The sequence below is a fragment of the Vibrio tasmaniensis genome, assembly GCF_024347635.1.
Lineage (GTDB): Bacteria > Pseudomonadota > Gammaproteobacteria > Enterobacterales > Vibrionaceae > Vibrio > Vibrio tasmaniensis.
The window spans coordinates 230,686-461,371 of sequence record NZ_AP025511.1 but is presented as its reverse complement, the minus strand read 5'-3'; the positions used below and the strand labels follow the sequence as shown (position 1 = coordinate 461,371).

Annotated in this window: 200 protein-coding genes and 4 pseudogenes (2 of these 204 running past the window's edge); 108 read left to right on the top strand and 96 right to left on the bottom strand. The window is 43.7% G+C overall.

The features are described from left to right. Positions 1-12, bottom strand: the 5' portion of a protein-coding gene (locus OCV44_RS16420) for a DUF3302 domain-containing protein (protein ID WP_139683767.1). 384 nt of this gene lie to the left of the window's left edge; 12 of the gene's 396 nt are visible here — the first part of the coding sequence; it begins with the start codon at positions 10-12; its stop codon lies beyond the left edge, outside the window. A 265-nt stretch (positions 13-277) separates the two neighbouring features. Here OCV44_RS16420 and OCV44_RS16415 point away from each other — a divergent pair, with 265 nt between their 5' ends. Beyond that, positions 278-1,186 (top strand): DMT family transporter, encoded by a 909-nt coding sequence (locus OCV44_RS16415; RefSeq protein ID WP_139683768.1) that lies wholly within the window; start codon positions 278-280, stop codon positions 1,184-1,186. A gap of 143 nt (positions 1,187-1,329) precedes the next feature. Here the strand turns inward: OCV44_RS16415 and OCV44_RS16410 are convergent, their stop codons facing one another. The 4 genes from OCV44_RS16410 to deoD all read right to left on the bottom strand — a co-directional run bounded on the left by OCV44_RS16410 (position 1,330) and on the right by deoD (position 6,825). Next, entirely contained in the window at positions 1,330-2,910 is a 1,581-nt protein-coding gene (locus OCV44_RS16410) for a GGDEF domain-containing protein (RefSeq protein WP_139686025.1), read from the bottom strand. Further along, positions 2,910-4,379, bottom strand: coding sequence for a hypothetical protein (locus OCV44_RS16405; RefSeq protein WP_139686012.1), 1,470 nt, complete (start codon positions 4,377-4,379; stop codon positions 2,910-2,912). Before OCV44_RS16405 ends, OCV44_RS16410 begins: the two co-directional genes overlap by 1 nt. 185 nt (positions 4,380-4,564) lie before the next feature. Further along, the gene (locus OCV44_RS16400) at positions 4,565-6,034 is read right to left on the bottom strand and encodes an IS1 family transposase (protein WP_139686013.1); all 1,470 of its coding nucleotides are present in this window, start codon (positions 6,032-6,034) and stop codon (positions 4,565-4,567) included. 80 nt (positions 6,035-6,114) lie between these two features. After that, positions 6,115-6,825, bottom strand: a complete 711-nt coding sequence (deoD, locus tag OCV44_RS16395) for a purine-nucleoside phosphorylase (protein ID WP_004732072.1) — start codon at positions 6,823-6,825, stop codon at positions 6,115-6,117. A gap of 344 nt (positions 6,826-7,169) precedes the next feature. Here deoD and OCV44_RS16390 point away from each other — a divergent pair, with 344 nt between their 5' ends. Beyond that, positions 7,170-8,165 (top strand): L,D-transpeptidase family protein, encoded by a 996-nt coding sequence (locus tag OCV44_RS16390; RefSeq protein ID WP_139686014.1) that lies wholly within the window; start codon positions 7,170-7,172, stop codon positions 8,163-8,165. 113 nt (positions 8,166-8,278) lie between these two features. Here OCV44_RS16390 and OCV44_RS16385 read toward each other — a convergent pair whose 3' ends face one another. Then, entirely contained in the window at positions 8,279-8,545 is a 267-nt protein-coding gene (locus OCV44_RS16385) for an Lpp/OprI family alanine-zipper lipoprotein (protein WP_139686015.1), read from the bottom strand. A gap of 361 nt (positions 8,546-8,906) precedes the next feature. On the opposite strand from OCV44_RS16385, the gene OCV44_RS16380 reads away from it, so the two are divergent. Then, positions 8,907-10,238 carry a DEAD/DEAH box helicase gene (locus tag OCV44_RS16380; RefSeq protein ID WP_139686016.1) on the top strand — a complete coding sequence of 444 codons (1,332 nt, stop codon included), beginning with the start codon at positions 8,907-8,909 and terminating at the stop codon, positions 10,236-10,238. Positions 10,239-10,406: 168 nt separating this feature from the next. Here OCV44_RS16380 and OCV44_RS16375 read toward each other — a convergent pair whose 3' ends face one another. Continuing rightward, positions 10,407-11,654, bottom strand: a complete 1,248-nt coding sequence (locus OCV44_RS16375; RefSeq protein ID WP_139686017.1) for an SGNH/GDSL hydrolase family protein — start codon at positions 11,652-11,654, stop codon at positions 10,407-10,409. 519 nt (positions 11,655-12,173) lie between these two features. Here OCV44_RS16375 and OCV44_RS16370 point away from each other — a divergent pair. Both OCV44_RS16370 and OCV44_RS16365 read left to right on the top strand, forming a co-directional pair. After that, complete coding sequence (locus OCV44_RS16370; protein ID WP_139686018.1) at positions 12,174-13,115, top strand: lipase family alpha/beta hydrolase; 942 nt, start codon at positions 12,174-12,176, stop codon at positions 13,113-13,115. Positions 13,116-13,154: 39 nt separating this feature from the next. Further along, positions 13,155-14,048, top strand: coding sequence for a lipase secretion chaperone (locus tag OCV44_RS16365; protein WP_139686019.1), 894 nt, complete (start codon positions 13,155-13,157; stop codon positions 14,046-14,048). Positions 14,049-14,142: 94 nt separating this feature from the next. On the opposite strand, the gene OCV44_RS16360 is transcribed toward OCV44_RS16365, so the two are convergent. Next, a complete protein-coding gene (locus tag OCV44_RS16360; RefSeq protein WP_139686020.1) occupies positions 14,143-15,786 on the bottom strand; it encodes a methyl-accepting chemotaxis protein in 1,644 nt (547 codons plus the stop codon). A gap of 464 nt (positions 15,787-16,250) precedes the next feature. Between OCV44_RS16360 and OCV44_RS16355 the strand changes: the two genes are divergently transcribed. The 5 genes from OCV44_RS16355 to OCV44_RS16335 all read left to right on the top strand — a co-directional run bounded on the left by OCV44_RS16355 (position 16,251) and on the right by OCV44_RS16335 (position 22,344). Next, positions 16,251-17,072: a phosphate ABC transporter substrate-binding protein gene (locus tag OCV44_RS16355; protein WP_139686021.1), complete on the top strand. Its 822-nt coding sequence runs from the start codon at positions 16,251-16,253 to the stop codon at positions 17,070-17,072. A gap of 125 nt (positions 17,073-17,197) precedes the next feature. After that, entirely contained in the window at positions 17,198-18,127 is a 930-nt protein-coding gene (pstC, locus tag OCV44_RS16350) for a phosphate ABC transporter permease subunit PstC (protein ID WP_009845821.1), read from the top strand. Positions 18,128-18,191: 64 nt separating this feature from the next. Then, positions 18,192-19,055: a phosphate ABC transporter permease PstA gene (pstA, locus tag OCV44_RS16345; protein ID WP_012600195.1), complete on the top strand. Its 864-nt coding sequence runs from the start codon at positions 18,192-18,194 to the stop codon at positions 19,053-19,055. A 75-nt stretch (positions 19,056-19,130) separates the two neighbouring features. Further along, entirely contained in the window at positions 19,131-19,880 is a 750-nt protein-coding gene (gene pstB / locus OCV44_RS16340; protein WP_139686022.1) for a phosphate ABC transporter ATP-binding protein PstB, read from the top strand. 319 nt (positions 19,881-20,199) lie between these two features. Then, positions 20,200-22,344, top strand: a complete 2,145-nt coding sequence (locus tag OCV44_RS16335) for a sensor domain-containing diguanylate cyclase (RefSeq protein ID WP_139686023.1) — start codon at positions 20,200-20,202, stop codon at positions 22,342-22,344. Positions 22,345-22,484: 140 nt separating this feature from the next. On the opposite strand, the gene OCV44_RS16330 is transcribed toward OCV44_RS16335, so the two are convergent. The 6 genes from OCV44_RS16330 to OCV44_RS16305 are packed head-to-tail and all read right to left on the bottom strand — an operon-like array spanning position 22,485 to position 29,473. Further along, complete coding sequence (locus OCV44_RS16330; protein ID WP_139686024.1) at positions 22,485-24,161, bottom strand: BatD family protein; 1,677 nt, start codon at positions 24,159-24,161, stop codon at positions 22,485-22,487. Positions 24,162-24,163: 2 nt separating this feature from the next. Beyond that, positions 24,164-26,077: a VWA domain-containing protein gene (locus OCV44_RS16325; protein ID WP_261900939.1), complete on the bottom strand. Its 1,914-nt coding sequence runs from the start codon at positions 26,075-26,077 to the stop codon at positions 24,164-24,166. After that, positions 26,070-27,092 (bottom strand): vWA domain-containing protein, encoded by a 1,023-nt coding sequence (locus tag OCV44_RS16320; protein ID WP_139685913.1) that lies wholly within the window; start codon positions 27,090-27,092, stop codon positions 26,070-26,072. Before OCV44_RS16320 ends, OCV44_RS16325 begins: the two co-directional genes overlap by 8 nt. After that, complete coding sequence (locus OCV44_RS16315; RefSeq protein ID WP_139685914.1) at positions 27,085-27,570, bottom strand: DUF4381 domain-containing protein; 486 nt, start codon at positions 27,568-27,570, stop codon at positions 27,085-27,087. The genes OCV44_RS16320 and OCV44_RS16315 overlap by 8 nt, the downstream gene beginning before the upstream one ends. Further along, positions 27,567-28,505, bottom strand: coding sequence for a DUF58 domain-containing protein (locus tag OCV44_RS16310; protein ID WP_139685915.1), 939 nt, complete (start codon positions 28,503-28,505; stop codon positions 27,567-27,569). The genes OCV44_RS16315 and OCV44_RS16310 overlap by 4 nt, the downstream gene beginning before the upstream one ends. 11 nt (positions 28,506-28,516) lie before the next feature. Continuing rightward, positions 28,517-29,473, bottom strand: coding sequence for an AAA family ATPase (locus tag OCV44_RS16305; protein ID WP_086050599.1), 957 nt, complete (start codon positions 29,471-29,473; stop codon positions 28,517-28,519). 461 nt (positions 29,474-29,934) lie between these two features. Between OCV44_RS16305 and OCV44_RS16300 the strand changes: the two genes are divergently transcribed. After that, entirely contained in the window at positions 29,935-31,851 is a 1,917-nt protein-coding gene (locus tag OCV44_RS16300; RefSeq protein ID WP_139685916.1) for a methyl-accepting chemotaxis protein, read from the top strand. A 334-nt stretch (positions 31,852-32,185) separates the two neighbouring features. Then, complete coding sequence (locus OCV44_RS16295) at positions 32,186-32,386, top strand: restriction endonuclease subunit S domain-containing protein (RefSeq protein WP_009845810.1); 201 nt, start codon at positions 32,186-32,188, stop codon at positions 32,384-32,386. A 250-nt stretch (positions 32,387-32,636) separates the two neighbouring features. Here OCV44_RS16295 and malK read toward each other — a convergent pair whose 3' ends face one another. Next, positions 32,637-33,749 (bottom strand): maltose/maltodextrin ABC transporter ATP-binding protein MalK, encoded by a 1,113-nt coding sequence (gene malK, locus OCV44_RS16290; protein WP_139685917.1) that lies wholly within the window; start codon positions 33,747-33,749, stop codon positions 32,637-32,639. 662 nt (positions 33,750-34,411) lie between these two features. Between malK and malE the strand changes: the two genes are divergently transcribed. From malE to malG, 3 genes are all read left to right on the top strand, one after another. Beyond that, positions 34,412-35,596: a maltose/maltodextrin ABC transporter substrate-binding protein MalE gene (gene malE / locus OCV44_RS16285; RefSeq protein ID WP_017096230.1), complete on the top strand. Its 1,185-nt coding sequence runs from the start codon at positions 34,412-34,414 to the stop codon at positions 35,594-35,596. A gap of 78 nt (positions 35,597-35,674) precedes the next feature. Continuing rightward, positions 35,675-37,246: a maltose ABC transporter permease MalF gene (gene malF / locus OCV44_RS16280; RefSeq protein ID WP_139685918.1), complete on the top strand. Its 1,572-nt coding sequence runs from the start codon at positions 35,675-35,677 to the stop codon at positions 37,244-37,246. A gap of 11 nt (positions 37,247-37,257) precedes the next feature. Continuing rightward, a complete protein-coding gene (malG, locus tag OCV44_RS16275; protein ID WP_086050605.1) occupies positions 37,258-38,148 on the top strand; it encodes a maltose ABC transporter permease MalG in 891 nt (296 codons plus the stop codon). Positions 38,149-38,698: 550 nt separating this feature from the next. On the opposite strand, the gene OCV44_RS16270 is transcribed toward malG, so the two are convergent. From OCV44_RS16270 to OCV44_RS16260, 3 genes are all read right to left on the bottom strand, one after another. Further along, positions 38,699-38,971 (bottom strand): hypothetical protein, encoded by a 273-nt coding sequence (locus OCV44_RS16270; RefSeq protein ID WP_139685919.1) that lies wholly within the window; start codon positions 38,969-38,971, stop codon positions 38,699-38,701. A 230-nt stretch (positions 38,972-39,201) separates the two neighbouring features. After that, positions 39,202-39,705 carry an acyl-CoA thioesterase gene (locus tag OCV44_RS16265; RefSeq protein ID WP_139685920.1) on the bottom strand — a complete coding sequence of 168 codons (504 nt, stop codon included), beginning with the start codon at positions 39,703-39,705 and terminating at the stop codon, positions 39,202-39,204. A gap of 790 nt (positions 39,706-40,495) precedes the next feature. Next, a complete protein-coding gene (locus OCV44_RS16260) occupies positions 40,496-41,389 on the bottom strand; it encodes a DMT family transporter (protein WP_139685921.1) in 894 nt (297 codons plus the stop codon). A gap of 98 nt (positions 41,390-41,487) precedes the next feature. On the opposite strand from OCV44_RS16260, the gene OCV44_RS16255 reads away from it, so the two are divergent. Further along, on the top strand, positions 41,488-42,276 hold the full coding sequence (locus tag OCV44_RS16255; RefSeq protein ID WP_012600208.1) for an AraC family transcriptional regulator: 789 nt from the start codon (positions 41,488-41,490) through the stop codon (positions 42,274-42,276). A 29-nt stretch (positions 42,277-42,305) separates the two neighbouring features. Here OCV44_RS16255 and OCV44_RS16250 read toward each other — a convergent pair whose 3' ends face one another. The 3 genes from OCV44_RS16250 to OCV44_RS16240 are packed head-to-tail and all read right to left on the bottom strand — an operon-like array spanning position 42,306 to position 46,706. Continuing rightward, the gene (locus OCV44_RS16250; RefSeq protein WP_139685922.1) at positions 42,306-43,439 is read right to left on the bottom strand and encodes a lipocalin-like domain-containing protein; all 1,134 of its coding nucleotides are present in this window, start codon (positions 43,437-43,439) and stop codon (positions 42,306-42,308) included. Further along, positions 43,439-45,979, bottom strand: a complete 2,541-nt coding sequence (locus OCV44_RS16245; RefSeq protein WP_139685930.1) for an ABC transporter permease — start codon at positions 45,977-45,979, stop codon at positions 43,439-43,441. The genes OCV44_RS16250 and OCV44_RS16245 overlap by 1 nt, the downstream gene beginning before the upstream one ends. A gap of 4 nt (positions 45,980-45,983) precedes the next feature. Beyond that, a complete protein-coding gene (locus OCV44_RS16240) occupies positions 45,984-46,706 on the bottom strand; it encodes an ABC transporter ATP-binding protein (RefSeq protein ID WP_139685923.1) in 723 nt (240 codons plus the stop codon). A 463-nt stretch (positions 46,707-47,169) separates the two neighbouring features. Between OCV44_RS16240 and OCV44_RS16235 the strand changes: the two genes are divergently transcribed. Next, positions 47,170-48,030 carry a phosphate/phosphite/phosphonate ABC transporter substrate-binding protein gene (locus OCV44_RS16235; RefSeq protein WP_246091824.1) on the top strand — a complete coding sequence of 287 codons (861 nt, stop codon included), beginning with the start codon at positions 47,170-47,172 and terminating at the stop codon, positions 48,028-48,030. 18 nt (positions 48,031-48,048) lie between these two features. Continuing rightward, on the top strand, positions 48,049-50,229 hold the full coding sequence (locus tag OCV44_RS16230) for a bifunctional diguanylate cyclase/phosphodiesterase (protein WP_139685925.1): 2,181 nt from the start codon (positions 48,049-48,051) through the stop codon (positions 50,227-50,229). Positions 50,230-50,313: 84 nt separating this feature from the next. Here the strand turns inward: OCV44_RS16230 and OCV44_RS16225 are convergent, their stop codons facing one another. Next, positions 50,314-51,300, bottom strand: coding sequence for a zinc-dependent alcohol dehydrogenase family protein (locus OCV44_RS16225; RefSeq protein WP_139685926.1), 987 nt, complete (start codon positions 51,298-51,300; stop codon positions 50,314-50,316). Between the two features lie 196 nt (positions 51,301-51,496). Between OCV44_RS16225 and OCV44_RS16220 the strand changes: the two genes are divergently transcribed. Then, the gene (locus OCV44_RS16220) at positions 51,497-51,772 is read left to right on the top strand and encodes a hypothetical protein (protein WP_139685927.1); all 276 of its coding nucleotides are present in this window, start codon (positions 51,497-51,499) and stop codon (positions 51,770-51,772) included. A 30-nt stretch (positions 51,773-51,802) separates the two neighbouring features. Then, a complete protein-coding gene (locus OCV44_RS16215) occupies positions 51,803-53,014 on the top strand; it encodes a B12-binding domain-containing radical SAM protein (RefSeq protein WP_139685928.1) in 1,212 nt (403 codons plus the stop codon). 94 nt (positions 53,015-53,108) lie between these two features. Here OCV44_RS16215 and OCV44_RS16210 read toward each other — a convergent pair whose 3' ends face one another. From OCV44_RS16210 to luxM, 7 genes are all read right to left on the bottom strand, one after another. After that, positions 53,109-54,485 carry an IS4 family transposase gene (locus OCV44_RS16210; protein ID WP_261900938.1) on the bottom strand — a complete coding sequence of 459 codons (1,377 nt, stop codon included), beginning with the start codon at positions 54,483-54,485 and terminating at the stop codon, positions 53,109-53,111. A 154-nt stretch (positions 54,486-54,639) separates the two neighbouring features. Next, complete coding sequence (locus OCV44_RS16205) at positions 54,640-54,981, bottom strand: hypothetical protein (protein ID WP_139684308.1); 342 nt, start codon at positions 54,979-54,981, stop codon at positions 54,640-54,642. Between the two features lie 118 nt (positions 54,982-55,099). Beyond that, on the bottom strand, positions 55,100-55,888 hold the full coding sequence (locus OCV44_RS16200) for a phytanoyl-CoA dioxygenase family protein (RefSeq protein WP_139684309.1): 789 nt from the start codon (positions 55,886-55,888) through the stop codon (positions 55,100-55,102). A 184-nt stretch (positions 55,889-56,072) separates the two neighbouring features. Then, complete coding sequence (locus OCV44_RS16195; RefSeq protein WP_139684310.1) at positions 56,073-56,954, bottom strand: DMT family transporter; 882 nt, start codon at positions 56,952-56,954, stop codon at positions 56,073-56,075. Positions 56,955-57,096: 142 nt separating this feature from the next. Continuing rightward, positions 57,097-58,428, bottom strand: coding sequence for an MFS transporter (locus OCV44_RS16190; protein WP_139684311.1), 1,332 nt, complete (start codon positions 58,426-58,428; stop codon positions 57,097-57,099). A 329-nt stretch (positions 58,429-58,757) separates the two neighbouring features. Continuing rightward, entirely contained in the window at positions 58,758-61,427 is a 2,670-nt protein-coding gene (luxN, locus tag OCV44_RS16185; RefSeq protein ID WP_139684312.1) for a quorum-sensing autoinducer 1 sensor kinase/phosphatase LuxN, read from the bottom strand. Next, positions 61,424-62,611, bottom strand: coding sequence for an acyl-homoserine-lactone synthase LuxM (gene luxM / locus OCV44_RS16180; protein WP_139684313.1), 1,188 nt, complete (start codon positions 62,609-62,611; stop codon positions 61,424-61,426). Before luxM ends, luxN begins: the two co-directional genes overlap by 4 nt. A gap of 424 nt (positions 62,612-63,035) precedes the next feature. On the opposite strand from luxM, the gene OCV44_RS16175 reads away from it, so the two are divergent. Further along, positions 63,036-63,437 carry a cystatin family protein gene (locus OCV44_RS16175; protein ID WP_139684314.1) on the top strand — a complete coding sequence of 134 codons (402 nt, stop codon included), beginning with the start codon at positions 63,036-63,038 and terminating at the stop codon, positions 63,435-63,437. 132 nt (positions 63,438-63,569) lie between these two features. On the opposite strand, the gene OCV44_RS16170 is transcribed toward OCV44_RS16175, so the two are convergent. Next, the gene (locus OCV44_RS16170; protein WP_139684315.1) at positions 63,570-64,163 is read right to left on the bottom strand and encodes a hypothetical protein; all 594 of its coding nucleotides are present in this window, start codon (positions 64,161-64,163) and stop codon (positions 63,570-63,572) included. A 253-nt stretch (positions 64,164-64,416) separates the two neighbouring features. Then, on the bottom strand, positions 64,417-66,015 hold the full coding sequence (locus tag OCV44_RS16165; protein ID WP_139684316.1) for an isocitrate lyase: 1,599 nt from the start codon (positions 66,013-66,015) through the stop codon (positions 64,417-64,419). A 130-nt stretch (positions 66,016-66,145) separates the two neighbouring features. Here OCV44_RS16165 and OCV44_RS16160 point away from each other — a divergent pair, with 130 nt between their 5' ends. Together OCV44_RS16160 and OCV44_RS16155 are read left to right on the top strand one after the other, a co-directional pair. Continuing rightward, positions 66,146-67,099, top strand: a complete 954-nt coding sequence (locus OCV44_RS16160) for a LysR family transcriptional regulator (protein ID WP_086050633.1) — start codon at positions 66,146-66,148, stop codon at positions 67,097-67,099. Between the two features lie 117 nt (positions 67,100-67,216). Then, positions 67,217-69,400 carry a malate synthase G gene (locus tag OCV44_RS16155; protein ID WP_139684317.1) on the top strand — a complete coding sequence of 728 codons (2,184 nt, stop codon included), beginning with the start codon at positions 67,217-67,219 and terminating at the stop codon, positions 69,398-69,400. 225 nt (positions 69,401-69,625) lie between these two features. On the opposite strand, the gene OCV44_RS16150 is transcribed toward OCV44_RS16155, so the two are convergent. Beyond that, positions 69,626-71,053, bottom strand: a complete 1,428-nt coding sequence (locus OCV44_RS16150; protein ID WP_139684318.1) for an NAD-dependent succinate-semialdehyde dehydrogenase — start codon at positions 71,051-71,053, stop codon at positions 69,626-69,628. A 468-nt stretch (positions 71,054-71,521) separates the two neighbouring features. On the opposite strand from OCV44_RS16150, the gene OCV44_RS16145 reads away from it, so the two are divergent. Together OCV44_RS16145 and OCV44_RS16140 are read left to right on the top strand one after the other, a co-directional pair. Then, positions 71,522-72,097, top strand: coding sequence for an aldolase/citrate lyase/malate synthase family protein (locus OCV44_RS16145; RefSeq protein ID WP_139684319.1), 576 nt, complete (start codon positions 71,522-71,524; stop codon positions 72,095-72,097). 494 nt (positions 72,098-72,591) lie between these two features. After that, on the top strand, positions 72,592-74,199 hold the full coding sequence (locus OCV44_RS16140) for a BCCT family transporter (RefSeq protein ID WP_139684320.1): 1,608 nt from the start codon (positions 72,592-72,594) through the stop codon (positions 74,197-74,199). A gap of 242 nt (positions 74,200-74,441) precedes the next feature. Here the strand turns inward: OCV44_RS16140 and OCV44_RS16135 are convergent, their stop codons facing one another. The 4 genes from OCV44_RS16135 to OCV44_RS16120 all read right to left on the bottom strand — a co-directional run bounded on the left by OCV44_RS16135 (position 74,442) and on the right by OCV44_RS16120 (position 78,361). Then, a complete protein-coding gene (locus tag OCV44_RS16135) occupies positions 74,442-75,368 on the bottom strand; it encodes a M14 family metallopeptidase (protein WP_139684321.1) in 927 nt (308 codons plus the stop codon). A gap of 224 nt (positions 75,369-75,592) precedes the next feature. Then, positions 75,593-76,432 carry a GGDEF domain-containing protein gene (locus OCV44_RS16130; RefSeq protein ID WP_246091704.1) on the bottom strand — a complete coding sequence of 280 codons (840 nt, stop codon included), beginning with the start codon at positions 76,430-76,432 and terminating at the stop codon, positions 75,593-75,595. 549 nt (positions 76,433-76,981) lie between these two features. Continuing rightward, a complete protein-coding gene (gene pyrC / locus OCV44_RS16125; RefSeq protein WP_139684322.1) occupies positions 76,982-78,010 on the bottom strand; it encodes a dihydroorotase in 1,029 nt (342 codons plus the stop codon). Between the two features lie 192 nt (positions 78,011-78,202). Then, on the bottom strand, positions 78,203-78,361 hold the full coding sequence (locus OCV44_RS16120) for a YqaE/Pmp3 family membrane protein (protein WP_004731890.1): 159 nt from the start codon (positions 78,359-78,361) through the stop codon (positions 78,203-78,205). A 217-nt stretch (positions 78,362-78,578) separates the two neighbouring features. Here OCV44_RS16120 and OCV44_RS16115 point away from each other — a divergent pair, with 217 nt between their 5' ends. After that, positions 78,579-80,435, top strand: coding sequence for a hybrid-cluster NAD(P)-dependent oxidoreductase (locus OCV44_RS16115; protein ID WP_139684323.1), 1,857 nt, complete (start codon positions 78,579-78,581; stop codon positions 80,433-80,435). A gap of 111 nt (positions 80,436-80,546) precedes the next feature. Here the strand turns inward: OCV44_RS16115 and nadE are convergent, their stop codons facing one another. Then, positions 80,547-81,377: an ammonia-dependent NAD(+) synthetase gene (gene nadE / locus OCV44_RS16110; RefSeq protein ID WP_139684324.1), complete on the bottom strand. Its 831-nt coding sequence runs from the start codon at positions 81,375-81,377 to the stop codon at positions 80,547-80,549. A 109-nt stretch (positions 81,378-81,486) separates the two neighbouring features. On the opposite strand from nadE, the gene OCV44_RS16105 reads away from it, so the two are divergent. Both OCV44_RS16105 and OCV44_RS16100 read left to right on the top strand, forming a co-directional pair. Next, positions 81,487-82,008: a nicotinate-nicotinamide nucleotide adenylyltransferase gene (locus OCV44_RS16105; RefSeq protein WP_139684325.1), complete on the top strand. Its 522-nt coding sequence runs from the start codon at positions 81,487-81,489 to the stop codon at positions 82,006-82,008. 22 nt (positions 82,009-82,030) lie between these two features. Beyond that, complete coding sequence (locus tag OCV44_RS16100; RefSeq protein WP_139684326.1) at positions 82,031-82,522, top strand: hypothetical protein; 492 nt, start codon at positions 82,031-82,033, stop codon at positions 82,520-82,522. 121 nt (positions 82,523-82,643) lie between these two features. Here OCV44_RS16100 and OCV44_RS16095 read toward each other — a convergent pair whose 3' ends face one another. Further along, the gene (locus OCV44_RS16095) at positions 82,644-83,270 is read right to left on the bottom strand and encodes an AraC family transcriptional regulator (protein WP_139684327.1); all 627 of its coding nucleotides are present in this window, start codon (positions 83,268-83,270) and stop codon (positions 82,644-82,646) included. 175 nt (positions 83,271-83,445) lie between these two features. Here OCV44_RS16095 and OCV44_RS16090 point away from each other — a divergent pair, with 175 nt between their 5' ends. Next, positions 83,446-84,552, top strand: coding sequence for a 1-acyl-sn-glycerol-3-phosphate acyltransferase (locus tag OCV44_RS16090; protein WP_086051493.1), 1,107 nt, complete (start codon positions 83,446-83,448; stop codon positions 84,550-84,552). Between the two features lie 186 nt (positions 84,553-84,738). On the opposite strand, the gene OCV44_RS16085 is transcribed toward OCV44_RS16090, so the two are convergent. Further along, on the bottom strand, positions 84,739-85,338 hold the full coding sequence (locus tag OCV44_RS16085) for a hypothetical protein (protein ID WP_139684328.1): 600 nt from the start codon (positions 85,336-85,338) through the stop codon (positions 84,739-84,741). A 101-nt stretch (positions 85,339-85,439) separates the two neighbouring features. On the opposite strand from OCV44_RS16085, the gene OCV44_RS16080 reads away from it, so the two are divergent. Further along, positions 85,440-85,739, top strand: coding sequence for a YnjH family protein (locus tag OCV44_RS16080; RefSeq protein ID WP_139684329.1), 300 nt, complete (start codon positions 85,440-85,442; stop codon positions 85,737-85,739). A gap of 39 nt (positions 85,740-85,778) precedes the next feature. Here the strand turns inward: OCV44_RS16080 and OCV44_RS16075 are convergent, their stop codons facing one another. Beyond that, complete coding sequence (locus tag OCV44_RS16075) at positions 85,779-86,078, bottom strand: YfcZ/YiiS family protein (RefSeq protein WP_009845739.1); 300 nt, start codon at positions 86,076-86,078, stop codon at positions 85,779-85,781. 529 nt (positions 86,079-86,607) lie between these two features. Between OCV44_RS16075 and OCV44_RS16070 the strand changes: the two genes are divergently transcribed. Next, positions 86,608-87,069, top strand: coding sequence for a TetR/AcrR family transcriptional regulator (locus tag OCV44_RS16070; protein WP_009845738.1), 462 nt, complete (start codon positions 86,608-86,610; stop codon positions 87,067-87,069). A 392-nt stretch (positions 87,070-87,461) separates the two neighbouring features. Here OCV44_RS16070 and OCV44_RS16065 read toward each other — a convergent pair whose 3' ends face one another. The 6 genes from OCV44_RS16065 to OCV44_RS16040 all read right to left on the bottom strand — a co-directional run bounded on the left by OCV44_RS16065 (position 87,462) and on the right by OCV44_RS16040 (position 92,346). Next, entirely contained in the window at positions 87,462-88,244 is a 783-nt protein-coding gene (locus tag OCV44_RS16065; RefSeq protein WP_139684330.1) for a heme ABC transporter ATP-binding protein, read from the bottom strand. After that, on the bottom strand, positions 88,244-89,281 hold the full coding sequence (locus OCV44_RS16060; RefSeq protein ID WP_139684331.1) for a FecCD family ABC transporter permease: 1,038 nt from the start codon (positions 89,279-89,281) through the stop codon (positions 88,244-88,246). The genes OCV44_RS16065 and OCV44_RS16060 overlap by 1 nt, the downstream gene beginning before the upstream one ends. Positions 89,282-89,404: 123 nt before the next feature. Then, entirely contained in the window at positions 89,405-90,295 is an 891-nt protein-coding gene (locus tag OCV44_RS16055; protein ID WP_139684332.1) for a heme/hemin ABC transporter substrate-binding protein, read from the bottom strand. Positions 90,296-90,470: 175 nt separating this feature from the next. Beyond that, complete coding sequence (locus tag OCV44_RS16050; RefSeq protein ID WP_139684333.1) at positions 90,471-90,884, bottom strand: ExbD/TolR family protein; 414 nt, start codon at positions 90,882-90,884, stop codon at positions 90,471-90,473. Continuing rightward, entirely contained in the window at positions 90,881-91,582 is a 702-nt protein-coding gene (locus OCV44_RS16045; RefSeq protein WP_139684334.1) for a MotA/TolQ/ExbB proton channel family protein, read from the bottom strand. Before OCV44_RS16045 ends, OCV44_RS16050 begins: the two co-directional genes overlap by 4 nt. Positions 91,583-91,584: 2 nt before the next feature. Further along, positions 91,585-92,346 carry an energy transducer TonB gene (locus OCV44_RS16040; protein WP_139684335.1) on the bottom strand — a complete coding sequence of 254 codons (762 nt, stop codon included), beginning with the start codon at positions 92,344-92,346 and terminating at the stop codon, positions 91,585-91,587. Between the two features lie 160 nt (positions 92,347-92,506). Here OCV44_RS16040 and hutW point away from each other — a divergent pair, with 160 nt between their 5' ends. The 3 genes from hutW to hutZ all read left to right on the top strand — a co-directional run bounded on the left by hutW (position 92,507) and on the right by hutZ (position 95,159). Beyond that, positions 92,507-93,916 (top strand): heme anaerobic degradation radical SAM methyltransferase ChuW/HutW, encoded by a 1,410-nt coding sequence (gene hutW, locus OCV44_RS16035; RefSeq protein ID WP_139684336.1) that lies wholly within the window; start codon positions 92,507-92,509, stop codon positions 93,914-93,916. Positions 93,917-93,965: 49 nt separating this feature from the next. Next, on the top strand, positions 93,966-94,487 hold the full coding sequence (gene hutX / locus OCV44_RS16030) for a heme utilization cystosolic carrier protein HutX (RefSeq protein ID WP_139684337.1): 522 nt from the start codon (positions 93,966-93,968) through the stop codon (positions 94,485-94,487). Between the two features lie 141 nt (positions 94,488-94,628). Next, complete coding sequence (gene hutZ / locus OCV44_RS16025; protein ID WP_012600265.1) at positions 94,629-95,159, top strand: heme utilization protein HutZ; 531 nt, start codon at positions 94,629-94,631, stop codon at positions 95,157-95,159. 53 nt (positions 95,160-95,212) lie between these two features. Here hutZ and OCV44_RS16020 read toward each other — a convergent pair whose 3' ends face one another. Next, positions 95,213-96,127: a chemotaxis protein gene (locus tag OCV44_RS16020; RefSeq protein WP_122046205.1), complete on the bottom strand. Its 915-nt coding sequence runs from the start codon at positions 96,125-96,127 to the stop codon at positions 95,213-95,215. Between the two features lie 283 nt (positions 96,128-96,410). Here OCV44_RS16020 and ppiC point away from each other — a divergent pair, with 283 nt between their 5' ends. Both ppiC and OCV44_RS16010 read left to right on the top strand, forming a co-directional pair. After that, complete coding sequence (gene ppiC, locus OCV44_RS16015; protein ID WP_009845728.1) at positions 96,411-96,689, top strand: peptidylprolyl isomerase PpiC; 279 nt, start codon at positions 96,411-96,413, stop codon at positions 96,687-96,689. Between the two features lie 283 nt (positions 96,690-96,972). Continuing rightward, entirely contained in the window at positions 96,973-98,358 is a 1,386-nt protein-coding gene (locus OCV44_RS16010) for an alpha-amylase family glycosyl hydrolase (RefSeq protein WP_139684338.1), read from the top strand. Between the two features lie 145 nt (positions 98,359-98,503). On the opposite strand, the gene OCV44_RS16005 is transcribed toward OCV44_RS16010, so the two are convergent. The 4 genes from OCV44_RS16005 to OCV44_RS15990 all read right to left on the bottom strand — a co-directional run bounded on the left by OCV44_RS16005 (position 98,504) and on the right by OCV44_RS15990 (position 103,737). Further along, positions 98,504-100,375 carry a methyl-accepting chemotaxis protein gene (locus OCV44_RS16005; RefSeq protein ID WP_012600268.1) on the bottom strand — a complete coding sequence of 624 codons (1,872 nt, stop codon included), beginning with the start codon at positions 100,373-100,375 and terminating at the stop codon, positions 98,504-98,506. A 455-nt stretch (positions 100,376-100,830) separates the two neighbouring features. Continuing rightward, positions 100,831-102,201, bottom strand: coding sequence for a YjiH family protein (locus tag OCV44_RS16000; protein WP_139684339.1), 1,371 nt, complete (start codon positions 102,199-102,201; stop codon positions 100,831-100,833). Between the two features lie 228 nt (positions 102,202-102,429). Beyond that, a complete protein-coding gene (locus tag OCV44_RS15995; protein WP_135380741.1) occupies positions 102,430-103,104 on the bottom strand; it encodes a YoaK family protein in 675 nt (224 codons plus the stop codon). A 150-nt stretch (positions 103,105-103,254) separates the two neighbouring features. Further along, entirely contained in the window at positions 103,255-103,737 is a 483-nt protein-coding gene (locus OCV44_RS15990; RefSeq protein WP_170962705.1) for a GFA family protein, read from the bottom strand. 32 nt (positions 103,738-103,769) lie between these two features. Between OCV44_RS15990 and OCV44_RS15985 the strand changes: the two genes are divergently transcribed. From OCV44_RS15985 to OCV44_RS15975, 3 genes are all read left to right on the top strand, one after another. Continuing rightward, positions 103,770-104,417 carry a hypothetical protein gene (locus tag OCV44_RS15985; RefSeq protein ID WP_139684340.1) on the top strand — a complete coding sequence of 216 codons (648 nt, stop codon included), beginning with the start codon at positions 103,770-103,772 and terminating at the stop codon, positions 104,415-104,417. Positions 104,418-104,540: 123 nt separating this feature from the next. Next, positions 104,541-104,840: an isoamylase early set domain-containing protein gene (locus tag OCV44_RS15980; protein ID WP_009845720.1), complete on the top strand. Its 300-nt coding sequence runs from the start codon at positions 104,541-104,543 to the stop codon at positions 104,838-104,840. 241 nt (positions 104,841-105,081) lie between these two features. Continuing rightward, complete coding sequence (locus OCV44_RS15975) at positions 105,082-106,374, top strand: peptidoglycan DD-metalloendopeptidase family protein (RefSeq protein ID WP_139684341.1); 1,293 nt, start codon at positions 105,082-105,084, stop codon at positions 106,372-106,374. Positions 106,375-106,512: 138 nt separating this feature from the next. On the opposite strand, the gene OCV44_RS15970 is transcribed toward OCV44_RS15975, so the two are convergent. Together OCV44_RS15970 and OCV44_RS15965 are read right to left on the bottom strand one after the other, a co-directional pair. After that, on the bottom strand, positions 106,513-108,357 hold the full coding sequence (locus OCV44_RS15970; RefSeq protein ID WP_139684342.1) for a putative bifunctional diguanylate cyclase/phosphodiesterase: 1,845 nt from the start codon (positions 108,355-108,357) through the stop codon (positions 106,513-106,515). Between the two features lie 180 nt (positions 108,358-108,537). After that, entirely contained in the window at positions 108,538-109,434 is an 897-nt protein-coding gene (locus tag OCV44_RS15965; RefSeq protein ID WP_017100810.1) for a LysR family transcriptional regulator, read from the bottom strand. A gap of 108 nt (positions 109,435-109,542) precedes the next feature. On the opposite strand from OCV44_RS15965, the gene OCV44_RS15960 reads away from it, so the two are divergent. The 3 genes from OCV44_RS15960 (at position 109,543) to OCV44_RS15950 (ending at position 111,597) form a co-directional block, all read left to right on the top strand. Further along, a complete protein-coding gene (locus tag OCV44_RS15960; protein ID WP_012600277.1) occupies positions 109,543-110,748 on the top strand; it encodes a multidrug effflux MFS transporter in 1,206 nt (401 codons plus the stop codon). 122 nt (positions 110,749-110,870) lie between these two features. After that, entirely contained in the window at positions 110,871-111,221 is a 351-nt protein-coding gene (locus OCV44_RS15955; RefSeq protein ID WP_004731829.1) for a hypothetical protein, read from the top strand. Between the two features lie 241 nt (positions 111,222-111,462). Then, positions 111,463-111,597, top strand: a complete 135-nt coding sequence (locus tag OCV44_RS15950; protein WP_012600279.1) for a hypothetical protein — start codon at positions 111,463-111,465, stop codon at positions 111,595-111,597. Positions 111,598-112,037: 440 nt separating this feature from the next. Here OCV44_RS15950 and OCV44_RS15945 read toward each other — a convergent pair whose 3' ends face one another. From OCV44_RS15945 to OCV44_RS15935, 3 genes are all read right to left on the bottom strand, one after another. Then, positions 112,038-112,655 carry a glutaredoxin domain-containing protein gene (locus tag OCV44_RS15945; protein ID WP_139684343.1) on the bottom strand — a complete coding sequence of 206 codons (618 nt, stop codon included), beginning with the start codon at positions 112,653-112,655 and terminating at the stop codon, positions 112,038-112,040. 68 nt (positions 112,656-112,723) lie between these two features. Further along, on the bottom strand, positions 112,724-113,614 hold the full coding sequence (locus tag OCV44_RS15940; RefSeq protein ID WP_139684344.1) for a DMT family transporter: 891 nt from the start codon (positions 113,612-113,614) through the stop codon (positions 112,724-112,726). Between the two features lie 155 nt (positions 113,615-113,769). Beyond that, positions 113,770-114,759, bottom strand: a complete 990-nt coding sequence (locus tag OCV44_RS15935) for a porin (RefSeq protein WP_029223821.1) — start codon at positions 114,757-114,759, stop codon at positions 113,770-113,772. A 376-nt stretch (positions 114,760-115,135) separates the two neighbouring features. On the opposite strand from OCV44_RS15935, the gene OCV44_RS15930 reads away from it, so the two are divergent. Continuing rightward, the gene (locus OCV44_RS15930; protein WP_139684345.1) at positions 115,136-116,149 is read left to right on the top strand and encodes a succinylglutamate desuccinylase/aspartoacylase family protein; all 1,014 of its coding nucleotides are present in this window, start codon (positions 115,136-115,138) and stop codon (positions 116,147-116,149) included. A gap of 165 nt (positions 116,150-116,314) precedes the next feature. Here OCV44_RS15930 and OCV44_RS15925 read toward each other — a convergent pair whose 3' ends face one another. From OCV44_RS15925 to OCV44_RS15910, 4 genes are all read right to left on the bottom strand, one after another. After that, entirely contained in the window at positions 116,315-116,764 is a 450-nt protein-coding gene (locus tag OCV44_RS15925) for a PTS sugar transporter subunit IIA (RefSeq protein ID WP_009845709.1), read from the bottom strand. Further along, positions 116,761-118,017, bottom strand: coding sequence for a PTS ascorbate transporter subunit IIC (locus OCV44_RS15920; protein WP_009845708.1), 1,257 nt, complete (start codon positions 118,015-118,017; stop codon positions 116,761-116,763). The genes OCV44_RS15925 and OCV44_RS15920 overlap by 4 nt, the downstream gene beginning before the upstream one ends. Positions 118,018-118,027: 10 nt before the next feature. Next, positions 118,028-118,297, bottom strand: coding sequence for a PTS sugar transporter subunit IIB (locus tag OCV44_RS15915; RefSeq protein WP_009845707.1), 270 nt, complete (start codon positions 118,295-118,297; stop codon positions 118,028-118,030). Positions 118,298-118,581: 284 nt separating this feature from the next. Continuing rightward, on the bottom strand, positions 118,582-119,058 hold the full coding sequence (locus OCV44_RS15910; protein ID WP_009845706.1) for a hypothetical protein: 477 nt from the start codon (positions 119,056-119,058) through the stop codon (positions 118,582-118,584). A gap of 420 nt (positions 119,059-119,478) precedes the next feature. Here OCV44_RS15910 and OCV44_RS15905 point away from each other — a divergent pair, with 420 nt between their 5' ends. The 4 genes from OCV44_RS15905 (at position 119,479) to OCV44_RS15890 (ending at position 123,000) form a co-directional block, all read left to right on the top strand. Beyond that, entirely contained in the window at positions 119,479-120,099 is a 621-nt protein-coding gene (locus tag OCV44_RS15905) for a YajG family lipoprotein (protein WP_139684346.1), read from the top strand. Positions 120,100-120,540: 441 nt separating this feature from the next. After that, positions 120,541-121,749, top strand: coding sequence for a NupC/NupG family nucleoside CNT transporter (locus OCV44_RS15900; protein WP_009845705.1), 1,209 nt, complete (start codon positions 120,541-120,543; stop codon positions 121,747-121,749). 324 nt (positions 121,750-122,073) lie between these two features. After that, positions 122,074-122,343 (top strand): hypothetical protein, encoded by a 270-nt coding sequence (locus tag OCV44_RS15895; protein WP_139684347.1) that lies wholly within the window; start codon positions 122,074-122,076, stop codon positions 122,341-122,343. Positions 122,344-122,388: 45 nt separating this feature from the next. Next, positions 122,389-123,000, top strand: coding sequence for a class I SAM-dependent methyltransferase (locus OCV44_RS15890; protein WP_139684348.1), 612 nt, complete (start codon positions 122,389-122,391; stop codon positions 122,998-123,000). Between the two features lie 97 nt (positions 123,001-123,097). Here OCV44_RS15890 and OCV44_RS15885 read toward each other — a convergent pair whose 3' ends face one another. Continuing rightward, the gene (locus OCV44_RS15885) at positions 123,098-124,306 is read right to left on the bottom strand and encodes a DUF3541 domain-containing protein (RefSeq protein WP_139684349.1); all 1,209 of its coding nucleotides are present in this window, start codon (positions 124,304-124,306) and stop codon (positions 123,098-123,100) included. A 273-nt stretch (positions 124,307-124,579) separates the two neighbouring features. On the opposite strand from OCV44_RS15885, the gene OCV44_RS15880 reads away from it, so the two are divergent. Further along, positions 124,580-125,935 (top strand): diguanylate cyclase, encoded by a 1,356-nt coding sequence (locus tag OCV44_RS15880; protein WP_012600289.1) that lies wholly within the window; start codon positions 124,580-124,582, stop codon positions 125,933-125,935. 164 nt (positions 125,936-126,099) lie between these two features. Then, a complete protein-coding gene (locus tag OCV44_RS15875) occupies positions 126,100-127,686 on the top strand; it encodes a DEAD/DEAH box helicase (RefSeq protein WP_139684350.1) in 1,587 nt (528 codons plus the stop codon). Positions 127,687-128,218: 532 nt separating this feature from the next. On the opposite strand, the gene OCV44_RS15870 is transcribed toward OCV44_RS15875, so the two are convergent. Next, positions 128,219-129,649, bottom strand: a complete 1,431-nt coding sequence (locus tag OCV44_RS15870; RefSeq protein WP_246091707.1) for a DUF3612 domain-containing protein — start codon at positions 129,647-129,649, stop codon at positions 128,219-128,221. 268 nt (positions 129,650-129,917) lie between these two features. Here OCV44_RS15870 and OCV44_RS15865 point away from each other — a divergent pair, with 268 nt between their 5' ends. Beyond that, on the top strand, positions 129,918-130,514 hold the full coding sequence (locus tag OCV44_RS15865; protein ID WP_139684352.1) for an aldolase/citrate lyase/malate synthase family protein: 597 nt from the start codon (positions 129,918-129,920) through the stop codon (positions 130,512-130,514). A 196-nt stretch (positions 130,515-130,710) separates the two neighbouring features. Here OCV44_RS15865 and OCV44_RS15860 read toward each other — a convergent pair whose 3' ends face one another. The 6 genes from OCV44_RS15860 to OCV44_RS15835 all read right to left on the bottom strand — a co-directional run bounded on the left by OCV44_RS15860 (position 130,711) and on the right by OCV44_RS15835 (position 137,655). After that, a complete protein-coding gene (locus OCV44_RS15860) occupies positions 130,711-131,727 on the bottom strand; it encodes a GGDEF domain-containing protein (RefSeq protein WP_086050684.1) in 1,017 nt (338 codons plus the stop codon). Positions 131,728-132,235: 508 nt separating this feature from the next. Then, positions 132,236-132,448, bottom strand: coding sequence for a transcription antiterminator/RNA stability regulator CspE (gene cspE / locus OCV44_RS15855; protein ID WP_004730009.1), 213 nt, complete (start codon positions 132,446-132,448; stop codon positions 132,236-132,238). A gap of 360 nt (positions 132,449-132,808) precedes the next feature. Beyond that, positions 132,809-134,086: a cytosine deaminase gene (locus tag OCV44_RS15850; protein WP_139684353.1), complete on the bottom strand. Its 1,278-nt coding sequence runs from the start codon at positions 134,084-134,086 to the stop codon at positions 132,809-132,811. Between the two features lie 9 nt (positions 134,087-134,095). Continuing rightward, positions 134,096-135,334 (bottom strand): cytosine permease, encoded by a 1,239-nt coding sequence (gene codB, locus OCV44_RS15845; RefSeq protein WP_139684354.1) that lies wholly within the window; start codon positions 135,332-135,334, stop codon positions 134,096-134,098. A gap of 753 nt (positions 135,335-136,087) precedes the next feature. After that, the gene (locus tag OCV44_RS15840) at positions 136,088-137,311 is read right to left on the bottom strand and encodes an HlyD family secretion protein (RefSeq protein WP_139684355.1); all 1,224 of its coding nucleotides are present in this window, start codon (positions 137,309-137,311) and stop codon (positions 136,088-136,090) included. After that, the gene (locus OCV44_RS15835; RefSeq protein WP_139684356.1) at positions 137,305-137,655 is read right to left on the bottom strand and encodes an MFS transporter; all 351 of its coding nucleotides are present in this window, start codon (positions 137,653-137,655) and stop codon (positions 137,305-137,307) included. The genes OCV44_RS15840 and OCV44_RS15835 overlap by 7 nt, the downstream gene beginning before the upstream one ends. Positions 137,656-137,789: 134 nt before the next feature. Between OCV44_RS15835 and OCV44_RS15830 the strand changes: the two genes are divergently transcribed. Then, positions 137,790-138,797: an AraC family transcriptional regulator gene (locus tag OCV44_RS15830; RefSeq protein WP_139684357.1), complete on the top strand. Its 1,008-nt coding sequence runs from the start codon at positions 137,790-137,792 to the stop codon at positions 138,795-138,797. 6 nt (positions 138,798-138,803) lie between these two features. Here OCV44_RS15830 and OCV44_RS15825 read toward each other — a convergent pair whose 3' ends face one another. Both OCV44_RS15825 and OCV44_RS15820 read right to left on the bottom strand, forming a co-directional pair. Continuing rightward, positions 138,804-139,706, bottom strand: a complete 903-nt coding sequence (locus tag OCV44_RS15825; RefSeq protein WP_139684358.1) for an urea transporter — start codon at positions 139,704-139,706, stop codon at positions 138,804-138,806. An 81-nt stretch (positions 139,707-139,787) separates the two neighbouring features. Continuing rightward, positions 139,788-140,447, bottom strand: coding sequence for a pyridoxamine 5'-phosphate oxidase family protein (locus OCV44_RS15820; protein WP_139684359.1), 660 nt, complete (start codon positions 140,445-140,447; stop codon positions 139,788-139,790). 90 nt (positions 140,448-140,537) lie between these two features. On the opposite strand from OCV44_RS15820, the gene pdxR reads away from it, so the two are divergent. Continuing rightward, positions 140,538-141,995, top strand: coding sequence for a MocR-like pyridoxine biosynthesis transcription factor PdxR (pdxR, locus tag OCV44_RS15815; protein ID WP_139684360.1), 1,458 nt, complete (start codon positions 140,538-140,540; stop codon positions 141,993-141,995). A gap of 46 nt (positions 141,996-142,041) precedes the next feature. Here pdxR and yjeH read toward each other — a convergent pair whose 3' ends face one another. Then, a complete protein-coding gene (yjeH, locus tag OCV44_RS15810) occupies positions 142,042-143,313 on the bottom strand; it encodes an L-methionine/branched-chain amino acid transporter (RefSeq protein WP_139684361.1) in 1,272 nt (423 codons plus the stop codon). Between the two features lie 255 nt (positions 143,314-143,568). On the opposite strand from yjeH, the gene OCV44_RS15805 reads away from it, so the two are divergent. The 3 genes from OCV44_RS15805 to OCV44_RS15795 all read left to right on the top strand — a co-directional run bounded on the left by OCV44_RS15805 (position 143,569) and on the right by OCV44_RS15795 (position 145,686). Next, on the top strand, positions 143,569-144,030 hold the full coding sequence (locus OCV44_RS15805) for an Lrp/AsnC family transcriptional regulator (RefSeq protein WP_139684362.1): 462 nt from the start codon (positions 143,569-143,571) through the stop codon (positions 144,028-144,030). Then, on the top strand, positions 144,024-144,944 hold the full coding sequence (locus OCV44_RS15800; RefSeq protein ID WP_139684363.1) for a LysR family transcriptional regulator: 921 nt from the start codon (positions 144,024-144,026) through the stop codon (positions 144,942-144,944). Before OCV44_RS15805 ends, OCV44_RS15800 begins: the two co-directional genes overlap by 7 nt. Positions 144,945-145,071: 127 nt before the next feature. Continuing rightward, on the top strand, positions 145,072-145,686 hold the full coding sequence (locus OCV44_RS15795; protein WP_139684432.1) for a LysE family translocator: 615 nt from the start codon (positions 145,072-145,074) through the stop codon (positions 145,684-145,686). A 109-nt stretch (positions 145,687-145,795) separates the two neighbouring features. On the opposite strand, the gene OCV44_RS15790 is transcribed toward OCV44_RS15795, so the two are convergent. Together OCV44_RS15790 and OCV44_RS15785 are read right to left on the bottom strand one after the other, a co-directional pair. Beyond that, entirely contained in the window at positions 145,796-146,959 is a 1,164-nt protein-coding gene (locus OCV44_RS15790; protein ID WP_139684364.1) for an alpha/beta hydrolase, read from the bottom strand. Positions 146,960-147,012: 53 nt separating this feature from the next. Beyond that, positions 147,013-147,243: a hypothetical protein gene (locus OCV44_RS15785; protein ID WP_009845683.1), complete on the bottom strand. Its 231-nt coding sequence runs from the start codon at positions 147,241-147,243 to the stop codon at positions 147,013-147,015. 275 nt (positions 147,244-147,518) lie between these two features. Between OCV44_RS15785 and hcp the strand changes: the two genes are divergently transcribed. Both hcp and OCV44_RS15775 read left to right on the top strand, forming a co-directional pair. After that, a complete protein-coding gene (gene hcp / locus OCV44_RS15780) occupies positions 147,519-149,180 on the top strand; it encodes a hydroxylamine reductase (RefSeq protein ID WP_139684365.1) in 1,662 nt (553 codons plus the stop codon). A 112-nt stretch (positions 149,181-149,292) separates the two neighbouring features. Next, entirely contained in the window at positions 149,293-150,372 is a 1,080-nt protein-coding gene (locus OCV44_RS15775) for a hybrid-cluster NAD(P)-dependent oxidoreductase (protein ID WP_017100951.1), read from the top strand. A gap of 245 nt (positions 150,373-150,617) precedes the next feature. Here OCV44_RS15775 and OCV44_RS15770 read toward each other — a convergent pair whose 3' ends face one another. Then, entirely contained in the window at positions 150,618-152,054 is a 1,437-nt protein-coding gene (locus OCV44_RS15770; RefSeq protein ID WP_017105329.1) for a glyceraldehyde-3-phosphate dehydrogenase, read from the bottom strand. A gap of 814 nt (positions 152,055-152,868) precedes the next feature. Between OCV44_RS15770 and OCV44_RS15765 the strand changes: the two genes are divergently transcribed. Next, entirely contained in the window at positions 152,869-155,454 is a 2,586-nt protein-coding gene (locus tag OCV44_RS15765; protein WP_139684433.1) for an ATP-binding protein, read from the top strand. A gap of 56 nt (positions 155,455-155,510) precedes the next feature. Here the strand turns inward: OCV44_RS15765 and OCV44_RS15760 are convergent, their stop codons facing one another. The 3 genes from OCV44_RS15760 to OCV44_RS15750 all read right to left on the bottom strand — a co-directional run bounded on the left by OCV44_RS15760 (position 155,511) and on the right by OCV44_RS15750 (position 157,041). After that, positions 155,511-155,747: a hypothetical protein gene (locus OCV44_RS15760; protein WP_139684366.1), complete on the bottom strand. Its 237-nt coding sequence runs from the start codon at positions 155,745-155,747 to the stop codon at positions 155,511-155,513. A gap of 164 nt (positions 155,748-155,911) precedes the next feature. Beyond that, complete coding sequence (locus OCV44_RS15755; protein ID WP_139684367.1) at positions 155,912-156,538, bottom strand: D-Ala-D-Ala carboxypeptidase family metallohydrolase; 627 nt, start codon at positions 156,536-156,538, stop codon at positions 155,912-155,914. A 188-nt stretch (positions 156,539-156,726) separates the two neighbouring features. Then, complete coding sequence (locus OCV44_RS15750) at positions 156,727-157,041, bottom strand: DUF496 family protein (RefSeq protein ID WP_004730049.1); 315 nt, start codon at positions 157,039-157,041, stop codon at positions 156,727-156,729. A gap of 195 nt (positions 157,042-157,236) precedes the next feature. Between OCV44_RS15750 and OCV44_RS15745 the strand changes: the two genes are divergently transcribed. The 5 genes from OCV44_RS15745 to luxQ all read left to right on the top strand — a co-directional run bounded on the left by OCV44_RS15745 (position 157,237) and on the right by luxQ (position 162,476). Beyond that, positions 157,237-157,437 carry a hypothetical protein gene (locus OCV44_RS15745; protein WP_086050698.1) on the top strand — a complete coding sequence of 67 codons (201 nt, stop codon included), beginning with the start codon at positions 157,237-157,239 and terminating at the stop codon, positions 157,435-157,437. A 63-nt stretch (positions 157,438-157,500) separates the two neighbouring features. Further along, positions 157,501-158,157, top strand: coding sequence for a YceH family protein (locus OCV44_RS15740; RefSeq protein ID WP_139684368.1), 657 nt, complete (start codon positions 157,501-157,503; stop codon positions 158,155-158,157). Further along, positions 158,158-158,472 carry a GIY-YIG nuclease family protein gene (locus OCV44_RS15735; RefSeq protein ID WP_139684369.1) on the top strand — a complete coding sequence of 105 codons (315 nt, stop codon included), beginning with the start codon at positions 158,158-158,160 and terminating at the stop codon, positions 158,470-158,472. A gap of 309 nt (positions 158,473-158,781) precedes the next feature. Then, complete coding sequence (locus OCV44_RS15730; RefSeq protein ID WP_139684370.1) at positions 158,782-159,876, top strand: substrate-binding domain-containing protein; 1,095 nt, start codon at positions 158,782-158,784, stop codon at positions 159,874-159,876. Beyond that, on the top strand, positions 159,876-162,476 hold the full coding sequence (luxQ, locus tag OCV44_RS15725) for a quorum-sensing autoinducer 2 sensor kinase/phosphatase LuxQ (protein WP_139684371.1): 2,601 nt from the start codon (positions 159,876-159,878) through the stop codon (positions 162,474-162,476). The genes OCV44_RS15730 and luxQ overlap by 1 nt, the downstream gene beginning before the upstream one ends. Before the next feature lie 127 nt (positions 162,477-162,603). Here the strand turns inward: luxQ and OCV44_RS15720 are convergent, their stop codons facing one another. Then, positions 162,604-163,263, bottom strand: a complete 660-nt coding sequence (locus OCV44_RS15720) for a PilZ domain-containing protein (protein ID WP_139684372.1) — start codon at positions 163,261-163,263, stop codon at positions 162,604-162,606. A gap of 193 nt (positions 163,264-163,456) precedes the next feature. Here OCV44_RS15720 and OCV44_RS15715 point away from each other — a divergent pair, with 193 nt between their 5' ends. Continuing rightward, positions 163,457-163,807, top strand: a complete 351-nt coding sequence (locus OCV44_RS15715) for a HopJ type III effector protein (protein WP_139684373.1) — start codon at positions 163,457-163,459, stop codon at positions 163,805-163,807. Between the two features lie 106 nt (positions 163,808-163,913). Here the strand turns inward: OCV44_RS15715 and OCV44_RS15710 are convergent, their stop codons facing one another. Then, positions 163,914-164,222, bottom strand: a complete 309-nt coding sequence (locus OCV44_RS15710) for a DUF1289 domain-containing protein (RefSeq protein ID WP_139684374.1) — start codon at positions 164,220-164,222, stop codon at positions 163,914-163,916. 160 nt (positions 164,223-164,382) lie between these two features. Here OCV44_RS15710 and yegD point away from each other — a divergent pair, with 160 nt between their 5' ends. From yegD to OCV44_RS15690, 4 genes are all read left to right on the top strand, one after another. Next, positions 164,383-165,735 carry a molecular chaperone gene (yegD, locus tag OCV44_RS15705; protein ID WP_139684375.1) on the top strand — a complete coding sequence of 451 codons (1,353 nt, stop codon included), beginning with the start codon at positions 164,383-164,385 and terminating at the stop codon, positions 165,733-165,735. Between the two features lie 520 nt (positions 165,736-166,255). Beyond that, positions 166,256-167,314, top strand: coding sequence for a porin (locus OCV44_RS15700; protein ID WP_139684376.1), 1,059 nt, complete (start codon positions 166,256-166,258; stop codon positions 167,312-167,314). A gap of 391 nt (positions 167,315-167,705) precedes the next feature. Then, positions 167,706-168,338, top strand: a complete 633-nt coding sequence (locus OCV44_RS15695) for a fumarylacetoacetate hydrolase family protein (protein ID WP_139684377.1) — start codon at positions 167,706-167,708, stop codon at positions 168,336-168,338. A 150-nt stretch (positions 168,339-168,488) separates the two neighbouring features. After that, positions 168,489-169,121 (top strand): LysE family translocator, encoded by a 633-nt coding sequence (locus tag OCV44_RS15690; protein ID WP_009845666.1) that lies wholly within the window; start codon positions 168,489-168,491, stop codon positions 169,119-169,121. A 129-nt stretch (positions 169,122-169,250) separates the two neighbouring features. Here OCV44_RS15690 and OCV44_RS15685 read toward each other — a convergent pair whose 3' ends face one another. Beyond that, positions 169,251-170,975, bottom strand: coding sequence for a phospho-sugar mutase (locus OCV44_RS15685; protein ID WP_139684378.1), 1,725 nt, complete (start codon positions 170,973-170,975; stop codon positions 169,251-169,253). Positions 170,976-171,499: 524 nt separating this feature from the next. Here OCV44_RS15685 and coxB point away from each other — a divergent pair. The 4 genes from coxB to OCV44_RS15665 are packed head-to-tail and all read left to right on the top strand — an operon-like array spanning position 171,500 to position 175,960. Further along, positions 171,500-172,738, top strand: a complete 1,239-nt coding sequence (coxB, locus tag OCV44_RS15680; protein WP_139684379.1) for a cytochrome c oxidase subunit II — start codon at positions 171,500-171,502, stop codon at positions 172,736-172,738. Continuing rightward, positions 172,735-174,396, top strand: a complete 1,662-nt coding sequence (ctaD, locus tag OCV44_RS15675; RefSeq protein WP_054542972.1) for a cytochrome c oxidase subunit I — start codon at positions 172,735-172,737, stop codon at positions 174,394-174,396. The genes coxB and ctaD overlap by 4 nt, the downstream gene beginning before the upstream one ends. Positions 174,397-174,407: 11 nt before the next feature. Continuing rightward, positions 174,408-175,037 (top strand): cytochrome c oxidase assembly protein, encoded by a 630-nt coding sequence (locus tag OCV44_RS15670; protein WP_139684380.1) that lies wholly within the window; start codon positions 174,408-174,410, stop codon positions 175,035-175,037. Between the two features lie 38 nt (positions 175,038-175,075). Next, the gene (locus tag OCV44_RS15665; protein ID WP_139684381.1) at positions 175,076-175,960 is read left to right on the top strand and encodes a cytochrome c oxidase subunit 3; all 885 of its coding nucleotides are present in this window, start codon (positions 175,076-175,078) and stop codon (positions 175,958-175,960) included. Between the two features lie 19 nt (positions 175,961-175,979). Here OCV44_RS15665 and OCV44_RS15660 read toward each other — a convergent pair whose 3' ends face one another. Continuing rightward, the gene (locus tag OCV44_RS15660; RefSeq protein ID WP_139684382.1) at positions 175,980-176,210 is read right to left on the bottom strand and encodes a DUF2909 family protein; all 231 of its coding nucleotides are present in this window, start codon (positions 176,208-176,210) and stop codon (positions 175,980-175,982) included. Between OCV44_RS15660 and OCV44_RS15655 the strand changes: the two genes are divergently transcribed. From OCV44_RS15655 to OCV44_RS15610, 10 genes are all read left to right on the top strand, one after another. After that, on the top strand, positions 176,149-177,024 hold the full coding sequence (locus OCV44_RS15655; protein WP_139684383.1) for an SURF1 family protein: 876 nt from the start codon (positions 176,149-176,151) through the stop codon (positions 177,022-177,024). The genes OCV44_RS15660 and OCV44_RS15655 overlap by 62 nt on opposite strands. Before the next feature lie 54 nt (positions 177,025-177,078). Beyond that, the gene (locus OCV44_RS15650; RefSeq protein ID WP_139684384.1) at positions 177,079-177,687 is read left to right on the top strand and encodes a hypothetical protein; all 609 of its coding nucleotides are present in this window, start codon (positions 177,079-177,081) and stop codon (positions 177,685-177,687) included. A 144-nt stretch (positions 177,688-177,831) separates the two neighbouring features. Further along, the gene (locus OCV44_RS15645) at positions 177,832-178,887 is read left to right on the top strand and encodes a COX15/CtaA family protein (RefSeq protein ID WP_139684385.1); all 1,056 of its coding nucleotides are present in this window, start codon (positions 177,832-177,834) and stop codon (positions 178,885-178,887) included. Further along, positions 178,877-179,851: a heme o synthase gene (gene cyoE, locus OCV44_RS15640; protein WP_139684386.1), complete on the top strand. Its 975-nt coding sequence runs from the start codon at positions 178,877-178,879 to the stop codon at positions 179,849-179,851. The genes OCV44_RS15645 and cyoE overlap by 11 nt, the downstream gene beginning before the upstream one ends. A gap of 164 nt (positions 179,852-180,015) precedes the next feature. After that, the gene (locus OCV44_RS15635) at positions 180,016-180,369 is read left to right on the top strand and encodes an L-threonine 3-dehydrogenase (RefSeq protein WP_065099595.1); all 354 of its coding nucleotides are present in this window, start codon (positions 180,016-180,018) and stop codon (positions 180,367-180,369) included. Between the two features lie 96 nt (positions 180,370-180,465). Next, entirely contained in the window at positions 180,466-181,137 is a 672-nt protein-coding gene (locus OCV44_RS15630; RefSeq protein WP_139684387.1) for a DUF3313 domain-containing protein, read from the top strand. Between the two features lie 12 nt (positions 181,138-181,149). After that, positions 181,150-181,368: a DUF3820 family protein gene (locus tag OCV44_RS15625; protein ID WP_009845653.1), complete on the top strand. Its 219-nt coding sequence runs from the start codon at positions 181,150-181,152 to the stop codon at positions 181,366-181,368. Positions 181,369-181,891: 523 nt separating this feature from the next. Continuing rightward, positions 181,892-182,698: a hypothetical protein gene (locus tag OCV44_RS15620; protein WP_139684388.1), complete on the top strand. Its 807-nt coding sequence runs from the start codon at positions 181,892-181,894 to the stop codon at positions 182,696-182,698. A 460-nt stretch (positions 182,699-183,158) separates the two neighbouring features. Next, entirely contained in the window at positions 183,159-183,491 is a 333-nt protein-coding gene (locus OCV44_RS15615; RefSeq protein WP_139684434.1) for a type II toxin-antitoxin system RelE/ParE family toxin, read from the top strand. Continuing rightward, a complete protein-coding gene (locus OCV44_RS15610; RefSeq protein ID WP_139684389.1) occupies positions 183,478-183,792 on the top strand; it encodes a helix-turn-helix domain-containing protein in 315 nt (104 codons plus the stop codon). Before OCV44_RS15615 ends, OCV44_RS15610 begins: the two co-directional genes overlap by 14 nt. A gap of 159 nt (positions 183,793-183,951) precedes the next feature. Here OCV44_RS15610 and OCV44_RS15605 read toward each other — a convergent pair. Beyond that, positions 183,952-184,254 (bottom strand): annotated as a pseudogene (locus OCV44_RS15605) (transposase); the annotation flags it as partial. 148 nt (positions 184,255-184,402) lie between these two features. On the opposite strand from OCV44_RS15605, the gene OCV44_RS15600 reads away from it, so the two are divergent. The 3 genes from OCV44_RS15600 (at position 184,403) to aroG (ending at position 186,773) form a co-directional block, all read left to right on the top strand. Continuing rightward, positions 184,403-184,672 carry a type II toxin-antitoxin system TacA family antitoxin gene (locus OCV44_RS15600; protein ID WP_139684390.1) on the top strand — a complete coding sequence of 90 codons (270 nt, stop codon included), beginning with the start codon at positions 184,403-184,405 and terminating at the stop codon, positions 184,670-184,672. Then, positions 184,669-185,199: a GNAT family N-acetyltransferase gene (locus tag OCV44_RS15595; RefSeq protein WP_139684391.1), complete on the top strand. Its 531-nt coding sequence runs from the start codon at positions 184,669-184,671 to the stop codon at positions 185,197-185,199. The genes OCV44_RS15600 and OCV44_RS15595 overlap by 4 nt, the downstream gene beginning before the upstream one ends. Before the next feature lie 521 nt (positions 185,200-185,720). Further along, positions 185,721-186,773, top strand: coding sequence for a 3-deoxy-7-phosphoheptulonate synthase AroG (gene aroG, locus OCV44_RS15590; RefSeq protein ID WP_139684392.1), 1,053 nt, complete (start codon positions 185,721-185,723; stop codon positions 186,771-186,773). Between the two features lie 114 nt (positions 186,774-186,887). Here the strand turns inward: aroG and OCV44_RS22300 are convergent. From OCV44_RS22300 to OCV44_RS15575, 4 genes and pseudogenes are all read right to left on the bottom strand, one after another. Next, positions 186,888-187,802: pseudogene (locus OCV44_RS22300) on the bottom strand (phosphomannomutase CpsG); the annotation flags it as partial. Between the two features lie 138 nt (positions 187,803-187,940). Further along, positions 187,941-188,363 (bottom strand): annotated as a pseudogene (locus tag OCV44_RS22295) (phosphomannomutase CpsG); the annotation flags it as partial. Positions 188,364-188,379: 16 nt separating this feature from the next. After that, positions 188,380-189,915, bottom strand: coding sequence for a mannose-1-phosphate guanylyltransferase/mannose-6-phosphate isomerase (locus tag OCV44_RS15580; protein ID WP_139684435.1), 1,536 nt, complete (start codon positions 189,913-189,915; stop codon positions 188,380-188,382). A 176-nt stretch (positions 189,916-190,091) separates the two neighbouring features. Continuing rightward, positions 190,092-191,207 carry a mechanosensitive ion channel family protein gene (locus OCV44_RS15575; RefSeq protein ID WP_139684394.1) on the bottom strand — a complete coding sequence of 372 codons (1,116 nt, stop codon included), beginning with the start codon at positions 191,205-191,207 and terminating at the stop codon, positions 190,092-190,094. Positions 191,208-191,391: 184 nt separating this feature from the next. Between OCV44_RS15575 and OCV44_RS15570 the strand changes: the two genes are divergently transcribed. Beyond that, complete coding sequence (locus OCV44_RS15570; protein ID WP_139684395.1) at positions 191,392-192,048, top strand: potassium channel family protein; 657 nt, start codon at positions 191,392-191,394, stop codon at positions 192,046-192,048. 26 nt (positions 192,049-192,074) lie between these two features. After that, entirely contained in the window at positions 192,075-193,442 is a 1,368-nt protein-coding gene (locus tag OCV44_RS15565) for a TrkH family potassium uptake protein (RefSeq protein ID WP_139684396.1), read from the top strand. 123 nt (positions 193,443-193,565) lie between these two features. Here OCV44_RS15565 and msrB read toward each other — a convergent pair whose 3' ends face one another. Next, positions 193,566-194,708 (bottom strand): peptide-methionine (R)-S-oxide reductase MsrB, encoded by a 1,143-nt coding sequence (gene msrB, locus OCV44_RS15560; RefSeq protein ID WP_139684397.1) that lies wholly within the window; start codon positions 194,706-194,708, stop codon positions 193,566-193,568. A gap of 196 nt (positions 194,709-194,904) precedes the next feature. Between msrB and OCV44_RS15555 the strand changes: the two genes are divergently transcribed. Beyond that, on the top strand, positions 194,905-195,303 hold the full coding sequence (locus OCV44_RS15555) for an OsmC family protein (RefSeq protein ID WP_017068628.1): 399 nt from the start codon (positions 194,905-194,907) through the stop codon (positions 195,301-195,303). Positions 195,304-195,454: 151 nt separating this feature from the next. Here OCV44_RS15555 and OCV44_RS15550 read toward each other — a convergent pair whose 3' ends face one another. The 4 genes from OCV44_RS15550 to phnW all read right to left on the bottom strand — a co-directional run bounded on the left by OCV44_RS15550 (position 195,455) and on the right by phnW (position 200,342). Beyond that, the gene (locus OCV44_RS15550; protein WP_139684398.1) at positions 195,455-196,516 is read right to left on the bottom strand and encodes an OmpA family protein; all 1,062 of its coding nucleotides are present in this window, start codon (positions 196,514-196,516) and stop codon (positions 195,455-195,457) included. A gap of 349 nt (positions 196,517-196,865) precedes the next feature. Beyond that, positions 196,866-197,684, bottom strand: a complete 819-nt coding sequence (gene phnX / locus OCV44_RS15545; protein WP_139684399.1) for a phosphonoacetaldehyde hydrolase — start codon at positions 197,682-197,684, stop codon at positions 196,866-196,868. Positions 197,685-197,781: 97 nt separating this feature from the next. Next, a complete protein-coding gene (locus OCV44_RS15540; RefSeq protein ID WP_139684400.1) occupies positions 197,782-199,239 on the bottom strand; it encodes an aspartate aminotransferase family protein in 1,458 nt (485 codons plus the stop codon). Next, positions 199,239-200,342, bottom strand: a complete 1,104-nt coding sequence (phnW, locus tag OCV44_RS15535) for a 2-aminoethylphosphonate--pyruvate transaminase (RefSeq protein WP_139684401.1) — start codon at positions 200,340-200,342, stop codon at positions 199,239-199,241. Before phnW ends, OCV44_RS15540 begins: the two co-directional genes overlap by 1 nt. 350 nt (positions 200,343-200,692) lie before the next feature. Between phnW and OCV44_RS15530 the strand changes: the two genes are divergently transcribed. The 14 genes and pseudogenes from OCV44_RS15530 to gntR all read left to right on the top strand — a co-directional run bounded on the left by OCV44_RS15530 (position 200,693) and on the right by gntR (position 216,002). Next, positions 200,693-201,703 (top strand): putative 2-aminoethylphosphonate ABC transporter substrate-binding protein, encoded by a 1,011-nt coding sequence (locus OCV44_RS15530; protein ID WP_139684402.1) that lies wholly within the window; start codon positions 200,693-200,695, stop codon positions 201,701-201,703. A gap of 200 nt (positions 201,704-201,903) precedes the next feature. After that, on the top strand, positions 201,904-203,325 hold the full coding sequence (locus OCV44_RS15525; protein ID WP_139684403.1) for an FAD-dependent oxidoreductase: 1,422 nt from the start codon (positions 201,904-201,906) through the stop codon (positions 203,323-203,325). 222 nt (positions 203,326-203,547) lie between these two features. Next, a complete protein-coding gene (locus tag OCV44_RS15520) occupies positions 203,548-204,657 on the top strand; it encodes a putative 2-aminoethylphosphonate ABC transporter ATP-binding protein (protein ID WP_139684404.1) in 1,110 nt (369 codons plus the stop codon). A gap of 21 nt (positions 204,658-204,678) precedes the next feature. After that, entirely contained in the window at positions 204,679-206,388 is a 1,710-nt protein-coding gene (locus OCV44_RS15515) for a putative 2-aminoethylphosphonate ABC transporter permease subunit (RefSeq protein WP_211349757.1), read from the top strand. A 67-nt stretch (positions 206,389-206,455) separates the two neighbouring features. Beyond that, on the top strand, positions 206,456-207,160 hold the full coding sequence (gene phnR / locus OCV44_RS15510) for a phosphonate utilization transcriptional regulator PhnR (protein WP_139684406.1): 705 nt from the start codon (positions 206,456-206,458) through the stop codon (positions 207,158-207,160). A 136-nt stretch (positions 207,161-207,296) separates the two neighbouring features. Further along, on the top strand, positions 207,297-208,199 hold the full coding sequence (locus OCV44_RS15505) for an EamA family transporter (RefSeq protein ID WP_139684407.1): 903 nt from the start codon (positions 207,297-207,299) through the stop codon (positions 208,197-208,199). Between the two features lie 200 nt (positions 208,200-208,399). Next, positions 208,400-209,416, top strand: coding sequence for a TRAP transporter substrate-binding protein (locus tag OCV44_RS15500; protein ID WP_009845626.1), 1,017 nt, complete (start codon positions 208,400-208,402; stop codon positions 209,414-209,416). 65 nt (positions 209,417-209,481) lie between these two features. After that, positions 209,482-210,039: a TRAP transporter small permease subunit gene (locus OCV44_RS15495; protein ID WP_139684408.1), complete on the top strand. Its 558-nt coding sequence runs from the start codon at positions 209,482-209,484 to the stop codon at positions 210,037-210,039. Next, the gene (locus tag OCV44_RS15490) at positions 210,032-211,354 is read left to right on the top strand and encodes a TRAP transporter large permease (protein WP_010428786.1); all 1,323 of its coding nucleotides are present in this window, start codon (positions 210,032-210,034) and stop codon (positions 211,352-211,354) included. Before OCV44_RS15495 ends, OCV44_RS15490 begins: the two co-directional genes overlap by 8 nt. Before the next feature lie 119 nt (positions 211,355-211,473). Beyond that, positions 211,474-211,971, top strand: a complete 498-nt coding sequence (locus OCV44_RS15485) for a gluconokinase (RefSeq protein WP_139684409.1) — start codon at positions 211,474-211,476, stop codon at positions 211,969-211,971. A 3-nt stretch (positions 211,972-211,974) separates the two neighbouring features. Then, positions 211,975-213,483 carry an NADP-dependent phosphogluconate dehydrogenase gene (gene gndA, locus OCV44_RS15480; RefSeq protein WP_139684410.1) on the top strand — a complete coding sequence of 503 codons (1,509 nt, stop codon included), beginning with the start codon at positions 211,975-211,977 and terminating at the stop codon, positions 213,481-213,483. A 247-nt stretch (positions 213,484-213,730) separates the two neighbouring features. Next, a pseudogene (locus OCV44_RS15475) lies at positions 213,731-213,934 on the top strand (peptidase T); the annotation flags it as partial. A 24-nt stretch (positions 213,935-213,958) separates the two neighbouring features. Beyond that, positions 213,959-214,690, top strand: coding sequence for a dipeptidase PepE (gene pepE / locus OCV44_RS15470; protein ID WP_170213706.1), 732 nt, complete (start codon positions 213,959-213,961; stop codon positions 214,688-214,690). Between the two features lie 310 nt (positions 214,691-215,000). After that, positions 215,001-216,002 (top strand): gluconate operon transcriptional repressor GntR, encoded by a 1,002-nt coding sequence (gene gntR, locus OCV44_RS15465; protein ID WP_029222988.1) that lies wholly within the window; start codon positions 215,001-215,003, stop codon positions 216,000-216,002. A 115-nt stretch (positions 216,003-216,117) separates the two neighbouring features. Here gntR and OCV44_RS15460 read toward each other — a convergent pair whose 3' ends face one another. The 4 genes from OCV44_RS15460 to OCV44_RS15445 form a co-directional block, all read right to left on the bottom strand. After that, positions 216,118-216,900 carry a siderophore-interacting protein gene (locus tag OCV44_RS15460; RefSeq protein WP_139684412.1) on the bottom strand — a complete coding sequence of 261 codons (783 nt, stop codon included), beginning with the start codon at positions 216,898-216,900 and terminating at the stop codon, positions 216,118-216,120. 182 nt (positions 216,901-217,082) lie between these two features. After that, positions 217,083-219,245: a collagenase gene (locus OCV44_RS15455; protein ID WP_139684413.1), complete on the bottom strand. Its 2,163-nt coding sequence runs from the start codon at positions 219,243-219,245 to the stop codon at positions 217,083-217,085. A 250-nt stretch (positions 219,246-219,495) separates the two neighbouring features. Next, the gene (locus OCV44_RS15450) at positions 219,496-220,974 is read right to left on the bottom strand and encodes a peptide MFS transporter (protein ID WP_139684414.1); all 1,479 of its coding nucleotides are present in this window, start codon (positions 220,972-220,974) and stop codon (positions 219,496-219,498) included. Between the two features lie 408 nt (positions 220,975-221,382). Next, on the bottom strand, positions 221,383-222,753 hold the full coding sequence (locus tag OCV44_RS15445) for an L-serine ammonia-lyase (RefSeq protein ID WP_139684415.1): 1,371 nt from the start codon (positions 222,751-222,753) through the stop codon (positions 221,383-221,385). 375 nt (positions 222,754-223,128) lie between these two features. Between OCV44_RS15445 and OCV44_RS15440 the strand changes: the two genes are divergently transcribed. After that, on the top strand, positions 223,129-224,007 hold the full coding sequence (locus OCV44_RS15440; protein WP_139684416.1) for a YdcF family protein: 879 nt from the start codon (positions 223,129-223,131) through the stop codon (positions 224,005-224,007). A gap of 211 nt (positions 224,008-224,218) precedes the next feature. On the opposite strand, the gene OCV44_RS15435 is transcribed toward OCV44_RS15440, so the two are convergent. Then, positions 224,219-224,473, bottom strand: coding sequence for a putative hemolysin (locus OCV44_RS15435; protein ID WP_086050745.1), 255 nt, complete (start codon positions 224,471-224,473; stop codon positions 224,219-224,221). A 369-nt stretch (positions 224,474-224,842) separates the two neighbouring features. On the opposite strand from OCV44_RS15435, the gene OCV44_RS15430 reads away from it, so the two are divergent. The 5 genes from OCV44_RS15430 to OCV44_RS15410 all read left to right on the top strand — a co-directional run. Next, complete coding sequence (locus tag OCV44_RS15430) at positions 224,843-225,361, top strand: NUDIX hydrolase (RefSeq protein WP_139684417.1); 519 nt, start codon at positions 224,843-224,845, stop codon at positions 225,359-225,361. A gap of 506 nt (positions 225,362-225,867) precedes the next feature. Further along, positions 225,868-227,979 carry an LruC domain-containing protein gene (locus tag OCV44_RS15425; RefSeq protein ID WP_139684419.1) on the top strand — a complete coding sequence of 704 codons (2,112 nt, stop codon included), beginning with the start codon at positions 225,868-225,870 and terminating at the stop codon, positions 227,977-227,979. A gap of 12 nt (positions 227,980-227,991) precedes the next feature. Next, the gene (locus tag OCV44_RS15420; RefSeq protein ID WP_139684420.1) at positions 227,992-228,525 is read left to right on the top strand and encodes a hypothetical protein; all 534 of its coding nucleotides are present in this window, start codon (positions 227,992-227,994) and stop codon (positions 228,523-228,525) included. A gap of 226 nt (positions 228,526-228,751) precedes the next feature. Continuing rightward, positions 228,752-230,515, top strand: a complete 1,764-nt coding sequence (locus tag OCV44_RS15415) for an ABC transporter ATP-binding protein (protein WP_139684421.1) — start codon at positions 228,752-228,754, stop codon at positions 230,513-230,515. Further along, on the top strand, positions 230,509-230,686 hold the 5' portion of the coding sequence (locus OCV44_RS15410) for an ABC transporter ATP-binding protein (protein ID WP_139684422.1). It continues 1,592 nt past the right edge of the window; 178 of the gene's 1,770 nt are visible here — the first part of the coding sequence; the start codon lies at positions 230,509-230,511; its stop codon lies beyond the right edge, outside the window. Before OCV44_RS15415 ends, OCV44_RS15410 begins: the two co-directional genes overlap by 7 nt.

Here is a 230,686-nt window from a genome sequence, read left to right as displayed (position 1 = left end):
GTCTAAAAACATAACAGATCCTTGTAATGTTAGATGTTAGTTATAAATATACTACGCTATCATCCAAGTAATTGTTATCAAAATGGTTTACCAATCTGCAAATAATAGGTTGCCGCTGATAATGAGAACGAAATCATTGATGGGTCTTATAAAATTCAATTGAACTTGAATAGCTTATTTCGGATTTCTTGTTGGTATTCTTGCTGACAATATGACAGTTCTGATGTAAACGGCGCGCATTGCCACAATAACCACATACAACAAAGGATAAATGCGGATGTATATCGGTGAATTAGCGGCTATTGGCGCTGCGATGGTGTGGGCGTGTGCAACATGGATTTACGGGCAGTTTGGGCATCGCTTCTCTGCGATGCAGTTGAATATTGTTAAGGGCGTTGTTGCCTCTGGCATGATGCTATTAGTCATGCCCTTAATACCGATGCCTGAGTTTGAACTGAATGCTAAACATTTTTGGATCTTAGCCATCTCAGGCGTTATTGGAATTGCGATTGGTGATAGTGCCTATTTTGCGGCATTAAAAAGAATTGGTGCCAATAAGACCTTGTTGCTGGAATCTCTGGCTCCCCCTCTTTCTGGTGTTTTGGCATTAATGTTTCTTGGCGCGGCACTCACTTTGCAAAGTTGGCTCGGTGTTGTGATAACAACCTTAGCGGTGACCTTTGTGGTCTTTCAGCCGTCGAAATCAGCGAACGGTAATGATATTTCTAATGAAAAAGCACAGTGGGGTGGCATTGGATATGGGCTTATGGCAAGTGTTTGTCAGGCGTCGGGTGTGGTGATTTCCCACTACGCATTGGTGGCGGGTGACGTTCCACCATTGTTAGGTGCTTTGATTCGCCTGACGATTGGCGTGTTTGCCGTAATGCTGATTATCCCTTTCGTTGAAAAGAAGCCGTACTCGTCGATAAAAAGAGATTTATGGGCAATGACCAAGCTCGATAAACTTTGGTTATTAGGGGCAATCTTTGTCGGGACGTTTCTCGCTCTATGGCTTCAGCAAGTGGCGTTGAAAAATGCCAACCCTGCGATTGCTCAAACATTAATAGCGACCAGCCCGGTCTTTATTTTGGTGATTTATGCGATTAGAGGAGAGAAGGTGTCAAAGCAAAGTATCATCGGGACACTGCTCGCATTAGGTGGAATCTCTTTGTTCTTTTATCAATAAGAGGCTAGCTTAGCTACAGACCTACAGACCTACAGACCTACAGACCTACAGACCTACAGACCTACAGACCTACAGACCTACAGAGTTATAGAGCTAAAGAGTTGCAAAGCTATAAAGCTATAAAGTTAGAGACCTAGGTGTCACTACTCTGTACACACTTGATTACGTCCGTTGGCTTTAGCTCGGTATAGGGCTTTATCTGCACGATAGAAGGTACGCTGAGTATTTTCTCCCTCGCGATGCAAAGTGATACCGATACTCACGGTTAAACCGCGCTCGCCGAGTATTTCATGCCACCCAAATTGGAAGATACGCTCTCGATAATTTTCAGAGTGCATTTCAGCTTTCGCAAGGTCAGTATTCTCAAGGATGACGAGAAACTCTTCTCCACCAAACCTGACACATGACGCGCCTCTAAACTTGAAGTATGAACGCAGTTCTTGAGAAACGTTGACGATCGCTTTATCACCCACTAAGTGGCTCAGTTCATCATTGATTGACTTAAAGTGGTCGATATCGATAACCATTAATGCAAAAGGCGTTTCGTGTAGCAGTAGATCTTTCAGTTTTACATCTAACCAGCGACGGTTGTGTAACCCCGTCAGTGGATCGGTGAAAACATCTTGTTGTAGCTGAGCAACTGTATTTTTATGTTGCTCTGTTGTCTCTTTAAGCTCTTTGTTCTCTTGTTCGGAGAGAATGAGTTTAAGTTGTAATTCAAATCGAGATAGACGGCGCAGTTGGCTTGCACCAAGTTCGCTGATCGGGATCTGCTTCATCAGATCCGTTTCAATTCGGTAGCCTTTCTTCTCGTAGCTCAGCGCTTCTTGAAAACGTCCTTGATTCATACACACATCACTTAGAGAATCATAGAAGCGCTTCGCAAGCACTGGTGACGAGCCGGGCTTCACACGTTTGTGGGTGCTCGACAAGATCATACTTGCATAGTCTTGCTTTCCGGTCGCACTCAGGCAATGTGCCAACTCTAGACGTGTCATGGTCGCGAGCCAACTTGCTTGAGTACTGTTGGCTGGATATTGAATTTTTGACAGACAACGTAGCGCTTCATGGTACTTTTTCTTAGCACGGAGCACTTTTGCTTGATACAACAATATCTGAGCTGTGAGTAGCTTATCACTCACTAAAATGCTCAGTTCTTCGCATTCGTTCAGTAAATCGCTGGCCGCCGTTATTCGGTTAAGCAGTAGTAGACTTGCTACCATATAAAGCTTGAATTTAAGACGAAGTGATCGACTGCTTATCGCGTGATCTATGCTATTGATTTTTTGGTAGTAGCGAAGAGCTCTGCTGTGATCTCCGTAAGCGTCACACAGGTTCCCCATACCTAAGATAGCCATGACATATTCATCGATATGCCCGTGCTCAACGGCGATTGTTGATGAACTGACGAATTCATTCAGTGCCGACGTGTAATCACCAATTTCAACTAAGCGATCACTTAAGCTGGTCTTTACAGTAAGAATATCTTCTATATCGGTAGGGAGGTGGAGTAGGTCGAGTGCCAGTTTTAACTCTTCAATACTGGTTTGATTTTGTTGCAACTCGGCGCGGTACTCAGAGCTGATGATGTAACAGTGTGCTTGTTCTGTTTGTGTAGTCGAAACGTGTTGGCGAATATGATTCCAGAATATGATCGCCTCTTCACCCGATACCGATGAAGGATCTAGACCTGCATCTGTAATCTTGCTTAATAGGGTTTCCATCATTCTGTTACCTCAGCATCGTCTTCTTCTAGTTGTTCAAGAGTGAACGGGAACGTCAAAATATCGTTGAGGCTGACGGTCGGTCTCGACCCTTTTAATCCTTTTCTGTGCCATGGATAGATATCTAGCATGGTGGTCAGAGTTTTAAAGATCTGGTCTGCAGCTTCGTCTTTTTCGGAAAGCATCAGAGCAACGCGTTCTGAACTTAGCCTTGCAATGAAGTCGTTCTGATTACACAAGGTATGCGCTATCTCGGTACAGACATCTAAGTAATCGGTATCGATGTGATGGAACATGATGATGCAGTGATTAGAGCGTTTAAGCTCCGTCTTAAATAGTACCAGTTTTTCCCACCAGAAGGTTTCGGAAACGACATAAGAGAGGTGCTTTTCCGGGTCGTGTTCGTGCTGACCTCGAATGCGGTTAATTAGCTTACGAGCTCTCTGTTCAAGCTGGCGTTTTGAACTGCGCGCTTTGTCTAAACCGACACGATTTGTTTGTTCTTTAAGCATGCCGGTAGAATATTGACGGTACTTCTTAAAAGCGATCAATGCGGCTTCAAAATCTTGATTTTCTTCTGCGACTAAAGACTGTTGATAGCAAATTTGACTAAGCAGTTCGCCATTATCGAATTCGTTTGCTGACTCTTCTGCCAGCCTGAGCAACTCGGCTGCTTGTTCTGGTCTCTTTCTTAAGAGCTCCAGTCTAGCTCGGCTGATGTAGGAGTGCGCTTTCATCCATACCAGGTTGTGTTCTACTGCTAGCTTGTGCGCTTTGGCTGTGGCTCGCTCTGCATCATCTAAACGTTCAAGGCCAAGTAGGGCAAGGCCTCTAAAATCCCAGACTTCAGCGTGCCAAGTATTATCTTTATATTCTTTTAAGGCTTCTTCTGCACCGTCGAGCACCGATAGCATTTCAACATAGTTGTTGAGCAGGTAGTAATCCCATGCGAGAAGTATTCTTGCTTTGCCTTCTAACCAACCAATGCGGCTGTTATTCGCCACTTTTACAGCGAGCTGGTGGGTGGAGCGTGCAAGTTTATATTCGTGAGTCATTCGCCAAATGTTGCCAAGGCCAATGAGACATTCAATTTGAATATCCACTTCATCAACCAATGCAGACTGTTCTAATGCATTGATCCAGAACTGTTGGGCGGAGTAATACTTGGCTTGTCCCCAGAATTGGAGTGCGTGTAAGTGGAGAATTTCAGGGAGAAAATGATCGGTATCTAATCGGCTTTGGCGCTTGTAGGCTTCCTTGATGTATTTTAAACCTTTCTGGTAATCCATAAGGTTCCAACAGCATCTCGCCATTAACATTAATGACTGGATAGCGCCCTCTTCAAACAGAACTTGCTCTGATCTGACTAGGCATTGTTGTGCAATCTCTAGGATCACCAATGGCTCAGAATCAACGCGAGTTTTGAGTTGTTCTAGTTCGGTTTCAAGAAGGTACTGATTTTTGTCCAAGGCTTAGATCCATAATTATCGAACATATTGATAACACAATCATTATAGGAGTGTGATTGAGGATAAGCATCAATTATCTCTCGCTGAGCATAAAGGGGACACGTATCTTTTCCAATTTTGGGTGTTATCTCATGCTTTTGCTTTTAAATCAACGAGTTCTAGAGTGCGCCTCTAGATGTATAATCCTATGAAAGCAATTGCTTAAGGGTTAATGGCTGCTCTGTCACCCCTAAGCGTTGTGCTGCCGTAAGCCCTTCCTTATCTTGGTAGCACAGATTGTGCCAAGATCTAAATATGTCGAGTAATGGAAGAATGCCCCCAGGGCGAAGTTTACGTCTTGGCTCATTGATGAAGCTGTCGAATAACAACTGAAAACGTTGTTGATAGAACTTTGTTTGCTGAATTGAGGCTGTATTAAACCACTGTTTTGGTTCTGGATTATTACCCGTTAGGTAGCAGATACCTTTTTGGTTGTCACCTTGACTCGCGATAGCCCAACGATCGCGCCACCAACTCATATGAACGATGTCGATCTTTTCAAAATTTTGGTCATCTTGCCAACCTGAGTCTTCCTCTACATACATAAGGTCAACATTTTGACTCTGAATGCGTGGCAAGCAAACGCTTAGAGCGGCAGATCTTAGTAATGGATCTTGTGGCATATAGATGGTGACATGCTTTTTCTCATCACACATATCAAGCACGTGTAGGAAGTGAGCATAGGAAGTATAAGGCGGTCGAATCAGAGCGCCCTTCGAAGGGTAACTGAATGTCGTAAGGTTCCCCATCGGGTCCTCTACATTACCTCTCGCAAGAATCACTTGATACTGCTGTTCAATGCGCTCTTTTAGCTTGTCAGACGGCTGAGGTAGTTCTAGATTCGCTTCTGAAGAGTGCTCTTTGGACACAAAGCGTGCAACGTCATCGTAAGGATTGTGATCAGCACTTCCAGATGGTTCTTCATTTTGAGAATAATTGACGTGTTGGCAAAGGATATAGCCAGAGTGTGCCTCGCCGGTCGCTATCCAAACTACACCATTATTGCTTTTCGGTTGTAAGCGCTGGTAGTGAGAAGCGAATTGGTAATCTTTAGCATGGTTGACCCAGCGAGCATCGATCATCGCTAACTTGCGACGACAGCGACTGGCGATATGGTCAACATGATCATAGAAAGTCTTTGGATTGATCTCTAATTTTCTACAAATTTCACGTACGGAATAACCCATGAACAATAAGCCCATGAGGTTCTCTTGAAACTGAAGTTTTTTATTGGATCCCGACCACTTATCAACGAAGGTTGATTGGCAGTCTTTGCATCTGTAACGCTGCCTATCGCCACTGTAGCCGAAGGCATGATAAAGATGTTTGTGGGTATGAACCGATAAGCCAAAGTTATCGCAATCATCATTACGACAAGCAGGGAGCCCGTCGCTGTGAAGTTGTCTTAGGCGATGAAGTTCGCTTAACACTTCACGATTGTTAAGTAAGGGGGGGAAAGCTCCACATTCACGACAAACCATCGCTGGACGCTTAGGGTTTGCGTGTTGCAAAACATACCGTTTTGCATCGCTCAAGCCAAAGTTGTCACACGCCAATGTTTTACAAAAGTTGAGTTGCAAACCATCCGCATCTTTTGGCAGCTTGTCGTTAGACACGATCTCCCCCTCGGGATTATTTGAGCAGCCAAGTGAGCTTGGCTGCGGGGTAACGCTTTTCAATGTATCTGATCAAATCGTTAGATGTTGATTGCAGTCTCTAGAGCAACTTTCATCATGTCGTTGAACGATTTTTGACGGTCTTCAGAGCTTAGTTTCTCACCACGGATGATGTGGTCAGATACTGTTAGGATAGTTAGAGCTTTAGCACCAAGATCCGCAGCAACACCGTAGATACCAGCTGCTTCCATATCAACACCAAGGATGCCTAGCTTTTCCATTTTTTCGAAAAGGTCAGCTTCTGGAGTGTAGAAAAGGTCAGCAGAGAATACGTTACCAACTTTAACTGGAACTTCTTGTGCACGAGCTTGGTTTACAGCTTCTTCTAGAAGACCGAAATCAGCGATAGCAGCGAAGTCATGGTTGTTGAAACGAATGCGGTTTACTTTTGAGTCAGTCGATGCGCCCATACCGATAACAACGTCCATTAGTTTAACGTCGTCACGTACCGCACCACAGCTACCTACGCGAATAACGTTTTTCACGCCGTATTCAGCGATAAGCTCGTGTACGTAGATGCAGCATGATGGAATACCCATACCGTGACCCATTACAGAAACTTTCTTACCTTTGTAAGTGCCTGTGTAACCAAACATGTTGCGAACGTCACAAACTTGCTTCACGTCATCAAGGAAGGTTTCTGCAATGTATTTTGCGCGAAGCGGGTCGCCCGGCATAAGTACAGTTTCTGCGAAATCACCAGCTTGAGCATTAATATGAGGTGTAGCCATGGTCGTTCTCCAAAGTTTTAACGGTAATTATAGGAACAGGATTTATTAATTACCGTTTCTGTTGAATTGAATTCGTTTTGTTGAGGCAATATTAGCGAGTTAAAACGAGGCTCCGTGAGATGTTTGTCACAAATTTGCTCTGCCTTTAAAGTAATATTCATATAGATAACTAAATATGTTGAAAGTTTAGAGGCAATCGATTTTGTATGGTTAAATTTCGCTATGTCTGGAGGGAAAATGATGAATAAAGGCCTGTTGCATATCAGTTTGGAGCAACAATACGTTGTCGCGACGTTTGATCAGCGATAATCTAAACTTTGATAAAAGACAAACCAAGGAATTGTATGTCGTATTGCGCTAACTTGACGCCTTTGCTCGCTATGAAAACACAACTGCGCAAGATCGCTTTGCTTACTGTGAGAAAGACTTTGTTCCCTCTGGTTACAACTCTACTCGTAGGCGCGATGATTCCGTCGTGGGTGTCTGCTGCAACTTTTGAGTTGCCACCAAAAGAAAGTCGCATTGTCGGAAGAATACAACAACATGAAGTGGCTGCGGGCGAAACGTTGGCCATCATTGCTAAGCAATACGATATTGGTTTTCTCTCTTTAATGGCGGCAAACAAAGGCGTCGATCCTTTTCTTCCTGCTGAAGGTTACGTATTAAGTATTCCTAGCCGCTTGATTCTGCCGGATACACCGAGAAAAGGCATTGTGATTAACCTTGCCGAGTTGAGGCTGTACTACTTTGAACCTGAGAAAAATCAGGTGCATGTATTTCCTGTTGGTATTGGTCGAGTGGGGCGAGATACGCCTGAGATGATCACTAAGATAAGCCAAAAAAGACCCAACCCGACCTGGACGCCTCCAAACTCAATTCGTAAAGAGTACTTAGAGAAAGGGATCGAGTTACCAAGAGTCGTTCCTGCTGGGCCGGAAAACCCTCTGGGCGAGTATGCGTTGCGGCTTGCTTATGGCGCTGGTGATTATCTGATACACGGCACCAATAAAGATTTTGGGATTGGCTTGCGAGTCAGCTCCGGCTGTATCCGCATGGAACCTAAAGATATTGAGTGGCTTTTTGCACAGGTTAGTCGTGGTGAGCAAGTCACAATAATCGATGAGCCTATTAAAGTGTCTTTAGAGCCAGATAGAAGTGTGTTTGTTGAAGCTCACGAACCATTGACGCGAAGCGACGGCTCTAAGAAGTTATTGCAAATCCCCGTTGAATTAAAATGGTGGCTTGAAGATGCAGACCTACCAAATTCAAAAGCGAAAGCGGTGATATTTGCTCAAAATGGCGTACCTGTTGAAATTGCACCGCCTGTGATTGAGTTTTAAAAACGAACCATCCCTCAATAAAAAACGCCACCTCTAAAAGAGGTGGCGTTGTCAATTTACTGCATGTATATACGTCTTTTGAAATCTACAGCCTAATTGAGCTTCTATCTCAATTACTTAGTGTAAGACTCAGCAATGTTATCGATACGGTCGTTAGCACGATCCGCTTCTTCTTTTGCTGCCATAGCGGCTGCAGATGCTTCTTGAGCCTTCATTTCAGCGGCAGCTTTGTCACTCTTAAGCGCTTCAACTTCGCTGCTTAGTTCAGCAACTTGGTTAGTCAATTGATCCATTTCTGACATTGCAGCTTTTTCTGGCTCAGAAGAACAACCTGCTAAAATGAAAACTGAGGCTGCAGCTGCGATTAACGTCTTATTCATAAGAACTCCTTGCTTATTTATCATCAAAAGATGCGCTATACATTCTTTATCATATAGTCGCTTCATTAATGATTGTAGCGACTAATTTTTTAACTGCAAAAACAATAACTAAAGAAATTGCTAAATTTTTGAGGTAATTAGCTAAGCATCACGTTCTGTCTCATTTATGAGATGGTGAAGTTAGAATCGATTTTTATCTTATTTGTAAGGCCTATCCCTTTAGTGTCAATGCATACAATATACTAGGCAACTTGAGATATAAGGATAAATTTACTGTGATCTCTATCCTTATAAAGTACTTTCGCGGTATCATGTCACGTTAAATTAATTTTATTCAATACCATCAAGACTGGAGAGTCCTTTGCACTTTAAAGATTTAGGCTTAGACAACCGCTTACTGAAGAACTTAAAACATTACGACTTCAAGAAAGCGACAGAGATCCAATCAAAAGCGATCCCTGTTGCTATTGCCGGTAAGGATCTATTGGCTTCATCAAAAACGGGATCAGGAAAAACGTTGGCGTTTGTGTTGCCGATGATACATAAAGCATTAAAAACAAAAGCGTTTTCTGCTAAAGATCCTCGTGGTGTAATTTTGGCTCCTACTCGTGAGCTAGCGAAGCAAGTTTACGGCGAGCTGCGTAGCATGCTTGGTGGTCTGTCTTACGAAGCGACACTTATTTTGGGTGGTGAAAACTTTAACGACCAAGTTAAAGCTCTGCGTAAGTACCCTCGTTTTATTGTTGCAACTCCAGGTCGTCTTGCGGATCACCTTGAGCACCGTTCACTGTTTTTAGATGGTGTTGAAACGCTAATCCTTGATGAAGCTGACCGTATGCTGGATTTAGGCTTTGCTCCTGAATTACGTCGTATTGCGAATGCAGCTAAACACCGTCGTCGTCAAACGTTGATGTTCTCTGCGACACTTGATCACGCGGAAGTGAACGACATTGCAAATGAAATGCTAGATTCGCCTAAACGCATCTCAGTGGGTGTTTCTAACGAACAGCACCTTGATATCACTCAGAAATTCTACCTTTGTGACCATCTCGATCATAAAGAAGAAATTTTGGATCGTGTTATTGAAGAAGCTGAATACCGTCAGGTGATGATCTTCACAGCAACTCGCGCTGATACCGACCGTCTGACGGAAAAGCTGAACGAGAAGAAGCTTAAAGCGGTTGCTCTAAGTGGTAACCTAAACCAAACGCAACGTAACGCGATCATGAGCCAATTTGAGCGCGCGGTTTACAAGATTTTGGTAACTACTGATGTTGCTTCACGTGGTATTGATATTCCAAACGTAAGCCACGTTATTAACTTTGATATGCCTAAACATACGGAAGAGTACGTGCACCGTGTTGGCCGTACTGGTCGTGCGGGTAACAAAGGTGATGCAATCTCTTTGGTTGGTCCAAAAGACTGGGACAGCTTCAAGCGTGTTGAGCTTTACCTTCAACAAGATCTTACTTTCTCTGTGCTTGAAGGCTTGAAAGGTAAATTCAAAGGCATTAAGCCACGCAAACCTGCTGTTGCTAAAGGCGGTCCTGCGAAGAAGAAAACAAACACTCAAGCTAAGAAAACGCCTAAGAAACCGGTTAAGCGCGATAAGAGCTTCCACAAGAATGTGGCAGTGGGTGATAGCGTGTTTATCCCTAAGAAGAAAGTTGCGCCAAAAACTGACGACGAGTAATCAACTCGCGTGCGTTAGAAGCTAAGGTTTGCTAAAACCGAACTGTATAAAAGCTAACGTAAATAAAAACCGCCGGTGATGGCGGTTTTTTTGTATCTGTACTTTGCTTAAGCTTTAACTTCCGGTATTTACCGGCGGTAATTTATGATACTGAAGAGAGCTTCCTAGCTAGAAATCAAACGTTGAGAACGAGTACGTTAAGATATGGTCTGCGATGTATTTGTGAGTGGCAGTCGTTGGGTGTGTCACTCCCCAGAAGACATAGCTGTCTGATCCGTACTCTGCGCAATCATTAGTTAAGCTGTGACTTTTTAGGTAGTCGGCTGCTGAGCTTCTATTGATATTAAGGCAGGCATCACTCGCGTTTCGAAAGCCATGTTGCTCTGGATTATCGGTAATGCTGGCGAACAACGCACTCGCATCGAACAACACCACGTTTTTACCCATGCTTTGGTAATACTCGGCCTGCGTCTTGATGAATTGATTGAACTCTAGAATCTTGCCACGAACCTTAATTATCTCTTGTTCAGTTGAGTATTTGAATTGAGGGGCTTTGGTTGCATCGGGCAAGGTGAACAGCAGGATATTGTTTGCACCAGATTCCGTTAAGCGGATCAAAGCGCTGCTGAAATCAGCCTTTACATCAGCCACTTCTCGGTTGTAGTTCATAAAATCATTGAGGCCAAACTCTAAAGTAAACAACGAGTTTTCTGGACGGTAGTTTTTGGCGACTTTCATATAGGTTAAGTAAGAGGTGACTTGGTCATATACTCCGGTTAATGCGACGTATTGATTGGTGCCAGCAGCCCCACCTACTGCCCAATTATAAAGAGGGAGGTCTTTTGCTTTTGCTAAATACTCTGTCCAGACTAAACCGTTAGAGAAGTGCCCTAAAAACCATGAGTTAGCGTTCGGGAAAACCCATTGAGAACCGTTAAATAGGTTACCGGTGTCTGAAAGACTATCTCCGAAGGTGACGATACGGTTGATGGTATTCGCTTGGACAACGTTGTCATTTGTCCAAATCGAGTGGTTATAAGAGAAGCGATTGTCTGCGGCAAAGTAAGTGATGTCTGCGACGTCATTTTGGATGTCGAGCGTTTCTTCACAACGCTGCTTGATTTCAGATTGGGGAGCGTCACTGTAGAACATATTTTTGAAGGAAATAGAAGACCACCAATATCCATTGATCGTGTAGTAATCACCATTTTCATTTTTTGCCCATTTCCAGTCGGTGGCTGGAGAGTCATGTGAGGCATCGGTTCGATACCAGCATCGAACATAAGAATAGGTCTCTGAATCTTGTGTACTCAGTACTTGTGCGGATGTAATTGATTCAGGTGTCGGTATTGCATCTTCAGCAGCATAAGCGCCAAAAGGCAGGGTTAACGCGAGTATAAAAGCTGTATTTCTCATCACTGCATTCTCTTGTTGTATTTAGATAAGCCAAACAAACCGTTTTTGCTTGTGACGGTTTTAATAACTGAATTGCTAATAACTGGTATGACCTATATCTAAAACCAATAACTTTCGTCAATACATTCAGCTTGTTAGCGGCTCATAACTGGCATCAGTGTCAAAGTTTCAACCGCTTTTTGAGTGAAAAATAGTGGCATCGAAGTGAGCTAGCCAATATCTAACATTTGATTTTAACGAGCTATCGCAGGCAAACACGTCGTCATTGATCGGTACGGGACGATTTGTCTATTGAATGCTTAATTGAAAACGTTATCAGCAGGGTGATAAATAAATTTCAATTTAATCAATGATTTAATTGTTCTTTATTTAAAGCTATGTTGCATTTCTAATGTTCATCACAATTGTTTAATTAAAGCTCTATATCACAAAGATCAAGTTGCCACTTTTTATTTTATAAAATAAGCATCTATGTTTTTCCTTACTCATCAGAGGTCTAATCTGTTTAAGGAAAGAGCATTGAAAAAGATATTAATTTGGACGATAGCCTGTCTATCCAGTTTTGGCGCTTATGCCGGAACAAGCGCATCGGCATTAGAGGTCAGTGGATACACACAAACGAAATACCCCATTATGTTGGTACATGGTCTGTTTGGTTTCGATACATTAGCGGGTGTCGATTACTTCTATGGCGTACCTGAATCCCTAACCAAAGATGGTGCGAGCGTCTATGTAGCGCAAGTATCAGCGACCAATAGCTCTGAAGTACGTGGCGAGCAATTGTTGGCTCAAGTTGAAACACTGTTAGCCGCGACAGGGGCAAGTAAGGTGAACCTAGTTGGTCACAGCCACGGCGGACCAACAGCGCGCTATGTAGCATCAGTACGTCCTGATTTGGTTGCTTCGGTGACGAGCATTGGTGGTGTTCATAAAGGATCTAAAGTGGCAGACCTTGTTCGCGGGACGGTATCTGAAGGGTCAGTTTCAGAAGGTATCGCGGTTAAATTGGCTGGTGGATTGACGGCGCTGATCAACCTGTTATCTGGTGGAACGGATCTTGACCAAGATGGCCTTGCGTCTCTTGAAGCGTTGACCACTGAAGGTTCGCTTGCATTCAATCAGTTTTACCCTGAAGGCGTACCAACGTCTGAATGTGGTGATGGTGAATGGCAAGCAAACAACGGTGTCTATTACTATTCATGGACAGGATCTTCCACTTTTACTAACCTTCTTGATCCTACCGACGGAGCGATGACAATCCTTGGCTTAGCATTCAATGAACCTAATGATGGTTTAGTGGGAGCATGCAGCGCGCATTTGGGCAAAGTGATTGGTGATGATTACAAGATGAACCACCTAGACGAGATTAATGGGTTGTTGGGCATCCATCATCTCTTTGAGACCGATCCCGTGACGCTATATCGCCAACACGCGAATCGATTGAAGTTGGCTGGCCTGTAGGTCGCACTGCCCAAAAGTTAAGATCATAAGGAAAATATAATGAAAAAGATCGCCATTTTGTCGATAACTACGATAGCCCTGATGAGCACAGCGGCGGTCTTTTTATATCTAAAGAACGAGGATACCAGTCCATATAATAACAACGAACACAGCGCTTCTTCATTGAAGGTTAGCTCTCAACAAGACACCGAAATCGACAATGCATCAGCCAAAGACATGATGGAATATTTCGTGTCAGGCAATACCGAATTAACCCTTGAAGATATCCGTGACAATATGGCAAAACACCACGAGCAATCACAGGTCGCGATCGTTGATGAGGCACTGTTTGCCAAATATCTTGAGTACAAGTCGGCACTGACATCATTAGATGTCCAATTTGATACCACCTCAATCTCCGCAGAGGACCTACGCGCACTGAATCAAGCTCTCCTCGATCTTCAAGCGCAGTTTTTCAGTGAGAGCGAGATAAGTATTTTGTTTACCCATGACAACAGAATGAGGGAAATCGCTTTAGAAAAGTTACTTCTGAAACAAGAAGGGCTAGACGAGCCGGAATATCAGCAAAGGCTTGAGTCTTATCTATCAGAACAGCCAGATTACGTTCAAACGAGCCATCAGAATCAGGTATTACTCCCACAGCTATCCAGTTCAGAAGGTCTAGACGAACAAGGTAAATACTTGAAGAGAAACGAACTGGTCGGCGAAGAAGCGACACAGAGGCTCGAAGCGCTTGATCAACAAAGGGCGGACTTTGATGGAGCTTTAGAAATTTACTTTGTTGAACGAAATGATATTTTGAATGATTCCGAACTCTCTGAAATTGAGCAACAAGAGACTATCGCACAGCTTCGGACTACGCATTTTCAGCCAGAACAACTTCGAAGAGTCGAAGCGATTGAAAGAATCAGAGCTGCTGAGAGCGATCACTAATCTCCAGCAATTAAAAAAGCCAACTACTGATGACTCAATAGTTGGCTTAATAATTAAGGTCTGTTACTGCACTCTAGATGTATTAAGTCAGTGCTTAAACCTTAAAGAAGCCTAACTGCTGCTTTTGTTGCTCTGCGAGGTTTGATAACTCTTGGCTTGCAGCAGCAGCTTGGGTAATGCCTGTTACGTTTTGGCTTACTAAGCTGTAGATGTTTGAGATATTGCGGTTAATGTCTGAAGTTACTTGGCTTTGCTCTTCTGCAGCAGAGGCGACCTGGGTATTAATTTCAGTGATATCCGTTACTGAGTTAGCAATGCCTGAAAGTGCAGAGCTTACCTCACCCGCAAGTGTCTGGTTATGTTCCAGCATAGACAGCGAACTGCTCATACTCTCATTTGCGTTACCAGATTGAACCTGCAAGCCTTCAATGATGGTTTGGATTTCTTTGGTCGAATCTTGTGTACGTGCTGCTAGCATTCTCACTTCATCAGCTACAACCGCAAAACCACGCCCGCTTTCGCCTGCACGAGCGGCTTCAATGGCTGCGTTAAGCGCAAGAAGGTTCGTTTGCTCTGAGATGCTTTGAATTACCTCAATGACGTTACCAATCTTCTCTGAGTGTTCTTTTAGCGTGCCGACAACGTTCGCTGCTTCACCAAGCTGAACTGCCATTTGCTCGTTTGCTTTGTTGCTCTCATTAAACAAGCTCATGCTGTGCGTTGCCATTTCGTCAGCTTGCTTAGACGCTGAGTCGGCTTGTACTGCATTTTGGTTGACGTGTGCTGCTGTGCTCTCAAGCTGGTTTACCGCAGAGGCAACTTGTTCTACTTCTTGTTTCTCTTGGTCTGAGTTAGCTGTTGATTGCGTCATTACAGCAGCCAATTCTGTTGATGCTGATGCAACTTCGATGCTGATTCGAGACAATGAGCTTACCGTCTCGCGCAATTGTTCAACAGACAGATTTACGTCTTGGGCAAGGCGTGATATTTCGTTGTCACCATGCTCTTCCGCTTTTACTAGCAGGTTACCTTTTGCCACTTCTCGCATGGTTTCCTGAATATTATTGATTGGTTTAACAATGATGCCAGCTAACGTCCAGCTAATAATAAGCGCAACAGATAGAATCACTAAAAGCCCAATGGTCGCAGTGTTAAGGGTGCTCGTGTGTTGCTGGCCATTAGTATTGACTTGTTGAGTCGCAAGCAAGTTTAACCTTTTAGATAGACTGTCGATTGCTTTTACCATGTCATTGCCGGCATGTCGGTATTGCTCAATCGCGGCTTGGTAGCGAGTATCAAAGTCAGAAGGTAGCACTGAATTGCCGTGCTTTGCCTTTAACAGGGGAAGCATGGTATTGCGTGAAAAGTTAACGTAGTGGTCCATCGCCTTGCTCATTGCTGCGACTTCATCTTGCATACCTGGCACTGTGTCTAATGAGCTCAGTAGGCGTGAGTTTTGATCGCGTTTTTGATTAAGCGTTTCAACGAGTGTGTTTACATCATCAGGGTTGAACAAGCTATAGATTGCTTTGATGCGCATGCCGTAACTATTGTCGACGATTTCGCTGAGTTCTTCTTTATGTAGAATGAGTTGATCTGTTGCTGTTGATACATCTTTAAATGCGTTTTCCAGCTTGTCACCACCGATGATGACACCCGTCAAAAGTAATACGACGGAAAAGAGTACTGGAATAAGAATTTGTATTTTAATTGATAAGCCACTGAGAAGTTGGCGCATGAATTGTCCCTCTATAAATAAGTAAATGAGCCGATGCAATTGCTTTTATTATAATTATCCCGTGATTCTAACTACTGAGAATGACAATTCAATCAGTAATACATTCGATTTAGATATATGCGATAGGTAATTGATAAATTACGGTTATTTATTGTGCAAAATGAGCGTTTTTCTTTATTTCTCTATGGTTTATCCGTTCTGGGTGGCTGTGCGGTAATTGGTAATATTCGGTGTTGGTGGAATGTTGAACGATTTGGGTTAAATAGATTGAAATAAATGTTTAACGTTTATGAGTTATTTAAATTTATTGCTTCAAGGTTATTTGACACGAAAAAAGACGAAAATAAATGTCAGCTGTCATATAGGCTTCAATTTAATGAAACACAACTGTCACATTTAGATTCTAAAGTGGGCACCGTTCAAGTTAAACACAACGGCAATAACGCCACTTAAGGAAATTTGTGATGAAAAAGACAGTTATCGGTGCAATCGCTCTTTTAGGTGCACTAACAGTGACTCCAGCTTCAGCTAAAGAAACTATTTCAGCAGTTGGTTCAAGCAGCGTGACGCCACTGATGGAAGTTTTCTCTGAAACATACATGAAAACGAATTCAAACGTATTTATCGAAGTACAAGGTCCTGGTTCGTCTGCTGGTGTTAAAGCGGCGAAGAACGGCAGTGCAGATTTAGGTATGTCTTCTCGTAACCTTAAAGATAGCGAGAAAGAAACAACTCTAGTAGAAGAAGTCGTTGCTCGTGACGGTATTGCCGTCGTGGTTAACCCTAAAAACGGCCTTGAAGGTCTAACGGCTGAGCAAGTAACGGCTATCTACAAAGGTGAAGTAACAAACTGGAAAGACGTTGGTGGTGCAGACAAGCCAATCGTAGCTATCACTCGTGATACAGCATCTGGTACTCGCGGTGCATTCGAAGACATCATGTCTCTTAAAATGAAGATTTCTGGCACGAAAGTATCAGCAATCTCTCAACGTGCTCAAGTTGCTAACGGTAACGGCGCACTAAAAACAATGGTTGCATCTAACCCTTACGCAATCGGCTACATCTCTTTAGGTACAGTAGATAACTCAGTAAACGCGCTTGCAATTGACGGTACTGAAGCATCTGTCGACAACGTTAAGAACGGTTCTTACAAAGTAGCTCGTCCTTTCCTAGTACTTTACAAAGAAGGTAAGCCTTCTTCTGAAACTCAAAAGTTCCTAGATTGGATGCTAACTGATGAAGCTCAGTCTCTTGTTGAAAACAAAGGCTACATCTCAGTTAACTAATCTGTATCTCAATTAATTAAATATTGCTCAGCCTACCTTTTCAGGCTGAGCCTTTTCTATCCCACTTCGAGTTAATTCGTGCGCTTAAACAGCGTGTTAAGGATTATCGATATGTGAGACTTGTTATGACCATCGCAACGAATAGTGAACAGCTTATGAATAGCGAAGCGACTCAACTGAAACGCGGCTTACGTAAAAAGAAGCGCGTAGATTGGAAAGAGCGTATTTTTCACGGCTTATTTCTTACAAGCGCAATCATCGGCATCGTATCCCTTGCTGTTATTGCTTTTTTCATCGTTAGAGAAAGTATCCCTGCGTTCCAGGAAGCGGGCCTATCGGGCATCGTTCTAGGGCAGAACTGGCTACCACCAGCACTTTACGGTGTCGCTACCATGATTGTGGCATCTGTCGTATCGACATTAGGTGCGGTAGTGGTCGGTGTGCCGATTGGTGTGTTAACGGCAATCTTTATTGCTGAAATCGCGCCAAAGCGTCTGGCGGACATCATTCGTCCTGCTGTCGAATTGCTAGCGGGTATTCCTTCGGTAGTTTACGGCTTCTTCGGCCTCGTTATTATCGTTCCCCTGATTCAAAACGTATTTCAAGTGCCTGCGGGTAACACGATTTTGGCGGGTATTATTGTTCTGGGTGTGATGATCCTTCCGACGGTAATTACGGTTTCTGAAACCTCAATCCGTGCTGTACCAAGAACGTACAAAGAAGGTTCTTTAGCGTTAGGTGCTTCAAAGATCTTTACCATCTTTAAGTTGCTCGTTCCGGCTGCTCGCTCAGGCATTATGACGGGCGTAATTTTGGGTATTGGCCGTGCTCTTGGTGAAACGATGGCAATCATTATGGTGATGGGTAATGCGCCGGCAATGCCTGAAGGTATCTTAGATTCAGCTCGTACACTAACCGCGAATATTGCGATTGAAATGTCTTACGCGAGTGGTATTCACGCAAGTGCGCTCTATGCGACGGGTGTTGTTCTCCTTGTTTTCATCATGTCTCTGAATGCAATTCTCCTTTACTTGAACCGTGAGAAGGCGAGGTAACATTATGTCTTTAGAAAATAACGTAGCACCTCAAGCTAATCCTACGAACTCGCAAGGTAAGACGATGAATAAAATCGCGTTGAAGAAAGCCCGCGCACGTAAAGACGCCGTTCTGAGTGGCTTTATATGGGCTGCTGCCGCGTTAACGGTGGGCTTCTTGTTCTGGATTATGTGGTACATCCTCTCAAACGGCTTACAGCATGTTGATTGGAATTTCATCACAGATGACTACACGCGAACGGGCGATGAGCACGGTATTTTCCCGATGATCATTTCGACAATCTACATGGTTATTGCTTCGATAGCTGTTGCGGCGCCTCTTGGTATCATGACGGCAATCTACCTGACTGAATACGCCAAAGTAGGCAGTCGCTTAGTTAAGATCATTCGATTTTGTACCGAGTCATTAGCAGGTATTCCGTCAATCATCTTCGGTTTGTTTGGTATGACATTCTTCGTGGCCATTTTAGGTTTAGGTTTCTCTATCCTATCGGGTGCGTTGACACTGAGTATCTTGATTCTTCCTGTGATTATTCGTACTACTGAAGAAGCGTTGATGGCCGTTTCTCAAACGTATCGCGAAGGCTCATATGGCTTGGGTGCTTCTAAAATCTACACAATCTGGCGTTTGATTCTACCAAGTGCAATGCCGGGTATTATCACTTCAGTTATTCTGAGTATTGGTCGTGTTATTGGTGAATCAGCGCCAGTATTCTTGACCGCAGGTATGGTTGCTCGTATTCCAGATTCATTATTGGATTCTGGCCGTACATTAACCGTTCACTTATATAAGTTAACGACGGAGCTGTTTACCATTGAAGAATGGAATCAAGCATACGGCACAGCAACAGTACTGATTGTTCTTGTACTGCTGATCAACACTCTCACTAAGTTGATCGCAAGACGTTTTAATACTGCAACTTACTAAGCAGGGTTTTCTAGAGCCAAATGAGCACCTAAAACAAACACAGTACAGACTTTGACGAATTACGAGATTACCAATATGAACAAATTTAATATTAAAGACCTAGACCTTTTTTACGGCGACAACCAAGCGCTTAAATCAATTAACCTACCCGTGCCAGAGCGCCAAGTGACCGCTTTGATTGGCCCGTCTGGTTGTGGTAAATCAACGCTATTACGTTGCTTGAACCGAATGAACGATCTTATTGAAGGTGTAAAAATCACCGGCCTTCTTGAGATGGATGGCGACAACATCTACGGCAATATCGATGTGGCTGATCTACGTATTAAAGTCGGTATGGTTTTTCAAAAGCCAAACCCATTCCCAATGAGCATCTATGAAAACGTGGCATACGGACTACGTGCTCAAGGTATCAAAGACAAAAAGCACATTGATGAAGTGGTTGAAAGTTCACTTCGCGGTGCGGCGCTTTGGGACGAAGTGAAAGACCGTCTGAAAGCACACGCATTCGGTTTGTCTGGTGGTCAGCAGCAACGCCTGTGTATTGCTCGCACTATCGCAATGCAACCAGACGTGATTTTGATGGATGAACCTACTTCAGCACTTGATCCCATTGCGACTCATAAAATTGAAGAGTTGATGGAAGATCTGAAGAAGAACTTCACTATCGTTATCGTAACGCACTCTATGCAGCAAGCCCGCCGTATTTCAGATCGCACGGCTTTCTTCCTAATGGGAGAGCTTGTAGAGCACAATGAAACCAGCGTTATCTTCAGCGAACCCAAAGATGATCGTACTAAAGGTTATGTCAACGGTGACTTTGGCTAATTGTTTAATTGATAACGTGGTCAACACCACTAACTGAAACGCAGGTTAGATAATCGATTCGATTTACAGAATTATCACTATAACTATAAGCGATGGAAGTTTTGCCCCACTTTAGGTGGGGCTTTTTTATGCGGTTAAAAAGCATCACATGTCGACGAAATTTTGGGCAGGAAATCCCATTTTTGTAGTCCTTCTCATGCTTGTGATAATGCAAAAGGTCAAATTGCGATCCACTTAACATCTCATTTTTAGTTATATTGATTGCATATCTAGGCTTCTGTATTTTTGCGTTATTCTTATTAGCCAATGGACCAACGCCGTGCATGTTAAAGCCTTTGCAAAACAGATATCTGCTACGCGTGATCACCGTTTATTGGCTGAGTCTCTGTTTGACTATCTGATTAAAATGCTTAGTCCCCAAGGGATCGGAATATTTGCAGAACCAATACCAGAAAGCGACTCGTTACCGTTGTTTTCCTACGGTGAATTAACCTCTCTTGATCATTACCCTTCTACATTTTGGCCATGGGTTTCACAGTTCGACACTGCTGACGGTGTGTTACCGATGTCGCTCAATACCTGTAAGTGGGAGCACAGTAAAGCGCTTGGTGGAGAGTCGTTCATCATGATGCTCGACAACGCACCTGCCTGTAGAACTTATTTAATTCTTCAAAATTGCATCGCAGAAAAAGTTAATCAAACCTTTGACCAAGGGCTGGATGGCCTTCAACTGGCGGCAGCTCGCTGGCAGTGTATTCGCGCAGAAAAAAATGCAGCTATCGAGATTAAGCATAGGGATACACGCGAAGCGCAATATCTTGATGAAATTAAGCTTCGAGAGTTGTTTGTCGAGAATATGAAATTGGTTCATCAGGTGGCGTTAGAGCTCTCGAACCCCGAATCATTGGATGCACTCTACAAAGCATCGGTAGAGGCAGTGCGCGATAGACTGGGTTTTGATCGCGCCATATTTATGTTGCTTGATATGAAAAAGCGTTGCTTTAGTGGCACCTACGGCACCGATGAGCAGGGAAAAACCAACAGTGAACATCACACCCAATATGACCTACATCAGCTTGAATCGGAATATATTGAGGCACTGTCTGACAACCACACTAACTTGGTCGTTATTGAACATGCTCCACTCTACACTGAAGGCAAGGTCGTAGGGCAAGGGTGGAATGGCATGCTTATCTTGCGTGAAGGGGATAAACCCGTTGGTTGGATTGCCATGGACAACTACATTCACCGCTCGCCAATTACCAGTTATCAAAAGCAGATGCTTGAATCGTTCGGCTCTCTGCTGTCTCAGATATACATTCGTAAACGCCAAGAATTGAACATTCGAATGCTGCATTCGAGTATGGTTGAGTTGTCTCGCTGCGATAGCGTCAGTGCTGTGTGTAAGTCCGCCGTCAGTTTTGCTATTCAGCATTTAGGCATTGATCGGTTAGCCGTTTTCCTAACCGATAAAAATTGCAGTTACATGCAAGGTACTTGGGGTACCAATATAAAAGGCGATATTGTCGATGAGTCTTATTATCGCTCCGAACTGGTAGAACGCGACATTGTGTCTTCAGCTCGCACTTACCCTAACCAAGTCGCTTTTGAAGAATCAGTCCCTATTTATCATGATTACAATATTGTCGGGGTTGGTTGGACGGCAATGACGATGATCACCACCAATACGGGTGAGCCGATTGCGTTTATCGCTGCGGACAATTTGCTAACACGAAGCCCTTTAACTTCACAACTGCGTGAAGTGATACGTATCTTCGCCTCTAGCCTTGCTGAAGTCTTGCAAAGAACCATGGCGCAAGAGGAGATCAAAAAGCTCAATGAAACCCTAGAGCAAGAGGTAAGCAAGCGAACTCAAGAGCTGGAAAGTGCGAATGAACAGCTAGATGTGATCTCTAAACTTGATCCGCTGACTCGTCTTGGTAATCGCCGTATGCTGTCACAAGTTTTAGATGATTTGAATTGTGAGGAGCAAGGTGTATTTGCTACGCAGAATGAGGTCACCTTTGGGTTAATTCTTGTCGACCTTGACCATTTTGGTTTGTACAACAGTGTCTATGGCCATACTGAGGGGGATGTCGCTTTACGTGCCATTGGCAAGATACTGAGCACTCATGTTTACGGTGATCAAGAAACCTTCTGCCGTATCGGCGGTGAGGAGTTTATGTTGTTGATGATCGACACCAATCACACTGATACAAAGCAGCGTGCAGAATCGATTCGACAAAGTATTGAAGATGCAAAAATTCAACATTGTGAAAGCAGTACTAGCCCATATTTAACCGCGTCTGTAGGTTATGCATCGATAACTGCGGATCAGCGTCAGTTCGATTTTGATTTGTTGTATAGCAAGGCTGATAAGGCTTTGTATAAGGCGAAAGATTCGGGACGAAATACGATTGTCTCTGCTTTGAAGCGGAGAAAGATTGCGACTACGCTTTCTTAGTTCTTAGATTTTTACTTAAACTTCTTATTAAATCGCTCCGATTTGGCTTTCTCGCTACTCTTACCTTCTCAAAAACGAAGCCGTGGTAATCAAAGATGATTGCCACGGCTTCGGTCTGTTATTTACTACGATTGATGTAATTAGAGTTTCTCTAGTGTGCTTTTATTCGTTTTACTAGAGATACGCTTTGGTTTCTTAATCGTATTGATTGCCACTTTAGGATCCCATACTTGGCTTGCTGAATTGGTTTCACCATAGAGACTCTGATTGAGCTTCGTTAGCTCGACTTCAATTGCCTCTAATGTTTCATCACTTAAGTCTGGATTTTCTGTTTTCCATTGCTCAAGCAGGGTTCTGGTTATTACACCATCTTTCGCTTTCAGCGCCTCAATAAGAGCGTCTGCCGTATCTGATTGATGTGGAACTGGGCGTTTTGGTTTTACTGCTGCACCGCGGCGTGACCAGAAGTAGAAAGCCATCACTGAGCTAATCACCCACAAGGCTGCGAACAGAGCAGTGAGATAAGGCCAGAACCCCGGGCTATCAACAGTCACAACTGTCGGGCTGACTTGCGGGGCTGGTGCTGTAGTTGGGGTGGGGCTAGAAGTCGCGCGGTCGCTAGCTTGTACCGACAATTCTAAGCCAAGTGCTTTAGTGGTTTTTTCCGATTGAGTATCGGTGCTGAACCAAGTCTGAGACACATCAGGAAGCGAGATATTTCCAGCCTCTTTCGGAATCAAGACTTGCTTATAAACCACCACAGAATCACCAGACTGGGTTGTGCCAAATTGCGGTTTCTCTTCATAAACACGTATCGATTTAGGGTAGGTGATGTTCAGTTTCGGCAGTTGGTGTTGTGTTAAATTACTCGCCGTCATTGTGATGGTGCGAGTTAGAGAATCGCCCGCTTCCAATTCAAAGCTCTGCTTATTGTTATCGAGACCATTGCTGTCAGTTAGCTCATTGCCTTGGCTGTCTGACCATTTCTGTAGCAGCTTGAAGTCAGAGGTTGGTAACCACTCACCTTGATAGCCTTTTGGTACAGGATTGACGGTGACATTCAAGCTTTCAACAGGCGTATCGAGCTGGAAAAGGCGAGTTTTGCTTGAGTTGTTGGTTGAGTAAACAACAGCCCCTGTTAACTTAGGGCCAAGCAGTTCAAATTGCCCTGCTTTTTGCGATGAGATGCGAAAGGACTGCTGAACAACCGTCACTTCTTTTCCGTTGATAACGTCTTGAAACTGTTTCGACTCACCGATGGGTTCCACGTCCAAATTTGATGAGTTTGGTAGAGAAATTTGGGGATCTTGTAATCTTCTTGGATCTGCTTTGATGATGAGCTTTACATCAAGCTCGGCGACTTCTTGTGGATATAAGATGTTTTTGCTGAGATTTAATTGGAACTCCGCCATATCACTCTGCTTTGGAGCGGCTTTATTAATCGAAACGTTGATGGTGATAGGTTGGGTTTTGGCACCTTCAATATCAAAGCTAGGTATTTCTAATCGGCCTAATCGAAGTGGGGCAAGGGTGATATTCCATTCGCTAGATACGGTGCGACTGCCATTGACGATTCGCATCGATGAGCCAAAGTTTGGTCTACCAACATAGAAATCCTGCTGGAGAGCCGTTAGATCTAGAGCATCCGAAGAGACCTTTTCATCGGTTGCGACTCTAAGTAGGAACACTTCATCTTTAGTGACACTGTTTTGTGAAACGCTCGCAACGGCAGTTGCTGCCAATGCAGAGAAGGACGAGAAGGCGCCCAACAACAAAGTCAGGAGTATTGAGAAAAATGGCTTGTTTAAAGATCGCATGGTTACCACTTTTTGTTTTGGTTGTTAGGAGCACTTTTTTGGCGTGCTTGTAGAATCATTTGTGCTTTAAGCAGTTGGCTCGGATCACGGGCGCTTTCTACTTGCTCAAGCTTTCGCATATCCGGATCACTCGATAGCGGCTTATCTGAGGTTTGTGTTACAGCTTGTTGAGCATCGTCTTCACCTTTTTCACTTGAAGCTTGTTGTGCGCTCGCACTTTGAGGTGTCGACTCATCTTGCTTCTGTTCTTGTGACTGCTCGGCTTTACTTGGTTGCTTAGACTGTGCTGCTTGCTCTTTTTCTTCCTCACTGGCGTTTACATCCGGTTGCTCTTTAGCTTGCCCTTGGTCTGTGCTTTGAGATTGGCTGTCAGCTTGGTTCTGCGAGTTTTCATTGTCTGCCGAACTTTGCTGTTGATCCGACGACTCTTGCGAAGAATCATTTTGCTGACCTTGCTGACCTTGCTGACCTTGCTGACCTTGCTGACCTTGCTGACCTTGCTGACCTTGCTGACCTTGCTGACCTTGCTGGTCTTTGGATTCAGAATCGCTTTGCTGTTGCTGTTGCTGTTGCTGTTGCTGTTGCTTCTGAGCTTGTTCGACAATCTCTAAGTTCTTCTTCGCATAAGCATGTTCAGGGTTGCTTTCGAGAATACGTTGATACTCTTCAATCGCTTGGTCGTACTTGCCTTGCTTTGCTTGGGCGTTAGCAAGGTTGTAGCGAGCGTCTTCCCCAGAAAGGCGTTTCAGCGTCTGTTCGGCCGCTTCGAAATCACCGGCTTTGTATTGCGCAATGCCTTTCCATTCTTGCTGTTTGAACTGTTCTGCGGCTTGTTGAAAGTCCTCATCTTGATAAAACTGATAACCGACTTGATCATCGGTTTTCCAAGGATTCGCAAACGCAGTATTCGGCTGGCTGAACGATACAAGCACAGCTAAGCCACACCAAATGACCCCTTTTCGAAACAGGCCAAGTGCAGGAAGTAGCAGAAACGGCAATAACCAGAAACCGTTGTTGACTCTGGCGTTGAGTGAGTTATGGGTTTTAGTCACTTCTGATGTTGTCGCAACTCGGTCGAGATAACTCGCGATGTGCTCAACGTCTGAGTTATTAAATTGCACCTCGGTGAATGTGCCACCAGAGCGACGAGTCAGGTCGCGCATATTGCTTATGTTGGTTTTCGCAACCACGGTTTGCCCTGAGTCAGTTTGAAGCATTGAGCCTGTTGGCAAAGAGATTGGTGCGCCACTTTCTGTGCCTACAGCCAAGACTGATAACGTCCAATTGCTGCCAGAGAGTAGCGAATCGATATCTTTTTTCTCTTGAGCATCAATATCATCAGCAATGAGCACTAGGTCGCCTTGGTAGATATGAGCGCGAGTCATCATCTCAATCGCAAGCTTAACTGCCGATGCTGCATTGCCGCCTTGGAAGGGCATGATATCCGGAGAGAGATTAGGGACGAGGTTCCTGATGGTGTTGATGTCAGACGTTAACGGACTGATGGTGTAAGCATCACCTGCGTAGGCCACCATACCAGTCAACCCTTCTTGCCATAATGAGAGCAGATCCAGAGCCTTGTATCGCGCCTGTGTTAAACGGTTTGGTTTAATGTCAGTGGCATACATAGACATCGACATATCCATGACCACAACTCGCGCCTGCGTTTTTTCAAAGCTCGGCTGTTCATTGTTTTGAAAGCTTGGTCCGGCTAACGCAATAACACCGGCCAACCACCAAACACCGAAATAAGTGCTGCGGTTTTTCGTTGGCTTGCTCGATTCAGGTGCCAAATAACGGGCGATGTGTGACGCCAATAACCCTTGCTTCGATTGTCTTTTGCTAAGCCACCAAATAGCGGGCAGCACGGCAAGCGCCAAGAACCAATATGGGTAGATAAAAGTAAAGTTAGACATTGTTTCTCCTAATGGCTAACAGCATAAATGCGAAGAACATTGCCGCAGACAGTGGCCAGACAAACCATTCTTGTTGTGGTCGCCAGATCTTAGTGGCGTTCGTCACAGGCTCTAACTGATTGATGGTGTCGTAAATCATTGCCAACTCTTTGCTGTCACGCGCACGGAAGTATTGACCGCCAGTGCGTTTAGCGATTTCCATTAGCGTACGTTCATCCAAGTCTTGAGCGGTATTGACCTTACGAGTCATGAATAACTCTTTGACCATCATCTCGCCGGCACCGACACCGATGGTGTAAATCGTCGCGTCGTATTTCTTGGCAATATCTGCGGCTTCTAATGGATCTAATACCCCTGCGGTATTACTGCCATCACTAAGCAGGATCATCACTCGTTGAGGAGCGTTGCTGTCGACAAAGGTTTTGGTAGCGAGGCCAATACCATCACCAATCGCAGTTTGAGTACCAATCAGCTTTAACACCGCTTGATTGAGCTGTTGTGAAAGCGTACTTCTGTCTAGCGTAAGCGGCGTCTGCAAGTAGGCGTGATCGGCAAATAGCACAAGCCCAACTCGGTCGCCTTTACGGCGCTCAATAAAGTCACTCAATACTCGTTTCACAGCCGACAAGCGGTCGATATATTCGCCATTGAACTGCATGTCTTCTTGGCTCATAGAGTAGGATAGGTCGACAACCAGCATCAAATCACGATGCTTCGGCTGAAACTCAACAGGTTCGCCATACCAAACTGGACGCGCGCTTGCCGTTACTAGCAGAAGCCAAATAATCACTGACAACGTCTTTGGTAAGCGACTGCTCGGTGTTTTGGTATGGCTGTCTTTGGGCAAAAATGGAAGCCTTAGAGCACTGCTTGATTCTGACTTTGGTGAGAACAAGTAAACAAGGAGTGGTAATGGCGCTAGGAAAAACATCCACCACCAAACAAACTCGATGTTTAGTAAGCTCTTGCTTAGAAACATAGTGCTTAGAAAACCAAAGCTTAAAAGATCACTCATAACGACCTCGCTTTGGAGGAAGGGCTTTACGAAGCCAAGTTTCGCAGTCATTAACCAATTGCTGTTGTGCCTTTTTCTGTTCGTTGCCCATTAAGGCTGTATCTTGATAAAGCGACTGTTGCCATTGGGCTTGTTTTTCTACAAACAATGGATTTTTTAATTGCGCATCTAAGAACTTCAACCAATCATCACCCGCTAAGCCTGCGACCTTTTCGCGTGGGAAATAACTCAGCGCTGCTTGACGAACGATGTCTTGAGCAGTGCTCGGAGACAAGGCATTTGAAGACTGGCTGTTATGCAAGCGAGCAAGGGCTTCTTGCTTCGCCTGTTGATTGATTTGTCTGCGTTTTACCATGAAAAACACCAAGGCGATCAGAGCGGTGGCCGTGATAATCAATGCCCACCAACCCCACGCTAAAGGCCACCAAGTCGGTGCGTCTGGTGCAATGACAGGGCTTAAATCTAAGGGCTGATTCATGACTGAGCTCCTGATATCTGGCTCATCAATGGCTGCGCACTCGACAGAGAGCTATAAGGTATCGCGAGAGATAAACCAAGTTTCTGCAACTGCTTCTTCTTTAATGAAAACGCATGGTTAAGTTTTTCCTTTTCTTTATTCGAGGAGAAGTTAAACCATTGAGTTTTACTGCCATCCGTCACTTGTTTAGATCCCTTGTAGGCGGTTTCACCTTGCTCTAGCGGATCGTAGAAATGCACCAAGCGTACTCGGTTGTGCCTGCGAAGTTGGCTGACAAGTGAGTAGTCACTTTCTTGGTAACGCACAAAGTCACTGAGGATAATAATATCGCTGCCTTTTGGGCAAAGGTGCTGAAGAGATTTGAGCCCTTTGTCGAAGGTGGTGCTATTGAAAGCTTTGCTATTATTGTCTTGGCGAGTGAGCGCTGCATTATTGATTTCTATGACTTTCTGAAGAATGCGTAATGGCACGTGAATACTCGCACTGGGCTTAATTTCAACGATCTCTTGGCCAGTATCAATCACAGCACCAATCCGGTCTTTTTGAGCGACGGTTAGCCAGCACAGTTGGCTGGCAAAGTGCGCGAGTTGAACCGATTTAAGTAACAAGGTTGAGCCGAAAATCATACTGCTCGACAGATCTAAGAACAAAATCACAGGCTGTTCTCTTTCTTCAGAAAACAGCTTGGTATGTGCCTTGCCTGTTCTCGCGGTTACGCGCCAATCAATGCTGCGGATATCGTCGCCCGCCTGATATTGACGAACCTCAGAGAAATTCATACCGCGACCTTTACGATTGCTCTCATGTTGACCGTTAAGTTGCGACCACAGGCTCTTGGCTGGAGGCAACCAGCGAACAGACTGCGCTTTGTATTGCAGCAGTTCGTCCAGGTTTAACGTGACGCCGTCACTATGGTTGGGTAATTGATTATTCATGCGCGAGTCACCTAGGCGCTACCAACCAACGAGATAAGGTGTGCGATCACTTGGTTTGCAGTGACCCCTTCAGCTTGTGCGTGGTAGCTGCGCAGTAGACGGTGGCGTAACACAGGGAATGCCATCGCTTGAACATCTTGTGGAGTAACATAGTCTCGACCAGCTAACCAAGCATGTGCGCGGGCGCAGCGGTCTAAAGCAATAGTCGCTCGTGGGCTGACCCCCATATCTAACCATTGATCAAGTTGGTCGCTGTATTGCTTAGGTTGGCGAGTCGCCATAACCAGTCGAATAATGTACTGCTCGATGGTGTCTGCCATGTGAATGTTGAGCACTTCTTGGCGCGCTTCAAAGATCGTTTGCTGAGATAGCTCTTGTGGCTGAGTTGATTCGTTGCCTTGAGCTTCACCGCGGTTGAGTCGCAGAATCTCGAGCTCACTTTCCATGTCTGGATAAGCCACTTCTAAATGCAGCAAGAAACGGTCTAATTGAGCTTCTGGTAGCGGGTAAGTACCTTCCTGTTCAATCGGGTTTTGCGTTGCCATTACCAAAAACAAATCGGGCAGAGCATAGGTCTTACGACCAGCGGTCACTTGCTTCTCAGCCATCGCTTCTAACATAGCGGCTTGCACTTTCGCAGGAGCACGGTTGATCTCATCCGCGAGAATTAACGAGTTAAAAATCGGGCCAGACTGGAAGGTGAACTCTCCCGTTTCTGGGCGAAATATATCGGTACCCGTTAAATCAGCGGGTAACAAATCTGGCGTGAATTGAATACGGTGGAAGTCTCCCTCGACACAGTCAGCCAATGATTTTACTGCGCGAGTTTTTGCTAGCCCGGGAGGCCCTTCAACGAGGATGTGACCATCGGCCAAAAGGGCGATCATCAGCTGCTTAACGAGCTCTTTTTGACCAATGATTTGAGACTCTAGATAGTTTTGAAGGACTTCGAAATTTGTTTTGTGCATTTTGGACTCTCTGGGTATCCATTTGATTTTTATTTTGAGTATTGGTCACTGATTACTAGGAAAAAGTTCCAGTACGTTTGCGGAATTTATTTTTTCAAAATTGGAATTATTTACAAGAGGTTAACGAGAAAAAACATCAAGCAGTAGTTTGTACCATACCAATCGCTTTTTATATATCAAAGCTTCAAGGCTCTGCCGTTATGCGTTGTTAGTGAAACTTAATTACTCAGATAACTAAAACGAATAGTTAACTCTCGGTGCATTAACCTTGCTAATTGTTTCCGCTTAAGAATAAAGGGTTTCGTCGTTTCACCATGTTGCAAATTTTTGCGAGATTCCACTCTAGTTTGACGAGGCTTGGCCGATACATAGCTGAGAGAGTGCATTACTGGTTGAAGTGCACCCAAAAAATCCTGTTCAGGATAAATAAATAACGAGCGATTCTTTTTAAAGGTCCAAATATGTTGAAAACTAACTCTCTGAGTATTAAGCAAAAAGTGGTACTCGGAATTACCTTCGCGGTTCTTGCATCAACGATGATTGTTGGTGCGATGGCACAAAAGCAAGCAAGAGATGTTTTGAGTCATCGATTAATCGATATTGAGCTTCCTGGAATGTTAGAGCGAATCAATGGTGAGATTGACCGTGAAGTCTCTCAGCTATTGTTAGCTGCAGAACAAATTGCTTCGAATGAATTCATTTCAGACGCTATCGAATCGACTGATCGCGATGCTGTGTTAGAGGACAAGTTGGTAAAACAGCTGAACAATGTTCGTAACCAATACCAGCTAAATGATGCTTCAGTCGCGAACCGTCAAACGGCTTACTACTGGAACCAAAATGGCTTCTTACGTCAACTCAATCAACAGCAAGATGGTTGGTTCTTTGGCTTTACGCAATCTGGCCAGAAGACAATGGTCAGTATGTTCCAAGAAGCGACTGGCGAAGTGAAAATGTTCGCTAACTACCAACAGCCTTCTGGTTTGGCGATGTCTGGCTTATCGAAATCGATGGGTGACATGGTAAGCCTACTAAATAGTTTTAAGATTGAAGATACCGGTTTTGTCTTCTTGACGAATAGCCAAGGTGATGTCCAAATTCATCGCGAGCGTTCGCTCGGTGATTCATCACTTCAACAACTTTACGGTCCTCAATCTAGCCAGTTGTTAAACAAGTCAGGATTTAACCTGATTACAACGGAGCATAAGGGACAAGAGCTGTTTGTCGCGAGTTTGTATGTGCCGTCAATGGATTGGTTCGTTGTTGGTGAAGTTCCGACGAGCGAAGTTTTTGCTGAGCTTGACGCAACGGCTAAACAGATGCTGTTCATGACCGCTGTTGTGGCGCTAATCTTTATTCTGATGGGCGTAGTGCTAGCAAACAGTATTACTCAGCCGATTAAACTTTTGGCTAAGCGATTCGGTGACCTTGGCGAAGGTGACGGCGATCTCGCTCAGCGTATCGAAGTGAAAGGCAACGATGAAATTGCACAGCTTTCAAAGGGCTTTAATGGATTCATCGAAAAGATTCACGAGTCGATGAAAGAGGTGTTCTCTACAAGCCAAGCGCTTCAAGTCGCTGCTGAGAGTGTTTCTAATAAGGCACACATCACCCACGACAATAGCCAAGAGCAACGAGATCAAACTCTTCAAGTAGTCGCTGCTATTAACGAAATGGGTATGACAATCAGTGAGATTGCATCGAATGCGGCAACCGCAGCGGAAACGGCAACGCAGGCTTCAGGTAATACTGAAGTCGGCCGCACTGTGGTTAATAAAGCAAAAGACGCGATCAGCCGCTTAGCACAAGACATCGAAAGTACAGGTCAAGTGGTAGAGCAGTTAGCTTCAACGACTCAAGACATTGGTTCTATTTTGGGTGTAATTCGTGACATCTCTGAACAAACCAACCTCCTAGCTCTGAACGCGGCTATTGAAGCTGCACGTGCGGGTGAACAAGGTCGTGGTTTTGCCGTTGTAGCCGATGAGGTTCGTAACCTAGCAAGCCGTACCGCAGATTCTACGGAAGAGATTCAGAAGATGATCAACCAACTGCAAAGTGATGCTAAAGATGCCGTAACGGCTATGAGTGCGGGTAAAGTGATTACACTTGAAGGCGTATCGGCGTCGGATGAAGCGGTGGATGTACTGGGTGGTATTTCAGACCGTATCGTTGATATCACTGACCGTAACACTCAAGTGGCAACGGCAACGGAAGAGCAATCAACCGTAGTTCACACCATCAACCAGAATATTGAAGAAATCAACGCGATTAACGAAGTGACGACTGGAACCGCTGAGCAGCTAGCTGAAGCGAGCCAAGAACTTCAACAGCTTTCTTCTCGCCTAGATAAGATGGTTGGTTCGTTTAAGCTTTAATAGCCAATAAACTTACAGAACTATAATTGGAGCCGGATTCATTTCACGTGAATCCGGTTTTTTTACGTCTGATATGTTTGTTCGTTTGATACGGCTTTTACGATTGATGTAGATTTACGGTCGATCTGGCATTTACGTTTGGTATGGCTTTACGTCTGATGCTGCCTGTTACGTTTGGTATCGCTTTTTACGTTGAACGTCTTCATTGAGACCGCAGCTTTGCATTTAAGCTGACGTTCACTTGATCTGGTTTCGGGCTTTGCACCTAATCGCCCTAGCATCATAGAGCGTAAATGAGTAAAATCTCGTTAGGTTTAATATTTAGGTAAGTATCATGAGCGATTTTGAAAAAGAACTAGAGCAGATGACTCAAGAGATGGGCGATGAGCCTGAAGTGAAACTTCCATCACTTGAAGAGCAAAAAGCGATCGTTGCTGAATTTAAGCGACTAGAAGCGGAAGGCAAACTGACACCTGAAGTGTTAGAACAGCATTTTGGCCAGTTCAATAAAACAAGTGATACGCCAATTCACTAAGTTCCAAGCTTAAGGCAATTTCATTTTGTCTAAGATAGAGTGGAATGAACAGTTGGGCTTAGCCTGACTACACAAATCAAGGTCTAGCCGTTGCTAGGCCTTTTTTATTGCCGCTCGAAAAAGCTAACTGAGCGGTGCGCAAAATTAAACAATCAAAGCGAAAGTAGTTGGCGCCTTTAAACAAAAAATCCCCCTTACTTGGTAAGAGGGATTCGATATGGGCAAGTTATATCCTAAAAAGACGAACCGATTAGTCGGTGCCGTACTCTTTGTACAAACGACGACATGCTCTACCATCGCTATGGAACAAGTGACAACGGTGTGCAGGAATACCAATTGCTAGCTTGTCACCAGACTCAATTGTCAACGTGTCTGGCTGGCGATAGATAACGTCAGCATCAGCACTGTCGAGGTTGAGGTAAACTTGTGTTTCGTTACCGAGCTTCTCGACCATCAACACATCAGCTTCAATCGTCGCATCACCTGTTTCAGCAGACAACAAGTGCTCAGGACGAACACCTAGAGACATACGGTCACCAGCGTTGACAGTCGTGCCGTCAACAGGGATCCAGAAAGTCATGCCGTTTGAAAGTTGTACCAATACGCGTTCAGCTTCAGCTTGTTCGATGTGAACCGACATAAAGTTCATTTTTGGTGAGCCAATAAAGCCAGCAACGAAACGGTTTTTAGGGTAGTGATAAAGATCAAGAGGTTTACCCACTTGAGAAACAAAACCACCATCAAGCACAACGATTTTATCCGCCATTGTCATCGCTTCAACTTGGTCGTGTGTTACATAAATCATGGTACAGCCCAGTTGACGCTGTAGCTTCGTGATTTGTGAACGCATTTGAACACGCAGTGCTGCATCCAGGTTAGATAGAGGCTCATCAAGTAGGAATACGTTTGGTTGAGAAACCAAAGTACGACCAATCGCAACACGTTGACGTTGACCACCAGACAAAGCTTTAGGTTGACGCTCAAGAAGGTGACCAAGTTGAAGGATTTCTGCAGCATGTTCAACACGCTTGTCAATTTCAGCTTTATCGGCGTTTGCCAGCTTAAGACCAAAAGACATGTTGTCGTAGAGATTTAGGTGAGGGTAGAGCGCGTAAGATTGGAATACCATACCCACACCACGTTTTGATGGCTCAACATCGTTCATGCGTTGATCACCAATGTACAAATCACCAGACGTAATATCTTCTAGACCTGCGATACAGCGTAATAGCGTCGATTTACCACAACCTGATGGTCCAACGAATACTACGAATTCACCTTCGTTGATGTCTAAGGTTACGTCCTTAGAAATCTGTACATCACCATATGATTTATAAACGTTTTTTAACGTGACACTCGCCATCTAGCTTGTCCTCGATCGATCAAATTTTAAGTTTTACTGCTTATCATTATAAGGAATTTTTGGGTCAGCAGTAACTGTAGGAATTGGTAAGTATTGAGTGAGTAAGAAAAAAGTGGGTGGGACTTGGCTTTTCAATCAAGCCCACCCGTCATAGCCAAACTCGTGCCTAATTCCCCCACGCCGAGCTAAATCTCCCCCGTGATTCAATCACAGATTTAGCTCGATGCTCATTAAGACACCAGCGGGCAGTGAAGCCAGATAAATGAAGAATGCGTCAACGCATACATCCACTGGTAAAGGGTTCTTACTATCCACTCTTGGATGAATGCAGTTTCGGTGAATTTGCGTAATGGTACATCCTCCTAATAGAAATTTAACTAGGGGGAGTAGGAGGGGAGGAGTAGATAAAGGGGGTTATCTATAATTGGCGATCCAGTTCAAATAAATCCATCGCATTACGGTGATGTGGATCACGATGAGTATCTACTTTGTGACTTCGCTCGCCAATCTTACCGGATGACGATCACGAAATTAGGCCATAATAGCGAGGGCGTAGTGGCTAGGATGATGAGCTGTCATTGATTTTCTCAGATCATAGCCTCCGAAAACTGGCTCGTCTTAATTGAATGCGCCCTACGTATAAATATAAAAAGGATATTGACATGAAAAACGCTCTAAGCGCTGTAGCTCTAGGCACAATCGTTGCTCTGGGTTCTTTTGGTGCAAACGCTGCTATCGAAGAAGGTCAACTAACTATTTGGGTTGGTGGCGACAAAGCTTATGAAGGAATGGCTGAAGTAGGTAAACGCTTTGAAGAAGATACTGGTGTTAAAGTAACCGTCGCTTTCCCAGACAAACTAGAAGAGAAATTCTCTCAGGTTGCAGCAGCTGGCGATGGCCCAGACATGATTTTCTACGCACACGACCGTTTTGGTGGTTTTGCAGAAGCGGGTCTTCTTGTTGATATCAAACCTTCTAAGGAAACTAAAGAAGGTATCGTAGACTTCGCATGGGATGCTGTTTCTTACGAAGGTAAAACAATCGCTTACCCAGTCGCAGTTGAGTCAGTTTCTCTTATCTACAACAAAGCACTTGTTCCTAACCCACCTAAGTCTTGGGAAGAGATCCCAGCACTTAACGCTAAGCTTCAAAAAGATGGCAAGAAAGCAATCATGTGGCCTCTACGTGGTGGCGCTTACTTCACATGGCCTTTACTTGCAGCTGACGGCGGTTACGCGTTCAAGCAAACAGCGGAAGGTTACGACATTAAAGATGCAGGCGTAGCGACTGACGGTGTTCAGAAGTCTCTAGGTTTCATTGAGAAGATGGTAAAAGACAAAGTTATTTCTGCGGATATGGATTACTCAGTTGCTGAGTCTGAATTCGTAGCGGGTAACGTTGCAATGACAATTAACGGTCCTTGGGGCTGGGCAAATATCGAGAAAGCTGGCGTAGATTACGGCGTAGCAACATTGCCTAAGTTCAACGGTAAAGCGTCTAAGCCATTCGTTGGTGTATGGGCTGGTGGTATCAGCACCGCTTCTCCAAACCGTGATCTAGCCGTTGAGTTTATGGAAAACTACCTACTAACTGATGAAGGTATGAAGAGCTTGAACGACGACAAGCCACTAGGCGCTGTTGCTCTTAACTCTTTCCAACGTCAACTAGACAGCGACACTCGTATTGCAGCAACAATGGATAACGCGATGAACGGCGAAATCATGCCTAACATCCCCCAGTTCACAACATTCTGGTACAGCATGGAAGAAGCTATTGGCAACGTAGTTGATAGCCGTCAATCAGTAGAGCAAGCACTAAAAGGTGCTGAAGCTCGAATGACTAAGTAACAACCAAGCACTACCTTTTAAGGAGGGGGCAACCTCTCCTTACTTTTCTATTTTTATATCTCGTTAGCAGGTTCCTCTATGCAGTCAGTTCAAGGTTCAGATGCGATCCCGGCACCATCAAGCCTTCCAGGCAGTAAAAGCGTCTTCATCAAATGGGGGTTGCTTGGTAGCGTTGGCTTAATAAACGGCTACGCTACAATTTTAATGTATTCTCGCGGTGAGCTCGCATTTGCGCTGCTTACTGTGATCTTAACGGCTTTGGCACTTTACATTTTTGGTAGTAAGAAAACTTACGCCCACCGTTATATTTACCCAGGTATTGCCGGAATGATTTTATTCATTCTTTTCCCATTGGCATACACCGTAGGGCTTGCGTTTACTAACTACAGCGCAAAAAACCAGCTCTCTCTAGAGCGTACTCAAACCGTTCTTTTAGACCGTTCATTCCAAAGCGGTGAAAGCTACCCATTTACTTTGTACAAAACAGATAACGGTCACCAGATCGTTGTGAAAGATGGCGATCAGCTGTTAGCTACGGATGTGTTTTCTCTGGAAGGCATGACATCAGCAGAGATGGACCTATCTGCAATTGACTCTGTGCAAGGTGAAAAAGAGAAGATCAAAGCGATCATCCAAAATCGTTCTGCGATCAGTGGTGTTGATTTCCATCTGCCAAATGGTGATGGCATCCGTATGAGTGGCTTGCGTAAATTTGCTGCTGTTGCGCCGCTTTACACCCTTCAAGATGACGGGGAAACGCTATACAACAATGAATCTGGCGAAACCTTGAAACCAAATATGGAAGTGGGTTTCTACCAACCGGTCGACGAGAAAGGCGAATTTATCGGTAACACTATTTCTCCAGGGTTTGTTGTAGACATTGGTACCGCTAACTTTGAACGTGTGTGGAAAGATGACGGCATTAAAGAACCGTTTATCAGCATCTTTATTTGGACGGTTGTATTCTCCATTTGTACGGTTGCCTTCACACTTGCAATTGGTTTGGTTCTGGCAAACGTTGTGCAGTGGGAAGAGCTGAAAGGCCGTGCTGTGTATCGTGTTCTACTGATTTTGCCTTATGCCGTACCAGCGTTTATCTCGATTCTTATCTTTAAGGGCCTATTCAACCAGAGCTTTGGTGAGATCAACATGGTACTTGAGAGTATCTTTGGTTTAAGCCCAAACTGGTTCTCCGACCCGATCTTAGCGAAAACCATGGTGTTGATTGTTAACACTTGGCTAGGGTTCCCTTACATGATGATTCTATGTATGGGTCTACTAAAAGCGATTCCTGAAGATCTGTACGAAGCGTCAGCAATCGATGGTGCTAACTTCCTTGATAACTTTAAGCGAATCACTTTCCCATTAATGATTAAACCGCTAACACCGTTATTGATTGCAGCGTTTGCCTTTAACTTCAATAACTTTGTAATGATTCAACTATTGACGAACGGTGGCCCGAACATGATTGGTACTTCTGAGCCAGCGGGTTACACAGACTTGCTTGTAAGCTACACGTACCGAATTGCATTCGAAGGCGGCGGCGGTCAAGACTTTGGTCTAGCAAGTGCAATCGCAACGCTTATTTTCCTATTGGTTGGTGCACTAGCGTTACTAAACCTTCGTTTCACTAAATTGACTCAAGATTAAGGAGCACGACAATGGCTATGGTACAAGGTAAAAGCCTTAAATACCGAGTATGGGCAACGCATATTGCGCTGTGGTGCTTCTTAGCGCTAATTATTTTCCCACTACTGATGATTATTGCTATCTCGTTCCGTGAAGGTAACTTCGCAACCGGTAGCCTGATTCCAGACAACCCATCTTTGGAACACTGGAAATTAGCTTTGGGCATGACAGTAACGAATGCTGATGGCTCGGTAACGCCACCTCCATTCCCAGTTCTTACTTGGTTGTGGAACTCGATAAAAGTAGCGGGTATTACCTCAATTCTGATTGTGACACTGTCGACAACATCGGCTTATGCATTTGCTCGTATGCGCTTTAAAGGTAAAGAAACTATCCTGAAAGCGATGATGATTTTTCAAATGTTCCCTGCGGTATTGGCTCTAGTGGCTATCTACGCGCTGTTCGACAAGTTAGGGCAATACATCCCATTCTTAGGCTTGAACACGCATGGCGGTCTGATCTTCTCGTACTTGGGCGGTATTGCATTGCACGTTTGGACGATTAAGGGCTACTTTGAGACGATTGATAACTCTTTGGAAGAAGCTGCAGCATTAGATGGCGCAACACCTTGGCAAGCGTTCAGATTGGTTCTATTACCACTTTCAGTACCCATCCTAGCAGTTGTATTCATTTTATCTTTCATTGGTGTGGTTGGTGAGGTACCAGTTGCTTCAATCCTATTATCGGACGTGAACTCTTACACGCTAGCGGTAGGTATGCAGCAGTACCTATATCCTCAGAACTACTTATGGGGTGACTTTGCGGCAGCGGCGGTACTTTCTGCACTTCCGATTACTATCGTGTTCTTACTGGCTCAGCGTTGGTTAGTTGGCGGTTTGACGTCGGGTGGTGTAAAAGGATAAGCTGTCCTTATAAGAAAGACAAAAGAGCGACCGTTAGGTCGCTCTATATTGGCATTTTTATTACATCATTTGGTTTGGCCGCCGATCAGTAATAAAAATAACCCTCAGGTTACGCATAGCTGGCTACTAATCAGGTTCCTTACGCTATTAATGATTAGTGGTTTTTGTAACTCTAACCCAGGTACTTACTTGGGTTTTTTTATGCCCGCTACTTTTATCTCTATCTCTATCTCAGTCTTTTTGGTTTCTTTCAGTCATTAAATACTGAAGCACCTCTTTCCTGGATTTTTCCGGTTTCATCTCTCTAATTGAAGACATCAACGAGTCTCACAAATCAGGCACTCAGTATAGGGGGCCGCAGCTCTATTGATATATGAGTAATATTTCCATGCGTGATACTTCAATAATTTGCATGCAACGGATCGGTCGATTACACAGAAAGTGCTTACAAAGGGAGGCTCGTGTTAATGTTTTGTGGTGGCTATTCGTGGTAGTTATTGATTTGGTGGTAAATATTCCCAAAAGGGAAGAAGAAAAGGAAGAGGTGAGACTAGAACTCTTTGCTAGAAGGTGCGCAACCTAAATGCTGAAGTAAAACATAGATGCTGTCTTGATAAAGAGCGACGCGGCGAAATAGATCTGCAAATGTCTGATCACCGCCGAAGCAAGCTTGGATATAGTGGTTAATTTCATTGTTGTCGTAACCTTCGACGTACAAGCTTCTAACCCATTGATACTCAACTGCCTTCAAATTCGTCAGTGTAGATTCGCAAAGGGTGGGAAATGTCGTGCTCAAAAGTGGCTCCAAGAAATTTAAATACATCCATTATGATTGGCGGTATTTAAACAGAGCAAAATGACGACTTTATTACAGTCAAAATAAATCACTGAACAAGTATCGGATCATTTTAACTTTTGACTGGGTATCACGCTTTATAGTCAGCATTAGGTGTGTAACGGATTTACTTGGGTATAGAGAAGGAATTGAAAATGCCAAGCAAGTACTGCCTGGCATCGTAATAAGGTTTTGTAGGGTAGAGCTGCTAGTGGCGCCTATTTAAGATACTTTACGTGTGCTTCCATCTCTTCACCGATCTGTTTTCGCATGTTCATAAGACGAATAGCCGAATCTCTTAATTCAATGTCTTCTGATGTTTCTGGTACCCATTCTGGCACTTTAGTCGGGTTACCATTTTCATCAACAGCGACCATAATCACGATACAGTGAGTCGTTAGGCGGTTGTTGAGTTCTTTTGGGTCGCTGGCTTGAACATCGATAGCGATGTGCATAGAAGATGAACCCGTATAGATGACCTTCGCACTGACTTCAACAAGGTTACCAACATGGATTGGAGCAACGAATCTGATCCCCCCAGCATAAGCAGTAATACAGTACTTACCACTCCACCCAGCAGAACAAGCATAAGCCGCTAAATCGACCCACTTCATTACTGCACCACCATGGACTTTACCACCAAAGTTGACATCCCCGGGTTCAGCTAAAAAACGCAGAGTAACGTCTCGTTTACCATCTGGTCGGTTATTGTTACTGCTCATCAATCTTCCTTCATTATTATTGTACTGCATAACATGCTAGTTACTTACCAGTAACAATATACTTAAGGTGACACAAATTAAAGTGGATAATCTCACGGTTAAGAATATTTTCTCAAACAGATGGTAGGTTGGTGAATATTGATGTTTAAAGGGGGTGGACGTGACGCTCTAGCAGAGGAGTGCTTTATCGAGCAAGTTGGCCAAAGGGTCGATTGCAAAAAAAACACCTAGCGTAATGCTAGGTGCTTCTAAGCCGAGTGGTACTCATATCGGTACCTTTTTGTATTAGCCAACTAACCGTTGCTTATCTGGTTTAGTTCAAGTGATGTATCTTAATTAATCCTTAAACGGTAGCTTTGATTTTTCTTATAAGCTCAATTCTGTGTTTTTCAAAGTATAGATCCTTCTTTAAGATAATTCCTTGCGGATCATTGTTAGCAAACCGTTTTATTATATGTTGATTTAATTTCCTGTTATTTATCTCTTGATTAGGTGTATATGCTGATTTGTTGTTTTTTTGCGGGTTTTTGATTCGCCATAAACTAAGCTGATTAGGCGGATTTCTCAAGTTTCAAACATTTCTTAATGGCTCAATTTGGTCTGAGTTGCATTGGCCGTGTGACCGGAAATGAGTGATTATCGCAGTCGTTACCTGTTTCAGGGAGAGCTACTCTAACTTTTTTAATACTTAACCGTATTGAGTTCATCAACGAGAATCGTTGAGATATCGCAAAGTACACTCCGTTATGAAAGGTACTTAAAAGCTTCGTGAACGAAAAATAGAATCAGATTAGCTTTGCTGAGGTAAGGGAGCCTCAAGCCTTGGTTTTCTTTTAACTTGTGCAAGGATGACACCGGAAATCACCATCACACCACCAATGATGTGGAACTGGTTAATCTTTTCGCCCAGCCAGGTGGAAGCTAATACAATCGCGATAACTGGCATCAAATTCATGAACATCGCACTTGAGTCCGCACCAATGGTATCAATCGCTTTCACCCACATCCAAGGCGCTAAAATTGAAGCGGCCACCGCGGCGTAAGCTATCAATGGTATCGCTTGTTGCGGTGGTAAAAGCTGTTCGCTGGTAAGCCAAAGTGGCGTAAGCATCGCGACAGCAAACAGACCCTGAATGTAAATCACCACCCAGCTACTGATTGGCATTTTCCAGCGTTTCAATAGCACACAGTAAGAAGCATAAACAAAGGCCGCAATTAACATATAGCCATCGCCTTGAGTCAATTCTTGATGCATGAAGAATAACGGGTCGCCTTTACCTAACATCAGAGCTAAGCCTGACAGTGACAACACACCGCCAACAATACTCAAACTAGAAATCGACTTGTGCAACAGAGGGACGCTTAAAAACACACTGATCAATGGAACCAAAGAAGTGATCAGTGCCATGTTAGAAGCGGTTGTGGTTAAGCCCGCGTAATAACCTAGAGATTGGTTTAACACCATGCCCAAAAAGCCGAGGAACGCTAATTTTGATAGGTTTGGTTTAATGACAGCCCACTGTTTCATTACTGGGCGAATACAGAAAGGCGTGAGAATTAACATCGCAAAAAACCAGCGGTAAAAACTCATTGCACTAGGTTCTATAGTGCTTGCAGCAAGCTTGTTGACGATTGCATTGGCGCCCCAGATACAGACTGTAAAAAATGGTAAGAGGTAATGCATGTGAATTCCGTCGCAAATGAGTTGATGTGGCTAGTTTGACAGGTCGTTATACTTACAAGTATCTTTAGAAAGACATCAGGCGCGATAGGAAGACAAGTTTGAAAAAACACTCCAGAAACCTTCACCCATCCTTATCAATTGATAAGGCACCATCCAACGTATTTATGAATTTTGAAGCGTTTCTTTCGAACACTGAAACCCGAGTTCATAGCCACTCATGGGGACAGGTTCAATTGATCAGTGGCGGTATATTAGAGATGGAAGCGGAAAGCACTCGATTTCTAGCGCCACCACATTTGGCGATTTGGGTACCGGCTGGGGTGATGCATTGCAGTTATAACCGTAAGCCTTTGGACTACTGCTCGCTAAATATCGCCCCAGAGCTAACGCAACATCTTCCAGATAAAACTAGCCTTATAAAGATCACGCCGATTGTGTCTTCGATTATTGATGACTTTCGCGATCGTGGAATCAATGTTGCGGAAACAGAACAAGATCAAAGACTCGTTCAGGTACTGCTTGACCAACTTGCGCAGCGTGAGGTTGAACACCACTTCTTGCCTTCAACCGACAATAAGTACCTCGCGCCTATATTGGCTTCTGTGGAAGAAAACCCAACCGACGAAGTGACGCTGAAAGATTGGGCTGAGCGTGTTCACACCACGGAAAGAACCCTTTCTCGCCACTGCCAGACCGAGCTCGGAATGAGCTTTACAGAGTGGCGGCTACGAGTGCGCTACCTTTACTCAATGGACTTGTTGAGAAACGGCCAATCGGTTAAAGAGGTCGCTCTTACATTGGGTTATAACCAAGCAAGTCCATTTATCACTATGTTCAAACGTTACGCGAACCAAACGCCAGAACAGTATAAGAACCGTTTATTGTGATTTTTTTCTTGCTCCGTTTCTTGTTTGCCTTAATACCCCGTCAACTCCATATAGCCAGCTCCGGAATGAGAACCTTTAATTATGATTGGCCCTTCCCAATAGGGAACAGACAGCGGCATTTTGGCATTTGGATTGAGTGCTGAGACGGTCAGTTCTATTTGCTGGCTTGGAATCGAAATTTGCCACTCTGTTGGGTAGTCACGCCCTTCAATTTCAGTTTGCCTGATGGCTGTTAAGCTGATGTCTTGTTGCTTAATCGCGATGCCGGATCCATCTTGCTTCATCAACCTTGCGTGAGCATAACTGGCTTTGCCTGATGTTGAGTTTCGAAGCTGAAATACCACCAAACTGGTTTCATCACTCAGCCTTAGCGCAAACCAATCCCAGCCTTGTTGCGAGTCGAGTAAAAACTGTGAGCTCCATTCTCTGTCTATCCAACCTTTGCCAGAAACCTGATGCGAGATGCCATCAATGGTTACTTCGCCTGATACATCGATGAATGGTTGGCTGTAGTAATAGGAAGCCACTTTGCCATCGCCACTTTTGGTGCTGTAGCCTTGTTCGCCTTGCTTTTGATAAGGCGCGTTGTTGGTTAACTTAAGCGAGTAGCCAAACTGACCGGAATTAGCGTTCAAGGTTGCGGGGAACAGATCATCACTTGACGATGTCCATTGCCAGTCATCGAGATAGACACGAAATAGTGAAGCGCTTACTCCTGCCAGTTCAGCTTGGCCGCGTGACCACTTCTCATCGGCATAGTGTTTGTCTTTGGTGGTGACGGCGCTGTGTGCCATGTAGATTTGCTGACTTTGCCACGTAGTTTCCTTAGTGCTATTCGAACTGTCCTTTGGGGCAGCCGCGAAGCGGAATTGTGTCCATTGTACGCCGAGAGCATTGCCATTCTCATCGATAAGGTTAGCGGTTAAATACCACCATTCATGACGAAAACTTGGGTGTGCTTGGTGGTCGGCAGGGAAGGTGATGTCGATACCTTTTACTACCGGAGAAAATTGCGCTTGATCGATTGCCGTTTCATTCTCTGTTTGTGTTTCAGTACCGAGTATCGAACCCATATTTTGAGCTGATGGTTGAGTAGACTCGTCGCACCCTAAAAGGAGCAAGATGCCAATTGTGAGAACGAAAACTTTTATTGGTCGATTCATCACAACACCTCGCTCTGTAAACTGTATACCACGGGTTTGCTGACCAAACGCCACAGTGGAATCAAGGTCGCAAACACAGCCACTAAAATGGTGATGGCTGCGATGCTGAGTGCGTCACTCCAATTCCATACGTAATTTAAGCTCCAACCAAAGGCGCGCAGGGTAACGATGTCCGTCAACACATAACCGACCATAGCGCCGAGTGGTAAGGCGATAACCAGAGTGAAGGTGACCAGAACAACGATTTGCGCGACTACCATCACCATCAATTTTCTCTGACTAACACCGAGCGCATACAACCTTGCAATAGCGGCTTTACGTGCATCGAGCAACATGAAACAGGCGCAGAACAACCCTATCACCGCCACCATTAAAGTGACGCCATTAAGCGCCCGAGTGATGGCAAAGGTTTGTGAGAAGATATCTAAAGCGATCGATTTGATCTGTGCTTGATCGTAAAGCTGACTTGGGTGCAGATTGAGTTGTTGGCGTAGCTGTTCATATACCACTTGTGGGTCACCAGATACTTTGATTCCCAAGCTGGTGGGCAAGTCAGTAAATCCGCTTTCGAGCCATAAATTAGGTGCAAGTAACACTTCGCCATTCGGTGAACCGTAATCATGAAAAATCGCCCCGACGATGAGTGTTTTGTCTTGGATCGCGTCGAGCTTGAGTTGGCTGCCAAGGGACAAGCCGATCTTCACCGCCGTAGGTTCACTGATCGCCACGAATTCACCTTGGTAAAAGCGCGTCCAGAAGTCATCAACGTGAGATTGGAACACCATGGTTTGCTCAAGTGTGTCTTTGTCTTTGGTGCCGAGCAAAGTCGGCAAGCCCTGCAAGTTATCATCGACGTAGTATTGCTTATAGACGGTTTCAACGTTCTCAAACTGTTCTAACGCACGTTCCACATTCGCGATTTCACCTTGGGCAGGGCTAACATAAATATCGGCATGTAAGCGTTGTTCAAGCCATTGCTTTAACGTGGATTCAAAGCTGCCGACTAAGGTATTCATTCCCACATTGGCGGTGACGGCGAGAAGCAACGCCATCATGGCAAGGGAGAGAGGGGAGATAAGTTCACGCAGTTCAGCAAAAAGATATTGTATTAACCCCGATTGGGTGCGTTTTTCGCTCCAGTTCGCTAGTACGCTAAGTGTTTTGGGTAGATACAAGGGAATCGACACCACTAACATTCCAAGCCAAGCCATGGTGAAGCGATGATGTTCGCTCAGCCATAACCCTGCTAACGCGACAATGGTTAATACTGACCCGATAACAAACAGCTGATTTTCGTTAGATGCTTCCGGCGCTTGATAGAAACCGCCATGGGAAGAGAGTGGTTGTCGAATACGCTGCTTAAAGTGTTGCCGACATGCAACTAAAGTAGCTGCTAACGTAAGTAATAAAGCTTGTACCAACCATTGCCACTGCCATGTGCCGGGAAGCAGTGTTGCACCATAAAGTTGCTCAAGCGTTATCGCGACGGTTGGATGCAGCCAATGGCTGAGTTGAATGCCGAGAATGAAACCAAGCGATGCGCCCAGTGTGACTAAAAGAGTCAGCTCGACTAACAGAGCCGAAAACACGATGCTTGGCGCAACCCCAGCTTGTTGAATTTGTACCAACAGCCGATTACGCTTGAGCAAACTGTACTTCACACCGTTGTAAGCGATGAACAGGCCAACCAAAAAAGCCAGTAAGCTCATAGCGGTAAGATTGAGGTGAAAGCTATCGGTAATTGAACCGAGATCCGTGCTTTGGTTGTTGGAAATCCATTGCCCCTGTTTGCCGATAAGGCTTCGCCACTTATCCTGAGTATTGCTCTTAGTGTCACTCTTAGTGTCAAAAATAGCGATATAGCTCAGTTGTCCTTGCTTGTTAAGCAGTTGCTGAGCGAATCCAATATCCATCAACATTCTGCTGCCCAGTTGCCATTCATCGGGCAACACTACCACTTGGGTGAGTACTTCATCCAAAGTGAGTGTGTCTACTTCGCCCAAGTTCTGGTGTTGCGATTGGCTCATCATCACTATGGGCTCACCCGCCAAGAGTTGCGGCAAAGGTAAGGCATTGTCGAACAGGGATATGTTTTGACTGTCTTCTGACGGTCTATCGTTTTCGGCTGGCTTGTCGCTAGAATAGCGAGATCTTGAGGTGAGAGCAGCGATCAACTCACTACCTTGTACCGACCAACGACGACCTTGTTCGTCCCTCACTCGCCCTTCAATTACAGGCAGTGTTGCACTTAATCCATTCTGTCTTAGCTTGAAATAGAGCGCTTCCGGTAAATAGTTTTGCCCTGCTGGTGGAATGATAAGGTTCTGCGCTTGGGCGCTAAGTTGTTCGGTAGATTCTGCATAACTGCGCTTGGCATTGAGGTTGATCGCTTGCACTGCGACAAATAAGGTTACCGCTAGCACAATGCCGATCAGAATCGCTGCGGCTTGCAAGGGTGATTGACGATAATGCGCCGCGAATAGATTCAGAGTCAGTTTGATATGGGTGAGTTGGCTTTGCGCGAAGCCAGTTTGCTTCATTGAATTACTCACAGTGCTGCTGCTCTTGGGCTTGGATTCGATCTACGCTCTTTAAACAACCATCATCTAAAACCAATTGTGTTTGCATAAAACCGGCACATTCCGGGCTGTGCGTCACCAAAAGCACGGCAGTGTTACCTTGCGTGGTGATTTCACTCAGCAGCTTCATTACCTCAATACCTGCTTTGTGGTCGAGGTTGCCTGTGGGTTCGTCGGCAAGCAGTAGCTTAGGTTTGTGGGCTAACGCACGTGCGATCGCCACTCGTTGTTGCTGACCGCCAGAGAGTGCTGATACATGCCTATCGAGCAGTTCACTGATGCCTAACGCTTTCACTAAATAATCACACCAGTCGCCCCATTTTTGTTGATTCAAATGCAATGGGAACGCGATGTTTTGTTTTACGTTGAGTGGGGTTAACAAGTTGAACTGTTGAAAGATAACGCCCAATTTTTGATGGCGGAATCGACTCCATTGTGGATCTTTCCAATCTAATGTGTTCTCGCCATCGAGCCACAATTCTCCACCAGATAGTTCGCCACCGGATAGAGGTTCAAACCCCGCAATGATGTTCAGCAGAGTACTTTTTCCGCTGCCACTTGCCCCTGTCAAAGCCACGCTTGCCCCTGTCGCCAAAGCGAAGTCGACACCTTCCAATACGTGATGGGTATCTTTGCCATCAACAAAGCTTTTGCTGGCATGGGTGAGTGTGACAATTGGGCTTTCCATTTCCTCTCCTTTTCTTTCCTTATAACCAAAACTAATCATCAAAATGTGTCGTTACTTGTGGCTATTACCGAAGCGACAAGCTCTATAAAACTGTAGACAAAAATTTGAAAAAGAAAGCGATTTACATAGAATTATTAATAACTTGTACTTTGAAAAGAGAGAAACAGATCAGTACGAGGGAAAATACAGATGTGAGTGGGAGGTTTGAGTCCCCATTAGTAATTGGTTGTTAACACAATGATGCTAATTTATTCGCGATTGTGTGCTTACACCATTAATCGCTAATACAAGATGGCAGATTCTATGATTTTCGAATATTATAGTTCTAATATTGGGATAAATATCACATTTTGGTGCGTGCATGTTTAGTTGTCAGTCCATTTGTAAACAGTTCGTTTTACTGCTAGCAGTAATTGTTTGTTCGCTTTTCACGGTATCCGCTAGTGCAGACACGAAAAGCAACTTGCGTGAAGAAACAATAATCATAGGGGTTATTAGCTCTAACCCAAAAAAAGCATTCAAACGTGCACAGCCTTTTGCTGATTACTTAGCTGAAAATCTATCTAACGATGGTATCAAAACAGGCCAAGTTGTTGTCGCCCGCGACTCTCGTCAAATGGCTCGTTGGATAAAAAGCGGTCAGGTAGATCTGGTTTCTGAAACGGTGTTTGCAGCACAGGAATTAATGCAATATTCGGGTGCTGAACTTTTAGCAAGACGATGGAAAAGCGGTGTGGCGGAATATCATTCAATCTTCTTTTCCAAACGCAATAACGGGGTCGACTCCCTAGGTGACCTGCGTGGCAAAACGGTTGTCTTTGAGGATGTCGGTTCTACAAGTGCGTTTCTTGTCCCTGCGGCGATACTGCTTGGGCAAGGATATAAGCTCTATGAGTTAAGCTCCCCTAGAGAGTATCCACCGAAAGACAAGGTTGGTTATTTTTTCTCCGATGAATATTCAAAGTCTGGAGGAGAATCCAACATGATGAGCTGGGTTCATCGTAATATTGTTGCGTCAGCTGCATTTAGTAATCTCGATTGGGAGAAAGAAATTCCCGATCAGGTAAAACAACAGTTACAGGTAATCCATACTTCTCAAGCCATTCCACGCTCACTAGTACTAATACGCCCAGATCTCTCCTCCGAACTTAAGCAAAACATGCTCTTAGTATTGCTTGCGGCTCATGAAAGTGAGAAAGGTAAACAGGCTTTGAAAGCCTATAAGAAGACGAAAAAGTTTGATGCTATCACACCAGAGATTGTAGAAAGCATTTCTTGGGCGGAAGCGCAAAAACGACTGGTTGATGAATACATCTCCCGTTAACTAGAGAAGCTATTGCTTATGAAGTTAAAAGGTAAATTGGTTCTCGGAAACATGCTTATGGTCGTTTTGACTATGGGCTGCCTTTCCTTGTCTCAGTGGCTGATATCTTCATACTATAGTGATGAAATTCTGGAAGAAACGGCAACGAATATTGCAGAGAACTTTACTTCCCAAGCACAGAGTCAAGCAGAACAAACGGTTGAGTACCTGTCAGATGCACTTTTTGATCCGATGTATTTTCATGATATCGATAATATTAACTCTATTTTAGAGCCTGCCTTTGAAAATAAAGATGTCATATTCATAAAGGTCTTTGATGCTAATGGTTTGATAGTTCATACCGGAGAGGATGTAGTACTCGGTTATGGCTCCAACTTGGATATGCCAAGGGTGCAAGAAAATGTACTGAGTAAGCAAGAAAACTATACTGAAATCAATTCATCAGCACTGATTGTTGCGCGTCCAATCACGATGAATAAAACTCGGCTAGGAGGCATAGTGATGAGCTATTCCTTAGAGGCCGTGAAAGACGACATCGAGAAAAACAATACTATTATCAAGGATATAACTGACTCGAGTAGAAGTTATAGCACGGTATTGAGCATAATATTGACAATGTTCATGTGTCTGGTCAGCCTACTCTTTTCCATGTTATTAGCTAAGACGATGATTCGTCCGATTAATCAACTCCTACAACATTCGAAACGCATCAGTAAAGGGGTTTTCCTAGTATCAAACAACATCCAGCGCAGTGATGAACTCGGAGAGCTTGCTCAGGCGTTTGACAGGATGGATTCAAGCCTCAAGCAGCGGAATGAGGAAGTTGAGTTTTTAGCTTACAACGACCCTCTGACTAAGTTACCGAATCGCTCTCAGTTTATTCAATGTCTTGAACGATGTATTCATCGATGCAAACAGTCAAAAGAGGTCTTTGCGGTTTTCTTTATCGACTTGGACGAGTTTAAACGTGTCAATGATAACCTTGGGCATCAAGCTGGAGATGAGCTGTTAAGTGAAGTGGCTCAGACACTAACAAACTCGCTTAAAAAAATGGGGCAAATGACTGCAAAGGAAGAGCCTCAATGCATGATTGCAAGAGTTGGAGGGGATGAGTTTTTACTTCGCTTATCAGGAATTCAGACACAGGAGACAGTATCTAAGTTTGCCTCTGATATTGTGAACTCACTAAAACAGCCGATTTACCTCAGTTCCGTAGGTGAATCGGTAGTCGTGGGAGCGAGTGTTGGTGTTGCATTATTTCCTGAGTCGGGAAGCGCCTCTGAAGACTTGGTTAAAAGTGCAGACATGGCAATGTACAGCGCCAAACAAAAGGGTAAAGGTAGGTACTGTTTCTTCAACCAGGAAATCGAACAGAAGATACTAGCAAGGGGAGTCATCGAAAAGGAGCTTAGAGCCGCTATCGATGATTTTTCTCAGTTTAGTCTCTTATATCAACCAAAGTTTGACCTAAAAACAGGGCATGTCGTTGGAGTTGAAGCCCTTATACGTTGGCGTCATCCTACGAAAGGCAATATTTCGCCTATTGAGTTCATTCCTATCGCTGAAGCCACGGATATTATTCATACACTTGGTGAGTGGATAGTCATGCAGGCCTGCAAAGATATTCAGGAGTGGGGTTTTAGGCATCATCTTCCCCCCGAGTTTCACGTTGCGATAAACCTGTCTCCAAAGCAGCTCTATGGAGATAAGGCACTTCGATCATTCCAATATCAAACACAAAAACATCAAGTTGAAGCGACCAGGTTACATATAGAAGTAACCGAAACAGCCCTAATGTTTGACAGGGTAAGCGCAAAGAAAACGTTGGATGACCTTAGGAGTATGGGGATCAAAGTCTGGTTAGATGATTTTGGCACCGGATACTCTTCACTAGGGTTCTTACGAGAGTTCAACATTGATGGTTTGAAAATTGATCGAAGCTTTGTCAGTGATCTTGAGTGCGATATGAATGACCGTGCTCTATGTGCGGCAGTTGTTTCAATGGCTCACCAGCTAGGTATTAAGGTCGTTGCTGAAGGAATTGAAACAACTGTCCAGTCAAGCTTCTTAGCGCAATCGCACTGTGATTACGGACAAGGTTATCTCTTAGCCAAACCTATGTGTGCGGAAACGTTGTCGAAAAAACTTGAAACAGGGTTGAGCAAACCTAAACATACAAACGTTATTTATCTGAAGTAATTACGTCTTTTTAAACTCCCCCGTTTAACGCAGTGTTAGGAGGGTTACCTAACACGATCGCAAGTTATCGCGATCAACGATGTACTAAGGAAGCAAGATGATCTTGCCATTTAAGCGTGTGGTTTTCGATTCAATGAGATCAATTGCGGTTTGAACTTCATCTAATGGGAGATAACGGTCGACGTCGAGCTGAATGTCGTTGGTGATGAAGTGATCTAGCATGGTTGTGAACTTTTCACGGCGAACATCTTTCCCCTCAGCCTCTTCCCAATAACGTAAGAAGAAAGTACTGAAATCGATAGCTTGGTTTTTTGCGTGCTCGAAGAATCGCGGTTCATAAAAATCGAGCGAAAGCGTGCCATAGTTGATAAAACGCCCTTGGCTGCTAAGGGTATGAATAAGTTCGGTTCCGGGCGTTCCACCAATCGCATCAAAGGCAACCGTCGGTCGAGGTAAACCCAGCTGTTGAATTTGTGCAACCAAATCACTATTGGTATCTAACACATAGTTTGAATTGGTTCGAGAGCGCTCAGGTTGTGACGTCACAACAATGATTTGAAACCCAAGTGAGCTAGATAACTGGGAGAAAACCTTACCAATGGCTGAGCTACCTGCATTGATGATCAACAAATCTTCTTTGGTCAACTTCGCGACTTCTGTCGTTAGTACCCACGCGGTGAGCGCATTTATGTACAACTGACAGGCATAGCCATTGTCTAGGTGCTGAGGAATGTGGAAGAGGTTGTCTGGTGATACATCGACATAGTTCTGCCATGTTCCACTGGTTGCCACGAGCACTCGCTGATTCACTGAAAATTCAGCATGGCTGGACTCTACAACCCTTCCTACTGCTTCAAACCCAGGCACTCTCGGCGGCTGGTGGCTGTGTTTGTACTGCCCAACACCATAAATCGACAACAGATCACTAGGATTGATGTTGGTCGCTTCAACTCGTACTCGAACCTTATCCTTATCTAGCATTCCTAAAGTGACATGTTCCATCTTGAGAGACTCTTTCGGCTGACCGAAACGGAACTGGCTAATTCGGGTATTTTTCTTCGTGTCAGTCATGGTACGGGTACCTTTATGGATTATGAGTACTGCATTTATTTTAAGTGTAGCGTGTTCATAAATAGTCTTGGATCAGTAATATTGCTCAACATTGATGATGTTGGCAATCGATTGTTCAAATTGAAATTAGTTAACCAAAAGTTGACCAACACCTATCTACAATGACTCCTAGTTAGATAACTAGGAGTTAAGAAAGATGAACATGCCAAAAGTCATGTCTAAGTGGAAAACATTATTGGCTCTGACTATGGCCTTGTTTGCTCTTAAGTTTCATCTACTTCTGATTTGGGGGCTATTTTGCTGGTTTTGGGGATGGGAAAATCTTCGTGCTAAAGAAGCCTTTTTTGTTGAACGTATTGAGCTAAAAAATCATCCAGTTTTGTTTACCTTGATCATCATCAGTTGGTTTGTGATGGGAGGGATATATTTCTATATGGACAACAGGGTCTTTGAGTTTTTTAGTTCTTTGTAGCTAAGCATAAGTGAATAATTAGGACACGTTATGAAAATCTATTTAGTTAAAGCATCTGCTGGCAGCGATTACTCAAAATACAAAGCTTCGACTGGTGGTCCTCCACAAAACATATTTGCAGCCGCTGCTGCGACACCAAAATGGTACAAGTTAGATATGGTTGATGAAACCATAGGTGCAAAAGCTGATCTTTATACTGATGCCGATTTGGTGGTGATATTTATGTCGACTCCGGATGCTTATCGGGCTTACGACCTAGCTTCCAAATATAAGCAAAAAGGCAAAACAGTCATACTGGGTGGGTTACATACTCAGTTTAACCCTAAAGAAGCGGCAGTATATGCGGATTGTTTGGTGATGGGAGAAGTTGAGAACTACTGGGTTCAGCTATTACGTGATGCTGAGTTTGGTTCGTTACAGCCTATTTATGAAAGTTCCGAACCTGTCGACCTCAGTATGCTCAATCCATACCCAACAGATATCATCAATCCAGAAGCGTACAATTATACATGGTCAGTGGTCGTGACAAGAGGTTGTCCATTCAAATGTAACTTCTGTTTGGTGCCAAGGTTCTTTGATAAGTTCCAGAAAAGGCCAATCGAAAATATCGTTAGCGAATTAGAGTATCTCAAGACATTAGGTATTGAATGGGTTGAGCTGCACTCTGACAATCTCACTCATGACCGTGAATATGCTCTGGCTCTATTTAAAGCCATTAAGCCGCTTAATATGAGCTTCTATGGGGAAACGACAGTATTGATTGCTCGTGATAAAGAGTTGTTGAGTGCAGCGGTGAAAGCAGGCTTTAAAGCGGTATTGTTAGGGATAGAAACGCCATCTGAAGAGGCTTTAAAAGCACAGAAAAAAGGTTTTGTGAAACCATCCAAAATGAAAGAGTACATCGCTGAGATTAGATCGCATGGTATCGAAGTATGGGGCGATTTCTTGTTCGGTTTTGATGAACATGACACTGCTATCTTCAAGCAAACGCAGAAGTTCGTCGAAGATATCAAGGTTGATAAGGTGATCCCGCACTACATGATTCCGTTTCCCGGTTCTGAGTCTTTTAATAAGTTAGAGCGAGAGGGGCGACTCCTTACTAAAGATTGGTCTAAGTACGATGGTAGCCACCCGGTGTATCAACCAAGTCGTATGAGCGTTGAAGAGTTAGAGGAAGGCTTGTATTGGATTTGGCGGAAGAATACGAGTTTGAAAGAAAGAGTTGTTGCTTGGTTCAGTTAAAATTTGTTCTTTATTGAGCTGGATACATGGAATGACTGACTCAGCCAGTACACTTTAAAGGCTCCATGTGGCTGTCTCTTGATCACAAGTCTGGTTAATCAAGAGACTTAGCGAGTTCATACCCTTCAAGGATGGTTTGTAACCTAAACCATCCTTGCCATAACGTCTTTATAGAAGTGCGACCTGTTCGCTTGGTATTCTTCCAACCACCTAACCGAGCAATACCGTTGTAAGCCCATGATATATTAGGCGCTTCTTTCGGTAGTTTTTTACTCTCCAACTTGAGCCACATTAACTTCCACGCTTTGCCTTTTAATACCTGCTCACAACTGGCCTTAGATAACTCGTCTGATTCATTCATAAACCTCAACTGGAGTAACCGAGTCGCGATAAAAGCCAAAACGACGCTGAGCCTTTCTAAGTTACCCTTACTTTGCATTCTCAGTTGCTCAACTTCAGTCCCTTCACTTTTCCAGACTTTATGAAAATCTTCTATTAGCCAGCGCCGCTCATAATAACTGACGATTTTGAGTGCCTCTTCCTTGCTCGTTATCGGCTCTGAAGTCAGTAAGTGCCACGCGAGCTTATTATCACTCTCTCCTTGTTCTATACATCCCACGTAGTAAAGCGGAATGTTATCGAACTCTTTCTTGTTAGCAGGAGACTTGAGTGTCACGGGGGCATATTTGATATCTAAATAAGCCTTGCGAGCTTTACGACCGCCTTTTTGCGGTATTTCGAGCACTTTCTCTCCGGCTGATAACAGGGTAGAGGCATAGCTATAAAGACGATTATCATGCTCTTCAATACAGCGGCTTTGCATTGAGCGAACGAGGAATCTCTGTTGTTGCTCTCGCTTGTAAGTGAGGTATTCAAATAGGTCGGCTTCTCTATCGCACACAGAAATGACATCCGAAATTTTATCGCCAAGTCGCTCAGCGACATGGCGAGAGGCTTGTTCCCATTTATAACTTTCTTTCTCTTTGTATGGTCGAGTCGCATGCTGGTGCCTTTGACCTCGCTTTTCTATATCACGAGTCCAGCGCTGTTGTTCAATTAAACCAATAACAGATTGAGTATCGGGAGCAAAAAGTAAGGTTGAGTGTACGAACATGGCGCGATGTCGATTGCCTTGATTGGAATGCCCGAGTTCATCTCGAATGCTACGATGGGAGTAACTGAGAGAAGTGGTGTCTTCTAAGGCAAGAAGTGTTTGTTGCTCTAATGCTTCTTGTGCGGTGACATAAAAACCCGCTTCTGCGATATCTTCTGCTTTGATTTGCTCATTACGGATGAAGCGATAAGCCCCTTCCATTTCAGCAGGGGAGATAATGAGTTTCGAGACGGGTACACCAGGTTGCTCGGCCAGTGAGGCTGCGAGAGCAACGAGTCTTTGAGTGCGTCTAGGGTCATTAATGTGGGCTTGACCGAACTGTTTTTGTGCCCAAAGGGTAGGCTCTATATAGGTCATGATAATCATCCTTGTCATTGCTTAGATGATCAGATCATGAAACCTAAAAATAGTTCAAAAAAAATCCCTAAGCGTGGCTTAGGGATTTGTGTATAAGAGACAGCCATGTGGAGCCTTTGTATCAAGTCTTTGACGTAGCAGTGAAACTCCGCGATCAAAAGCCATAGCTTTGTTTTATTGGGTCGCAGATTAGTTTATATTTTTCGTCCGCTGCTTCTTTGCCTGCAAATTCTAACATTGCTTCTGAATACCCCATTGCAGTACCGAATTCTTCCATTATATAAGGGTCTTCTTTGACACTCACAGTGCGGTCTTTCGATAGTTCGACAATAAACTTGGCGTAGTCTTGATCTTTATCTAGGCCTGCCGCCCAACCAAAGCAGTGCGCAGCATCTTGTTTAGGGAATTCATTAAAATCTTCACCATTGACTTCTGCGAAAGCGGTACCTGCAAAAAGTGCTGTAAGTAGCGAAATGCTAGTAATTAATTTTTTCATATTGCTTATCTCGAATATTGAATATGAAGCTATCTTATTGCGACCGCCATGAACAAAGTGTGAACATATTCGTTATTATTTTCAAGACACGTGACTTTTATACAACTGTTTTAACCGCTTACGAGCACTGCATCGATTTTAAGTGTAGCGTGTTCATAAACAGCCTTGGATCAGCAATATTGCTCAACATGGCTGGTGTTGGTAAACAATCGTCATCAACGTAGTCGACATAGTCTGCCGCCGAATCGAAGATCAAAATATCCAAAGCCAAACGATCCAAGCCATATCGGCCTCGGTGGATCATATCCGCTGAAAACACCAATAAGTCACCGGCAGCTAATGGTATCTGCTTACCGCCAGAGATGTCATCACTGCTCACTTTGCCATTTTCTTCTTGGCGAACATTGTACTCTTCTTCGTTGTCCCAGCGCTTGTGTGTGCCAGGGATAAGCTCCATACCGGGTTCATCAAATAGAGGGACACGCAGGTGCAGAACCTGAGTTTCCATGATGACTTTCATCTGGTCATCAATGTCATAGTCATATTGACAGTCACGATGCCAGAAGTCTTTTTGTTGCGGGTTTACCGGGTTGAAGAACAGCTGCGTATTCATGAATGCCGGTTTGTTCGGAATCACCGCATCAACCACATCCATCACTTGTTTTGAGCTGATGAAGTCGAATAGCACGCTTCTATCGTCGGTAGGCAAATACTCGCTTCCCGTAATTAGAGACGAGTTAAAAGCTTCTTCTTGATAGAACTCTTCGTTGTCTGCTTTCCATGACTCATGGAATTTCAGTACGACTTTCCTAAGCGATGCTACCTGAGCTTCATCGAAATAATTTCTGATAACAAAGTAACCATGTTCATCGTAACGGTCACTTAATTGTTGGCTGCTTTCTACCACTGATTACCTTCTTAATTCTTTACCGTGCAATAACCACAGATTTCTTGGGCGCATAATGCCAGACACTCGTGATTCAACCAAGTAACTAGTGATCTATAAAAAGGCGCGTTACAGCTAAAAAGGTACGGATTTACTAGATCTATAGGCAATGTCTAGCGATTCAGTTTGTAGTTACATTACTCGCTTATTGCCACATCACTAGTACAGCGGCGATAGAAAGTAAGATGAGCGCAAGAATGTCTTTGCGCGCGATGCTTTGCCCTAACCAGAAATAGGATATCAACACCATGAAGATCACTTCGACTTGCCCGAGTGTCTTTACGTACGGTACGGCTTGAAGTGACATTGCGCTAAACCAACCAAGAGAACCAATCACACTCGCTAGGCTTGTCATGATCACCAGTTTCGACTTCGTGAATATCTGGCGCAACGTGTCGCGTTCTCTGAAAAAGAGATACGTACAGATGATCACGGTCTGAAGGGAAATAACTAGGAACAGCACCCATGCAGCACTATGAGGAAAGGGCAGTCCGATGCTCAAGCTTGCTTCACGTACCCAAAGAGACGTTAAAGCAAAAGCAGTGCTACACGCCATACCTAACAAAAACACTTTTGGAGACAAGCTTCGCCAGCCTGAAGAGCTACTCATGATTAGCACGCCAAATGTGCCAATAAGCACTCCGATCCAACCTGTTAGTGTCAAAGCAGTACCAAAAAACAATACGGATAGTACAGCCGATACGGGAGCTTCACATTTGGCCAGTCCGGCTCCTATCGCATAGTTTTCGAGCTTAAATAGCATCACCATCAAGCCTGTTGCGAGGATCTGCATAATCGCTGCGGCAACGATGTAAAAACCAAACTCACCGGAAAAATCAGGCGTGGTTACTGGCTGCCATTGGTATAGTGCGCAGAGATAAATAAGTGCGATTGGGCCAGCCCAAATAAAGCGAGCTAACGTCACGCCAGCCACACTCATTGTGCCCGCTAGTTTACTTTGAAATGCATTGCGCCAAGATTGGCTGAAGGCTGCGAGAAGAGTAAAGGCTATCCAACTAAAAGACATGACGCTTCCATGTGTTATGTAATTTTATGATTATACTAACAAAAAACAACATGATAAGAAGCGACATGGTCTATTTATAACCAGAGGCTCATCTTTACTCCTGATTCGTCATCACTATGCTCTTCAAAGATCGACGCTTTCTTCAAAAGATAGGATCCTTCTTGTTTTTGAAATAGAACAGCGCGCTGATCGAAACGAACAATAAGGCGAAGTAATAACAGAAAGAAGATAGCGATGCTAAGAAGGCGAGGTTTTGCTCTATTTCTTGCGAGGTGTAATTATTGGATACCAACTTGTAGTAGTAAGCATACAAAATACCGATCAGCCCGTATCCGAGGTTGAACATCAAACCTTTGAAGCTAAGAACCGTGGCGCGGTTATGTGACTCGGTCTTTTTGTTTAAGTGGTAACTGATGAAAATGTTCATCGTCATGATGATAAAGATCAGCACCAACGCAGGAAGTACGCCATAAATCGACCAACCTAAACTGATCCAATAGTAGGTCGCGATACTTGCTAACCCCATGACCAAAACAAAGGTTTTAGGCTCGATGCTTTCTGCCAATCTACGGCTTTGCCCTGCAAGGATGATTTTAAGTAAACTGATTCCCGCACCGATAAAACCGAAATAGATAATTGGAATATCGATGGCCAGATAGTATTGGCTGTTCATGGTTAAGAACATTCGTGAGGTGTGTTCGAAAAGGCTGTAGTAGAGCAAAATGAATAACACGTAAGGCGTAGCAAGTACCCACTTACCTGTGTCAGCCGTTAATTTAAGGCTGGCGATGGTGGTTGCCAATTTGGTTTGGTCACTTGGCATCACCTTTTTCTCTTCGCGCATGTTAACTGCAGCATAAATGGCGATCATCGCAACAAACAGGGTAGCGAAAACAGGGATGCGCATCAGGTCTTTGGTGCTTTCTGGTTCGCCTAATCCGAGGAAATGAAAGATGTTTGCCATAAAGCTTACATCGTACATCGCCGCACCAATCAAGGTAACAAATATACCGACGGTTGAGGCGACACGAAGTTGGATTTGCAGGACTCGCGGCCACAGCTCTTCATTGCCTTGTTCTTTTAAGGTGTCGTAAGCCAATGCCTCGTCGGCGCCGCTGGCCAGTGCCATCGCTAAGCCACTGAGAATTCGGTTAACCAGAAACACAATGAAGACTAGATTGGCATCTCCGGTCGGCACAAGAGCGATCATGGCGATCTCAATGAACATCACAATCGAAGACAGCACCACCAGTTTCTTGCGGCCTAAGGTATCGGCGAATGCGCCAGACGGTACTTCAGCAAGCACAATGGTGGCAGCCCACACTACATTGAGCATCGCGAATTGAGATAGGGTTAGCCCGTAATCTAAATAAAGTAGGGTAAAAATAGGGTAATAAAAACGCGCAAAGTAGCTGCTTCTGAACATTAAGAAGTAGCGGACATTGGGAATTTTCAGGATTTCTTTGAGCGTCATGATAATTTCAGTACTTTAAATAACACATTATTATGTATAAACCGTTTTACCTTATAAATCATGGAATTGTTTCACGAGTTAAACAAGGTATAACTCATCTACTTATCTGAACGTTCAAGGTTATTGTTCTAAAAATTAATCAATTAGAGTCAATGCCGGTCAAGTGAATACTTAGATACTGTAGAGTTATAGAGCCAATGACTCCAATGCAAAACTCCCTATCAAGAAGTACTCTTGACAGGAGTTTTGATTAACTACTGTATTGCTCTGCTGATATCACTGGTTTAATCGTGAAGATCGGATGATGAGTGATATTACGGTGTTTAATACTAATTCTCTGTTTCCTTAGAAGCGTTAGACGTTGCGTCTTTTCTCAACCAACTATCAAGCACGTCTTGCAGCGCATCCAATGAGGTTGGCTTCTCTAAGCGGCCGTCCATCAACTTACTGATCATGTCGAGTTCACGTTGTCCTGATTCACCAGACAAAGCAATAATTGGTGTTTGAGGTGAGCGTGCCTTAATGATCAAGCTTGCGTCAAAACCATTCATTATCGGCATTTGTACGTCCATTAAGACCAAATCAACTTTGTGTGTTCTGAACAACTCGACGGCATTTTCCCCGTTTTTGGCTTGCAAACTGTTAACGCCCAATCGGTTCAAATACATCTGAACAAGTGTGCGCTGTACTTCTTTGTCATCAACAATAAGTACCGTTGGTGCAAGATGGCTTGATGCTGGTTGATTTTCGGCTTGCGAGCGTTCTGTTTGTTTACTTTCTGTTAGCGTACTTTCTGTTAGGGTACTTGCCGGTTCAGGTTCTATATCACCGCTTGGAGTTTGGTTCTCTGGTTTTACATCAGCTTCGGCTTTATCTTCCCTCGATTGGTTGTGTTTCCAACCGTTGAAATAAGGCGTACGCAGCGTCTCCGCTTTTGGAGCATTAGGTACAATAGGGAAGTACAGGTGAAACTCAGTAAATTCACCAAGTTTGGAATGGCATTCTACTCTGCCACCAAATGAACGCATCACTCGTTGACAATAACCCAGTCCTAAGCCGCTACCACCGCTTTTTTGGAAAGAGAAAAAGTCATCAAAGACCTTATGAACAATGGTTTCGTCAATGCCGGGGCCAGTATCACGGAATGTGAGGATGTTCTCGTAAGGCCCAGTTTTGGTGCTGATCTCAATTTGGCTGTCTGGGTAAGAATCAAAGTAATAGATTGCATTTCGTATCAGGTTGAAAATGACGAAGTTGAATAGGGTTTCATTCAGCTTTGCCACAAAATCAGCGTGTTGCGGTAAACGAATGCGTTCAATGATCTTTTCATTTTCAAAGCCATAATGACTTACGGCTTGATCCACGGCTTTATGAATAGAGGTCATCGTTACAGGGCCGTGTTCTGGGGTGTTGTCACTGACTTCTCGCAAGATGATGTCAATCAGTTGTCGTCCGCGTTGAATTGCTGCTTGGCCATTCTCAATGTCAGTCAAGATTTGTTGAGTTGGTACTTGATTATCAATGTGCTGCTTTAACACCTCAAAATACAGCTGTACTTGAGCGAGTGGGTTACGCATCTCATGAGCGATTGAGTTAGCCAGAGCACGACTTTGGCGAATACGCCTGTCGGCTTCGATTGTGCTTTGTACTCTAGTTAACAAGGTTTGCAGTGCCGAAATCTCTTCATTAGAGAACATACGATTGTTGCTTTTGTGCGATGATACTAGCAAGTGTGTGACTGATTTTTTGTGTCCAAATAGTGGCATTACCAACGCGGTGTTGTTCGAACTCATCTTGTCATAAAGTGCTTTTAGTGACCGCTTAGCTGGCTGAGTATAATCGAGTTTTTCAGAAAGCTCATCGAACACTAGAACGGAGTCTTTGCTAGATAGGTAATCTTCGTAGAAGGTTTCGTTATAATTGCTGTTAACTAGTCGAAGCTTGTCTTCTGGGATTTGCAGTTGGCTACCTAAACGGCGCATGGCATCGTCAATCGACAACTTGAAGTCTTCTTCTAATGCGAGGATTTGTTGTACTGGTGTCTTTTTGTTTCTGAATACAAGTAATGAGGAGTAAGGACTTACACGTTTGTAGATTTGACTCCATGCGACACCGATAATCGCGCAGATAGGTATCGCTAATAACCATTGGTTGCTGTTAGTTATTGGAATAAATACAGTACCAAGAGGTATCACCAATATTGTACATACCAGAAGCACATTAAGGCTTATGTATGTAAGGTATTTAAAACTGTAGAAGCGAGAGGTCAGTAGAGCATAACCTACAAATAACATCTCACTGAGCGATAAGGCAGGGGGAAGCCAAGTGAGCGAGAAATCACGTAGGAAATAGGCAACGCCAATGTGAATCGTTGCGGTGGATAGCATGAACACCAAGATGCCCGTAATCATGTAGTTCGTTTTGGCTAATGTTAGCTTGCTGCCATTGGTACGCATGGTCACTAGATTAACCAGTGTCAGGGCAATCAAGCTGATTACCCCCATAAAAAAGTATGGTGTGTGTGGACCGAACTCGATCATGAATTGGCTTGGTGCCGTGATGGTGACATCTTCTACCGTTAACCCTGGGGTCAAATTGATATAGAAGGAGTAGATCGCCAGACTAGCGAGAATGGCTTGTTGCCACCTATAGACTTTACCATTGCGATTTTCGGCCGCGAGCTGACATGAAAAGTAATACGCAAAGGCAAAAGCAAGGAAAGAGCTGAGGTTGGCCAACTTTGCTGCGAATATGGCTGTTGTGGAGCCAAGTTCCGGCAAAAAGTCGGTATGGAAGTAGGCATTGCTACTGATCCACGTAATAATACAGACGGAATATGCGATGTAAGGTACATGGTGTGTCCCCACTATCGCTTCGTTCTTTTGTTTAAGGCGATAACAATAGTAGAACAGCCACATTACAACAACAGCGACCGTTGCAAGCAGAGTGATGGCTTTAGCATAGAATATCGCCTCTAGCCCAAGATCAAACGTCTTCATATTATTTGCCACGCTGTATTTTTATTTTCACGGAGGCACCGTCTATAGTCTCGAAAGTTGACATGATTGAATGCCTTCAACATCAGTTCAATATTCCATAACCCGCGGTAAGTCAGTAAGTTCGTTTCGTTCAAGTCACAAGACCCTAGCGGCAAGTATGCTTGTGGTTCGATAGCCTTGTAAAAATCGAGTATCAAAGGTTGATCTATAATGGTGAAACCAATTTTATAGCCCGCTTGATGTAACAAGTTGAGCATCTCTTTTTGAGCAAGATAAAGAAAGTAGATTTTTTGTTGAATATTTCCACTCACGGTTAGGCGTAGTATTTCACATACAGCTTGCATTTCGGCTAATTGTAATTGGAACTTATTATCGAACTCTGGAATAGAGTCACACTTTGATAGGGCCGGCGGAGTAAAAATATGTAGCTCTGCCAGTCCCTCATAGCCACGTCTGGATAAACTGTACTTCCATTTGTCGTTACAGAAAGGGGGGGCGTAGCTTAGCCAAGTTTCATTTTTTGACCAATCTTGAATTAGGGCTGAAGAGACTAGGGTTGGAAAGGCTTCATCTGTTGGGTGTTTGAGTAGAATAAAGTGCTTACCTGTTTGTGATAAGTGGAGTAAAGGTAGCATCTCATACCACTTCTCACCTTTAATAAAAACCTCAAGGTTGCTTAAAGCAATAGCATCGCTGATTGGTACTCCTTGAGGGCAAGTTGGCGTTTGTACTATGAGTTGACTATTTTCTATTTGGTCAATGATCACACCATAGTAAGCACTATCTTTAATGGGCAGATCCATAGGATAAGGGGCATGGGTGCTTAATGGTAATTTTGCTTTGATTGCGGAAATTTCACATTCACACCAAAAGTCCAACCAATGTATATAGCATTGTCCTACCGCTTCCTCTAAGAGAGTAACCTTTGCGGATAAGGTATTTGGATAGCGCTGAATCAGATCGCGGTAGTCCATCGCTTCAAACATTACTGAGTCGCTTTTTGTTTGATGTTCAGGGAAAAGCAATTCTATTTGGCTTCGACGGTGTTCTGCCACTGTTTTGAAAAGAGCCGTACGCTGTTGCGGTTGATAAGTGTGGAGTACGAGTTCAACCAGAGCTTGTTGTTTTTTTTCGATAGGCAGGCTGCTAGCCAACAGTGAACCTAAAGACGACATTAATTCCATGTAGTGAACCGCCTAAGTTTAACCAATTATTTTTATGTGACTTGTACCCGTTTATGAGAGGTGTATCTATGGCTGATGTTTGAGAGTCGTTACTTTATAAAGTTACTCTAACTTTTTGTGCATTTAGTTTCTCAAAAACAAGCTGCATTTCAGAGTGAAATCTTACTACTTGTACTTATCCTAAACAACATGGTTTCGCCATTTTTTAATCAATTCATGAACCCCTAAATTAGTTTATTCTCAAATACTTACTTGGCTGCTTATTGTCCGGCTTTGTTTTTCTGACAGTGCTCTGTATTTATAGAGTAGTTACACCAGAATCTCTGATGAAGTAATGACATTTTAGGTTTAAGCTTGCCTACATATGAAACATCATTACGAGTGATCTCTCGTAAATGACTGAATCAACAATGTAGGAGGATTCATGAAAAAAGTACGATTAACATCATTACTTGGATTAGCAACCGTGTTTAGTGTTGCTGTGTTAGCAGGATGCAGTCAGGAGTCTGATGTTCCTGCTAAACCACAAGAGAAAGCGAATCCGATCTGTAGCACTAAAAACCTGACGGGTGGTTGGTCGCAAAGCGCTATCACACCAGAAGCTAAGCAAGCTTTAGATGTGGTTCTTGGACAAATGAATACTTCAGCTGAGCTAAAGCAGATTCTGAGTGTGCGAACTCAGGTTGTCGCGGGTTTGAATTACGCTATTGAGTTTGAAATGGATAATGGTGAAGTGTGGAATACCATCGTTTACCGTTCTCTACAAGGTGACATCGAAATGACGCAACCTGCACAAAAAGGTCGCTTGTGTCCGTTGATTAACTAGTCCATTGATTTACATGTCTATTGATCAACTAACCCATTGATTAACGAGCATGTAAATAACGTCACACTTAAAAATGGCTCCTAGATTAGGAGCCATTTTTCATTCTGAATATTGCTTACGTAATGAACTTTATTAACTGGTTAGTTCCGGCTCTGACAGCTCTGGTTCATAAAGCTCTTGCACACAAGCACGGCTGATGTCTTCATCAATGTAGGCCATTCCAAGTTTATTGAGATAGTCCATACGATCCGCAGTGCGCAGTTCGATATCGGGGCCTGCAATGTTGTGGGCTTGATAAATTTCAGTGAGATGAGCCATGAATTGCTCACCAACACTCATCATTAACAGGCTCATTGCGCCAACGTCAGGCCTTACTTTGGCTTGTTGTTTTTCAGATAGATTGACTGCTAATACGATAGGGCGCTCTTCACCCTCAAAACGAGTGCTGCGCTCGCGAATGGTTTGCTGAGCCCAGTAATAGGCCAGTTCTTTACTTTGAGTTAAGAAGACGGGTTCAACGGATTCTGTGTAGTTATTGCCAATCGTTGCCATGGTTTTTGAAGCTGCTTCATTGAGTGCTTTGTCTCCTGAACGTTTCAGCCCTTGGCCTTGGATTGAAGCAAGCAGGGCTGAGGATGTGCCGTGATACCAAGTATTACCCGTCGCGAAACCATTTTCTGACAGCAGTGTTTTTGCATCTTGTAGGTGTGTCGGTATTGAAGTCATAGGCACTCTCAAAAAAATAAGAATCTCAACAAATAGGAATATGAACAAATATGTATACAGTTAGCTTAAACAGAAGTTGTTCGGTTAACCGTGGTGTGGAACACAAATCTGAGGCTTTGAGATAAAGCCGGCAGTACAAGCTTTATCTCAAAGCCTTCCCCCGGATCTTACCTAAGTAAGAGAGAAGGGCGGGGGAGGCTTTAGTTCTAGCGATTAATCAAAAGTTCTAGCGACTAATCAAGAGTGTTAGCGATTAATCAAATTGGTTAGACGTATTCGCTTCACCTGCTGCTTTTAGTGCGTTCTCACCAGCAAAGTACTCTTTGTGGTCATCACCCATGTCTGAACCAGACATGTTTTGGTGTTTAACACATGCGATACCTTGGCGAATCTCTTTACGTTGAACATTCGCAACGTAACCCAACATGCCTTGGTCACCGAAGTACTCTTTCGCAAGGTTGTCAGTAGACAGCGCCGCAGTGTGGTAAGTCGGCAGAGTAATTAAGTGGTGGAAAATACCCGCTTCACGTGATGCATCTGCTTGGAATGTACGGATCTTCTCGTCAGCGCTTGCAGATAGTTCAGTTTCATCGTATTCCGCGCTCATTAGGCTTGCACGGTCGTAAGCGGAAACATCTTTACCTTCTGCTGCCATCGCATCGTATGCTTGTTGACGGAAGTTTAGCGTCCAGTTGAATGATGGAGAGTTGTTGTAAACCAGTTTCGCGTTAGGGTGTACTTCACGTACGCCGTCCATCATCTCTTTGATTTGACCAATGTGTGGTTTCTCAGTCTCAATCCAAAGTAGGTCAGCACCCGCGTTGATTGCTTCAATACAGTCGAACACACAGCGATCTTCACCAGTACCTTCGCGGAATTGGTATAAGCCTGAAGGTAGACGCTTAGGTCGAACTAGCTTGCCATCACGGTTGAAGCAAACATCGCCTTCAGCCATATCAGCAACATCAATCTCTTCAACATCTAGGTATGAGTTGTAGATGTCACCTTGATCGCCCGGCTCTTTCACTACCGCGATTTCTTTTGTTAGGCCAGCACCTTGTGAATCGGTACGAGCAACGATGATGCCGTTGTCGATGCCTAGTTCAAGGAAAGCGTAACGAAGTGCGCGAAGTTTTGCGTGGAAATCAGCATGAGGAACCGTTACTTTGCCGTCTTGGTGACCACATTGCTTCTCATCGGCTACTTGGTTTTCAATCTGTAGACAACACGCGCCCGCTTCAATCATCTGCTTAGCCATTAGGTAGGTCGCTTCTGCGTTACCGAAACCCGCATCGATATCGGCAATGATTGGCACCACGTGTGTAACGTGATTGTCGATTTTGTCTTGGATACGGTCTTGTAGGTTTACATCGCCCGCTTCACGAGCTGCATCTAGTTCACGGAATAAACCACCTAGTTCACGAGCATCTGCTTGGCGTAGGAAGGTGTATAGCTCTTCTACTAGGCCAGCAACCGAGGTTTTCTCATGCATAGATTGGTCTGGAAGTGGACCAAAATCAGAGCGAAGTGCTGCCACCATCCAACCAGAAAGGTATAGGTAACGACGGTCTGTTTTGCCATCAAAGTGCTTCTTAATCGAAATCAGCTTTTGTTGGCCGATGAAACCATGCCAGCAGCCCAGAGACTGAGTGTATTGAGAGCTGTCTTCATCGTAAGCCGCCATATCCGCACGCATGATATCTGCAGTGTATTGCGCGATATCCAGACCTGTTTTGAATTTGTTTTGAGCTCGCATACGAGCAGCAGATTCAGGGTTAATTGTATCCCATGGTGCACCTGCAGCGCTTTTTGCAACTTCAATCTTTTCGATATCTTGTGTAATTTGCGACATAACTATTCCTTAGTTTCACGTGGGGTATGGTTGCCAAATTGGCTTGGATTAAAACTTTGCTATGGACAAATAATAACCATGCATGTGATAATTTTGTTAATTTATAGTTATTATATTCGGTATTTTTCTTATGAATATTGCTCGTATAGACCTTAATTTACTTGTGTATTTAGACATGTTGCTACGTGAAAGAAACGTTACAAGAGCAGCACATCAATTAGGCATTACTCAGCCAGCCATGAGTAATGGCCTTCGCCGATTACGAGATCTGTTTGAAGACCCACTACTGGTGAGAACAAGCGAAGGGATGATACCGACCGAACGCGCACATAAGTTGCAGCCACTGATTAGAAACATCTTGGCGAATGTAGAAAAGACACTGCAGCCGACCACGGAATTTAATGCCGAAGACAGTGAACGCGTGTTTCGTATCATGGCGAGTGACTATGCAGAGTCGACCATTATTCAGCCTTTATTGAAAAAACTGAGCGAGATAGCACCGAAGATACGACTGGATATCATGACGCCAAGTGACGTGAGTTATCAGGATGTAGAGCAAGGTACTGTTGATATAATTATCAACCGATTTGACGATATTCCTCAGTCGTTTCATCAGATGAGCCTTTGGCACGACGGGTTTTCTTGTCTATTTAGTTGTGACAACCCAATCGCCGACAATTTCGAACTTTTGTCTTATCTAAAGGCGCAACATATCTGGGTAAGTAAGACAGGAATGGGGACTGGAGTTGGGATCAACCCAAGTGAAGCACAAAAGCTCGGTTGGATAGATGAAGCATTAATGCGCATTGGTAAAACGCGCAATATCACGGTGTTTACTCGACACTACTTGTCGGCGATTCTTTTCGCACAACAAAAGAATCTGATCCTTACTATTCCTACCAAAGCGGCTCAACTGCAGCGCAATAACCCTAGATTGTTGATCAAGCCTGCGCCATTTGCGATTGAACCCTTTGAGGTGAAGATGGCATGGAGTCCATTGCTACAAACCAATCCAGACCATCAGTGGATGCGTCGTTTGATTAAAAGTGTCGCTAATGAAATCGAGAGTGGAGTGACGGAATAACACAATTTGTAGGGTATTTTTTGTGTGAATATCCAATATAACTGGCATAAATTAGCTAAATTTATGTCGGTTGCGTAGATTTATTGAGTAGTCATCAGTTAGCTTGAGAGAGATTTTATGAGCAGTCGTATTCAACAGGGAAGCTTGAACATTGATAGCACCCTCTACCAATTAATTAATGAGCAGGTAATTCCTGGAACGGGCATTATCGCCGAGGACTTTTGGCAATCTTTTGCAGCCATCCTTGTTGACTTGGCTCCCAAGAACCGCGCATTGCTTATTAAGCGTGAAGACCTTCAACATCAAATTGATGTTTGGCACCAAGAGCGTGCAGGCCAGACTCTGGATGCGGCTGAGTACAAGCAGTTCTTACAACAGATTGGCTACCTAGTTCCTGAGGGCGATGACTTTCAAGTAACGACCGCCAGCGTTGAGCCTGAAATTGCAACACAAGCGGGGCCACAGCTTGTAGTACCAATTATGAATGCACGTTTTGCACTTAACGCAGCCAACGCGCGTTGGGGTAGTTTATACGATGCGCTCTACGGCACCGATGTCATCAGTGAAAGTGACGGCGCGGAAAAGGGTGGAAGTTTTAACCCAGTACGTGGCGCAAAAGTAGTGACTTATGCGCGTGAGTTCCTTGATGATGCAGCACCATTAAATGGCGTTTCTCATAAAGACGTGACCAAATACAGCATCAGCAATGTCAGCATTGGCAATACATTGACAGCGACCTTAGATAACGGCGAAGAAGTCACCCTGATTGATCGTAACCAGTTCATTGGTTATCAAGGTGATGCGAGTGCACCTTCAAGCATTCTGCTGAAACATAATAATTTGCATATCGAAATTCAAATTGATCCGAGCGCACCAATTGGCAGCGTTGATGTGGCTGGTATTAAAGACGTGCTGGTGGAATCGGCTCTCACCACCATTATGGATTGCGAAGATTCGGTAGCTGCGGTTGATGGTGAAGATAAAGCACTGGCTTATCGTAACTGGTTAGGTTTGATGAAAGGTGATCTACAAGAATCACTAGAGAAAAACGGCAAAACCATTGTTCGTAGCTTGAATCCAGATCGCCAATACACCAGTGTGACGGGTGGTGAGATTTCACTTAAAGGTCGTAGCATGTTGTTCATCCGCAATGTGGGCCACCTAATGACTAACCCTGCCATTATTGATGCTGACGGTAACGAAGTTCCTGAAGGCATTATGGATGGCATGATCACCTCGCTCATCGCAATGCACGATTTGAAAGGCAATAGCGCTTACCAAAACTCGACTGCGAACAGCATCAATATTGTAAAACCTAAGATGCATGGTCCTGAAGAAGTCGCGTTCACCAATGAATTGTTTGGCCGCATTGAAGATGCATTAGGGTTAGATCGATTCACGATCAAAGTTGGCATCATGGACGAAGAGCGTCGTACTTCAGTTAACCTTAAAGAATGTATTCGAGCGGCTAAAGATCGTGTTGTGTTCATCAACACAGGTTTCTTAGATCGAACGGGTGATGAAATTCACACCAGCATGGAAGCGGGACCATTTGCTCCTAAAACACAACTGAAAACCATGACTTGGATTGGCGCATACGAAGATCAGAACGTTGATCTTGGCTTAGCTTGTGGCCTGCAAGGTAAAGCCCAGATTGGTAAAGGTATGTGGCCAGAGCCAGACAATATGGCGAAGATGATGGACGCGAAAATCGGACATCCTCAAGCGGGTGCTAATACCGCTTGGGTTCCTTCTCCAACTGCCGCGACGTTGCATGCGCTGCATTATCACAAGGTGAGTGTACCAAGCCGTCAGAAAGAGCTTCGTGAGCGAGTGAGAGCGAATGTCGACGATATCCTGACTATTCCGCTATTAGGTAATCAAAAGCTGACCGCTCAAGATATCCAAAACGAATTGGATAACAACACGCAAGGTATTCTTGGTTACGTGGTTCGTTGGATTGACCAAGGCGTTGGCTGCTCGAAGGTGCCAGATATTAACGATGTAGGTTTGATGGAAGATCGTGCGACATTGCGTATTTCGAGTCAACACATTGCTAACTGGTTACGCCACGGCATTTGCGATGAAGCCCAAGTAATGAAAACCATGAAGCGCATGGCCGCAGTGGTTGATGAGCAAAACGCAGGTGATTCTAGCTACCGCAATATGGCGCCAGATTTTGAAAACAGCATTGCTTTCTCAGCGGCTTGCCAGCTGGTATTCGAAGGCTGCGCTCAACCGAGTGGTTACACTGAGCCAGTGCTGCACGCGATGCGTCTAAAACTGAAAGCACAGGAATAGCGAAGCAACCCAATAACAAAAACAGAGAATGTAAAATACTAAAAAAAAGAAACCCCTTTTAACCGAGCCCAAGGTGCCGCGCTTTTATAGCGCGGCTTTTTTTTGAATTTTTTTAGTGTGCGGGGAAACGGAGTAGATAGGTGTTAGTAGGGCTATTCGATGTTTAAGCTTGCTGATGTCTAAGAGTCAGGCTTAGTTACGCCAAAGCCTAGTTACTACTAAAACCTAATCACTACCAAAACATAAGTACTTAATATCCATGTACTCATCGATGCCTTCTTTAGCGCCTTCACGGCCAATACCTGATTGTTTAACCCCGCCGAAAGGCGCGACTTCGGTTGAGATTAGGCCATCATTTATGCCGACCATACCGTACTCAAGTGCTTCCGCGATGTTCCATACTCGATGAATGTTCTGACTGTAGAAGTACGACGCCAAACCGTAAATAGTGTCGTTTGCCATTTCAATAAGCTCTTCGTCAGTTTCGAATTTCATGACAGGAGCGACAGGACCAAAGATCTCTTGCTGAACAATGTCCATGCTGTGTTTCACATTTTTAAGAATGACAGGCTGAAGGAAAAGCCCATCAAGATCTTTCATTGGAGTGACAGGTGTAGCACCTTGCTCAATCGCTCGGTCTATTAATGCTCTGATGTTGTTCTTAGCATTCTGACTGATAACAGGACCAACGGTGACATCTTCATCTAAACCGTTGCCAACCTTAAGCTGTTGAACTGCTTGATCGAATTTAGCGACAAACTCATCGTGTACCTTGCTATGAACGTAGAATCGGTTTGCACAGACACAAGTTTGACCAGCATTACGGAATTTAGAAGCCATTGCACCTTGAACGGCTGCATCGATGTCGGCATCGTCAAAAACAATAAATGGTGCGTTGCCGCCAAGTTCCATTGAGGTGCGTTTGATACCTTTTGCAGCCTGAGCCATCAAGATACTTCCAACGCGGGTAGATCCTGTAAAAGAGATCTTTTTGATCAGTGGATGTGATGTGAAAAGTTCACCAATCTGTTCAGGGCTATCACCGAGTACGACTTTAAGTAGATCTTTTGGAATACCTGCTTGATAAGCCAGTTCAACTACAGCAAATGCAGAAAGCGGTGTCTCATCTGAAGGTTTTACTACAAAGCTACAACCAGCAGCTAGGGCAGGTGCTGCTTTACGAGTGATCATTGCAATAGGGAAGTTCCATGGCGTAATCGCACACGTAACTCCAATAGGCTGCTTGATGGTCACCAAGCGTTTTCCTGCAACCGTGCTAGGGATGGAATCACCGTAAGTACGCTTCGCTTCTTCTGCAAACCACTCAATAAAGCTAGCCCCATACACGACTTCGCCTGTCGCTTCCGCTAACGGCTTGCCCTGTTCAATCGTCATGATTCGAGCAAGATCATCCTTGTTTTCAAGGATCAGTTGGTGCCAACGGTGTAGTGATGCAGCACGAGATTTAGCAGGAGTTTTTGCCCACTCTTTCTGCGCAACATGCGCACGTTCGATAGCGCTGTCTAATTCTACCTTAGATGAAATAGGCGCATATCCAATAAGCTCACCCGTTGCTGGATTGGTGACTGCAACTGCATTATTCGCTTCTGTCACCATAAAAGAGAGTAACTGCTGATTCTTAATGTTTAGCATCGTGATTCCTTATTGATGATAGCTATTGCGTGTTGCTTATGTGTGGGTCGGTGAGAGCTAGAGTGACTTCGACCAGATGTTCATTGGTCGAAGCTTATGGTTACTATTCAATAATACAGTGTTTTTTTTGTTTTCAATACGAAAACACCTCCCCTTTTTCCTGAAATGATTACCATAGCGTGCGTTTTGACTGTGATTGAGTCGGTTATTACACAAATTCAAACAACACATAAAAGTACTCCTACTGAGCCCTCAACCCAGTTAGATAAAGGGCTTGGCCACGAAATTCCGGTTTGTGTAAAAAAGCAATTTAGTAAAATTAACACTGTGAAATTTTTGTTGTGAAATTGTTTGTGAAATACAAGTAGTATGAAATACATGGAAGCAACACAGTAAAGAACAATTTTGAAAAGGGTCAATCAGGATTTTTGACCTACATGAAATTCAAAGCCGTAAGAGGGAAAGATTATGAATATGCTGACACTAGACAAAACAGAACTTCACAGAAACCATTCAACATTTATTGCTGAAGCTGTCTTTGCCGTAGAAATGGTGAAAGCAGACAAGCAGCTCGAAAAACAGAAAATGGCGAAACAGTTGCTTGATACTCTATTTCCTCTTGAAGCTGGTTCACACGAAGACGCAGTGAGCTATGAGATCGACTACCGACATGTTCAGGTTTACTTCAAAAATGGCGAACATACTGGCCTAAAAAGAGCGAAGCACTTTGTTGCTTTCACGGGCGATAAGTCTAAGCCTTCTTCAATCCTATTTCGTGATGAAAGTGGTACACACGTTGAAGTGACAATCGGTGCTCGTAGAGGCACTGGTCACTTGGAGTTAGTTGATATTCAAGATATCCAGCTAGAGACATGCACCATGTTTAGCCAAACTGAAGCTAGCCGTTCTTCTTCTGGTATCCGTCATTGGGTGAGCCTAGTGAAAGGTGATGAAAGCGGCCGACCGAACGCATCAAGTGAAGATAAAGAGTTCACGGCAAAGAATGGCGAAGACTATAACCTAGGTTTTTGCTTCGCGATTTAATGTTCAGTCTTTGAAATATGCAGTCTCTGTGGCGAGAAGCGTTGCAAGATGTAGCACCAACATTTGAACACTGATTTCTCTTTTACCTTTGGTAATTTCCCCGTCCTATAGCGGGGCTTTTTTATTAGAGCTATAAACAAACTAGGTTGTTGTTAATATTATCTGTAGAAAGTTTGCATGAGATTTTATAGTGCATTGTTTTGGTTTAAGTGATTGTATTTAAGGTTGTTTATTTATTCGTGCTGTTCTTTTTTTATCGAGTTAACTATCGCGATTAACACTGGTTTGGATGACTATTGAGCTTAAACTCAGTCAAAATACTTTGAGCTGTGCTATAATACGCGCCTTGGGATTGAGCCAGTAAGTCCATTTATCACCAATCATTGTGATTTTTATCGCCTCTATTTAGGTGGTGCGGCGAGCCAATCAAGTAGTAATTGGATATGGAGAGCGTCCTTATATTCGTTGATTCGGATATGCGAACATCATAATTTATGAGTTTTAAATCAAAAAAATACAGTATTGATTCTACTGACTATCAAGTTGGTCAAGATAACGTCAGTAAATGGGGCATGGACGTCCATAACACAGTTTTCGTAGCCTCAGTCGGCTTATCTCTTCTCTTCATCATCACTCTTCTTGCTCTTCCTCCTGCAGACGCTAAAGCTGCTATTGATTCTATTAAGGGTGCTGTTTTATCAAAGTTTGACTTCCTATTTATGTGGGGAGCTAACATCATGCTAGCGTTTGCCGTTGTTCTTGCGTTTTCACCGTTGGGCAAGATTCGCCTAGGTGGTGAAGATGCGACGGCGGACTATTCCATGTCATCTTGGATTGCGATGTTATTCGCAGCAGGTATGGGTATTGGACTTATTTTTTGGGGTGTTGCAGAGCCAACCGCGTTCTTCACGAACTGGTTCGGAACGCCACTCGGTGCAGAACCTTTTACAGAAGCCGGCCGTGAACTGGCTCTCGGTGCGACACTGTTTCACTGGGGTTTTCATGCATGGGCTATCTATGGCATGACGGCACTTTGCCTCGCGTATTTTGTTTATAATAAAGGTTTACCGCTATCCATGCGTTCTGTGTTCTACCCAATTCTGGGTGAGCGAGTGTGGGGCAAAACCGGTGATGTGATCGATGTACTAACTGTACTGGTTACGCTGTTTGGTCTAGCGACTTCACTGGGTTTAGGTGGCACACAAGCAGCAAGTGGTATCAGCCACGTGTTTGGCTTGGAAAATAATATCTTCCTTCAGCAATCTATTATCGTTCTGATCATGGGCTTGGCGATCATCTCTGTTCTACGTGGTATGGACGGTGGCGTTAAGTTCCTAAGTAACTTGAACATGGTTATTGCGTTCGTATTCCTTGGTCTTATCGCTGTTCTGAACTTCACCACCGTGCTTGATTCTGTAGCGACGGCGGTGACGGGTTATGTGAATAACATCGTAGCGTTGAGCCAAAGTTCTGGCCGTGAAGACACAACATGGCTGCATGGCTGGACTGTGTTCTACTGGGCATGGTGGGTTGCGTATGCACCTTTCTTCGGTATGTTTGTAGCGCGTATTTCTAAAGGTCGTACGGTTCGTGAGTTTTTACTTTGCGTACTGATTATCCCAACATTGGTCACGTCGGCTTGGATGGCTATCTTCGGTGGCGTGGCTATCGAGCAAGTGATTAATCATGTAGGGCAACTTGGCCTTGACCAAGGTATTACAGATGTATCTCTAAGCTTGTTCTACATGCTAGATGCATACTCGTTCGGTAGCATTCTATCTGTTCTCGCAGTTGCGCTGATCATCGTGTTCTTCGTTACAACGCTAGACTCAGGCTCTATCGTTATCGATGGCATGACTGCGGGTGGTAAGCTTGAAGTTCCAGTGAAGCAGAAAGTGGTTTGGGCGGTTATCTCAGGTGCTATTGCAATGGTGATGCTGTGGATTGGCGGTACTCAATCTATCCAAGCTCTGCAATCGATCACGATTATTGCAGCACTACCGTTTACGATCATTCTTCTGATTGGTTGTTTCAGCTTGTTGAAAGGTCTACTGACTGAAGTAGATAAAGGACAAGAAAACGTTAGCGAAACCGCTAACTAAAGAACTCAAGCAGGGAGTTCGTGAATGACTCCTGACTAAGCGTGACTTCAAAGCTCTCTTGTACATTGTGCAAGGGAGCTTTTTTTATGCCTGAGAAGAAATCACAGGCAAGAAAAGAGATAAAAAAGAGCCAAAAGTGAATCGTCACTTATGGCTCTTTTTAGCTTTAGGGATTAGCTTTAGGAGACTAGTTATTAGGGGACTCGCTATTAAGTGCTTGGTGCGAGGTCTTAAGTAGTCGCTTAAGCGTTTAGTTCGTGCTGAATGACGTAATCCAAAGCACCGGCAACAGCAGCAACTTGAGCATCGTTACACTCTTCGTCTGTTACTTTGTCACTGTCTGGGTAAACTTCAGTGGTTGTGCCGTATTTACAGTCAGTCACGCCGCCACATAAACCAAGTTTCTTCATTGGGTAGTTGATCACACCGTGTTGCGTAACGTTTGATCCAATGATCTTGCCATCTTCATCCGCAGGCGCAATGTGTGTGACTTTTTCGACCGAAGCAATAACCGCTGCTTGGAATTCTGGTTGTGGATTTTCAGTATCACCAACCGTGTAGAAACCGTCTGGGATCATACCTTCGATGTACTCAATACCATCACGCGCCGCGAGTGCTGGTCGGAATTCTGTTTCGTCAGAATCCGTCGTTTCGTGTAGATCAACGTGAACTAAGATTTCTGGTAAAGAAGCGACTAATGCACGTAGGTTTGCTGATTCTTCTGCTGGCGTACCGTCGTAGAAAGAGCGGTTTGGGTCGACAGCATTTGGGTTCCAGCGGTTGATCACTTCGTAGCCCCAAGGGCTTACACACGGTGCAACAACAATGTTGAAGTACGTTGAGTACTTTTCTGCTTGAGTCGCTGCGAATTTGATAGCGCCATGCACACCACTGGTTTCGTAACCGTGAACACCACCAGTAACCAGAATCGTTGGCTTTGATTCATCCCAGTTTTTGCTCTTGATTGCGAAGAGCGGGAAGCGAGCTTCGTCGTAGCTCAGGGCACCGTATTGTTCGATGTCAAAGCGATCTGCCAATGCTTTAATCTTTGGCACGACTTCTTGTTGGTATTCGCGTTTAACCGTTCTTTGAGCCAACCATGCTTCACGTTCTGTTTGTTGCCACTTTTGTCCCGGTTTACCGATAGGGTAGGTGTAAGTACTTTCCATTGTTTTTTCTCTGTGGGGTAGTTGCGATTGATTGAGAATAATCAGCAGAAGAGTATCGTGCAACTCTTATTGAGTGGGCTTATGTTATAAGTGATTGGTATTTTGAATGTTGTTTATGGAGAGTCTCGTTTGCTGAGCGGCTTTTGCTTGTGATGAGGTTTTTACTTTTTCTAGGTTGTATCAAATACTAACGTCCGATATCGAAACTGTCGCCTTTTATAGAACTAGTGTTGTACTGGTGAAGCAAAGGAAGGTAAGTTCTGTTTTGTCAATTTTCCTTGCCTGTCAGTTAAAGCGCAGACCGTATTTCGACCATTTTCTTTTGCGTAATATAAGGCTTCATCCGCGTGTTTTATCATACTGGTAACCTTGTCTTCAGACCAAAGTTCAGACAGTCCAAAGCTTGCTGTCAGGTTGGCGCTTTGTTGTTGCCAAAACTTAGTATCTTCGATAATTACTCGTAACTTCTCAGCGACCTTACATGCTTCATCGATGCGAGTATCAGGTAATACAATCAAGAACTCTTCGCCACCATAGCGGAACGGGATATCTGCGGCTCTAAGGTTGTGTTGGAGAATTATGCCCATTTTTTTCAATACTTGATCGCCAGTCTGGTGACCGTGTTGATCGTTGACTTGTTTAAAGTGGTCGATGTCGAGAATGATCACCGATAATGGGTGGTGATGCCTTACGCTACGCATCCATTCTCGTCTCAACATTTCATTCATAGCGCGGCGATTATACAACTGGGTTAAGCTGTCTTTCATTGATGAACTATAAAGTGATTGCATCAATCTGGCGTTTAGAATCCAGTTGTAAGTGAAGCCGATCGAGCTAAGTAAAATAGCCGTCATGATGAACGCAAGCTGATGGATGCTACCTGCTTGTAAAAAGTCGTCAATATTAGGTTCCTTGAGGGTAACCCAGATCCTAACTAGCATGAAAACAGAGTGAGCACTGAATGCACTCATCAATAGTACAAGCGCTGCTTTGACATCAGCGACGGTACCTGTTTTTATGACCAATACACTGGCCACAGTACATAGTGTGATATAAAAACTCATCGTTATCACTCTCGCATTGGTTGATGCATCGTAGAGGGTGAAGTAAATCAAGGTAACGATGACGACAGGTAATCCCAAGAAAACGCAAACGCTATAGAGCGAGGGCGATCGTCTTAATTGAGTTAGGCTAAACACCATTGAAGCGAATCCGCCGGCTATGGCCATATTTGATGTTATTTTTGAGAGCCAAGGTGAAATGTGGGAGCCAAAACTCAGTAATGAAAACCCTACCATTAACAAAAAAATGGCACAGAAAAAACTGCGCATTCCAAGAATACGAGCTTGGCTTTGTTGTTTGATTATTAGACCGATACAGTACGTACCAGACAGAAACACCATAATTAAACACAGAGTTCGAATATCTAAGTCTAGAGTCATATTTTACCGTTAATTTTTAACCTTATTTTTAAGGTGGTTATAAAGTAAGGTTAGGCGCTAATTGCCTAGAATCAAGGGTATTAATACATAATAAAAAAGCCCTTCACTTATGTGAAGGGCTTAGTGTTTTATAAGTTGTAATGAGCGCTTAAGCTTTACAACATCGGACTACTATTTAACTGTCCATGCAATCGTCTCGCCGCCACGGATTGGCACTACGATGTCTGAACCGAAAGGCATGGTTTCAGCAACGTTCCACTCTTCTTTAACAAGAGTGATGGTGTCCGTGTTACGTGGAATACCGTAGAAGTCAGGGCCGTTATGGCTTGCAAACGCTTCTAGGTTCTCAATCTTACCTTCTAAGTCGAATACTTCAGCGTACAGTTCTACCGCTGCGTGTGCAGTGTAAGAACCGGCACAACCACATGCTGACTCTTTTGCGCCTTTTGCGTGTGGTGCAGAGTCTGTACCCAAGAAGAACTTCTTGCTGCCGCTTGTTGCAGCTTCGATAAGCGCTAATTGGTGCGTATTACGCTTCAGAATAGGAAGACAGTAGAAATGAGGCTTAATGCCGCCAACCAACATGTGGTTGCGGTTGTAAAGCAGGTGGTGAGCTGTGATGGTTGCCGCTACGTTGTCGTTAGCATTCTTAACGAAAGTCGCTGCGTCTGCAGTAGTGATGTGCTCTAGAACGATTTTCAGGTTAGGGAAGTCGTTCACAATCGGAGCTAGCACTGTGTCTAGGAACTGCTTCTCGCGGTCAAAGATATCAACATCGTGAGTCGTTACTTCGCCGTGAACCAGAAGCAACATATCCACTTCTTGCATTGCTTCTAACACGTGGTAGATTTTTTGTGCAGACGTTACGCCTGAATCAGAGTTAGTTGTCGCGCCCGCTGGGTAAAGCTTTGCTGCCACTACTGCACCAGACTCTTTCGCTTTACGAATTTCATCAGGTGTTGTGTTGTCTGTCAGGTAAAGTGCCATTAGAGGCTGGAATTGCTCGCTTGGCTGCTCTGCCATGATGCGTTCACGGTAAGCTAAAGCCATTTCGGTATCGGTTACCGGTGGGATGGTGTTTGGCATGATTAACGCTCGACCATTGTAGCGGCTGATATCGCGCACTGTATCTTTTAATACTTCGCCATCGCGTAGATGAACGTGCCAGTCGTCAGGACGAGTAATCGTAAGTTGTGTCATTGAAGGCTCCCACCATTTGAAGTGTTATGTAGTTGGAGCCTAAACTTAGCGAAATCTGTGAAAGCAATCGCTTACGTTTAGGCGACAGGATGATAGTGGAAAAGCACTTTCATTTCATCCTATTTTTAACCCTTCGTGGTTAGGAGCTTGTTTTGATGGGTGTTTTATTCAGTATTTATTTTCAGTGGAGGGTTAGCGAGTGGCTACCCATAGTCCGTGAATCATTCCTGGCACCCAGAAGAAGAAAGTCAGGATGATGTTAATCAATAGGTCTTTACCTGCGCCACGTGCGAAGAACACGCCAACAGGAGGAAGTAGTACACATAAGATAATAATGACGAGTTTGTTCATGATAAATCCTTTTTATTCAATGAAAGTTCAATGCAGTAATGGTGTTAAAAGTATAGAACGTCTGGAGAGTGTTACTGTATTGCGGCCTTACTGTATCAAAATAGAAAGCTAAACATCTCAAGTTAATAGCTTAGTATCAAGTGTTTAATGCCTGCCAGTTTATCTATTTATAACCATTTGTTAGCATTGAGACAAATAACAAAACATTGGAATCGTTATGTCGCAGCTACCGTCAGATCAACAGTCTTCAGAGCAAGTGCCTTCTCTATCTCAAATCAATGTATTTCCGGTTAAGTCAGTGGGTGGGATCGTGCTCTCTTCTGCTTGGGTCGAAAAACAGGGTCTTACTTTCGACAGACGCTTCATGCTGGCGTTGGCAGACGGTTCAATGGTGACGGCGCGCAAGTACCCGAAGATGGTCAAGGTATCTTCAAGTTTGCAGCCGGACGGTTTGATTTTTACTTATGAAGGTAAAGAGCCGCTGCGTCTGAAATATGCAAACTTCAAGATGCAAGAAGCGCCAGCAACGGTGTGGAAAGACAGCTTCACGGCATACACGACATGTGATGAAGCCGACGATTGGTTCAGTGACGTGTTGGGTGTGCGTGTTGAGTTACTGTTCTCTGGTGAGCAATCGAATCGTGTGCGTGAAAAGCTTGGTCATAATGTGAGCTTTGCTGACGGCTACCCAATGTTGATCATCAGCCAAGCCTCTCTAGATGAGCTGAATCGTCGCAGCCCTGAAACACACTCGATGGATCAGTTCCGTACTAATTTTGTGGTGTCCAATACCGACCCCTTTGCTGAAGATAGCTGGAAACGTATCCGAATTGGTGAGGTTGAGTTCGAAGCGGTGAAGCCTTGTGAGCGATGTATCCTAACCACGGTTGATGTTGAGCGTGGTGAATTTAGATCAACAAAAGAGCCGCTTAACACCTTTTCATCATTCAGAGCCAATGAACGCGGTGGCGTTTTCTTTGGTCAAAACCTTGTGGCGAAAAATGAAGGTTTAATCAAAGCGGGTGATGTGGTTGAAGTGCTCGAAACCAAAGAGAAAGAGCACTATGAAGACACTTGGGTAGAGTCGTTGCACTTAACTTGTGTTGAACGCGAAGAGATCGCTCGTGATTTTACGACGTTCTGGTTAGAGCCTGCGAAAGAGAACCACTCACTACCAAGTTATCAGCCAGGGCAACATCTACCGATCGAGATGGTGATTAATGGCGAGAAGGTTTCTCGTCGTTACACCTTATCGTCTAGTCCATCACGCGCAGGTCGCTTAGCGATTTCAGTGAAGCGAGTGGACGATGGCCAAATCTCTAACTGGTTGAATGATCATTTCCAAGTGGGCGACACGCTAGTTGCTCAAAATCCAGATGGTGCTTTCTATCTAGAAGAAAACCCTAAGCATCCACTATTGCTTTTGTCTGCAGGCAGCGGCATTACTCCAATGCTGTCGATGCTTCGTTATTTAGCTGATCATGATCAGATCGATGATGTGGTTTTCTATCATCAATGCAGCAGCGAAGAAGACATCCCTTATCAAGCTGAGATTGATAAGATCGCCTGTGAACATGCGGGTCTTCGTGTGATTTATTCATTAAGCCAACCAACCAAAGAGTGGGATGGTTTATCTGGGCGCTTGAGTGTGTCGCATGTCGCTAAAATTGAAGAGTTACACAAGCGCCAAGCATTCGTGTGTGGCCCTGATGGCTTTATGGATAATGCAAAGAAACTACTGATTCAAATGGGGCTCAATCCTCAACATTACCACCAAGAAGCGTTTGGTGTGGCTCAATCAACCGAAGAGGCAGTGAAACAGCTGCAATTGAGTGTCAACGGCTACCTGTTCGAAGGTAATAATCAATCAACCTTGCTAGAGCAAGCTGAATCGGCGGGTGTGTCTATTGCTTCAAGTTGTCGCGCAGGTTTCTGTGGTGCTTGTAAAGTGACCCTTGAATCTGGTCAAGTTCATCAACCGGATGTACCAGCGCTGCAAGAACATGAACGCAATATGGGTCAGATACTGGCGTGTTGCAGTGTGCCTCAAACTGATATCGAAGTTGTTGATTAACGACTCGTTAGATCATTAAGAAAAACGCATTAAAAAACACTAAATAGAAAAGGCCGGAAGTTCACTCGCATGAACTTCCGGCCTTTTTGATTCTGAGACTAATTCTGAAAATTAATCGTAGATCGTTGGGATAGGTTGACGCTTGTGTTGTGTTGCTTTGTAGATGCTCACTAAGCGATCTGATACGTCTTGAGGGACTTCTTTACCTTCAAGGAAATCATCAATTTGATCGTAAGAAAGGTTCAAGGCTGCTTCATCGGCTTTCTGTGGATCAAGCTCTTCTAGATCAGCGGTTGGCACTTTCTTAACAAGTTGCTCTGGAGCCCCTAGCATTGCTGCAAGTTCACGAACTTGGCGTTTGTTCAAACCAAACAGAGGAGCTAAATCACAGGCGCCGTCACCGTGCTTAGTGTAGAAGCCTGTGATGTTCTCAGCCGAGTGGTCAGTACCAATTACAAGCCCACCAACGTAACCTGCGATTTCGTATTGTGCGATCATACGAGCACGAGCTTTCACATTACCTTTCACAAAGTCGATTTTTGCTGAATCTGTTGGCAGCAAGCCTGTCCCTTCTAAAGCAACGTGAGATGCTGCGTGAAGCCCATCAACACCCGCTTTAATGTTTACAGAAACTGATTGAGAAGGCTGGATGAAAGAGAGTGCAAGTTGTGCTTCGTCTTCATCTTTTTGCTCACCATAAGGCAGGCGAACCGCGATGAATTGGTACTCATTGCTGCCAGCGTTTTTATTCAAGCTGTCGATTGCCATTTGTGCTAAGCGGCCACAGGTTGTTGAGTCTACACCGCCACTGATACCAAGGATCAGTGATTTGCATCCTGACTGTTGAAGTTTCGTTTTGATAAACTCCACACGACGAGTCACTTCGAAGTGAGGGTCAATTGAAGGTAGTACGCGCATTTCGTCACGAATTAACTGTTCCATTCGTATTCCTTTCCTGCAAGCAAATTAAAAATCTAGTGTTATCATACCTAAATCATCCGATTTAAAAACCTCTTTGCACAAGCTTAGAAAGAGAAGGCAGCAATAAATAATGGAAAAAATAGCCATTTTCGGTAGTGCGTTTAATCCACCGAGCTTAGGGCACAAAAGTGTCATTGACTCGTTGGCTCACTTTGACAAAATTCTACTCGTTCCAAGTATTGCCCATGCTTGGGGAAAAGAGATGCTAGACTTTGATACGAGATGTCAGTTAGTTAACGTATTTATTAGCGATCTTTCACTGGACCAAGTGGAGCTTTCTTTGATCGAAAAGAGCTTATTTACTCCAGGTGAAAGTGTGACCACTTATGCGGTGCTTAGTGAACTTCAGAAGTTACATCGTGATGCGCAACTCACGTTCGTTATTGGCCCTGACAACTTCTTTAAGTTCTCATCTTTCCATAAAGCAGATGAGATAACGGAACGTTGGTCTGTGATGGCTTGCCCCGAAAAAGTGAAAATTCGTAGTACTGATATCCGCAATGCGTTAATAAGTGGAAGCGATATTGCAAAACTGAGTACAAAGTCAGTTACAAAGATATTGCAAGATAGTGGGCTGTATACAATAATGTAGATTCACTAACTCAAGAGGTCTGATGACTATGCTAAAGCGCGCGATATCAGCGGCGATGATCATTGCAGCATGCAGTTTACCTGCACATGCTGATTGTGATCTTTTTAGCCTAGATTCGGTCATGCTGACTTCTGATGATGAAAACAGCTGTTTGGATTTTTCTACGAGGCTTGAATCTTTCGGCCAAAGTATGATGGAGCTTAGTGGGTTAAGTGACGGTGAACCTGAATCAAAGCCAGACTATTGGTCTGATTGGGTTATTCAAAGCAAAGATGCACCTCTATTAACTCAGAGCCTTGAGTCTAACTATGTTGGTCTCGGTATGTGGTTTCCAGAAGAGCTGGAAGATGAACAGTATGATATGTCGACAGAAGAGTGGTTGATGAACCATGGCCTTCAGCTGAGCATAGGTTTTGGTGATAAAGTTGAAGGGCAGCCGCGTATGCGCTTTGATTACCGTTGGCATGACTCTAGTGATGCAGACTTAATGATGCAGGTTGAACTGCCATTCTAGACAGGTGGTTATTAAGCTTCCTCTAGGTGCTAAGAATTAAAAAAGCCGCAAAAACTCAGTTTTTGCGGCTTTTTAGTATCTGGCTTGCTAGTTTAAATATCAGCCCTGACTTACCGCCAAGCTATAAATCTTCACCAAAAACGAGCATACACAATTGTTCGAACTCTTCCTCTTTGCCGGAGAATAAGTCATCAATCACAAGCGTACGTTTCTGACCTGATTGCATGCGCTTCTTCGCTTCGCGCATTACCATCACCAAGGTGTGCTCTTGCGGTAAGTTAGAGTCATCAACATTCCATTGATTGAAGCGCTGAGACAGAGCACTTTCACAAAGCAGTGGTTTAAACGCCAACACTTCTTGCTTGAGCACAGAAAGCATATCTTTAAACGCTTGCTCGGTATTATTCGCTTTCAGAGTACGAGATTTAGTAAGCTCTAGCTTTTCTAGTAACGCAGAAGATAGGTTCGTTTGGGTGACGTATCCCGCTTGTCTTGGGAATGAATCCGTCAAGCGCACTGAAAAGTCGACACGATTAACCTGTGTATTTGGAAAGTAGGTCAATGATGTTAGACAGTCATAGGGAACCCAGACGCTCTGACTTGGCTCAACGGCATACTCTTGTTTGCCCAGCTTAATCAAAACCAAACCACTTTGAACCGATACAAGGCTATGTTTGAGTACTTTTTTGCGTGGTGTAATCACCAGATGTGAAAAGTAAGCCGATGTATATTCAATAGCGAAGTTCATAGATAGTACCTTAGTCTTGGGGCGTCAAGATTACCGTTAATCTTAAAGAATGCCAATAATAACAGGGCATTTTCGATGTTTCTGGTCTGACCTTGTCAAAAGTATGGGCTCTGTAGCTGCGATAAGTCAAAACAACGCGTAGAATGAGCCAGCTTTTTATTATATGAATGAAAAAATGACCTCTCCAACCGATCCATATGTTGATATTCGTCCTTACGGCGATGATGAAATTCCTGCGGCACTAAACCGTCTTATTAATGATGAAGAATTTATCAGTGCGATCTTGCACTACCGCTTTTCAAACCATGCGTCTTGGTTCAAAACATTAATGAGCCCGATCTTGCGAGTGTACTTGAAAATGAAATGGAGCAAGCTGACTAGCGTTGAATCCATTCAAATTGAAGTGAAAAAGTATTTACGCGATACGCTCGCTAAAACCACCAAAGGGGTGACATACACAGGTTTAGAGTCACTGGATGCGAACCAAGCGTACCTGTTTGTATCAAACCATCGTGACATTGCTATGGATCCAGCGTTAGTTAATTACGCTTTGCATCTGAAAAATCATCAAACTTGCCGTATTGCCATTGGTGATAACTTACTAAAGAAGCCATGTGCAACTGAATTGATGCGTCTGAACAAAAGCTTCATCGTAAAGCGTTCTCTAAAAGGGCCACGTGAAATGATGAAAGCGCTAGGGCAGTTGTCTTCGTACATTAAGCACTCTCTAGAAACAGGTAACTCTATTTGGATCGCTCAGAAAGAAGGTCGTGCAAAAGACGGCAATGATTTTACTGAGCCTGCAATCTTGAAGATGTTCCACGTGGAAGGCCGTAAGCAGAAAATAGCCTTCCCTGAATACGTGAAATCATTGAAGATCGTTCCTGTGGCTATTTCATACGAAAACGATCCATGTGACACAGCGAAAGCAATAGAGCTTTTTGAAAAAGACGTTAACGGTAGTTACGAAAAAGGTGAATTTGAAGATATCGAAAGTATCATTCAAGGCATCATCGGCAATAAAGGGCACGTTCATGTTGGTTTTGGTCAGGTTATCGACCAAGATTTCGATACGCCTGAAGCACTTGCTCAAGAGATTGACCGCCAGATCCACGATAACTACAAATTATTTCCTGTGAACTTATTAGCTGCAGAAAAAGAAGACGAGTCGATTACAGCGGCGGTTAAGCAGGAGTTTGAAGAAAAGCTATCGAGTTTGCCACAAGGTGCTCGTCAGTACTTGATAGATAGCTATGCGAACCCAGTGAAGAATATTGGTTAACGAGTGTTAGTTAGCTAGCTAGCTTGTAAGTTGATTCGTAACTTGATTGAATTAAAAAAGGAGCCTTGGGCTCCTTTTTTGTATTTATGGCTTACCAAAAACGTAAGTCACATAATCTATTTATCGCCCAATACCATTGATCTTCCAATGTTTATGATCTCCCAATACTAATGATATCCGAATGGACTAGCGAGCAACGGCGCCCCCAAGCTCTAGATTGGTTGGCCAAGTCGTTACAGTGTTGCCACCGAGGTAGATATTGCCTCTAACTGTCATGGTATCGGGAAACGTTGTAATTGCAGAGCCGCCAATATATAGGTCGCCATCAATCACTATCCCGTTGGGTAGCTCTGTCAAAGGCGTACGAATGACACTCAAGTCACCTTTGACTCTAAAGCCATTGGGTAGCCTCTGGAGTGGGGTGTCCGTGAGGTTAATAAATCCACCTACTTTGACGCCTCTTGGCCATTTGGTGATTTGGCTTCCCATCAAATCGGCATACCCACGAATCTTAATTCCTGCTGCAACGCGAGCTAATTGGCTGTTTCCTGCTTTCAGGCTTCCTTCTACTTCCAAACCTTTGGGTAGACGTGTGATCGCAGTATTTTCTATATTTAGGTTGCCATCGACGATCAATCCTGTTGGAAGTGATGTGTAGGGCTTATTTCGTAAATATAAGTTTCCGTAATTATCCAAATGATTCAACATTTGATACTGATCGAGGGGTTCTGCGGTCACATTTGTTATGGTTAAAGAACCAATAATAAGTGCAATTATTCGGAGCATAACAAGTTTCTTATTACGATAGACGTTAACACTATAATGAAAAATTTATTCTCGCATAGTGTTTTACTCATTTGTTGGTTGGCAAAAAGGAACAGAGCACAATGAAAGGTGAATATGTGATTGAAATAAAGCGTCAAATTCTAAAAGGCTTTGTGATTGTAATATCTATTTTTTGTTCAGTATCAGCGAATGCTAATAAAATAATATCAACGCCAGTTAAGGGTGCCGTCGTTGTCACTCAAAATGGTTCACAGCAACGAGTTTGTTATTATGATGATAAGGCTTATAGCCTAGGTGCGGTCGTTGAAGTTTCAGGAGTTTTGATTCGATGTTCTGCAGAAAATGATTTTGAGACCAATGGTGCTCTTGGCTGGATTGAAATTATAAAAAAAGACGAGTAATAAACTCGTCTTTTAGTGTTATGTGTTCTGATGCTTATATTAACGTGCTAGAGAGCGAGTCTTAAGTTCGAAAATAATCTTCTCAGCACTGACTTCAAACTTAAAGCGAGCATTTAATTCTGTGCTTTCTTCTGTCAGTTCTGATGCTTCAAACTCAACGTTGCTAGACACTTGTTTAGCAAGCTCAACGTACTTAGCAAACTCAGTTTCAATGAGCGCTTTAGAGTTACCGTAAACTGTTACTTCAGCGACATCGTCGCCTTCTTTAATGATAAACCCGATTTCACCTGCGCAGCCGCAAGCCTCACATACATCATTGTTACCAATATCTTGGCTCATAAATAATCCTCTTACAAAGTCTGCGGTTATTCTAGCGAGCAATTTGAACTGTATCTACAAAAATCAAAATCTTTGAACTAATTTTTACTAGTATGCTATGCTGTTTGATAGGATATTTAGTGAATATGTATATTCGCGACGATAAATATGTATGTGATTAATATCACGTTTTCCTGAAGAGGTACGTTATTTATTTGTCAGAATATCATTCACTTAGTTGCGCCAGGATTGATTTTATAAGAGTATCTATCGCTTGACAGTTATTTATACAATGAATTTTTCGTTGGGTATTTCATATTCTAAGTAGTTATTTAAACTTATCGACTTAGGATTGTAAGGTGATTTTCGAAGAATAATTAAACAAAGTGCCCAAAGAGGCAACACTGTAAAATTGTTCGTACAAAGTATTTGTGGGTATTTAATGGAAATACTTGCGAAAAAATACCTTGCTCACATAATGCTGATAACGATTTTCATTCTGACTTCATTCGGTTGAGTTAGATGGATTTACAAAGAGAAGAACCTGAATATGCCAAAGCGTAGTAAAGAAGATACAGAAATCACGATCCAGAAGATCATGGATGCCGTTGTAGACCAACTATTGAGATTGGGTTACGACAAAATGTCATACACGACGTTGAGTCAACAAACAGGCGTTTCTCGTACAGGTATAAGTCATCACTTTCCAAAGAAAACGGATTTTACTGCTGCTCTAGACGGTCGTATTTTCAAGATGTTTATGGAACACATTGACTTTGAAAATGGCCTTGATGCATTTTCGGCTAGCTGGGTTGCAGCACTTGAAGATGCTGAGTTCCTAGCGATCTTACGTTTACTTTTCCATCATATCGTTACTGCTGAGAATGCACATGAGTTCGCGGCAAACGGTATCGACCGCTTGTACAAGCTAACTGAAACTCAGTTTGGTGATGCTAGTGGTAAAGAATTAGAGTGGTTGATTGGTAAATCATTGATTCATATGAGCCAATAATCAACACGCAATAAAAGAAGCTCCTGAGGGAGCTTTTTTTGTACCTGTAGTTTCACTTTTCTTCCTTTTTTCTCTAGCTTTCACATCGTTGTCGTTATCTTGTCTTTGTGCTAAGTAAGGTTATTTCTTTTCTTTTTAGATGATTAGGGTTTCGCCTGCATTTTACTGAGTAACTAAAAGCTTACTAACATTAACTTATGGTGTTTATTTCCAGAGCCTCAAACGCTCAAGGTGAGCCGTTTTAAGGGGTATTGCCATGGTAACTAACAAAATTGATTTTAAGGCGAGAGAGGGACTGTGAGACAATAAAAAGCCTCGAAGAAATCGAGGCGTTGAATGGTGTGGTTGTTAGAGAAAGCGAATACTCAAAACGAACCTGTTCTTAATCGAACTTATTGTGCGGGATGAACCTGGGGGAAGTTCATGGTTGGGTGCTTTTCGACAATACTTGTGTAGCCGTACACATCTTCAATCATCGAAGGCTTAAGTGCTTCCCAAGGGCTGCCATCGCAAACTAAGTTTCCCTCTTTCAAAACTATCAATCGATCTGAGTATTGAGCGGCTAGGTTTAAGTCATGTAAAACTACGATAACCGCTGCGTTGTGGTTGTCGGCTAACTCTCTCGCGATCTTTAACGTGTTGTGCTGATGGGCAAGATCCAGTGCTGATGTGGGTTCATCAAGCATCAAGATACATTGGTCACCAGAATAGTGAAGTTGGGTTAGCACTCGAGCCAAGTGAACACGCTGTTTTTCACCGCCAGATAGAGAAGGGTAGAGCCTTTTGCTTAGGTGAGACACATCGGCAACATCCATTTTCTGGCTAGCTATGCTAGTGAGCTTCTTGTTGGACTCTTGCAACGGGATACCACCAAGCTCGACAACTTCGTGTGCCAGAAAAGGGAAGGTCAACGTACTATGTTGAGGAAGCATCGCCAAGTGCTTAGCCAACTTTTGAGAAGACCACTTGTCTTTGGTGTGTCCAAAATACTGAATATCACCAGTGCTCGATATCTCCTGACATAAAGCTTTGAGCAGCGTGCTTTTTCCTGCGCCGTTTGGTCCAAGTAGTGTTGTTACCTTTCCTGCTTCAATCTCAATAGAAACGCGGTCTAAAATCACTTTGCTGCCAAACTTCACTTCGATGTCGGTTGCTTTTAACGCTGCAGGAAACATTAAAGGATTCTCCCTTTCTGTTGAAATAGTAGATACAAGAAAAATGGAGCACCGATAATTGCAGTTACAATACCAACTGGCAACTCAGCTGGTGCCAGTGCCACGCGAGAGAACATGTCTGCAGCTGTTAATAGTAACGCGCCTAATACCGCAGACAATGGGAGTAGGACTCGATGATCTGGGCCCGCTAACATGCGGCCTAAATGAGGAATAACCAGTCCGATGAAGCCAATCATGCCAGACAAGCTAACCGTGATACCAACGCCTGCGGCAGTCAGTAGAATGAGCTTTCGCTTGAGTTTCTGTACTGGGATGCCAAGGTGTTGTGCTTCTGATTCGCCCAGTAATAGAGCATTCAGTGACATTGCTTGGCGGTAGAAAACAACAAACAACCCAACGAGTGTGACAGCAGCAAGTAAAATGCCGGACCACTTAGCGCCCGCCAAAGACCCCATCGACCACAACGAAAGATCACGCAGCATTTGATCATCAGCAATGAAGTTTAAGAAGCCAATACCTGCGCCTGATAGTGCGCTAATTGCCACCCCCGCTAATAACATGATGGTCACCGAGGTACCGAATTTTCCCGTACCTAACTTATAAACTAACAGGGTAGTTAAAGCGCCACCTAAAAAGGCAAATACTGGAACGGCTGCAAAGTTCATGAAAGCAGGGTATTGCAGTGAAAGCTCAGAGAAAAGAACAATAGCCAACGCCGCGCCTAATGCAGCTCCGGCAGAGACGCCTATGATCCCAGGTTCTGCAAGCGGGTTTCTAAATAGCCCCTGCATGACGGCACCACATAATGCGAGAATCGCGCCTATTAGCATACATAAGATGGTTCTCGGTAAGCGGATCTCTTGAATCACCAAATTGATGTGGGGAGCTAAGTCATTGCTGGGTTGGAATAGGCTAGCTGCGCTGTCAGCTAAGCTTATGTCCATAGGCCCAACGGTGACCGAGTACAGCGCGGTTAAGACTAGGATGGCGCCAAAGCCTAACATCGATGTTTTTAGTGGGACGGATCGTAACAACATAAAGAGCCTCAATGTCTATCACTAGCTTCAATCCTCGTAACCGACTTTGCGAAAGCGACGCAGTAATGAGGATTGAGCAAGTAACAGTAAAAACAGGGTAGTGAGTTATAGCGGGTAGATAAGTTATAGCGGATAGATAAGTGCGTTTATTCGCTTCGCTTCAGAAAGGCTTTCAAGACCAAGCCCTCCAACTAGAGCGCTGCCCTTTACGGTAATGATTTGCTTGTTCATGCCTGCTGGCGTTGCCGCTAGCATAGGTAACGATTTAAGAATGGCATCAGCGCCGCCCATTTTCTGGTAACTACGGCCGCTCACTAAGATGACATCAGGCTGCATTTCAACGAGTGATTCCATCGACAGTGGTTTGTAAGAGGTCAGGCTTTGAGCCGCAGGGTTAACACCCCCAGCCAGTTCAATGATCGCGTTGGGTGATGTTTCACCGCCAGCAACATTTGCAGGGCGGCCTTCATGCAGTAATAGGAACAGAACTTTCTTCGCTTCGTTGTTGGGTACTTGGTTAGCTTTCAGTGCCGCAATCTTCTGATTTACTTCGGCTTTAACTTGTTCTGAGTGATCTTCGGTATGGGTAATCTTTGCAATTTGATCGATACGCTTCAATAGCCCTTCAACGTTTGCTTTGGTGTTAACGATCTCGACATCGATACCCACAGATTTTAATTGAGAAATGGCGTTGTCTGGCCCCATCTCATCTGAGCCAATCAGTGTGGTTGGCGATAAGGCAATCAATCCTTCTGCAGAAAGGTTTCTGTGATAACCAATCTTTGGCAGTTTTTTTGATTGAGGTAAGTGACTGGTCACATCAATTGCAATCAACTGCTCTTCAGCACCCAGAGCAAGAACTAATTCGGTAACTGCGCTGCCAGCACTGATGATTCTAAGTTGTTTTGCGTCGTCAGCATTGGCGATAGGCGCAGCAAGTACCAACCCCATCGCGGCGATTGCGAGTAAATGTTTGTTGTTCTTTAATTTATTGAGCACTTTTAAGTCTTTCATAATAATGTATTTGTACTTTCTTTTGATGGAGAGTAATCGCGAAGATGCTTTGTGATCAGCCTGTCCGCATGTTGAGTTTGAATCGATAGAGAGCTGGCTTTGGTTATTTGGTCTTATCAATAAAGAGTCCAATCTCATAAAAGGTGCTAGGTCTCATGAAAATTTAAGAGTCGTTCTAGCCTTCCTCCGTGAGTAATTGGGTTGCTGGAATACCGTTTTCTTGTAAGAACGATAACAACTTCACTAAGTTCTCAACGTTAGCTGCTTTATCGGCGGCAATGATGATCGGTTTCTTATCCGATGTGCCTGTTTCTTCTAACAGTGCGATCTTGAAGTTTTCCCAGTCGATGTACTCTTGGCCGTTGATCGCCCAGTAAGGTTCGTGATCTAAGATATTGACGCTAATCGAATCTTTATGAACTTCAGAAACGTTTTTAATATCAGAACTCGGAAGCTCCACTTCTAATGACTCCAACTTCACTGATGCTGTCAGTAGAAGGAAAACCATCACGATAAATATAATGTCCAGTAAGGGTGTTAAATCCGGAACTAAGCTCTGTGTTTGAGATGAGTGGGGCGTTTTAATCATGCTCGGCTCACATCACCGATAGAGGCTTTGCTGACGGGAGTACCTTGAGTGTCGCCAGACTGACTGGTTTGAATTGACATGCCTTCTAGCCAAACATTCACATAATTCAGAGTGTGTTCTAACTGAGCTAGCACTCGATCGGCCCATAACCCGAGTAGTTGAGCTCCTGAAATAGCAGGAAGCGCAATCATCAAACCCGCAGCAGTGGTTCTCATTGCTAATCCAAGACCGTCTGCCAAATCATTCGGCGTGATGCTGCCTGTTGTAGCGGCAACGCCTTTAAACATTTCAATAAGCCCAAGTACTGTGCCAAGCAGACCAATTAGCGGGCTGATGACGCCGATCAAGCCAAGCAGTCTTAAACCTGCGTGAAGCTGGTGGCGTTTCTCTTGTAGCCAAATCCCTGCTGCATCTTCACGTAAACCTTTTGAGAAAGAGTGGTGAGCAAGCAGCATCGACACGCCCTTGTACAGCAGAGGTCGTTTACCAGAAATAGATTGTGCTAATGCTTCGATTTCTTTGCTATTGGTTGGTGAAATCTGATTGAGCTCATGACGAATAGCGCGTTTGCCAACCTCAATGCTTAGCATGACTTGGAAGATACGCTCTGCGATGATCATTGCTGTTAATGCTGAACAGATAAGAAGAGGCCATGTCATTAGGCCAAGTTGATCTTGTAAGTAACTGATTTGTTGCATGGTTAATCCAACTTAAAACGAACAGGTATTTGCACACGGTGAGCAATTGCTCGACCATTTACAGTATGAGGTGAGAACTTCCATTTTTTAATGGCTTTCAAGGCTGCGTTGTCGAGCATTAGTGCGCCTGATGAGTTGACTAATGCCTGTTTAATTTGTTTTCCTTCAGCGTCTAACCAGACCTCATAAGTTGCGACACCTTCAACGCCTCGGCGCCTTGCTTGGCGTGGGTAGCTTGGTGGTGTTGGACGAGCTGAAAAAGAGGGCCTAGTGATTAACACTGGCTCTTGGTTAGATACGCCTTGGTTAACTTGTCGAGGTTGGTTGGCGGACTCGTCCATATTTTTATCGACTTTTTTGTCGGCCAGCTTTTCTGGTTGAGTCACCGGTTTTTTTTGAATCGGCTTTTTCTCGACTGTCTTCTCCACAACCTTTTTCTCTACTTTCTTGGGCTGAGGCTTATTGGTGATCGCTTTTTTCTTTGGTGCAGGTTTGGCTTGCTTTGGCTTCACTGCTTTCGGTTCGACAGGTTTAGGTTCTGGGTGTGAGACAGTTTCCTTGATTGGCTCAGGCTCAACTGGCTCTGTAACGGTTTTTTGCTGAGCGTGCGAGGGAACGCTCTTTGGAGTGAAGTTGATCGATACCGTGTTCGATTGGCTACCTGCAGGCATTGCAAAGACTTTGGATTCTTGAGCGACAAATAACATCGCCGCATGAATCACTAACGATGCACCGCCTGCAATAACATATCTAGGAACGTTCACATTCAATCCTTCACCAAATCTAAAATATGTATCGGATTATTGCTTAGAATCTAAATAAGATCAATTATCAATTGCATTATCATTTGCGTATATTTATGATTCTCTCAGTTTTAGCAAACAGTCTTCCAGGCTTTGCTATATAAGTGTTTAGAGAGATTATATGAGCGTTGATATATATAAGTTTGACGAATCAATTCTGGGTGTTTCTAGCCCAGACCCACTTCGTTTTGCATTTGCCAAAAAGCAATCTGCACATGCTGGGGGAAGCTCAATCCCGGTCGACCCGAGCAAGAAATTGGAAATCTTTGATGAATTGATGCTGAGTGAAGGAAAGAAACAGGATAAACGTTGTTTGTATATCCATATTCCTTTTTGTCGCGTGCGTTGTACGTTCTGCAATTTCTTCCAAAATGCCGCAAGCCGTAAATTAGTGGATGAGTATTTTGATGCACTGATGGTTGAACTAAAGCAAAAAGCTAAAACCTCTTGGGCTCAGTCTGGACTATTTCACGCCGTCTATATTGGTGGTGGAACACCCACCGATTTATCTCCTCTACAAGTTGAATTGTTAGGTAAGGCTATTCGTCAACACTTCCCATTAGCGAACGATGTGGAAATGACCTTAGAAGGGCGTATTAATCGATTTGGCGACGAGATGTTTGATCGTTCGCTGGAAGGTGGCTTCAATCGTTTCTCATTTGGTATTCAAAGTTTCAATACTCAAGTTCGACGCAGTGCTAAGCGCTTGGATGACCGAGAAGTTGTGTTGGAACGTATCAGTTCACTGAGTCGCACTGAACAAGCGCCTATCGTTCTTGATTTGCTATACGGGTTGCCACACCAGTCTATGGAAGTATTTCAACAAGATTTAGAAGACTACATGTCGACTGGCGCACACGGTATTGACCTCTACCAACTGATTGTTTCGGGCAACGCGCCTATGCTTAATCTTGTTGAGAAAGGAAAAATCCCACCACCGGCTAATACGCCAGATAAGGCGAGTATGTACTTGGCGGGCGTTGAGTTCATGGCAAAGCACAAGGTTAAGCAACTGAGCGTGAATCACTGGACTCGTGATAACCGCGAACGCAGCATTTACAACAGCTTAGCGAAAACTTATGCCGAAGTTCTACCCATTGGTTGTGGCGCTGGTGGCAACATCGGTGGTCATGGTGTGATGCAACATCGAACTTTAGACAGCTACATGGAGTCTATAAAGCAAGGTCAATTGCCAATAGCCATGATGACCAAGCAGAGCTCACTAGAGCCAACCTTCTCTTCATTGAAAGCCGGTTTTGATTCTGGTGTTGTAAGAAGAAGTACGTTGCCGAGTTTTATGGGGCAAGACACTTTTGACTACCTGAAGCCTCTGTTTTCACATTGGGAAAAGAATGGCCTAGTTGATCTTTCGGAAGATTACCTGAGCCTGACTATAGCTGGCAGTTTCTGGGCGGTAAGCCTTGCACAGAGTGTGATTCAAGTGCTTAACACTGAATATCAGACCTTGCACCCAGCACCAACTGCCTCTGGCTTGGGTGCTCACCCGCATGCAAGTTTGAAGCACGCTTAGTCTCGAACTTTTAATTCATAACTTACTTGTTTATACGGAAATCTATTCAATGACAGATATAACATTAGCAATGACAGAAACTTTAGAACAACGTGTCGCACGCATTCTAGAAGAAGAACCAAAACTGCTTCCTACAGCGATTGCTGAGAAGTTAGGTGTTTCAGAGGTTGAAGTTGTCGCTGCTTTTCCTGGAGACATGGCGGTGATGTTAGATGGCAGCCGTGCTCAAGATATTCTAGAAGGTTTGGTTGGTTGGGGCCCAGTGACCACAATTATGCATTCATTTGGCTCAATCTTCGAAGTAAAGGCGCCGTTCCCTAAAGGCAAAGTAGCGCGTGGTTACTACAATCTGATGGGTAAAGAAGGCGAGCTGCATGGCCACTTAAAACTGGATAACATCAAACATATTGGTTTGGTGAGTAAGGCGTTCATGGGGCGTGAAAGTCATTACTTCGGTTTCTTCAGTGAAACAGGCGAGAACATTTTTAAGATTTACCTAGGTCGCAATGAAAAGCGAGAGCTGATTGTCGACCAAGTTGAACGTTTCAAAGCACTAAAAGAACGAGCTTAAGTACAGTCAACATCAAGCTTTAATAAGATTGCCAGCTAGCTTAAAGAAAATATGAATGCTCGAGGTCCACTTAGTTTACTAATGAACGCTCAACCTCGGGCAAAAATAATAAATAAGAGAAAGTGAAGAAAGGAATTATCGATGGAACAACAAGTAAAACAAGAACGCCTACAAGGTCGCCTAGGTCCAGAAATCAAAGAGTTTCGCCAAGAGCGCCGTACTCTTCAACTTGCAACAGTTGATCAAGACGGTCGCCCAAACGTCAGTTACGCTCCTTTTGTTCAGAACCAAGAAGGCTACTTTGTTCTAATTTCTGACGTTGCTCGTCATGCACGTAACTTAAAAGCGAATCCACAAGTCTCTTTGATGATGATCGAAGATGAAGAGAGCTCTAAGCAGCTTTACGCACGTAAGCGTCTAACCTTTGATGCACAAGCAAGTGTTGTAGAGCGTGAAACGGAGCTTTGGACTCAAGTGATCGGCCAGATGCAAGAGCGTTTCGGCGAGATCATTGATGGTTTGAGCCAGCTTCAAGATTTCTCTCTGTTCAACCTTAAAGCTGAGAATGGCCTGTTCGTAAAAGGTTTCGGTCAGGCATACCAAGTATCTGGCGACGACTTAGTGGATTTCGTTCACCTGCAAGAAGGCCACAAAAAAGTGTCTAACGAGTAAGCTCGTTTAACTGATTACTTTAGGAGCCCTCTAATGTGAGGGCTCTTTAATGTCTAAGCCGTCATAGCCGCGTCGTTTAAGACTTTCGCTCCGCGCAGCATGGCTTCGATCAACTCACCCGCATTGAATTTCTCTAGCGCTTCATGTGCTCCCACCTGATTGGCTCGGTCAACACAGATCTCACTGGATAATGAAGTATGTAAAATACAATAGGCATGGCTGAGTGCGCTGTCGTTTTGTACTTCAAATGCAAGTTCATAACCATCTAACCCGGGCATCTCGATATCACTCACGAGAAGATCAATTGCAGTGCCTTTGCTTGCTTCACGGCGCATCAGGTCAATAGCATCTAAACCGTTGTTACAAATGCTATAAGGGATGTTGATGCTGTCTAAGGCATCAGACAGCTGCTTTCGTGCAATCAAAGAGTCATCAACCAATAGAATGTTCAGCGCTTTTAGGCGTTCTCTCTCTACATCAGTCAGCATCGGAATATGTGCGTTTTCATAAGCAGGGTAAATCTTAGAAAGTAATAACTCTACGTCTAGCATCTGCACGATACGATCTTCAAAACGTGTAATGCCGGTAACAAACACATTGGTTCCTACACTCGCGGGTGGCGACTCAATACTCTTCCAGTCACATTCAATGATTTTATCAATCGAACGAACCAAGAATGCGACAACGGTTCTTAAGCAATCTGTCACGATGAGCACGCAGTCTTGGTATTCAGTCGGTGTGATCGGTCGAAACCCAATAGCTGCAGACATATCAATAACTGGAACCGTAAGATCGCGAATTGTGACGGTACCAATCACGTGGTGATGAGAGTAAGGGATTTGGGTCATTGGCTGGAAAGGAACGATTTCTCTGACCTTAAGCGTGCCTATCGCAAAACTTTGAGTGAGGGATAACTTGAACATCAGCATTCCCTGTGACTGACTCGCTTTACTTATCGGTTTGGCCATAAGTGGCTCCTACTTAATACGCGCTTAATCTATAAGGATTAATTTAAAGGGAAATGGCATTCGCAGCAAGTCACTATGAGGTTTTTAAAGATCTTTAAGGGGGTTGTTTTCGGTTATAGAGTGAAGAATGACGATTCTTGGGTTAAAATCACGCTAAACGCAGGCGTTTGATGGACTTTTGTCGACAAGTCGTTAGCCGTAAGCAGAATTACAACAGTCAGTACGTTGATGAATTCTACGTAATCATCGCAAATCAACTGACAGCAACAAACTGAGAATTATCATGGCAAGAACAGCAGCAGCGCTTCATATTTTGGTGAAGCATAAAGAATTAGCAGAAGACATCATGACGCAGCTTAAAAAGGGCGCTAAATTTCAAACGCTAGCGAAGAAGCATTCAACCTGTCCATCAGGTAAAAAGGGCGGCGACCTAGGTGAGTTCAAAAAAGGTCAAATGGTGCCTCAGTTTGATAAGATTTGTTTCTCTGGCGAGACGCTTGTACCACACCTGGTAAAAACAAAATTTGGCTGGCACGTAGTGAAGGTTCTTTACCGAACTTAGTTATTAATATGTGTTAGATTGAATAAAAGGAGCGTAGATACGCTCCTTTTTTGTCATTTTTGGGCGCATTTAAAAACATTGTGGCTGAGTGTTCATCCAGGACGTTATGCGATAATTGGCGCTACGCCCTCAACTATCCACCTTGACTAATCGGTGGGAGGAGGAGGGGTTTTAATGAGTAACTCATATAATAAACACCATTCTTAAGGAAATTTATGCAGCTTTGCCTTTAAGCCTTTGTATTTATCTAGAAAGCTGTAAACGAGTTTGGTAGGAGAACAACATGGAGAGTTCAGCTATGTTAAGCACCCCAGCGACAGATGTTATATTGCATGCTTTTGACTGGTGCTACGCTGACGTAATGAAGAACGCCCCTCTGATTCAAGAGTTGGGTTATAAATCTGTTTTAGTATCACCGGCGATGAAGTCGTTACGCGGCCCTAAAGGTTGCGACCGTGATTCTGGCACCCAATGGTGGCAGCGCTATCAACCCCAAGATTATCGTGTGATTGATAATCAGCTAGGTGATACGCAAGACTTCACTGCAATGGTGAACACGTTAAAGCAACATGGGCTTCGTACCTATGTGGACGTTGTGTTTAACCACATGGCCAACGAATCGAGTATCCGCGGCGATTTGACGTATCCAAATCAACAAGACATGGCGTCTTACCAACAAGATTCTGAGTATTACGAATCCGTTCGTTTGTTTGGTGATCTTTCTAAACCTTTGTTTGATGAGAACGACTTTGTCGAAGCGTTTGGTATCAAGAACTGGAAAGACACTTGGGAAGTGCAAAACGGGCGTATTACTGGTGGAGCAAGCGACCCAGGCCTGCCAACGCTTTTAGACAACGACAATGTGGTTGCGCAGCAGCGAGCTTACCTAAAAGCCTTGAAAGTGATTGGTGTGAAAGGGTTTCGCATCGATGCAGCGAAACACATGACACTGTCACATCTACGTAAGGTTTGGACCGATGATATCTGTGAAGAGATGCATATATTTGGCGAGATCATTACTGACGGTGGTGCAACCAAAGAAGAGTACGAACTGTTCCTTGAGCCTTACCTTAAACACACTCGTTTAGGGGCGTATGATTTTCCGCTGTTCAATACCATTTTCAAAGCTTTTGAAGAGCAGGGCAGCTTTAAATCTCTGATCAACCCATATTGTTTTGGTCAAGCTCTGTCGAATATGCGAGCGATCACTTTTGCTGTCACTCATGACATTCCAAATAACGAGGTGTTTTTGGAACATGTGATGGATGAAGTCGACGAGCAATTAGCTCACGCCTTTATTCTTGGACGAGATGGCGGTGTGCCACTTGTTTACAGTGAACTCAGCACCAGCGGTATTCTGGACAAGAGCGGCCAACCTCGTTGGCTGAACGACTGGCAAGCGCCTTACATGAAAAACATGATTCAATTCCATAACCATGTTCATGGTGAAGCGATGCGGGTGGTTGAAGCCAATGATGACTTGTTGGTGTTTGTTCGTGGCGACAAAGGCATTGTGGTAATCAACAAGTCTAAACGAAGCAAAACAGCCTCATTAAATTGGACAGGCGCTGTGACGGATCTGTTGTCTGGCGAAGTGTTCGAATGTGTTGGTAAGGACTTAACTATTAAGGTTGAATCCAACCAGTGCATGATGCTGACGACCAATTAGCTCGAGCCTGTTACGAGTTAGAAAGTAAATTTTGCAAAGAAAGCCTTGAAAAGAAAACCCCGCTTACTGATTACCAGTAAGCGGGGTTTTTATTTAAAGCTGTTTATTGCTTACTAAACAAGGTGTTAGTAAAACGGCAAGGCGGTTAAACCGTAAACTTGTTTAATAGTTCGTCTTGTTGGCGAACATTGTCAGTTTGAACTTGCATTGCTGTGTTTGCGTCTTGAGCTGCGTTCGATACCTGTGTTGAAAGGTCTTTGATCTTAACTGTGTTGTTGTTGATCTCTTCCGCTACTAAACTCTGCTCTTCAGCTGCTGAAGCAATTTGAATATTCATATCAGAGATGCGCTGAATCGCGTCGCGGATGCGGTCAAGTGAAGAGTTTGCTTGCTGAGCGCGTTCAACGGCGTCAGTGGCTGTGTCTTTACTTTGATTCATCGCGTTAGATACCGAACTTGCGCCAGCTTGGAGTTGCTCGATCATGTTGCGGATTTCAGTGGTCGACTCTTGAGTACGTTGCGCTAGTGTGCGAACTTCATCGGCAACGACAGCGAAACCACGGCCCGATTCACCAGCACGCGCCGCTTCAATAGCAGCATTCAACGCAAGTAGGTTGGTTTGGTCTGCGATATCGTTGATTACTTTAAGAATTGTCTCGATATTTGCTGTTGCTGATTCCAGTACTTGTACTTCTGCAACCGCCTGGTCGATACGCGCTGAAAGGTTATCAATCGCTTGAGTCGTGTCACTTACTACAGATGTACCGTCTAGTGTCGCATCGTCAGCTTCACGAGCTGCAGCGGCTGCGCCTTGAGCGTTGTTTGCTACTTCCGTTGCGGTAACGGCCATCTCGTTCATTGCGGTGGCTAGCTGTTCAAGCTCTTGCAGCTGAGTATTCATCGCATTCGCTGACTCACCCGCGCCTTTCACTGTGATTTCAGTACCACGTTTAATCTCAACACCAATCGCTTTGGATTGAATGATTTGATTTTGCAGGTTTTCAGTAAAGGTGTTGAAGCCTTTCGCAAGGTCAGAGAACTCTTTATCTGTATTGGTATCTAGACGTTTAGTTAAGTCACCTTGTCCGCTCGCAACATCTTGAATGGCTTGGTTAAGCGTCTCAAGTGGGCGCATTAACACACGAATAAGGACGGTTAATGCAATGATGCTGAGAATAACCGCGATTAAAGAGTAGATTATCGAGCTGTTTTTCAGATCTTCAACCGTTTGGAATGCGATCTCTTCATCAAGTATTGCGCCGATGTACCAATCTTCACTTGGGATGTGAGTGAAGTTCACTAGGAACTTTTTACCGTCGACTTCAATTTGTTGAGATCCCTCGCGAATAGTCGCTTGTGGCAGGTAGCTTGATAGCGTTTCGCCATTGTTCTTAGCATTAGGGTGAGCAATCGTGGTGCCGTCGGCAGTGACTAGGAATAAGTAACCCGCGTCAAACAAGTTCACTTGGTTTACCAAGGTCGCAAGATTCGTCAACTCTAGGTCGTAGAACATACCGGCAGTGAAACGGCCGTTTTCTTGCACTGGCGTACCAATTGAAATGATGACTTTCTTGCTTGAAACGTCCACATAAGGGTCGGTAACAACTAAACTGTTTTTGGACTTCGCATCAATGAACCAAGGGCGGATTCGTGGGTCATAATCCGGCCCAGCTTCCCAGCCATCATCATTTTCAATAACGAAACCGTTTGCGTCATAACCAAAACCAACCGCGAGAAAGCTGCCTTTAAGTTTTGGTTTTTCTAGGATGTTTTGAACGTAGGTACGATCTTGAGGATTGATTTCGATGACTTCAGTCGTCGACTGAGCCAGTGCTTTCTTAGCATTCATCTCTGATGCTACGGTGTTCTTAATACCAGAGACCATCTCTTTCAGGCTTGCATTGACGTGGTTCTCTACAGCACTTTTTACGGTGTAAAGTTGCTGTATTGAAAGCAATGATACTGTCACTAATAGCAAGGCTGATGATGCTGCAACCACCTTATGGCTAAATTTCATTGTGTTTTCCTCTTCTCACAAGCTTTGCGAAAACTAAAGTTAATCGTGTTTTTGTAATTATATATATCGACATTGTTGGGATTTACTTGAATGTAATTTCACAAAATAGACTACAAAAATACAACAACCCGCACAACGTAAAACTCAGTTAATTACATACTTGCTACTTTTGTTTTTTGGTTCAATGAGTTAAAGAGTTGGCTTAATCAAAGGCAAACAAAGTGAGGAGGGTATTAATTAGGCGAATATGCGTATGGTTTATTATATAAGGGAGAGGTGTAAGGGAGTTAATATAAAATCAAATGATATTCTCAACTCGTATATTGGGGATATTTTAAACAGGAGAGTGTATGTATCTTAAACCGGAGAGTGAATATATTAGGCGAAAAAAAGCCCCACAAAAGTGAGGCTATTACAAATCAGGTTATTTATTACACTGTATCAGTACGTCTAATTTAAAATATTAGATGCGCTACACCTGCGATAACTGGAAGCGTAATTAACGTACGTAGAATAAAGATAATAAACAGTTCTAAGATGTTCACTGGAATCTTACTGCCTAGAAGTAGAGCGCCTACTTCAGACATGTAGATCAGCTGAGTTACCGACATTGCTGCAATAACAAAGCGAGTCATCTCGTTGTCGATAGAAGCGGCAAGGATCGCTGGGATGAACATATCCGCAAAACCAACAACAATGGTTTCAGATGCTGCAACCGCTTCAGGTACTCCAAGTAGCTCAAGGAATGGAATGAAAGGCTGGCCTAGGAATGAGAACACAGAGGTGTATTCTGCAATAACCAATGCCATTGTACCTAGCCCCATTACAACAGGAAGAACGCCGAATACCATGTCGACTGCGTTACGAATGCCTTCACCAAATACAGACTTAGCAGACTTAACTTGTGATGCCTTATTTACCGCGAGTTCAAGACCCCAAGAGAAAGTCGAGTGACCCGCTGGGATTGCATCAGCATCTTTGTGAGGCTTTGTACCATCAATGAAGGTGTCTTTCTTCATGCTCAGTGGAGGAAGGCGAGGGATGATTACCGCGGCCACAATACCTGCTAAGCAGATTGCAGCGTAGAAAGGTAGGAATAGGTGCTCTAGCTCTACTTGAGCAATAACCACAAGGCTGAACGTGATAGAGACTGCAGAGAACGTCGTACCAACTACCGCTGCTTCACGTTGAGTGTAGAATTTCTTCTCGTACTGTTTGCTTGTAAGCAGGATACCGACACTGCCGTCACCTAACCAAGAAGCCATACAATCGATAGCACTACGACCCGGTAGGTTGAAGATTGGGCGCATCACTTTACTTAGTAAGGTTCCAAACAGTTCTAGCAAACCGAAGTTAAGTAGAAGTGGTAATAGTAAACCAGCAAAGATGAATACTGAAAATAGAGTCGGCAATAGGCCCTCTAACACGAGACCACCGGTGTTTTCTTCCCAGATAAACTCAGGGCCGACTTGGAAGAAAACCATGAATGCTGCAGCACCACCAATAATACGAACCAACAACCACAGTGGAGATGGGTTGAAAAGACCGTTTAGAAATGAATTCGATGTAATGAATGTAGGTTTGAAAATGGTGCTTAACACGGAAGCTACAGACATGAAGGCAACGATTGCAGTGATAATAGCAACTAGAGACTCACCGAAAACCGCTTGAATTGATTTGGCTAGAATAGCGACAGGGATCGTGAGATCACCTTGGTAGCTAATTGGCGCCATGAAAAGGAATAAACCAATCAGAGATGGGATTAAGAAAACCCAGAAACTGCCTTTAGATTTCTCTGGTTGAGCAGTATTCGTGTTGTTAGACATGTTAATTATTCTCGTATTTCTACATGTAAAAAAGCCACATCCTTGGCATTTTTATTCTCTAAACATCCGTATTTTCTCATTGGGTGCAAGATTACCGAGTATTAATATCACTTGCAATACTATTCATCAAATATCGCTAAATATTCACACGGGTTATTCTGCAACACATTATGAGTTTAGAATAAAGTGTTGCAGATGTTACATATTCTCATGGTTATTACTAGGCGTTTATAAATTTACTGAGGCTTCAGTTCGATAAGTTAGGTAAAGCCAGTAGCTAAACGCGATAATGAACGCGAAAGAGGCAGGGAAAGCCAGTGCCAAAATTTCAAAGCGCTGGAACAGGCAAGCACCACTTAAACCACCAAACAGAAAGCCAACAACGATGAACATAAGAAGTTTGGCTTTACGGCGGTCAAAAGGCATCCCCTTTAAGCGTGCGCCAATCATGATCCCAAGGTCTGTGATGATCCCGCTCATGTGTGTGGTACGAATGATCGCCCCGCTATAGGTGGTGATCATTGCGTTCTGCAAACCACACGCGGCTGAAGCGAAATACTGGCCTGAAGTGTAGCCTTGTAACAGTGCCCAAAGTGCTAAGAACAGCAATCCACCCTCAATACATAGCGCAACACCGTAACGGCGTCCTAACTTCAATGCTTGATTTTCGATAAAGAATCCACTGAACGCGGCACCTAGCATAAAGCTCATAATGATTAGCAGGAGGTGCATAGAAGTTGAAGTCGGCGTGAGTAGGCTGCTGCCAAGTAAAGACATGGTGCCTGAAATATGGGAGATAGCTTGATGTTGGAAGCCGAGTAAACCAATAGCATTAACGCTGCCAGCAAGGCCCGCTAACAGTAAGGCGCCGTATTCAACCCAGCGAGGTAGTTTAGAAATCATGTGGTTCACCCTGGGTTAAAAAGAGGAGCAGATTATAACGCTAGCGAAAAGATACGCTAGCGCTGTAGAACGTTGATATTTGATCTTAGGCAACAGTCTTGCAGTTTGTTCCAATACTGTTGCTTTATAGAGATAATGGTCAGTAACAAGCTAGTTGTAATGACTCATCTGGTGGTCAAATTTGACCCATCCGTGTTTGCGTTCTTCGTAGACCGAAAAGCTTGGTAGCGGAAAGTCTTGCTCTTTAAATAGTCCGAGCGGGACGACATAAAAATCGGCGGCGGCAACCGACTGCAATAGCATGGTAGTGCCACATTTAGGGCAAAACTGGTAGGTGACTTCATTGCCCGTGTCACTGATACGTGAAAAGGAGGTGACCTCTCCGTTGAGTGTCACTTGTTCTATGGGAAATCGAGCCTGAACCCCGAACACACTTCCGGTGCGCTTCTGACATTCATAACAATGGCATACGGAGGTGCGTTGAGGCTCGCCTCTGCAGACTAAATTGACGGCTCCACAGCGGCATTCGCAACTTCTGATATTCTTCTCTTTAATATGATTGATATCCATCCATGCTCCACTTCTGGTTAACCCTGTATTGATAATTATACTAAAGCCCTTTATGGTCTGCACAACTGGATGAAAACAAAAGAATATAATTGCTCATGAAAAAGAAAATCTTACCTATACCTCTGATTTTACTGATTCCTATTGTCATGTTGGTTGTGGTGATACTAGCGGGTATTTATCGCTTTAGCTTAAGTGACGAAGAGATTTTGGCGAAGTTTCCTTCTTCTCAAGTCAGTTATGACCCTGTTGTTGAAACCGTTTTTGATTTGAAGACGACTAACCCATGGACAATCAAAGTTCCTGAAACCAACGCGTACGCCTTTATTAATGAAGTCGATGAACCAAGATCAATCGCGTTTGGGCGGTATGACTCCGGTGTTGAGCGTGGTGTGGTCACCGTAGACACCAACAACCTTTCAAGTGTCACGTTAGGCAAGGCGAGTTTCTTTGTTGCACCTATGTGGGTATCTAACCAAGGCAGTGGCGTTTTCTATTATCTTGGCCTGTTTAAACATGACCAGCATCGAAGCCGCGTCGTGTTAGTTGATCAATTCTTTCTTGGTGACCGGGTGAGAATCCAAACTTTAGAGATTGCTCAGCTGCTCGATTCACAAAGCAAACTCTCAGGGGAAGGTTTTATCGGCTTTACTCGACATTCTGCGGAACAATCTTTTCCAGAATTGCAATCTGAAAAGGTGTTAATGAGTTTTTCTTTCAATACGCAATCAATTGATGAGCAATGACATTTTTGTTAGGACAAGGAACTGTTGTTTATGTGAGCTAAATTACATATTATCTTAAGTAGATGAATGAAATTTAGACACACTTGGCTTTGTGTCTGCTTACTTTACAAATGGAGCTTGCGAATGATTAATAAACGTTTTTTTAAGACGAAAGATGAAGTTGAAGTGACTTTCGAGCTAGAAGCTCAAGAAGCGAATTCCGTATCTATCGTTGCCGACTTTCTGGATTGGAAAGCGACCCCAATGAAAAAACTGGCGAAAGGGAAGGTTTACAAGTTTAAAACTCGTCTTCCGAAAGATGGTGAGTTTCAATTTCGCTACCTAGTTGATGATCAACAATGGGTGAACGATGCGAATGCTGATCGTTATATCCCGAATGAATTTGGTGAAGATAATTGCTTGGTATCGACAGTTAACGCTTAGTTGAAATAGCATGACTTAATTGAAATAGTATGAATTAAAAAGCAGGAACTAGCCGTTTCTGCTTTTTAATGTCTAAATCGTTGGTTCATTAATTTTTTGAGGTGGGCCTATTTCATTAACGGTAACTCAATGACTTAGCCGAGATTGCGCAGATTCACATCATATTATGACAATGCAATGATGATTTATACGCCTGAAAAGCATATCCTGTGCTTTTATATCGTAGAAAGACCTGTTTACCGTGTATTCAAAAATATTTTCCTCTCCGTTTGCTGAGCTTTCACCTGTAAAAAAAGCAGCAATTTTAGGACTGCCACTTATTGCAGCGATTAGTGTTGCTTTGCAATATTCACAATCAAATCTGACGAAAACGATCGATCTTGATTTGCCAGACTCAACCGTTATTGAGTCAATTCTGTCATCTCCCTCTGCTACCGTTATTGAGCCACCGACGTTTGAATATCAAATTCAATCAGGCGATAACTTAAGTAGCATCTTCACTCAGCTTGGGTTTTCTTATAACTCGATGATGAGCGTGATGGAAACCGATTTGAACTTCCTTGCGTTAGACACGCTTCGTCCGGGTAATACATTACGCTTTTGGCGTGACGAAGCGACGGGCAACCTTTCAAAAATGGAACTTCAATTTAGTGTCGCGGACAAAGTGGTTTATCGACTGCTTGATGACGGCAGCTACGAATTCGAAGACATTTCTATTCCGGGTGAATGGAAGCAGAAACCTCTAGTGGGTGATATTCAAGGCAGTTTCTCTATGTCAGCGAACAAAGTTGGCCTGAATAGTATTGAGATTGACCATATTGTGACTCTTCTTAAAGATAAGCTGAATTTCAGCCGAGACTTACGTGCTGGCGATCAGTTTGAAGTACTTCAGAAAGCGCAATTCGTTGATGGTGTTGCAACTGGGAAACGTGAAATCGAAGCGATCAAGATCATGAACCGTAACCGTGTTGTGTCAGCGTACTTGCATACTGACGGACAATATTACGATGCCAATGGCGATAGCTTACAACGCGCTTTCCAACGTTACCCTGTGAGCCGTGGTTGGCGTCAAAGTTCTCAGTTTAATCCTAAGCGCTTACACCCTGTGACTGGGCGAGTCTCTCCGCATAACGGCACAGATTTCGCGACGCCAATTGGCACACCCGTTCAAGCAACAGGTGATGGTAAAGTGATCATGACTCGTAAGCACCCATATGCGGGTAACTATGTGGTGATTCAGCATGGCAGCACATACAAAACACGCTACCTACACTTGAGTAAGATCCTCGTTCGTAAAGGACAAACGGTATCTCGCGGTCAGCGTATTGGCTTATCAGGTAAAACGGGCCGAGTGACGGGGGCGCACTTACATTACGAATTGATTGAACGTGGTCGTCCTGTCAATGCAATGAAAGCGAATATTCCGATGGCCGATTCCGTACCTAAAAAGGAAAAAGCGACATTCGTAGCCGCTAGAGATGAAGCCGACAAGCTATTAAAGAAAGCTTTAGAAAAACAATCGAGTAATAGCTAGCAGCTTCAAGGTAACCGTTAGCTAGATGGTTGCGAGTAATGATGTAGCCTTTAAAGCCGTGAGTGCAGAACTAAATACTTAAATGTTTAGTGATACGCTCGCGGCTTTTTGATTTTAGGTTGAGGTAGTAAACGGCGTTTAGGCTAGAGGTTCTAAGTGAGTGACGTAGCTAACGATAGCTTCTGGTCGCATAGGTGGAGAGTAGAGGTATCCTTGGATTTTGTCACACCCCATTGCGTGTAGCTTTTCTAATTGCTCACGCTTCTCTACGCCTTCCGCAACCAATGACACATTGAGTCTGTGTGCCAGTTGAACAATCAACCACACAACACTTTCGGATGTTGAGTTTGTCAGCAAGTTTCGAATAAAGGTGGCATCAATTTTAATACAATCGATAGGGTAGCTATGAATGTAATTTAAGCTTGAGTAACCAGTACCGAAATCATCTAGAGCGATCGTGAACCCTTGTCCCCTTAGAAAGTCGAGTGCTGACTTTGTTTCTTGAGTTGGAGATAACAGCACGGTTTCGGTTAGCTCAATGACAAACTCGTTTGCTTTAAAGTGATGCTGTTCAATCGTTCGAGTGAGATAGGAAATATAACGCTTAGAATCGGTAAGCTCGTGAGCGGAGCAGTTTATTCCAAGTTTAACTTTGTAGCCTAAGCCTCGCTCCAATATTGTTTTAGCGCGGCATACCAATTCGATGATCCGTTCACCCAGTTCCACAATCAACCCCGATTCTTCCGCTACCTGAATGAACTCCACTGGCGAGATGTCGCCATGTCTTGTGGTTTTCCAACGCGTTAACACCTCAAAGTAACCCCATCGTGTGTCACCTTGATCAACTATTGGTTGTACAACCACGTACATTCCATTGTCATTAGGTGCCTGACTGTCTGATATGGGGCAATCAAGCTCGCTTCGTAAGGCGGCGATTAACTCGGTTTTCCTTTGGTAACGAACCCTTAGGTGAGTGTCGTAACATTGAATGTATGTATCTTGACTATGCTGGCACTCTTTTAGTGCCAAACTGGTGTTGAAGATGATTTGTTCTACGTCTTTATTATCTCCATCTGACCGGGCAATGCCGATGCTGACGTCGAAATCGATTTTGATATCAATACTAGTGTAACCTTGCTTTATCTTATCCAGTATTTGTTCGCAAACAGCTATTGGGTCTGAATGATAGGTAATGAATGCGAACTCATTGCCAGCCGTCCGGAACGTCAGGTTGTTGTCGGGCAAGGTTCGGCGCAAGGTCTCTGCAACGAACTGAAGCACCTTATCGCCAATATAATTACCGTGCATATCATTGATGGCTTTGAAGCTATTGATGTCGAGCAGAGCGAGCGTGAAGGGAGTGACACTCTGCTGAGTGATCGATTCCAAGGTGTCTGATAAGCAGCTACGGTTTAATAGCCCAGTTAGACTATCGTGTGATACTTCGTAGCTGAGTTGATTAACCAGTTGCTCAGAACGGTCGTTGAACCACATTTCACGCAAGGTGTGAATGACGATATCTGCGAACAACTGGTGGTGTTTTATCACGTCTTGTTGTTGATCTGTACTCATAGGCGAACTAAAGGTTGAGAAAAGCACACCCATGACTTCGCCACTTTGACTGCGTGCTGGGATCGCGATTGAGTTCTGTGAGGTGATTTCCTGTCTAAATGCTGATGTTGGGAGTGACTGAACGATATACTGAGCAAATGAGCAATCTGGGTGTTTTTGATTAACGGCTTGTTGGTATATGTGACCATGGCGTGCGTTTATTTTGTCATGCAGTACATGGTCAGAATGGGCAATGACCAAAGGAACCATTTGATCGGGAAAGTGCTTTTTCTCAATGATACTGGTGTATTGAGTACCGAATGTTTGATGCAAAGTAAGCACGGCAGACTCTAAAAGGTCGATACCTTCCAATTTGAGTAAGCGCCCAATGCGCTCTGTGTCTATCATGCTATTGCGTGTATGTTGAGTCATAGTCACCATCCGTAGCCAACCAGAATCGTGTGTAAGCTGTATGTGTATGATCTTGTGTATACGATCTTGTAGCTGCACTGTCTTAAATATTAACAATGCAACTTGCATTAATAATCTTGATATGCGTCTAGTTTATTATTGGTCGTGTTGTGTGATTTTTCAAATTTAGTGCGATATATTTCACAAAACTTGACTATTTCTTTCTTTGTCTAGCCTATCTTTTAGGTGGTCTAAAAATAGCTTGGTTCGTGTATGTGAGTAGTCAAGCTTAGGGTAGTACGCGTAAACCATCACTTCGTCAGCTGTTATATTTGGTAATACTGGAACCAGTGTCCCTTGTTTAAGATCCTCTTTGATCATTGCTTTGATGGTTAACAGTACGCCCATTCCTCGCTTCGCGGCATGAAACAAAGCCTCAGGGTTGGTGGTCGCAAAGTTACCGTTCAAAGTGATGCGCTGTCCTTTAGTTAGCGTGACTTCACGAATAGGACGCTCTCCCCATATTAAGGAGTTGTGTTGTTCTAAGTCTTGCTCGTTGATGGGATAACCATGTTTAGCCAAGTAACTGGGGGCGGCATAAAAGCTGGCTTTATGTTCAAACAGCGGTGTTTTCTTGAAGCTTAACGAGTTGAGTTGTTCTAGTTCACGACTGATCACCAGGTCCAAGCCAAGCTCAGGTAATTGACCTGGCGTGGTGGTGATAAGCTGTACTTTAATGTCTGGATACTTTTCTAAGAAGTCGTCCATGTATTGCACGAGAAACTTAGAACCAACAGCAATGGTTGCGCCTATCTTTAGTAGACCCGCAGGCGTTTGGTTAACCGATCGGGTTTCATCAATAATCGATTGCCAATTATCGAGCTGATCCTTGGCTCGCAGATAAAAGAGAGCCCCCGCTTCGGTTTGGCTGATTGAGCGCGTGGTGCGCTTTAATAGTTGAGTGCCGATACGTTCTTCTAACCAGTTCACTCTTTTGCTGATCGCTGAGCTGGTGGTATTGAGTTTACGTGCTGCGCCATTGAAGCTGCCTTCTTCCACCACTTTTACATAACTTTTTACGTTAAGAATCCAATCCATATTATTTCCTGTTGGGACTTAATTAAATTCCAATTTAGCTAATTATCAATTATTGGTTTTGAATGTAAACTCATCTGATGAACAAATAACAAACGAATAGGGAATTTTTTGAGCCAATCGACCTTTAAAAAAACACCGCTACTCTTAGCCATGATGATCATAGCTACAGGACAGGTAGGGGTGAGTATCTATTTACCATCATTGCCGCTAATTGCTTCAGACTTAAGTGTGACTCAGGTAGATGTACAGCTGCTCGTTACGCTGTTTCTTGTGGGTTTTGGCTTGTCTCAGCTATTTTACGGGCCGATGTCCGATGCCGTGGGGAGAAGACCTATCTTCTTGTTAGGTCAGGGTGTTTATTTGATTGGTACTGTTGTTTGTGTTGTTTTTTCCGACAACATGACGGCGTTAGAGGTTGGTCGCTTGTTGCAAGGTTTAGGGGCGGGTAGTGCCTCGGTTCTTGGGCGAAGTGTGCTGCGCGACAGTTATGATGGCCTTCAACTGACCAAAGCGTTGTCTTATATTTCGGTCACCGCTTCGATCATGCCGATTATTGCGCCCGTGTTTGGTGGTTGGATCTCGTTCCACCTCGGTTGGCAGGCGGTGTTCCTGTTTGTTCTTGTGTATTTACTGGCGATATTCACTCTCGGCTACTTTGTTCTTCATGAAACTTTACCATACGGAAAGAGCCGCTTTGAAGTCAGTCAAGTGGTCAAGAACTACGGCCGTTTGTTGACGAATCGCCAAGTGTTGACCAGTGCCAGTTATAATTGGATGAGTTACATGGCGAGTTTGGTGTCGCTATCACTGTTTCCATTCTTAATGCAAGAGCAATTGGGGCTGACAGCCGCTGAATACGGATCGTTGATGATAGTCCCTTCGGCTGGCTTACTGATTGGTAGCGTGGCTTTGAACTTGCTCAATCGTAGGTTTAGTACACCACAATTGATGAGTCTTGCGATTTTGATCATTTTAGCTTCAGGGACTTGGTTACTTACTCATGAGTTATCCATCTTTAACTTAGTGTGGGCATTTACGTGGCTAGCTATCGCTCAAGGTATCTCCTTCCCTCTATCGATCAGTATGCTATTAGAACCTCATAAGAAGAAAGCGGGCGCAGTGTCGGCACTGTCAGGTTCAATTCAGATGTGTTTGGCGGGTTTACTTGGTGGATATCTAGTCGAGAGTTGGGTGACGACTCACCTACAGCTCGGCGTGTTTTATCTGATTATTGGTGCTTGCATGGCTACAGTACTTTGGTCTTCAACGAGAATGAACAAGAAAGCCACGGCTACCGAAGTTGAGTACAGTTAAGCAGCTGAAGTACAGACCAGTTAAACAGCTAGCTCGCTATAGTTCAGCATACAGTCGTTAATACGTTGTATTTGTATGGATGGTTTTCTACAATACCTGCGTCCATTTAATAGGTAATAAACATGCAGCAAAATGAATTTGAAGTACTGGTAAAAGCTATCTGCGCACTAGATGGCCTGCCTCAAGCACTTGAGTTATTGAAATCCAATGAGGATACAGAAGTCGCTGAGGCTGCTGGATCACTAACAGGTCAATTTGCGCTAGCTGAAGTTGAAGGCGAAAAGCGTATTTACCACGTGACGCTTCAAGAAAATGAACAAGGCGAAGAGCAAGAGTACATCGAACATGTGATGAATGAAGGCGATGACTTAATCAAATTTGCAGCTTGGTTCTTTGAAACTATGTTCGAATTAAAGCAAAAAGACACATACCAAATTGCAGGTAAAACTTACAGACAGCCAAAGCGTAGCTAGTTTATTAACTGTTTGTTTTATAAGATATTTTTTGTGTGAGTTGGTTTCTAAGCAATTAGGTTTCTAAAAAACTATTTTTAAAGCAGCTCTCTTGAGCTGCTTTTTTTATGGATGTTTAAATGAAAATTTTAATTGTAACTTAATGGTAGTATTACATTGAAAATGTGATTTAGATCTTGTTTTTGAGCGCTTTAGGTGTAGAATCCGCGCATAAGAAAATCGATTATGTGCGGAGATAAGCATGAATTACGAACTAGGCCACGCATACCTTGGTCAAATGGTAGCAAAAAACATGATGCACGAAGCATTGTATGGCAAGCCAAAGCCAAAAAAAGCATCATTCATTAAGCGAATGATGAAGAAAATGGCGAAATAAGCATTTTCAAAAACGGATTTTAAAAAGGCCTTAAACTTACTGGTGTCCAACTATTGGGATTAGTTCAGTTTAAGGCCTTTTGCGTTTTAGCGATTAATGAAGGTCATCGCTGGTTTTGTTGTGGATGGACACAAAAAACACTGATAAAGCTTCTGATTAGGGCGTGTTGACCTTTCGTGGTTGAATTTTGTTCGAGATAAAAGCGTTTTAATCGCGGCGAGGGAGAAGTAGCCTAGCATTCTAAGCAAATCTCCCTCAACAAAGAGTAAAACGCTTTTAGCCGAACCCTTCGGGCAGCGTTTGCTGGTCATTTCTACTACGTTATCGGCTTCTCATGTAGGCTAGCTACACATCAAAGCCTCTGCCTTGTATAAATACCCAGCAACTCGCTGCAAAAACCAGCTCGAAAGATCAACGCGCCCTAATGACTGTTACTGAATTCAGCCTGTCGATTGGTTGGATAGGTCGACAACATTATTCGGGATGGTATCTAAACCGTTCTCTTTCATCCACGCTTCTAAGTTGTCAGCTCCACCAATGTATTTACCATCAAGCCAAATCTGAGGAACTGTTACTGGTGTTTTCTCACCAATGTGCGCTTTTACCTCTGGAATCATACGATACAAAGCTGCGCTGTCTTTTACGACATCGTGGTATTGATATTCAACACCCGCTTCATCAAGCATTTTCTTGGCCTTAACGCAGAATGGGCAGGTCGCTTTTCCGTAAACAATGTTGCCTTTTAGGTTGTCTCGTTTGGTCCATTCTTTAATTACAGATTGAACCAAAACACCGCGATTAAGCGCTTCACCTTGGCTGACTACCTTGCCTTCAACAACAAGGATAGGAGCATGCCAAGAACCCAGTTTTAGCGGCTCCCACCAGTGAGATAACCAATCTTTCACTTCCAGTTCAACATCGACATCTGATAACTCATTCTCAAAAGTATCCTTAAGAATGTCTTTGGTAAGGGTGCATTCTCCACATGGAATGTTAACTTTAAATGGACCCCAGCTGCCTGCCCAACGGTATAGTGTAATCTTGACTGCTTTCTTCATGCTTACGGCCTCGTTTGAATTCTCTTATCCATATAGAACGGACAGTCGAACTATTTATTTCATCGATCCTAAACTTTCTTTATTTTCGCCGGTTTTTTCGTTTCCCAATGGGTAATAAATGCAACTGACGCAATAATAATAGCAGCCCCTAGCCATAAACGACCCGGTGGAACCCAACTAAATACAACCCAACCAGCTAGAACATTTAACGGTAATTTCGCGTGGTCAAAAGGTTGCACAAACGAAGCATCAGCAACTGAGTAGGCTTTTACAATTGCCCATTGAGCGAGTGCCGTCATAACACCGATAACAATCAAGATAGCCCAAATTGTACCGCCGCTTGGAGTCTGCCAATCTGGGGCGGCAAGCAGGATGTTAAATGGTGTGATCAATAGCAGCAAGTACACCACCATGGTTGAAGGGCTGTCTTGCGAAGAGAGTTTTTTCACCATGAGTGAGTAGCATGCCCAGAAGAAAGCCGCGCCAACCGGTAGCAGTGTTGCCCAGTTAAAGTCTTCTGCCCACGGCTCTAGAATCACCATAGCACCAGCGAAGCCGGCTAAGGTCGCGCCCCAGCGAGCTGCCCCAACTTTCTCTTTGAGGAAAAGTCCTGAGCCTATGGTTGCAAACAATGGCGACGTCATGAGAAGGGCAATGCCTTGCCAAATAGGTACTGGGTAAGCCAATGCCCATATCCAAAGTTGAATACCAATAACAGATAAGAAGACACGGAATACGTGTAACTTTAGGTTGTCGGTTTTTAGCGCGCGGCGAATGCCCAGCGTTTTCAGGTAAGGAAGAATAGCGAACAACGCGATGGCGTATTGAATGACGGCAACGGTGGTAGAAGTAAGTCCGAAATGAATGCTAGCGACTTGAGTCAGGCTATTAATAACGGCAAAGGCTAAGCCTGCGGTTAGCATCCAGCTAGCGCCTTGGATCGGATGGTGTTGTGACATGATGCTTCTAATTATTTGATGTGGTTCACCTATGATACGGATTTAGCACCACTTAACCAGAAAAAGCATTGATGAAGTTGGTCAGAATATTTGAATATGAAAAAAGGTTGAGCAACCGCCCAACCTTTCTAGTCTCTATCTAAAGTCGATTTAGATTAGAAATCGTAGCGTACACCTAGGCGAAGTGTGTCTTCACCAGCTGTCACGATACCTTTTGCATTTTTAACTTCGTCTAAACCATTAACGTAGTAAGAAAGGTATGTGCGGAAATTGCTGTTTAGTTTGTAGTAACCGGCTAATTCAATACCGTCGACAGCGTCTACTTTTGCTCCGCTGTTGATTTCATCTTCCTGGTAAGTATATACGACTGCAGCAGATACTTGCTTGGTGAATTTGTATTGCGCTGCAAACTCCATAGCAGTGAATGACTTAGCATCGGTACCTGTCGCTTTATCATCTAGGTCGCCTGTTGAATAAGTCGCAGCTAAGTACAGGTTGTCTAGAGAATACGCTAGGCCGGCAAGGATTTGGTCTGCGCTACCTTTATTTTCCCCTAGGTCTTCACCTGAGTAGGCTAGGCCAAGATCTAAGCCCATTGGCAGTGAGTAAACACCTGAAATGCCGTAGCCGTCAGAGTCTTTTTTGCTGTTGGTTTGGTAAGTGGCTTCTAGTTGCAGAGCATCAAAACCGCCACGGTATGCAAATACGCCATCTTCTTTATCAGAAGCTGCACCGAATGCTTGCTGCACACCAGAAAACTCAGTGATATCCGTAAAGTCAGATACGATAACTGAAGCCATATCTTGGCGACCGACAGAAATGGCTTGACCGTCAAAATCAACACCTGCGTACATGTAACGGTTTTCAAACTTATCAGAACCTGTGTCTTGCTCAGCTTCGTAGAAACCGAATGCCGTTGCAGTATCTGTAAGTTCTGTTTTACCACCAAGGTTTAAACGGAAACGAGTTTTATCTTTCATTGAACCTTCAACTTCAGCACCACCGGAACCAATGAAATCACCACGGAATTCTGCGCGACCGCCAATTTTAAGTTCTGTACCATCAGAGCTGTAAACCGTTGCTGCTAACGATGAACCTGAAACTAGTGCCGCTACCACTGCAGAAGCTAGAACTGCCTTTTTCATAATCACTTACCTTGTATTTTAAAATCCGTGAGCAATGCGCTCTCCGTTTCGATATGAAACTAATCTAGAGCAGCTAAATTAAGCTTTCATTTCTGTAAAATTACATTTTCGTGAATAGGGAACTTTTTAAATGTTGATTTTATTGCACTTTTATTTCAGGAAACTGAGTGGTTTGTGAATGGATATACAACTCATATTTCCTTATTCGGTTACTTTTTCAAGTTTCTATTTGGGCGAGGTGATAATGATATGGGTGAACCTTATGGTGAGGTTAGAGCTTCTTCATCTTATTAACTGTTTGTACTGATTAAGATATCCTCTATGATGCCAAAACTTAGAAAAGAATAAATTTTGCTCAACAAGATGGAGACGTTGGATGAAAACAGAGTACTTAGGCGATGTTTTACAAGGTAGGCAGGTTATTGGCGCCTTAAATGTTGAAGACTTACCGATTGGAGAGCATCAGTTTTGGTTTCAAGTAACCAGTGATGGGTTAGGGCAACCTAAAAACATGCCGGTTTCTGTTTTCAAAGGCAGTCAAGACGGCCCGAAGTTGATGATCACTGCCGGGATTCACGGTGATGAGCTCAACGGTGTGCTGGCTGCTCAGCAAATTATCCGAGATTTAGTAGGCAAAACATTAAAAGGCACGGTAACAGTTGTACCAACTGTGAATTTGTCTGGCTTGCTTAACCACAGCCGCGATTTTATCTCTTCGGATCCGGGCTCTTGCCCTGCCAACCTTAATCGACTCTTTCCGGGGGATGCACACGGCTTAGCCGCGGAGCGATTCGTCGCATCTTTGTGGGATCGCTTACTCAAACACAACGCGACATTTGCTGTTGATCTGCATACCCAAACTCGTGGTGCGGTGTATCCACTTTATGTGTTTGCTGATTACCGAGTAGAACAATGTTTGGAGATGGCGAGGTTAATGCAGCCCGATTGTGTTCTTAATGATCCCGGCGATCCGGGTATTCTTGAAACTGTCTGGAATCGAAGTGGAATTCCGAGCATTACAGTGGAAGTCGGGATGGGGAAATTTACTCAACCTGACATGATTCAACGAGCCGTAGATGGTGTTTTTAATATTCTTTCTTACTACGAGATGCTTGATGCTGAAGGTTTACGAGACAAAAAGCCACTGCCGAGTATAGATTGGATAGAGGGTAATAATGTGGTGTCTATCCGCGCTGATATTGGTGGCTTTGTGCTGCCTCAGGTCGAACTTTTACAACACGTAGAGCAAGATGATCTTTTGGCGATTCAATACGACGCTTTTGGTAACGAATGTCGTCGTTATCATGCGCCGTCTGCCGGGCGTGTACTTAGCTATAACGTGGATGCATTAAGGGAGCCAGGGGCTCTTGTCTGTCGATTATTGAGTTGAGATGCTTTTAGGTGAGAAGCTCTTAGTTGGTAAGTTCTGAGTTGAAAAGCTTTTCGGCGAGCGTCTCTTTGTTCATCTGGTGCATCGTCATTTGAAACGTGTAAAAAAAGACCGAGCAGGGCTCGGTCTGATAGCTTTTCTCTGGAGTAATAGCTTTTAGCGTAACTAGTATCGCTTTAAGATCTCGATGATCTCTTGCTCTGTTTCCGCTGCGATAATGGCATCAATGTCATCATCATTTTGGAACAACTCTGATAGCGCCATAATAGTATGGATATGGCTATCTGAGTCCATCGCTGCCAGAGTGATTGAAAGGTAAACGTCACCGTTGTCTTCCGACTCTAAATCAACACCCTTTTTGAATACTGTTACCTGCAGTGATGCTTCGTTCACACCATCTTCAGGACGAGCATGAGGCATCGCAATCTTTGGTGCTAGGACATAGTACGCGCCGATGTCTTTGTGCTTTTGCTTGATAGCTTCAACATAGCTTGCTTCAATTTTCTTGCTTGCTAACAGTGTTGAACAGGTTAAATCAATCGCAGCATCAACCGTTAGGTTCTCTTCAGAGTTGATGATAACGCCTTGGTTACCGATTAAATCGAATAGGCTCATGAAACAATCCATCCTAGAATCAGACCAACAACACCGAAGTCGAAGTCAGCAAATGTTGTCGCTTCAAGCCCAAGACCACCTAGTACTGGAAGTAGTAGCATTGGTAGGAAAGAGATGCACAGACCTTGCGTGAATGAACCTAGAATTGCACCACGTAGACCGCCAGTCGCGTTACCGTAAACACCTGCCGCACCACCTACGAAGAAGTGTGGAACCACACCCGCTACAATGATTGTCCAGCCAAGCGCGCCTTGAACTGCCATTGCTAGTAGGCCAGCCGCGAAAGAACAAAGGAAACCGATTAGTACCGCGTTTGGTGCTACTGGGAATACCATAGGGCAGTCTAGAGCAGGTTTTGCTCCTGGTACTAGTTTGTCAGAGATACCTTTAAATGCAGGAACGATTTCAGCAATTAGCATCTTCACACCTTGCAATACGATGTAAACACCACCAGCAAAGATTAGAGATTGCATGAAGGTAAATACAACCCAGTTTTGACCGCTTGATACTGTTTCTACAAACTCGCCGCCCGCAATAATAGACGCAAGCATGAAGAAAATAGCCATTGTTGTTGCTACGGCTACTGGCGTATCACGCAGGAACATTAAGCTTTTAGGAACTTGGATGTCTTCTGTTGATTTTGATGTGTCACCGAATTTGCTACCAATGAAGCCAGACACGATGTAAGACAGTGTCGAGAAGTGACCAATAGCCAGTTGATCAGTACCCATTACTTTTTCAGTGTACTTTTGGCCTAACGCTGGCATCACAACCATTAATGTACCCACAATGATAGAGCCGATTGCGACTAGAACTGTGCCTTCAATGTTTGCTGTAGACAGAATTACCGCTACTAGCATAGACATGAACATTGTGTGGTGACCCGTTAAGAAAATATATTTTAAAGGAGTAATACGAGCCAATAAAATATTCACAACGAATGCGAAGAACATAATTAGAGCCATTTCATAACCGAATGCTTCTTGTGCTAATGCAACAATTGCTTCGTTATTTGGAATAACACCACTTACGCCGAATGCTTCAGTAAATACAACTGAGAAGTTATTTAGTGCGCCAACAAGAGCGCCAGCACCAAAACCTAAAATTAGGAAACCCATTACGGTTTTAATTGTGCCTTTTAGAATGGTGGAAATATCAGCTTTCTGTGCAACAAGGCCAATGAAAGCAATTAAGCCTACCATGATTGCTGGCTCTTTTAATAAGCCGAGCATGAATTCGAAAAAGTTCTGCATAATTTGGACCTTACATGAAAGTTTTTAGTTGTTCTTCGATTGATGCTTTGTCAAAAATATTCTTAAGGCTGATTATGTTCTCTTTTCCGCCTTCTTTCAGTTGGTTTGCAACGTCTGTTGCTGCTACCCAAATATCCGCATTACTTGATGCAGCAGATGATAGATCTTCGTGATCAACTTCCGCTTCGAAACCGATTTTTTTAGCCACTTCTTTCACTGCCATTTCCATCATTAGTGAAGTACCAAGGCCGTTACCGCAAACTACAAGAATCTTTTTCATAATATTTGTCTCAATTGGATTTTAGGGGTTGAGAAACTGCGTTCTCTTATTGTGTGGGAGCATAGTAATGGAAATATTGAGATTTCAATAAGATCTCCATCACAAAGCTAAAATGAGATTGTGATGGAGATCTCGCTTGCGTGTGGTAAAGATCCAGAGTGAGACTTTGATCAAATTTAACTTTTCACACGAATATGCAACGTATCTATTGAGAAAGGTTGGGGGGAATGTATTTGTCTATTGGAATGTAAATATATAGAGGGTCTGTTGAAGAAAATAGAGAATTAATCGTATCGACCGTAGTCGGTAAGCATTTTCTTAAGCATGCTATTAACGTCTTTGGTCTTTTTATTTCTTTTAGTTAGTTGGCTAAGAGAAGTTGGTTTTGGCGAGGTAACATTTTCACCATCTATTTCTTCGGTTTTATCTTTCATTTTCTGTACGGCAGGCAATAACATTCTAATTTCTTCATTATTGATATTGGTCAGAACCACAATATTTTCAGATTCAACTTGGGTAATAGTTAATATGCCATGCTTAACGGATTCAACCTTTTCACCAATCATAATTGATTCAGGTGCGACAGAGCGATCGGTTAACTGACCTGTACGTAATTTCGCCGCACTGATAGCGCGGATATTTCCGGTGTTTTCAAACGCAACAATAACAGTATAGGTATTATAATACTCAACTACTGTCACATAGCCGTGTCTATTTGTTTTGAATCTAGCTCCATTGTTCATGTCGTGCGGAGCTTCCATTTTCTTCACGTGTTTCCTCTCTTAGTCTCAATGGCTGTTATATCTAATCAGCTCTTCTCGTTTTATAGATAATGAATGGGTGAGATAATACAAAGTATATACGCATCTAAACTTAAGATGAATCTTGAAGTCATAGTAAATGAGGGAGAACACAGAAAAGTGGTAATAATCACACAGAATTAACCGAGAGGCTACGCAGCTCTCTACATAGGTTGAACATATCACATTCATTTCATGATCTTCATTTACAACGCCTGCTGCTTAAAGTTTTATTGGGTAATTACTCAATAAAACCAACCTGATATGTGAGCCAATTTATATAAATAAGAATTGTATAAATTATTGATTTAATGAATGTTTACTGAGTAAGACAATTTTTGTTAGAACACCATCTTCAAAACAATAAGATAGGTAAATCTAATGACAAAACTCGTCAGTTTGCTCCTTGCCACAATCACGCTAGGGCTTTCAGGTTGTGCAACAGTATTAACTCCAGAACAGAGTGCGCCACAATTGAGTGTCGTACCTCAAGAAAAAGCACTGACTATTGCAGTGATTGATAAACGCCCATACGTTTTAGACCAAGATAAAGAGCCAAAGTTTGAGGGCATTATCCGTAGTTCTCTCGGTATTCCTTATTCACACAACACGGCGACACAACAGCCGATGTCTCAGTTTTTGACGGATAGACTTGTTGCGGGCTTAAAGAAGCAGCAAGTGATGGTGGACTCAGTCGAGACGACACCAAACGAAGACATCACTAAAGTCGCAGAGCAGATGAAAGCGTTCGACAATAAATCGATGATGTTCGTCTTGAATGAATGGAAATATGATTTCCATGCGTTTACGGATAACTCTTGGTACAACGTAAATGTGATTATTTACGACGAAGTAGGTAAGAAACTACTGAGCAAAAACTTCCAAGGCGAGAACGACGTGCCAGATGGTGGTGTGATCATTAATGAAATGCAGCTTATCTATAAACAACGTTTCGAAGAGATCTTCCAAGACGTTGAAGTGAAAAGTGCGTTGCTTAATTAATTTTGCCCATTTCGATAATATCCTTTAGAAAGCCACACTTTGTGGCTTTTTATCTTAAACTTCCTGCCTCGACGTTCTTTATAACTGATAAGTTAAAAATGACGATAAACACTGCGTTTTGTTTAATCCTTGACCGCGCGATCGTTTGCGTTGAAAAATGTGATGAAAGTCTCACTTAACTGTTTATACTTCTTTTCCGGTTTTAAGCCGGTGCTTAGCCAATACAAGCCGTCACATGGATATGTGAATGACCCCACGGACCGGACCAGCTACGTTCCACTGCTTGTATAAGGTGATTTTTACATGAACAACTCGTTGTTACATTCGCTAACCCTGTTAGCTCCTTCATCGCGTAGCGTTTTGCTTGCGGTTCTTTGTCCTATTCCTTTGATGTCATTCGTTTGGCTCATGTTCACTCTTTAAGGATTACTAGGACACATTATGAATATTCTATTTGGTTTTGTCGGTGTTCTTGCACTGATTGCTTGTGCGTACCTGCTATCTGAAAGTCGTTCTTCGATTAACTGGAAAACAGTCTCTCGTGCACTATTACTTCAAATCGGCTTCGCTGCTTTGGTGTTGTATTTCCCTTGGGGACAATTGGCGCTAACGAGCCTAAGTAATGGCGTTTCTAGCCTGCTTGGTTTTGCAGACGCTGGTATCGCATTCCTTTTCGGCGACCTTGCAACTGAAGGTTTCATTTTCGCGATACGCGTACTTCCAATCATTATCTTCTTCAGTGCTCTGATTTCTGCACTTTACTACCTCGGTATCATGCAAAAAGTGATTCAAATCTTGGGCGGAGCGGTGCAAAAACTGCTGGGCACCAGTAAAGCTGAATCCTTGGTAGCGACAGGTAATATCTTTCTTTCTCAGGGTGAGTCTCCTCTTCTTATTCGTCCGTTTTTAAAGTCTATGACTCGTTCGGAACTGTTTGCTGTAATGGCAGGTGGTATGGCGTCGGTAGCGGGTAGTGTGCTTGGTGGTTATGCTGGTTTAGGTGTTGAACTTAAATACCTTATCGCAGCAAGTTTCATGGCAGCTCCGGGTAGTCTGTTAATGGCGAAGATCATCGTTCCTGAGCGCAGCACACCAAGTGACTACGACCATATCGAACTCGATAAAGCTGACCAAAGCAACGTGATCGATGCACTGGCAAGCGGCGCGATGAACGGTATGAAAGTCGCGGTGGCTGTCGGTACTATGTTGATTGCATTCGTGAGTGTAATTGCGATGGTGAACACTGGCCTAGAAAGCTTAGGTGAGACGTTCGGTTTTGCCGGTATTACGCTGCAAGCTATCTTCGGTTACTTGTTCTCGCCTTTAGCATGGCTGATTGGTATCCCGAGTGATGAAGTCTTAATGGCGGGTTCTTACATTGGTCAGAAGATCGTAATGAACGAGTTTGTTGCTTTCATCGATTTCGTTGAGAACAAAGCGCTGTTATCTGAACATAGCCAAGTCATCGTGACGTTTGCTCTATGTGGCTTTGCTAACATTGGCTCTATCGCTATTCAGCTAGGTTCGATCGGTGTTATGGCACCAGAGCGTCGTGCTGAAGTGGCAAACTTAGGCTTGAAAGCAGTCGCTGCTGGTACGCTTGCAAACCTAATGAGTGCGTGTTTAGCGGGTATCTTCATCCTGCTTTAAGCGAGATTCAGTTAAAGCGCCTAAATTCAGTTGAAGCGGGCACCTTTCTTGCGGATTTAACGTGAGAAGGGTGTCCGCTTTTTTGTACCTGCTCGTTAAGTTGATTCAGATTTTGAACCACCACTTTTATTGCTATGCGGTGTATAAGGCTCACTCGGAAGAGTAATAGAGCAAGCCTGTTTTATCCGATATACTTGAATATCATTAGGTTGCGATTAATAGCATTCGGCTTCAATTAAGAAAATCCAGTTTCTATTAAGAACACTCGGTTCCGAATAAGAATATTCCGTTCCGACTAAGCTCCAATTTATCAAGGGTCTCTCTATGAACATGCGCGTTCTCATCGGTCTTATTGCTACCTTCATTGGCTTGTTTGCGATGGTTTATCTTATTGCTGGTGGTACTCAGTTTCCTATCTATCAGTGGCCGCAAGAAGCGTATCTCGGTTTAGTGTTTAGCGTAGTATGGGGCACTGGCGTTGCTGCACCGGTGGCTTATGTCTTCTCAGCTTTGGTGTTTGTGACTGTCGCCGTGGTTTGTTATGCGGTCGGTTATAAAATCGGTGGGCTCTTTTCTTCAAATTCTGACGTCTAAGTTTATTGAGGCGTACTTATGTTCATTGAAATGAGATTTGTTTGAATGCACTGGCTCGATCGTTGGAAAGTGTATCGCTATCATCGAAAACAGGCTAACCGCTCGAATGGCGACAAGGCTAAAGCTTTAGGGTGGACCAGCGAAGAGAGCCAATTGTGTCGCTTTGAAGTGATTGCTCGTTCGGCTGACTTTGAAAATAAGAGTATTTTAGATTTGGGTTGTGGCTATGGCGAGCTGTTTGAGTTGCTCGACAGCATCTATCGCATTCAATCTTACACTGGCGTTGACCAACACGCAGGCTTTTTAAAGAAGGCGAAGCAGAGCTATACAGAAGATCGTTGTCGGTTTTTGTCGGGTGATATGAGCCAAATGAGCCTTGAGGTACACGATATAGTTATCGCCAGTGGCTCATTGAATTACATCTCTCGCGACTCGGATTATCTGACTAACATGATTACTCGTATGTTTGGACTAGCGAATCAGACGGTGATTTTTAATCTGCTCAATTCAAGCCAATATCCTTCACGCAATACCTTGATGAGTTATCACCCTCAAGGCGTATATCGATTCTGTAAAACACTCTGTGACGATGTTTCCTTGATAGAAGGATACGCAGAAGGGGATTTCACGATAGTGATGAACAAAGTCGCATCCTGAGCCTGAATGAAGTGTTGGTGTGGTAAGAGTTAAAAAAGCCGCAGACCTTGAGAGGTTTGCGGCTTTTTGGGTTCTAAAATCAACTTAAGTATTACTGCTAGTGCTTCAGCGGTTGATTTTCAACTAGTCCGTAAGGGATGTTAGTAAACACTTTAGGGTTACCTTCATAAGTCGGTGCTTCGTTCACTTGCTGCCAATCGAGTAGCATGATAGCGAGTACGTTGCGGTGCTCTCCATATTTGGGATCAAAATCACCGGTGACCGAAGGGATCATGCCTTTTGTCTTATCGATAGATGCCTGGATTGCGAGCCTAGTTTTCTCTACAACCGGGTCATTCTCTAGACCGGCTAGTAAGAAAGTCAACCCAACCTCAGCAATCACATCCTCTTTAGCTCGTAACAGGATCGTATCGATGTTTTCTCTGAAGTAATCGTAGATCCATTGGTGTTCTTGCTCGCTTACTTGGTGCTGGTAATACTCAGAATCTCCAAAGATCACATGTGTCATACCATAGATCTTATTGCCGTATTGCTGGCTTGAAAGCTTCTTGTCTTTATCGTCTGGGTAGGCTTTTTTGAAGGTATCGACAAATTCATCAACGACATCTTGTTCACCCAATTGGCGCAGCCAATAGACTTGATTAGCCAATTGAGCGGCCCATGCTTTCACCATGTCTTCGTTAGTAACATATCGAGAAAAGTCATAACGGCGAATGATTTCACGTAGTTTGGCATCGTTCTTGTGTTCTAAACCGTACTCATTGGCACGCGCCATAGAGCCGAGAAGGTCAACACCAAGATATAGATATTCTGGCATGTGCTTGGTGATGTTGTAGCGTCGAACACTACGTTCATCGCTGTCGCCAACATAGGAAGCAACACGCTTTTCTGAGTACAGTACGATTTGTTCCATGGTGTGAACATCATTCGACAGGCGGCTGAGCTTACTTGCTACACGTGCCATGTCACTCCATACCGCGGCAGAATATTTGTCGTCTAATGTTTGTCGATACATACGCAAACCATAGTGACCCTCTTTGAATGCAGGCAGAGTGTAAAGTTGGCTTTCGTAGGTTGTGCGAATCAGATCGGCGGATTGTTTAAAAGATAGCTCTTGAGAGTCGAGAACACCAGCTTGTAATTGAATACTTGGTACGCTTGTTGCTTGTATGTTAACAGGCTCTTGTATATTAACCGTCTGTTGTGTGTCAAAAGCCGTTAGAGTATCTGAAGTAGCTTGTGCGTGAACCGCAACCGCAACTGAGATTGATAACAATGTGCACAGAGTTAGCGTTTTTAGCTTCATGTTCGTAAGGTACCAAGCTGATTAATTGTGAATATAAAATAACACTCATGAATCTTTCAATGTAAGGTTTTGGTCAATACATTGTAATCTTTAATAAGATTGATTCGATATTTGGTTCAGTAATCAATGTGTCTAATGGACTTTAAGTGATGAATGACTCAGTAATGAAATGAGCACTAGGCTAAGTGTATGTATTTAAATAGCTTAACGGCATACTTAAAGAGTTAGTCTGATATGAGCAAATTTAAGAACAAAAAGGTTTAGGGGGTCTGAATGCCAAGTGGTTCTAGCAAGCAATGGCCTGCCAAATTATTATCTTTACTGTTTTTTTTAGTGGTAATGAGTGCTATCGAATTTTTTCACTCTAAAGAGTTATCCTACCTGAAAGATGAATCCTACTCTGAGGCAAAAAAGCAGTTATCGATCATTCGTTCTCGAATAGAAGCCGCGATCGTGTCAGATATGTATATCCTCAATAATTTGTCTACTCTTGTGACGATAAATCCTGACGGCGATATGAAGAGTTGGAACAAGATCGCTGAGAATATCATTCGAGATGGATTCCACATTCGTCTGATTGGTCTGGCTGAAGATGACATCCTAAATTTCGTATACCCAATGGAAGGCAATGAGCAGATTCTTGGTATAGATTATCGAGATCATCCAACCCAATGGGAGTCGGTTGAAATTGCCAGAAATATTGGCAACACCGTTATTGCTGGTCCTTTTGAGCTGTTTCAAGGTGGTCAAGCTATCATTACGCGAACTCCGATCTTTCGAGACCCGCCTTTTAACCAAGACTATTGGGGTGTATCCAGTGCCGTTATTAGTTTAGATGAGCTGTTTGAAGATGTCGGAATTGGGATACTCGAAAACAAGTATAAACTCGCGATTCGTGGTGCAAACAGTTCGGGTAAAGATGGCGCGGTCTTTTATGGCTCTCAGGACGTATTTGATAATGCTTTTGTGACTGAACAGGTGAGCTTTCCATACGGTGGTTGGTACCTTGCTCTCTCTGGTAATGAGCATGTGTTGATGGATGTGCAGTGGTATCGAATTCAAGCAGTAAGGTTGGTGGGTTACACCATAATGTTAATGCTGGCGTTTGCCTTCTTTACTATTTATCGCCTGTACCGAATTGCAGATAGTCGCTCTATGCATGATGAACTCACCATGTTACCTAATCGTCGATACTTTATGTACAGCCTAAAGCAGGCGTTCAAAGTCACCCAAAAGCAGAGAGCAAGAACCTTTGCTGTGGTAAATATCGATCTTGATGGCTTTAAAGCGATCAATGATACTTTTGGGCATGCGGCTGGCGATCAGGTACTTATTGAGTGTGCTAATCGCATTAAGAGCGAGTTACGTGGTTCAGATATCGTTGCGAGAATCGGTGGTGATGAGTTCTTAGTTTTGTTACCACGTATTATTGATGATCAACATGTATCGTCGATTGTAGCTAAACTTCGAAGAGCGATATGTAGCACACCTGTTGTTTATGATACGCACTCGATTTATCTTCGAATTAGCGTTGGTTGGGTAATTCATAACAATAACTACAGTGATGTCGATGCACTACTCAAAGCAGCTGATGAAAAAATGTACGAACAGAAACGACAAATTTTATAGGTTGGATTGGATCTGTTATTAGAATTTAGTTGCTGAATGTGGGGAAAAGCCTCAGAATACCGCGCTTTGCTCCTTATCAATTCTATTGATGAGCGAAAGCTGTAGCAACGACTTCTTTCTGCGCGTTGCTCATACTAAATGTTATTCAACTGAGAAAATAATCTATGAGTTTTACCTCCCTTGGCCTTTCTGAACCGATCCTTAAAGCTATTGAAGCACAAGGTTACGATAAGCCATCACCAATCCAAGAGAAAGCCGTACCAGCTGTCCTAACGGGCAAAGATGTAATGGCCGCTGCTCAAACAGGTACAGGTAAAACTGCAGGCTTCACGCTACCTATTCTGGAAATGTTATCTAAAGGCCCTCGCGTACGTCAGAACCAAGTACGTGCGCTAGTGCTAACACCAACCCGTGAGCTTGCTGCGCAAGTGAATGGCAGCGTAGTGAAGTACGGTATTAACTTACCTCTTACTTCTACGGTGGTGTTTGGTGGTGTGAAAATTAATCCTCAGATGCAAAAACTGCGTAAAGGCAGTGATGTGCTGGTGGCAACGCCGGGTCGCCTACTTGACCTATACAATCAAAATGCGGTGCGTTTTGATCAGCTAGAGATCCTTGTGTTAGATGAAGCTGACCGCATGCTAGACATGGGTTTCATTCGCGACATCCGTAAGATCTTGGCTTTCTTGCCTAAGAAGCGTCAGAACCTACTGTTCTCAGCAACGTTCTCTGATGATATTCGTGGCTTGGCTAAAGGCTTAGTCAACAATCCTGTTGAAATCTCAGTAAGCCCTGCAAACTCAACGGCACCAACTGTTGAACAAAGCATTTATCCAGTAGATAAAAAGAAAAAAAGCGCAATGCTAGCGAAGCTGATCAAAGATAATGATTGGCGACAAGTGCTCGTGTTCAGCAAAACGAAACACGGTGCGAACAAGCTTTCTCATTTCCTTGACGAGCAAGGCATCTCTGCGGCACCTATTCATGGCAACAAGAGCCAAGGCGCACGTACTAAAGCATTAGAGAACTTTAAAACAGGTAAGGTACGAGTACTTGTAGCGACCGATATCGCTGCTCGTGGTATCGACATCCCACAATTGCCTCAAGTGGTTAACTTCGACCTTCCAAACGTATCAGAAGATTACGTTCACCGTATTGGTCGTACTGGCCGTGCTGGTGAAGTTGGTAAAGCAATTTCACTGGTTTGTGCTGATGAAGTGGGTGAACTGTTTGGTATTGAGCGCCTTATTCAGCAAGTGCTTGAACGTCGTGAACTTGAAGGTTTTGCACCCGTAAACAAGCTGCCAGAATCTCGTTTGGATTCGCGTCCGATTAAGCCTAAGAAGCCGAAAAAGACACGCGAACACTCGGATGGTCAACGTTCTGGTGACAACGCTCGTGGACACAAACCAGCAGGTAAGAACAAACGTCATGTATCTGGTTCAGGTTCTGCTCCTAAGCGTAAGCCTAATGCGAACAAGCCTAACTCAGGCAACAAAGCTTCTGACAGCAACTCTGCTGGTGATGATAAATCTTTAAGAAATAATGGCAGCAACTATAAGCGCGGTAATGCGGCTAACAAGCCTTCTACCAATAGCTCTGGCAAGCCAGCTGGTGCAGGTAAACCTAAGAAGTCTGGTTTCGGTGGCGGTAATGGTTCGAACAAACCAGCAGGTAACAAGCCAACAGGAAATAAACCTTCGACTAACCGACCATCTAGAAGTCGTTCTAAGCCTGCACCTCAGAAATAGTAGACAGAACGTTGATCAGGTAGCTTTACAAAGATTATGTAACGAGATCGCTTCGTAGGAGGGTTTTCGTTCATTGACGACTTCCTGCTATCGAACTCGAACAAGCGCGAATATTGAATTTCAATGTTCGCGTTTTTTTATGGGTGTCATTAAGTAAACAAGAAGAGGTTTTTTCGGAGTTGAAGCTATCGAATTTATTGAAAAGTAGGTATTTATAGGAAGAGAAATTAATCTTTAATGATCTATTAATAACAACATAATCACTAGCGATTTGTTGGATTTTGCAATTTGCAATTTCAGTTTGCAAAACAAACAAGCATTTATGGTGAATACGTGTTCAGATGCGTAGTAAATACGTATGTTTAAAGTTGGCACGCATAGTGCATTAGTAATAGTGACCCTTCTTAAGCCGAGGGTCACCTAGCCAACTGACGTTGTTAGTGAACCCATATTGTTCACACAAAATATATGACCAATCACCCTTTTGTGATTGGTTTTTTTTTGCCTGAATTTTAGGTTCGACTTGTTGGTTTTACTCACAACACTTCGAGTAACAGCTTGGCTGGCGAGGGCATTCTCCACCTCTAGAGCAGATAAGCCTAGCCTCTGTCTCAATCCCACGTTCAATCCAATTTATATTTAGAATTTTGGCTATTGTCGTGAGATCTTTCTTGATGTTACGCGGTATTACCACAGAACCACCATTGTTAACGCATGACGCTTTAAGTTGCTCTGCAATGTCTCTTGAATTACCGCCTTGAGCATCAATCGCTGGGTTAAGGTCTATGCCAGCACACAATACGCGATTGTTACCCGCAGGATCCGTCATATTGATGGATTCACAGCAGTAGATTCTTGGCTCATCACCCACATTTAAAATAGATATTTGAGCCGAACTCCCTGCGCGAGGTTCTGACAATCGGCGGAATACAGCCCAATGTTGACATGGGTCGGCGACCGTTCTCATATTTCCCCAAGGCAGTGGAATCCCGTTCCCGCGGTACACCGCCTTGAGTTTCCCTGGCCCATAAGCATCAAAGTAGTGCCAGTGAGGGTAGGGCGATACTACCGTCATTCGACGCATAGCAACAGAGGGGGAAACCCCCGCTCTTTTGTGAACGTCGATTTCGTAACCAGTGCGGTCAAGCAACTGTCTAAATGGAACTTTCGGGCAAAGAAGTGCGCCAGCAAAGAAGCTGGATTCAAAGTCTCGCCATGCTTGAAGGATGTCTTGGGAGTTGAGCTGTGAAGATCCTGAAACCTGATTGTCGTCCCATGTATTGTTGTTGCCGACCGACAACACACTCTTCAGGCCTTCTTTGCTATGAAGAATGCAATGGCCGATATAGACAGACAAATCGTATTTCAGTCGAGTCGGGTACTCTTTCAGAATTTCGTTTAAGAAGATGGTACTGGGAGGTTCAAAGAACGAAGTGACGAGCTGTTTGGCATTAATTCCGAGCTCATCAACAACGTCTTTCGGTGTACGTGTTACCCAACGGATGTTGATTCCTAGGCTTCTAGCTATGTCTATAAGGTCTTCTACGCTGAGGTTAAGGCGTTTTAAGCCAACTTCTTCCGCTGCACGCTCAAGGTCAGGGAAGTGGTTCTGATTGCTCTCTTGGTGTGCTCGAATCAAGAGGTGCGCAAACTGACGGCCTGAGATTCCTGTTTGCGATAGCATCTCTGGAATCGCAATTTGCAGGATGTCGTTGGAGAATAGAAAGCTCGGCTCGAGTGCCATACCACTTATCCCCCCACGATTCCCTTTATCAGGAGCAATGGCTTGTTGTTCGGATTCGTCGTCGAGGAACCAGGTTGGTGTCTTCTGAAAGACCTGCGCAATCACTTCCAGCATATCGATGCTTGGCACCCGCTTTCCGCGTTCAATCATTGATAGGTAAGAAACGGAAGGTGCGTATTCTGGGTTGATTCTAATACAACGCGCAGACAGGTCTTCCATCGTTAAATGGTTACGTTTTCTTAGGTTACGTATTTTAGTACCTAGGAAATGTGACTGACGAACTAAACTTTTTGACAAGGCCATATTTGTAAAATTCACATTGTAAAATTTTTGTTGTGAAATTGTATGCAAAAAAGCGTTAGTCTACAAACTGAGCAATTCACAAAATGACAAATAAATTAAACGTTAGTTTGGAATAATTGCTCCAGGACACATTATTGTTGTAAAACTCGGTGAGTTTTCACCGGATGGCTCAAAGGGAAAGACTATGAATATGCTGACATTCGATAAAACAGAAATCCAAAAACAATCAAAGCCATTTATCGCTGAAGCTGTCTTTGCCGTGGAGGCAATCAGTGCGAATAAGCAAACTCAGAAGCAAGTGAAAGCAAAGCAGCTACTTGATCGCCTGTTTCCACTAGAGAACGGCTCGCACCAAGATGTAACAAGCTACGTAGTCGACTACCGTCATATTATGGCTTACTTCAAAGATGGACAACATAGTGGCTTAAAGCATCCCAAGCGATTTGTAGCGTACATGGGAGAGAAGAATGACCCAGACTCTATACTGTTCCGAGATGGTAGCGGGAGCCACCTAGAAGTGATGTTTGGCTGCCATAAAGGAACGGGTTGTATTGAGTTGGTAGAGATTGATGATATTCAGTTAGAGTCATGCACCACGTTTAGCCAATTGCCAATGGAAGCAACGACCACAATCCGCGACGAGACCATAGCAGCAATGCGTCACTGGATCAGTTTGATTCAAGGCGATGCAAAGGGTAAACCAAAGGCATGCAGTGAAGACAAAGAGTTTCGAGCTAAGAGTGGTGAAGATTACTGCCTGAATTATTGCTACCAACTTTAGTGGTATGAAATAAGATTTAGAATGCTGAAGGTTTTGAACCCAGCTAGTAAGTACTAAATCGATACATTACCCATTACCAACAAAAAAGCCCCAAAGATTAACTCGTGAGTGAATCTTTGGGGCTTTTTGATGTTCTTTCCAACGAATATTGATTAGTGCTTCGCTGGCGCTAGTTAAGTCACATCAGAGATTAAACTTAAAGGGGCATGACCCGGTTACGACCCAGGGATTTCGCTTCGTAAAGTAACTTATCAGCGCGTTCGATCAGTGATTGTGCCGATTCACCGGGTTCAAGTTCAGCTACCCCAAACGATGCTGTGATATTGCCAACCTGTTGCCCGCTACGACGATCTTTAATCGATAGCTTTTCTAGAGAGCGGCGGTTGGTGTCAGCAAGCTGGCGTGCAATGCGTAATGATTTGTTTGGCACGATTATCGCGAACTCTTCACCACCAAATCGGTAAGCAGAAATACCTTCACGGCACATTTGTTTTAACTTGCGCGCAATACCTTTAAGAACCATGTCACCAAACAAGTGGCCATAGGTGTCGTTGAAGTTTTTAAAATGATCAATGTCGAGAAGAATCAAACACAGAGGTTGTTTCGCTTCACATAAGGTCTCTATATCAAGGTCAAAAGAGCGGCGGTTATAGAGTGTCGTTGTACTGTCAAAGAGCGCGTCTTTCTGCACTTCTATCAGCTGAGATTTTAGCTTGGTGATTTCTGATGTTGCAGAGTTCAACTGAGAGTTCAAAAATTGAGTAGAGTGACGAATATGACGAGATTCAGAAACCAGCTGACGAACTAAAGACATGACTTCGTCGATCGATAGACTTTCATTATCAACGCGAGCCAAGTCCTCGAAGTTTTTATCGATCATGTCGGAAAAGGCGGAGGTATCGGTCAATGTATCATTCATCGAATTTGAAACTTCCGAGACTAACAGTTCTAAATTAGCGCGGAGGTCATTGATATTCGTTTCAGATTTGCTCGCAACATAATTATTGTAAAGTTGCTCACCAACGGCTGGGGGACAAATGCCATAGTGTTCCAAAATACCATCCATGTCTTTAGTCAGCTGTGGAATAGCATTATCAACATAGGTGTACCAAAGTGCGTAATTCGCAGGTGTGGTAGACACTCTGTTCTTCATCATAAGAGGCACCGCTTTTTTTAGATTTGCGGTGGATTTTTGAAATTCGTCTTTGTTCATTATTTTTACTACAGATACCAAACTAACTTAAGCCACTGTGACCAAGATTAGCGGATTTTACCGATCTTTGCTTTAAAAATTATATAATTAATGGATGAGGATTGGGTAAACAACTCATTTTTATTATGGAAATCGATTGCATATCTATATCGAATGATAAATAGAGTGTTCTTTGACCAAAAAGGAGAGGTCCGGTTTAGAGGGGATACGACTGTTGGCAAGGGTTGGCTGTGATACTAATCGTGTTCAATAATGGGTCATTTTAGATTGTTCAAACCCTGAACTTGCTAAAGTATTTAGTCTTTTAAAGTGCTTAGTCTATTCAACCCCTTAGTCTTTTAAAAACCTTAGTCTGTTAAAACACTCGGCTTGCTAAAAATGCTCTGCCGAAAAATGGGTAATAGGAGTGTGTGTGGAAGAGACAGTAACTTAGTGGAAGTTTTCTTTCAGGCATAAAAAAGCGCCGATAAAAATCAGCGCTTTAGAATTCTTTTTAGCTAAAAGCTAATTATTGAGCAACAACGTTTGCTGCTTGTAGGCCTTTTTGACCGTTTTCAACTTCGAAAGAAACCTTTTGGCCTTCTTTCAGAGTTTTGAAACCTTCAGAAGCGATAGCACGGAAGTGTACGAATACGTCAGCGCCGCCGTTGTCTTGAGAAATGAAACCGAAACCTTTCTCTTCGTTAAACCATTTTACAGTGCCAGTATTTGTGTTAGACATAATTTGTCCCTTATTCATAAATTTTCTAAATTGTTGATTGCATTACTGCAATGCGCTGATAATTGAATTATTTAATATTGCTAAGAAATAAGGAAAAACTACTTACAAAAACGGGTAACGATTTTACATGTCATTTTTTACTATTCATCTAACTTAAATAACTCCGGCTAACAGAGCGAGTGCATGTTAACACAGTCTTTCGGGTTGTACACTCATTGATTGATAAATCAGCGAGTTTTTTGTCATGTTGCGCTCGTTAACAAAAACTACCTACAACAGCTGATAGGTTTATAAAGTTACACGCCATGACAAAGTAAAAAGGAAGCCTAAGCCTCCTTTTCTTCGTTAGTATAGACGATATTATCGTTTGAAGTTGATATCTTCAGTCTTATCTAAATTAATTTTAGTCTTAGCTGGTTGAGTCTCTGCGATTATTTTTCCGTGGCGAATAGAGTACTGCACTGGAACTTGGCGACGTACTGCATCAAAACCGTTATCTGCAGGAAGAATTAGTAAGCTTCCTGGCTTACCTTCTTCAATACCGTAGTTGTCTTGGATATGCAGTGTGCGTGCTGAATTTTTGCTGATCAAATCAAGCGAAGTGTTGATTTGGTCGTAGCCCATCACTTGCGTTACGTGCAGTCCCATGTGCAGAACTTGAAGCATGTTTGCTGTGCCCAGTGGGTACCAAGGGTCAAACACATCATCGTGGCCGAAACACACATTGATATTTGCGGCGAGCATCTCTTTAACTCGCGTTACGCCACGGCGTTTCGGGTAGTCGTCGAAGCGACCCTGTAAGTGAATATTCACTAATGGGTTTGCCACGAAGTTAATACCAGACATCTTCAGTAGACGGAATAGGCGAGATGCGTAAGCACCATTGTATGAACCCATCGCTGTGGTATGGCTTGCCGTTACCTTCTCACCCATTTCGAATTTGTGCGCAAGGGCTGCCAGCGTTTCAACAAAGCGAGATTGCTCGTCATCAATCTCATCACAGTGAACGTCGATCAGGCAGTCGTACTTGCGTGCAAGCTCGAACACATAATGCAGAGATTCAATACCGTATTCACGAGTGAATTCGAAATGGGGGATAGCACCGATAACGTCAGCGCCGATCTTGACTGCTTCTTCAAGCAACTCTTTGCCGTTAGGGTATGAAAGAATGCCTTCTTGAGGGAATGCAACGATCTGGATGTCGACCCACTCTTTCATCTCTTCACGAACTTCAACCATCGCTTTTAACGCAACTAACGTTGGGTCAGAGACATCAACGTGTGTACGCACGTGTTGAACACCATTAGCTATCTGCCATTTCAGTGTTTGCTTGGCACGAGACTTTACGTCTTCGATTGATAACAATTCTTTACGCTCAGCCCAACGCTCAATACCTTCAAACAAAGTACCAGAGATGTTCCAGTTAGGCTCACCAGCAGTTTGAGTGGTATCTAGGTGGATGTGCGGTTCACAGAATGGAGAAACCGCAATACCACCTTCAGCATCAAGGATGTCACCTTGATGATCGATTTGAGCGTCATTATCGAGAATGCGAGAAAATTGACCATTTTCAATCAGAATCTGTTTCAAGCCTTCTTGGTCCTGAAGTTTCGCGTTCTTGATTAATAAGGTTGTCATAGTGTGTCCTTAAGCGGCCTGAGATTTCAGAGCTTTTTTGTTCAATAGAGGATTTAGCACGAGGTAACTGATTGCACCACCAAACACGGCATTCAAAGGAACGATGCCAGGTAAGAAGTGACCAGCGGCTACGCCTGTTGCTACCGCGATAATGCCAGCCCAGTTAACGGTTTGGAACTCTGCATTTGCAAAATCTTTGTAACGTTTACGGTTCGCGAAGAAGTCGGCGATGATTACGCCACCAATCGGCGGAATCGCCAGCGAAAGGAAGGTTAGCCAGCCAACGAAGTTGTTGTATAACCAAAGTGCGAAAATCGTTCCGATAATGCCGTTAATGATAGACATTGTAGTACTTGAGCGACCTGTGATGTTAGATAAACCAAGACCTGACGCATAAAGTGCGTTTTCATTGGTTGTCCAGATATTCAAGCCAAGCACGATGATGGCGGGAAGCAGTAGACCTTGCGCGATCATCACATCTGAAATATCAGCCTGACCGGTTGCTGCTGCGCCTGCTGCGCCGAAGATAAACATCAGCGAGTTACCGATGAAGAATGCGACCATGGTAATTAACACGGCGCTTGCTGGCTTTTTACCGAAGCGAACGAAATCGGCAGTCAACGTACCTGCACTTACAAACGAACCTACAACCATTGCTAGTGCCATTGAGAAGTCCATTGGCGTCTCTGGCTTAATCAGCTGCAGTTGCTCTAGTCCACCAACACTGTCTACGGCTGTTAGTACTGAGTAACCACCTAGAATCGCAATTGCGGGCACCGCAATCGCTGAAAGCACCATGAGTGCTTTAATACCGAAGTACACCGTACCTGTCATCAACAAGCCAGATACAACAATCAAGGTGTTGGTATCTATGCCTGTGGCTTTTTGAACTGGGATGGCAAACATCGCAACGCCCACACCAAACCAACCGACTTGTGTACCACCAAGTAGAGCAGAAGGAAGCCATGAGCCTTTAGTACCAAAAGAGAAACGAGCAAGAAGGTGAGTCGAGAGGCCAGTAGATGAGCCGATGTAGCCAAGAAAAGAAGTGTAAATACCAAGAATTAGGTTACCGATGAGAACAGCAAGGAAGAAATCGTTGAAAGAAAGACCTGTCCCGAGTGAACCACCAGTCCACATACTTGCAGAGAAGAAAGTGAGTCCAAGCATTACCATGGTGAGTGAAGCGACTCCTTTCCTAGCCGATGTAGGAACCGGCCCTAGACTGTAGTTATTATCAGCAGCCATTTTTTACCTCCGCAATTGATCAAAATTAAAAATAACGGTTGCCGTATTGCAGGCAAACGTGCGCATTATGGTGATCTAAAACATGTAGTCAATGTTAATTTTGTCAATAAAAGTATTTTTAAGTCGGTTGGGGTGCTAATTACCATGTATAACAATAGTTTATTTTTTGTATTTGTTTAAAAAAAATATATAGAAAACGTTTGCTGTAACGCGTGAAGTGTCTGATGTTTATGGTTGGCTATGAATGTTGATTATTATGCGATTGAATGGGTGTCTGTATCGAAAGGAAAGCGTTTAGCCAAACTTCAGACAAAAAAATAGCCAATCGCAATAATCGCAATTGGCCTATATATATCGTGAACAAGAAAGGTTCACTAACAACGTCAGTTGGCTAGGTGACCCTCGGCTTAAGAAGGGTCAATATATACATTGCAGTTAGTGTGCCAACTTTTAAAACAACGTAAAATGGTGGTTTTATAGCAATTTGGTGCGTATTTAAATGTTTAATTCGCATTTTGGATTCGTCTTGTTGCGTTTTGCAATTGCGTTTTGCGATTTGTGGCGGTTGTCATTAAGGGATAACCGTTAAAAATGCATACCGAATGTTGCTTAGTTGCTTAGTTGCTTGGTTTTTGCTGCTCTTTCTACTTCTACTTCTACTTCTACTTCTTCTGCAACTAGCGGTAAAATAGACAAAAAGCCCGTGCGATCTCAGATCTCATGGGCTTTGTATCGTTTTATCTAAGACAAGTATTAGATCGAGTAGAAGAAGTATAACTGGGACTTCATTCTAATGATGATCCCGCGTATTACGTCTAGGAACGCCATAAAGCTGATCGGCTTCTCACCGCTTACCCAAGCTAACCCTACAGAGCCGACAGGAATATCGTAACCTTCCGCCTCGTCAATTTTTAAGCGGACAAAGTGGTGCTTGTTCTGAAGGTTCCTACCTGTGGTGACACGAACTTGTTCATCAATACCTAACAGGCTAGCTTGTGCTTCACCCGTCGCTTCAACAATGCCTTCTACGGTTGCGGAGAATATCTTTCCTGGGTATACCGCCGTTGCAAACTCAGCAGGCTGGCCCACTTTTACGTTACGAATAGCTTGGTGATTCACTCGCATTAACACGTATTTTTCTTCAGTGTACATTTGGATACGAGGCATCATTGATACTCGCTGTCCTTCACGAAGAATGAAGTTAGTTACAAAGCCGTCAGTCGGTGCAGTGACTTTGGTGCTGTTTAGATCCCATTGTGCTTGCGCCAGTGTTGCCTTAGAAGAATCAACCTCAGTTTGCTTCTTACTGACGTTGGTTTCTGCTTTGTGGATGTTTAACTTCGCGTTCTCAGCATCAACTTCTTTCTTACTCAGTTGAGATTCCAATGTGGTGACGTTATACGTTGCCAAGTCTACCTTTGCCGTTTGCTGGTCGATGTCAGTCTCAGTAATCGTATGTTCTACAACTTTGTTTTGCTTTTGGTAACGATCAAGTGTCTTTGACTGAAGTACTAAGTCTGTTTTAGCTGAATCTATTTGTGCGACTGAAGCTTTGATGTCTTCAAGCGCCGATTGGTAGCTGACTTTTGCGATACTCACTTCTTGGCGAGCGGTATCTAAAGCAACGTTCGCCGATTCAAGTTGCACGTTAGCCTTATCTCTTGCAATAACATATTTGGTGTCATCAATTTCGTAAATGAGCTGACCTTCAATCACGTCTTGGTTCGGTCTAATGTGAACCTTGGTTGTTTTGCCTGACACATTGGTTGAATCTGGACGTAGCTGAATGTGTGGTGATTGAACGACTGAACCTCCAGAGAGATCCATCGGCGTGTAGTTAATGAGTCCAACCCAAACAAACAATAACCATGACGTACCACCTAGATAAGAAAATGCTTTGGTGCCCTTATTCCATGGCATACCAATAAGCCTAAGTAGATAGATGAACAGTGCCCACAGAGCTAAGCCTTCTAACATGTTTGGCTCTCCCCATCTTGATCATTCTTAACTTGTTGTTCTGTTGGTTCCGCAGGTGCTTTCCATGTGTCTCTTAGGTTTATGATGGCTTTTTCCATATCAACAAACGCTAAAATGACGGCAAGTACCCATACCCAGTGCCATATGAAGCCAATCCAAGTTAAAGCGGTGATTAAACCGAGCTGGTGATGCTCTTTACTGTGGGCTTTATTGATTGGTAATTCATGAACGCGCCAAAAGCCGTAACATGCAGCTGCGATTGTTGCGACTAACACAACGCCAGCTACGATGTGTAATGCGGTGTCTGCGCCTGTTCCAACAAATGGGACACTTAGTAAACTCATTGATCAACCCTAAGTAAAATTTGAACGCTGAGTGTGATGGAAGTTGGATTTACAGGTTGTAAATTTACTAATTACTTCGATAATGGCAACTATATGATTTGATCTATGATTTACTTTCTAAGGGTTAGCGACTAATGAACAATTGTAACTTCTTAAGAGCGTTGGGGATTTTGGGTATTTATCAACACGCTGTCACAAACCCTGTGGTTAATACGGAGCGTTTAGGTATTCCGAAGTCTGTGTTTACTAACTCAATGAATCTTATTCCGGTCAATGAAGTCGATAAATGGTATGGGTTTCTTGAACAGCAAACTAATGATCCAGATATTATTCTGAAACTGTCTGACCGAGTGGATATTGAAAAATTAGGCCCGTTAACCAACTGGTTTTTTTCTGGACATGATCTTGCTTCTACGATCCGCCGAGTGAACATCGGCCTGCACTATTTACAGTCTGGTGCGTTCTTATACGGTGCACAGGTAGGGACAATGATTAAATGGTGCTACGACAATCCTGCTTACTCAGAAACGGGTAAAGTGCATGACTCAATAAGAGTCGCGGTTTTCATTATGAAGATTTTACGTCGATATTTGGGTGATGACTTTAAACCCGTTGCGGTTTCAATAGCAGGTCGTCGAGAGAATGTTGACCTCTACCATGAATATTTCGGCTGTACGATTCAATGGGGACAGCCTCGCACAGAAGTTTGGATCCCGAGTGAATCGAGGTTATCAATCAATCAATCACCATCGAATAGTAAAACAAATCTGGCGATGAACTTTCATGACTTGGATAACTATCTAAACATGCCAGATGCTGGTGATGAACATAAGGTCACCTATGAGATGATCAACTACAGTCGCCACTTTGGTTTACCAACCCTTCACAAGGTTTCCAGTTTATTAGGGCTCTCTGAGCAGCAGTTTCAACGCCGTTTGCATAAATCGGGCATCAATTTTTCTACCATTATGGGGTATGCGTTAAGCAACGTAGCGGTAGATCTACTGATGTATTCAGTGCCAGTGGAAGAAGTCTCAAAGAGGTTAGGTTATACCAACGTCGCGAGCTTTAATCGGATGTTTAAGAAACATCGAGGCTTGACGCCTAAGCAATATATTGAGCGTTTTGATGGTCAATACTGATCGTCATTAGTCTTCATCTAGCTTTTTATAATGAGTGGATAGGTAAACGATTATCCAAGTACTTAAAATAAAAGGGGCGGTGAGTGGCAGTAGTGACAGCTCGTGAAAACCAAGTGTGATTAGACAGCTCAACAGCATGCCTAATAGGATCAACGGCCAAGGAACTCGCGGATAGAGCACAAGCGCTAGAGTGGCAAGAATGGCGTTGTACCCATAAAGACCTTGAGCTACCAGTTCATCAGGAGCACCAATCAAATCGCTAAATGCTGTGCTCATTATTACTGCTAGCACAACCCAAGCGGCATGCTTTAGGTTGTTAAGCGCGATGGCGATTAAGATAACGAGCCCCGACAACGCATTTTCGATAAAGCTGACTTGGCTGATCCCTTTTAACAACGGGATCACCACTGTCGGTAGGTTGAACCACGAGTCTACCTCAAGACTGATTAGTGGCCTCAGTGCGGAGTCTGGTGCCGAAAACGTCGATAGCCCCAAGGTTGATTGGATAGTATAAATCAGCCAAGAGGTGAGGATAAAGGCACTTGTGTAACCGCGATACTTCTTAAAGTTAAACACGATCTTGGCGATGGGTACGGTAATGAGCGAGCCGATGGCTACTACTAAAATCAGCCACCCATTTACTTCAAAAAAATTCCCGATGAACAAAGCAATCAGTGCGCCATTTAGTGCATACATGCCATTCTCAATATCATGAGACGGTTTATTGGTCAGTAAGGCAAATCCGTAGCTGCAACTTGCGCCAAGTAGGGTAAGGAAAGCAAGTGAAAGTGATTCAATCGAAATGGCAAGCAACAGCAAAAGCGACGTCATGGCAGACGGTGTGAAATAGACTTGCCCAATGCCATTGAGCAAGCCTTGAAATGGTAGGATATCCTTATTCGTTTTCATCGTCTGATTACATCATGAGTTATGTTAATTTTTTGTAATTCAGATTGTATATAACTCCATCCTTTTGACTACCTAAGTGTGTTAATTTTGATACCAACGTTCACCATAAGCTTGTTGGTAATCTGGCGTTTCAATGATGCCTTCTTGCTCTGGAACTGTTTCTAATGGCCCTACAACGGTGCGATAAGGTAATACACCCGCCCAGACGGGAATATCCATGTCAGCCTTATCATCATTCACACCATGCTTTCCAATTTTGACGGATGCTTCCGTTAACGGTATTGCTAATAGCTCGGTTGCGGTGAGCTCTTTCTCATTACTGAGCCTGACGTCGTCGGTTCTTCCCGGCGCGATTTGCTCAATGAAGATGTTCAATAAGCGATCCTTTTCTTGGTTGTCATCGATGACTGAGAATGACCCCAACACCACAGCAGAACGATAATGCGCACTGTGATGAAATGCAGAGCGAGCTAACACCCAACCATCGAACAAAGTGAACGTTAAACAGGTTGGATCTCCCTTTTTCAGACCTTTCAATAAGCGACTGTTTTTAGCCCCATGAATGTAGACCATCTCATCCACTCGCCACGCGAGCATCGGGATAACCATTGGCCCTTGTTCGCCCTGCAATGCAATGTGTGCGATTAAGCTCTCATCAATAATTTGGTGCAGCTTCTCTTGTTCAAATACGGCTTTGTGAGCCCCTTTTTTAATCGTGGTTCTTTTCGTGTTAGATAACATAATCGCTCCTTAATCATTGCCTTTTGATTAATGTAGCGATTAACTGGTCTATTAAATAGAGCCACTTTTAAACACTATTTGGATCCAGTTATGCAGCCTATTGATGTCGGTGACCTACAGTTAGACGAGCAACATGACACGCGTCAAACCGCCTTGTTCCACGCGATCAGAGAAAAGATTGTTCAAGATTTATGGAGCAAGGGCAGTAAGTTACCTTCAACACGTAAGCTAGCCGTCGAGTTATCGGTGAGTCGAAATACGGTGATTTATGCGTACGAACAACTGGTTACTGAAGGCTATATTGAGAGTAAGCAAGGTTCAGGGTTTTATGTCTCGGTTGAACAACCAGAGCACTTTCTAAGTTTGTCTAAGCCAAACAGTGTTCAGGATCCGAAGGTTAAACAAACAGTCAGTAGACCGGCTGTAAACATAGCGACACCTAACGATATTAACCGCAGCTTTGCCCCCGGAGTCCCTGACTTAGATGCGTTCCCTTTCTCTAAATGGCAGAGGTTGCTGCAACGCCACTCTACACGTCAGAACATTGCGGGCAATCAAGAGGTTCAAGGAAGCTTGGCCTTGAGGGAAGCGCTGAGTGGGTATCTGGCAAGCAGTCGTTCAGTTCACTGCAGTGCCGACAGAATCATCATCACCGCAGGTGCGCAGCAAGCTATCTCAATCGGATTAATGGCGACGTTAGCGATGGGTGACAAAATCCTTGTGGAAGAGCCCGGCTACCGACAAGTGCATAAAATCATCGATCTGTTGAGGCTAGACCTAGATGGTGTGACTGTGCATGAAAAGGTTGGATTAGGTATTGAAAAAGTGTTGTCCAGTAACGCCAAGGCATTGTACGTCACTCCAAGCAATCAATACCCAATGGGCACAACACTCAATACCGAACAACGACTTAAACTGATCGATTGGGCCAATCAACATCAGTCATGGATTATTGAAGATGACTACGACAGTGAGTTTCAGTTTGCTCATCGCCCTTATACCAGCATGCAAGGTTTGGCGGGTAAGTTGGGGTTCGATGATCGCATCATCTATGTCGGCTCTCTGAGTAAGGTGATGTTCAATGGCCTTCGATTAGGGTACTTAGTGGTGCCTGAAAGTCTGGTGGCGAAGTGTCTTGAGATTAAAGATGCGCTCACTGGAGACACGGCGTCCCATACACAGGAAGCTTTGGCGGATTTTGTTCGAGAAGGCGACTTGCTGCGTCATATTAGAAAGATGCGCCGGTCATACAAACTCAAGTATGAAGCCATGATAGAAGCGATTGAAAGCGAGTTTAACGGTGATCTTGAAGTGATCAGTCAGGCTGCAGGGCTACATGTGACAGTGAAGTGGTATCAAGGGATATCTGAGCATGAGTGGAGCCGTAGGGCAGAGCTTGAAAATATCATAATTCGTCCTTTTGACTTTTATGAATATGGATCAAGTGATGCTCGTGATTGGAGTGGTGCAGTTCTGGGGTTTGGTAATATCCGACTCGCTGACATAAAGCCGAAGATCAAACAGATCGCTCGGCTTTTTTATCAGTAATATTGGTAGGGCTTGTTTACAATTTTCTGATTCATCACTAATCGAGTTACAACTTGTCGATAGAGACGGTGGGTTTACCTTTACCTAGCCACTTGCGCCAAGGTAGTGACAATGTCACAAAAACAGTCACAGCATAGAGCATCGACCAACTTAGGCAGATAAACACCAAGGTACAGATCACCAGTGAGAGCATGGCAGTGTATCTAGATGCGCCAGTCAGCAATCGGCAAGCCGCTAACATTGCAAGCAGATAAACCAGTACAAAAATACCGTTGGCGAGTTTAAGGAAGAATTCAAGGTCCAAATTAGACAACTCACCAATCACACATGAGATCAGTGCGATAAATCCAATGGCTAACGTTGGATAAAGTGGTACGCCACGGCTGTTAAGTAACGCCATTTTACTGGTAGGTGTGTGTTGGCGAGCTTGGGCCCAGATCATGCGAGACAAGCTTTGGGTGTAAAGGTTTAGGCTCGCAAAACAAGCAAAGAAGCCAAGCACACTGATGACGGTTTTAAAGCCATTGCCAAACAGTTGCTCTGTCACCCACGGGATGGATGCAGCATCAAATTCTGGTGAACCATAAGCGCCTAGCTTGATAATAACCACTGAACAAGCCCAGTACACTACGCCCGCGACGAAACACCCTGCAATGATCGCGATGGGGAAATCACGCTGTGGATTCTTAAATTCTTCTCCCATGTGAGCAAAGGCTTCTATCCCGACAAAGCACCAAAACATGACTGCCAAAGCGGCGCCAATCGACCACATCGAATCGGACGTCATGGTCGGAACGGCGATGTCAGCTGCAGTGATGTCGGCTTTCCAAACAAAGGCGCTAACCAAGGCAAAAATCGACAAGGCAATCACCGTTTGTAAGCGGCCAGAAGACTTACTGCCCATCAAGTTGACAGCAATAAGCAGAGCGACGGTAAAGGACTGAGCACCCAGAGGTGTGTCGAGTGGTGTGGGTAATAGTTGTTGTGCAAAACCGCCTGCCAATGCAATGGCAGCCGGAATACCGACAGGAATAACACTCACAAACAACCAAGCTACGCTGGTTTCTAATCGCTCACTGAAGGCTTGGCGAACAAAATAGGCCGTGCCACCTGCATTGGGGTATCGTTTTCCTAATGCGGCGAAGGTTAGTGCAATCGGGCAAATAGCGATAAACAAGATCAACCATGCGACTAAAGACAATTGTCCGGCGATGCCTGCGGCAATTGCGGGAATCATAAAGAGTCCAGTGCCAAGCAAAGTTGTTGAGAGTTGTCCTATTCCTGAGATCAACGTGATTTCTTGTTTGAGTTGTGTCATTCGCTCTCCTAGCTATTGGCTTATCATATCGGCCTTCTTGTGCCTGTCTTCGATGTTTGGGTGATGCTATGAATGAGAGCATACATTGTCGATATTAATAATGCAGCTAGCGAAACGTCTTAAGACACCGTCAATTTAACAGTATTAACTTGATTAAGCGTGAAAGTGTCGGCTGTCATAATGGCTGTTATAAGCAGGAAAGTTGTGTCAAATTAGACGTTATAAATAGAACAATAAATGGAAAGAATCAGAAGCATGGATAAATTTGATCGTCAGATTTTGGATATTCTCAAAACCAATGCACGATGCTCAGTGAGCGATATCGCCCGAGATGTCAGCCTCTCGCGCTCGGCGGTGAATGCCAGAATCAAGAAACTGGAAAGCGACAAAGTGATTACGGGTTATTGTGCTCAAGTGGCAGAGCCCAACCAAACGAAAAATGTGTGCGCTTACATCTTGTTGAAGTTCGACATGTCGAGCAGCGACCATAGTTGTGAGTCCTACGCGACACGAATCCAGAGTATTGATGAGGTGCAATGGTGCCACTCTATTAGCGGTGAGACAGACATGATGCTTTATGTTGAAGTTGAAAGCATGGAACGTTTGAATCAAATCCGCGACCACCTGCAAAGCTACCCAGAACTTCGACACCTCATGACTCATACGGTTTTGACGGAGTTTTTTAACAAACAGAATGCGAAGGTGCATTCATGCTAGGCAATATCAACTTAAACCTACTGCGCTCTCTGCATGTGCTTCTTGAAGAGTGTCATGTCAGTCGAACAGCTCAGCGTTTGCACATCACGCAGTCGGCGGTGAGCCGTCAACTGGCTCAGCTTAGAGATCTATGTGGCGATCCTTTGCTGGTTCGTGATGGCAACAAACTGGTGCCGACTAACCGTGCTTTGTTACTCAAAGGCAAACTCGATGACTTGCTTGGAGAGTTCGACCACCTTTTAGACGATAAACCCTTTGAACCGCAAGACTGGCAGGGTGAACTGGTATTGTCTTCGAGTGACTATGTGGCTCAGTATATTCTGCCTGTGATTGTTGCTGAGGTGTCTGCCGAAGCGCCGAATATTAATTTGGCGTATCGCTTGTGGCAACCAAACTACCTTGAAGCACTGAATGAGTCAGGTATTCACTTGGCTTCGAGTATTTTCCCTAAGAAACCAGAACATGTTTCTAGCATCAAACTTGGCGAAGATAAGTCGGTGTGTTTGATGCGCAAGTCCCATCCACTAGCTAATCAATCGACTTTGAGCACAGAAGATATCGTCAGCTACTCACACATCAAAGTGACTGGTGGGGGAGACAAGGACAGTTATTCAGATATTGCGTTAAAGAAATTGGGGCATAAGCGCAGAGTCGCTTTGCAGGTTCCGTTCTTCTCATCGGCTGGTACTGTGTTAATGCAAGACGATTATCTGATGATCGTTCCGGAACATATCGCCTATAACTTAGGTCGACACCTTGAAACGACTTACTTTTCGCTGCCATTTGAAACGGAGATGCACACCTATTGGTTAATGTGGCACCCGAAGTATGACAACGACTCTGCTCATAAATGGGCGCGAGAAAAGGCATTCCAAGCGATGCAGAAGTCGAGTTACAACATCAGCATGATTTAAAATCATAAGTATGATGATAATCTTTGATTTCAAATAATACCTTCTGCGAATTATGGTAAATGCTAAGTATTGAATATTAAGCAAAGAGGGTTCAGCTAGGACGCTTTGTTTTACTAGGAATGGAATGATGACAGTAACAATTTGGTTTTCTTTATTAGCGATTTGCTTGTTGGGTGCAATGTCTCCGGGCCCAAGCTTGGCTATGATTGCAAAGCACAGTTTGGCTGGTGGCCGTATCAATGGTCTTGTCGCGGCTTGGTCTCACGCCGCAGGCATCGGTATTTATGCGTTCGCAACTATTGTTGGTTTAGCCGTTGTGCTTGAGCAATCACCTATGTTGTTCAAAGGCATCAGTTTGGCGGGTGCAGCGTATCTACTTTATCTTGGTGTGAATGCGTTACGCTCAAAAGGTGGTGTTGCTGCGAAATTGGAAGCGGGTGAACAGATGAGCTACATGCAGTCTGCTCGTGAGGCTTTCTTGATCTCAATCTTGAGCCCTAAGATCGCGTTGTTCTTTATCGCTCTGTTTAGCCAATTTGTGGCGTTGGGTAACGAACTTAGCAATCAAGTGATTATTGTCTCAACGCCTCTGATTGTTGATGGCCTTTGGTATACTTTTATTACTTTGGTGCTCTCTAGCCCGTTGATTGTTGAGCGTATTCGCTCGAAAGCCCAGTTGATTGACCGACTATCTGGTGTGGTGTTGATTCTACTTGCTGTGCGTGTGGTGTGGACGATATAGCGGTAGTCCATATACTGGCAAGAAACGATATCCATTAAAAAGGCTCACTAGACGTTATCTAGTGAGCCTTTTTGATTTCTATGGATTCGTTTCGACAGTCTTGTGCTTGTTAGCCTTCTGAATTCAGAACCGCATCAAGCTTTTGCATCGAGTCTGAAAAGTACGGGTTGTAGGTCAGACGCGCATGGTTTTTTCCATCTTCACGATATCCCCACGCTGAGTACCACACTTCACTTGTCGCGTTGCACTGTTCTTCAAAACCTTCCTCTTGACCATTGGAGCAGATCTTCTCGCTACCATTGATTCCGTAATACGGATTGCTTGGTGAGAACAGCAAACCCATATGAGAACCGTTCGAAATACGTTGTTCTGGGATCTTCATGCTGTATTGAACAGTGCGAGGATCGTCGAGTGTGGTTTCTCCTTGCCAAACCAAAACATTGTTTGGATTGGGCATGGATTCAGTAAACGCTTGTTGAACGAAGCTAGTGTCAATCACACTGTCGCCTTCACTCATCATAATAAACACCGGTTTATCGAAGTGTTTATCTTGCAGGTCTTCACGAACCACTTCTGATGTCTCGTAGTAAACCGAGGCACCATTCATTGGCAGTGAGTTGTAACGCAACATATTGTCTTCAGGATCTTGGTCAGCCCAAGTGACAAAGTAGCTTGCTATCCCAGCATACTGAACCGCAGATGAGCTCGGTTGAAACGCAGGAGAGAACAGCAGTAGCCCTGAGATCTTAGGATCGTTCATCGCCTGTGAAGTCACGAGGTTTGCGCCTGTTGAATAGCCGCCAAGCCACACAGAATCATACTCTTGCTCTAGTAACTTCGTATGATGATCTACAACACCTTGCCAATCTTCTAAGCTTGGCTGCATTAAGTCACCGACACGGCTGCCATGGCCCGGTAGCAATACCGTTCTCACTAAGTAACCTTGTTCTGCTAGGTGCGTTGCGATGTCTTTAAATGAGTACGGAGAATCACCTAACCCATGAACCAATAAAACTGCCTTACCGTTAGGTGTCGCAGGTTCGTATTCGGTGGGTGAATTGAGTTGAATCTCAAGCTGCTTGTCTTCTGCCATGAACACGCGGTTTTTCAATAACCAATCTTGGGTGTCATTGACGTAGTCATCAAAGCTGTCTTGCTGATAGCTAGGCAAGTCAGGAGATGTTTGGTAAGCGGGTATCGGTGTCTCGTTGGAACAACCAACGAGACTTAAAGTCGTTAAGGCGAGCAGTGCTAGGAGGGGTTTTCTTTGCATTATGTAATCTTGTCTCTGTTGTGCTTTCACTATGTCTGAAACTAAAGTTTAGGTTACTTTCTGCTTGAAAGGTCTTCGTATTCACCTTCAATAACACCGGCGTCACTGGTTGATGATTGACGAGTGTTCATATGAGCTGCGAAACCCTGTTTCTTCATTTGATTCTGAATGCGCTTGCCAGTGATTAAAGCTGCAATAGCTAAAGGAATAGCAAGAATCAAGCTCGTGAATAACGCCAAAAGGCCAGTAAACAGCGCAACAATCGTAACTAATATATTTTTCATATTCTTTCCTCTTTTTCTATGTTGTCACTATATCGCTTCTATTCTGAACGAAACATGAACACCGTTAATAAATATCAGAGAGTCACTATGACACAGGTGTGTGTGGATTGAGAGTTTATATGTAGTCATAATCACGCACTAAAATTATGGAATAACAGTAAGTTCCATAAAATCAATAACTTAAAAGTTGGCACACTTGATGCTCTATAGGGGTTGGAATAAGTCACTGTAAGCAAAGTACTTACAGCTAATAAAAAATTACTGGAGCCCCTTATATGTTCTGTATTCAATGTGAACAAACAATTCAAACCCCAACCGTAAAAGGCTGTTCTTTCGCACAAGGCATGTGTGGAAAAACCTCGGAAGTATCCGACCTTCAAGACGTGTTGGTGCATTCTCTTCAAGGCGTTTCTTTTTGGGCAAGCTTAGGTCGCGCTTGCGATGTTATTGATACAGAAGTTGATGAGTGGGCGCCAAAAGCGTTCTTCGCAACACTGACTAACGTTAACTTCGACCCTGCTCGTATTATCGAATTCGCACAACAGTCTCATGAATTCAAGCAGCGTTTAGAGCAAAAAGTTCGTGCAGCAGCAACATTGATTGGTTTTGAAATTCCAGAGCTTTCTGCAGCAGCACAGTTCGATCTTCCAACAGATTCTTCAGAGCTATTGGCACTTGCGCCTCAAGCTGCTGTAAACCGTGGTCACGATTCTCAACACGAAGATGTGATTGGTCTTCGTCTTCTTTGCCTATACGGCTTAAAAGGTGTGGCAGCCTACATGGAGCACGCTCGTGTTCTTGGTCAAACTGATGACGCTATTTTTGCTGAATACCATGAAATCATGGCGTTCCTAGGTACAGATCCATCCGATCTAAAACAGTTACTTGATACATCAATGCAGATTGGCTTGATGAACTACAAAGTAATGGAAATGCTAGACAAAGGCGAGACAGATACCTTTGGTCACCCTCAACCAACAACCGTGAATGTGAAGACTAAAAAAGGTCACTGTATTCTTGTTTCTGGTCACGACTTACATGATCTAGAAAAGATTCTTCAACAAACTGAAGGCAAGGGCATCAACGTTTACACTAACGGTGAGATGCTACCAGCACACGGTTACCCAGAGCTAAACAAGTACCCACACCTTGCGGGTAACTACGGCAGCGCTTGGCAGAATCAGCAAAAAGAATTCGCTAACTTCCCTGGCGCAATTGTAATGACGTCTAACTGCCTGCTTAACCCTGATGTAGGTTCTTACGCAGACCGTCTATTTACACGCAGCATCGTGGGCTGGCCGGGTGTTGATCACCTTGAAGGCGACGATTTCAGCGCAGTAATTGATTGTGCACTAGCGCAAGAAGGTTTCAAACACGACGAGATCGAGCAAATGATCACTGTCGGTTTTGGTCGTAACGCACTGATGGAAGCGGCACCTGCGGTTGTTGAGCAAGTAAAAGAAGGCAACATTAAACACTTCTTCCTAGTCGGTGGTTGTGACGGTGACAAATCTGAACGTAGCTACTACACAGACTTCACAGCTCAAGCGCCAGAAGATTCAGTAATCCTGACATTGGCATGTGGTAAATTCCGTTTCAACAAAAACCAATTCGGCGACATTAACGGTATCCCACGTCTGTTAGATGTTGGCCAATGTAACGATGCTTACTCTGCGATTCAGCTTGCTATCGCACTGTCTCAAGAGTTTGATTGTGGTATCAACGAACTTCCGTTAACGCTGGTTCTATCTTGGTTCGAGCAAAAAGCGATCGTTATCTTGCTTACTCTGTTCGCTCTAGGTGTGAAAGGTATCTACACAGGCCCTACAGCACCTGCGTTCCTAACTGAAAACCTACTTAAGATTATGCAAGACGAGTTCGATATGCGTTCTATTTCAACGCCAGAACAAGATCTTAAAACAATCTTAGCGGCTTAATTTAAGCCAACCTGAAGCCTCGTTGTTGTGACGTTTTTAATAAAACAAACAGCTGCGGGGCTTTTTAGATTTAAATCTTTAGTCATTTAATCATCAGTAAGGTGCGTGAACTATGTATGCATGGTCGGATAGCGATTCAATCAATTTAGTGTGTTTAAAGAAATGGCACGAGACGCCAGATACGGTCAGCTTTGAGCTTGGTAGTATTCCACAAGACTTACATTTCAATTTTAAGCCAGGGCAATTCATTACTCTGGGTTTAGATATGCCGACGAAAACCGATTATCGTGCCTATTCTGTGGCTTCTTGTCCTGAAGATAATCGCCTGAAGCTCACGGTGAAACGTGTGGAAGGTGGCTTGGTTTCGAACTTTATTGTTGATGAGCTTGATGAAGGTGATGAGGTTTCAGTATTGAAGCCTGCTGGCGCGTTTAACTGTATTGATTGCATGCCAACAGCAACGAAAAAAGTGACGCTAGTGAGTGCAGGTTGCGGTATTACACCTGTGATGGCGATGGCAAAATATTGGCTGGCTCAAGGCAGTGATATTGAGATCGACTTCGTCCACATGGCACGCAATAAGCGTGAGACCATTTACTTTCAAGAACTGCATCAATTAGATGAGGCGCACAACAACTTCAATCTTAAATTGCTGCTAAAAGACAGTGAAGGAACAGTAGCTCCTCAAGGTCGATTAGATAAGAATTGGTTAGTAAAACTAAGCCCAGATATTTTAGACCGAACTGTTTATCTGTGCGGCCCAGTTGGCTTTATGCAAAACATAGAAAGCTACCTGAAAGAACTAGAATTCAACATGGAAAATTTCTATCAAGAAAGTTTCACGCCAGCGAACCCAAACACGGATTCATTGGTCAATAGCAACACAGCTTCAGAAGAGTCACAAGCGGAAGCGTCTGCAGATTCAAATGGTGCCGTTAAGGTGTTTGTTCCTGCATTTGGCGCAGAAGTAGAAGCGGAAGCGGGTACACCATTGGCTGATTCATTAGAGAAAGCTGGTGTTCCGATTATTATTGCCTGTCGCAGTGGGATTTGTGGTTCTTGCAAGTGCAAAGTAACCAAAGGTTCAGTGGAATCAAGCAGCCAAGAGACTTTGACGCCAGAACAGATTGAGCAAGGTTATGTCCTTGCGTGTTCGAGTACGATTCAGTCAGACGTTGAGGTTGAGCTGTAACAGATGTGAAGTCGAGCTTTGTTAGAGCGAAGAAGACAAAGTTGGCGTAATAGAGACCAAAATTAAAGTAACAGATGTAAAAAGGCCACTTAGATCAGATAGAGAGAGCAGATCTAAGTGGCAACCTTCCTGTTTATACGGGGGAGTAAAAAAAGAAGGGTTGCAAAGCCCATTACAGACTTCGCAGATATAATTATTATGTTGTGGAGCCGTTTGCGCTGAGTTAGTTACAAGATTGAAATCGTTTAAACTTCAGGGTAAGTCTTGTAGCGTACACCCATCATCTGTTCCATACAGTGAACAACCTGACAGCTGTAGCCAAACTCGTTGTCGTACCAAATGTACAGAACAGCACGGTTGTCTTGTGCGATAGTTGCAACACCGTCAACCACACCTGGGTGGCGAGAACCAACCAAATCGGTAGATACAATCTCGGTTGAGTCGGTGTAATCAATCTGTGCAGATAAAGTTGAAGATAGCGCCATTTCACGCAGGTATTCGTTCAACTCTTCTTTGTTTGTGCCTTTCTCAAGGTTTAGGTTTGCTACTGCCATTGAAACGTTTGGCGTAGGTACGCGAATCGCATTACCTGTTAGCTTACCTTCCATTTCTGGCATCGCTTTTGATACCGCTTTAGCAGCGCCAGTCGATGTCAGTACCATGTTCAATGATGCAGCTCGACCACGACGATCACCTGAGTGGAAGTTGTCGATAAGGTTTTGGTCATTGGTAAATGAGTGAACCGTTTCGATGTGACCTGATAGGACACCAAACTTGTCGTGAACCGCTTTTAATACCGGCGTAATCGCGTTTGTTGTGCAGCTTGCAGCAGAGATGATCGTATCTTCTGGTTGAATGTCATTTTGGTTTACACCAAATACAACGTTCTTGATTTCACCTTTGCCTGGCGCAGTCAGTAGAACCTTCTTCGCACCATTACACGCAACGTGTTGGCTTAGGCCTTCAGCGTCACGCCACACACCTGTGTTATCAACCACAAGTGCATTCTCGATACCGTAAGAGGTGTAATCCACTTCTGCTGGCTTGTTTGCGTAGATAACTTGGATGAAGTTACCGTTAACGATGATCGCTTTACGTTCTTGGTCTACAACGATGCTGCCGTTGAATTGACCATGAACAGAGTCACGACGTAGCAAGCTTGCACGTTTTTCTAAGTCACCGTCTTTGCCGCCACGAACAACAATTGCACGTAAACGTAGTGGGTAACCTGGGCCACTTTTCTCGATCAATAGACGAGTGAGCAAGCGGCCAATACGACCAAAACCGTACAAGACAACATCGCGAGGTTCTGTCATCGCATCGCCTTCAAGCGATTCTAAAAGTGCAGTTTGTAGGAAATCATCCAACCCGTGTGTGTCTTCGCGATCTTGCCAGAATGTATGAGCAAGGCGGCCAACATCGATACGACATGGAGATAAGTCCATAGAGAGAAGGTGTTGAATGATGGGTTGAGTCTGTTCTGCGGTAAGCGGAGAACCTGTGTAACGTTTTGCGATGCGGTGAGCTTTGATGATGTCGATAGTTGTTGCGTTAACCAGTGTTTTACCGAAGAGGATAACTTCAACGCCTTTTTGGCGGTACAACTGACCTAAAGTAGGAGCGATTGATTCAGCAATAGTTTGACTAGTTTGCCAGTCTAGGAGGTGCTTTTCGGGACTCATCTTTACTCGGGACCTTTCACGTTAATTTCTGCAATCATAGCGAATGTAGGGTAGCCATGAGAGCATGGGGGAGTTGAGCTATCTAAGCTTTGGTGGTCTTTAACGCCACTTAAATGCGCTTGATATGCCTTGTGTGTAACTTGTGATTTTTATGTGGCAGGATTGTAAGGTACGACGGGTTATTCTGCTAGGAAAAATAAATGCAGATAAATTGTCTGCAAATCGGCATTACCTTAGTCATAAATTAAGGTTTTAGCACTCATAAAGGCTATTGACTTTAACAATCTGTAGCACTTAATTTTCGCAAAAAAATACTCAAATCAAAATATGATATGTAATAAAGGGAATTGCGATCATTGAAGATGTGATCATTAGCACTAGTTACACTTAAAAAGTAAACGACAGATAAGGTATTCAGCGAGTTTTCTTGTTCGACCTTTGAATAAGCTGAGTTTGAGTACAGAAAGTTCGTGACGCAAACGATTAGATCTCACAAATTTGACTTAACTTTGGTGTTTATTGGTTTCTAGAGCAGTGACTTGCAGTCATCTAGAGGCATAACCTTATCCTTTCACTTGTTTAAAACAGACCTTCCTCTTTAAATCCTGTGTGTGGATAACGACTGACGCGAATTCCCTATGATTAGCTCATAATGTCATTTGTTCATATTCAATTTGATCAATAACTCCTGTTAATGTCCTATTCTTATATTGGGCTAGGTAAAAATACTATCGGGAAAGGAGTCGTTATAAAAATGATAAATATGTCAATTAGATGGCGTCTTATTTTTCTTTCAACAGTTTCTGTATTCATCATGTTTGGGTTTACAGTCAATGAAGTGCTCAAGAACGATAAGAAGATGAATCACCTTGAAGCAACGCGAATTAAGGTGGAAGCACTTCAATCTTTTAATGCTGTTTCAAGTGGTGCTTATCAATGGTTAGTGCTGTCTAAAGACTCCCCAGAGAAAGGTCCGTTATTTTTAGAGCTGCAAGCGGAAGTGGATAGGCTTGCTCATTACGAAATACAACTTCAACAGTTCGACAACAGTTGGACTGTCGAGCCGCAGTTGATTGAGTTAAAGAGTGTGTTAGAGAAGATCGCGCGGGTAAACACTAGTATTGACAGCGACGCATCACAGATTACTGTCAGCAACGCACAGCAAACGGAACGTGCTTTTGACCTGTTAAAAGGCGTGTTAATGGAGCTGTCTGAATATCGTGCCAATATAGTGGACGAAAAGATCAGCCAAACAGATGCGATGTTTATCAATCTTAGTCACTACGTGTTCTGGACTCAGCGAGAAGCGTGGCTGAGTTACCGCTTGTATCGTTCTCCAGAGCTGATCGATCAATATTTATTGAGCTATGTTGGTGCTTTAGACAGGCAACAACAGCTGTTAGGTACGTTTTTACGATCAGACAGCCACTCGCTGGAAATTAGCAAACTGTTAAACATGTTCTCCCAAGATGAATTTCAAGACCGTTTTACTGCTCGGCTTCTCAAAGGTGACTTCTCGGCACCTGAAATATATGAACATGTGGAAAGTTTAGAGCGAAAGAAACTGGCGATCTCAAAGGCGGTTGGTGCTTATACCAAGCAACTTCAATTGGATTTAACAAAGAGTATTGACCGACAAAAAAAGCAAACCTTGGTAATGACGTTGTTGATACTTGCTGTCGCAGGTGTCTTATTATGGTTAAGCTCAACCACTTCTCTGCGTTTAAATAGAAATCTATCACTTATCTTAAAAGGGGTTTCGGAATGCGCTGATGGTAAGCATAAAGCCATACAAACCAACGGTAATGATGAGCTCGCTGAATTTGTCGATACACTAAATAGAGTCATGGAGCGCAATCAACAACACAACCAAGAGTTGATAGAAGCAAAAGAAGATGCGATTTCTGCGAATAAAGCCAAGAGTGCATTTTTAGCGAACATGTCCCATGAAATACGTACGCCGCTTAACGGAATTATCGGTATGGCGGAAATTTTATCTCAGAACCAACTGAGCGCTAATCAACAAGAGGTACTTGAAGATATCGAGTCGTCTTCACATTCGTTGTTGGTGTTACTCAATGACATTCTCGATCTTTCTAAGATAGAGTCGGGTAACTTAATGTTGTCGCCGCATAATGCCGATTTGCGGGAAGCGGTTTACGACTCTGTGAGCGTAATTTTGTCGAAAGCGATCAGTAAAGACATTGAACTCGATATCAACATTGATGCTCAAACCCCAACACAGCTGTTTTTCGATGAGTATCGTGTTCGACAAGTGCTAACCAATTTGCTGTCTAATGCTATTAAATTTACCTCAAAAGGCACGATTACAACGGATATTGCTTATACAGCTATGTCGTTAGGTCGAGGCAAGCTTGAATGCAGTGTGTCTGATACAGGGATAGGAATTGAGCCAGAGAAGCTAGAATCTATTTTTGAACCTTTCACCCAAGAAGATGGCAGTATTACTCGCCAATTTGGTGGTACAGGGTTGGGGCTTGCGATTTGTCGGCAACTTGTGGATTTGATGGGCGGTTATATTACCGCGCGTTCGGTGAAAGGGGAGGGGGCGACGTTCTCTTTTTGTTTGTATGTCGACACGGTTGAGGCTCAGGTTCAAACGTTCGATAACCTAAGTCGTGCCACTATTATTTCCAACTCTTTCAATTACCTTGATCAGCTGGTGAAAGAGTGTGAGCGCTTGAATATTCGACCCAACGTTGCTTCATCCATGTCAGCTCTTGATGAAAGCTTGAGAGAAAGTGACTTGGTTTTTTATTGTCATACGCTACATCACTCTATGAGGAAAGACCTTGCAGCGTTAAAGGCGTTATATCCACTGACACGCGTCATTGTGTGTCAGCATCACCTATTTAAAACCAACTTAATCACAGAAACGGTTCATTCAACTCATACATTGCCATTCTTGGGTCGACGTTTCTTAACCAGTTTACAATCGCTTGATGTGGGTGAAGAGCAAGCACCGACAGTGGAAGTCAAAGAGAAAGAGGTTCGTTCTCTGAATCGACGTATTCTGATTGTTGAAGACAACCTGATGAATCAGAAGATTGCGAGTTTCTTCCTTGAGCAAGCGGGTTATGAGTATTTGATTGCCAGCAATGGCCAAGAAGCGGTAGATGTCATCACTCAAGGCGCTCAGTTTGATGCCATTTTAATGGACTGCATGATGCCTGTTATGGATGGAATAACGGCGACTCGTGCGATTCGACAGTGGGAGGCTGATCAACAAGCCGTGCCATTACCCATTATTGCTTTGACTGCCAGTGTATTGGAAGAGGACATCAAAAATTGCTTTGAAGCCGGCATGAACGCCTACTTGCCGAAACCTTATAAATCCCACCAACTGTATGATCTTTTCAGTAGCCTTGATATTGTCTAATGGTTGCAGTATCAAGGTATCAAGGTATCAAGGTATCAAGGCTAGCGCAGTGCGATTTAGCGAACTTCTAACCCAAGGTTGTATTGTGCAAGGCAGCGACCGACATAACTAATCTTGAGCAATGCCGCCACTAATATTGTGCTGATGTGTGCGAAAATTTGAATGGGTAGTGAGAAGTGATCGGCCATCGGATAAGCAACAATAATACTGAGTAGCATAAGCAAGGTGGTGGTCGCTAGACTGAAGTTTGAAACAGAAAGTAGAGTTTGAAAGCGTTGAGTCATCGTCTTCATATTGAATTCCTAATTGCCATTAATAATTATGATACTCGTTATCAATAGCAATTAGCGTTCCAGTTTTATTTTAATCGTTAAATCAATTGGTTAAAGTGTTACGCTAATTATATGAGTCATAATGACTTCTGTGATAATTAAGTCTTTATGACTCTGGTGAGTTATTACCACTGTCTAAATCCACAAGTATCGATATGGAATCGAACTCCAGCATATAGCCCCAATCCAACGTTGTTTTTTTGCCCGAATTCAGCATGAATCTTTTTAAGTTTAATGTGCAGATCGCTTCGAGAAATACCGTTGGCAGGGACGAGGTCTAAGGCACAGAATTCCAAATGTTTGCTTTGCAGAGCCCCTCCAGCCTGCTGGTTGTAAATCTTAGAACGTTCGCCTGAAACAGGGATAACAACACCAATTTCAGGCTCGATGTATTGTTGTATGTATTTCAAGGTATTGATCATGTTGGGTACGTGCTTCTTATTGGGAAGAGTAAACAAAGTTGTGTTACTCATTGCCCAATCTGTCCCTTGTAGCAACACTAAGTGCAAAGGCATGCTTTGTGTAACACCAGCATCTTTGAGTCGTTGGCCAATCTCTGTCACTTTGTCTTCTGCGTGATTAAGAAGCATCCAACCTCTAAACGCGGAACGAGTCGGGACTTTGTACCCATGAACATCGACCACTAGGTCTTCATAAGTGATTTCGGTTTCTTCGGTATACAGTCGTTCAAATTTTTCAGGGTAAGCTTGCGTTGTTGATAGCGCCAAGGTAATCAGAATACTTCCGTACATAAAGTCTCTCCATCGTTTAGATTCACCTAGTTATTAACATTTACTCAGTTATTAACGTTTACTCAGTTACTTATGTTTACTTAGGATATTACGTTCGATTAAGTATAGACGCTGGAATTTAGGTACAAAAAAACCCACTACAAAGAGTGGGTTGCTAACATTGTTTCAAGTAAACTCGCTAGGTTAGATTACTTCTTACCTTGAGTTTGCTTATCTTCTTCTGTTAGTTCACGAATGCGGCGGCTGATGTCGCGACGAGCTTTAGAGATCTCTGCGCTCTTGATGATGTGATCATCAACGCGGTCTTCGTAGTCAGCTTTCATGTTTTTGATAATGCCTAGGATCTCATCGTGAGTCATCTCTGGCTTGATGTAATCAAGTAGGTTATCAAGAAGGTCGACACGCTTGCGGTTGTCACGAACTTTCTTTTCGTTGTCTAAAAGTTCACGCTTAAGTTTGTTCTTACGTCGTGCTTGGTTAACAATTTCAAATACGCTGCTCATAGATTCCTTTTCCTAATCGTCAAATACGTTGTCTGGTTCTGATTAAAGCACATCAATTGATGATGTAACAGTATTTAGATCAAAGCAAAAGTAAGGTTGTTTAATTATTCGTCACTCTCTCTAATGTGTGATTGTTTTTATCTTACCGTTCAAGTTAGTATCCCATCTAGATACTGCATTGATACGACATGTGAAATGAATCAACAACAATTGGAAACAGAAGATTTGGGTGACGATGTCGTTGAATCTTCGGCAGAACAAAACAAGCTTCGTGACGCGTATGTACAAGAGCGCACTAATTTGGAAGTCGTGGAAATAGAGCTAAATCGTTCTAAGATTATGATGATTGACGAACAAGGCAGAAAGAAACGAGTACCGATTTTGTCTGAGCATTAGTCATTCCTGGCTGCATTGTTAAATGTTGAGATGGAATTATCAAAATAATAAAAAGGAAAAACGATGAACACAGTACTTTCCCCAATTGAAGCGAGAATTATCGGTTGTTTGATCGAGAAAGAAGTGACTACTCCAGATCATTACCCACTGACACTAAATAGCTTAACAACGGCTTGTAATCAAAAGAGTAACCGTGAACCTGTGCTCTCTCTGTCTGAGTCAGACGTTTTAGATGCGGTTGATGGTTTGATCGGACGTCGTATGGTGAGCGATGAAAGCAGCTTCAACAGCCGAGTTAATAAGTATCAGCACCGTTTCTGCAACACTGAATTTGGTGATCTGCAATTTACAGAGCAAGAGCGTGCAATCATCTGCTGCATGCTGCTTCGTGGGGCCCAAACCCCAGGTGAACTTCGCACTCGAACTGGTCGCCTAGCGAATTTCAGCGATGTAAAAGAGGTGGAAGCGACACTTGATAAGCTAGCTGCAAGAGAAGCGGGCGCATTAGTGGTGAAGCTACCTCGTGAAGCGGGTAAGCGTGAGTCACGTTATCAACATCTGTTGAGCGGTGAAGTGGATGTTGAAGCGTTTGCGACGGCATCGATAAGTGCGGCAGCACCTTCTGCATCGAATGAAAAGTTTGAAGAGCTTGAGTCAGAAGTCGCGAGCCTACGTGAAGAAGTGGCAGAGCTTAAGGCTCTGGTTGAATCACTGCTTTAAATGTCTAAACCTGATAAAAGTGCGGATTGGGTCGTGTATTTGATCCGCAATCGACATAACGCCCTTTATTGTGGAGTGACGAATAACTTAGAACGTCGATTCGAACAACATCAAACGGGCAAAGGTGCAAAAGCCTTAAAAGGTAAAGGCCCACTTAAGTTGGTTTGGAGTATTGGTGTTGGGTCAAAAAGTGAGGCGTTAAAAACCGAATACGCGATCAAACAATTACCCAAATCTCGTAAGGAAAAATTAGTATCACTCAAACTAATCATTGAGTGGCAACAGGACAAAATTCAATATATTCCAGTCCCGTAATTCATCGTTAGAATTCTTGTTATCGACTTAATGTCAGTCATGTTGATTGCTGCGTAATTTCCCATTAAGTTGTTGATTTTATTTGTTCATTGTTTTAATTGTGATTGGGTCGGTTTTGTCTTGAAACTCATTAATCTTAATCTCTATTCCAAATTAACACACTGCTTATTTAGAATGCCATTCCAATTGATATTAGACGCTATCATTTATCCTCGTTGTCCTACATAATATCTTTCAGCCATACAAAGATATGGTGTCATGCTAGGTTGAAAAAATGAGCCAAAGTAGCTCATATAAAACGAGAAAAATATGAAACGTTTACTTATATTATTGGGAGTTGCCGTGTTTTCTGCGTCTGCTCTCTCCCACGGTACTCACGTCCTGAATGGCTATTGGGAATATCAGGATTACCTCACTAAATTTCCAGAGCAAAAAGCATTGACCGATAAAATGGTTGAAGCTGTGCAAAATCCCCCTATGCCGTTGAGGCAAGTTCAGGATGAACCTATCACGATTTCAGTTGTGTACCCGGGGCAACAGATCTCCGACTATTGGGTTCGTAATATTCAAGCCTTTGAGAAACGCCTAGATAAATTGAGAATTAATTATCAAATAAATCAGGTTTTTACTCGTGACAATGCTAACCCCACTCAGCAGAGTATCTCTTTGCAAGAAGCGATTGAAAATAAAACGGATTATTTGATTTTTACGTTAGAGACGACGCGACACCGTAAGTTTATTGAACACGTGTTGAGCTCAACGGACACCAAATTGATTTTGCAAAATATTACCACGCCAGTACGTGCGTGGGCAGATAGGCAGCCGTTCATGTACGTGGGTTTCGACCATATGACGGGCAGTTTAAAGCTAGCGAATTACTTCAAAAAAGTGAGTGAACCGGGCAGCAAATATTCTGTGTTATATCGCTCTGAAGGTTATATTAGTGATGCTCGTGGAGATACGTTTATCCATGATGTGAATTCTGATACTAACTTTGCTCTTAAGTCGTCGTTTTACACTAAATCAAGTAAAGAGAGCGGTTACCAAGCAGCTAAAATCAGCCTAGCGAACGATAAGGATCTAAACTTCATTTATGCATGTGCAACTGATGTCGCTCTGGGCGCAGCAGAAGCGATTCGAGAATCTGGCCGAGATGTCTTAGTGAATGGTTGGGGAGGCGGCTCCGCAGAATTGGACGCTCTAGCAAGGGGCGACTTAGATGTTACGGTCATGCGGATGAATGATGATACGGGTATTGCGATGGCAGAGGCGATTAAATGGGATCTTACCGGATTGGAAGTGCCTACTGTCTATTCAGGAGAGTTTGAAGTTGTGACTAAAGAGGATTCTCCAGAACGTATTTCAGAACTTAAGCAGCGAGCATTTAGGTACTCAGGCCAATAATGAAAAAAAGCTACGCCATTAAACCAAGGAATACCTTAAAGCCAAGGAATACCTTAGCCAAATTAATTACGCGTATCATTATTTTAGTGATAGGCGTGATGGCACTTGGCGTGCTTATTCATAACTATGAAACAAGCAGTAGTATTGTAAAGCAAGAGACGAATCGAACGGTTAAGCAAACCTCTAGCTTGATCCAAAATATGTTCGATTATCGCTTATCCGTTCTGCAGATTCATCAAGACAGCAGTTCACACAGTGAAACTTTAAGGGAGTATTTCGATACCAATAACGAAGAGGCTCTGAGCTACTTTTTTTATGGTGTTGACCAACGTGAGCCGGAGCATGCTCCTGACTTGCGTTTTGTTTCTACCTATAACGGTTTAGCTTGGGAGGATGGCAACGGTCAGTTTTATGGTTTAGATGCGTCCAGCTTAAAACATATTTCTGATGAGGTTGCGTTCAGTAGTAACTGGCACTTCATTCAGCTGAATACTGATATCGGTAAGCGTCATTTGTTGGCGCGACGAACCCCTATTGTTGATAACAAGACCGGTGAAGTTCTAGGGCAGCTTTATGTCGCTATTGTACTCGACAACAATTTTCCATTGGCTGAATCTATCCAGCGAGGCAGTAATTGCGAAAATATCGTCATTGAAGCGCATGGTACACCTGTGACATCGACATTCAGTGGTGATGAAAGCTATACGATAAAAGACGTCCTCAGTTATGAAATGTATGAGCAACTACCTCGTCACTTCGTCACCATTGCAACCATTAAGATTAATGCTGTTGAAACGCCTCTTACCATTCGCGCGGTCCAGAAGAACACGAACCTTATTGCACTCGAAGAGAACTATGAACGTGCCATCATCGTTATGATTGTTATGATTGTTATGATCATCATCATGTCTTTTCTTGCACGATCTTGGATTCAAAGAAGAGTGGCGGCAGAACTTGATAAGTTAATGGAATTCACTCGCTCTGCAAGTGGCAATGAAGAGTTTAGTAAGTTTGATGGTTCAAATATTTTCGAATTTCACCATATTGGCTGCACGTTGGAAGACACGTTTGAGCGCTTATCTGAGCAACACCAAAAATTTCAAGACCTGTTTAATTTTGCGCATTCTCCAATTTTGGTTTGGTCCGAAAAAGGTGACTTAATTCAGATGAACCCCGCGGCTCGTATGGCGCTATTTGATGAAGATGATAACTATGGTGCAATGGCTCGAGAGTTTGAACTCCGTATGTTGCCGAACATCCAAATGGTGGTTCAAGGCTCAAAACTAACGGGTATTAACGTGCCAATCGGAGAGAAGGTTTTTCGTTGGAATATGTCTGCAATCCTGGTTGAACACGGCATATCTGGTGTGGTGGTGCAAGGTCAAGATATCACTAAACTTATAGAGGCCGAAAGGCAGGCTGATCGAGCGCGTGAAGAGGCAGAGCATCTTGCCAGTGTGCGTGCAGACTTCCTCGCTAAAATGAGTCACGAAATTCGTACGCCACTGAATGGTATTCTCGGTGTCTCTCAGTTGCTTAAACGTTCAATACACAGTGAAGATAACCGTGATCAGGTTGATGTACTTTGTCATAGTGCAGAACATCTACTGGCGGTACTAAACGATATTTTGGACTTCTCTAAGATAGAGCAGGGACAATTCAATATTCAGAAGAAAGATTTTCTTCTAGGAGAGTTGGTTAATACCTTAGATAGCATCTATCGCCCACTTTGCGAGGATAAATCTGTCGAGTTTGCCATTGTGAATCACTTGGTTGATGACATCGAAATAAACACCGACCAAGTTCGCTTGAACCAGATCATGTTTAATTTACTGAGCAACGCCCTTAAGTTCACTCATCAAGGCAGTATTTCCGTCAGTTTTGAAATCGAAAGTATCTTGAATACTGATTACGCTAGCTTGATTGTTCGAGTAAAAGACAGTAGCATAGGTATTGATGAGCGTAAGATCGATGCTATTTTTGAACCTTTTGTTCAAGCAGAAGAAACGACGACTCGGGAGTATGGCGGTTCAGGACTTGGACTTACGATTGTAAAGAACCTTGTCGATATGCTAGAGGGAGATATTCAAGTCCGAAGCGTTAAAGATCAGGGGTCTGAGTTCATTGTAGAAATCCCAGTGCAATTACACTCCAAGCCTCTACTATTAGACGTTAAGCAAAAAGCCGATATCAAGCCCGAGGCGTTGTTTAGCCGGCCGCTGAAAGTGCTGCTCGTGGAAGATAATCACACCAACGCCTTCATCGCACAGGCATTTTGCAGAAAGTATGGGATGGTGGTTACTTGGGCAAAAGGTGGCTTGGAAGCGATAGAGCTAGCAAAAAGCACGGTTTACGATCTTGTCTTAATGGATAATCAACTCCCTAATCTTGGTGGGATTGAAACCACTCAGCAACTAAGAGAGAAAGTTGGCGTAACAGCTCCGATTTACGCATGTACTGCCGATGCTCAAGAATCAACAAGAGACAGGTTCATGGCTGCTGGGGCGAATTACGTGATCGTAAAACCGATTAAAGAAGCATCGTTACACAAAGCTTTTGTTCATTTCAAACAATTGTATTGGAATGATATTGAGCATTAATTTGAAGATTAAATGGTGCTCTTTAACTGGTTATAAATGGCGCTATCTAACTGATAATATTGACTCACGCTACAGGTTTAGAGCCGCTTAAGAGACTATTTTGAGCTGTATTCCTTTTTTCTTATATTTATATAGAGCCAGTGACAAAAGCTTGTTCCAACAGAAGCGTTTTCAATTCATCACTCATATCTAGGTGTTGAGGGAACTGGATGCCTAATAGCCAGCCTTGTCTTTGCCTTTTCTTACTCACCACTTTGTAAACCAGATCGTCATCCAAATATTCATTTAAATCAGAATTTACTTTTATATTCCAATCCACATCGATGTCTGATTGCTGTGTGAGATAGATGCCGCAGCCTGAAGCTGAAAAATCAACTAGAGTGGCATCTAGCGATAAAGTATCGACGGTAACTTCACAGCTGAGGCGTATCTTATACCTTTCATGTTCACGGATAGGTTTGTTCGCAAAGCTTGAGGGTGGGCGAAGAAAGATAAGGTGCGCTGGCGAGGTGATGTGAGCCAGTACAGTCGTCTTAAACGCGATAATGTGTCCAAGTTCAGTATCGGTAATAGCACGAACAATAATATCAACGTTGATGAGCTTTCTTAGCGTCAGTGCTTCGGTCGCTTTTTTTGAAAGTTCAAGTACAAGGTACTGATCTTCTTTGTGTCCGATATAAAGTGTGTTTATCTGGATTGAGTCGTCTAGGCCAAACTCCAATACACCGGCTGTTTTTGTACCTGGTTTAAGGTATCTGAACAGTTCTAACTTTCTGTCTTTATGCATATTCGTTACTAAACAATATTGACCGTTTGATAAAATAATATAACGCTCTGATAAAACTATGTCATTAGTTTCATTGAAGTAAGTGGAGTTGAAGCTCAAAAAAAGGAATAGCGGATTCAAGTAAACAACGGCTTACTCTTGCTGAAAAACAAGATACACTGCTTCAGTTATGTACTTGATGGAGAAATAGTAAATGGAACTGCAAACCTTATTGAATACTCTGACTGATACCCCAGAAAGCGTGCAATTTGAAGACACAATACAAGTGATAGAAGCTCATTATGATTTTACTGAGAGTGAATTTCGTAATGGCGATGTAGTGAATGCGGCAGGACAGAATAATGGTTCGTGTAAGATTTTTGCTTTTGGTTTAGATCAAGGTCTATCGGCAGAGCAAACACTTGCTTGTTTTGGCCAATTTTATCGTAATGACGTATTAGGCTTTCCAGAGAACACTGACCATCAAAATATCCGTAACTTCATGACTCATGGTTGGAGCGGTATACAGTTCTCTCAGCCTGCACTGATTGTAAAATCGAAGTAAACACTAACTAGATAATTATCAGTAGGTAGTAGTTAGTAGGTCGAACGTATCTTGAAGCGAGAAAATAACCTCTCGCTTTTTTGTATATGATGAACAGGCTCGTAAGCTACTGAATAGGCAAGGCAGACAGGCATTTACGGCACATGCAAGCTCCAGCCTTTGGAATATTGCTAGTATCACGCTTTTCTAACTCAAAACACCAACACGTCTCTTTACCCGCACTAATATCGCATTGAGCTGGCTCATGACACTGTGGACATTGGTGAGTTGAACTGACTCCACTAAGGTTATCCATTACCGACGTTCGTTCGTCTTCAGATAAGCTTTTCCAACCTATAATTTCATCTATAGTTCGAAAGCAGCCACTGCACATTCCGCCATTATTTTTACAAGCCGCTCGGCAAGGTGTTTTCATCTATCTAACCCGTGATTCATTTGGGCTGAAATGTAGCATATTTGTTTCCCTTTGCAGAGCCCTGTTAACCAAGAATTGACTCAGTAAAATTAACAAAGCAACTCGTAATTTTGAGACTTTTCATGTAGCATCTCGCCCCTTTTGTTGAGTGGGGGATATTATGTTTATTGGATTTGATTATGGAACAGCGAACTGTTCTGTCGCGGCAATGGTTGATGGAAAACCAAGCCTGTTACCGCTAGAAGGTGACAACCACTATATTCCCTCAACCGTGTTTGCTCCAACTCGAGAAAGCGTCTCTGAGCATCTATTTCGCCATTTGAATATCAAACCGAGTGATGCAATCGGTGAGCAAGTGTTACGACGTGCGATCGCTATGAATCGAGAAGAGAGTATCGACCTAGTGCCAGAAGATATGGCGTTTGGTCAGGCGGCGTTGGACCTTTACTTAGAAGATCCTCGCGATGTTTATTACGTAAAATCCCCTAAGTCTTTTCTTGGCGCAAGCGGGTTGCATGATGTTCAGGTGAGTTTCTTCGAAGATTTAGTGTGCGCCATGATGGCGAATATTAAACACCAAGCCGAACTCACGACTCAAGAGCAGATCAAACAAGCTGTTATCGGTCGACCAATTAACTTCCACGGTCGAGGTGGTGAAGAAGCAAACCGACAAGCTGAAGATATACTCTCGCGCGCAGCTAAGCGTGCAGGCTTCCTTGATATCGCTTTTCAATTTGAACCGGTCGCTGCAGGCCTTGATTACGAAAGTACTTTGACTGAAAACCAAACGGTATTGGTTGTCGATATTGGTGGTGGTACCACCGATTGCTCATTGTTGGAAATGGGGCCAACCTGGTCTGGTAAAGCGGATCGCACTCAAAGTTTACTTGCTCACAGCGGGCAAAGGGTAGGGGGTAATGACCTTGATATCTACCTTGCCTTCAAACAACTGATGTCACCTTTCGGTATGGGTAATAAAGGTATTTCGGGTATCGATATGCCGTTGACTCAATTCTGGAATCCAATTGCGATAAACAACGTAGAAGCTCAGAAAAACTTTTATTCAAGAGAAAACCTAGCGGCATTAAAGTTACTTCGTAAAGAAGCATCAGAGCCTCAAAAGTTAGACCGTTTAATGAAGGTTTATCACGATACTTTAGGTTACAGCATTGTACGTCGGGCGGAAGAAACCAAGATTGCATTAGCAGAATGCTCCCAATATCGAACTGCGATTAATGTTGCATCAGAGTTGATCGAAGTCGATATCTCCGTTGAACAGATGATCGAAGCGATTGAAACGCCAAAATCTAAGATGATTGAATTGGTCAAAGAAGCGATTCAACAAGGTCAAAAAAAGCCAGATGTCATCTACATGACGGGTGGTTCTGCTCGTTCGCCTATACTTCGTGAAGCAGTGCAGCAAGCCGTACCGAATGTGCCTATCGTGAGTGGTAACTACTTCGGTTCCGTAACCGCCGGCTTAGCCCGCTGGGCTGAAGTTTGTTTCAAATAAGAGCGTACTAACTTGTTATTAGGGTAACCAGTCACGGATTGGTTACCCTTTTTTGTATTTGCTCTAGTGGACTCTTAATAAACCAATAAACCAATAAACCAATAAACCAATAAACCAACTTTCCTAGTTCAAATTGAAAATTTTTTCACAAAGCTAAATATTTCAACCTGCCTCGCAATGTTACAAGATGTTTCTAGGTTAATGGTATGTCACTTAATGGTCTGATGAGTGGCGACTAACTTAGGTTTGCAATGTTGTTTTTTGCTTGAAAAAATCAAAAAATGTAAGGGTCTTTATCTCAAAAGATAACAATATTTAGTTAATGATCGCATTTTAATTGTTTGTTTTTAATCTATTTTTTATTTTTTACAATGCAATTGTTTTTATTTTATATATTTTAATGCAACTTTTTTGTCATTCGTATATTAGTGTTTTTCCACTTGTTAAATGCAGGTAACAACCTCTCCGTAAGCACGAGGTTGTTATGGAATCACTCTCCCAGTTACAAATGGATATGACAATGAATAAGAAACTTTTAGCGCTAGCAATTTCTGGTGCAGTATTTGGTACACAGGCAGTTGCGGTAGAGCTTTACAACGAAGACGGTACAGCCTTCTCTGTTGGTGGTCACGTTTCTGTAAACCTGAATGGTTCAGAGCAAGGCGATACGGATGTTGGTACAAACTCACCACGTATCAACTTTAATGCTACGCAAGAATTAGGCAATGGCTTCACAGTTGACGCTAAAGGCGAATGGGCTCTTAATTACCTAAACGGTGGTGATGAGTCATTTACTACTCGTCTTGGCTATGTTGGCTTATCTCATGATGAACTAGGTCGTGCTGTTGCAGGTACGCAGTGGGCACCATACTACGATGTAGCTTCAGCTACTGATATGCCGATCGCTTTCGCGAATGATTTCTTATACGACAACCACGGTGCACTAGGTACTGGTCGTGCAGATAAAATGGCAAGTTACCGCAACGGATTCGATTTTGGTGAAGCGGGTGAGCTTAGCTTTGGCTTAGGTTGGCAGGGTAGTAACACAGTAACGACAGACGTTTACGATGATACAGATATCAACGATATCATTCACTCTCGTACAACAGTTGCGTACGACGATCGTATTCAAGCGACTCTTGGTTACTCAATCGCTGGTGTTAAATTGGGCTATGCCTTCAACACTGGTGACTTCAAAGAAGGTGGTGTTTCTAAGACTGCTGAATCTCACCTAGTTTCTGCTGCATACGGTTCTTACGGCTCAGGTTTATACCTAGCAGGTATCTACGCTTCAAACGAAAACATGAATGTAGGCCTTGAAGAAAGTGATGCATATGAATTGCTAGCGGCTTACGCTTTAGCGAACAGCTTAAACTTAAGCGTTAACTACGAAGTTGTTGAAGGCGAAGCGACGAAAGGCGCGGCAACACAAACTGACCGTGAAGAGCTAGCTCTACAAGCTGAATACAACTTTACTAGCAATGTTGTTGGCTACACTGGCTATCAGTTTGATCTAAACGATGCAGACAACAGAAAAACTGACGACAAGTGGACTATTGGTGCTCGTTTCTACCTATAAGTCGCGACTCATTTAGTTTGACCACGATTATGCATAGTGTTTACTCCTTAAATTTACCTTTTCGGATACTGTCCTAGACACTATGCTAAGCCCTCTCAAGCCTTTTGGTTTGAGAGGGCTGCTTTCGTTCTATACGCATCTGTTTTAGCTTTTCCTTCATGTTACCCAGCCATTCATTTCATCTACGTAGCTATGGTCTACGCAGCGATGATCTACATCGCTATGGCTCTTGTCATCAGTTCTTATACGTCGCGATCTTCGAATAAAAGTATTTAAATCATTTAATTGAGCTAAAGATCAGAATTTAGATATTGGTAACCATCTTGTCGAAGATTCTCTTTTAATGATGCGGTAAACTCTGCGCTCCAAAAAAACAGTTTAGGGACAAACTATGAGCAGCGTTGTAGATCAGGAGCAATTGATGAATTCGAAACGAACAGCAACACCCAGCAAAGTACTGTGTATTGGGCGCAATTATGTTGATCACATCGAAGAGCTTAATAATGTTATCCCTGACTCTATGGTGGTGTTTAATAAGCCGAGCACTAGCGTTACGTCTTCTCTGTCATCTTTCCATCAAGAAACGTTACATTATGAAGCTGAAATCTGCTGCATTGTTGAAAACGGTGAATACTCTGCTGTGGGGCTAGGTTTAGACCTTACTAAACGCGAGCTACAAAGTAGTTTGAAAGCGAAAGGCCTGCCTTGGGAGCGAGCTAAAGCTTTTGATGGTTCTGCTGTTTTTAGCCGCTTTGTTCCCATCGGTAATTTGAACCTCTCTGACTTAAACTTAGAGTTATTTATTAACTGTGTCCGCGTTCAAAAAGGGCATGTTGAACAGATGCTTTATTCTCCAGAGACCATCCTCGAAGAGTTATCTTCTTATACGACTTTGCTAGACGGTGATGTTGTGATGACGGGCACTCCTAAAGGTGTCGGAGAGGTACATCAAGGTGATATTTTCCTTGGTCGTCTAAAGTGTGGCGAAACCACTGTGATTGAGATCGAGTGGGTAGCACGTTAATTAGTCTTTTTTATTTAGTTAATAAATTGGTTTTACTGTTCATTGATGGTGTTTAATTCGATTAATTTAACACCTAGCAACTGATTGCATCTGGAAGGGTGTTAGTAATTGATATAAAATTCGCCTCCGTTTTTATCAATACTGAAACCCATGATCGATTTAACCATCCTACCTGTTTACCTGACGGCCGTTGTAGCTCTTCTCCTTTTACCAGGCCCTGATATGTTACTCATCGCAAGCTCAAGCATGAGCTATGGCCGTAAAGTCGGTGTGTTTGCGAGCTTAGGTAATGCGACTTCTGGAATTATCCTGACAGTATTAGCAGCAATGGGCGTTTCAGCATTGATTGCGATGAGTCCAGTGGCTTTAAAAGCCCTTCATCTATTAGGTGGTGCATACTTATTAAAGATGGGGTGGGATTGTCTTCGAACAGAACAGGGCAATGCGCCTGAGTTAAGCGATAACCGTGCTGCAAAAGCCTACTACCAACGAGCACTTATTAGTAACCTACTTAATCCTAAAGCGTTGGTTTTCTTCGTGATGTTCTTACCGCAGTTTGTATCGACGAGTATTGAAGCGACTTCGGGCGAGCAGATGCTCGTTCTAGGTTTATTGCTGAATGTGCTAGGTTTGACGTTCAACTTTTTACTTGTGGCGTTAGTGGGTACTATTGGTAAATCTTTGGTAGAAAATGCTAAGTTTCGCACCTATCAGCAAAAAGTGATGGGCGGAGTTTTCATCGTGTTGGCGGTTTGGATGTTGTCTTCTTTCTTTACTTCGTAAACTTTCCCAATAAAACATATTGTTGCGGCTAGCTGCCGATACAAAAATGGACGCTTCGAGCGTCCATTTTTTATGTCTATCAGTTACATATTGCACTTCATGGAACTTATGTTGTGAAAGAATTATGATCTAAGAGTTCAACTCTTTCTGGTGTTGTTCGATGAGCTTATCCATGTACTCTTCACCGCGCTTGCGAGTATCGTCATAGGTTTCTGTCCCTTCGAACTTTGTTACCGTCTCATAATAAACCTTAACTTTTGGTTCTGTTCCTGAAGGGCGGACGATAATGCGTGAACCATCCTCTAGGTGATAGATGAGTACGTCACTTGCAGGCAGGTTAATGGCTTCAGTATTGCCTCCAATGACGAAGCGTAAAGAAGACTGCAGATCTTCAATCACAGAGATAGCGACACCGTTAATCGCTTTAGGCTGTGCTGAGCGGAGCTTAGAACCAATCGATGGTGAATCTGGGTCTAGGGCAATACTTCGCTGCGCGTTGGTATGAACCCCATGTTCAAATGAAATTTGAGCGAGAAGATCCCAAACGGTTCGCCCTTGAGATTTTAACTCCTCAACCAGTTGAGCAAACACGACGATAGCAGACAGCCCATCTTTGTCTCGTACCTGAGTACCAATTGTGTAGCCTAACGCTTCTTCATAGGCGAACAAGAACTCGTTTTTCTCATCTTCTAATTGCATGCCAATATTCGCTAACCATTTAAAGCCAGTCAGCGTTTGGAAGTAAGTCGCACCGCGAGAATTAGCCACTTTTTCAAGCAGAGTTGAAGATACGATACTGTTACCAACTAACTGGTTTTTAGTGTGTGGCTTTGATAGCAAGTAGTGCGCGAATAACACACCCACTTGGTCACCCGTGAGCATTTTGTAGGAAGCATCTTCAGTTCTGACTTTATCATCGGTTCGAACGGCAACCGCAAATCGGTCTGCATCTGGGTCATTAGCGCAAGCGATGTCGGCATCGACACTTTTTGCTAAGTTAACCACAAGATCCATCGCGCCTTTTTCTTCCGGGTTGGGGAAGTTTACGGTTGGGAAGTGACCATCTGGTTCTCTCTGTTCGGCAACACTGAACACCTTATGGAAACCAGAATCATGAAGTAGATCTTCCGCCATTTGTGCACCGACACCATGCATAGCTGTATAGGTGATGGTGGTGTTCGCCGATTCGATCTCTTTACTCACGTGTGGGCTCTGGTTGATCGCAGCGCGGTACGTTTGATAATAGCCTTCAGTTAACCATACCAACTTACCTTGTGTTTCAGCGTCACTAAGGCTCATCAATGGGATGGGCTTGGTCGATGCGATGTCTATTTCAGCAGCAATGCCTGCATCATGAGGGGGAATGATTTGAGCGCCATTCTCCCAGTACACTTTGAAGCCATTGTACTCCGGCGGGTTGTGGCTCGCCGTCACGACAACAGCCGCCGCCGCGTTGAAGTGCTCGATACCAAAGGCAACGATAGGTGTCGCGGCAACATTCGAAGTTAGGTAAACCTTAATACCTAAAGCAGTGAGTACAGAAGCTGTATCAATCGCGAATTGCTTTGAATCTAAACGGCCGTCGTAGCCAACCACTACACCACGCATAGAGGCATTTTCGACATGTTCAATTAAATAGTGGCCAAGGCCTGTGGCCGTTTCTTGTATGACCAGGCGGTTCATTCTATTTGGGCCGCATCCGACTTTGCCGCGCAGTCCCGCCGTTCCGAATTCTAATCGTTGAATAAAGCAGTCTTCAAGTTCGTCGTGCATTCCCTCATCGATAAGGTATTGAAGCTCTTCACGAGTTCTTGGGTCTGGGTCTCTCGCTAACCAGTTCATTGCATCTTGCATAATTACTAAACCTTTTAATATCGGGATGTCTTTCTGTTGATTTAATTTAAATGATACTGATTATCATTTCTATGAAAGCAATCGTAAAACTCGATTTAAAATAAATTCCAACAGTAAGGGAAAGGCATATGGGTAAAGCTACTTCAAATAATTGACTGTTTAATAAGTAAACTTACCTTGAACAATTGGATACCACTAACTAGCCTTTTACATAAATATAACAAAACTTAACAAGTTCGTCGTTTTTGAATCTTTAGTGGAAACTTCCAACGCTTATGATCAGCATTGGTTCTTAGGTTGAGGTGAGGTCAGCAGTCCGTTTACAGGCTGGTTCCATGTGAGTTGTAGATTGAGATTCAGCTTTTCATGTTCAGCTGGAATAACAATGAATGTTGTCTGGCTCGGAATGACACATAGCTCGTAATGACATGTAGTTCGTAATGAAACTTAGCTCGCAACGAAATAGAGCTCGCAACGACATTTAGGTCGCAAGTATCCAATTAGGAAGGATAAGGAGAGATCTTTTGAAAAGATTACTGGTTAGGCTAGCGTGGCTTTTGAAAAGTTTTGTTGTGATTTTAGTGTCGCCTTTGGTGCATGCAAGCAGTGAATACAACATGACTCAAGGTGTCACTGAGATCAGCGGTAAGGTATACGAACTTCATATGCTGATCTTCTACATCTGCTGTGCGATTGCTTTTGTTGTTTTTGGTGTGATGTTTTATTCAATTCTGAGACACCGAAAGTCGAAGGGGGCGGTTGCAGCCCATTTTCACGAAAGCACGAAAGTCGAAATTCTTTGGACCATCATCCCTATTATCATCCTCATCGCTATGGCTATCCCGGCCACCAAGACCTTGATAGCGATGGAAGATACCTCCCAATCAGAGCTGACAGTCAAAGTTACAGGGTCGCAATGGAAGTGGCACTACAGCTACTTTGGTGAAGACGTTGAGTTTTTCAGCCTTTTAGCGACCAGTGATAAAGAGATTGAAGGCATCGAAGTGAAAGGCGCGCATTACTTGTTAGAAGTTGATAAGCCGCTTGTACTGCCTATCAATCGCAAAGTCCGTTTCTTGATGACTTCCGATGATGTTATTCACTCATGGTGGGTACCAGCTTTTGCCGTTAAGAAAGATACCATTCCGGGTTTCATAAATGAGGCTTGGACAAAGATAGATGAGCCCGGTGTTTATCGAGGCCAGTGTGCTGAGTTATGTGGCCGTGCTCATGGCTTTATGCCGATAGTGGTGCATGCGATGGAAGAAGCTGAGTATGACGCATGGTTAGCCGAGCAAAAAGAATTGGCGGTAGCCGCACAGCAAGCCGCGCAAGATGCATTAGATGCGTCACTTTCCTTGGAAGAGCTCAATACCATTGGCGAAGAGGTGTATAAAACTCGTTGTGCGGTGTGTCACCAAGTTAACGGCGAAGGTATTCCCGGAGCATTTCCTGCCATAAAAGGAAGCCCTATTGCGCTTGGTGATGTAGATGTGCATATCGATACCATTGTTTATGGTCGTGGTGGTACGGCGATGCAAGCATTCGATAACCAGTTAACTGAGAAAGAGATCGCAGCGGTAGTGACTTATCAACGAAACGCTTGGGGTAATGACACTGGGGATATTGTTCAGGCTTCAGATGTGAACGCTTATAAAGCCAAGCAAGAAGGCGGGGAACAAGCTTCTGACGAACAAGGTTCAACGGATGAAACGGAAGGCTCAACGGACAAAGCACAAAACGATGCTAAGGAGCAGTTATGAGTTCACCAATCAATAAGCCGGTGAAATCGGCTCCAGCAGAAGACCAAGCACTGAGCCATTCTACGGAAGGTACACTAGGCAATAATGATTTGCCTGTTGATGATCACGACTCACATGCGGCACCTAAAGGTTGGGCGCGTTGGCTGTACTCAACCAATCATAAAGACATCGGTACACTTTATCTGTGGTTCAGTTTTGCGATGTTCTTAACGGGGGGGGCCATGGCAATGGTGATCCGTGCGGAGCTGTTCCAACCGGGTTTACAACTTGTTGAGCCAGATTTCTTCAATCAGATGACTACAGTCCATGGTTTAATCATGGTGTTTGGTGCGGTAATGCCTGCATTCACGGGGCTCGCTAACTGGATGATCCCGATGATGATCGGTGCTCCAGATATGGCGTTGCCGAGAATGAACAACCTCAGTTTCTGGATCTTGCCTTTTGCGTTTCTAATCTTGATCGGATCTTTGTTTACAGAAGGAGGCGGGCCGAGTTTTGGTTGGACATTTTATGCTCCGCTCTCAACAACTTATGGCCCAGACAGCACCGCGTTATTCGTATTCTCAGTTCATATTATGGGGATCAGTTCTATCATGGGGGCGATTAATGTGATCGTAACCATAGTGAATATGCGCGCACCGGGTATGACTTGGTTCAAGTTACCGATGTTTGTATGGACTTGGCTAATTACCGCTTTCTTGCTGATAGCCGTGATGCCCGTGCTCGCGGGGGCTGTGACCATGGTGCTGACCGACAAATACTTTGGAACAAGCTTCTTTGATGCCGCTGGTGGTGGTGATCCCGTCATGTTCCAGCACATATTCTGGTTCTTTGGGCATCCCGAAGTATACATCATGATCTTGCCATCTTTTGGTATTGTCTCAGCCATCATTCCAGCATTCAGTGGCAAGCGTCTGTTTGGCTACCACTCTATGGTGTACGCGACTTGTAGTATCGCATTGTTGTCATTCTTGGTTTGGGCGCACCACATGTTCACCACAGGTATGCCAGTATTTGCCGAACTATTCTTCATGTATTGCACCATGTTGATTGCGGTGCCGACCGGTGTGAAAGTGTTCAACTGGGTGGCGACCATGTGGCGGGGGGCTTTGACCTTTGAAACCCCAATGCTGTTTGCGATTGCCTTTATTGTTTTGTTTACGATTGGTGGGTTATCCGGATTGATGCTCGCTATCGTGCCTGCTGATTTCCAATATCACGATACTTATTTTGTTGTGGCTCACTTCCATTATGTTCTGGTAACAGGTGCCGTGTTCTCGATTATGGCTGCTGCCTATTATTGGCTACCTAAGTGGACAGGTCATATGTACGACCACAAACTCAGCTTGTGGCATTTCTGGACGTCGGTGATTTCAGTCAATGTACTGTTCTTCCCGATGCACTTTTTAGGGTTAGCGGGTATGCCGCGTCGTATTCCAGATTACGCCATTCAGTTCGCTGACGTTAACCAAGTCGTGTCGATTGGTGGCTTTGCCTTTGGGTTGTCTCAGTTGATTTTCTTATGGCTGGCTATCAAGTGCGTAAGAGGCGGAGAGCCTGCACCAAGCAAGCCTTGGGACAGAGCTGAAGGCCTAGAATGGACGGTACCAAGCCCTGCGCCTCACCATACCTTTACTCATCCGCCTAAAGTTGATTAGAGGAATGAGCTATGAGTGATAAGCAAAGCGATCCCAATCAAGATAAAAAACAACCAAAGCGCCTGTCTAATAAGCGATCGACTAAAAAGCTGACGGGCTACTTGGTGTTGAGCGTGGTTGCGATGTTTGGTTTTGGTTTCGCTTTAGTGCCGCTCTACGATGTGATGTGTGACGCGCTAGGGATCAACGGCAAAACCAATACGGTTTCTGCCGTTCAACCTCAGGGAATGCAGCCTGACTATTCTCGAACTGTTCGAGTGGAATTCATGTCGCATATTAAGCCTGATATGCCATGGCAGTTCTCGCCTGAAGTTCGAGTGTTAGAGGTTCATCCTGGAGAAGTGGTTCAAACTAACTACATTGCCAAAAACCTTTCTGGAGCCTCATTGGTTGGCCAAGCCGTACCATCGGTTTCTCCAGGTATGGGGGCAACTTACTTTAATAAGATGGAATGCTTTTGCTTTAATCAGCAGCCACTTGACGGGCACAAGAGCGCCGAAATGGGTTTGATATTTTACATTGAGCCCGATATTCCAGAATCGATACATACGCTTACGCTCTCTTATACGCTATTTAATATCACGAGTCAGGTGAGAGGAGAGGCAAGTAAGCCTGAAGCGAGCACACTCGCAAGTAACTAGGGATTTAAAGAACCAGTATCAACATAAGGAGTTGGGCGATGAGTTCTAAAAAGGAAGTCTATTTCGTTCCACATCAAAGCCATTGGCCATTAGTGGGTGCCGTCGCACTGTTTTTGGTCGCGGTTGGCGCTGGCTTGACGGTGCAAAATATGGGCACTGATGCGGCTGGTGGCGTGTTTGGTAAAGCAGTGCTGTTAGTCGGATGTTGTGTGTTGCTTTACATGCTTGCAGGTTGGTTTAGCAATGTAATCACGGAATCATTAAGTGGTGTTTATTCTGAGCAAATATCTCGTTCTTTTCGACAGGGAATGAGTTGGTTCATCTTCTCTGAAATCATGTTCTTCGGTGCCTTCTTTGGTGCGCTTTTTTACGCTCGAATGATTTCTGTGCCTTGGATTGGTGGCGCAGGCAACAATGTGATGACCCATGAAGTGTTGTGGCCGATGTTTCAATCAATGTGGCCGCTAACGACGACACCTGATGGCGTGACGACACAAGCCATGCCTTGGCAAGGTATCCCGCTTAAGAACACCATTATCCTGCTACTTTCTTCTGTGACGCTGCACATGGCACATATTAGTCTTGAACAAAATAAGCGTATGGCTTTGATCGTGTGGCTAGAGATAACCATTGTTCTGGCTGGCTTCTTCCTGTTCTTCCAAGTTGAAGAGTACCTTCACGCTTATCAAGAGATGGGATTGACACTTCAATCTGGCATCTATGGCAATACATTCTTCTTATTGACAGGGTTTCATGGTTTGCATGTCTGTTTGGGAACGATCTTTTTGATTGTGTTACTAGCAAGGGTTGCGAAAGACCACTTCACTCCGAAAGACCATTTTGCATTTCAGGCGGGCAGTTGGTATTGGCACTTTGTTGATGTGGTTTGGTTAGGTCTGTTTGTGTTTGTGTATGTGCTCTAACTGCTGAGCCTATTGGGAATTAATAGGGGCGAGGGTTGGGCGCTATCACTCCTGAACCTAAAGCCAGTAATAACAGTAACACGACAACAGCTGACCACATCACACGACGCCCCAAGAAGTGGCTCAGCCTTTTGCCATTGTGTTTACCTGAGGCGATTTGGATTAGGCCTTTCATCAAATTGAAAGCGATGAAGAACAGCAAAGCGACTAACACAATTTTAAACAACAACACAAAGGTAGATGACGCCATAGTGATAACTCCAAACCGATTGATTGATGATGAACACAAGTTCCGCTGTAAAGGTTTTTGGATAACGGTCGTTTTAACTGTGGTTTCAGTCGGCATTTTAATCAAGTTAGGTTTGTGGCAGTTAGAGCGAGGTAACGAGAAATTACGCTATGAACAACAGTTATCAGAAAGAGCGCAGCAATCGTCACAATCTCTAGGTGTCATTATTTCTGAGTTGCGAGAGCTGGGTTCATCTGGTCAAGAGTCATTAAACCCTCAAACCTTAAATGGGTTAAAGGCTGATGTCGAATTAGTCAATACGAGTGGCTTGATACTCTTGTTAGACAACCAGATTAACCAAGGAACGGTGGGGTATGTGATTTACATGTTGGGTGCAGTTCCAACACAAGATGGAAGAAAACAACTGTTGATTGATCTTGGGTTCGTTGCGGCAAGCAGTGACAGAAGAGAGCTACCGCAATTAGGAAGCATCACACTACCAACCAAACTGTCAGGGCGTTTGTACACACGTTCGGTGAATCCTTTAAGTCATGAGTTGGGATTAGAAAATACGACACCGAATAGAATCCAAAACTTAAACATAACAGCGTTATCAGAGTACACAGGGCAAGAAGTGCTGCCCTTTATTTTCCAACCGCAAAGCTTAGAATCGTGGCCTTATGAGTTGTTGTGGCGACCAACTGCGATGAAATCTGAGAAGCACTTCGGTTACTCATTTCAATGGTTTGTAATGGCAGCGGCACTTTCGTTTTTGATGTTGTTGATTGGGTTCCGATATTTTAAGAAAAATGGCCACATGAATAAGAAAAAGTAGGAACTTGAAATTGAAATAGCGACTTAAAGGCAGCGCCTACAACAAGGAAGAAAGATGGATAAATCTCAAGCACAAGTGAACAGGGAAATTACTGAGGCAAACATGGCAGAGCTCAGAAGCCGTCGTACTAAAGGGCGCTTGGTATTAATCGGACTCGTTTTAATTTTCGCTTTGCCAGCCATTGTCGCCAAAACGGTGTTGGACCAGAATTGGTATACCTCAGGTGTCACTAACTCAGGCGAATTGGTCGAACCAAGAACCACGCTTGCGGATTTTGGCGTAACGATACCCATGGCTGGAGAAGGGTGGTTAGTGGGTTATATCGCTCCTACAGAGTGTGAAAGCTTATGCGAACAGCAACTCCATTATTTGAATCAAAGTTACTTGGCGCTAGGTAAAAACAAAGAGCGAGTGACCGCCGTTGTTTTTGTCTCAGAAGGTAATTCGTTATCGGGTTCGCTTGATAAGCCTGATTTGTCTTTGTTAGCGGGTGGTGATCAATTGAGTACCGAATTTTCGCCTGCTTCTATTGTTATTATTGACCCACTAGGACAGTTGGTCATGGAGTACAAAAGCGTTTCAGAACCTTCGCAGTTAGTTGGTCAATCTAAAGGCATGATTCATGATCTAAGAAAGCTACTCAAGCTGTCACGAGTTGGGTAGTTAATCAGCTTAAGTTTATAAGCTGGAGTTGATGAGCTTGAGTTGGTGAGCTTGAGTTGGTGAGCTTGAGTTGATGAGCTGTAGCAGATTGCGTTAATGCTGAGTGTTGTTAGCGAAAAGGGAATAAGCATAGGGAGATAAGTGATGCAGAATAAAGCCCCTGATTTACTGATGCTCGTGATGAGATTAACTATCTTGTTAACCCTTACCGTGATTGTTCTCGGCGCTTATACACGTCTGTCTGATGCTGGCCTTGGTTGCCCTGACTGGCCTGGGTGCTATGGAAAGATCACCGTTCCCTCGAATATCCAAGCCGTTAATCAAGCCAATCTACAATTTCCAGAACGTGCTCTCGAAGCAGACAAAGCTTGGATAGAGATGATCCATCGCTACTTTGCAGGAACATTAGGGCTGCTTATCTTTGTCGTTGTTGCTTGGTGTATTAAAAAGAATATAACAGCGGCTGGTCTACCATTACTTATCTCGGCAACCGTGATATTTCAGGCTTTGCTTGGAATGTGGACGGTGACTCTCAAGTTGATGCCCGTTGTGGTTATGGCGCATTTGATGGGGGGATTCACGTTGCTGTCACTGTTGTGTCTGCTCTACTGTCGTTTGTCTCAATTTCAAAGCCGTTTTGGTGAGGCTACGTATACTTCGTCACTTAAAGCTTGGGCGCTGTTCGGGCTATTCATTGTGGTCGGGCAGATACTGCTTGGTGGTTGGACATCGTCAAACTATGCCGCGTTGGTGTGTACACAATTACCCATCTGTGAAGGTAATTGGATGAGCTATCTCGACTTCAAAAATGCGTTCGATTTTGCTCAACACGGCCATGATAACTATGAGTTTGGTGTGTTGGAATATCCCGCAAGGCTTACCATCCATGTCATGCATAGGTTCGGGGCTATTGTGGCGACGTTAACGGTGTTGATGATCGTGTACCAGCTATGGAAATTTGGCCAAGCGCCTCACCAAAAGCTGAGCGTGATTGTCGCAATAGTCTTGTTTACCCAAATCAGCCTTGGGATCAGTAATGTATGGTTTCATCTGCCAATCTCAGTCGCGGTTTTGCATAACCTAGTTGCAGCGATGTTGCTCATCAGCATGGTTGTCACCAATTTTGTCGTGTGGCAACGCAAACCGAGTGAGAGCTTGGTGAAAAACAGTGTATTACAAGGAGGTAATCATGGTCAGTAGAACGTCAACACAGTATGAAGTGGTGGCTCAAGACGCAGCCTTAACTCATAAGATAACAGCCAACAATGATATTGCTATAAGCAATGAAATAGCTGGAAAAAACAAAGCCGTTTGGAAGGTCTATTTAACACTGACCAAGCCGAAAGTGGTGGCTTTGATGCTGCTGACGGCATTGGTTGGAATGTGTTTGGCTGTACCGAATGGATTGCCGTTGCAACAAACTTTGTTCGGGATGATTGGGGTAGGGTTGATGGCAGGTTCAGCAGCTGCGTTTAACCATTTGATCGATAAAAAGATCGACGGCCAGATGACTCGAACCAATCGACGCCCTTTACCATCCGGTGAACTGAGTAGTGTACGCGTGTTCAGCTTTGCCGCGGGTATCGGCTTACTTGGATTCGTCACGCTTGTGGTGTGGGTCAATCAACTCACCGCTTGGTTAACCTTTGCAAGCTTGTTGGGTTACGCAGTGATTTATACCATGTATCTGAAGCGAGCGACGCCGCAGAACATCGTAATTGCAGGAATCGCTGGCGCAATGCCACCGTTATTGGGTTGGACGGCAGTCACCAACGAACTGCATTCAAACGCTTGGTTGTTGGTGATGATCATCTTTATTTGGACCCCTCCACACTTCTGGGCGTTGGCGATTCATCGTCGTGACGAGTATGCCAAAGTGAACATCCCTATGTTGCCTGTAACCCACGGAATCGAATACACCAAGACTTCGATTTTGCTCTATACCTTGTTGCTTAGCATCGTGTGTATATTGCCTGTATTGGTCGGTATGAGTAGCTGGATATATCTAAGCGCTTCATTGGTGCTCAACGGTGGGTTTGTTTACCACGCTTGGGTACTTAAGTATCGTGATGAGCCTAATATGGCGATGAAGACCTTTAAGTTCTCCATCTATCATCTCATGATCTTGTTTGTTGCTCTGTTGGCGGATCATTATTTGCTCTGATAGCTCTGATAGCTCTGATAGCTCTGATAGCTCTGATAGCGGTGAGTAGCTCAATACAAGGTCATATCAAAACCAAACCTTTGGTTTTCACTAACCAAACCCTGACATGCCATCTATGAAAAGCCGGACAATTGATTGGCATGAATTATATAAAGGAACCGGTAATGGAATTCACTGAGCAAGATAGAGACGCTTTGTACCAAACGTGGATGTCACAAAAATCTCGAATGCGAATTACGCAGATGGAGTTTTCAAAAAAGCTAGGCATGAACCAGTTGGATTTTTCGCGATTGCTAAGAGGGGAGAAAGCATTAACCATGTCTTTCGTTAGTCACTTCTGTCGTCTACTTCATTTAGAGCCAAGGAATGTGCTCCCTTCACTTAAAGAGGACAATGAATCCGGGCCTAAAGTGGTTTATCTGAAAAGTAGAATGAGTGTTGATGGTGAGATCCAAAATGCTTATATCGAAGGCAATCAGGTGATCGTAGAGTATGCACATACCGTTCAGAACCATTGATTTTAGATCAAGCTCTGAGTTTTACCTCTTTTTCTACAACTTTTTCACTTAGGGTATGGCATACTTAGTTAATTCCTTGATTTACTTAAGTGCGTTATGAAACCTTTAAAAGTCCTTTTGCTTGTTGCAACCAGCATGTTTTTGTTTGGTTGTGCAGGCGGCCCAATTAAAACCGCTACTAAATTCACCAGTTATGAAGATTTTCGGCCTGGCCCTGATGGAGGCGTTGATTTAGTTTGGGCAAGGATAGGGCTGCGTGACGAACAACGTTTGAAATCCAAGTTAGACGCTTATGACTCTGTGGTGATCGACCAAATCTTTGTGTTGGCAGAAGAAGGCACATTAGATCAGGAAGACATTCAAGAGCTCACAGATCATATGGTGAGTCGTTTGGAAGCGAAGATATCGCCTCACAAAACGATTGTCGATGAACCAACAGGGAACACACTGCGCTTGAGTATTGCCTTAAGTAACGTAGAAACGCCCAACCCGATCTTAGCCGTGACAAGCAGTGTTCTTCCGTTTGGTCTTGCGATGTCGACTATATCTAAGGTGACGACAGGCGAGCACACCAACGTTGGGAGCGCTAGTGTTGAGCTATTGGTCAGTGATGCGCAAGACGGCACTCCGTTGTTTGCGGCCATCGACCGCGAAGCGGGTAATAAAGACTTTTCTACAATGATTGATTCGTTAGATGATGCCAAAGATGCGATCAACTATTGGGTTGAACGTTTAGGTGATACTCTACAGAACATCGACGACGTCTAGAAAGAGCTTGTAATGCTAGAGAAAGAGAACCTGATTAAGCTAGCCAGAATGCAAATGCCTTTTGGCAAATACGCTGGCCGCACCTTGATTGACCTGCCTGAAGAATACTTGCTGTGGTTTGATAAAAAGGGCTTCCCGCAAGGTGAGTTGGGCGACTTAATGCAGTTATGTTTAGCTCTCAAGATTGAGGGCTTAGATTCTGTGGTGCAACCGCTTAAATATGACTATTAGCCTTAAGTAGCCCCAGTCCGTCCCCCCCCCACAGTTCTAAACTAAAACCCATACACATAAATGACGAGTAGTGGTGATTTTCTGAGGAACATTCAAAGGCAAAAACTGAATCTTGCCTTTTGAATGTTTATGAACCAGAGTCACCGTAACTTTAATATTCCCCCCAACACCTCCCTCAAAGCTCCCGAATCTATTATTACTTTTAGACTCCACATGTTCATTAATGACGAGTCAGAATCGACTAGCTTTACCTTCCCCTAAGCGACCACTACACAGACAGTTTATTGCTTATTGAATTAATCATGGCCTAAAGAAGAGTGGCTTTTAACTCTGAGTGAGCACGGATTTAACGAGCGTTACATCGGAGGCAATGTGTGCTTGCACGTTTTGACACTGAGTGTTTAGACTCACTCTTATATAAATGCATAGCATTCAGTTGGTTATGAGCAATCTTTGGGATATATTGGCTGGGTGAATTCGTGCTTGCACGATATTAAAATCGTTAGAATTGTCAGAGGTATAAATGCAACATATTGTTTTTTTATTTATTTTATATGTAGTTTTGCTTGGATATCATGCAAACCAAACTAAAGATGGAAACCGATTGAGTCGAGAGGTATATGAATCCCTCTACTTGCTTCATACTCTAGCCTATTATTGCTATGCCAGCTTAAACGCGTGGTTGGGTGATGCATATCCAATGGTTATAAGCTTAGGTGTTGCAGGTTTTTTAAATTTGATGTTAGTTGAATACTATTGGAATAAGTATGATGATTTAATCTCGGTAGTTAAAAAATCGTTAACTTTAAAGGTAATATATTTAGTAGTTACATCTGTGGCAGTTTCAGGAACAATTCTATATGCTGGGCTAATGTTGGAGGAAATTACATTAGCCCCAGCTTCTGCATTGAATAACTATGTCATTGCAATATCTTTTATTCTTATGGCAATATTTGGTCCAATTCTGTTGGCACTTGTAATAGAAGTTGTATTTCCACTTGTTTTCTTTATAGGTAATAAATTAAGTGGCAATAAGATTAAGAATAAACCAGTTGTTTTTATTTCTGTGATTATGCTAGTTGCCCCATTACTTATTATCGCTTCAATATTAGAGTCATCTATGCTTAATGATAAGTTTTTTAAAGCGATATTACATGATAATTATCATGAGAATGACAAGGGTATCTGCTCTAACATTCCAGATGATGTTAAGTATGTCCCAATATCTGCTTCAGAAGTGTCAGTTGTAAAATATGACTCTGAAATTGATGACTATCATTTTTATTTAGACTACTGTGCAGAACAGGAAGATGAGACAGGTGGTCAATAATTCTAACAAATAAGGATTAAGGTGTTGCGCAGCCAACACTAAATCCCGAGTGTTGAACAAGCCCGAAGCCACTTTATTAAGTAAATTGTACGATTGAACTTGAAGGGCACATCGCTTTGAGGCTTTTCTCAAGGCGAGCGAGGTCAAGATAAGGTTGCGATAGCAATTTTATCAACCAGTTAGCCATTTTTCGTTTCTTTCGTCGTCACATCTCCTTTGATTTCATCAATGCCATTATCCTTATTATTGATGCCTTTCGGCTACATGGGCCGGCTCACTCCAACGCACCGCGATAGAGGTATCGCGCAAATAGCTCAGTGCAGAAGTGAGTGCAAGTTTCGTTGTCGACTGTGAGTATGCAGGCATTATAGCTCAGGTCAGATTCACCTTTCGAAAAGTCATAACTACGTTAATCACGTATAGTTTTGCTATGTGTACGTTACTTGCGTATACTCTGCATATGAAAAGTGTATTTGTTGAATCGACCATATTTGAAAAGTACCGTAATGAATATCTCAGCGATGATGAGTTTAGGCTTTTTCAAGCTGAGTTAATGTCTAACCCGAAACAGGGGGACGTGATTCAAGGTACAGGTGGTTTGCGAAAGATTCGAGTTGCAAGTAAAGGTAAGGGCAAGCGAGGCGGCTCTCGTGTTCTCTATTACTTCCTCGATGAAAAGCGTCGCTTCTACTTGCTGACAATTTATGGCAAGAATGAAATGTCTGATTTAACTGCAGATCAAAAGAAACAATTAAAGGTTTTTATGGAGGCGTGGCGTAATGAGCAATCGTGATCTATTTGCAGAGTTAAGTTCTGCTCTTGTTGAGGCTAAAGAGCATTCAGAGGGTAAATTCACTCTTAAAACTCATCAAGTTAACGATATCAGTGAGTTAGATATTTCACCTAATGAGATCGTGAGTATCCGTGAACAGTTTAATATGTCGCGTGGTGTGTTTGCGCGTTTACTGCATACATCATCCCGAACATTAGAAAACTGGGAACAAGGGCGTAGCGCACCAAATGGACAAGCTGTGACCCTTCTAAAATTGGTTCAGCGTCATCCGGAAACTCTTTCGCACATCGCTGAGCTATAACAAACAAGGGCTAAGATGTTGCGCAGCCAGCACTAAATCCCGAGTGTTGAACAAGCCCTAAGCCATTTTCCGCTTCTCTCGTCGTCACATCTCCTCTGATTTCGTTAATGCCATTCACATTATTTTCGATACCTTTCAGCTAGGTGGGGCGGCTTACTCCAACACACCACGATAGAGGTCGCGAGATAAATAGCTGAGTGCAGCCTGACCGTAACCAACCTGCCTGCAATCGACCACCTATTGTTTGGGTATGCCACTCGGCAGCCACAAGGTTGGTTGTTGATTGATGGCCTCTAGCATTCTTGCCCGCCAGACTTTGGCCAAAGCAAACGCGTTAAAAAGGTAATGCTTGTTGCCTTTGTGCCACGCTTGCCTTGATGCATCGTATTGGCCTGCTGCCACAACAATGTGCAGGTGTGGGTTCAAGTTTCGTTGTCGGCTGTGAGTATGAAGTGCGCTGGTAAGCTTGTCGTGGTGCACCTTATGTTAGGCGTTGTATTTACAAAACTTAAAAATTAAATCCGTATTAGATCTGTACAAGTTGTACTTTGGTTGTCTAAATCTTATACTCAATTTAGTTACGGAATTACTCCGTACGATTGGAGGTTTTATGGCTACTGCAAGACTTGATATTCGCTTGGATGAAGAAATCAAAGCTAAGGCTGAGAAAGCTTCAGCTTTACTTGGTTTAAAAAGCTTAACTGAATACGTTGTTCGTCTAATGGACGAAGATTCAACTCAGGTAATTTCTGAGCATGAAGGTATCACTGTTGAAGCAAATGTATTTGATCAATTCATGATTGCTTGTGACGAGGCTAAGGCTCCGAATAAAGCATTACTTGAAGCTGCTGCATTTACTAAAAGTGGTGAGTTTAAGTGAGTTATTCTAAAACTTTCAAAGAATTGGATAAATCACAACACGATAGAGAATCATTTGACTGCGGTGAAAAAGAGTTAAATGACTTTATCCAAACTCAAGCCGCTAAACATATGCAAGCAGGTATCAGCCGCACTATGGTTTTGCCTGCTTCTGTGCCACTGCCAAATCAAAAATATCCAATTTGTTCATTTTATAGTATTGCGCCAAGTTCAATTAGCCGTGATACGTTGCCACAAGCGATGGCTAAAAAATTACCACGCTATCCAATTCCTGTTTTCCTTTTAGCTCAACTAGCAGTTCATAAAGAATTTCATGGAAGTGGGTTAGGTAAAGTTAGCTTAATCAAAGCTCTCGAATATCTTTGGGAAATTAACTCTCACATGAGAGCTTATGCCATTGTTGTCGATTGTTTAACTGAACAAGCTGAGTCATTCTACGCAAAATATGGTTTCGAGGTTCTTTGTGAAATCAATGGTCGTGTAAGAATGTTCATTCCGATGAAAACAGTCGGTAAATTATTCACTTAGACGTAAGAGTGAATATAACGAATAAAGATTAAGATGTTGCACAGCCAACACTAAATCCCGAGTGTTGAACAAGCCCGAAGCCACTTTATTTAGTAAATTGTACGATTGCATTTGAAGGGCACATCGCTTTGAGGTTCTTCTCAAGACGAGCGAGGCCAAGATAAGATTTCGATAGTAATCTTATCAACCAGTTAGCCATTTTCTGCTTCTTTCGTCGTCATATCCCCTCCTGTTTCGCCTGTGTAATTCTCCACATACCACCCCTAACTAGAAGTCACCGAGTTTGAAGCTAGGTGTTCTTACCTTACCTGATAACTGCGCAATCGATGGCGTGTAAACAATGTTATACGGGGTGTTTTAAATATAAAACATAAAATAAATTGCCTTTTTTTTTAATTAGTGATTGAAACTGTGGTTTTTACTCGTTAAGTTACAGGGAACAAGAAGATAAATGCTGATGTAAAGTGACGTGAGATAACGTGCATTCAGCCTCAAGGATAGAAAATAGGAAGAAGTAAGCAATGTTCCAGACTGATGATGTAAGAATTACCAAAGTAAAAGAGTTATTACCCCCTGTTGCTGTTTTAGAAAAGTTTCCAGCGACAGAAATTGCTTCTTCTACAACCTTTGAAAGCCGCAAAGCGATCCACAATATTTTAGAAGATAGCGATGATCGCTTACTTGTTATTGTTGGCCCATGTTCTATTCATGATACAGAAGCTGCTCTTGAGTACGGTAAACGTTTGAAAGTGCTACGTGACGAACTAGGCGATAACCTTGAAATCGTAATGCGTGTTTACTTTGAAAAACCACGTACCACTGTTGGCTGGAAAGGCCTAATCAATGACCCGTACATGAACGACACGTTCAAACTAAATGACGGTCTTCGTTTAGGACGTAAGCTACTGCTTGACCTAACTGATATGGGAATGCCTACGGCGAGTGAATTCCTAGATATGATCTCGCCGCAATACGTTGCAGATCTAATCAGCTGGGGCGCAATTGGCGCACGTACGACAGAATCTCAAGTTCACCGTGAACTGGCTTCAGGCCTATCTTGCCCAGTTGGCTTCAAGAATGGTACGGATGGCAATATCAAGATCGCAACAGATGCAATTCGCTCTGCAAGTGCTTCGCACCACTTCTTGTCGGTAACTAAATACGGTCACTCAGCGATCGTTGAAACCGCAGGTAACCCTGATTGTCATATCATCTTACGCGGTGGTAAAGAGCCAAACTATAGCGCAGAGCACGTTGGCAAGATTAAAGAAGAGCTAGAAGCTTCAGGTCTTCCACAGAAGGTGATGATTGATTTCAGCCACGCGAACAGCTCAAAGCAGTTCAAACGCCAAATGAACGTTTCTGATGACGTAAGTGCACAGATCTCTGGTGGTGATAAAGCAATCTTTGGTGTGATGATTGAATCTCACCTAGTTGAAGGTCGCCAAGACTTAGTTGACGGTAAAGCGGCGACATACGGTCAATCTGTTACTGACGCATGTATTGGTTGGGAAGATACTGAAACAGTACTTCGTCAACTTGCAGGTGCTGTTGAAGCGCGTCGTAACAAGTAATTTAATTATTACAGCCAGTCACTAAGCGGCTGAAAATTCAAAGCCCTTATTAGCAAATCGCTAGTAAGGGCTTTTTTGTGGATCTTAGTTGGAAGCGGAAAGTGCCTTGTACTTTTAAATGAGAAAAGACAGTAACTCGTCGATTTTAAGCGAAAGCAAAGCTCTGTCTTGCTTGGTTTCTACATTAAGGCGTATCAATGGCTCTGTATTGGATGGTCTGAGATTGAAGCGCCATGTTCCCATATCCACACTGATACCATCCATATAATCGATGTCTACGGCATTATCGCGATAGTGTGCTAGCACAGAAGCGATGACTTGCTCTGGGTTGGATACTTTGCGATTAAGCTCTCCGGACGAGGGGAATCTATTCATACTTGCGCTGGTCAGTTGGTTAAGAGACTGTTGGGTTTTCGACATCAGTTCAATAACCAGTAGCCAAGGAATCATTCCTGAATCGCAATATCCAAAATCACGAAAATAATGATGTGCGCTCATTTCCCCCCCGTAGACAGCATTCGTTTCACGCATCTTCTCTTTGATCAGTGCGTGTCCCGCTTTAATCCCAATGGCTTTTCCACCATGTGTGTTGGCGACTTCAATCGTATTCCATGTCATGCGCATATCGTGCAATACAGTGGCGTTGGGCTCTTTTAACAAGAATGCTTCAGCAAGCAACCCGACAATGTAATAACCTTCAATGTAATTGCCTGTCTCGTCAAAGAAAAAGCAGCGATCGAAGTCTCCATCCCAAGCAATACCAAGATCGGCCGAGCTTTGTAAAACGGCGTCTCTGGTGGCGGTTTGGTTTTCTTTAATTAATGGGTTCGGAATGCCGTTAGGGAATGTTCCGTCAGGAGTATGGTGAACCTTGATGAAGGTGATCGGAATATCGAGCGTGGCAAAGCGAGCTTCTAAAGCATCAATGACACGCCCTGCGACACCGTTCCCTGCGTTCACCACAATCTTCATAGGTGAAAGATTAGACGGTGTTATATAGGAGAGTAGGTGGTCTACATAGGGAGCTAGAATATTCGCCGATGTCGAATACTTGTTTTTCTGTGAGTTATAGAGAGTCACATTGTCATAACACTTTGGAGCTAACGTTTCCATGTGAGCTAGTGCTTCAATGTTAGCTAGTGTTTCAATGTGAGCTAATGCCTCAAGGCGATGTTTAATCTCAGTCAGCCCACTCTGCTTGCTGATTGGGCTAGCGTTAGCACCGACTAATTTCATTCCGTTGTAATGGATTGGGTTATGGCTAGCTGTGATTTGGATTCCGCCAATCGCTTTTAGGTAACGAGTTGCAAAGTAGACTTCTTCAGTGCCAGTCATTCCAAGGTCAACGACGGTTATTCCAGACTCGATTAAGCCTTTGGTCATGGCTTCTTGTAATGAAAGGGACGTTTCACGGTTGTCTCGACCAATAACGACTTGAGCCGATGCATCTGAACCTTTGGCATTTCGTGATAGGAGATATTCACCAAACACCTTTCCAAGCAGATAGGCAAACGGTTCATTGATTTGGCGACCAATGATGCCGCGAATGTCGTTGTTCTTAAAGCAGCTAAGATCTAATGTTGGTTTCATTTGATTGTCGCCGCTTCTATTCCGATTTTTTGTTCTGAGGCGGAGAAGCTTGTTCGCTTCGAATATCCCGCCCATAGCTGTCTTGATATCGAATGATATCGTCTTCACTTAAGTGACTGCCAGTTTGAACTTCAATCATTTCAAGAGGTGTCTCGCCAGGGTTCTCTAAGCTGTGTATGTGACCTAAAGGGATGTAAGTGGATTGATCTTCTTCGACGAGGTAGGTTTTCTCATCGTTGGTCACTTTCGCGGTGCCAGCCACTACTACCCAATGTTCTGCTCTATGGTGATGCATTTGCAGTGAAAGCTTATGTCCTGCTTTTACGGTGATACGCTTTACCTTGTCGCGCTTGCCTAGATCGACCACATCGTATTTACCCCAAGGCCTAAAGATTTCTCGGTGGTGAATGTGTTCTGTGCGACCGGCTTGATTCAGTTGGCTGACAATCGATTTCACGCCCTGAACCTTGTCTTTATTCGCAACTAATATCGCGTCTTTGGTTTCGACAATGATCAGATTGTCGACACCTACAATTGCAACCAGCTTATTTTCCGCATGAATATAGTTGTGTTGAGAATCAACGGTTAATACATCACCTTCAATGACGTTATTGTGCTCATCTTTGGCGCTTACATCCCAGATAGCAGACCATGAACCGATGTCATTCCAACCGACATCCATTGGGAGCACTGCGGCGTGCGAGGTCTTTTCCATCACAGCGTAATCGATGGAATCGCTCGGGCTGCTTTTGAATGCTTCGGCGTCAATACGAATAAAGTCGAGGTCGATATTTTGCTTTGAAAGAGCTAACTGACAAGCCGCTAATATTTCTGGGTGGTGTTGAGAGAGTTCTTCAAGGTAGCGGGATGCCTTAAACATGAACATGCCACTGTTCCATAAGTACTGTTCTGAGCGGATGTACGCTTCTGCAGTTTCTCTATCGGGCTTTTCTACGAAGCATTCAATGGTGTAGGCGCGATGGATTGGTTGCTCTGTAGCGTTGGTTTCTATTTGCAGGCTAGAGGGAAGTGGCTGGCCTTGTTTGATATAGCCATAGCCAGTCTCTGGAGCATTCGGGGTTATACCGAATGTCACCAATTTCCCTTGTTTTGCGTAATCAACACCACGGCTAATTGTTTGTTGAAATTCAGAGGTTTTAGCGATGTGATGATCGGCCGCCAACACTAATAAGATAGGGTCAGATTCGTTCGATTTCTTATCCACTGATTTGCTTAGAGCCTGTAGGGCAGCAAGCGCAATAGCTGGGGCTGTATTTCTACCGATAGGTTCTAATAGGATTCCACTGTGTTGGACTTTAGCGGCGCGAACTTGCTCTGCAGCAATAAAGCGGTGTTCTTCATTACAGATGATGAGAGGGGCATCGCAGGTACTATCTGTTAAGTGCTTCTCAAGACCTTGCAGGCGTTGAAGTGTTTGCTGAAGCATCGATTGTTCGCCAGCAATATTGAGAAATTGCTTAGGGTAAAGCTCGCGAGACAAAGGCCAGAGGCGGCTTCCGGAGCCGCCAGCTAGGATCACAGGTAAAATCATAGAGTGGTAATTAGGTGTATTTGAATACTGGCGCCATGTTACCACGCTTCACTCTGTTTATTTATCGATAACCAGTTTACTTATCAATAACGAACTTACATATCAATAACCGACTTACTTATCGATAACTCATCGACTTAACGAGAAGCTATAAACGGTCATCAATATAGCCGTGCTTATTGATGACCTTCTGGGTTGGAAATGACCATACCTTGCGCTTCGCCAAAATCTTGAGGATCGATCTTGAGTGTTTGTGTTGGGAAGGCGATATCAGCATTGTGCTTATGAATAATCGCCAACACTTGCAGCAGGACATTTTGCTTAACTTCATGGTATCTCACCCAGTTAACCGTTTTGGTGAAGGTGTAGATAAAGAAATTAAGGGTTGATGGGCCAAACTTATCAAAGTTAACGATCAGCGTCTGCTTGGCATCAATATCTGGGTGCGTCTCGAGCATGGCTTTTACGTCATCCACAATTAGAGCCAGTTTGTTCGCATCTTGGTAACGCAGCCCAAAAGTCTCATTGATTCTGCGGTTCAACATTCTTGATGGGTTCTCCACCACAATGTTACTGAATACCGAATTTGGCACGTATAAAGGTCGCTTATCAAAAGTGCGAATGATGGTCATACGCCAACCAATACGCTCGACGGTACCTTCGATCTGGCGGTCTGGTGAACGTATCCAATCTCCGACTTTAAAAGGACGGTCGAAGTAAATCATCATGCCACCAAAGAAATTCGACAGTAGATCTTTGGCTGCCAAACCGACGATCAAGCCACCGACACCACCGAAGGTGAGTAAGCCGGAAAGACTAAGCCCAAACGCCTGCATGATGGTCAGGCCGCCCATCACCATAAAGAACAAGCGAGCGACTTTCGCGATAGCTTGCACTGTGGTTTCGTCTCTGGTTTTCTGTTCTAAGACGTACGCTTCAGTGTTGGTGATCATTCGCAAGGTAAACCAAACGAAGGTACAGATAATTAATATGTGCTTAAGTGTTTTTAACCAATTAATTTCATTACCAAACTGGTCTTGAAGGATTAACCCCACAGAGACAGTTGCAGGCCAACACCAGAGTAATGTACTGACAGGTGTTTTTAGTGCCTCTAGCAGTAGGTCATCCCAGTGGAATGGGGTTTTCTGAACCAGAATTTCTAAGCGATTATGGATAATTCGCCAAGCGACCCAAGCGAGAAAGCTCGCAATAGTGATGAATAGGACGCTGTTTGCCCAATCACTATGGCTCTGGTTAATGTAGGTTTGTACTTGGGTTATGAATTCATTCATTGTGTGTACTGCCGCAGAAATAGTGGGTTAGAAATTAGCAGAAATCACTTTTGTTCTCTACCTTTATAAATCAAGCGATTAGCTGACAATTGTATCTCTATATGGATATATAGTCGTTTTTTTGTATGAAGACAATTTCGTTGTTTGTTTTCGATGCTACGTAGCTTTGTAAGTGGAGTAATAAATGAGTGACAAACAATATGCAGTTATTGGCTTGGGACGTTTTGGTCTCTCTGTCTGTAAAGAGCTACAAAGTTCAGGCTCACAGGTACTCGCTGTCGATATTGATGAAGAGCGAGTGAAAGATGCGGCGGCTTTTGTTTCTCAAGCGATTGTTGCGAACTGTACAAGCGAAGAGACAGTTAAAGAGTTAAGGCTCGACGAGTACGACATGGTGATGGTGTCGATAGGCTCTGACGTTAACTCAAGCATTCTAACGACCTTGGTCGTTAAAGAGTCAGGCGCAAAAGCAGTCTGGGTTAAGGCGAATGATAAGTTCCACGGCAAGATCCTCTCTAAGATTGGTGCTGACCACATTATTATGCCCGAGCGAGACATGGGAATTCGTGTCGCGCGTAAAATGTTGGATAGGCGCGTTCTTGAATTTATTGACCTAGGCAGCGGCTTAGCGATGACAGAAATCGTTATTGGATCCAAGTTTTTGGGTAAGCAACTTCGTGATCTTAAGTTGTGCAAAGAGGTTGGTGTGGAGGTACTTGGCTTCAAGCGAGGCCCGAACTTAACGAAAGCACCAGAACTGGATGTGAGTTTAGAAATCGGGGATGTAGTGATCATTGCTGGACCGAAAGATACCTTAGCTAAAAAGCTGCGTAATTGGTAACTGGCAATCGGTAATAAGGTAACAGTATGAATTCGTTAAAGCGAAAAGGTACTTTCTACACCCTTAAGAGTGATAACAAGCCACGCAAAGGCTCTGAACCTAAGATTATTCTGACCAGTTTCTTAGGTGTTCTTATCCCTTCAGCAATCTTGCTGACGATGCCGGTGTTCTCTGTGACAGGTTTAAGCTTTACGGATGCACTGTTTACTGCCACGTCGGCGATCAGTGTGACAGGTTTAGGTGTTGTCGATACTGGCCAGCACTTCACCTTGGCAGGCAAAATCTTATTGATGTTCTTGATGCAAGTGGGTGGGTTAGGGCAGATGACTTTATCTGCGGTACTGCTCTACATGTTTGGTGTTCGGCTAAGTCTAAAACAGCAAGCACTGGCGAAGGAGGCTCTCGGGCAAGATCGTAAGATCAACCTCAGGAAGTTGGTTAAGAAAATCATCATTTTTGCATTGGTGGCGGAATTTATCGGTTTCTTATTGCTCTGCTTCCGCTGGGTGCCTGAAATGGGATGGTCGACTGGTAGTTTTTACGCACTTTTCCATGCGATATCCGCCTTTAATAACGCAGGCTTTGCGCTATTTTCAGACAGTATGATGAGCTTTGTTGATGATCCATTAGTGATCTTTACCTTAGCGGGTTTGTTCATTTTCGGCGGACTCGGTTTTACAGTCGTCGGCGATCTATCGAGTAACTGGCGTAAAGGATTTCGACATCTACATTTACATACCAAGATTATGTTAACAGCGACACCAGCGCTATTGTTGGTTGGTACGTTATTGTTTTGGTTGTTGGAGAAGAATAACTCAGCGACGATGGAGGGTTTGTCGACACAGGGGCAATGGTTGGCGGCCTTTTTCCAATCTGCGAGTGCTCGTACTGCTGGTTTTAACAGTGTGGATTTGTCTCAATATACGCAACCTGCATTGTTAGTGATGATAGTACTGATGTTGATTGGTGCTGGTTCCACTTCCACTGGTGGTGGTATTAAGGTCTCGACTTTCGCGGTTGCGTTTGTTGCAACTTGGACATTCTTGCGTCAGAAAAAGCATGTCGTGATGTTTAAGCGCACCGTGACTTGGCAAGCGGTAACAAAGTCATTGGCCATTATTGTGGTCAGTGGCGCGCTATTAACCACCGCAATGTTTTTGTTAATGCTTACTGAAAAGGCGGCGTTTGATCGAGTCATGTTTGAGGTGATCTCAGCCTTTGCAACGGTTGGCTTAACAGCTGGTTTAACTGCAAACCTGACTGAGCCCGGTAAATACATCATGATTGTGGTGATGGTAATCGGACGTATTGGTCCTCTCACTTTGGCGTACATGTTAGCTCGTCCGGAACCTTCTTTGTTGAAGTACCCAGAAGATACGGTGTTGACGGGCTAATAATGTTAACGGATTAAAAATGCTAACAGGCTAGGATTTATAGTTCTTGTTAGTGTGTTAGAAAAACAAAGCCAGCGATATGCTGGCTTTGTTGGCATAGGTGTAGCACTAGTTTCTTAGCACTTAGCCTTCGAACATTTCCATATATTCTTCGTAGCCTTCCTCAGCCAATTTATCTGCTGGGATAAAGCGCATAGCGGCTGAATTCATGCAGTAGCGTAAACCTGTTGGCTTTGGACCATCTTTAAATACATGCCCTAGGTGAGAGTCACCAAATTTACTGCGAACCTCTGTTCTTGGGTAAAGTAGCTTGTAGTCAGTAGTTGTTACCACATAAGCTTCGCTGATTGGTTGTGTAAAGCTCGGCCAACCTGTACCTGACTTGTATTTGTCTTTTGAAGAGAACAAAGGTTCACCCGTTACGATATCAACGTAAATACCTTCTTGCTTGTTATCCCAGTATTTGTTGTCAAATGGGCGCTCTGTTGCGTCGTCTTGTGTGACATCGTATTGCAGTGAAGTTAGAGATGCTTTGATCTCTGCATCAGACGGTTTGGTGTATGTTTTAGCATTAGCTGTCGTATTTTTGCCATCGATGATTTGGCGGAGTGTTTGTGGGTTTTCTTTTCTATCATCACCGAAAATTTTATCTAGGTACTGATCACGACCAGAAGCGTAGCGGTAGTAGTTATAACGAACTTTGCTCTTTTTGTAATAATCTTGGTGATAGTCTTCCGCTGGCCAAAATTTTTCAAATTCAATCAGTTCTGTTTTTAGTGGCTCCCCAAAGATCTGAGCTTTGTCGATTTCCATCATGAAGCTCTGAGCGACGTCTTTTTGCTCTTGGTTATGATAGAAAATAGCAGGTCGATATTGAGGGCCTCTATCTACGAATGAGCCTTTGTCATCGGTTGGATCGATGTGTCTGAAGAATTGATCAAGCACTTGCTCGTAGCTAACCACTTCAGGGTTATAAGTCACATTGATCACTTCGATGTGTCCAGACTTGCCTGATGAGACTTGTTTGTAGGTTGGGTTTTCTAATTCACCACCGGAATAACCAGAGATAACGTCGGTGACACCGGTCAGTTTTTCTAGGTCGGATTCTGTACACCAAAAACAACCACCAGCCAGTGTCGCGATTTCACTTTTACCTGAATCCATCGCTTTATCCATTGTATTGGCAGTGCCAGTTTGGCTTACAAATAGCGAAGTCAGTGGTAGTGCAACCACGAGTGATACCAATATTTTAGATAATTTATTCATAGATACCTCATCTTGACGTTTTCTCATTCGATTTTGAATGTACGAATAGAGACAGGGTTTAGATGGAAAAAATTACACTATTCATGAAAAAAATATCTCAAACAGAAAATCTTGCTCATAAATGCTGCCAGTAGTAGGGTGTCCATTATTGATATAATAGATAATGATGGCGGTTTCCGTACATCTAAGGAACAACATGCAAGCAGAAGTTAAATGGGTCGAAGGCTTTAAATTCCTAGGTCAATCTCAATCAGGTCACTCTGTCGTTATGGATGGCAGTGGCGGTGCTACCGCACCAAGCCCTATGGAAATGGTGTTAATGGCTGCTGGCGGTTGTAGCTCTGTTGATGTGGTTGATGGCTTGAAATCTGCAGGCCAGAACATCACGGGTTGCAATGCAAAGCTTGAAACGACACGTCGTGAAACGGCACCAAAGATCTTTACTGTGATTAATATTCACTTTGAAGTGTCTGGTGATAATCTTGACCCTGAGCTTGTCGCTAAGGTATGCGCAGATTCATTAGAAAAGTACTGTTCAGTATGTCTAATGCTAGGTGCTGGAGTAGAGATGACCCACAGCTGGGAAATAGTCTAGTCTCTGATTGTACAGCTTGGCGGTAGACTGATTTTTACGGCTTACGGCTTACGGCTTACGGCTTACAGCGTATGGGTAGAGCCAGATTAAGAAAAGGGCGGAGCACTTGAAAGTGCTCCGCCCTTATTATTTTAATTAAGGTAGAGTGCTATTATTGAGCAGTTTCTACGATAACTTCTTCCATTTGCGCTTTTTCTTGGTATTCGAAGCTTGGGATCGTTGCTTCAACGCGGCGGTTTTGAGCACGACCTTCAGCTGTAGCGTTTGATGCTACTGGGTTCTCTTCACCTTCACCAGATGCTGAAATACGGTCTGCAGAGATACCTTGCTCTTCGATGTATGCGGCTACAGCAGCTGCACGCTTCTTAGAGATCATCATGTTGTACTCTGCCGCACCTGTTGAGTCAGTGTGACCAACAACGTTAACTGATGATTGAGGGTGAGCTTGCAGCACTTCAACTAATGGCATTAATGCAGTTTTGCCGTCTGAAGATAATTCAGTGCTATTTGTCTCAAACATACCTTGAGAGAAGCTTTCAGTTTTCGCTTTAGTAACTACAACTTCTTCTTCAACAACAACGACTTCTGGTTCGGCGATTGGCTCAGCAGGAGCTTGTGTTACAACGGCTGCTGAAGCGGCAGCTGCTGAAGCCGTTGTGTTACCTGTACCGAAATTGTAGCTAAGGCCAACGGTAACAAAGTTAGAGTTTAAGTCTTGAACATAGTTGTCATCGAAATCATCGAAGTATTGGTACTCAACACGAACAGCCCAATCTGAAGAAAACTGCTTCTCTAAACCGATACCTGCTGAAAGAACAACGTCTGTTTCACCGCCATGTGAAATGTAAGCAGGACCTGCTTTGAAGAATACGTCGAACTCTTGTTGTACTGGTAGACGGTACATTGGTGTTAGTGATATAGCGATGATAGGGTCGCTAAAGTCACTTGTAACGCCATTTTTGGTAAAGCTTGTATTGTAGTCACCTAAGAAGTCAGAACTTAACTCAATACCTAGTCTGTCAGTAAAGTTGTAACCCGAGTATATCCCAGCGCCAATCGCATCATCATCACATTTAACCCCATCGACACAGGCGCTATCTAGCCAGCCCATGCCAACTTTTGCGCCAACATAAGTGGTGGCAGCAATAGAAGGAGCTGCCGCTAAGCCCGAAGCAGCGACAACAGCACACATGATTTTAGAAAGTTTTTTCATAATCTTATCCTTGGATTAATTTTATTGTTATCTGAAGTTGGCCTATAAAGCGATAACTTACTGGCTAAGACACTGCGACCGTAAGCAAATCAAGGCGTTGATTCAGGTAGAGCTTTTAAGACACTACTAATATATTGTTAGTCTGATTGCGTATGAGAGTCAATCGGATTGTTAGGGTTTATAGTTGTTAAGGCGCTATTTATAACTTTTTTGTTGAAAAATTGTTGTCTCAAATCTTGGAAACGAAGAAACCTCGTATCATTTTTAGGTGATATGAGGTTTCATTTTCATGTGTACTGAATGTTTGGCTACATAGCCTGAGTTGTAGGGGGGAGCGGAGGTTAAGCTGTTAAGGGCGCTCACCTGCTAACAAACGTTTTTCAATGTTCGCAATAACACCTGGTAGATCTGCAATGGTATCGATTAGGTAGTGTGGGTTTGATTTGTTTAGTTTCACGCTCGCTTTTTCACGTGCAGCTGCAAGTGTTGTCTCGTCTGCATCTAAATATTCTTGATACGTTAAGCCTGCTTCGTTCCCCGATAATACAAGTCCAACTGTCCACATGCCTGCGTTGTGGCCTTCATCGATCCCTGGTGCTGCGTCATCCACTTTTACACAAGCAGCAACGCTGGTTACGCCAAGGTCGATTACGTTTTTAAGCGCCATGAATGGAGCGGGGCGACCGCCTTGAGGTAAGTCATCAGTCGCTACTATGTTGTCAGGAAGGTAACCGTAATCTGCTGCGGCTGGAATTAGCACATCCATCACCTCTCGTGGGTAACCTGAACAAGAGCCTATCTTCACGTTCTTCTCTTTTAAGTTATTCACCACTTCAATCGCGTTTAAAATTGGCGCTGCGTGGTCGGTTACTTTCGCTTTTTGAAGAGGCATGAATGCCGCGTAGATCGCATCAACGTCTTCACTTGTCATTGAGCGTCCGAACTGAGCATTCCAACGAGCGTCAACAGCTGGAATTCGACCAACCGCTTGGATGTGCTCCCATTTGCCGATACCCATAGGTTCACGCGCTTCTGCTAGGTCGATATCAAAGTCGAAACCTTGCTTGAACGCTTCTACAAAAATACTGGTTGGAGCAAACGAGCCGAAATCAACGATAGTGCCAGCCCAGTCGAAGATAACCGCTTGGATAGGTGATGTCGTGTTCATAATAGTGTCCTATTTCTGTGTCACTCCCAGTTCAAGTTATTGGAAGGACGAATGATTGTTTTAGGTTATTGGTTTAAATGTTGATTTAGAGAATGAACTAAAGGTATTCAAAATCTTTGCAGACTTTGGCTATCGCTTTTTCGAAGACAGACAGAGCGACTTCTAGTTCGCTGCGGCTGATGATCAATGGTGGGCTTAATTGAATCACGTTACCTTGTGACACCTTAAAGCTCAGGCCATCGTTCAGGCATTGATAAAGCACCGCTTCCGCTTCATCGAAAGCTCGGGTTTTGGTTATATGATCGGTGACCAACTCAACGCCCCAAAGCAGCCCGATGCCGCGAACGTCGCCAATGACTGGGTATTTCTCTTTCATTTTAAGCAGTTGTTCACGAACGAATACGCTGTCTGCTTGCACTTTTTCAAGTAGGTTTTCTTGCTCAATCACTTCCATGGTTGCGAGTGCTGCCGCACAGCCAATAGGGCTTTTCTCATGGGTATAGTGTCCAAGTGATACTTGCGCTGCCGTGTTGTATTCGTCTTTGGTAACCATGGCCGCAATTGGAACTAAGCCGCCGCCAAAACCTTTACCGATACAAAGGATGTCAGGCTCGATATCAAACGCTTGGTGTGTGAACCATTCACCGCTACGACCCATGCCATTTGGGATGTCGTCGATGATCAACATGACGTTGTGCTTATCGCAGATCTCACGGATGCGCTTCCAATAAGCTTTGCTTGGTACTTGAACGTCTGTGTTACGCACTGCTTCCGCAATGAAGGCACCAATGCCACCTTCTTTTTCAATCACGTACTCAAGGTAATCAGCGTAGTGCACATCACATGCGGTCTCGTTCGCATCGCCTGAGCTACACTCACTTAACGGAAAACTATCGCGAAGCGAAAAAGAGTCATTAAACGGAAAAGCACCACGATAGGAAACCGCTGGTGGAATACGTTCTACGCCAGCCATTAATGGCCCCATGCCTTCGCGGAAACAAGCTTCGCCACCCACTGAAATTGCATCGAGTGACGCACCATGGAAGGAATCCCATAATGACACTACTTTGAAATTGTTGGTGACATGTCGAGCAAGTTTGAGTGCCATGCCGATCACCGATGTACCACCCGGAGCAAACAACACGCGATTCAAATCACCACCGCAGATCTGGGTGAGTTTTTCCGCGCACTGAACGGCAGTTTCATTGGTGAAGCGACGCGGTGAAAACGGCAATGACTTCATTTGCTGAGTCACTTTATTGATGATGTGTGGGTGGCCATAACCTAGTTGATGAACGTTGTTGCCGTGAAAGTCCATGTACTTCTTGCCCGTCGCATCTTGAATGTAGATGCCTTCAGCAGCTTCAAGTGTGTCTAGGCAAGGCGTTGACATGGCTTGATGAAGAAACACGTCAGAATCACGTTTTAACATCGCTTGAGTCGCATCATCGTTTAGCGATTCGTTCCATTTTTCGCGTGCTGGCGTGGTGTTCACATCGCCTTCGCTTCGAAAGTGTGTGGCCTTTAGAATCGGCTCTTGATTGGTCGTCGTCATTATTTGATGTCCCAGTACATAGCGTTTTTTACTGAGCTAATGAGAGCTTCAATGTCTGACGGGTAAACTTCACCGATGTTACCGATTCGAAAGCAGTCTGCGTTTGAAACCTTACCTGGGTAAATCACAAACCCTTGTTCTTTCAAACGGTCATAGAATTCCTTGAATTGGTAATCACTATGAGTTGGAGAATAGAAAGAGGTGATGATAGGTGAGTGAAGATCATCATTGAGTAACGGTTCAAAACCGAGAGAGCGCATGCCGGCAACCAGTGTGGTTTGGTTGGTTTGGTAGCGATTATGACGAGCTTCGATACCGCCTTCTTGCTCCAATTCAAGTAGAGCTTGGTAGAAAGCGCGCACTGTATGAGTCGGAGAGGTGAAGCGCCATTTACCTTGGTTGCTTTCCATGCAGTGCCATTGGTCAAACAGGTCAAGGCTTAATGAGCGAGCTTGGCCTTTGCACTTTTCCAGTTCTGATTGCTTAGCAATAACAAAGCCGAACCCGGGTACGCCTTGAATGCATTTGTTTGCCGAGCTGATCATGTAGTCGATGCCTAAGTCAGCAATATCCATAGGAATGCCACCAAAACTCGACATAGCATCAAGAATGACGGTTTTGTTGTGCTGCTTTGCCAATTTGGCAATGTCTTCAATTGGATTCAGCATGCCAGTGGTGGTTTCACAGTGGACAATCGCCACGTGAGTAATGTCTGAATCCATGGCCAATGCCGTTTCCATTTCGTTCAAGTCAGGCTGTGATGTTTCACCTGGGGAAACGACATGGCATGGAATGTTTAAATATTCTGCGATTTGAGCAATACGAGCACCATACGCACCGTTATCAACCACAAGAAGCTTACCGCTGTTAGAGATAACACTACCAATTGTTGCTTCAACTGAAGCGGTGCCGCTGCCTTGCATTAGTACGCTTGTATATCCCGCCTGTTTAGTTGCCAAAGACACTAGCTTGCTGCGGATCACTTCAACAACGTCTTTGTTGTATTCATCATCCCAAGTACACCAGTCTTTTAGCATCGCTTGGCGAACGGTTTCAGAAGTAGATAGAGGACCCGGCGTCAGCAGTAAGTATTCGTTTCTCATGTTTAATTCTCGTGATTTGTTTTTTTGGACTATACCAATATTTGCGGTTACTTTAACAACCAATTTAAACGGTCGTAAATAGCCCAAACGTCATTTCACAAAAGCTTCATATTTAAAACTGGCCACTTGTCTTGAGATATCCTCCGATCTTTAAACTGCCATTTTTTGTTCATTTAATCGTCATAAAAGCCAGTTAGCTTAATACTCGAAATCTGGTACATACCAAGTTAAGAGTGTGTGCTAACAACCTAAATGAATTTATGGATATAGGTGCCTTTGATAAGGCTTCTAGCTTTAACAACTTTAACCTTGGCAATTCCTAACCTTGGCATTAGGCCTGACTGGAGAAAATGATGAAAAACCGTTTTATGAAAGGATCACTTGCAGCGTTGGTAACTCTACTCGCTGGTAATGCTTATGCAGCACAGGAAGTGACGGTTTACACCGCTTTTGAAACTGACATTTTAGCGAAATACAAAAACGCATTTGAAAGTGAAAACCCAGACATCAACATCAAATGGGTACGTGATTCTACCGGGATCATGACGGCAAAATTATTGGCTGAGAAAAACAACCCTCGTGCAGAAGTTGTCTGGGGCCTTGCGGGTTCTTCAATGGCTCTACTTAAAGAAGAGGGCATTCTCAAGCCTTACACACCTCAAGGTGTAGAAGCATTACGCGTTAACCTTAACGACCCACAGTCCACTCAAGCTTGGTATGGTAATGACGCATTCTTCAATGCCGTTTGCTTTAACGAAATAGTTGCTAAGCAACTTAACCTACCGGCACCTAAATCTTGGGATGACCTAACTAAGCCTATCTACAAGGGCCACATTGCGATGCCAAACCCAGCGTCTTCTGGTACGGGTTACATGCAGGTTTCAGCTTGGTTGCAAAACATGGGTGAAGACCAAGGTTGGAACTACATGCAGAAGCTAGATCAAAACATCGCTCATTACACGCACTCAGGCTCGAAGCCATGTGTTCAAGCGGGTATGGGTGAAGTGGCTATCGGAATTTCTATGGCGAGCCGTGGTGCGAAGCTGAAAACTCAAGGCGCGCCACTTTCTGTGATTACACCGGAAGGTATCGGTTGGGAATCTGAAGCGGTAGGTCTTGTTAAGCCTTCAGATGCGGCGCAACGTGTTATCGATTGGTCTATTTCTAAAGCGGCAAATGAGCTTTACATCGAAATGTACCCAGTTGTTGGTCACCAAGATGTAACAGGTAAAGCAGAAAACTTCCCGAACGTAGAAAAGAACATGGCAAAAATGGACTTCGCTCGCATGGGCAGCGAACGTGCAGACGTTCTGAAAACATGGTCTGAGAAGTTCGACGCTAAATCAGAGCCAAAATCTTAATCGACTGAGCTAGTTAGTTTATTGGCTACTTAGTTAATTATCTACTGAGCTTATTAGATTACAAAGTTTATTCGACACATGGTCTATTAGACACGTAGTCCATTAGATATGCAGCTCATTAGAAGTTAGGAATCAGTAAAGGAGGGCTTCGGTCTTCCTTTTTTAGTTTTACACCTTTAGGTTTAAGTAAGGTACAACAAATGGCAAAGCACTACTCATATTGGTTCAAGCAAGCGTTGGAACAGGAATTTGGTAGCATCAAGGCGGGGCTAGAATCCACTAAACTGCTTCAAAAAGACGTTAACTGTGATATCGCCATTGTCGGCGGCGGCTATACGGGTTTATGGACGGCGATTTTAATTAAACAACAAGAGCCTCAAAAGCACGTTGTGGTGATTGAAAAAGACTTATGTGGCAGCGGTGCTTCTGGCGCCAACGGCGGTTGCATGCTGACTTGGTCGACAAAGTATCCGACCTTGAAAAAGCTCTATGGAAAAGAGCAAGCCAAATGGCTAGTTAAGGAATCTGAAAAAGTCATTTACGAGATCGAAGCCTTCTGTAACGAACACAAGATTGACGCGCATCTATATCGCAGCGGTACTTACTACACGTCGACCAATGAAGCGCAAAAAGGCGGAATGGAGCCTGTTGTTAATGAGCTGGTTAAGCAGGGTATCAATAGCTGGAAGAAGTGTGATAAGTCTTTGGCTGATAAAGCGGGATCTGATCGCCATATTGAGGGTTACTACTCAGAAGCTGCGGGCAGTATTCAGCCTGCGTTATTGGCTAGAGGTTTACGCCGAGTCGCGCTCGAACTGGGTGTCGAAATTCACGAAAACACAGAGATGATGTCACTTGAATATTGTTCCCCCGCTCGAATTCAAACCAAAGGCGGTTCCGTATTTGCGGATAAAGTGATCTTAGCGCTCAACGCGTGGATGCTCGATCACTTCAAAGAGTTCAAACGCAGTATTGTGGTTGTCTCTTCCGATATGGTGGTGACTAAGCCAATTCCAGAAAAGCTCAAACAGTTTGGCCCCGAAAAAGGAGCCGCAGTGGTGGACTCACGTATCTTTGTTCACTACTACCGTGACACTGAAGATGGACGACTCATGTTGGGTAAAGGCGGCAATAAATTCTCGTTTGCCAATCAAGTTGAAAGTATGTTCAACCAAACGACTAATTACCTACCGATTCTCAATCAATCTTTCCAGAAGTTGTTCCCTAAACTGGAACAAAGTGAATTCGATTACAACTGGTCGGGCGGTTCAGACCGATCCGTCACCGGATTGCCATTTTTCGGTAATCTCAAAGGCCAAAACAACATCTATTATGGGCTCGGTTACTCAGGTAATGGTGTGGCTCAAACTCGCATGGGAGGTAAAATTTTGTCTTCAATGGTGTTAGGAGATGATAACGAATGGACACGTAGTGGTTTAACTAGCGGTCCACGAGGCTATTTCCCACCAGAGCCATTCCGTTGGGTCGGTGCCATGATGGTTAGAGATGCTGTTCGAAGAAAAGAGAACGCGGAAGATTCGGGTAACACGCCATTATGGCTAGATAAACAGTTATCCAAACTCGCAGGTGCGGCGGGCAAAGCCGACAAGGTTGAATCGTAAACTAATCTAGCGTTCAAGTTTGAGGTATACACGAAGGCTCTCAGTGACTTTTTGGTTGGTCATTGAGGGCTTTCTGAATTAACTTTCAAAGCTGAACGAGTAGCAATCTTTAATGCTTATTATTTCTGCAATATAACTGTCATTTAGCTTCTATAAATTTGTCACTCAATTGCAATGTTCAAAGTTTAAATTTGGTATATACCATTTAAAGAGTGCTGTAGTATGAGCAACCAAACTTATTTGAATATTGAAAACGTTGTAAAGCAATTTGGCCAATTTACAGCGTTAAAAGACATCTCCCTATCGATAGACAAAGGCGAGTTCGTCTGCTTCCTTGGCCCCTCTGGCTGTGGAAAAACCACCTTATTACGTGCGATTGCAGGACTGGATTTACCGACCTCAGGCTCAATTGAGCAGAATGGAGCGGATACGACCTTCTTGCCACCAGAAAAGCGTGACTTTGGCATCGTGTTCCAGTCTTATGCTTTGTTTCCAAATCTCACCGTTGAAGAAAACATCGCGATTGGGTTGAAGAACCAAGGGATGTCGACCAAAGAAGCTCTTGAGACGGTTGAATCTTGGTTAGAAACTATTGGTTTACGAACATCTGGCCAGAAATACCCGAATCAATTATCAGGTGGACAACAGCAACGTGTGGCGCTCGCTCGCGCATTGGCTCTTTCTCCAGGTTTGTTGTTACTGGATGAACCGCTGTCTGCTTTGGATGCGAAGGTAAGAACACACCTGCGTGACGAGATTTGCCAACTGCAACGCAAGCTGGGGATCACCACTATTATGGTGACGCATGATCAAGATGAAGCCTTAACCATGGCCGACCGAATTGTGGTGATGAACCATGGTGTCATTGAGCAAGTCGGTGCCCCACAAGAGATCTACCAAAAACCAGTCAGTCGTTTTGTCGCTGAGTTTGTTGGCAGCATGAACTTCATTCAAGCTTCTGTCGCTGCGCAAGGCAAGATGCGTATTGCTGAGTCAATGCTACCGTTACCTCGCTTAGATAATCTCACGCCAAATCTAGGTGAGGTTTTTGATATTGCCGTTCGTCCAGAGCAAATCCAATTTGTTGATCGTTTTAGTGAATCCTTACCCGTGAGAATCGTATCAAGCGAATTCTTGGGGGCGTTTTATCGTGTTGAGTGTCAATTGCAACATGACTCAACGGCGAAAGAGATCATTGTCGATGTATCAGTCAAAGAGTTCAACCGATTGAAACTGCGTCGCAGCGATATTCGCTACGTAGCATTTGATCAAGAAGGCCTAAGAGCTTACTCATCGAAAAGCCTGCAAGTGATGAAAGACGAGGCGGCGTAAATAATCATGGAATCGACTCAAATGATGCAATCTAAGCTGCTAATTCAACGACGAGTAACGCCTTTTCTTGCTCGGTTAAGTAAAGACAACGTAATCCTATTCGGGCTTCTCGCTTTTTTGTCTGTGGTCATGACGCTATTCATTCTGATGCCACTGTGGGCAATGTTGAAAAAGAGTGTTCAGAACGCAGACGGTGAATTTGTAGGACTACAGAATTTCGCAACGTATTTTGCTTCGCAGAGCCTCTGGCAGTCGGTAGGTAATACGTTTACGCTTGGGCTGTTAGTAACGGTTGTCGTGGGTGTATTAGCTTTTGGTTATGCCTATGCGTTGACTCGTTCATGTATGCCTTTCAAGGGGCTTTTTCAGGTGTTGGGTTCAGCGCCGATTCTAGCTCCTTCTTTGCTTCCTGCGATCAGTTTGATCTTCTTATTTGGTAACCAAGGTATCGCCAAAGAAGTATTAGGGGGAAATTCGGTATACGGTTTGATTGGTATATCACTCGGCTTAATATTCTGGACGTTTCCACACGCCCTAATGATTTTAACTACTTCATTGAGAACCTCTGATGCTCGTCTGTATGAGGCGGCGCGTGCACTCAATACTTCATCATTAAAAACCTTTTTCATGGTGACCTTACCTGCAGCCAAATATGGTTTGATAAGCACTCTGATCGTGGTATTTACGCTGGTGGTTTGTGACTTTGGTGTGCCAAAGGTGATTGGTGGCAGTTATAACGTTCTATCGACTGACATCTTTAAACAAGTGGTTGGGCAACAGAATTTCTCTATGGGTGCAGTAACCAGTATTTTGTTGCTATTGCCTGCACTGCTTGCGTTTACAGTGGATCGCTGGGTTCAAAAGAAACAGAAGAGCTTGTTTGATACTCGATCCGTCGCGTATCAACCTGAACCATACACTCTACGTGATGGCTTCTGTTTGCTCTATTGCACCATCATCTCTGCTGCTGTGGTTATCGTGCTGGGTATGGCGATATACGGTTCTATGGTCACTTTCTGGCCTTGGAACAAAGCGCTAACGTTAAATAACTATAACTTCGCAGAAATGAGTACCTACGGTTGGACGCCGTTCTTTAACTCGTTAACGCTTGGCGCTTGGACTGCTATTATCGGTATGGTTCTGATTTTCTTGGGTGCATATTGCATTGAGAAAGGCAGAGCATTTGGTCCTGTTCGTCAAGCAATGCAGATGCTCAGTGTGGTCCCGATGGCGGTTCCGGGTATGGTGTTGGGTTTGGGGTACATCTTCTACTTTAATGACTTGAGCAACCCACTTAACTTTTTGTATGGCACGATGGCGTTCTTGGTGATCAACACCGTGGTTCACTACTACACGGTAGGGCATATGACGGCATTAACCGCATTAAAACAGTTGCCTGAAGAGATAGAAGCGACGGCGGCTTCGGTTAACCTACCGCAATACAAGCTGTTCTTTAAGGTGACGGTGCCGGTTTGTTTGCCTGCGATTTTAGATATTGCGACATACCTGTTTATTAATGCACTTACCACGACATCTGCGGTAGTATTCTTGTATTCTACCGATACGATACCTGCGTCAGTTTCAGTACTGAATATGGACGATGCGGGACAAACCGGTGCAGCAGCAGCCATGGCGGTGATGATCATGATATCGGCAGCGAGCGCGAAGTTGATTCATATGCTAATCAACAAGCTATTCGAGAAACGCACCCAAGCTTGGCGTAAACGCTAGCGAACCATTTTATATTGCAGTTGGCCAAGGAGTGGCTGACGACAAGAACAAGACTGAAGGAAATGAAGTGCAGTACGTAAAAATCAAAGATGTCATCGTAGAGCAGATAGAGTCGGGGATGTTAACGCCACGACAGAAGCTGCCTGCAGAACGTAAGTTGGCTGAGTCGTTTGATACGACACGAGTTACGTTACGTGAAGCGCTGTCTTCACTTGAAGCGGAAGGGCGTATTTACCGAGAAGACCGCCGTGGTTGGTTTATATCGCCAGCTCCACTGCGTTACGACCCAACACAAACACTGAACTTCACTAATATGGCTTTGTCGCAGAATCGTAAGCCGAAAACAGAACTAGTGGCAGCGAAAGGCATGTTAGCAACCAAGGAAGCAACTAAGCTTCTTAATCTTCAACCATTTTCGGATGTTTATCGAGTCGACAGAGTGCGTTACCTTGAGGACAGACCGGTTGTGTATGTGACCAATTACATTCGACCAGAGTTGTTCCCTAATTTGCTGGACTACGACTTGTCTAAGTCATTGACTGACATCTACCGAGAGCACTTTGGTGTGGTATATCAGAAGATCCGTTACCGAGTGAGCACAACATCTTTGCTTGGCGAAACCGCGCAAGCTCTGCGTGCAACTTCAGGTTCTCCGGCTATGGTGGTTGAGCGTGTTAACTATAATCAAGATGGTGATTTGATTGACTGCGATATTGAATATTGGCGTCATGATGCGATCAGCATTGAGTCGATTGCACAGCTAGAACGATAGTCATACGTAGAATGCTGGCATATCTGCAATTATGCACGATCGCCTAATTGGAACGCTTAAAGGTCTCTTACTCGGAGGCCTTTTTTATCATCCGTTGTCAGCCGTTGCGCTTATTCATCAATAATTTAGGAATGAAATGGAATTCTCTGCCATTGTCATCGTGATAATTTCGGCTTTGCTTCATGCGGGTTGGAACGTTTTAGGTAAATCTAATCAAGGTTCGGGCTCGTCTTTCTTTCTGGCTTCTGGTTTTGCCGCCGCAGCGATTTTGACTCCCTATTTGATTTGGTATGTTCACAACGTCGGCTTTGAAAACATCACAATTCCATTCTGGCAATTGCTCTTCTTGAGTGGTATCTGCCAAATCGTCTATTTGATTGGGCTAGGGACTGCCTATAAACAAGCAGATATCGGCGTGATCTACCCAATAGCAAGAGCACTACCTGTGTTGATGGTTGGTTTGGGTACTGTGTTGATAGGTTATGAATTGTCGACAAATCAATGGATTGGGTTCACTTTAATAACATTAGGCTGCTTGTTTGTACCACTTAAGCAGTTTTCAGAGCTTAGGTTAAAAGCGTATCTGAACCTTGGCGTGCTGTGGGCGTTAATCGCCGCTATTGGTACCACGGGCTATTCCATCATTGATAAAGAAGCGTTACTACTATTAGAACCGTTAAGCACATCTATTATCACAAACAAGCACACCGCGATTTTCTACCTAGGCATTCAGTTTTGGGCGATTGTGATTCCGCTGAGTGTTTGGTTATTCGTAACCAACCAAAGAATCGAGTTTACTAATGCTTGGATACTGCGAAAGAAAGCCACGCTTGCAGGCATTATGATGGCTTCGACTTATGGTTTGGTGTTATTTGCGATGACTATGACAGAGAACGTCAGCTTGGTTGTCGCTCTTAGGCAAGTAAGTATCATCTTCGGCGTAGTGATGGGGATCTACTTTTTAAAGGAAAAGTGGCACGTTACACGTGGTGTAGGCGTCGTTTTTATCATTGCAGGTTTAATTATCTCACTGACTTAAAAAGAAATTAAACTTTACCTCCAACCTATAATGTGACTTTTCAGTCGCATTTTTCTTATTGATAGCAAACGTTTTACTAATGTTAAAGATGTGATCCTTCTCATAGACAAGGCTGTAAAGTTACCGGTAACATCCAACTCAACGTTACCGGTAACATATAATTACAAACCGGACTCTGTGAAACTCATAAGGATACCCAAATGAAAGCTCTGACTAAAACGCTGATTGCTGCCTCCCTCACTGGTCTATTTGCTACTTCAGCAATGGCTGCAGACTTTAAACTTAAAATTCAATCTTCAGATCCTTCTGGTGACTTGAACTTCAAAGTTCAGCAGAAGTGGGCTGAGCGCGTAGAGACGATGTCTAACGGACGTATTGATATCGATCTTCTGCCTGTAGGCGCTGTGGTTAAGCACACAGAAACGCTAGGCGCGATCAAAATGGGCATCCTAGATGGTCATATCACAGCAACAGGTTACTTCTCTGGTAAAGATCCAGCATTTGGTCTTATCGGTAACATGGTTGGCGCATGGTCAGACACAACACAACTGCTTCAGTACATGAACTACGGTGGTGGTAATGAACTAATGACCGAACTGTACAAGCCTTACGGTGTTCAATTTGTTGGTGCTTCTACGACGGGTGTTGAATCTTTCATTTCTAAAAAGCCAATCGATGGTGTTGCGGATCTTAAAGGCCTGAAATTACGTGCGCCTGAAGGCCTAGTTCAACAAGTATTTGCAGCCGCGGGTGCAACTCCAGTAAACCTGCCGGGTTCTGAAGTATTTACTGGCCTAAGCAAAGGCGTAATTGATGCCGCGGACTACACGGTATTCTCTACCAACCAAAAAGCGGGCATGAACGATATCGCTACTCACCCAGTTCAACCGGGTTTCCACTCATTGCCGCTTATCGATATCTCTATTTCTCAGAAGAAATGGGACAAGATGCCAGCTGATCTACAAACAATGCTGCAAACATCAGTGCGTGATTTCTCTTACGACATGACGACTCAGCTGAAAATGGCTGACCAAGCTGCGCTTAAAGAAGCTCAAGCGAACCCTGAAATTACTATCCACGACTGGTCTCAAGAAGAGCGTAAGAAGTTCCGTGAAATCGCGAAAGGCCAATGGAAAGTATTTGCAGAGCGTTCTGATAACGCAGGAAAAGTTTACACTTCAGTAACAGTGTTCCTAGAAGAAAACGGCTTACTGTAATTTAAACTTAGCTAACTGACGGGGGAGGGCATTGCTCTCCCGTATTCTCCCAGGAAATTTGGCTCATGACCGATAAAATCCCCCACGCCCCAGCTGAAAACGACGAGCAACCAAGAAATGCGCTTGATCGTTTTGTTATAAAGTTCAGTAATCTCGTTAGCTGGTTGTTTATTTTTACTGTATTGATTTCATTTTATGAAGTTGTGATGCGTTACGCATTCGATGCCCCGACCACATGGGTACATGAAACAGCTTCTTTCATCGGTGGTTCTTTATTCATTATTGGTGGTATCTACGCGTTTGCTGCGAATAAGCATGTACGTGTTGTTCTTATCTACGATTCAGTGTCTAACCAAGCACGCAAACATCTTAATCTTGTTCACCACATTGTTGGTTTGGCCTTTGCTGGCATGCTCGCTTACGCGGCTTATTTCACTGCGGAAGAAGCGTGGTTTGCACCTTGGGGTGAATTCCGCCTTGAAACATCAGGCTCAGTGTTAAACGCGCCTTATCCAGCGTTGCTGAAAGGCCTGATCTTTGTCGTTTTGTGTGTTCTTGTTGTCCAGTTTGTATTGCACCTAATCCAAGAGTTGATGGGTCTAAGGAAGAATGACGATGTTTGATTTATCTTCTATTGGTATCGCATGGGGCAGTTTGCTCATGCTGGTTATGATGATTGGCTTGCTACTGACCGGTATGCAGCTAGCGTTCGTAACAGGTTTTGTCGCGATTTTCTTCACTCTGTGTTGGTTTGGTCCTGATGCCCTGCCTTTGATCGCAAGCCGTACCTACAGCTTTGCTTCTGGTTATGTTTTCCTTGCCGTTCCCATGTTCGTATTGATGGCGGCTTTATTAGACCGTTCGGGTATCGCGCGTGACCTGTTTGATGCAATGAAATCTGTTGGCCGTAAGGTTCGTGGTGGTGTTGCAGTTCAAACGCTATTAGTTGCGGTTCTATTGGCTTCGATGTCAGGCGTTATCGGTGGTGAAACGGTACTACTGGGTATTCTTGCTCTGCCACAAATGCTTCGTTTAGGTTATGACCGTAAGCTTGCTATCGGTACAACTTGTGCGGGTGGCGCACTTGGCACCATGCTTCCACCAAGTATTGTACTTATCATTTACGGCATGACAGCCAGCGTATCGATTGGCGACCTGTTCAAAGCGTCTTTTTTGCCTGCGTTTATCCTTGCGGGCTGTTACATCGGCTACGTATTGATTCGCTGTAAACTGAACCCTTCTCTTGCGCCAATTCCAAGTGATGATGAGACAGAAGAAGACATTGCAAATCAGCCTAGTTACTTCAAGGCTCTGTTCTTCCCACTGCTCTCTGTCGCAACAGTGTTGGGCAGTATCTACACAGGTATCGCATCAGTAACAGAAGCTTCTGCTTTGGGGGTGGTCGGCATCATGATCAGTGCGCTGATCCGTGGTGAACTGAACTTCAGTATGTTGAAAGAGAGTGCCATCGCAACCATGCGTACCTGCGGCATGATCATGTGGATCGGTATCGGTGCAAGTGCATTGGTTGGTATCTACAACCTAATGGGCGGTATTGATTTTGTTGAAGAAACCATCCTTGCTCTCAGTGGCGGTAATGCAACAGTCACGCTGTTAATCATGATGGCTATCTTACTGGTTCTAGGCATGTTCCTTGACTGGGTCGGTGTAGCACTTCTAACAATGCCAATCTTCGTACCAATCATCACTGGCCTTGGTTTTGACCCAGTATGGTTCGGCGTTGTGTTCTGCCTAAACATGCAGGTGTCGTTCTTGTCACCACCATTTGGTCCTGCGGCATTCTACTTGAAATCAGTAGCACCAAAAGATATCAGCTTAGGTGAGATTTTCTCTTCGTTACTGCCGTTCATTGCACTTCAAGTATTGGTTCTGGCACTGGTTATTATCTTCCCTCAGCTAGCGCTTTGGTGGCAATAACAACGAAGGTTCCTGAACAAATTTAGCGTTCAGGAACCTATCAACAGCAACACAAGTTTAACTATTAGATTCGATTGTCAGCCCCTTGTTTTGGTTGGGGCTTAGGGAAGGCTTGCCTTATGAAAAGCAAAAAAATACTCGTGATGGGCGTATCTGGATGCGGAAAAAGCCTGATTGGTAGCCGTATCGCAGAAGCATTAACGCTTCAGTTTTTTGATGGTGATGACTTCCATCCGCAAAGCAATGTAGAAAAGATGCGTCAAGGTATTCCACTGACAGACGATGATCGTCAAGGATGGCTGGAAACACTGAATAAGCAATATATCGAACAACCAAGTGCTGTGATTGCATGCTCGGCATTGAAACCTCAATACCGCGACATTCTACGAAAGAATAATGAAGGCTTAGTTATTGTGTACCTTCAGGGTAGCTTTGACACCATTTGGAACCGCCATAAAGCGCGTGAGAACCATTACTTCAATGGTCAAGAGATGTTAAAAAGCCAATTCGCAACCTTGGTTGAACCTGAACTAGATGAAGCGTTATTTGTCGATATATCGCAAGATGTTGAGCAAGTCGTAGAAAGTGCACTCAAACAAATTAAGCAGATAGGCTAAATCATGACTCAGATAAAAAACGATATCGCAATGATTGGTTTAGGAGTGATGGGCAAAAGCCTTGCACTCAACCTACTTGATAATGGATTCAACGTAGCAGGTTTTGATTTGAACGCCGACAATATTGATCGCGCCAGTTCAGAAGCAAAGCTGCTTAATGAATCGTTTACTGGCAAAGGTCAGTTCACACAAGGGACTAGCCTTGAGCATGTGCTGCAAGGGTTAGCTAAGCCGCGTGTAATCGCTTTGTCGGTTCCTGCTGGAAAACCTGTCGATATCGTCGTGAATAGCTTGCTTGATGCTGGCTTAGAAAATGACGACATTGTTATCGATACAGGTAACAGCCTTTGGACAGATACCGAGGCGCGTGAAGTGGGCTACAAAGGCAAACTGCGCTTCTTTAGCACCGCCGTTTCTGGTGGTGAAGAAGGCGCTCGTGTTGGCCCAGCGCTCATGGCGAGTGGTGACCAATCGGCTTGGCAATATGTGAAACCGATGTGGGAAGCGATTGCTGCAAAAGTGGATGCTAATGGACTACCGGTTGCTCAGTTTGAAGCGGGTGAAGCGTGCGCGGCGTATGTTGGTCCTTCTGGTTCAGGGCACTATGTAAAAATGGTGCACAATGGTATTGAATATGCCGACATGCAGCTAATTTGTGAAGTTTACCAGTTCATGCGTGATGTGCTTGATATGTCAGCTCAAGAGATTGGACAAGTCTTTGAGGAATGGAACAACGGTGTACTTAATAGTTACCTGATGGAAATCAGTGCCGATATTCTTCAACAAGAAGATGTTGTAACGGGTAAGCCGTTCGTTGAGGTTGTGCTTGATAAAGCAGGGCAAAAAGGTACGGGTTTGTGGACGGCAGTTAACAGCCTTCAAGAAGGGTGTCCAACCCCAACTATTGCTCAAGCGGTTTATGCTCGTGCGATGAGCGGTCAAAAATTACAACGTATTCAAGGTAGTCAGCTTCTAAAAGGCAGTATTGCTGATGCCAGTCAGTTGGATAAAACAGAGGTTATTTCTGAGCTTCACGATGCCCTATATTGCGCCAAGTTGTCCGTTTACGCGCAAGGTTTTGGTTTACTGAAAACCGCGTCAGACAAAGAGGGATGGAATCTCGATTTCACTAAAATTGCTAAAATTTGGCGAGCGGGTTGTATTATTCGTGCCGCTTTCTTGCAAAGTATCACATCGGCTTACCAACAAAATACTGAGCTAGCGAACCTATTATTTGATGAGGCTTTCATCAAACAAGTGGAAGAGCGCGAGCTTGCTTGGCGCATCGCGGTAGCGAACTCAGCTCTGTATGGTGTGCCGATGCTGGGAATCAGCTCAGCTCTGAGTTACTTCGACTCATTACGTTGTGAGGTGTTGCCTGCAAATCTGCTGCAAGCGCAACGTGACTATTTTGGTTCTCATACTTATTCGCGAGTCGATAGAGATGAAGCTGAAAAGTTTCACGTGACTTGGAGTCAGTCTCCAAGAACTGAAGTAAAAGTGAACGCTTAAACAATCAATAACGCCCTCAAATAAGAGGGCGTTATTTTTATTCGTTTTAAACCAAAACAAACATGTCGAACAATGTTGAATAAATCTATTAACTACTGAAGCCACCATAACGTATGACCATCATCTCAACATGACTATCATAGGTTGCGCACCGTTGGTTGTGGGGATAATAGATTCCCTGATTACTTCATGGTTGTTATAGAAAAGTTTTCCCCAAATTGAAAAGATGTTTAATGATTTCGATTATTACAATAATGCTGGAATAGAAATGCGTTCAATTCCTTCGCGTTATGGTTATGACGGGACTGTTTTATCTCAAAAGGTCATTCCTTTTCCGAACTTGTTTACTGGCGCACATTACTTCCCCTCAATTTATGAATACTTACCCATAGAGCCTTTGAAAGCGGCAAGTGCTGTAGTTCAAGAGAATATCAAAATAATATATAGTAAATTTACAAATTGTAGTGAGGTTGTAATGAATGTAATGCTATTTAGTAACGGTAAGTTACCAGGTGACACATCACTTTTAGAGTATGGTAAAGAGTGGATTCGTCCAATGATGGAAAAGACTCAGCCTAAAAAAATGTTGTTTATTCCATTCGCAATGATTCGAGGGCAATACTCAGATCGCGCGCAGCAATTGCAGCAAGTGTTCGATGAATATGATTGCGAAGTGGTGAGTATTCATGAAGCCGAAGACCCTGTGCAAGCCTTGAAAGAGGTTGATGGTATCATCATTAGTGGCGGTAATACGTGGGTGCTTAACCGTATGCTTCACGACCTAGGTTTGGTAACACCGATGCGTGATGCTGTGATCAACAAAGGTAAGCTGTTTATTGGTTGGAGTGCGGGAACAAATGTCGCAACCCCAACGATCCGTACTACTAATGATATGCCAATTGTCAGTGCTGCTATCTTGCCTGCGCTTAATTTTGTGCCATTTCAGATTAACCCTCACTATATAGAAGCATCCATTTCTGGGCATATGGGCGAAACACGTGATGAACGTATTGAAGAGTTCTTGTGCATGAACCCAAGTGAAGTCGTTGTTGGTATCCCTGAAGGGACGATGCTGCAAGTGTGTGAAGGAAAATTAACGTACCACACCGCGACAGGCAAGCCAATGAAGCTCTTTAAGCATGGTCAACTTGCTGAAACGTTCACGGCGGACAGCGATCTTGCATTCTTGATGGACATCGGTTGCTAGGTAACGAATAGAGACAGGCTACTGCCTCTTAATAGGGGTTGGCTATGTACGCAATTGCAATGGGTTAAACCAAGCCCCAATCTTGATCATCCAAGGTTGGGGTTTTTAATACGTAATATACACATCAAGTGTAAGTTGAGAACTTATTGAACATCGTCTTCGAAAATAAGTATTGTTAGTTTTATTGGTGGCAAAGCGAAGTGTGTGTTTATGATCTGATATCAAGTTTTAGGTGTTTAGTTCTTCTAAAGTAGTCGAAATTCGTTACTATGTTACCAGTAACATTAATCGTAACCATGATGCTGTCAGTATGCTAAGTAAGAAAAAACGTCCCACATTACAAGATGTTGCCAACCTAGTTGGTGTCACCAAAATGACCGTCAGTCGCTGTCTAAGAGACTCTTCACAGGTATCAGAAGCACTGCGAGATAAGATCAGCGCTGCAGTCGACGAGTTAGGTTACATCCCTAATCGTGCGCCAGACATTCTTTCTAACGCAAAAAGCAATGCTATCGGTGTTCTTGTTCCCTCGTTAACTAACCAAGTTTTCGCCGAAGTTATCCGTGGCATTGAACAAGTCACCGCGCCTGCGGGCTACCAAACCATGATTGCCCACTATGGCTATAGCGCTGAACTGGAAGAGCAGAGCATCGCTTCGCTGCTTTCTTACAACGTTGATGCGATTATCCTTTCAGAAAATGTGCACACTGATAGAGCGCGTAAAATGCTGCAGACTGTTTCTATCCCTGTGATTGAAATTATGGATTCGGTGTCTCCCCGTATTGAACAAGCAGTGGGCTTTGATAACTTCGAAGCGGCTAGAGCGATGACCAAAACCATGCTCGATCGAGGGCGTACCAATATCGCTTATTTGGCTGCTCGAATGGATGAACGTACTCGCTTGAAAATGGCGGGCTATGAGCATGCGATGCAAGAAGCCGACAAAACGCCAGTAACGCTGCAAACCGAAGACGCTTCCTCGTTTACTTTAGGCGCAAAACTGATAGGTGAGTTACTTGATAAGCACCCTGAAGTGAATGGTATTTTCTGTACTAACGATGATTTGGCCATTGGTGCTTTTTACGAATGCGTACGACGTGGTATTCAAGTACCCGAGAAGATGGCGATTGCAGGTTTCCACGGACACGACATCACAGTGGCGATGACGCCTCGTTTAGCGACTGTAGTAACACCAAGGGAGCAGATTGGTAAAGTCGCTGCACAGCAAGTTGTAGCGCGTTTACAAGGCAATAAAGAATGGGTCGCGAAGCTGGATCTTGGCTACGAGATTGAAGTGGGAGAGAGTATTTAATCTTACACTTCGGCTTTGAGCTTCATCGGATTCAAACTAAAACGCCCTTAACGAGACGAACTTCGCTAAGGGCGTTTTTTATTTATCTGGCAAAAAGCTGTAGGTAGTAAAAGACTTAACCTGCTAAAGCTTGCGCATCCTGTTGTTTCAACACTTTGTGGCCATCTTCAGTGACGCCACGTTTCCAGTAGCTGCTGATGTAGATGTTCTCTTTCGCGACTTCTTTTTCGTTACGGAAGTATTGTCTTAGCTCGCGCATGCTTTCAAATTCACACGCTGTCCAAATCGAAACCTGACCGTCTAACCATTCTAAATTGCGAACCGTTTGTGAAAGTGTTTCTTCAGTTTCATCTTCAATTAACCAAGTGACTTTTATACCTTGAGGTGCTTCAAGCGTTTGTTTATCTGCTGCTGAATTGATCTGGATGACGGCATGGCCTACGGCGTGTTCTGGAAGCGTTTTTACTTTTGAAGAGAGTGCTGGTAGGGATGTCATGTCTGCAACTAAGAAGAACCAGTCTGACTCTAGGTTAAGTCCTTGAATTAAACCTGGGCCAGCCACTAAAACTGTGTCACCCACTTTCGCGTTCATTGCCCACCTTGCTGCAAAACCACACTGCAAATCTGTAGTGATGTGGCGAACGAAATCAACCTCAATCCACTTTTCGACAGGGTTGTACTGACGAATAGTGTAAGTGCGCATGGTTGGGCGTTCACCTTCGTTGAGTTGGCTTAAATCAGTGGTGCCGAGTGGAGAGAATAAAAGCTTGATGTAGCCGCCGGCACATTCGGTTGGATACTTACTTAATCCTTCACCGCTAAGCGTTATACGCTGCATGTTCGGTGTAATGGTTGAGGTTTGAGTAACAGTTAATGTGATAGGGCTAGGCTTGCTCATATAAGGCTCTCTTAGATTTTGATTCTGACATCATAATCCCGAACATGAAAACACTCAATAATAATAATTATCATTTAATGATGACTGACGACTTAATACTCGAATGGCAGCCATCATATTGATGTATCTAAATGAAACTCAGCGGAGCTACTTTAAACCTTGGTGGTTATTCCTCGTATGCACTAAATTTTAGAGGTGTTTGTTTCTAAAATACCATTCAATTTAGTACCGAAACGGTTAGGAAGCCCCCATCTCATTAGCGCTCCCAAAATAAGTAAGAGAGCAACAAGAGGGTCGATGACACCTCCGGACTTTCCGCCTCCACTTTTTGCCCCAATGACATTGATAACCGTTGTTGAAGATGCTTGCTCACCAGATTTGTCTTTAACTCTTAATGTGACCGTTTTTTTGCCGCCAGTTTTAAAACCATGAGAAGGTGTGGCTTCTTTGCTCACCGTTCCGTCGCCAAATGTCCATAAGTAGCTAACCGGAGTAAAACTATTTGAAGAGCACGATCGCTGAGTTAATTGGATCTTCTCCCCAACTTTTCCACTTTGTTGGCTGACTATATGTACGGAGGGTTTTCCTGTACTCAAATCAATTTTGTCGCATTGCCATTGTTCAAATTCAGCTTGAAATTGAGTTGCCCATTGTTCGACTATTTTTTTATAACCTTTCCAATCGCCACCTCTGGTTTTGATGAGCATTTTATTGACTTCATCTTTATGATTTTCAAACATAAATCGAACCGCTAGATATCCCCAGTAATAAATGCGGTCAACATCATAGTTGTCGTAACTAGATTCAAAAATAGCACTTAACGTGTAAGTAGAACCATCTTGTAGTGTCGCTAGGGCATCTGGATTCGTACCGGACTTGCTGATGTATTCTGCTAAACCTTCAGCCCACCACACCACTAGTTCTGTAGGGTTTGTGAACGAACCAAATAGATTATATCGACCATCAAGGTAATGAATATACTCATGTTCTAGGTTCCATACTTTGTGACTAGGTTTGGTATCTGGTGATTGATAAGCAATAAATTTAGCGAGGTTTCCCGCTTTACTAGGGTTTCCTTCTAAGTAAATTCCGCCACTGCTAGTATCAATCTTGAAGAGTAAGTTGGCGTACTTTTCATAGTCGCCAACGGACTGGAAAGTATTAACCTGTAGCCGCGTGTTGATATCGTTTTTTACAGGATGGTGATTAGTTTCAAGCTGAGAGTGGAATCTTATTTCATTGTTCTGTAGGTTTTTACAAGCGCTTAATACCTGATCTGTGGACATGGCTTGAGAAGCAATTGTAATGTTGTTTTGACAAGGGGATGAGCGTGTAAATACTTTTCCGTATAAGCCTTTTTGATAGTCACAAACACTGAAATCAGAACAGCGTTTATAGAAAGAAACAATCTCAGCAGCGCCAAGCCATACAGCTCCGCCAATCCCTGCTTGAGAGTAGCTTGAAAATAGTTTCTCTAAATAATCATTAACAATAGGCGTTATTGGTGCATTCGTTATAGAACTCAGTCGGGCGAGTTCGCGTGCTGCATTGGATAACAGTATTTCTTCTTGCGTTCCAATTAAGGAGGTTTGAAGTGAAAATGCGCCCAACGCATGTACGAGGCTCGTTTTTTGTCCAATAATATTTCTATAAGGTGCGTAGGAGAGGCCTCTATACAGTAAATAAAATGCACCATTTAGCGCATTTTTCATTTGTGCTGATTTGGCATAACTCCTGTCCCAGCGCTTAATCCATTGAGTCGCAATATCAATGTATTCGTGCTGAAGTTTAGCACTGTCCATCAACGTAATGACTTCGGTGAGTACGGCACCATGCTCATCGTTATTATTAAAAAATCGCCCACTATTAACAAAGCTGTCGATTGCTTTTTTTGATGCAGTTTGAACAGATTTAGAGTACGTGATCTGAGTGTTGTAAAACTCGAGGTAGTAACCGATTCGGATGTAAAAAAACAGAGTCGTTAGGTATGTATCCCCTTTACCTTGGTAGCTCTGTGATAGTAGTTCTGCTTGCTCCGCAGCGGCGAGCATATGATCTTCTGAGAAAATTTTCGCCTCTAGTGCTGTACCTATACCTTGAAGGCTATTGATGCAGTGGTAACCTTGTCGTTGAACTTCTTTTATAAACGCTTGGCTATCATGAGTGATGAGCTTTTCTATATCGCAAGAAGTAGGGGCGTTTCGAGATATTTGATGGGACGTAGTAAGCTTAATTGGGGCAAGTGAACTGGTAAACTCACTCTCTAATCCATGATGCAATGTGGCAAAAATGGGTGATGCGAAGCTGATGCTCACAATCATGATGAGCCAATGCTTGGTTTTCATTATTCTATCCTTTGACTGAATCTTCTCCCTTCAACATATAGGTAAGTGTACGGATATTAAATATACAGAATGTAATGGTATGTAATGCATTTCATTACCTCTCTATAGGCACCAACATTCGACAAGCTGAGGACGCTGTGTTTACTTGGTTCTCCTGAATATGTAAACACTTTCTGAGGGCGCTGAGTAAAAAAAGCCCTTTAGAAAACTAAAGGGCTTGAAGTGTTAGAGCTATTCAACGTGAGCAGAATTAGCTGTTCGCTTGCTCTAGTTCAATCGTCTCATCTGCGGCTTTCGCTGCGTCTAGCATCTTACGAATCATGAACGATGCTGCCATTGCGATACCCACCATTACAACCGCGAGGATAGTTAATAGTTGGAAGTAATCACCGTAAACCGTTTGAACGATCTCTTGTGTGATCTCTTGGCCTTTCTCAAGTGCAATAGACGTTGAGAATACGGCACCAACAATACCTGACATTGCGATTGCTACAGAGAATAAGCTTACTGAGAAGTTCTCGATGTGCTTAGGTGCAACAGACAGAATGAAGGCTACAACCATAGAACCAACAATAACTTCACCAAATGCTAGGAAGAAGTGGATTGCTAAGAACACTTCAGGGCGAATCAGAATATCTTCACCCACGGTCGTTACTGCCATCGTTAAGATACCGAAAGCGATCGCCGTCAGAATGAAAGAGAAACCTACTTTGGTTGCAGTAGAGAAGTGAATGTTTTTCTTTTCTAGCTTAGAGAAGATACCCGTAATAATAGGGCCTGCAACCATACACCAAAGTGGGTTCATTGCCATTGAAGCTTCCGGGGCTACAGGGATGAAACCGAGTAGATCGCCACGCATTGTGTTGATCGCTACCATTGTCATCGACGTCATCATTTGGCCGTAGTACACGAAGAAACATGTTGTCAGGAATGTGATGATTAAGATAGTACCCATTTTCAGCATGTCTGACTTCTTCGATTTCATCATCAAAGAGACAAAGTAGACGATCGCTGCACCACCAATTGCGTAAACGATGTTCTGGCCGATATCCATGTTAGAAAACATGAAGAATACCAAGCCAATCATCGCAGCAGAAAGACCAAGGAACGCAGCCCAGTTTTTAGTGCTTACTGGTTGTTGATCGATGTCAGCGCTTGCTTCAACAAGGCCTTTGCGAACAAAGAGCATCATCAGAAGTGCGGCACCAGCAAGAATACCTGAAAGAAGGAAGCCGCCGTGGAAACCGACAACTAGCACTAGCATTGGGAACAAGTATTGGCCTAAAAGCGCACCAATATTGTTTACTGAGTAGTTGATAGGGTAGCAGTTTTCGAAATCTTCTTGAGTTTTGAACGTGCGTTTGTAAAGACTTGGGTAAGAAGGGGACATCAAACCACGTGCATAACTTGCTAAAGCAATACCACATAATGCCATTGGTACGTTAGTCGCTGCGGCACCTAGTACCAGTAGACCGTAACCACTTGCGAATCCTAAAAAGGCAATGGTCAACGATCGGTACGCGCCTAAAAATTTGTCGGCGATGAAACCGCCTGCGATAGCGAATAGCGGTCCGATTGCAGAGAAAGCACCAACAACCATCATGGTGTCGGCTTCGTTGTAGTTCAGATCTTCAAGGAAGAAACGAGTCAAGATCACCATGACGCCATAGAACGAAAGTCCGAACATCATCTGGCAGAACATCATTGATTTGTTTAATCTATTCCACATTATTTTATTCTCACATTTGTGTTGATATGTAGTGTAATTACCCAATTATAATATCATTAATAGCAATACATAAAATGAAACATTTGCTGTGTTCGTTACTTTGCTCTCTATATCTTTTCTTATCGGGCGATTCATTTTTCTCATGCATCAAATATGCAATGTTAGATTTTGCTAGTGGATGGTTGTGTAAATATCGGTCAGATTTATTTGTTGCTAATCCGAGAGCAAAGAAAGGCAAGTTACAGGTGATTATCTTGTAAAGCATTCAAGTGAGTATCACTTTCAATTAGCTGCTGGATTTTAGTCAATAAAAAGCCAGCTTGGTGGCTGGCTTTGTTTGGGTATCGAAAACGACGTTTACGACAATGCCGTTTCTACCGCGGCTTTCTCGACTCGTGTTCTTAGCTGTTATTCACAAGGAGGAGCCATGTGGATCACGGCCAAGCCACCTAAGGACGTTTCACGGTACTTTTTGTTCATGTCTTTACCTGTTTGGTACATGGTTGCGATAACCTTGTCTAAAGAGATAAGACACTTGCTGGTGCGTTTCAGCGCCATACGTGATGCGTTGATGGCTTTCATTGCGCCCATTGCATTGCGCTCGATACATGGCACCTGAACAAGACCACCGATTGGATCACATGTCATGCCTAGTGAGTGTTCCATAGCGATTTCAGCTGCAATACAGATTTGCTCGTTGCTACCACCGCGTAGGGCGGTTAAGCCTGCTGCTGCCATTGATGAAGATACGCCAACTTCGCCCTGACAACCCACTTCTGCACCAGAAATCGAAGCGTTGGTTTTGTACAAGATGCCAATAGCGCCAGAGACTGCTAAAAAGTCTTTCAACTGCTTGGTGTCTAGCTCTTTGATGAAGCGGTGGTAGTACATTAGTACCGCAGGGATAACGCCAGCCGCACCGTTAGTTGGCGAAGTTACGACTTGTCCACCCGCAGCGTTTTCTTCACTCACAGCAAAGGCAAATAGGTTAATCCAATCCATGATCTCCATTGGATCGTTTTCAATCGAAGCATTGGCCTCAAGCTTTTTCAAAAGAGCAGGGGCTCGACGCGTCACTTCTAGACCGCCATCAAGGATGCCTTCGGTGTCGAAGCCTCGCTGCATGCACAGAGACATCACCTTCCAGATTTGGTCGGCTTTCTGGTCAATCACATCCATACCTTGGAAAGACACTTCATTACGCAGGATTAAGCCTCCAAGGCTAAGTCCTTGTTGCTCGGCCGATTCAAGTAGCTGGTCAGCAGAAGTAAAAGGGAACTCAACTTGCGTTTCTGCTTCTTGCTTGCCATTTTGTAGCTCATCAGCGGTTGCGATAAAGCCACCACCAATTGAGTAATATGTTTCCATCTCTAAAAGACTACCGCTTGCGTCAAAGGCAGAGATGGTCATGCCATTTTCATGCAGCGGAAGGTTGGTTTTATGGAACAGTAAGTCGCTTTCTACGTCGAAGTGAATTTCATGGTTACCGCTAACCAGTAGAGACTTATCTTCAATTGCTTTACGCATTGCTTGGTTAGCACTGGTAATTTTAATGGTGTCGGGGCGGTTACCGAGTAAACCTAATAAAGTCGCTCTGTCGGTATGGTGACCAATTCCCGTTAATGATAACGAGCCGTATAAGTCGATTTGAATACGCTTTACTTGTGTAAGTTGAGCATCAATTTTTTGGGTAAAGTTAAACCCAGCGATCATTGGTCCATTTGTGTGGGAGCTGGACGGCCCAACCCCAATTTTGTAGATATCAAAAATAGACAGCATAGTAACTTCCTGTGAAGACGGTTCGATGTACGAACTCTGTGTAAAATTTGTATTTTGTTAGTTCCACTTCTTTGAGTGAACCTGTTATTTGGGTGAAACAGTGCTTTGGCTGAAACAGTACTTCGATTGAGCTGGCTCTTTGCTTGAAAGGTCTCTTTTATTGAAACTCGTGTTAACAAGCATAGAGCGATGAAATACAAGAGCGTGCTATGTTTGCTTTAAAGCGACACGTCTATTCTTGTATGACCCGAGATGTTGCTCTCAATAGTGAGCATTATTGAGAGCAACATGTAAGAATTTCAAAATACTTTTGTTAATAAGTATTGTATACATAATTCACTCCATCTAATCACTAAAACGAGACTTGAACATAAAATGAGCATTATTCACCTCCTTATTGTGCTAGGTAAGCGACTTAATGAGAATAAATTGACTAATGAAGGAATCAGTCGAGTTGATGCTTTAGTTGAGTATCTGTCGGGGCCTTTGGCTGAAGAGTCGAACCAGCAAACGGCTGTGGCGTTCTGTGGTGGGGTGACACAAGGCCAAACCGTTTCTGAAGCCGATGTGATGCACGAGTATTTTCGAAAGCTTGAAAATCAACGTGAGTATCCGTTTCCCATAGGGGCGGTTTTACTTGAGCAGCATTCGACAAATACGGTTGAGAACATTCAAAACTTGGCCTCAGAGATGATTGAAAGCGGGCTGTTTACACGAGGGCAGAGTGTGAAGGTGACGTTCGTTTCTAATGACTACCACTTACAACGTATCTTCGAGATTCAATCACTGATGGACGAGCAAGGTTTGCTTAAGGTTTTGGTCGAGAAGTGCTCTGCACTTGGGGTGGATCTACAAATAGATCGTCAGCTAGAGGCTCATGTCGCGGTGCCATACCCTCATCAAACAGAGCAAGGACAATTGTTTCTGTTAATGGATGCCCTGACGACCTACCGAGTCTATCTTGAAGGTGTCTCTGTGGGTGCATTTAAGAGAGATTTGGATTCAGTACGACGAGAGCCAGAAAGGTTGTCTTTGGAAGCCTTGCTAGCGGCAAAGGATTTAGTCGGGCGTTCATCTCATTTTGATATCGTAGAAAGCTTGCTTCCAGTGTTGGAGACCTGCATCCAAAATACCCCAGTCGGAATCGACATAGAAAAAGTTAGGGAGTACCTAGCATTGCTCGATACTAACCTGACTTTCTTAAATCGATATTTAGATCCAGAATCAGATCACACACATCGCTGGTGGAGATAGCGAAAACACCAATATTAGTAATACAGCTAGGTAGCCAAAAGGTGCTTTGTGTATGAAGGTGATGTGTGTATAAAGTTGATGTGTATAGTAAGGTAAACCGACCGCTCGATAGCGAACAGTTTACCTAATGTCATGGGATTTGATTGGGTGGAATTGGTGAAGGGTTAACGTCGTATATAGGTGCGACGTCAACAGTTCACGATATCGCAGTTTAGCTTTCTTCTTTTTGCTCATGGTTGTTGCGGTAGTATTCCCATTGCTCGATACGTTCGCCGTCGTTAAATACACAATAAGTAGTGCGTTGATTGTTTTCAGTCACGGTTTCTAATTCACCATTTTGTTGAACACAATAAACCGCTGCTGGGTTAGCGACTGAAACACGTTGTCCTTCGCTATATTCTGCATAGTCGTTTGCACAACCGCCCAACACAACGGCAAATACAGCCATCAAACCAATTTTCTTCATGTTTATCTCCTACGTGATAACTCTATAATCGAATGCGTTAAGTTCTACAGAACCAGATTAGAAGCTCTATGAAACTAGTATATTTTAGATTTCAGAAAAGGTTGTTCTAATTTGGTCAAGATATTGAAATAGGTTGATATTTCGCTATTTTTACTGCTTTTTGAGTGTTTGATCATACTGGCATAGTTGGTGCTCTAACAGGAACGGCCTCCGTCAATAAGACGCTACTTGATTGTTATTTTGACTCGATGGCCGTGGGCAAACAGCGCTCAAAATCAGAGGTTATGTGTTCTTACAGGGGACGGAGAACCTCGAATCTATTGATGATTATGATATGATGCCGCCAAATTCAGTAGAGCAGTCAGAATCATGAGACACCTAAAAACCACTATTCATCCTGATATCGATCACCTAGACAATAAGACGGTATATAAGCGCAATGCTGCACGTGCAATTGTGTTAGATGGCGAAGATATTTTGATGCTTTATACCGAGCGTTATCACGATTACACCATTCCTGGTGGTGGTTTGGATGACGGTGAAGATGTGATCGCAGGTATGGTCCGTGAGCTTGAAGAAGAGACAGGTGCGAAGAACATTCACAATATTAAACCGTTCGGTATTTTTGAAGAGTTTCGCCCTTGGTATAAAGATGACGCGGATATAATGCACATGATTTCTTACTGCTACTCATGCAAGATTGATCGTGCGCTTGGCGAAACAGCTTACGAAGACTACGAAGTGAAAAACGGGATGAAACCGGTGTGGATGAATATCCAAGAAGCGATCGCACACAACGAAAAAACCATGGCTGAGAGCCCTAAAAAGGGCATGAGCATTGAGCGCGAAACCTTTTTGCTGCATCTAATCGCAAAAGAAATGCTGTAACCCTTTTAATCAATCAAAACTGTTTAAAAGCAGAGCGTTTTTAAACAGTTTTTGCTCACCATGAACTAACAATAATTCCTCCCTCCTTTAGTTGAGCTAACCCATCGTAATTTTAGTTTTAAGCAAAACGCCTCCAGTCCGTAAACAACCTATCCGTTTCCAACCAGCATAGAACGTTGCCTTATCTAACAGACTTTCAAGTTGACTAACCTCTCATCAAATTGATTCTTATTTTGAATAAAAGACCGTTTTATTCTGACTGTAATTTTAATTGAGAAAAATAAGTCTTATTTTTCAACGTAATAAGGTGATTTTAAATTAGTTGGAAACTTGGCTTCTCTTTTGCTTCCTTGTATTAAGCAGCTCGCTTTATCGGCACCAAAACAATAAACAAAGATGCGAATAGTTTGTTTCAGAGTTAACGGAGATGCATCGTTAACTTGCCGTTCAGAGTTCACACACTTTTCAAGGAAATCGCTCATGCGAAGAAGAAGTCGAGGTTTACTATGAAATACAAGCAAGTTATTTATCTTATGACGGCAGTGGTCAGTGTTCCTACTTACGCGACGACCGTGGATTTGGACTTTTCAAATCATGTAGAGGCGACGAACGGCAGCAGTTCATGGGCTGGGCCAACCTACGACGGGGCTTCGATGCACTTCCTCAATGTTGGATCGCATGATGGGAAAACAATAGATGCCAAAGTGTCTAGTAGTGTGTTCGGTGATGCGACATTTCTGTTTCATGCTCCCAACTACAAAGTTGGCGCAATACAACCCTCAGGAGATATTGGTTTTCTATATCAAACTAACTCTGCGGGCTCTGCAGGCCTAACCTATACGTTTGAATTCTATGATGGTACGGATGGCCTGTCAGGTACGTTCTCAGTACCTTATACACTTCCCGAATTTGACATGATTGGTTACGACATTGATGGCGAACCCGTGCAGTCGGAGCAAGTCAGAGTGTTTAAAAGTGAAGGCTTCTACAGCTATCAACTTGGTAGTGCAAGCGCGAGTTTAACGGCGGAAGAGAGTGCTGATGGAACGTCGGTGCTATTCACCGGGCCAGGTACGAACTATTCCGAAACCGACACCTCCGGGGCTGTAAAATTCACCTACAAGAATACCTCGATTGTAACTCTACAATTTGAAACGGTTACCAGCAGTGGCAGTAGTTTCCCCAACCCAATTTTCTCGGCATTTGATGGTAATTGGGATTTATCTGGATTTACTACGCCAATAGAAAGTTCAGATGAATCTGATTTTGGTGACGCGCCTGATAGCTATGGAACGTTGCAGGCGAGCAACGGTGCTGAGCATGCGATATCTTCCACACTGTACTTAGGCGCTAGCGTTGATGCCGATACAGATGGCCAACCTGGCGCATCATCCAACGGCGACGATTTGGACGTTGGCGGAAATGACGATGACGGAATTGCATTGTTGACGAACTTTGAAATCGGTCTAGACAGTTTAATTAATGTCAACGTTGTCGGGAGTGGTTACCTGCAAGCTTGGGCTGACTGGGATATGAATGGATCTTTTGAGGATGACGAGCAGATATTAAAAAACCATTCTGTTGTCGACGGAAGCCAAGTTGTCCCTATTCGAGTGGGTGATGATGCTGTCGTTGGGAGCGTGCAAACTCGATTCCGTTTAGCGAGTAGCCCTAACATTCCGAGTGACGGTTATGTTGGTGATGGTGAAGTTGAGGACTACGTGTTTAACGTTACGGATCTTGGCACAACGGTTCAACATTCGAATTACTATACAGCGGCCTTCGAAGATAATTGGCCAGAAGTTGGTGACTTCGACTTAAATGACGTTGTGGTTTACTACCGCACCACCATTTTAAGTAAAGATGACGCAGTGCTGCGAATGGATATTACGGGAACCATAATGGCCTACGGTGCTTCTTATGGTAATGGATTGGGATGGAAGCTTGATGGCTTCGATGAGTCAGATGTCGATCTTCAAACGGCTCGAGTACAAAAGAATGGCGCGACTCGGGTAAATATTTCTCCGTTTACGGGTGAAGACAAAAGCGTTGCATCGCAAGGAGGAGACCTCGTTGTTGTCGCGTCGTTGAACCTAAAAAATGATCTGCCGATTAACGGTGAGTGCATGTTCCACCGCACTAATCCTTCTTGTAGCCCGACGTTAGAAGCTGAGCAAATGACGTTCAGTATTTCTCTGCCGTTTGCTTCTGGAAGCGAGCCAACAGTGAGTTCACTGATGCCATTAAGTGGATTCGACCCATTCATCTTTGGTGCAGGAGCGGGTTATTACCACGGTGACAGTTTCTCTACACCGCCGGGGAAAGACTTAGAGATCCATACAGCGGACTTCCCACCAACGTCGCGTGGCACGTTAGTGAGTGATTTCTATGGTATTGCACAAGATGATTCAGACCCGTCTAGTGACAAATACTACCGAACGACACAAAACATGCCTTGGGGTATCTTAATTTCATCACCTTGGAATCATCCATCAGAATATATTGATGTTAGTGAGGTGTACCCGGAGTTTGCTGAGTGGGCTACATCAGGTGGAGCTTCAAAACCAACGTGGTATCAAAACCCTAACGCCGACAAAACTTGGTCAACGGAAGATTAATCAGGAGGATTTATGAAAACAATCAAACTAATTTTGAGTGGTGTAGGCTTTGTATTCCTTTCAGCTTGTGGTGGCGGAGGCGGCGGTGATAGTACCGCTTCATCTCCAAGTACTGTAGCTCCTCCGAGCAATACGACAGCTTCGGTCTCCGCTACGCCACCGAGTAATTCGACCGTTGGTAGCAATAACGTGGTGACACCTGCTCCAGTGGTGGCAACGCAGTCTATTAAATCATCTGAGTTATCTATACCGGAAGGTTTTGACTTTTCTACAGAGAGAGAAGTGTCTGTAAAAGTAGACGTAGCAAGCTCGCAAAGTTCTCGAGGTTTCGTGAGTATTTATACAGAGTTCAATGGTGATGTTGTCGATTACACCTCACAAGTGCTGAGGAGCCCAATCAATCAAGATATTGAGCTCTCTACAACTCTTCTTTTACCCAATCATGTTGATAAAGTATGGGTTGAAGTCTGGTATCCGTCGGCAATGGGAAGCGAAGTAAAACTCCTTGTGAATATTGAGGACGATAATGTAGACGTGATTCTTTAATCTTTATCTTCTACCAAACAACGTTACCGCTATTTATGCGGTAACGTTGTTTTAGGCGCTTTTGTTGTGAATTTTTCTAACATCGAGACCTGAGATAACCTGTATAAAATGAATGGAGTGATATTATCAATCCGGTGTTTTAGGTGTATCTTTACTTAAGTGACGCTCGTTTCTAGCTTTACGAAATCACCAAAACTCGGTGAGCCTGCCCTAAACAAAGAAGACTATGAATAAAAGACAGTTTGTTGCCCACTATTTGCGCATGAATCGCCCCTCGTACTTACTGGCGATTGTGTTCATTTTTCTCGTTAACTGGTTACAGGTAGAGATCCCTCGTTATATCCAACTTGCCATCGATCTTATTGAGGATGCTTCAACAACGGGCCATCAGCAGCTTCAAACCTATGTTTGGATCGTGGTCGGTATGTCGGTTGCCATGGTGGTGGTGAGAATTCTGTCTCGTATCTATGCGCTTAATCCGGGGCGAATTACAGAAGCAGCGCTCAAAAGCACACTTCTGCAAAAGCTGAATCGCTTACCGAGCAGTTTTCATGAACGTTTTGCATCGGGGCGGCTAATTTCAATCATGAATAATGACCTTAGCGGCATCCGACTGATGTTTGGTGTGGGGTTTCTTCAGTTTTTCAACGCGTTACTCGCGTTATCGCTGACACCTCTTTATATGTGGCGTATATCACCAGAACTCACACTGTATTCGATTATTCCTATCTCAATCGCTTTTGTGATTTTCCGAGTGGGCTTCAAGCGTATGAAAATACTGCATTTAGAACACATGAAACGTCTACAAAACTTGTCTGCTCAGCTAATGAGTTACCTGTCTGGGATTGACTTGATTAAGAGCCAGCAGATGTCACCTTGGGTCAAAGCTGAAACTGAAAAGCTTAATCAGTTATTACTTGAATGCCGCCTTAAAATTACACGTATTCAAGTCTTCTTTATGCCAGTACTCGACTACGCCAATGACCTGATGAAAATCATCATTCTAGGGCTTGGTGGCTACATGCTAATGAGACAAGAGCTAACCCTAGGTGAGATTACCGCCTTTCTGACTTATTCGGTTTTGTTGGCAATGCCATTGATGCAATTAGGCAGAATCGCGACCATTTATCAGCGTGGAATGGTAGGCATTCAAAGTGTACAAACCATTCTTAATGCCAAAATTCCAGAGCTTGATGAAGTTAAGCTCACTGAGCTAGATGTTGAATCGCTGAAGGGAAAAACGTTTTCTATTCGCAACCTCAGTTTCAGCTATTCAGGTGAAGAGCGCCTGATTCTCGATGACATCAGCTTTGACATTCCAGCAGGTAAGAAAGTGGGTGTGCTAGGCGGGATCGGAGCGGGTAAAACGACATTAGTGAATTGCTTGAACCATCATTTGGATGTGCCACAAGGTTCTATTTTCTTTGGCGAAAGAGATGTCACTAGCTTCTCTCGCAGTGATTTGCGCCGTTACGTGAAAACCGTGACGCAAGACCCTTACCTGTTTTCAGCAACCGTTGAAGACAATATCCGCTTTGGTAGCTTAGGTACTGACTTGGCAAAGAGTCAGGTTGATGAAGTGCTAGAGCTCAGCCAGTTGGCCGGTGACGTGACACGTTTTGAGCATGGAGACCAAACCTTAGTCGGTGAGAAAGGGATCATGTTGTCGGGTGGTCAGAAACAGCGCTTGAGCATTGCGCGATCTTTATTGCAACCCACCGACCTGATCATCATGGATAACGTTCTATCGGCTGTCGACTATGAAACAGAACGTAAAATTTTAGAGGGCTTGTTTAAACGCTTGGAAAATCAATCGGTACTTGTGGTTTCACACCGTGTTAATGCCCTTGAATATATGGATGAAATTATCGTGTTGAACGAAGGTAAGGTGATTGCGAAGGGCGACCACGCGACGTTATTGAAAACGTGCGATTACTATTACGATACATGGCAGTTACAGCAAAATGAAACGGAGGCAGCAGCATGTTAAAAGGTGTTGATCTCAAGTACCTCAAGCACTTTTTTAAGTTTGCTAAGAAATACAAACGCTCTGCGATTTTTGGCATTGCTATGCTTCCGCTCTCTGTCATTACAAGCCTATTGTTTCCTTGGCTGATCATTCAAGTGATCGACGTTCATTTAAGTCATGGTGATATGGATG

Coding starts and splice junctions, on each gene's coding strand:
- ctaD (WP_054542972.1), top strand. CDS start 172,735: ATGAGTTCACCAATCAATAAGCCGGTGAAATCGGCTCCAGCAGAAGAC.
- OCV44_RS16065 (WP_139684330.1), bottom strand. CDS start 88,244: ATGTTTCCTGCAGCGTTAAAAGCAACCGACATCGAAGTGAAGTTTGGC.
- OCV44_RS16005 (WP_012600268.1), bottom strand. CDS start 100,375: ATGAAATTTAGCCATAAGGTGGTTGCAGCATCATCAGCCTTGCTATTA.
- OCV44_RS16155 (WP_139684317.1), top strand. CDS start 67,217: ATGAGCAGTCGTATTCAACAGGGAAGCTTGAACATTGATAGCACCCTC.
- OCV44_RS15800 (WP_139684363.1), top strand. CDS start 144,024: ATGCTAGGCAATATCAACTTAAACCTACTGCGCTCTCTGCATGTGCTT.
- OCV44_RS16330 (WP_139686024.1), bottom strand. CDS start 24,161: ATGCGATCTTTAAACAAGCCATTTTTCTCAATACTCCTGACTTTGTTG.
- OCV44_RS16390 (WP_139686014.1), top strand. CDS start 7,170: ATGTCGTATTGCGCTAACTTGACGCCTTTGCTCGCTATGAAAACACAA.
- malK (WP_139685917.1), bottom strand. CDS start 33,749: ATGGCGAGTGTCACGTTAAAAAACGTTTATAAATCATATGGTGATGTA.
- pepE (WP_170213706.1), top strand. CDS start 213,959: ATGAATGTAATGCTATTTAGTAACGGTAAGTTACCAGGTGACACATCA.
- OCV44_RS15885 (WP_139684349.1), bottom strand. CDS start 124,306: ATGAAGCTAAAAACGCTAACTCTGTGCACATTGTTATCAATCTCAGTT.
- luxQ (WP_139684371.1), top strand. CDS start 159,876: ATGAAAAAAAGCTACGCCATTAAACCAAGGAATACCTTAAAGCCAAGG.
- codB (WP_139684354.1), bottom strand. CDS start 135,334: ATGGCTGCTGATAATAACTACAGTCTAGGGCCGGTTCCTACATCGGCT.
- OCV44_RS15940 (WP_139684344.1), bottom strand. CDS start 113,614: ATGTCACAACACCATCCGATCCAAGGCGCTAGCTGGATGCTAACCGCA.
- deoD (WP_004732072.1), bottom strand. CDS start 6,825: ATGGCTACACCTCATATTAATGCTCAAGCTGGTGATTTCGCAGAAACT.
- OCV44_RS15720 (WP_139684372.1), bottom strand. CDS start 163,263: ATGCATAAAGACAGAAAGTTAGAACTGTTCAGATACCTTAAACCAGGT.
- hutW (WP_139684336.1), top strand. CDS start 92,507: ATGAGCGTTGATATATATAAGTTTGACGAATCAATTCTGGGTGTTTCT.
- OCV44_RS15505 (WP_139684407.1), top strand. CDS start 207,297: ATGGAATTCTCTGCCATTGTCATCGTGATAATTTCGGCTTTGCTTCAT.
- OCV44_RS16195 (WP_139684310.1), bottom strand. CDS start 56,954: ATGTCTTTTAGTTGGATAGCCTTTACTCTTCTCGCAGCCTTCAGCCAA.
- OCV44_RS15805 (WP_139684362.1), top strand. CDS start 143,569: ATGGATAAATTTGATCGTCAGATTTTGGATATTCTCAAAACCAATGCA.
- OCV44_RS16270 (WP_139685919.1), bottom strand. CDS start 38,971: ATGTATTTAAATTTCTTGGAGCCACTTTTGAGCACGACATTTCCCACC.
- OCV44_RS16320 (WP_139685913.1), bottom strand. CDS start 27,092: ATGAGTGATCTTTTAAGCTTTGGTTTTCTAAGCACTATGTTTCTAAGC.
- OCV44_RS15865 (WP_139684352.1), top strand. CDS start 129,918: ATGAATATGCTGACATTCGATAAAACAGAAATCCAAAAACAATCAAAG.
- nadE (WP_139684324.1), bottom strand. CDS start 81,377: ATGGAACAGTTAATTCGTGACGAAATGCGCGTACTACCTTCAATTGAC.
- OCV44_RS15825 (WP_139684358.1), bottom strand. CDS start 139,706: ATGAAAACGAATAAGGATATCCTACCATTTCAAGGCTTGCTCAATGGC.
- OCV44_RS15795 (WP_139684432.1), top strand. CDS start 145,072: ATGACAGTAACAATTTGGTTTTCTTTATTAGCGATTTGCTTGTTGGGT.
- OCV44_RS15950 (WP_012600279.1), top strand. CDS start 111,463: ATGAATTACGAACTAGGCCACGCATACCTTGGTCAAATGGTAGCAAAA.
- OCV44_RS16000 (WP_139684339.1), bottom strand. CDS start 102,201: ATGTCTAACAACACGAATACTGCTCAACCAGAGAAATCTAAAGGCAGT.
- OCV44_RS16130 (WP_246091704.1), bottom strand. CDS start 76,432: ATGAGTTTTTATATCACACTATGTACTGTGGCCAGTGTATTGGTCATA.
- OCV44_RS15445 (WP_139684415.1), bottom strand. CDS start 222,753: ATGCTGTCTATTTTTGATATCTACAAAATTGGGGTTGGGCCGTCCAGC.
- OCV44_RS16365 (WP_139686019.1), top strand. CDS start 13,155: ATGAAAAAGATCGCCATTTTGTCGATAACTACGATAGCCCTGATGAGC.
- OCV44_RS16055 (WP_139684332.1), bottom strand. CDS start 90,295: ATGAAAGACTTAAAAGTGCTCAATAAATTAAAGAACAACAAACATTTA.
- pstA (WP_012600195.1), top strand. CDS start 18,192: ATGAATAAAATCGCGTTGAAGAAAGCCCGCGCACGTAAAGACGCCGTT.
- OCV44_RS15565 (WP_139684396.1), top strand. CDS start 192,075: ATGAATTCGTTAAAGCGAAAAGGTACTTTCTACACCCTTAAGAGTGAT.
- OCV44_RS15420 (WP_139684420.1), top strand. CDS start 227,992: ATGAAAACAATCAAACTAATTTTGAGTGGTGTAGGCTTTGTATTCCTT.
- OCV44_RS16095 (WP_139684327.1), bottom strand. CDS start 83,270: ATGAACTTCGCTATTGAATATACATCGGCTTACTTTTCACATCTGGTG.
- OCV44_RS16310 (WP_139685915.1), bottom strand. CDS start 28,505: ATGAATAATCAATTACCCAACCATAGTGACGGCGTCACGTTAAACCTG.
- OCV44_RS15870 (WP_246091707.1), bottom strand. CDS start 129,649: ATGGAAGACCTGTCTGCGCGTTGTATTAGAATCAACCCAGAATACGCA.
- OCV44_RS15555 (WP_017068628.1), top strand. CDS start 194,905: ATGCAAGCAGAAGTTAAATGGGTCGAAGGCTTTAAATTCCTAGGTCAA.
- OCV44_RS15580 (WP_139684435.1), bottom strand. CDS start 189,915: ATGATTTTACCTGTGATCCTAGCTGGCGGCTCCGGAAGCCGCCTCTGG.
- OCV44_RS16385 (WP_139686015.1), bottom strand. CDS start 8,545: ATGAATAAGACGTTAATCGCAGCTGCAGCCTCAGTTTTCATTTTAGCA.
- luxM (WP_139684313.1), bottom strand. CDS start 62,611: ATGGAATTAATGTCGTCTTTAGGTTCACTGTTGGCTAGCAGCCTGCCT.
- OCV44_RS15765 (WP_139684433.1), top strand. CDS start 152,869: ATGTTTGGGTTTACAGTCAATGAAGTGCTCAAGAACGATAAGAAGATG.
- OCV44_RS15935 (WP_029223821.1), bottom strand. CDS start 114,759: ATGAAAAAGGCAGTTCTAGCTTCTGCAGTGGTAGCGGCACTAGTTTCA.
- OCV44_RS15540 (WP_139684400.1), bottom strand. CDS start 199,239: ATGACGACGACCAATCAAGAGCCGATTCTAAAGGCCACACACTTTCGA.
- OCV44_RS16160 (WP_086050633.1), top strand. CDS start 66,146: ATGAATATTGCTCGTATAGACCTTAATTTACTTGTGTATTTAGACATG.
- OCV44_RS15735 (WP_139684369.1), top strand. CDS start 158,158: ATGTCTAAACCTGATAAAAGTGCGGATTGGGTCGTGTATTTGATCCGC.
- OCV44_RS16315 (WP_139685914.1), bottom strand. CDS start 27,570: ATGAATCAGCCCTTAGATTTAAGCCCTGTCATTGCACCAGACGCACCG.
- OCV44_RS16010 (WP_139684338.1), top strand. CDS start 96,973: ATGGAGAGTTCAGCTATGTTAAGCACCCCAGCGACAGATGTTATATTG.
- OCV44_RS15840 (WP_139684355.1), bottom strand. CDS start 137,311: ATGTTAGAAGGCTTAGCTCTGTGGGCACTGTTCATCTATCTACTTAGG.
- gntR (WP_029222988.1), top strand. CDS start 215,001: ATGCTAAGTAAGAAAAAACGTCCCACATTACAAGATGTTGCCAACCTA.
- OCV44_RS16265 (WP_139685920.1), bottom strand. CDS start 39,705: ATGAGCAGTAACAATAACCGACCAGATGGTAAACGAGACGTTACTCTG.
- OCV44_RS15995 (WP_135380741.1), bottom strand. CDS start 103,104: ATGATTTCTAAACTACCTCGCTGGGTTGAATACGGCGCCTTACTGTTA.
- OCV44_RS15500 (WP_009845626.1), top strand. CDS start 208,400: ATGAAAGCTCTGACTAAAACGCTGATTGCTGCCTCCCTCACTGGTCTA.
- OCV44_RS15715 (WP_139684373.1), top strand. CDS start 163,457: ATGGAACTGCAAACCTTATTGAATACTCTGACTGATACCCCAGAAAGC.
- OCV44_RS15710 (WP_139684374.1), bottom strand. CDS start 164,222: ATGAAAACACCTTGCCGAGCGGCTTGTAAAAATAATGGCGGAATGTGC.
- yegD (WP_139684375.1), top strand. CDS start 164,383: ATGTTTATTGGATTTGATTATGGAACAGCGAACTGTTCTGTCGCGGCA.
- OCV44_RS16260 (WP_139685921.1), bottom strand. CDS start 41,389: ATGCATTACCTCTTACCATTTTTTACAGTCTGTATCTGGGGCGCCAAT.
- OCV44_RS15490 (WP_010428786.1), top strand. CDS start 210,032: ATGTTTGATTTATCTTCTATTGGTATCGCATGGGGCAGTTTGCTCATG.
- pstC (WP_009845821.1), top strand. CDS start 17,198: ATGACCATCGCAACGAATAGTGAACAGCTTATGAATAGCGAAGCGACT.
- OCV44_RS16105 (WP_139684325.1), top strand. CDS start 81,487: ATGGAAAAAATAGCCATTTTCGGTAGTGCGTTTAATCCACCGAGCTTA.
- OCV44_RS16325 (WP_261900939.1), bottom strand. CDS start 26,077: ATGTCTAACTTTACTTTTATCTACCCATATTGGTTCTTGGCGCTTGCC.
- OCV44_RS15830 (WP_139684357.1), top strand. CDS start 137,790: ATGAACAATTGTAACTTCTTAAGAGCGTTGGGGATTTTGGGTATTTAT.
- OCV44_RS16415 (WP_139683768.1), top strand. CDS start 278: ATGTATATCGGTGAATTAGCGGCTATTGGCGCTGCGATGGTGTGGGCG.
- OCV44_RS15550 (WP_139684398.1), bottom strand. CDS start 196,516: ATGAAAAAACTTTCTAAAATCATGTGTGCTGTTGTCGCTGCTTCGGGC.
- phnX (WP_139684399.1), bottom strand. CDS start 197,684: ATGAACACGACATCACCTATCCAAGCGGTTATCTTCGACTGGGCTGGC.
- OCV44_RS16140 (WP_139684320.1), top strand. CDS start 72,592: ATGAGTTTTAAATCAAAAAAATACAGTATTGATTCTACTGACTATCAA.
- OCV44_RS16215 (WP_139685928.1), top strand. CDS start 51,803: ATGAAAATCTATTTAGTTAAAGCATCTGCTGGCAGCGATTACTCAAAA.
- OCV44_RS16300 (WP_139685916.1), top strand. CDS start 29,935: ATGTTGAAAACTAACTCTCTGAGTATTAAGCAAAAAGTGGTACTCGGA.
- OCV44_RS15930 (WP_139684345.1), top strand. CDS start 115,136: ATGAAAACAGAGTACTTAGGCGATGTTTTACAAGGTAGGCAGGTTATT.
- OCV44_RS15460 (WP_139684412.1), bottom strand. CDS start 216,900: ATGAGCAAGCCTAGCCCTATCACATTAACTGTTACTCAAACCTCAACC.
- OCV44_RS16170 (WP_139684315.1), bottom strand. CDS start 64,163: ATGACTTCAATACCGACACACCTACAAGATGCAAAAACACTGCTGTCA.
- OCV44_RS15755 (WP_139684367.1), bottom strand. CDS start 156,538: ATGTACGGAAGTATTCTGATTACCTTGGCGCTATCAACAACGCAAGCT.
- OCV44_RS15520 (WP_139684404.1), top strand. CDS start 203,548: ATGAGCAACCAAACTTATTTGAATATTGAAAACGTTGTAAAGCAATTT.
- OCV44_RS16355 (WP_139686021.1), top strand. CDS start 16,251: ATGAAAAAGACAGTTATCGGTGCAATCGCTCTTTTAGGTGCACTAACA.
- OCV44_RS15485 (WP_139684409.1), top strand. CDS start 211,474: ATGAAAAGCAAAAAAATACTCGTGATGGGCGTATCTGGATGCGGAAAA.
- OCV44_RS15890 (WP_139684348.1), top strand. CDS start 122,389: ATGCACTGGCTCGATCGTTGGAAAGTGTATCGCTATCATCGAAAACAG.
- OCV44_RS15625 (WP_009845653.1), top strand. CDS start 181,150: ATGCTAGAGAAAGAGAACCTGATTAAGCTAGCCAGAATGCAAATGCCT.
- OCV44_RS15905 (WP_139684346.1), top strand. CDS start 119,479: ATGACAAAACTCGTCAGTTTGCTCCTTGCCACAATCACGCTAGGGCTT.
- OCV44_RS15730 (WP_139684370.1), top strand. CDS start 158,782: ATGAAACGTTTACTTATATTATTGGGAGTTGCCGTGTTTTCTGCGTCT.
- hcp (WP_139684365.1), top strand. CDS start 147,519: ATGTTCTGTATTCAATGTGAACAAACAATTCAAACCCCAACCGTAAAA.
- OCV44_RS15850 (WP_139684353.1), bottom strand. CDS start 134,086: ATGACAACCTTATTAATCAAGAACGCGAAACTTCAGGACCAAGAAGGC.
- OCV44_RS16085 (WP_139684328.1), bottom strand. CDS start 85,338: ATGCTCCGAATAATTGCACTTATTATTGGTTCTTTAACCATAACAAAT.
- OCV44_RS16120 (WP_004731890.1), bottom strand. CDS start 78,361: ATGAACAAACTCGTCATTATTATCTTATGTGTACTACTTCCTCCTGTT.
- OCV44_RS16080 (WP_139684329.1), top strand. CDS start 85,440: ATGAAAGGTGAATATGTGATTGAAATAAAGCGTCAAATTCTAAAAGGC.
- OCV44_RS16150 (WP_139684318.1), bottom strand. CDS start 71,053: ATGCTAAACATTAAGAATCAGCAGTTACTCTCTTTTATGGTGACAGAA.
- OCV44_RS15860 (WP_086050684.1), bottom strand. CDS start 131,727: ATGAACAAAGACGAATTTCAAAAATCCACCGCAAATCTAAAAAAAGCG.
- OCV44_RS15925 (WP_009845709.1), bottom strand. CDS start 116,764: ATGAGCCTATTCGATTTAATCGGTAACCAAGGCGTTATCATCAACTCT.
- OCV44_RS15525 (WP_139684403.1), top strand. CDS start 201,904: ATGGCAAAGCACTACTCATATTGGTTCAAGCAAGCGTTGGAACAGGAA.
- OCV44_RS15760 (WP_139684366.1), bottom strand. CDS start 155,747: ATGAAGACGATGACTCAACGCTTTCAAACTCTACTTTCTGTTTCAAAC.
- OCV44_RS16100 (WP_139684326.1), top strand. CDS start 82,031: ATGACTATGCTAAAGCGCGCGATATCAGCGGCGATGATCATTGCAGCA.
- msrB (WP_139684397.1), bottom strand. CDS start 194,708: ATGAATAAATTATCTAAAATATTGGTATCACTCGTGGTTGCACTACCA.
- OCV44_RS16245 (WP_139685930.1), bottom strand. CDS start 45,979: ATGAAGCAAACTGGCTTCGCGCAAAGCCAACTCACCCATATCAAACTG.
- OCV44_RS15970 (WP_139684342.1), bottom strand. CDS start 108,357: ATGACTCAACATACACGCAATAGCATGATAGACACAGAGCGCATTGGG.
- OCV44_RS15745 (WP_086050698.1), top strand. CDS start 157,237: ATGAATCAACAACAATTGGAAACAGAAGATTTGGGTGACGATGTCGTT.
- OCV44_RS15530 (WP_139684402.1), top strand. CDS start 200,693: ATGATGAAAAACCGTTTTATGAAAGGATCACTTGCAGCGTTGGTAACT.
- OCV44_RS15495 (WP_139684408.1), top strand. CDS start 209,482: ATGACCGATAAAATCCCCCACGCCCCAGCTGAAAACGACGAGCAACCA.
- OCV44_RS16045 (WP_139684334.1), bottom strand. CDS start 91,582: ATGCAACAAATCAGTTACTTACAAGATCAACTTGGCCTAATGACATGG.
- OCV44_RS15790 (WP_139684364.1), bottom strand. CDS start 146,959: ATGCAAAGAAAACCCCTCCTAGCACTGCTCGCCTTAACGACTTTAAGT.
- OCV44_RS16075 (WP_009845739.1), bottom strand. CDS start 86,078: ATGAGCCAAGATATTGGTAACAATGATGTATGTGAGGCTTGCGGCTGC.
- malF (WP_139685918.1), top strand. CDS start 35,675: ATGCAGTCAGTTCAAGGTTCAGATGCGATCCCGGCACCATCAAGCCTT.
- OCV44_RS16020 (WP_122046205.1), bottom strand. CDS start 96,127: ATGGCCAAACCGATAAGTAAAGCGAGTCAGTCACAGGGAATGCTGATG.
- OCV44_RS16090 (WP_086051493.1), top strand. CDS start 83,446: ATGACCTCTCCAACCGATCCATATGTTGATATTCGTCCTTACGGCGAT.
- OCV44_RS16375 (WP_139686017.1), bottom strand. CDS start 11,654: ATGAGAAATACAGCTTTTATACTCGCGTTAACCCTGCCTTTTGGCGCT.
- OCV44_RS15820 (WP_139684359.1), bottom strand. CDS start 140,447: ATGTTATCTAACACGAAAAGAACCACGATTAAAAAAGGGGCTCACAAA.
- OCV44_RS15955 (WP_004731829.1), top strand. CDS start 110,871: ATGCAGCAAAATGAATTTGAAGTACTGGTAAAAGCTATCTGCGCACTA.
- OCV44_RS15700 (WP_139684376.1), top strand. CDS start 166,256: ATGAATAAGAAACTTTTAGCGCTAGCAATTTCTGGTGCAGTATTTGGT.
- ppiC (WP_009845728.1), top strand. CDS start 96,411: ATGGCAAGAACAGCAGCAGCGCTTCATATTTTGGTGAAGCATAAAGAA.
- OCV44_RS15670 (WP_139684380.1), top strand. CDS start 174,408: ATGAGTGATAAGCAAAGCGATCCCAATCAAGATAAAAAACAACCAAAG.
- OCV44_RS15425 (WP_139684419.1), top strand. CDS start 225,868: ATGAAATACAAGCAAGTTATTTATCTTATGACGGCAGTGGTCAGTGTT.
- OCV44_RS15635 (WP_065099595.1), top strand. CDS start 180,016: ATGGAATTCACTGAGCAAGATAGAGACGCTTTGTACCAAACGTGGATG.
- OCV44_RS15920 (WP_009845708.1), bottom strand. CDS start 118,017: ATGCAGAACTTTTTCGAATTCATGCTCGGCTTATTAAAAGAGCCAGCA.
- OCV44_RS15915 (WP_009845707.1), bottom strand. CDS start 118,297: ATGAAAAAGATTCTTGTAGTTTGCGGTAACGGCCTTGGTACTTCACTA.
- OCV44_RS15660 (WP_139684382.1), bottom strand. CDS start 176,210: ATGGCGTCATCTACCTTTGTGTTGTTGTTTAAAATTGTGTTAGTCGCT.
- OCV44_RS16115 (WP_139684323.1), top strand. CDS start 78,579: ATGTCGCAGCTACCGTCAGATCAACAGTCTTCAGAGCAAGTGCCTTCT.
- OCV44_RS16410 (WP_139686025.1), bottom strand. CDS start 2,910: ATGGAAACCCTATTAAGCAAGATTACAGATGCAGGTCTAGATCCTTCA.
- OCV44_RS15775 (WP_017100951.1), top strand. CDS start 149,293: ATGTATGCATGGTCGGATAGCGATTCAATCAATTTAGTGTGTTTAAAG.
- OCV44_RS15895 (WP_139684347.1), top strand. CDS start 122,074: ATGAACATGCGCGTTCTCATCGGTCTTATTGCTACCTTCATTGGCTTG.
- gndA (WP_139684410.1), top strand. CDS start 211,975: ATGACTCAGATAAAAAACGATATCGCAATGATTGGTTTAGGAGTGATG.
- OCV44_RS15665 (WP_139684381.1), top strand. CDS start 175,076: ATGAGTTCTAAAAAGGAAGTCTATTTCGTTCCACATCAAAGCCATTGG.
- pdxR (WP_139684360.1), top strand. CDS start 140,538: ATGCAGCCTATTGATGTCGGTGACCTACAGTTAGACGAGCAACATGAC.
- phnW (WP_139684401.1), bottom strand. CDS start 200,342: ATGAGAAACGAATACTTACTGCTGACGCCGGGTCCTCTATCTACTTCT.
- OCV44_RS16175 (WP_139684314.1), top strand. CDS start 63,036: ATGAAAAAAGTACGATTAACATCATTACTTGGATTAGCAACCGTGTTT.
- OCV44_RS15985 (WP_139684340.1), top strand. CDS start 103,770: ATGAAAAAGAAAATCTTACCTATACCTCTGATTTTACTGATTCCTATT.
- aroG (WP_139684392.1), top strand. CDS start 185,721: ATGTTCCAGACTGATGATGTAAGAATTACCAAAGTAAAAGAGTTATTA.
- luxN (WP_139684312.1), bottom strand. CDS start 61,427: ATGAAGACGTTTGATCTTGGGCTAGAGGCGATATTCTATGCTAAAGCC.
- OCV44_RS15945 (WP_139684343.1), bottom strand. CDS start 112,655: ATGAAGAAAGCAGTCAAGATTACACTATACCGTTGGGCAGGCAGCTGG.
- OCV44_RS16165 (WP_139684316.1), bottom strand. CDS start 66,015: ATGTCGCAAATTACACAAGATATCGAAAAGATTGAAGTTGCAAAAAGC.
- OCV44_RS15435 (WP_086050745.1), bottom strand. CDS start 224,473: ATGAAGAAAATTGGTTTGATGGCTGTATTTGCCGTTGTGTTGGGCGGT.
- malE (WP_017096230.1), top strand. CDS start 34,412: ATGAAAAACGCTCTAAGCGCTGTAGCTCTAGGCACAATCGTTGCTCTG.
- OCV44_RS15880 (WP_012600289.1), top strand. CDS start 124,580: ATGCCAAGTGGTTCTAGCAAGCAATGGCCTGCCAAATTATTATCTTTA.
- OCV44_RS16210 (WP_261900938.1), bottom strand. CDS start 54,485: ATGACCTATATAGAGCCTACCCTTTGGGCACAAAAACAGTTCGGTCAA.
- malG (WP_086050605.1), top strand. CDS start 37,258: ATGGCTATGGTACAAGGTAAAAGCCTTAAATACCGAGTATGGGCAACG.
- OCV44_RS15430 (WP_139684417.1), top strand. CDS start 224,843: ATGAGACACCTAAAAACCACTATTCATCCTGATATCGATCACCTAGAC.
- OCV44_RS15690 (WP_009845666.1), top strand. CDS start 168,489: ATGATCGATTTAACCATCCTACCTGTTTACCTGACGGCCGTTGTAGCT.
- OCV44_RS15610 (WP_139684389.1), top strand. CDS start 183,478: ATGAGCAATCGTGATCTATTTGCAGAGTTAAGTTCTGCTCTTGTTGAG.
- OCV44_RS15695 (WP_139684377.1), top strand. CDS start 167,706: ATGAGCAGCGTTGTAGATCAGGAGCAATTGATGAATTCGAAACGAACA.
- OCV44_RS16145 (WP_139684319.1), top strand. CDS start 71,522: ATGAATATGCTGACACTAGACAAAACAGAACTTCACAGAAACCATTCA.
- OCV44_RS15450 (WP_139684414.1), bottom strand. CDS start 220,974: ATGTGGAATAGATTAAACAAATCAATGATGTTCTGCCAGATGATGTTC.
- OCV44_RS15570 (WP_139684395.1), top strand. CDS start 191,392: ATGAGTGACAAACAATATGCAGTTATTGGCTTGGGACGTTTTGGTCTC.
- OCV44_RS15455 (WP_139684413.1), bottom strand. CDS start 219,245: ATGAAAACCAAGCATTGGCTCATCATGATTGTGAGCATCAGCTTCGCA.
- OCV44_RS15575 (WP_139684394.1), bottom strand. CDS start 191,207: ATGAATGAATTCATAACCCAAGTACAAACCTACATTAACCAGAGCCAT.
- OCV44_RS16050 (WP_139684333.1), bottom strand. CDS start 90,884: ATGATTAAAACGCCCCACTCATCTCAAACACAGAGCTTAGTTCCGGAT.
- OCV44_RS16250 (WP_139685922.1), bottom strand. CDS start 43,439: ATGAATCGACCAATAAAAGTTTTCGTTCTCACAATTGGCATCTTGCTC.
- OCV44_RS16135 (WP_139684321.1), bottom strand. CDS start 75,368: ATGGAAAGTACTTACACCTACCCTATCGGTAAACCGGGACAAAAGTGG.
- OCV44_RS15980 (WP_009845720.1), top strand. CDS start 104,541: ATGATTAATAAACGTTTTTTTAAGACGAAAGATGAAGTTGAAGTGACT.
- OCV44_RS16230 (WP_139685925.1), top strand. CDS start 48,049: ATGAAGTTAAAAGGTAAATTGGTTCTCGGAAACATGCTTATGGTCGTT.
- hutZ (WP_012600265.1), top strand. CDS start 94,629: ATGGAACAACAAGTAAAACAAGAACGCCTACAAGGTCGCCTAGGTCCA.
- OCV44_RS15785 (WP_009845683.1), bottom strand. CDS start 147,243: ATGAAAAATATATTAGTTACGATTGTTGCGCTGTTTACTGGCCTTTTG.
- OCV44_RS16240 (WP_139685923.1), bottom strand. CDS start 46,706: ATGGAAAGCCCAATTGTCACACTCACCCATGCCAGCAAAAGCTTTGTT.
- OCV44_RS16295 (WP_009845810.1), top strand. CDS start 32,186: ATGAGCGATTTTGAAAAAGAACTAGAGCAGATGACTCAAGAGATGGGC.
- OCV44_RS15875 (WP_139684350.1), top strand. CDS start 126,100: ATGAGTTTTACCTCCCTTGGCCTTTCTGAACCGATCCTTAAAGCTATT.
- OCV44_RS15835 (WP_139684356.1), bottom strand. CDS start 137,655: ATGAGTTTACTAAGTGTCCCATTTGTTGGAACAGGCGCAGACACCGCA.
- OCV44_RS15415 (WP_139684421.1), top strand. CDS start 228,752: ATGAATAAAAGACAGTTTGTTGCCCACTATTTGCGCATGAATCGCCCC.
- OCV44_RS16225 (WP_139685926.1), bottom strand. CDS start 51,300: ATGACTGACACGAAGAAAAATACCCGAATTAGCCAGTTCCGTTTCGGT.
- OCV44_RS15655 (WP_139684383.1), top strand. CDS start 176,149: ATGAAGAACAGCAAAGCGACTAACACAATTTTAAACAACAACACAAAG.
- OCV44_RS15615 (WP_139684434.1), top strand. CDS start 183,159: ATGAAAAGTGTATTTGTTGAATCGACCATATTTGAAAAGTACCGTAAT.
- cyoE (WP_139684386.1), top strand. CDS start 178,877: ATGGTCAGTAGAACGTCAACACAGTATGAAGTGGTGGCTCAAGACGCA.
- OCV44_RS16190 (WP_139684311.1), bottom strand. CDS start 58,428: ATGACGCTCAAAGAAATCCTGAAAATTCCCAATGTCCGCTACTTCTTA.
- OCV44_RS16305 (WP_086050599.1), bottom strand. CDS start 29,473: ATGCACAAAACAAATTTCGAAGTCCTTCAAAACTATCTAGAGTCTCAA.
- OCV44_RS15740 (WP_139684368.1), top strand. CDS start 157,501: ATGAACACAGTACTTTCCCCAATTGAAGCGAGAATTATCGGTTGTTTG.
- hutX (WP_139684337.1), top strand. CDS start 93,966: ATGACAGATATAACATTAGCAATGACAGAAACTTTAGAACAACGTGTC.
- OCV44_RS15600 (WP_139684390.1), top strand. CDS start 184,403: ATGGCTACTGCAAGACTTGATATTCGCTTGGATGAAGAAATCAAAGCT.
- OCV44_RS15440 (WP_139684416.1), top strand. CDS start 223,129: ATGAGCATTATTCACCTCCTTATTGTGCTAGGTAAGCGACTTAATGAG.
- OCV44_RS16360 (WP_139686020.1), bottom strand. CDS start 15,786: ATGCGCCAACTTCTCAGTGGCTTATCAATTAAAATACAAATTCTTATT.
- OCV44_RS15750 (WP_004730049.1), bottom strand. CDS start 157,041: ATGAGCAGCGTATTTGAAATTGTTAACCAAGCACGACGTAAGAACAAA.
- OCV44_RS15965 (WP_017100810.1), bottom strand. CDS start 109,434: ATGGATTGGATTCTTAACGTAAAAAGTTATGTAAAAGTGGTGGAAGAA.
- OCV44_RS15515 (WP_211349757.1), top strand. CDS start 204,679: ATGATGCAATCTAAGCTGCTAATTCAACGACGAGTAACGCCTTTTCTT.
- OCV44_RS15620 (WP_139684388.1), top strand. CDS start 181,892: ATGCAACATATTGTTTTTTTATTTATTTTATATGTAGTTTTGCTTGGA.
- OCV44_RS15770 (WP_017105329.1), bottom strand. CDS start 152,054: ATGAGTCCCGAAAAGCACCTCCTAGACTGGCAAACTAGTCAAACTATT.
- OCV44_RS16070 (WP_009845738.1), top strand. CDS start 86,608: ATGCCAAAGCGTAGTAAAGAAGATACAGAAATCACGATCCAGAAGATC.
- OCV44_RS15650 (WP_139684384.1), top strand. CDS start 177,079: ATGGATAAATCTCAAGCACAAGTGAACAGGGAAATTACTGAGGCAAAC.
- OCV44_RS15630 (WP_139684387.1), top strand. CDS start 180,466: ATGAAACCTTTAAAAGTCCTTTTGCTTGTTGCAACCAGCATGTTTTTG.
- cspE (WP_004730009.1), bottom strand. CDS start 132,448: ATGTCTAACACAAATACTGGCACTGTAAAATGGTTTAACGAAGAGAAA.
- OCV44_RS15685 (WP_139684378.1), bottom strand. CDS start 170,975: ATGCAAGATGCAATGAACTGGTTAGCGAGAGACCCAGACCCAAGAACT.
- pyrC (WP_139684322.1), bottom strand. CDS start 78,010: ATGACACAACTTACGATTACTCGTCCTGACGACTGGCACGTTCATCTA.
- OCV44_RS15910 (WP_009845706.1), bottom strand. CDS start 119,058: ATGGAAGCTCCGCACGACATGAACAATGGAGCTAGATTCAAAACAAAT.
- OCV44_RS15900 (WP_009845705.1), top strand. CDS start 120,541: ATGAATATTCTATTTGGTTTTGTCGGTGTTCTTGCACTGATTGCTTGT.
- yjeH (WP_139684361.1), bottom strand. CDS start 143,313: ATGACACAACTCAAACAAGAAATCACGTTGATCTCAGGAATAGGACAA.
- OCV44_RS16220 (WP_139685927.1), top strand. CDS start 51,497: ATGAACATGCCAAAAGTCATGTCTAAGTGGAAAACATTATTGGCTCTG.
- OCV44_RS16205 (WP_139684308.1), bottom strand. CDS start 54,981: ATGAAAAAATTAATTACTAGCATTTCGCTACTTACAGCACTTTTTGCA.
- OCV44_RS16060 (WP_139684331.1), bottom strand. CDS start 89,281: ATGTTGTTACGATCCGTCCCACTAAAAACATCGATGTTAGGCTTTGGC.
- pstB (WP_139686022.1), top strand. CDS start 19,131: ATGAACAAATTTAATATTAAAGACCTAGACCTTTTTTACGGCGACAAC.
- OCV44_RS15645 (WP_139684385.1), top strand. CDS start 177,832: ATGCAGAATAAAGCCCCTGATTTACTGATGCTCGTGATGAGATTAACT.